Origin of the sequence: Streptomyces sp. NPDC059743, assembly GCF_042732975.1 — a bacterium.
Taxonomy (GTDB): Bacteria; Actinomycetota; Actinomycetes; order Streptomycetales; family Streptomycetaceae; genus Streptomyces.
The window spans coordinates 115,343-346,028 of the sequence record NZ_JBHWGS010000007.1 but is presented as its reverse complement, the minus strand read 5'-3'; the positions used below and the strand labels follow the sequence as shown (position 1 = coordinate 346,028).

185 protein-coding genes, 1 pseudogene, 1 CRISPR repeat array and 2 riboswitches (2 of these 189 cut by a window edge) are annotated in these 230,686 nt (G+C 69.6%); of the genes and pseudogenes, 79 read left to right on the top strand and 107 right to left on the bottom strand.

The window, feature by feature from the left end; all coding sequences use genetic code 11:
• The 5 genes from ACFV6H_RS15970 to ACFV6H_RS15950 form a co-directional block, all read left to right on the top strand.
• On the top strand, positions 1 to 611 hold the final stretch of the coding sequence (locus ACFV6H_RS15970) for a sulfate adenylyltransferase subunit 1 (protein ID WP_385542001.1). The gene continues 790 nt to the left of window position 1, outside the view; only the last 611 of its 1,401 coding nucleotides appear in the window; its start codon lies off the left edge, out of view; its stop codon occupies positions 609 to 611.
• A gap of 266 nt (positions 612 to 877) precedes the next feature.
• On the top strand, positions 878 to 1,993 hold the full coding sequence (locus tag ACFV6H_RS15965) for an aliphatic sulfonate ABC transporter substrate-binding protein (protein WP_385541999.1): 1,116 nt from the start codon (positions 878 to 880) through the stop codon (positions 1,991 to 1,993).
• Between the two features lie 93 nt (positions 1,994 to 2,086).
• Positions 2,087 to 2,878, top strand: a complete 792-nt coding sequence (locus tag ACFV6H_RS15960) for an ABC transporter ATP-binding protein (RefSeq protein WP_093597327.1) — start codon at positions 2,087 to 2,089, stop codon at positions 2,876 to 2,878.
• Positions 2,865 to 3,848, top strand: coding sequence for an ABC transporter permease (locus tag ACFV6H_RS15955; protein ID WP_385541997.1), 984 nt, complete (start codon positions 2,865 to 2,867; stop codon positions 3,846 to 3,848). The genes ACFV6H_RS15960 and ACFV6H_RS15955 overlap by 14 nt, the downstream gene beginning before the upstream one ends.
• Before the next feature lie 5 nt (positions 3,849 to 3,853).
• Entirely contained in the window at positions 3,854 to 4,669 is an 816-nt protein-coding gene (locus tag ACFV6H_RS15950) for a sirohydrochlorin chelatase (protein ID WP_385541995.1), read from the top strand.
• A 41-nt stretch (positions 4,670 to 4,710) separates the two neighbouring features.
• On the opposite strand, the gene ACFV6H_RS15945 is transcribed toward ACFV6H_RS15950, so the two are convergent.
• The 6 genes from ACFV6H_RS15945 to ACFV6H_RS15920 form a co-directional block, all read right to left on the bottom strand.
• On the bottom strand, positions 4,711 to 5,073 hold the full coding sequence (locus tag ACFV6H_RS15945) for a DUF4440 domain-containing protein (RefSeq protein WP_385541993.1): 363 nt from the start codon (positions 5,071 to 5,073) through the stop codon (positions 4,711 to 4,713).
• Positions 5,066 to 5,614, bottom strand: a complete 549-nt coding sequence (locus tag ACFV6H_RS15940; protein WP_385541991.1) for a DUF1697 domain-containing protein — start codon at positions 5,612 to 5,614, stop codon at positions 5,066 to 5,068. Before ACFV6H_RS15940 ends, ACFV6H_RS15945 begins: the two co-directional genes overlap by 8 nt.
• Before the next feature lie 148 nt (positions 5,615 to 5,762).
• Positions 5,763 to 7,019: a S8 family peptidase gene (locus tag ACFV6H_RS15935; RefSeq protein WP_385541989.1), complete on the bottom strand. Its 1,257-nt coding sequence runs from the start codon at positions 7,017 to 7,019 to the stop codon at positions 5,763 to 5,765.
• A gap of 347 nt (positions 7,020 to 7,366) precedes the next feature.
• Complete coding sequence (locus tag ACFV6H_RS15930; RefSeq protein WP_385541987.1) at positions 7,367 to 8,689, bottom strand: ABC transporter substrate-binding protein; 1,323 nt, start codon at positions 8,687 to 8,689, stop codon at positions 7,367 to 7,369.
• A gap of 8 nt (positions 8,690 to 8,697) precedes the next feature.
• Entirely contained in the window at positions 8,698 to 9,531 is an 834-nt protein-coding gene (locus tag ACFV6H_RS15925) for a carbohydrate ABC transporter permease (RefSeq protein WP_385542133.1), read from the bottom strand.
• 2 nt (positions 9,532 to 9,533) lie between these two features.
• Positions 9,534 to 10,499: a carbohydrate ABC transporter permease gene (locus ACFV6H_RS15920; RefSeq protein WP_093601342.1), complete on the bottom strand. Its 966-nt coding sequence runs from the start codon at positions 10,497 to 10,499 to the stop codon at positions 9,534 to 9,536.
• A gap of 153 nt (positions 10,500 to 10,652) precedes the next feature.
• Here ACFV6H_RS15920 and ACFV6H_RS15915 point away from each other — a divergent pair, with 153 nt between their 5' ends.
• Positions 10,653 to 11,516 (top strand): phosphotransferase enzyme family protein, encoded by an 864-nt coding sequence (locus ACFV6H_RS15915; protein ID WP_385541985.1) that lies wholly within the window; start codon positions 10,653 to 10,655, stop codon positions 11,514 to 11,516.
• 30 nt (positions 11,517 to 11,546) lie between these two features.
• On the opposite strand, the gene ACFV6H_RS15910 is transcribed toward ACFV6H_RS15915, so the two are convergent.
• Positions 11,547 to 12,260, bottom strand: a complete 714-nt coding sequence (locus ACFV6H_RS15910) for an exonuclease domain-containing protein (RefSeq protein WP_385542131.1) — start codon at positions 12,258 to 12,260, stop codon at positions 11,547 to 11,549.
• Positions 12,261 to 12,516: 256 nt separating this feature from the next.
• Positions 12,517 to 13,749, bottom strand: a complete 1,233-nt coding sequence (locus tag ACFV6H_RS15905; RefSeq protein WP_385541983.1) for an SAV2148 family HEPN domain-containing protein — start codon at positions 13,747 to 13,749, stop codon at positions 12,517 to 12,519.
• Positions 13,750 to 14,164: 415 nt separating this feature from the next.
• Between ACFV6H_RS15905 and glgX the strand changes: the two genes are divergently transcribed.
• Positions 14,165 to 16,285, top strand: a complete 2,121-nt coding sequence (gene glgX, locus ACFV6H_RS15900; RefSeq protein WP_385541981.1) for a glycogen debranching protein GlgX — start codon at positions 14,165 to 14,167, stop codon at positions 16,283 to 16,285.
• A 190-nt stretch (positions 16,286 to 16,475) separates the two neighbouring features.
• Positions 16,476 to 18,884, top strand: coding sequence for a malto-oligosyltrehalose synthase (gene treY / locus ACFV6H_RS15895; RefSeq protein WP_385541979.1), 2,409 nt, complete (start codon positions 16,476 to 16,478; stop codon positions 18,882 to 18,884).
• A gap of 115 nt (positions 18,885 to 18,999) precedes the next feature.
• On the opposite strand, the gene ACFV6H_RS15890 is transcribed toward treY, so the two are convergent.
• Positions 19,000 to 19,548: an FHA domain-containing protein gene (locus ACFV6H_RS15890; RefSeq protein WP_384787291.1), complete on the bottom strand. Its 549-nt coding sequence runs from the start codon at positions 19,546 to 19,548 to the stop codon at positions 19,000 to 19,002.
• 270 nt (positions 19,549 to 19,818) lie between these two features.
• On the opposite strand from ACFV6H_RS15890, the gene ACFV6H_RS15885 reads away from it, so the two are divergent.
• Complete coding sequence (locus ACFV6H_RS15885; protein ID WP_385541977.1) at positions 19,819 to 20,889, top strand: lytic polysaccharide monooxygenase; 1,071 nt, start codon at positions 19,819 to 19,821, stop codon at positions 20,887 to 20,889.
• 288 nt (positions 20,890 to 21,177) lie between these two features.
• Positions 21,178 to 22,941, top strand: coding sequence for a malto-oligosyltrehalose trehalohydrolase (gene treZ / locus ACFV6H_RS15880; RefSeq protein ID WP_385541974.1), 1,764 nt, complete (start codon positions 21,178 to 21,180; stop codon positions 22,939 to 22,941).
• A gap of 5 nt (positions 22,942 to 22,946) precedes the next feature.
• Here the strand turns inward: treZ and ACFV6H_RS15875 are convergent, their stop codons facing one another.
• Positions 22,947 to 23,912 carry a hypothetical protein gene (locus ACFV6H_RS15875; protein ID WP_385542129.1) on the bottom strand — a complete coding sequence of 322 codons (966 nt, stop codon included), beginning with the start codon at positions 23,910 to 23,912 and terminating at the stop codon, positions 22,947 to 22,949.
• A gap of 73 nt (positions 23,913 to 23,985) precedes the next feature.
• Positions 23,986 to 24,666 carry a nucleoside/nucleotide kinase family protein gene (locus ACFV6H_RS15870; protein ID WP_385541972.1) on the bottom strand — a complete coding sequence of 227 codons (681 nt, stop codon included), beginning with the start codon at positions 24,664 to 24,666 and terminating at the stop codon, positions 23,986 to 23,988.
• A 46-nt stretch (positions 24,667 to 24,712) separates the two neighbouring features.
• Between ACFV6H_RS15870 and ACFV6H_RS15865 the strand changes: the two genes are divergently transcribed.
• Both ACFV6H_RS15865 and ACFV6H_RS15860 read left to right on the top strand, forming a co-directional pair.
• A complete protein-coding gene (locus ACFV6H_RS15865; protein ID WP_385541970.1) occupies positions 24,713 to 25,117 on the top strand; it encodes a VOC family protein in 405 nt (134 codons plus the stop codon).
• 352 nt (positions 25,118 to 25,469) lie between these two features.
• Complete coding sequence (locus ACFV6H_RS15860; RefSeq protein WP_385541968.1) at positions 25,470 to 28,043, top strand: GTPase-associated protein 1-related protein; 2,574 nt, start codon at positions 25,470 to 25,472, stop codon at positions 28,041 to 28,043.
• Between the two features lie 152 nt (positions 28,044 to 28,195).
• Here ACFV6H_RS15860 and msrB read toward each other — a convergent pair whose 3' ends face one another.
• From msrB to ACFV6H_RS15840, 4 genes are all read right to left on the bottom strand, one after another.
• Positions 28,196 to 28,603: a peptide-methionine (R)-S-oxide reductase MsrB gene (gene msrB, locus ACFV6H_RS15855; protein WP_093599043.1), complete on the bottom strand. Its 408-nt coding sequence runs from the start codon at positions 28,601 to 28,603 to the stop codon at positions 28,196 to 28,198.
• Positions 28,604 to 28,612: 9 nt separating this feature from the next.
• A complete protein-coding gene (gene murC, locus ACFV6H_RS15850) occupies positions 28,613 to 30,034 on the bottom strand; it encodes a UDP-N-acetylmuramate--L-alanine ligase (protein WP_385541965.1) in 1,422 nt (473 codons plus the stop codon).
• A gap of 49 nt (positions 30,035 to 30,083) precedes the next feature.
• Positions 30,084 to 30,536 (bottom strand): indole-3-glycerol phosphate synthase, encoded by a 453-nt coding sequence (locus ACFV6H_RS15845; RefSeq protein ID WP_384787321.1) that lies wholly within the window; start codon positions 30,534 to 30,536, stop codon positions 30,084 to 30,086.
• 166 nt (positions 30,537 to 30,702) lie between these two features.
• On the bottom strand, positions 30,703 to 31,518 hold the full coding sequence (locus tag ACFV6H_RS15840; protein ID WP_385541962.1) for a pyrimidine reductase family protein: 816 nt from the start codon (positions 31,516 to 31,518) through the stop codon (positions 30,703 to 30,705).
• A gap of 37 nt (positions 31,519 to 31,555) precedes the next feature.
• Here ACFV6H_RS15840 and zapE point away from each other — a divergent pair, with 37 nt between their 5' ends.
• From zapE to ACFV6H_RS15820, 4 genes are all read left to right on the top strand, one after another.
• On the top strand, positions 31,556 to 32,650 hold the full coding sequence (gene zapE, locus ACFV6H_RS15835) for a cell division protein ZapE (protein ID WP_385541960.1): 1,095 nt from the start codon (positions 31,556 to 31,558) through the stop codon (positions 32,648 to 32,650).
• Between the two features lie 79 nt (positions 32,651 to 32,729).
• Entirely contained in the window at positions 32,730 to 33,158 is a 429-nt protein-coding gene (locus tag ACFV6H_RS15830) for an OsmC family protein (RefSeq protein WP_384787330.1), read from the top strand.
• A gap of 280 nt (positions 33,159 to 33,438) precedes the next feature.
• Positions 33,439 to 34,263, top strand: coding sequence for a PPK2 family polyphosphate kinase (locus ACFV6H_RS15825; protein ID WP_385542127.1), 825 nt, complete (start codon positions 33,439 to 33,441; stop codon positions 34,261 to 34,263).
• A gap of 53 nt (positions 34,264 to 34,316) precedes the next feature.
• A complete protein-coding gene (locus ACFV6H_RS15820; protein ID WP_384787333.1) occupies positions 34,317 to 35,171 on the top strand; it encodes a polysaccharide deacetylase family protein in 855 nt (284 codons plus the stop codon).
• A 70-nt stretch (positions 35,172 to 35,241) separates the two neighbouring features.
• On the opposite strand, the gene ACFV6H_RS15815 is transcribed toward ACFV6H_RS15820, so the two are convergent.
• Together ACFV6H_RS15815 and ACFV6H_RS15810 are read right to left on the bottom strand one after the other, a co-directional pair.
• On the bottom strand, positions 35,242 to 35,430 hold the full coding sequence (locus ACFV6H_RS15815; protein ID WP_384981104.1) for a hypothetical protein: 189 nt from the start codon (positions 35,428 to 35,430) through the stop codon (positions 35,242 to 35,244).
• 37 nt (positions 35,431 to 35,467) lie between these two features.
• Positions 35,468 to 36,145 carry an AIM24 family protein gene (locus tag ACFV6H_RS15810; RefSeq protein ID WP_385541957.1) on the bottom strand — a complete coding sequence of 226 codons (678 nt, stop codon included), beginning with the start codon at positions 36,143 to 36,145 and terminating at the stop codon, positions 35,468 to 35,470.
• Between the two features lie 81 nt (positions 36,146 to 36,226).
• Between ACFV6H_RS15810 and ACFV6H_RS15805 the strand changes: the two genes are divergently transcribed.
• From ACFV6H_RS15805 to ACFV6H_RS15785, 5 genes are all read left to right on the top strand, one after another.
• Positions 36,227 to 36,994 (top strand): peptidyl-tRNA hydrolase, encoded by a 768-nt coding sequence (locus ACFV6H_RS15805; RefSeq protein WP_385541955.1) that lies wholly within the window; start codon positions 36,227 to 36,229, stop codon positions 36,992 to 36,994.
• 111 nt (positions 36,995 to 37,105) lie between these two features.
• Positions 37,106 to 37,915 carry a DUF4142 domain-containing protein gene (locus ACFV6H_RS15800; protein ID WP_385541953.1) on the top strand — a complete coding sequence of 270 codons (810 nt, stop codon included), beginning with the start codon at positions 37,106 to 37,108 and terminating at the stop codon, positions 37,913 to 37,915.
• Between the two features lie 306 nt (positions 37,916 to 38,221).
• Positions 38,222 to 39,595, top strand: coding sequence for a DUF692 domain-containing protein (locus tag ACFV6H_RS15795; protein ID WP_385541951.1), 1,374 nt, complete (start codon positions 38,222 to 38,224; stop codon positions 39,593 to 39,595).
• Positions 39,596 to 39,601: 6 nt separating this feature from the next.
• Complete coding sequence (locus ACFV6H_RS15790) at positions 39,602 to 40,576, top strand: TIGR04222 domain-containing membrane protein (protein WP_384981090.1); 975 nt, start codon at positions 39,602 to 39,604, stop codon at positions 40,574 to 40,576.
• Positions 40,577 to 40,803: 227 nt separating this feature from the next.
• A complete protein-coding gene (locus ACFV6H_RS15785) occupies positions 40,804 to 42,480 on the top strand; it encodes an alpha/beta hydrolase (RefSeq protein ID WP_385541949.1) in 1,677 nt (558 codons plus the stop codon).
• 54 nt (positions 42,481 to 42,534) lie between these two features.
• Here ACFV6H_RS15785 and hemQ read toward each other — a convergent pair whose 3' ends face one another.
• Both hemQ and hemG read right to left on the bottom strand, forming a co-directional pair.
• Positions 42,535 to 43,251 carry a hydrogen peroxide-dependent heme synthase gene (gene hemQ, locus ACFV6H_RS15780; protein ID WP_093602080.1) on the bottom strand — a complete coding sequence of 239 codons (717 nt, stop codon included), beginning with the start codon at positions 43,249 to 43,251 and terminating at the stop codon, positions 42,535 to 42,537.
• A gap of 4 nt (positions 43,252 to 43,255) precedes the next feature.
• Positions 43,256 to 44,710: a protoporphyrinogen oxidase gene (hemG, locus tag ACFV6H_RS15775; RefSeq protein ID WP_385541946.1), complete on the bottom strand. Its 1,455-nt coding sequence runs from the start codon at positions 44,708 to 44,710 to the stop codon at positions 43,256 to 43,258.
• A 126-nt stretch (positions 44,711 to 44,836) separates the two neighbouring features.
• On the opposite strand from hemG, the gene ACFV6H_RS15770 reads away from it, so the two are divergent.
• Together ACFV6H_RS15770 and ACFV6H_RS15765 are read left to right on the top strand one after the other, a co-directional pair.
• The gene (locus ACFV6H_RS15770) at positions 44,837 to 45,844 is read left to right on the top strand and encodes a DUF4349 domain-containing protein (protein ID WP_385541944.1); all 1,008 of its coding nucleotides are present in this window, start codon (positions 44,837 to 44,839) and stop codon (positions 45,842 to 45,844) included.
• A gap of 54 nt (positions 45,845 to 45,898) precedes the next feature.
• Complete coding sequence (locus tag ACFV6H_RS15765) at positions 45,899 to 47,278, top strand: FAD-dependent oxidoreductase (protein ID WP_385541942.1); 1,380 nt, start codon at positions 45,899 to 45,901, stop codon at positions 47,276 to 47,278.
• A gap of 31 nt (positions 47,279 to 47,309) precedes the next feature.
• Here ACFV6H_RS15765 and hemE read toward each other — a convergent pair whose 3' ends face one another.
• Positions 47,310 to 48,374, bottom strand: coding sequence for a uroporphyrinogen decarboxylase (hemE, locus tag ACFV6H_RS15760; protein ID WP_385541940.1), 1,065 nt, complete (start codon positions 48,372 to 48,374; stop codon positions 47,310 to 47,312).
• Positions 48,375 to 48,465: 91 nt separating this feature from the next.
• On the opposite strand from hemE, the gene ACFV6H_RS15755 reads away from it, so the two are divergent.
• The 5 genes from ACFV6H_RS15755 (at position 48,466) to ACFV6H_RS15735 (ending at position 55,640) form a co-directional block, all read left to right on the top strand.
• On the top strand, positions 48,466 to 49,155 hold the full coding sequence (locus ACFV6H_RS15755) for a DUF3000 domain-containing protein (protein ID WP_384981074.1): 690 nt from the start codon (positions 48,466 to 48,468) through the stop codon (positions 49,153 to 49,155).
• Between the two features lie 344 nt (positions 49,156 to 49,499).
• Positions 49,500 to 50,159, top strand: a complete 660-nt coding sequence (locus tag ACFV6H_RS15750) for a response regulator transcription factor (RefSeq protein WP_093605154.1) — start codon at positions 49,500 to 49,502, stop codon at positions 50,157 to 50,159.
• An 88-nt stretch (positions 50,160 to 50,247) separates the two neighbouring features.
• Positions 50,248 to 51,546 (top strand): HRDC domain-containing protein, encoded by a 1,299-nt coding sequence (locus ACFV6H_RS15745; RefSeq protein ID WP_385541937.1) that lies wholly within the window; start codon positions 50,248 to 50,250, stop codon positions 51,544 to 51,546.
• Positions 51,547 to 52,296: 750 nt separating this feature from the next.
• Positions 52,297 to 53,517, top strand: a complete 1,221-nt coding sequence (locus ACFV6H_RS15740) for a thiolase family protein (RefSeq protein ID WP_385541935.1) — start codon at positions 52,297 to 52,299, stop codon at positions 53,515 to 53,517.
• Positions 53,514 to 55,640, top strand: a complete 2,127-nt coding sequence (locus ACFV6H_RS15735; RefSeq protein ID WP_385541933.1) for a 3-hydroxyacyl-CoA dehydrogenase NAD-binding domain-containing protein — start codon at positions 53,514 to 53,516, stop codon at positions 55,638 to 55,640. The genes ACFV6H_RS15740 and ACFV6H_RS15735 overlap by 4 nt, the downstream gene beginning before the upstream one ends.
• A gap of 91 nt (positions 55,641 to 55,731) precedes the next feature.
• Here ACFV6H_RS15735 and ACFV6H_RS15730 read toward each other — a convergent pair whose 3' ends face one another.
• Positions 55,732 to 56,892 carry a hypothetical protein gene (locus ACFV6H_RS15730; protein WP_385541931.1) on the bottom strand — a complete coding sequence of 387 codons (1,161 nt, stop codon included), beginning with the start codon at positions 56,890 to 56,892 and terminating at the stop codon, positions 55,732 to 55,734.
• Positions 56,893 to 57,002: 110 nt separating this feature from the next.
• Between ACFV6H_RS15730 and ACFV6H_RS15725 the strand changes: the two genes are divergently transcribed.
• Entirely contained in the window at positions 57,003 to 57,374 is a 372-nt protein-coding gene (locus ACFV6H_RS15725; RefSeq protein WP_385541929.1) for an NTP pyrophosphohydrolase, read from the top strand.
• Between the two features lie 97 nt (positions 57,375 to 57,471).
• Positions 57,472 to 57,582 (top strand): annotated as a pseudogene (locus tag ACFV6H_RS15720) (NTP pyrophosphohydrolase); the annotation flags it as partial.
• On the opposite strand, the gene ACFV6H_RS15715 reads toward ACFV6H_RS15720, so the two are convergent.
• The 10 genes from ACFV6H_RS15715 to ngcE all read right to left on the bottom strand — a co-directional run bounded on the left by ACFV6H_RS15715 (position 57,555) and on the right by ngcE (position 71,401).
• Entirely contained in the window at positions 57,555 to 59,045 is a 1,491-nt protein-coding gene (locus tag ACFV6H_RS15715) for a glycosyltransferase (protein WP_385542125.1), read from the bottom strand. The pseudogene ACFV6H_RS15720 and the gene ACFV6H_RS15715 sit on opposite strands and share 28 nt — an antisense overlap.
• Positions 59,046 to 59,076: 31 nt before the next feature.
• Positions 59,077 to 60,582 (bottom strand): amino acid permease, encoded by a 1,506-nt coding sequence (locus ACFV6H_RS15710; RefSeq protein WP_385541927.1) that lies wholly within the window; start codon positions 60,580 to 60,582, stop codon positions 59,077 to 59,079.
• 147 nt (positions 60,583 to 60,729) lie between these two features.
• Positions 60,730 to 62,634 (bottom strand): 1-deoxy-D-xylulose-5-phosphate synthase, encoded by a 1,905-nt coding sequence (dxs, locus tag ACFV6H_RS15705; RefSeq protein WP_385541925.1) that lies wholly within the window; start codon positions 62,632 to 62,634, stop codon positions 60,730 to 60,732.
• Between the two features lie 275 nt (positions 62,635 to 62,909).
• Positions 62,910 to 64,226 carry a sugar ABC transporter permease gene (locus tag ACFV6H_RS15700; protein ID WP_384791246.1) on the bottom strand — a complete coding sequence of 439 codons (1,317 nt, stop codon included), beginning with the start codon at positions 64,224 to 64,226 and terminating at the stop codon, positions 62,910 to 62,912.
• A complete protein-coding gene (locus ACFV6H_RS15695; RefSeq protein ID WP_093597036.1) occupies positions 64,223 to 65,011 on the bottom strand; it encodes an ATP-binding cassette domain-containing protein in 789 nt (262 codons plus the stop codon). The genes ACFV6H_RS15700 and ACFV6H_RS15695 overlap by 4 nt, the downstream gene beginning before the upstream one ends.
• Before the next feature lie 252 nt (positions 65,012 to 65,263).
• On the bottom strand, positions 65,264 to 66,367 hold the full coding sequence (locus ACFV6H_RS15690; RefSeq protein WP_176732565.1) for a substrate-binding domain-containing protein: 1,104 nt from the start codon (positions 66,365 to 66,367) through the stop codon (positions 65,264 to 65,266).
• Between the two features lie 133 nt (positions 66,368 to 66,500).
• A complete protein-coding gene (locus tag ACFV6H_RS15685) occupies positions 66,501 to 67,700 on the bottom strand; it encodes an ROK family protein (RefSeq protein ID WP_384981055.1) in 1,200 nt (399 codons plus the stop codon).
• Between the two features lie 251 nt (positions 67,701 to 67,951).
• The gene (locus tag ACFV6H_RS15680; protein ID WP_385541922.1) at positions 67,952 to 68,911 is read right to left on the bottom strand and encodes a carbohydrate ABC transporter permease; all 960 of its coding nucleotides are present in this window, start codon (positions 68,909 to 68,911) and stop codon (positions 67,952 to 67,954) included.
• On the bottom strand, positions 68,911 to 69,834 hold the full coding sequence (locus tag ACFV6H_RS15675; RefSeq protein ID WP_384791254.1) for a carbohydrate ABC transporter permease: 924 nt from the start codon (positions 69,832 to 69,834) through the stop codon (positions 68,911 to 68,913). Before ACFV6H_RS15675 ends, ACFV6H_RS15680 begins: the two co-directional genes overlap by 1 nt.
• Before the next feature lie 121 nt (positions 69,835 to 69,955).
• Positions 69,956 to 71,401, bottom strand: coding sequence for an N-acetylglucosamine/diacetylchitobiose ABC transporter substrate-binding protein (gene ngcE, locus ACFV6H_RS15670; RefSeq protein WP_385541920.1), 1,446 nt, complete (start codon positions 71,399 to 71,401; stop codon positions 69,956 to 69,958).
• Positions 71,402 to 71,927: 526 nt separating this feature from the next.
• Here ngcE and ACFV6H_RS15665 point away from each other — a divergent pair.
• Positions 71,928 to 75,785 (top strand): GH92 family glycosyl hydrolase, encoded by a 3,858-nt coding sequence (locus ACFV6H_RS15665; RefSeq protein WP_385541918.1) that lies wholly within the window; start codon positions 71,928 to 71,930, stop codon positions 75,783 to 75,785.
• A 91-nt stretch (positions 75,786 to 75,876) separates the two neighbouring features.
• Here the strand turns inward: ACFV6H_RS15665 and ACFV6H_RS15660 are convergent, their stop codons facing one another.
• The 4 genes from ACFV6H_RS15660 to acnA all read right to left on the bottom strand — a co-directional run bounded on the left by ACFV6H_RS15660 (position 75,877) and on the right by acnA (position 82,092).
• Positions 75,877 to 78,198: an ATP-binding protein gene (locus ACFV6H_RS15660; protein WP_385541916.1), complete on the bottom strand. Its 2,322-nt coding sequence runs from the start codon at positions 78,196 to 78,198 to the stop codon at positions 75,877 to 75,879.
• A 93-nt stretch (positions 78,199 to 78,291) separates the two neighbouring features.
• Positions 78,292 to 78,921, bottom strand: a complete 630-nt coding sequence (locus tag ACFV6H_RS15655; protein WP_385542123.1) for a DUF6879 family protein — start codon at positions 78,919 to 78,921, stop codon at positions 78,292 to 78,294.
• The gene (locus tag ACFV6H_RS15650) at positions 78,914 to 79,183 is read right to left on the bottom strand and encodes a hypothetical protein (RefSeq protein WP_385541914.1); all 270 of its coding nucleotides are present in this window, start codon (positions 79,181 to 79,183) and stop codon (positions 78,914 to 78,916) included. The genes ACFV6H_RS15655 and ACFV6H_RS15650 overlap by 8 nt, the downstream gene beginning before the upstream one ends.
• A 194-nt stretch (positions 79,184 to 79,377) precedes the next feature.
• Complete coding sequence (acnA, locus tag ACFV6H_RS15645; protein ID WP_385541912.1) at positions 79,378 to 82,092, bottom strand: aconitate hydratase AcnA; 2,715 nt, start codon at positions 82,090 to 82,092, stop codon at positions 79,378 to 79,380.
• Between the two features lie 543 nt (positions 82,093 to 82,635).
• Between acnA and ACFV6H_RS15640 the strand changes: the two genes are divergently transcribed.
• Positions 82,636 to 83,046 carry a hypothetical protein gene (locus ACFV6H_RS15640; protein WP_385541910.1) on the top strand — a complete coding sequence of 137 codons (411 nt, stop codon included), beginning with the start codon at positions 82,636 to 82,638 and terminating at the stop codon, positions 83,044 to 83,046.
• Here ACFV6H_RS15640 and ACFV6H_RS15635 read toward each other — a convergent pair.
• The 3 genes from ACFV6H_RS15635 to ACFV6H_RS15625 form a co-directional block, all read right to left on the bottom strand.
• Entirely contained in the window at positions 83,030 to 83,578 is a 549-nt protein-coding gene (locus ACFV6H_RS15635; protein ID WP_385541908.1) for a GNAT family N-acetyltransferase, read from the bottom strand. The genes ACFV6H_RS15640 and ACFV6H_RS15635 overlap by 17 nt on opposite strands.
• 282 nt (positions 83,579 to 83,860) lie before the next feature.
• Positions 83,861 to 84,241: a peptidase inhibitor family I36 protein gene (locus tag ACFV6H_RS15630; protein ID WP_385541906.1), complete on the bottom strand. Its 381-nt coding sequence runs from the start codon at positions 84,239 to 84,241 to the stop codon at positions 83,861 to 83,863.
• Between the two features lie 146 nt (positions 84,242 to 84,387).
• Positions 84,388 to 85,284, bottom strand: coding sequence for a helix-turn-helix transcriptional regulator (locus ACFV6H_RS15625; protein WP_385541904.1), 897 nt, complete (start codon positions 85,282 to 85,284; stop codon positions 84,388 to 84,390).
• A gap of 176 nt (positions 85,285 to 85,460) precedes the next feature.
• Between ACFV6H_RS15625 and ACFV6H_RS15620 the strand changes: the two genes are divergently transcribed.
• The 5 genes from ACFV6H_RS15620 to ACFV6H_RS15600 all read left to right on the top strand — a co-directional run bounded on the left by ACFV6H_RS15620 (position 85,461) and on the right by ACFV6H_RS15600 (position 91,480).
• The gene (locus tag ACFV6H_RS15620; protein WP_385541902.1) at positions 85,461 to 86,435 is read left to right on the top strand and encodes an alpha/beta hydrolase; all 975 of its coding nucleotides are present in this window, start codon (positions 85,461 to 85,463) and stop codon (positions 86,433 to 86,435) included.
• A gap of 410 nt (positions 86,436 to 86,845) precedes the next feature.
• The gene (locus ACFV6H_RS15615) at positions 86,846 to 87,487 is read left to right on the top strand and encodes a superoxide dismutase family protein (protein WP_385541900.1); all 642 of its coding nucleotides are present in this window, start codon (positions 86,846 to 86,848) and stop codon (positions 87,485 to 87,487) included.
• A gap of 228 nt (positions 87,488 to 87,715) precedes the next feature.
• Positions 87,716 to 88,696, top strand: coding sequence for a hydroxyacid dehydrogenase (locus tag ACFV6H_RS15610; protein WP_385542121.1), 981 nt, complete (start codon positions 87,716 to 87,718; stop codon positions 88,694 to 88,696).
• Entirely contained in the window at positions 88,693 to 90,774 is a 2,082-nt protein-coding gene (locus ACFV6H_RS15605; RefSeq protein WP_385541898.1) for a DUF2264 domain-containing protein, read from the top strand. The genes ACFV6H_RS15610 and ACFV6H_RS15605 overlap by 4 nt, the downstream gene beginning before the upstream one ends.
• A 109-nt stretch (positions 90,775 to 90,883) precedes the next feature.
• On the top strand, positions 90,884 to 91,480 hold the full coding sequence (locus ACFV6H_RS15600) for a TetR/AcrR family transcriptional regulator (protein ID WP_385541896.1): 597 nt from the start codon (positions 90,884 to 90,886) through the stop codon (positions 91,478 to 91,480).
• A 44-nt stretch (positions 91,481 to 91,524) separates the two neighbouring features.
• Here ACFV6H_RS15600 and ACFV6H_RS15595 read toward each other — a convergent pair whose 3' ends face one another.
• Positions 91,525 to 92,175: a histidine phosphatase family protein gene (locus ACFV6H_RS15595; RefSeq protein WP_385541895.1), complete on the bottom strand. Its 651-nt coding sequence runs from the start codon at positions 92,173 to 92,175 to the stop codon at positions 91,525 to 91,527.
• Entirely contained in the window at positions 92,172 to 93,674 is a 1,503-nt protein-coding gene (locus ACFV6H_RS15590) for an FGGY-family carbohydrate kinase (RefSeq protein ID WP_385541893.1), read from the bottom strand. Before ACFV6H_RS15590 ends, ACFV6H_RS15595 begins: the two co-directional genes overlap by 4 nt.
• Before the next feature lie 369 nt (positions 93,675 to 94,043).
• Here ACFV6H_RS15590 and ACFV6H_RS15585 point away from each other — a divergent pair, with 369 nt between their 5' ends.
• The 3 genes from ACFV6H_RS15585 (at position 94,044) to ACFV6H_RS15575 (ending at position 97,430) form a co-directional block, all read left to right on the top strand.
• Complete coding sequence (locus ACFV6H_RS15585; protein ID WP_385541891.1) at positions 94,044 to 94,829, top strand: DeoR/GlpR family DNA-binding transcription regulator; 786 nt, start codon at positions 94,044 to 94,046, stop codon at positions 94,827 to 94,829.
• A 53-nt stretch (positions 94,830 to 94,882) separates the two neighbouring features.
• Entirely contained in the window at positions 94,883 to 95,899 is a 1,017-nt protein-coding gene (locus tag ACFV6H_RS15580; RefSeq protein WP_385541889.1) for a 2-hydroxyacid dehydrogenase, read from the top strand.
• Between the two features lie 79 nt (positions 95,900 to 95,978).
• The gene (locus ACFV6H_RS15575) at positions 95,979 to 97,430 is read left to right on the top strand and encodes an FGGY family carbohydrate kinase (protein ID WP_385541887.1); all 1,452 of its coding nucleotides are present in this window, start codon (positions 95,979 to 95,981) and stop codon (positions 97,428 to 97,430) included.
• A 28-nt stretch (positions 97,431 to 97,458) separates the two neighbouring features.
• Here the strand turns inward: ACFV6H_RS15575 and ACFV6H_RS15570 are convergent, their stop codons facing one another.
• The 5 genes from ACFV6H_RS15570 to ACFV6H_RS15550 form a co-directional block, all read right to left on the bottom strand.
• Entirely contained in the window at positions 97,459 to 101,580 is a 4,122-nt protein-coding gene (locus ACFV6H_RS15570) for a glycosyl hydrolase (protein WP_385541885.1), read from the bottom strand.
• 75 nt (positions 101,581 to 101,655) lie between these two features.
• Positions 101,656 to 102,513, bottom strand: a complete 858-nt coding sequence (locus ACFV6H_RS15565) for a carbohydrate ABC transporter permease (protein WP_385541883.1) — start codon at positions 102,511 to 102,513, stop codon at positions 101,656 to 101,658.
• A complete protein-coding gene (locus ACFV6H_RS15560; RefSeq protein ID WP_385541881.1) occupies positions 102,510 to 103,529 on the bottom strand; it encodes a carbohydrate ABC transporter permease in 1,020 nt (339 codons plus the stop codon). Before ACFV6H_RS15560 ends, ACFV6H_RS15565 begins: the two co-directional genes overlap by 4 nt.
• Positions 103,526 to 104,866, bottom strand: a complete 1,341-nt coding sequence (locus ACFV6H_RS15555; protein ID WP_385541879.1) for an extracellular solute-binding protein — start codon at positions 104,864 to 104,866, stop codon at positions 103,526 to 103,528. Before ACFV6H_RS15555 ends, ACFV6H_RS15560 begins: the two co-directional genes overlap by 4 nt.
• Positions 104,863 to 107,862 (bottom strand): family 78 glycoside hydrolase catalytic domain, encoded by a 3,000-nt coding sequence (locus ACFV6H_RS15550; RefSeq protein ID WP_385541877.1) that lies wholly within the window; start codon positions 107,860 to 107,862, stop codon positions 104,863 to 104,865. The genes ACFV6H_RS15555 and ACFV6H_RS15550 overlap by 4 nt, the downstream gene beginning before the upstream one ends.
• A 395-nt stretch (positions 107,863 to 108,257) precedes the next feature.
• Between ACFV6H_RS15550 and ACFV6H_RS15545 the strand changes: the two genes are divergently transcribed.
• The 4 genes from ACFV6H_RS15545 to ACFV6H_RS15530 all read left to right on the top strand — a co-directional run bounded on the left by ACFV6H_RS15545 (position 108,258) and on the right by ACFV6H_RS15530 (position 113,540).
• Complete coding sequence (locus ACFV6H_RS15545; protein WP_385541875.1) at positions 108,258 to 109,859, top strand: alkaline phosphatase D family protein; 1,602 nt, start codon at positions 108,258 to 108,260, stop codon at positions 109,857 to 109,859.
• A 312-nt stretch (positions 109,860 to 110,171) separates the two neighbouring features.
• Positions 110,172 to 111,701 carry a helix-turn-helix domain-containing protein gene (locus tag ACFV6H_RS15540; RefSeq protein ID WP_384791322.1) on the top strand — a complete coding sequence of 510 codons (1,530 nt, stop codon included), beginning with the start codon at positions 110,172 to 110,174 and terminating at the stop codon, positions 111,699 to 111,701.
• A gap of 255 nt (positions 111,702 to 111,956) precedes the next feature.
• Positions 111,957 to 112,397, top strand: coding sequence for a hypothetical protein (locus tag ACFV6H_RS15535; protein WP_385541873.1), 441 nt, complete (start codon positions 111,957 to 111,959; stop codon positions 112,395 to 112,397).
• Between the two features lie 375 nt (positions 112,398 to 112,772).
• A complete protein-coding gene (locus tag ACFV6H_RS15530) occupies positions 112,773 to 113,540 on the top strand; it encodes a hypothetical protein (protein ID WP_385541871.1) in 768 nt (255 codons plus the stop codon).
• A 148-nt stretch (positions 113,541 to 113,688) separates the two neighbouring features.
• Here the strand turns inward: ACFV6H_RS15530 and ACFV6H_RS15525 are convergent, their stop codons facing one another.
• From ACFV6H_RS15525 to ACFV6H_RS15515, 3 genes are all read right to left on the bottom strand, one after another.
• Positions 113,689 to 113,934 (bottom strand): hypothetical protein, encoded by a 246-nt coding sequence (locus ACFV6H_RS15525; RefSeq protein ID WP_385541869.1) that lies wholly within the window; start codon positions 113,932 to 113,934, stop codon positions 113,689 to 113,691.
• A complete protein-coding gene (locus ACFV6H_RS15520; RefSeq protein WP_385541867.1) occupies positions 113,918 to 114,169 on the bottom strand; it encodes a DUF6400 family protein in 252 nt (83 codons plus the stop codon). Before ACFV6H_RS15520 ends, ACFV6H_RS15525 begins: the two co-directional genes overlap by 17 nt.
• Before the next feature lie 258 nt (positions 114,170 to 114,427).
• A complete protein-coding gene (locus ACFV6H_RS15515; RefSeq protein ID WP_385542119.1) occupies positions 114,428 to 114,649 on the bottom strand; it encodes a MerR family DNA-binding transcriptional regulator in 222 nt (73 codons plus the stop codon).
• On the opposite strand from ACFV6H_RS15515, the gene ACFV6H_RS15510 reads away from it, so the two are divergent.
• From ACFV6H_RS15510 to ACFV6H_RS15500, 3 genes are all read left to right on the top strand, one after another.
• Complete coding sequence (locus ACFV6H_RS15510; protein WP_385542117.1) at positions 114,554 to 114,886, top strand: DUF6194 family protein; 333 nt, start codon at positions 114,554 to 114,556, stop codon at positions 114,884 to 114,886. The genes ACFV6H_RS15515 and ACFV6H_RS15510 overlap by 96 nt on opposite strands.
• Before the next feature lie 403 nt (positions 114,887 to 115,289).
• Complete coding sequence (locus tag ACFV6H_RS15505; protein ID WP_385541865.1) at positions 115,290 to 120,137, top strand: ricin-type beta-trefoil lectin domain protein; 4,848 nt, start codon at positions 115,290 to 115,292, stop codon at positions 120,135 to 120,137.
• Positions 120,138 to 120,139: 2 nt separating this feature from the next.
• Positions 120,140 to 120,808 carry a hypothetical protein gene (locus tag ACFV6H_RS15500; protein WP_385541863.1) on the top strand — a complete coding sequence of 223 codons (669 nt, stop codon included), beginning with the start codon at positions 120,140 to 120,142 and terminating at the stop codon, positions 120,806 to 120,808.
• Positions 120,809 to 120,972: 164 nt separating this feature from the next.
• Here the strand turns inward: ACFV6H_RS15500 and ACFV6H_RS15495 are convergent, their stop codons facing one another.
• Both ACFV6H_RS15495 and ACFV6H_RS15490 read right to left on the bottom strand, forming a co-directional pair.
• The gene (locus ACFV6H_RS15495) at positions 120,973 to 122,883 is read right to left on the bottom strand and encodes an FHA domain-containing protein (RefSeq protein WP_385541861.1); all 1,911 of its coding nucleotides are present in this window, start codon (positions 122,881 to 122,883) and stop codon (positions 120,973 to 120,975) included.
• A 243-nt stretch (positions 122,884 to 123,126) separates the two neighbouring features.
• Positions 123,127 to 126,507, bottom strand: a complete 3,381-nt coding sequence (locus ACFV6H_RS15490) for a S8 family peptidase (RefSeq protein ID WP_385541859.1) — start codon at positions 126,505 to 126,507, stop codon at positions 123,127 to 123,129.
• A gap of 268 nt (positions 126,508 to 126,775) precedes the next feature.
• Between ACFV6H_RS15490 and ACFV6H_RS15485 the strand changes: the two genes are divergently transcribed.
• Positions 126,776 to 128,362, top strand: coding sequence for a hypothetical protein (locus tag ACFV6H_RS15485; protein ID WP_385541857.1), 1,587 nt, complete (start codon positions 126,776 to 126,778; stop codon positions 128,360 to 128,362).
• A gap of 106 nt (positions 128,363 to 128,468) precedes the next feature.
• On the opposite strand, the gene ACFV6H_RS15480 is transcribed toward ACFV6H_RS15485, so the two are convergent.
• Both ACFV6H_RS15480 and ACFV6H_RS15475 read right to left on the bottom strand, forming a co-directional pair.
• Complete coding sequence (locus ACFV6H_RS15480; RefSeq protein ID WP_385541855.1) at positions 128,469 to 128,867, bottom strand: RidA family protein; 399 nt, start codon at positions 128,865 to 128,867, stop codon at positions 128,469 to 128,471.
• On the bottom strand, positions 128,864 to 130,105 hold the full coding sequence (locus ACFV6H_RS15475) for an acyl-CoA dehydrogenase family protein (RefSeq protein ID WP_385541853.1): 1,242 nt from the start codon (positions 130,103 to 130,105) through the stop codon (positions 128,864 to 128,866). The genes ACFV6H_RS15480 and ACFV6H_RS15475 overlap by 4 nt, the downstream gene beginning before the upstream one ends.
• Before the next feature lie 99 nt (positions 130,106 to 130,204).
• On the opposite strand from ACFV6H_RS15475, the gene ACFV6H_RS15470 reads away from it, so the two are divergent.
• Together ACFV6H_RS15470 and ACFV6H_RS15465 are read left to right on the top strand one after the other, a co-directional pair.
• A complete protein-coding gene (locus tag ACFV6H_RS15470; RefSeq protein WP_385541851.1) occupies positions 130,205 to 131,887 on the top strand; it encodes an AMP-binding protein in 1,683 nt (560 codons plus the stop codon).
• Between the two features lie 24 nt (positions 131,888 to 131,911).
• A complete protein-coding gene (locus tag ACFV6H_RS15465; RefSeq protein ID WP_385541849.1) occupies positions 131,912 to 132,844 on the top strand; it encodes a PaaX family transcriptional regulator C-terminal domain-containing protein in 933 nt (310 codons plus the stop codon).
• Here the strand turns inward: ACFV6H_RS15465 and ACFV6H_RS15460 are convergent.
• Both ACFV6H_RS15460 and ACFV6H_RS15455 read right to left on the bottom strand, forming a co-directional pair.
• Positions 132,831 to 135,167, bottom strand: a complete 2,337-nt coding sequence (locus tag ACFV6H_RS15460) for a bifunctional salicylyl-CoA 5-hydroxylase/oxidoreductase (protein WP_385542115.1) — start codon at positions 135,165 to 135,167, stop codon at positions 132,831 to 132,833. The two genes, ACFV6H_RS15465 and ACFV6H_RS15460, sit on opposite strands and share 14 nt — an antisense overlap.
• Before the next feature lie 2 nt (positions 135,168 to 135,169).
• On the bottom strand, positions 135,170 to 136,009 hold the full coding sequence (locus ACFV6H_RS15455; RefSeq protein ID WP_384988139.1) for an enoyl-CoA hydratase family protein: 840 nt from the start codon (positions 136,007 to 136,009) through the stop codon (positions 135,170 to 135,172).
• 364 nt (positions 136,010 to 136,373) lie between these two features.
• Here ACFV6H_RS15455 and ACFV6H_RS15450 point away from each other — a divergent pair, with 364 nt between their 5' ends.
• On the top strand, positions 136,374 to 136,790 hold the full coding sequence (locus tag ACFV6H_RS15450) for an ATP-binding protein (RefSeq protein ID WP_345941048.1): 417 nt from the start codon (positions 136,374 to 136,376) through the stop codon (positions 136,788 to 136,790).
• Positions 136,791 to 136,973: 183 nt separating this feature from the next.
• Here ACFV6H_RS15450 and ACFV6H_RS15445 read toward each other — a convergent pair whose 3' ends face one another.
• From ACFV6H_RS15445 to ACFV6H_RS15435, 3 genes are all read right to left on the bottom strand, one after another.
• Positions 136,974 to 137,540 (bottom strand): GntR family transcriptional regulator, encoded by a 567-nt coding sequence (locus ACFV6H_RS15445; protein WP_385541846.1) that lies wholly within the window; start codon positions 137,538 to 137,540, stop codon positions 136,974 to 136,976.
• Between the two features lie 218 nt (positions 137,541 to 137,758).
• Positions 137,759 to 138,343, bottom strand: a complete 585-nt coding sequence (locus tag ACFV6H_RS15440) for an HD family hydrolase (RefSeq protein WP_385541845.1) — start codon at positions 138,341 to 138,343, stop codon at positions 137,759 to 137,761.
• A gap of 12 nt (positions 138,344 to 138,355) precedes the next feature.
• Positions 138,356 to 138,586 carry a hypothetical protein gene (locus ACFV6H_RS15435; protein WP_385541843.1) on the bottom strand — a complete coding sequence of 77 codons (231 nt, stop codon included), beginning with the start codon at positions 138,584 to 138,586 and terminating at the stop codon, positions 138,356 to 138,358.
• Positions 138,587 to 138,912: 326 nt separating this feature from the next.
• On the opposite strand from ACFV6H_RS15435, the gene ACFV6H_RS15430 reads away from it, so the two are divergent.
• The 3 genes from ACFV6H_RS15430 to ACFV6H_RS15420 all read left to right on the top strand — a co-directional run bounded on the left by ACFV6H_RS15430 (position 138,913) and on the right by ACFV6H_RS15420 (position 141,074).
• The gene (locus ACFV6H_RS15430) at positions 138,913 to 139,644 is read left to right on the top strand and encodes a GntR family transcriptional regulator (protein WP_385541841.1); all 732 of its coding nucleotides are present in this window, start codon (positions 138,913 to 138,915) and stop codon (positions 139,642 to 139,644) included.
• A gap of 327 nt (positions 139,645 to 139,971) precedes the next feature.
• Complete coding sequence (locus ACFV6H_RS15425; RefSeq protein ID WP_385541839.1) at positions 139,972 to 140,415, top strand: ATP-binding protein; 444 nt, start codon at positions 139,972 to 139,974, stop codon at positions 140,413 to 140,415.
• Positions 140,412 to 141,074, top strand: a complete 663-nt coding sequence (locus ACFV6H_RS15420) for a hypothetical protein (protein ID WP_385541837.1) — start codon at positions 140,412 to 140,414, stop codon at positions 141,072 to 141,074. The genes ACFV6H_RS15425 and ACFV6H_RS15420 overlap by 4 nt, the downstream gene beginning before the upstream one ends.
• 83 nt (positions 141,075 to 141,157) lie before the next feature.
• Here ACFV6H_RS15420 and argF read toward each other — a convergent pair whose 3' ends face one another.
• From argF to ACFV6H_RS15370, 10 genes are all read right to left on the bottom strand, one after another.
• Positions 141,158 to 142,186 (bottom strand): ornithine carbamoyltransferase, encoded by a 1,029-nt coding sequence (argF, locus tag ACFV6H_RS15415; RefSeq protein WP_384988149.1) that lies wholly within the window; start codon positions 142,184 to 142,186, stop codon positions 141,158 to 141,160.
• A gap of 152 nt (positions 142,187 to 142,338) precedes the next feature.
• On the bottom strand, positions 142,339 to 143,571 hold the full coding sequence (locus ACFV6H_RS15410; protein WP_385541835.1) for an arginine deiminase: 1,233 nt from the start codon (positions 143,569 to 143,571) through the stop codon (positions 142,339 to 142,341).
• Between the two features lie 145 nt (positions 143,572 to 143,716).
• Entirely contained in the window at positions 143,717 to 146,317 is a 2,601-nt protein-coding gene (locus ACFV6H_RS15405) for a polynucleotide kinase-phosphatase (protein WP_385541833.1), read from the bottom strand.
• Positions 146,314 to 147,888 carry a 3' terminal RNA ribose 2'-O-methyltransferase Hen1 gene (locus tag ACFV6H_RS15400; RefSeq protein ID WP_385541832.1) on the bottom strand — a complete coding sequence of 525 codons (1,575 nt, stop codon included), beginning with the start codon at positions 147,886 to 147,888 and terminating at the stop codon, positions 146,314 to 146,316. The genes ACFV6H_RS15405 and ACFV6H_RS15400 overlap by 4 nt, the downstream gene beginning before the upstream one ends.
• 101 nt (positions 147,889 to 147,989) lie before the next feature.
• Positions 147,990 to 148,904, bottom strand: a complete 915-nt coding sequence (gene mmuM / locus ACFV6H_RS15395) for a homocysteine S-methyltransferase (protein ID WP_385541830.1) — start codon at positions 148,902 to 148,904, stop codon at positions 147,990 to 147,992.
• Between the two features lie 12 nt (positions 148,905 to 148,916).
• Positions 148,917 to 149,840, bottom strand: a complete 924-nt coding sequence (locus ACFV6H_RS15390) for an LLM class F420-dependent oxidoreductase (RefSeq protein ID WP_385541828.1) — start codon at positions 149,838 to 149,840, stop codon at positions 148,917 to 148,919.
• A gap of 4 nt (positions 149,841 to 149,844) precedes the next feature.
• Positions 149,845 to 150,321 (bottom strand): DUF6099 family protein, encoded by a 477-nt coding sequence (locus ACFV6H_RS15385; RefSeq protein ID WP_385541826.1) that lies wholly within the window; start codon positions 150,319 to 150,321, stop codon positions 149,845 to 149,847.
• A 144-nt stretch (positions 150,322 to 150,465) separates the two neighbouring features.
• Positions 150,466 to 150,816, bottom strand: a complete 351-nt coding sequence (locus ACFV6H_RS15380; protein WP_384788120.1) for a nucleotide pyrophosphohydrolase — start codon at positions 150,814 to 150,816, stop codon at positions 150,466 to 150,468.
• Between the two features lie 67 nt (positions 150,817 to 150,883).
• Positions 150,884 to 151,288, bottom strand: coding sequence for a cell division protein SepF (locus tag ACFV6H_RS15375; RefSeq protein WP_093592151.1), 405 nt, complete (start codon positions 151,286 to 151,288; stop codon positions 150,884 to 150,886).
• Between the two features lie 192 nt (positions 151,289 to 151,480).
• Complete coding sequence (locus tag ACFV6H_RS15370) at positions 151,481 to 153,604, bottom strand: glycogen debranching N-terminal domain-containing protein (RefSeq protein ID WP_385541824.1); 2,124 nt, start codon at positions 153,602 to 153,604, stop codon at positions 151,481 to 151,483.
• 135 nt (positions 153,605 to 153,739) lie between these two features.
• Here ACFV6H_RS15370 and ACFV6H_RS15365 point away from each other — a divergent pair, with 135 nt between their 5' ends.
• The 7 genes from ACFV6H_RS15365 to ACFV6H_RS15335 all read left to right on the top strand — a co-directional run bounded on the left by ACFV6H_RS15365 (position 153,740) and on the right by ACFV6H_RS15335 (position 161,232).
• Positions 153,740 to 154,789, top strand: coding sequence for a LacI family DNA-binding transcriptional regulator (locus tag ACFV6H_RS15365; RefSeq protein ID WP_385541822.1), 1,050 nt, complete (start codon positions 153,740 to 153,742; stop codon positions 154,787 to 154,789).
• A 154-nt stretch (positions 154,790 to 154,943) separates the two neighbouring features.
• Positions 154,944 to 156,188, top strand: a complete 1,245-nt coding sequence (locus ACFV6H_RS15360) for an extracellular solute-binding protein (RefSeq protein WP_384788130.1) — start codon at positions 154,944 to 154,946, stop codon at positions 156,186 to 156,188.
• A 176-nt stretch (positions 156,189 to 156,364) separates the two neighbouring features.
• Positions 156,365 to 157,351: a carbohydrate ABC transporter permease gene (locus tag ACFV6H_RS15355; protein ID WP_385542113.1), complete on the top strand. Its 987-nt coding sequence runs from the start codon at positions 156,365 to 156,367 to the stop codon at positions 157,349 to 157,351.
• Positions 157,348 to 158,304 (top strand): carbohydrate ABC transporter permease, encoded by a 957-nt coding sequence (locus ACFV6H_RS15350; protein WP_385541819.1) that lies wholly within the window; start codon positions 157,348 to 157,350, stop codon positions 158,302 to 158,304. Before ACFV6H_RS15355 ends, ACFV6H_RS15350 begins: the two co-directional genes overlap by 4 nt.
• Before the next feature lie 261 nt (positions 158,305 to 158,565).
• On the top strand, positions 158,566 to 159,261 hold the full coding sequence (locus tag ACFV6H_RS15345; RefSeq protein WP_384985451.1) for a ferritin-like domain-containing protein: 696 nt from the start codon (positions 158,566 to 158,568) through the stop codon (positions 159,259 to 159,261).
• The gene (locus ACFV6H_RS15340) at positions 159,258 to 160,193 is read left to right on the top strand and encodes a ferritin-like domain-containing protein (RefSeq protein WP_385541817.1); all 936 of its coding nucleotides are present in this window, start codon (positions 159,258 to 159,260) and stop codon (positions 160,191 to 160,193) included. Before ACFV6H_RS15345 ends, ACFV6H_RS15340 begins: the two co-directional genes overlap by 4 nt.
• Positions 160,194 to 160,374: 181 nt before the next feature.
• Positions 160,375 to 161,232, top strand: coding sequence for an endo alpha-1,4 polygalactosaminidase (locus ACFV6H_RS15335; RefSeq protein ID WP_385542111.1), 858 nt, complete (start codon positions 160,375 to 160,377; stop codon positions 161,230 to 161,232).
• Between the two features lie 13 nt (positions 161,233 to 161,245).
• On the opposite strand, the gene ACFV6H_RS15330 is transcribed toward ACFV6H_RS15335, so the two are convergent.
• The 3 genes from ACFV6H_RS15330 to ACFV6H_RS15320 form a co-directional block, all read right to left on the bottom strand.
• Entirely contained in the window at positions 161,246 to 161,662 is a 417-nt protein-coding gene (locus ACFV6H_RS15330; RefSeq protein WP_384788148.1) for a hypothetical protein, read from the bottom strand.
• Between the two features lie 146 nt (positions 161,663 to 161,808).
• Complete coding sequence (locus tag ACFV6H_RS15325) at positions 161,809 to 162,522, bottom strand: HAD family hydrolase (RefSeq protein WP_385541815.1); 714 nt, start codon at positions 162,520 to 162,522, stop codon at positions 161,809 to 161,811.
• Between the two features lie 225 nt (positions 162,523 to 162,747).
• Complete coding sequence (locus ACFV6H_RS15320) at positions 162,748 to 163,692, bottom strand: ScbA/BarX family gamma-butyrolactone biosynthesis protein (protein ID WP_385541813.1); 945 nt, start codon at positions 163,690 to 163,692, stop codon at positions 162,748 to 162,750.
• A 139-nt stretch (positions 163,693 to 163,831) separates the two neighbouring features.
• Between ACFV6H_RS15320 and ACFV6H_RS15315 the strand changes: the two genes are divergently transcribed.
• Positions 163,832 to 164,485, top strand: a complete 654-nt coding sequence (locus tag ACFV6H_RS15315) for a ScbR family autoregulator-binding transcription factor (RefSeq protein ID WP_385542109.1) — start codon at positions 163,832 to 163,834, stop codon at positions 164,483 to 164,485.
• A gap of 174 nt (positions 164,486 to 164,659) precedes the next feature.
• Here ACFV6H_RS15315 and ACFV6H_RS15310 read toward each other — a convergent pair whose 3' ends face one another.
• The gene (locus ACFV6H_RS15310) at positions 164,660 to 165,487 is read right to left on the bottom strand and encodes a transglycosylase SLT domain-containing protein (RefSeq protein ID WP_385541811.1); all 828 of its coding nucleotides are present in this window, start codon (positions 165,485 to 165,487) and stop codon (positions 164,660 to 164,662) included.
• 4 nt (positions 165,488 to 165,491) lie between these two features.
• Positions 165,492 to 165,652: riboswitch (cyclic di-AMP (ydaO/yuaA leader) on the bottom strand.
• A gap of 655 nt (positions 165,653 to 166,307) precedes the next feature.
• On the opposite strand from ACFV6H_RS15310, the gene ACFV6H_RS15305 reads away from it, so the two are divergent.
• The 8 genes from ACFV6H_RS15305 to ACFV6H_RS15270 all read left to right on the top strand — a co-directional run bounded on the left by ACFV6H_RS15305 (position 166,308) and on the right by ACFV6H_RS15270 (position 177,641).
• Positions 166,308 to 167,363 carry a zinc-dependent alcohol dehydrogenase family protein gene (locus ACFV6H_RS15305; RefSeq protein WP_385541809.1) on the top strand — a complete coding sequence of 352 codons (1,056 nt, stop codon included), beginning with the start codon at positions 166,308 to 166,310 and terminating at the stop codon, positions 167,361 to 167,363.
• Between the two features lie 171 nt (positions 167,364 to 167,534).
• Positions 167,535 to 168,566, top strand: a complete 1,032-nt coding sequence (locus ACFV6H_RS15300; protein WP_385541807.1) for a LacI family DNA-binding transcriptional regulator — start codon at positions 167,535 to 167,537, stop codon at positions 168,564 to 168,566.
• Positions 168,567 to 168,606: 40 nt separating this feature from the next.
• Positions 168,607 to 169,815 (top strand): ABC transporter substrate-binding protein, encoded by a 1,209-nt coding sequence (locus ACFV6H_RS15295; RefSeq protein ID WP_385541805.1) that lies wholly within the window; start codon positions 168,607 to 168,609, stop codon positions 169,813 to 169,815.
• Between the two features lie 7 nt (positions 169,816 to 169,822).
• Positions 169,823 to 170,779, top strand: a complete 957-nt coding sequence (locus ACFV6H_RS15290) for a carbohydrate ABC transporter permease (protein ID WP_384788169.1) — start codon at positions 169,823 to 169,825, stop codon at positions 170,777 to 170,779.
• Between the two features lie 5 nt (positions 170,780 to 170,784).
• Entirely contained in the window at positions 170,785 to 171,603 is an 819-nt protein-coding gene (locus ACFV6H_RS15285; RefSeq protein ID WP_385541802.1) for a carbohydrate ABC transporter permease, read from the top strand.
• A 22-nt stretch (positions 171,604 to 171,625) separates the two neighbouring features.
• A complete protein-coding gene (locus ACFV6H_RS15280; protein ID WP_385541800.1) occupies positions 171,626 to 173,119 on the top strand; it encodes a GH1 family beta-glucosidase in 1,494 nt (497 codons plus the stop codon).
• Complete coding sequence (gene yicI, locus ACFV6H_RS15275) at positions 173,116 to 175,392, top strand: alpha-xylosidase (RefSeq protein WP_385541798.1); 2,277 nt, start codon at positions 173,116 to 173,118, stop codon at positions 175,390 to 175,392. Before ACFV6H_RS15280 ends, yicI begins: the two co-directional genes overlap by 4 nt.
• A gap of 503 nt (positions 175,393 to 175,895) precedes the next feature.
• Entirely contained in the window at positions 175,896 to 177,641 is a 1,746-nt protein-coding gene (locus ACFV6H_RS15270) for a hypothetical protein (protein WP_385541796.1), read from the top strand.
• 700 nt (positions 177,642 to 178,341) lie between these two features.
• Here the strand turns inward: ACFV6H_RS15270 and cas2e are convergent.
• The 10 genes from cas2e to ACFV6H_RS15220 all read right to left on the bottom strand — a co-directional run bounded on the left by cas2e (position 178,342) and on the right by ACFV6H_RS15220 (position 194,013).
• On the bottom strand, positions 178,342 to 178,620 hold the full coding sequence (gene cas2e / locus ACFV6H_RS15265) for a type I-E CRISPR-associated endoribonuclease Cas2e (protein ID WP_385541794.1): 279 nt from the start codon (positions 178,618 to 178,620) through the stop codon (positions 178,342 to 178,344).
• The gene (gene cas1e / locus ACFV6H_RS15260; protein WP_385541792.1) at positions 178,617 to 179,735 is read right to left on the bottom strand and encodes a type I-E CRISPR-associated endonuclease Cas1e; all 1,119 of its coding nucleotides are present in this window, start codon (positions 179,733 to 179,735) and stop codon (positions 178,617 to 178,619) included. Before cas1e ends, cas2e begins: the two co-directional genes overlap by 4 nt.
• Positions 179,736 to 179,738: 3 nt before the next feature.
• Positions 179,739 to 180,545, bottom strand: coding sequence for a type I-E CRISPR-associated protein Cas6/Cse3/CasE (cas6e, locus tag ACFV6H_RS15255; protein ID WP_385542107.1), 807 nt, complete (start codon positions 180,543 to 180,545; stop codon positions 179,739 to 179,741).
• A 5-nt stretch (positions 180,546 to 180,550) separates the two neighbouring features.
• Positions 180,551 to 181,411 (bottom strand): type I-E CRISPR-associated protein Cas5/CasD, encoded by an 861-nt coding sequence (gene cas5e / locus ACFV6H_RS15250; protein WP_385541790.1) that lies wholly within the window; start codon positions 181,409 to 181,411, stop codon positions 180,551 to 180,553.
• On the bottom strand, positions 181,408 to 182,562 hold the full coding sequence (gene cas7e, locus ACFV6H_RS15245) for a type I-E CRISPR-associated protein Cas7/Cse4/CasC (protein ID WP_385541788.1): 1,155 nt from the start codon (positions 182,560 to 182,562) through the stop codon (positions 181,408 to 181,410). The genes cas5e and cas7e overlap by 4 nt, the downstream gene beginning before the upstream one ends.
• A 110-nt stretch (positions 182,563 to 182,672) precedes the next feature.
• Positions 182,673 to 183,290 carry a type I-E CRISPR-associated protein Cse2/CasB gene (gene casB / locus ACFV6H_RS15240; protein WP_385541786.1) on the bottom strand — a complete coding sequence of 206 codons (618 nt, stop codon included), beginning with the start codon at positions 183,288 to 183,290 and terminating at the stop codon, positions 182,673 to 182,675.
• A 67-nt stretch (positions 183,291 to 183,357) separates the two neighbouring features.
• Entirely contained in the window at positions 183,358 to 185,076 is a 1,719-nt protein-coding gene (gene casA, locus ACFV6H_RS15235; RefSeq protein WP_385541784.1) for a type I-E CRISPR-associated protein Cse1/CasA, read from the bottom strand.
• Between the two features lie 207 nt (positions 185,077 to 185,283).
• A complete protein-coding gene (gene cas3, locus ACFV6H_RS15230) occupies positions 185,284 to 188,247 on the bottom strand; it encodes a CRISPR-associated helicase Cas3' (protein WP_385542105.1) in 2,964 nt (987 codons plus the stop codon).
• A 225-nt stretch (positions 188,248 to 188,472) separates the two neighbouring features.
• Positions 188,473 to 190,206: a CRISPR direct-repeat array (repeat unit 25 nt; unit sequence GTCGGCCCCGCACCCGCGGGGGTGT).
• A gap of 275 nt (positions 190,207 to 190,481) precedes the next feature.
• Positions 190,482 to 191,810 carry a class I SAM-dependent RNA methyltransferase gene (locus tag ACFV6H_RS15225; RefSeq protein WP_385541782.1) on the bottom strand — a complete coding sequence of 443 codons (1,329 nt, stop codon included), beginning with the start codon at positions 191,808 to 191,810 and terminating at the stop codon, positions 190,482 to 190,484.
• Positions 191,811 to 191,919: 109 nt separating this feature from the next.
• Complete coding sequence (locus ACFV6H_RS15220; RefSeq protein ID WP_384985429.1) at positions 191,920 to 194,013, bottom strand: APC family permease; 2,094 nt, start codon at positions 194,011 to 194,013, stop codon at positions 191,920 to 191,922.
• Positions 194,014 to 194,240: 227 nt separating this feature from the next.
• Between ACFV6H_RS15220 and ACFV6H_RS15215 the strand changes: the two genes are divergently transcribed.
• Both ACFV6H_RS15215 and ACFV6H_RS15210 read left to right on the top strand, forming a co-directional pair.
• Entirely contained in the window at positions 194,241 to 194,909 is a 669-nt protein-coding gene (locus ACFV6H_RS15215) for a potassium channel family protein (protein WP_385541780.1), read from the top strand.
• Positions 194,909 to 195,586, top strand: a complete 678-nt coding sequence (locus ACFV6H_RS15210) for a TrkA family potassium uptake protein (RefSeq protein ID WP_093594355.1) — start codon at positions 194,909 to 194,911, stop codon at positions 195,584 to 195,586. The genes ACFV6H_RS15215 and ACFV6H_RS15210 overlap by 1 nt, the downstream gene beginning before the upstream one ends.
• Positions 195,587 to 195,797: 211 nt before the next feature.
• On the opposite strand, the gene ACFV6H_RS15205 is transcribed toward ACFV6H_RS15210, so the two are convergent.
• The 11 genes from ACFV6H_RS15205 to ACFV6H_RS15155 form a co-directional block, all read right to left on the bottom strand.
• A complete protein-coding gene (locus ACFV6H_RS15205; protein ID WP_385541777.1) occupies positions 195,798 to 196,607 on the bottom strand; it encodes a DUF3159 domain-containing protein in 810 nt (269 codons plus the stop codon).
• 3 nt (positions 196,608 to 196,610) lie between these two features.
• Positions 196,611 to 196,997: an OB-fold nucleic acid binding domain-containing protein gene (locus tag ACFV6H_RS15200; protein WP_161230336.1), complete on the bottom strand. Its 387-nt coding sequence runs from the start codon at positions 196,995 to 196,997 to the stop codon at positions 196,611 to 196,613.
• Positions 196,998 to 197,169: 172 nt separating this feature from the next.
• Positions 197,170 to 197,859 (bottom strand): response regulator, encoded by a 690-nt coding sequence (locus tag ACFV6H_RS15195; protein WP_066946089.1) that lies wholly within the window; start codon positions 197,857 to 197,859, stop codon positions 197,170 to 197,172.
• A gap of 26 nt (positions 197,860 to 197,885) precedes the next feature.
• Positions 197,886 to 200,429 carry an ATP-binding protein gene (locus ACFV6H_RS15190; protein WP_384985423.1) on the bottom strand — a complete coding sequence of 848 codons (2,544 nt, stop codon included), beginning with the start codon at positions 200,427 to 200,429 and terminating at the stop codon, positions 197,886 to 197,888.
• A gap of 251 nt (positions 200,430 to 200,680) precedes the next feature.
• Entirely contained in the window at positions 200,681 to 201,346 is a 666-nt protein-coding gene (locus tag ACFV6H_RS15185; RefSeq protein ID WP_385541774.1) for a potassium-transporting ATPase subunit C, read from the bottom strand.
• 5 nt (positions 201,347 to 201,351) lie between these two features.
• On the bottom strand, positions 201,352 to 203,493 hold the full coding sequence (gene kdpB / locus ACFV6H_RS15180) for a potassium-transporting ATPase subunit KdpB (RefSeq protein WP_385541773.1): 2,142 nt from the start codon (positions 203,491 to 203,493) through the stop codon (positions 201,352 to 201,354).
• Positions 203,490 to 205,154, bottom strand: a complete 1,665-nt coding sequence (kdpA, locus tag ACFV6H_RS15175; RefSeq protein WP_385541770.1) for a potassium-transporting ATPase subunit KdpA — start codon at positions 205,152 to 205,154, stop codon at positions 203,490 to 203,492. The genes kdpB and kdpA overlap by 4 nt, the downstream gene beginning before the upstream one ends.
• 3 nt (positions 205,155 to 205,157) lie before the next feature.
• Complete coding sequence (kdpF, locus tag ACFV6H_RS15170) at positions 205,158 to 205,247, bottom strand: K(+)-transporting ATPase subunit F (protein WP_066946098.1); 90 nt, start codon at positions 205,245 to 205,247, stop codon at positions 205,158 to 205,160.
• Between the two features lie 349 nt (positions 205,248 to 205,596).
• The gene (locus ACFV6H_RS15165) at positions 205,597 to 206,376 is read right to left on the bottom strand and encodes a DUF3710 domain-containing protein (RefSeq protein WP_384788236.1); all 780 of its coding nucleotides are present in this window, start codon (positions 206,374 to 206,376) and stop codon (positions 205,597 to 205,599) included.
• A gap of 1 nt (position 206,377) precedes the next feature.
• A complete protein-coding gene (gene dut, locus ACFV6H_RS15160) occupies positions 206,378 to 206,902 on the bottom strand; it encodes a dUTP diphosphatase (protein ID WP_385541767.1) in 525 nt (174 codons plus the stop codon).
• A complete protein-coding gene (locus ACFV6H_RS15155) occupies positions 206,899 to 207,519 on the bottom strand; it encodes a PaaI family thioesterase (protein ID WP_256098262.1) in 621 nt (206 codons plus the stop codon). Before ACFV6H_RS15155 ends, dut begins: the two co-directional genes overlap by 4 nt.
• A 58-nt stretch (positions 207,520 to 207,577) precedes the next feature.
• On the opposite strand from ACFV6H_RS15155, the gene ACFV6H_RS15150 reads away from it, so the two are divergent.
• Entirely contained in the window at positions 207,578 to 208,036 is a 459-nt protein-coding gene (locus ACFV6H_RS15150; protein ID WP_385541765.1) for a DUF3093 domain-containing protein, read from the top strand.
• A 38-nt stretch (positions 208,037 to 208,074) separates the two neighbouring features.
• Here the strand turns inward: ACFV6H_RS15150 and ACFV6H_RS15145 are convergent, their stop codons facing one another.
• From ACFV6H_RS15145 to ACFV6H_RS15130, 4 genes are all read right to left on the bottom strand, one after another.
• Entirely contained in the window at positions 208,075 to 209,007 is a 933-nt protein-coding gene (locus ACFV6H_RS15145; RefSeq protein WP_385541763.1) for a hypothetical protein, read from the bottom strand.
• Positions 209,008 to 209,020: 13 nt separating this feature from the next.
• Positions 209,021 to 209,317: a DUF4193 domain-containing protein gene (locus tag ACFV6H_RS15140; protein WP_030350183.1), complete on the bottom strand. Its 297-nt coding sequence runs from the start codon at positions 209,315 to 209,317 to the stop codon at positions 209,021 to 209,023.
• 404 nt (positions 209,318 to 209,721) lie between these two features.
• A complete protein-coding gene (locus tag ACFV6H_RS15135) occupies positions 209,722 to 210,954 on the bottom strand; it encodes a HAMP domain-containing sensor histidine kinase (protein ID WP_093602967.1) in 1,233 nt (410 codons plus the stop codon).
• Between the two features lie 6 nt (positions 210,955 to 210,960).
• Positions 210,961 to 211,614, bottom strand: coding sequence for a response regulator transcription factor (locus ACFV6H_RS15130; protein ID WP_093602969.1), 654 nt, complete (start codon positions 211,612 to 211,614; stop codon positions 210,961 to 210,963).
• Positions 211,615 to 211,933: 319 nt separating this feature from the next.
• Here ACFV6H_RS15130 and ACFV6H_RS15125 point away from each other — a divergent pair, with 319 nt between their 5' ends.
• On the top strand, positions 211,934 to 212,107 hold the full coding sequence (locus tag ACFV6H_RS15125; RefSeq protein ID WP_169922638.1) for a hypothetical protein: 174 nt from the start codon (positions 211,934 to 211,936) through the stop codon (positions 212,105 to 212,107).
• 161 nt (positions 212,108 to 212,268) lie between these two features.
• Here the strand turns inward: ACFV6H_RS15125 and ACFV6H_RS15120 are convergent, their stop codons facing one another.
• Together ACFV6H_RS15120 and ACFV6H_RS15115 are read right to left on the bottom strand one after the other, a co-directional pair.
• The gene (locus tag ACFV6H_RS15120; protein WP_385542103.1) at positions 212,269 to 213,057 is read right to left on the bottom strand and encodes an inositol monophosphatase family protein; all 789 of its coding nucleotides are present in this window, start codon (positions 213,055 to 213,057) and stop codon (positions 212,269 to 212,271) included.
• Positions 213,058 to 213,139: 82 nt separating this feature from the next.
• A complete protein-coding gene (locus ACFV6H_RS15115; RefSeq protein WP_385541760.1) occupies positions 213,140 to 214,267 on the bottom strand; it encodes a ferrochelatase in 1,128 nt (375 codons plus the stop codon).
• Positions 214,268 to 214,461: 194 nt separating this feature from the next.
• Between ACFV6H_RS15115 and ACFV6H_RS15110 the strand changes: the two genes are divergently transcribed.
• The gene (locus ACFV6H_RS15110; protein ID WP_385541758.1) at positions 214,462 to 215,787 is read left to right on the top strand and encodes a D-arabinono-1,4-lactone oxidase; all 1,326 of its coding nucleotides are present in this window, start codon (positions 214,462 to 214,464) and stop codon (positions 215,785 to 215,787) included.
• A 472-nt stretch (positions 215,788 to 216,259) separates the two neighbouring features.
• The gene (gene sepH, locus ACFV6H_RS15105; RefSeq protein ID WP_384788258.1) at positions 216,260 to 217,294 is read left to right on the top strand and encodes a septation protein SepH; all 1,035 of its coding nucleotides are present in this window, start codon (positions 216,260 to 216,262) and stop codon (positions 217,292 to 217,294) included.
• Positions 217,295 to 217,389: 95 nt separating this feature from the next.
• Here sepH and ACFV6H_RS15100 read toward each other — a convergent pair whose 3' ends face one another.
• Entirely contained in the window at positions 217,390 to 218,217 is an 828-nt protein-coding gene (locus ACFV6H_RS15100) for a sulfurtransferase (RefSeq protein ID WP_385541755.1), read from the bottom strand.
• Between the two features lie 210 nt (positions 218,218 to 218,427).
• On the opposite strand from ACFV6H_RS15100, the gene ACFV6H_RS15095 reads away from it, so the two are divergent.
• Complete coding sequence (locus ACFV6H_RS15095) at positions 218,428 to 219,222, top strand: VOC family protein (protein WP_385541753.1); 795 nt, start codon at positions 218,428 to 218,430, stop codon at positions 219,220 to 219,222.
• A gap of 2 nt (positions 219,223 to 219,224) precedes the next feature.
• Here ACFV6H_RS15095 and ACFV6H_RS15090 read toward each other — a convergent pair whose 3' ends face one another.
• From ACFV6H_RS15090 to ACFV6H_RS15075, 4 genes are all read right to left on the bottom strand, one after another.
• On the bottom strand, positions 219,225 to 219,926 hold the full coding sequence (locus ACFV6H_RS15090; protein WP_384985400.1) for a thymidine kinase: 702 nt from the start codon (positions 219,924 to 219,926) through the stop codon (positions 219,225 to 219,227).
• Positions 219,927 to 220,067: 141 nt separating this feature from the next.
• Positions 220,068 to 221,294 (bottom strand): alkaline phosphatase family protein, encoded by a 1,227-nt coding sequence (locus ACFV6H_RS15085; RefSeq protein WP_384985398.1) that lies wholly within the window; start codon positions 221,292 to 221,294, stop codon positions 220,068 to 220,070.
• Positions 221,294 to 221,899 carry a DUF5998 family protein gene (locus ACFV6H_RS15080; protein WP_385541751.1) on the bottom strand — a complete coding sequence of 202 codons (606 nt, stop codon included), beginning with the start codon at positions 221,897 to 221,899 and terminating at the stop codon, positions 221,294 to 221,296. Before ACFV6H_RS15080 ends, ACFV6H_RS15085 begins: the two co-directional genes overlap by 1 nt.
• A gap of 93 nt (positions 221,900 to 221,992) precedes the next feature.
• On the bottom strand, positions 221,993 to 224,785 hold the full coding sequence (locus ACFV6H_RS15075) for a GNAT family N-acetyltransferase (RefSeq protein WP_385541749.1): 2,793 nt from the start codon (positions 224,783 to 224,785) through the stop codon (positions 221,993 to 221,995).
• 182 nt (positions 224,786 to 224,967) lie between these two features.
• On the opposite strand from ACFV6H_RS15075, the gene ACFV6H_RS15070 reads away from it, so the two are divergent.
• Positions 224,968 to 225,249 (top strand): HPr family phosphocarrier protein, encoded by a 282-nt coding sequence (locus ACFV6H_RS15070; RefSeq protein WP_093595744.1) that lies wholly within the window; start codon positions 224,968 to 224,970, stop codon positions 225,247 to 225,249.
• A 148-nt stretch (positions 225,250 to 225,397) separates the two neighbouring features.
• Here ACFV6H_RS15070 and ACFV6H_RS15065 read toward each other — a convergent pair whose 3' ends face one another.
• From ACFV6H_RS15065 to ACFV6H_RS15050, 4 genes are all read right to left on the bottom strand, one after another.
• Positions 225,398 to 226,087: a GntR family transcriptional regulator gene (locus tag ACFV6H_RS15065; RefSeq protein WP_384788281.1), complete on the bottom strand. Its 690-nt coding sequence runs from the start codon at positions 226,085 to 226,087 to the stop codon at positions 225,398 to 225,400.
• A 152-nt stretch (positions 226,088 to 226,239) separates the two neighbouring features.
• A complete protein-coding gene (locus ACFV6H_RS15060; protein ID WP_385541747.1) occupies positions 226,240 to 227,001 on the bottom strand; it encodes a M23 family metallopeptidase in 762 nt (253 codons plus the stop codon).
• Positions 227,002 to 227,014: 13 nt separating this feature from the next.
• A riboswitch (cyclic di-AMP (ydaO/yuaA leader) is annotated at positions 227,015 to 227,184 on the bottom strand.
• A 307-nt stretch (positions 227,185 to 227,491) separates the two neighbouring features.
• Positions 227,492 to 228,874, bottom strand: a complete 1,383-nt coding sequence (locus tag ACFV6H_RS15055; protein WP_385542101.1) for a M16 family metallopeptidase — start codon at positions 228,872 to 228,874, stop codon at positions 227,492 to 227,494.
• Positions 228,875 to 228,891: 17 nt separating this feature from the next.
• Positions 228,892 to 230,265: a pitrilysin family protein gene (locus ACFV6H_RS15050; RefSeq protein ID WP_176732418.1), complete on the bottom strand. Its 1,374-nt coding sequence runs from the start codon at positions 230,263 to 230,265 to the stop codon at positions 228,892 to 228,894.
• A gap of 306 nt (positions 230,266 to 230,571) precedes the next feature.
• On the opposite strand from ACFV6H_RS15050, the gene ACFV6H_RS15045 reads away from it, so the two are divergent.
• On the top strand, positions 230,572 to 230,686 hold the beginning of the coding sequence (locus ACFV6H_RS15045; protein ID WP_384985389.1) for a DNA topoisomerase (ATP-hydrolyzing) subunit A. 2,336 nt of this gene lie beyond the right edge of the window; the window shows 115 of its 2,451 coding nt (coding positions 1–115); its start codon is at positions 230,572 to 230,574; the stop codon falls past the right edge of the window.

The following is a 230,686-nucleotide window of genomic DNA, read 5'->3' as shown; positions in this document are numbered from 1 at the left end:
ACTACCGCGGCTACGCGGGCCAGATCGCCTCCGGAGTGCTGCGGGTGGGCGAGGCCGTGACCGTACTGCCGTCGGGCCGTACGAGCACCATCGAGGGCATCGACGCGCTCGGCGAGAGCGTGGACATCGCCTGGGCGCCGCAGTCGGTGACCGTACGGCTCGCCGACGACATCGACATCTCGCGCGGCGATCTGATCGCGCCGAGCACCGGCGCGCCCGCGACGACGCGGGACGTGACGGCGACCGTCTGCCATGTCGCCGACGCGCCGCTGGTGGTGGGCCAGCGGGTGCTGCTGAAGCACACCACCCGTACGGTCAAGGCGATCGTGAAGGACATCCCGTCGCGGCTGACGCTGGACGATCTCTCCCAGCACCCGGATCCCGGGAAGCTCGTGGCCAATGACATCGGCCGGGTCAGGGTCCGTACGGCCGAGCCGCTCGCGCTCGACGCCTACGCGGACTCCCGTGGCACCGGCTCGTTTCTGCTGATCGACCCGGCGGACGGTACGACGCTGACCGCCGGCATGGCGGGCGACGCGTTCACCGAAGGCGCCGCCGGAACCGCCGCAGCCGCGGCCATGGCCTCCGACGACGAGGGCTGGGACTTCTGATGGTGATGGACATGTACGCGACCTTCGCGAAGGAGGGCGGCCGAGTCGGCAGCGGCGCCCTCGGCGCGGGTACGGGCGGCGTGGCGCGATGTGCGTGATGACGTACGCGCACCGCTCGCGCGCCCGCACCCCCCACCCGCCGTACCCGTACCCGTATCTCCCGCACCACCCGAACCCCCCGCACCGCCGAAGACCTGTCGACTTCCCGGTCCCGCCCCCGTACTCCGGAAGGGCGTGAGCACCGGCCAACGAGAGGAAAACCTCCCGTGCCAGCCTCCCGCTCCCTCGCGCGCCGCCGTCTCGCCGCCGTCGCCACCGCACTGCCGCTGCTCACCGTCGCACTCACCTCCTGCGGCTACGGCTCCGACTCGGACAAGGCCTCCGACAAGGCCGCTCCCGCCGCCACGGGCAAGGCTCTCTCGGCCGACACGGTGAAGATCGGCTACTTCCCGAACCTGACCCATGCCACGGCTCTTGTCGGCATCCAGGAAGGTCTCTTCCAGAAGGAGCTGGGCGGTACGAAGGTGGCGCCCTCCACCTTCAACGCGGGCCCCTCCGAGATCGAGGCCCTCAACGCCGGCAGCATCGACATCGGCTTCATCGGCCCGTCGCCCGCCATCAACGGCTACACCCAGACGGGCGGCAAGAGCCTGCGCATCATCGGCGGTTCGGCCTCCGGCGGTGTGAAGCTCGTGGTCAATCCCGCGAAGATCAAGACCTTGGACGACATCAAGGGCAAGAAGATCGCCACGCCGCAGCTCGGCAACACCCAGGATGTGGCCTTCCTCAACTGGATCTCCGAGAAGGGCTGGAAGGTCGACGCCCAGTCCGGCAAGGGCGATGTGTCCGTCGTCCGTACGGACAACAAGATCACGCCGGACGCCTACAAGGCGGGCTCCATCGACGGCGCGTGGGTGCCCGAGCCGACCGCGTCCAAGCTGGTCGCCGAGGGCGCCAAGGAGCTGCTGAACGAGTCCGATCTGTGGCCGGACAAGAAGTTCGTGATCACGAACATCATCGTGTCGCAGAAGTTCCTCGGCGAGCACCCGGACGTGGTCGAGGCCGTGCTCCGTGCCTCGGTGAAGACGAACGAGTGGATCAACGCCAATGACGCCCAGGCCAAGGCGTCCGCCAACGAGGCGCTGAAGACGCTCTCCGGCAAGGCGCTGCCGCCGGAGGTGCTCGACCCGGCGTGGGAGTCGATCGAGATCATCAACGACCCGCTGGCCGCCACGCTCCAGGCGGAGGCCGACCACGCGGTCAAGGCCGGTCTGCTGGAGAAGCCCGATCTGGCCGGTATCTACGATCTGCGGCCACTGAACAAGGTGCTCACCGCCGCCGGTGAGCCCGAGGTCTCCGACGCCGGCCTCGGCGTCAAGTAACCGCGACCGGATACGGCTTCGTACCCGATCCCGTATCCGGCCCCGATCCCGATCGCGTATCCGATCCCACACCGTTCCCAGGAGGTGACGACCATGGCGACAGCTCTCGCCAAGGCCGCCGACAGCACCCCGGCGGTGGACCACGCCGCCCGTATCGCGCATGTCTCGAAGTCCTTCGTGACGCCCGCCGGGCAGCAGCTCGTCCTGGACGACATCACACTCGATGTCGCTCCCGGCGAGTTCGTCACCCTCCTGGGAGCGTCGGGATGCGGCAAGTCCACCCTGCTCAATCTGGTCGCGGGACTGGACCGTCCGTCCGCCGGGTCCATCGAGACTCCCGGCGGGCGGCCCGCCCTGATGTTCCAGGAGCACGCACTGTTCCCGTGGCTCACCGCGGGCAAGAACATCGAACTGGCGCTGCGGCTGCGCGGCGTGGCCAAGCAGGAACGGCGAGGCGAGGCGGAGCGGCTGCTCTCCCTCGTCCGTCTCGACGGCTCGTACGGCAAGCGGGTGCACGAGCTGTCCGGCGGGATGCGGCAGCGTGTCGCGCTGGCGCGCGCGCTCGCCCAGGACAGCCAACTGCTGCTGATGGACGAGCCGTTCGCGGCGCTGGACGCCATCACCCGGGATGTGCTGCACGACGAGCTGACCAGGATCTGGCGCGAGACGAATCTGTCGGTGCTGTTCGTGACGCACAACGTACGGGAGGCCGTGCGGCTCGCCGAGCGCGTCGTCCTGCTGTCGTCGCGGCCCGGCCGGGTCGCCCATGAGTGGCGTGTGGACATCCCGCAGCCGCGCCGTATCGAGGACCCCGCGGTCGCGGAGCTGTCCGTCGAGATCACCGAAGAACTGCGTGGGGAGATCCGCCGCCATGGGCAGAACTGAGACGACAGCGCCGAAGGACTCGGCGCCGGAGGGCCCGGCGGCGGACGACGCGGCGGGCGACACGGCGTCGAAGGGCCGGACGGCGTCCGGGGACTCGGCGGATGCGGCGCTCCAGCACGATCTGGCGGGCCTGGAGGCCGGGCTCGACGCGCTGGACACCGTACAGACCGGACGTGCGCCGCTGCGCCAGACGCTCGTACAGAAGGTTCTGCCGCCCGTCATCGCTGTGGCGCTGGTGCTGGTGGTGTGGCAGATCCTCGTCTGGGCGAAGATCACCGACGACTACAAGCTGCCGTCGCCGTCGGCGGTGTGGGACGAGCTGGCGGACGCCTGGGCCCAGGGCACTCTGCTCGGCTATATCTGGACCAGTGTCTCGCGCGGTCTGCTGGGCTTCCTGCTGTCCCTGGCGATCGGCACTCCGCTCGGACTGCTGGTGGCCCGCGTACGGTTCGTCCGCGCGGCCATCGGCCCGATCCTGTCCGGACTCCAGTCGCTGCCCTCGGTGGCCTGGGTGCCGCCCGCGGTGATCTGGCTCGGGCTGAACGACTCGATGATGTACGCCGTGATCCTGCTCGGCGCGGTGCCGTCGATCGCCAACGGTCTGGTCTCCGGCGTCGATCAGGTGCCGCCGCTGTTCCTGCGCGCCGGGCGCACGCTCGGCGCGACCGGGCTGCGCGGCACCTGGCACATCGTGATGCCGGCGGCGCTGCCCGGCTATCTGGCCGGGCTGAAGCAGGGCTGGGCGTTCTCCTGGCGCTCGCTGATGGCCGCGGAGATCATCGCGTCCTCGCCCGATCTCGGCGTAGGGCTCGGCCAGTTGCTGGAGAACGGCCGTACGGTCGGCAGCATGCCCATGGTGTTCCTCGCCATCTTCCTCATCCTGATCGTCGGTATCGCCATCGACCTGCTGATCTTCAGTCCGCTGGAGCGGCGGGTGCTGCGCGGTCGCGGTCTTCTCGTGAAAAGCTGATTTCCATGCACCACCACCCTGTTCAGCCGTCCGGGCTGCGGTCCCGGCCCCGGTCCCTGCCGCGGCCCGTGCTGCTTGTCGTCGCCCACGGCAGCCGCGATCCGCGGCACGCCGCGACCGTGCACGCCCTGACCGCGCGGCTGCGCGCGCTGCGGCCCGGACTGCGGGTGGAGACCGGCTTCCTGGACTTCAACGCTCCTGCCGTGCCACGGCTGCTGGACCGGCTGGCGCGGGAGGGCGTACGGGACGTGGTGGTCCTGCCGCTGCTCCTGACGCGCGCCTTCCACGCCAAGGCCGATATCCCGGCGGTGCTGCACGAGGCGGCGGCGCGCCATCCACGGCTGCGTATCCGCCAGGCCGAGGTGCTCGGCCCGTCGCCGCTGCTGACCGACGCGCTGGAGCGGCGGCTGTACGAGGCCGGGCTCAGGCCCGCCGACCGGGCCTCGACCGGGATCGTACTGGCCTCGGCGGGCTCCTCGGATCCGGAGGCGATCGCGGTGATCAACGGCATCGCGCGGGAGTGGCGGCGTACCGGCTGGTGCGCCGTGCGGCCCGCGTTCGCCTCCGCCTCGCTTCCGCGTACCGAGGACGCGGTGCGCGCGCTGCGGGCCGAGGGCGTACGGAACATCGCCGTGGCGCCGTATGTCATCGCTCCCGGCTTCCTTCCCGACCGTATCGCCGCCGGTGCCCGCGAGGGCGGCGCCGACGTACTGGCCGGAGTCCTGGGCGCGGCCCCGGAGCTGGCGCGGCTGCTGCTGCGCCGCTACGACGAGCGGGCGGCGGCCTCGAACGCTCTTGTACGACTGGCCCGGCCCGCGTAGGGCGTACGAGGTAACCGCTGCGTCGGCCGAACGGTCCGGGGTCAGTCGAACGGTGTGCCCTGATGGAAGTAGAGCAGCCAGCCGCTCTCGGTCAGCCGCCAGACCGAACTGCGATGCGCCCGCTGGCCGTTGAACTCCGTGTCGAAGGTCAGCAGCACCACACCGGGAGCCAGCTGGACGCCTCGCATCTTGGAGGTGGTGATCGGCCGGGGCCCGGGCGCGCCCTTCACGGTGAGCGCGGCGACGATCGAGCCGCGGTCCCACTCCCGGCCCGAGACGCCGAACTCCCTGAAGTCCGGATGGAGCAGTTCCGCGAGCAGGTGTGCGGAGGCGCGGACCGCCGGATCGAGCAGACGCAGTTCGGCCTCGATGGCGGACGAGATCGCGGAGGTACGCTCAGGCACGGGTCAGCTCCACCAGTTTGACGACGGTGTTCCAGTTGCGGCTGGTGGTCGTGACGCCCTTCAACAGGCCAGGCCTGGCGAGCGCTTCGGCGAGCTTGGAGCGGCCGAGGCCGTTCGGTGTGTACAGATACAGCACCCGGTCGCCCAGCCGGAAGTCCTCCGGGAGATACGCGTCCCGGTCGACACCGGCGAACCGCTCGGCCTCCACCGGCTCGGAGAAGTAGGTGGCGTGGAGCTGCTTGGCCTCAAGAGTCGCCGCGGGAAAAGGGCACTCCTCGGCCACGGCCCGCAGATAGGCGGCGCCGCGCACCAGAGTGTCCACGGTGAATCCGAAGCGCCGCTCGATGGCGCGCTCCAGAGCGGCGGCGAGGGCACTCTCGTCGTCGGAGTCGCTGGTGAAGACCGCGTTGCCGCTCTGGAGATACGTACGGACATCGCGATGGCCCAGTTCGGAGAGCAGCTCGCGCAGTTCGGCCATCGGAACGCGTCTGTGGCCGCTGACATTGATTCCGCGCAGGAGTGCCGCGTATGTCGTGGTCATCCGCACACGATAGGCCTCGGGGCCGTGTCCGGAGCACCAGACAGGGCCTGGGCGCGAACGGGACGGCCGCCGCGCCCCGTGGGGGAGAGCGCGACGGCCGCCGGTTCCGCGGGCCGTACGGCTGCCCGGCGAGGGCAGCCGACGGCGGCTATTCGACGATCTTGAGCAGCTTGTTGACGGTGTCCGGCGACGCGTCGGTGATCGCGTCGGGCGTGGCACCGTCGGTCAGGGCCGTGGCGACCTGGTCGGGCGTCGCGTCCGGGTGGGCGGCGAGATGGAGGGCAGCCGCGCCGACCACATGAGGTGTGGCCATCGAGGTGCCGGAGATGGTGCTGACGGCGGTGTCGCTGTTGTTCCAGTCCGAGGTGATGCCGGAGCCCGGCGCGTAGATGTCCACGAGCGGGCCGAAGTTGGAGAAGTACGACTGCGCGTCGTCCACGGTGGACGAGGCGACCGTGATGGCCTCCTCGACCCGCGCCGGTGAGATCTGGCTCGCGTCGAAGGAGTTGTTGCCGGCCGCGACGCCGAAGGTGACACCGGTGGCGATGGCGTTGCGTACGGCTTCGTCCAGGGCCGGATCGGCGCCGCCGCCGAGGCTCATATTGGCGACGGACGGGCCCTGGTGGTTCGCGGCGACCCAGTCGATCCCGGCGATGACCTGCTCGGTGGTGCCGAAGCCGCTGTCGTCCAGCACCCGTACGGAGACGATCTTCGCCTTCTTGGCGACTCCGTGCGCGGCACCGGCGATGGTTCCGGCGACATGCGTGCCGTGGCCGTAGCCGTCGTCGGCGGAGTTGTCGCCGTCGATCGCGTCGTAGCCGTAAGTGGCGCGGCCCTCGAAGTCCTGATGGGTGATCCGGACGCCGGTGTCGATGACATACGCCGTCACGCCCTCGCCGGCGCCGTCCGGGTAGGTGTACGCGCTGTCCCCGGCGGTCGCGGTCTGGTCGACGCGGTCGAGGCCCCAGGAGGGCGGGTTGCTCTGTGTGGCGTTGATGGTGAACGTCTTGTTCTGGACGACCTTGGCGACGGCCGGGTCGGCGGCGAGACGCGCGGCTTCCGCCTCGGTGAGTCCGCCGGCGGAGAAGCCGTTGACGGCCGTGGTGTAGTTCCGCGCGAGCCGGCCGCCGTACTCCTCGGCCAGTTCCCGCTTCTCGGTCCTGTCGTAGGTCTGCCGGTCCGCCTTCCCACCGGCCGACCGGCCGGTGCTCCGGTCGCCCGTCTGACGCAGCATCACGATGTAGCTGCCGGCCACCGCGCCCTCGGCGTCGGCGCCGTACACCACATCCTGTGCCTGAGCCGCGCCCGCCGTGGGGGAGGTGAGCGCGGTGAGTCCGGCCGCCGCGGCGACGGCCGTGAGGGCGGCGGTGAGTTTGATCCTGGTCGCACGCTGTTGAGTTGCCATGAAGAGGGAGCTCCTCGTCATCTTCTGTGGGGGGGGACGCCCGGCGGACAGCAGTCTCCGCCGGACTGGCTCGAACCCTGGCCGATTGACGCGTCCAGTTCAAGGGCCCGTAGGGGCAGTGACCTGGCAAACCTCAATCCCCATAAGGAATCGGCCAGTCCGGAAAGCGTCGGGCTCGCCCGTTAACCTCCGCCTGTGACGCGAGACTTCGGCTCCCTCTCGCCGGAGATATGACCAACACCGGGAGAAACGGGCCGCCCTCCTCGCACACCGGCGACGGCGACGAATTGGCCCGATCTCAACCCCACCTTTCACAAAGGACGGCACCGCGGGCCGCCGCCCGCCGGTCAGCGCTGGTAGCGGGCCAGCACTCTGTTCCCGTCCTCGACCAGCCGCTTTTCCAGCTCGGCGCGGTCGATCGCTCCGCTGTAGTACTCCTGGAGCGCCGGTGTCGCCACCTTGTCCTTCCACTCGGGATAGCCGCGCACCGACTGGGCGGGAGCCGGACGCAGCTCCCGTGCGAGCGCGGCGCCCGTCGCCCAGCCGTCCTCGGCGACACGCAGGGACGGATCCCGGAGCGCCTGCGTACCGGTCGGCAGCATCCAGTCGCCCTTCGCGAGCCGCACCATGTTCTCCGGCCGCAGCAGGAAGTCGATGAACCGCACCGCCTCCTTCTTGTACGGGCTGTCCTCGGCGACCGAGAGAGTCTGCGGGCTCACTCCCTGGGCCAGATCTCCGCTGTCACCGGCGGGAGCGGGCAGTACCGTCCACTCGAATCCCTCCGGCGCCTGCTGGATGATCTGCTGGCGGTACGAGAAGCCCAGCGGGACCATCGCGTACTTGCCGCCGAACAGACCGGGCAGCGTGTCCGATCCGCCCATGCCCAGCGTGGCACCGGACGCGCTCGCGTCCTTGTTGACCTGGTCATGGACGGTGTCCGGGACCACTCCGTCCAGGTCGGTGAACCGGATCGTCACCTTGCCGTCCGCGTCTCGGTGGAAGAGCCGTCCGCCGGCGGAGAGCCCGAGGTTGAGCGTGGCGGAGACGGGATCCTTCAACGGCCAGGCGACCGCGTACTTTCCCGGGCCCATCCGCCCGGTCAGCTCCTCGGCGATCCGTCGGAACTCCGGCCAGCTCCAGGGCTCTTCGGCGGTCGGGATCCGCACTCCGGAGGCTTCGAGGATCTTCTTGTTCGCGATCAGTACGCGCGGCTCCTGGAGGAACGGCACACCGTACACACCGTCGCCGAAGGTGGCCGTCTCCCAGCTGCGTTCCGGGATGTCCCGTTCGAGACGGCCGGGCAGCAGCGGGCCGAGATCGGCGAGATAGCCGCCGTACGCGAAGTCGGCCAGATCGTCGGAGGCGTCATGGATGATGTCCGGTGCCTCACCGCCCTCGAAGGAGGTGAGCAGTTGGTCATGGACGCTGTCCCAGCTTCCCTGGACATACTCGACGCGGATCTCCGGATGGGCCGCGTTCCACTCCTCCACCAGCTCCTTGTTGACCTGGACCGACTCGTCCTGCCAGGCCAGCGACTGGAAGCGCAGAGTGATCCGGCCGCCGCGCGCGTCGTCGCCGCCGTCACCGGTGCAGCCGCCGAGCAGCAGGGCGAGAACGGCCACCACGACCGGAGCCTTCCGTACGCGCAGCCATCCAGGCCGTCTGCTCATAGGACTCATCAGCTCTTCACCGCCCCGGCGAGCATCCCGCCCGTGATCCGCCGCTGGATGACCGCGAAGATGACCAGCGAGGGCAGTGTCGCGAGAAACGCGGCGGCGGCCAGCGGTCCCAGATCGGCGACTCCCTCCGCTCCGAGAAAGTGCGTGAGGACCACCGGCAGCGTCTGTTTCTCCGGGGACTTGAGCAGCACGAGCGCGAAGAAGAACTCGTTCCACGCGGTGACGAAGGCGAAGAGCGCCGTGGCGACGATGCCGGGAGCCAGCAGCGGCCCGGTGACCGAGACGAGCGTACGGAGCCGGCCCGCGCCGTCCACGGCCGCCGCCTCCTCCAGCTCGACGGGCAGGGCCCGGACATAGCCGCTCAGCATCCAGAGCGCGAACGGCAGGGCCCATACGGCGTACACCATGATCAGTCCGGTCAGTGAGTTGATCAGACGCAGATTCTTGAGCACCAGGAAGAGCGGAATGATCAGCAGGACGAACGGGAACGCCTGGCTGATCACCACCCAGCCGGTCGCCGCCGCCGCGAGTCTGCCGCGCCGGCGGGCCATCACATAGGCCATGGGAGTCGCGATGAGCACGGCGACCACGGCCGCGGCCACGGCGGCGGTCACACTGTTGCCCGCCGCCCGCAGCAGCGGCTGTTCGTCGAAGGCCTGCCGGAAGTTGCCGAGCGTCGGATCGCGCGGGATCCAGGTGGGATGGAGACTGCCCAGCTCCCGGGCCGGTTTGAAGGCCGTGGAGAGCAGCCAGAGAAACGGCAGGGCGAGAAAGACGAGATAGCACAGGAGCGCGAGATACTGTCCGGCGCGCGCGGATCCGCTGGTACGCATACTCATCGCCCGTCCTCTCCCTGTCGGAGCCGTCCTACGAGCTGGAGCGAGAGGAGCACCGCGATCACGGCCACCATCACGCATCCCATGGCGGCGGCGTAGCCGAACTGGCCGTAGCGGAAGGCCTCTTCGTACGCGAAGAGCATGGGCAGCCTGGTGCGTCCGCCGGGTCCGCCGCTGGTCAGCACATAGACCAGCGCGAAGGAGTTGAAGTTCCAGATGAGATTGAGCGCCGTGATGGCCAGCGCGACCGGCCGGAGCGCGGGCCAGGTGACGGTACGGAACCGGCGCCAGGCTCCCGCGCCGTCCAGCGCCGCGGCCTCGTGCAGTTCGCGCGGAGTGTTCTGGAGACCGGCCAGCAGGGCGACCGTCGTCTGCGGCATACCGGCCCAGATCCCGACGACGATCACCGCGGGCAGGGCGGTGGCGAGCCCGGTCAGCCAGTCCCGCCCTTCGCCGAGGCCGAGATCCCGCACGGTCTCGTTGAGGATTCCGGCGTCGGCGTTGTAGACGAGCCGCCACATGATGCCGACGACCACCTCGGGCATCGCCCAGGGAATGATCGCCAGGGCGCGGGCCAGCCAGCGGAAGCGGAGATTCTGGTTGAGCAGCAGGGCGAGACCGAGCGCGAGCGCGAACTGCGGCACGGTCACTCCGACCGCCCAGAGCAGACCGATCCCGAACGAGTCCCAGAACAGCGTGTCGTGCAGCAGATCCTGGAAGTTGAGTGTGCCGATCCACTCGGTGGGCTCGGTACGGCCGGACTGCGCGTCCGTGAAGGCGAGCGCGACGCCGTAGAGCAGCGGTCCGACGCTCAGCACCAGGATCGGGATCAGCGCGGGCAGCACCAGAAACCAGGCGCCGTGGTCCAGCGGCCTGCCCGGCCGCCCTGCGCGTCCTGACCGCCCTGCCCGCCCGCTCGCGGACCGTTCCTTGCCTGACCGCTCCACCGCGGTCGCCGAGGTCACGGATTCGACTCCTTCGGGCGGCTTGTGGGGGTAAAAGCCGCCCTGGCGGCTCTTGCCATCGTGCGAAGAGGATCTCCACCCGTCAAGACGATCCGCACGGATGCGAGACTTGCGCGGACCGATCGGCCGGAAGTATGAGTGAGTGGGCGAACGATGGACGAGGCACGCACGCGGGAGATCCTGGCCGCGACCGGGCTGCCGGACACCGCTGAGCTGCTCTCCCTCGGGGAGAACGCGGTGTTCGGGACCGGTGAGCTGATCGTCAAGGTCGGACGAAGCGCCGAGGACCATCCCGAACTGCTGGACCGCGCACGGCGTGAAGTCGCCATCGCGTCCTGGCTCGCGGAGTGCGGCATCCCGGCCGTACGGGCCGCGGAACCGCGCCCGCGGTCGGTGGACGGTCATCCGGTGACCATCTGGCACCGGCTGCCCGCTGCCGTAAGGCCCGCGGGCCCTGGCGATCTGGCGTCCCTGCTCCGGCTCGTCCACGCACTGCCCGCTCCCTCCTTCGCGCTCCCTCGCCGGGATCTGCTCGGCGGTGTCGAACGCTGGCTGCGGATCGCGGGCGACGCGATCGAACCGGCCGACGCCGACTATCTCCGTGACCGCAGGGACGGCTTCGCCGAGGCCGCAGCCACGCTCGCGCCGGAGCTGCCACCGGGCCCGATCCACGGCGACGCGCTGCCGCGCAATGTCCATGTGGGCCCCGAAGGACCGGTCCTGGTCGATCTGGAGACCTTCTCCATGGACTTCCGGGAACACGATCTGGTGGTGATGGCCCTCTCCCGCGACCGGTACGGCCTGTCCGCCGAGGCGTACGACACCTTCACGGCCGCCTATGGCTGGGACGTCCGTGAGTGGCCGGGCTGTCCGGTCCTGCGCGGCGCCCGTGAGACGGCAAGCTGCGCCTGGGTGGCCCAGCATGCCCCGATCAATCCCAAGGCTCTCGCGGAGTTCCGCCGCAGAGTCGCCTCCCTGCGCGACAACGACTCCGAGGTCCGCTGGTACCCGTTCTGACGGACCACCGGATCACCGCCTACGGCACAATCATCGGCTCCGCGGAATGACCGGCCAGGCCTGCTCGACCACCGCCGTCGGATTCGCGGTGCGCCGCAGATAGGCCTGCAAGGAGGCCGACTGCTCGGCCGCCGCGCCGATTTGAAGGTCATGCAGCTCGGCCGGTGGCAGCAGCCCGACGGGCTGGTGCCGCTCGCCCATGCGCCGCACCACCCGGGCCGCGGCCACCGCGTCCGCCCTCGCGTCGTGCGCGTCGTCCAGCGGTACGCCGTAGTGCGCGCAGAGCGCCTGAAGGGCCCGCTTGCCCTTGCGGTACTTGTCGACGTGCTTGTCTATGACGAGAGGATCGATGACCGGTGACGGTGCCTCGCCCAGCCGCTCACTGACCGACTCCGCGCCGTACCGCCCGCACTCACGGTCCAGGAGCGACAGGTCGTACCGCGCGTTCATCACCACCAGAGGCGTGCCCGAGCGCAGCACCTCGGCGACGGCTCCGGCGATCTCCTCGATCGCGGCGGCGGCCGGCACGCCGTGCCGACGCGCATGGTCCGTGGAGATGCCATGGATCGCCGACGCCTGCTCGGGCACCGCCACGCCCGGATCGATGAGCCAGGTCCGTTCCCGTGAGACCGCTCCGTCCGCCTCCAGCCGTACGAGCGCCGCCGTGACGATGCGGTCGCTCTCCACATCCGTGCCGGTGGTCTCCAGATCGAAGGCCACCAGCGGCCTGCCGAGCCAGCTGATCGCCCGGCCCTCGGCCGGGCGCGGACCGTCATACGCCGCCCTGCGCTCCGTACCGGTCGTCGCCGTACGGGTCATTCCCGTACCGGTCGTCGCCAGGCCGGAACCGGTCGGCTGCTCCCCATGCCAAGTCATCGTGGCCCTCCCTCATGATGCGGTGGCGCTTCCCCCGTTGGTGCTCCCCCGCCTGACTTTCACCCTGCCACGCGCCACTGACAACGCCTGGACCACAGGGCCGACCCACCGGCCGCGCGCGGGCTCAGGAGACCGGACGGGAGTCCGTCCAGACCGACTCGAACTCCTCGCGGTAGGTCTGGAAGAGACCGTGCTCCGCCTCCTGTCCCGAACGGACGACCTCACGCCCGCCGCCTCGCAGCACCAGCACCGGCGCCTCCATACCGCGTGCCCGCCGCAGATACGACTGCACCACGGCGAGTCCGTCGGCGCCGTCGCCGTCGACCAGATACGCGGTGAAGCGCGGCGTCTCGTCGAAGACATGGATCTCGAAGGCGCCCGGATCGCGCAGCTTGGAGCGCACCCGGCGCATATGAAGGATGTTCATCTCCACCGAACGGCTCAGTTCGCCCTTCTTGAGCCCGAGCTCGCGCTCCCGGCGCTTGACCGCGCTGCTCGCCGGATTGAGGAAGACCAGCCGTATCCGGCAGCCCGACTCGGCGAGCCGGATCAGCCGGCGGCCCGAGAAGTTCTGGACGAGAAGGTTCAGTCCGATACCGATGGCGTCGACACGCCGGGCGCCGCCGAAGAGATCCTCCGCCGGGATCTGCCGTTGCAGCCGGACCCGGTCGGGATGGACGGAGACCACGTCCGCGTACCGGTCGCCGACCAGATCCTCCATGGCGTCGACACGCAGCCGGGCCGCCGACGGCACTCCGCTGCCGCCGCCCAGGATCTCCAGCAGCCGGGCCGAGGCCCGCTCCGCCTGGGCGAGGACCGTCTCGGAGAGCGCGCGATTGCGGGACACGACATTCCGCGCGACCTCCAGCTCGTCGAGCGCCAGCTCCACATCTCTGCGGTCGTCGAAATACGGTTCGAATCCTGGCCAGTGCTGCACCATCAGCTCACGGAGCTGCGGAAGCGTGAGAAAGCTCAGCACATTGTCATCGGCCGGATCGAGCAGATAGCCCTTGCGCCGCGAGACCTCCCGTACGGCGACGGCGCGCTGCACCCACTCCTGTCCGGCGGGCCCGGCCGCGGCGACCACCCACTCCTCGCCGTGCACCGGCTCGTAGATGGGCCGCAGCACCGCCGCGACCACCGCGCGCAGCCGCTGCTCCACCAGATTCAGCCAGATATACGCACGTCCCGCTCGCTGGGCGCGCGTACGGACCTCGCTCCAGGCGTCCGGCCCCCAGTCCAGCTCCGCCCCGATCTCCATCGGCCGCGCGAGGGAGACCGCTCCGGGCGGGATGTCGCCGGAGTCCCCCGCGTGACCTGCGTCACCGGGGGGCAGCTCCAGCCCTCCCGAGCTCACCCGCGCACCGCCTTTTCTCCCCCTTCAACGATCAAGGAAGGGTACTCCGCCGACCGGAGGCGGTGCAGCCCGATGCACAGGCTCCTTTCTCAACTCCCTTATTCGTGAGGCTCGTTCTCGGCGCCGACTTCGGCGCAAGTGAGCTGATTCATAGTGGTTGGAGCCGTTCCGTGCCCGGGCCCGACGGGACGTCATGCCCTTCTCGGGACCGCTGGGACCACGGCCGGTCCCGGGCGACGGCCGGAAACGTGAAGTTGACCCGGGCCTGACCCAGCGGCAAGAACCCATCGAGTTCCTAGGTCGAGCGGCGTCTTTCGGGGAAGATCTGGTCCAAGGGCGTGTTGCGAAAGCCGGGACTTCCGCAGCACGCCCTTGGCCCCGCAGCACCCGGATCAGAAGTGGAAGAGTCCTATCTATGCAGGTCTGGCCGGGACAGGCGTATCCCCTCGGCGCCACGTACGACGGCGCCGGGACCAACTTCGCGGTCTACTCAGAGGCCGCCCACAGAATCGAGTTGTGCCTGCTGCACGACGACGGTTCAGAAACGGCGGTGGAGCTGCGCGAGACGGACGCCTTCGTACGGCATGCCTATCTGCCCGGCATCATGCCAGGTCAGCGCTATGGCTTCCGGGTCCATGGGCCATATGAGCCGGAGCGCGGGCACCGCTGCAACTCCGCCAAGCTGCTGCTCGATCCGTACGCGCGTGCGATCAGCGGAAGTGTCGAGTGGGGCGAGTCGGTGTACGGCTACCACTTCGGCAAGCCGGACTCGCGCAATGACATGGACTCAGCACCGCACACGATGACCTCCGTCGTGGTCAATCCGTACTTCGACTGGGGCGACGACCGGCTGCCGCGTACGGACTACCACCGCACGGTGCTCTACGAGGCCCATGTGAAGGGCCTGACCATGCTCCATCCGGAGCTGCCCGACGAGCTGCGCGGCACTTACGCGGGACTGGCCCATCCGGCGGTGATCGAGCACCTCACGGAGCTGGGCGTCACCGCGCTGGAGCTGATGCCCGTACACCAGTTCGTCAACGACCACCGGCTGGTGGACTCGGGCCTCGGCAATTACTGGGGTTACAACACCATCGGATTCTTCGCTCCGCACAACGCCTATGCCTCATGGGGCGACCGCGGCGAGCAGGTCCTGGAGTTCAAGCAGGCCGTACGGGCACTGCACCGGGCCGGGATCGAGGTCATCCTCGATGTGGTCTACAACCATACGGCGGAGGGCAACCACCTCGGTCCGACGCTCTCCTTCCGAGGGCTCGACAACGCCCAGTACTACCGGCTCGCCGAGAATCCTCGCTACTACACGGACACCACGGGCACCGGGAACTCGCTGCTGATGCGCAGTCCGCATGTCCTCCAGCTCATCATGGACTCGCTGCGGTACTGGGTGACCGAGATGCATGTCGACGGCTTCCGCTTCGATCTCGCGGCGACGCTGGCCCGTCAGTTCCACGAGGTCGACCGGCTGTCGTCGTTCTTCGATCTGGTGCAGCAGGATCCGGTGGTCAGCCAGGTGAAGCTGATCGCCGAGCCCTGGGACGTGGGCGAGGGCGGCTATCAGGTCGGGAACTTCCCGCCGCTGTGGACGGAGTGGAACGGCAAGTACCGCGACACCGTGCGGGACCTGTGGCGAGGCGAGCCCAGGACGCTGGCGGAGTTCGCGTCCCGGCTGACCGGCTCGTCCGATCTCTATCAGGACGACGGGCGCCGGCCGCTGGCCTCCATCAACTTCACCACCTGCCACGACGGCTTCACGCTGCGCGATCTCGTCTCGTACAACGAGAAGCACAACGAGGCCAACGGCGAGTCCAACCGGGACGGCGAGAGCCATAACCGGTCCTGGAACTGCGGAGTGGAGGGCGAGACCGACGATCCCGGGATCATCGAGCTGCGCAACCGTCAGATGCGCAACTTCATCGCCACGCTGATGCTCTCCCAGGGCGTCCCGATGCTCAGTCACGGCGACGAGTTCGCCCGTACGCAGGGCGGCAACAACAACGCGTACTGCCAGGACAACGAGGTCTCCTGGGTCCGCTGGCCGGAGCCGGGCGCGGAGACCGACACCGGCATGCTTGAGTTCACCCGGGCGATGGTGTGGCTGCGCCGCGACCATCCGGTCTTCCGGCGCCGGCGCTTCTTCCACGGACGGCCGGTGGAGGGCACGCACGACGATCTGTCGGACATCTCGTGGTTCACACCGGAGGGCGACGAGATGAAGCAGCAGGACTGGACGGCGGCGCACGCGCAGGCCATGACGGTCTTCCTGAACGGCAACGCGATCTCGGAGCCGGGCCCGCGCGGCGAGCGGATCTCGGACGACTCGTTCCTGCTGATGTTCAACGCGAGCGCCGACAAGCTGGAGTTCGTGGTGCCGCTGAACCATGGCAAGCACTGGCAGATCATGGTGGACACGGCGCGCCCGGAGGGCGTGGCTCCGGGACAGGGCGAGAAGGCCGACGGAGGCGACCGGATCACCATGATCGGCCGCAGTATGACGGTACTGATGCGGCCCGCGTAGGCCCCGCGTAGGCGCCCCGCGTAGGCATGGGTTCGGCCGGGAGAGGCGCCGGGACGCACGGGACCGGGCGCCGGTCCGGGCCCCGGCGTACGGGCCGGGCGAGGCACCGGCGCCCGGCGCCGTCCAGCCGTACGCGGGTACCGGTGGCGCCGATGACACAGAAGGCGCCGAGCTGGGTACGTACGATCGTATGACGCCCACCGCGACCTATCGGCTCCAGCTCCAGCCGGACTTTCCCTTCGCGGCAGCGGAGCGAGTGGTGCCCTATCTCGCCGCGCTCGGGGTGTCGCATCTTCATCTGTCGCCGGTGCTGGAGGCCGTACCGGGCTCGGCGCACGGCTATGACGTCGTGGACCACTCCGCGGTACGGGACGAGCTGGGCGGTGAGGACGGGCTGCGGCGGCTGGCCCGTACCGCCGAGGAGCACGGCCTCGGGCTCGTCCTCGACATCGTGCCCAACCACATGGCCGCCGCGCCCGCCCACAACCGGGCCCTGTGGGAGGTGCTGCGCGAGGGCCGGGACTCGCCGTACGCCCGCTGGTTCGACATCGACTGGGACGCGGGCGACGGCAAGCTGCTGCTGCCGGTCCTGCCGTCCCCGATCGGCGACGAGCTGGGCGCGCTGCGCGTCGAGGACGGCGAGCTGCGCCACGGCGACGCCCGCTATCCGCTGGCGCCCGGCACCGGGCACCTCCCGCTGCCCGAGCTGCTGGACGCGCAGCACTACCGGCTCGCCTGGTGGCGGCTTGCCCGTACCGAGCTCAACTACCGGCGCTTCTTCACCATCTCCGAGCTGATCGGCGTTCGGGTCGAGGATCCCGAGGTGTTCGCCGCCACCCACGCCAAGATCCTGGAGCTGGTACGGGACGGAGTCGTCCAAGGTCTGCGTGTCGACCATCCGGACGGGCTCGCCGATCCGGAGGAGTATCTGCGCCGGCTGGCCGAGGCGACGGGCGCGACCGGCCGGAGCTGCTGGACCGTGGTGGAGAAGATCCTCGCCGACGACGAGGCGCTGCCCGCCGGCTGGCCGGTCGCCGGCACCACCGGCTACGACGCGCTGCGCCATGTCGACGGGCTCTTCACGGATCCCGCGGGCGCCGCCGCGCTGGAGCGGCACTACCGCGATGTCGCCGGGCCCGTCGGCGACCGCGGCGGCTACTGGGAGGGCACGGTCCGGCGGGCCGCCTACAAGGTCGTCATCCATGAACTGGCCGCCGAGACCTCCTTCCTGGTCCGTACGGCGCGGCGGATCTGCGCCGCCGATCCCGCGCTGCGCGACCACGCGCCGTGGGCGCTGCGTACGGCGGTTCAGGAGCTGCTCGTACGGGTCCCGGTCTACCGCCCGTACACGACGGCGGGCGGCCCGTGCCCGGAGGCGGCCGAGGCCGCGATTCCCGAGGAGGCGGTCCGCCGGGCGAAGGCCGCGTTCGCCGTGGAGCAAGAGGCGACGGCCGTGGACGTGGTGCGGGAGCTGGCGCTCGGCAGGCTCGGTACGGGCCCGGACCACACGGCGTTCTGCGCGCGCTTCGCCCAGACCGCGTCCGCGCTGCGCGCCAAGTCCGTCGAGGACACGGCCTTCTACCGCTATGTGCCGCTGATCTCGGCGAACGAGGTGGGCGGCGATCCCGGACATCCGGCGGTGAGTCCGGAGCGGTTCCACGCGTACTGCGCGCGTCTCGCGCGCGACTGGCCCACCACCGGCACCGTACTGACCACGCACGACACCAAGCGCAGCGCGGACGTACGGGCCGGGATCGCGGTTCTGTCGCAGTGTCCACGACGCTGGTCGGCGCTGCTGGAGCGGGTCACCGGCGAGACCGGAGTGGCGGCGCCGGATCCGCAGCTCGCCTGGCAGGCATGGCAGACGGCGGTCGGTTTCACTCCGGCCACGGAAGGGACCGCGAGGACCGCGAGCCTTCCCGAGAGCTCACGGATGGTGCCTTCCGGCGCGCGGATGGTGCCCGCGCTGCTGAAGTCCGTACGGGAGGCCGGGCTGCACACGAGCTGGACGGAGCCCGATCCGCTGTACGAACAGGCGGTGGCGGCCTTTGTCGAGGCAGGGCCGGCCGGTCCCGCGCGCAAGACGGTCGCGGAGTTCCGGCGCGCGCTCGACCCGTATGTACGGGCCGGTGCGCTGGGCGCGGCACTGGTGCATCTCACCATGCCGGGCGTGCCCGATCTCTACCAGGGCACGGAGCGTACATACCTGGCGCTGGTGGATCCGGACAACCGGCGGCCGTTCAGGACCGGGCCGCCCGACGAGAAAACGGTGGTGACGACGGCCGCGCTCCGGCTGCGGCGTGAGCGGCCCGCGGTCTTCGGCGAGTCGGGGACCTATGCCCCGCTGCCCGCGACCGGCCCGGCGGCGGCCCACTGTCTGGCGTTCTGCCGGTCGGGCCAGGTGGTCACGGCCGTCACACGGCTGCCGCTCGGGCTGGCGGAGGCGGGAGGCTGGGCCGGTACGGAGCTGACGCTGCCGGAGGGCCGCTGGACGGATCTGCTCGCCTCGCCCGGACGGGAGTTCGAGGGCGGCGGTCCGGTCGATCTGACCGTGCTGTTCGCGGACTGCCCGGTGGCGCTGCTGAGCCGACAGGTCTGACAGCTCTCTTCGTGCATCGAAGTGGCCTACGGGAGCGCCCGGTTGACCGGTCCGCGTATCGATGTGCCGACGGGAGCACGGCTGTTGGAAACGGAGACCGGCGCCGGGCGCGCGCTCAGTCCGTGGCCAGCCGGAAGCTCATCTGGCCGAAGCTCACCAGATCCCCGTCATGGACGACGGCCGTCACCGTCACCCGCCGCCCGTTGACCGTCGTGCCGTTCGTCGAGCCCAGATCGCGCAGCACCCACACCCCGCCCTGCATACTCAGTTCGGCGTGCAGCCGCGAGACCGTGTCATGGCTGAGCCGCAGTCCGTTCATCGGATCGCGACCGATACGGAGCGGATACGGGCCCGGCTGCGGCAGCAGCAACTTCGGCAGCCGCTCCGCCTGCCAGGCCCTGCGCAGCCGTACGGAGAACGCGGACGCCCGGCTCACCGCGCCGAACAGCCGCCGTGACCACGGGCTTTCGATCTCCAGATCCGCGGTGAGCAGCTTCAGCTCATCGGCCCGCCGGGCGGACAGCGCGAGATCCATCCGGCGCAGAAAGGTGTCGTGCGACAGCATGCCCTGCGCCGCGCCTTCCCTGAGCACCGCGAGGACACGGTCGCGCTCGGCGTCGGAGAGCCGCGCGGGATACGTGTGGAACTCGAAGGAGGACGTCACATGTGTGATTGTCCGTCGGACGGCCCTGAGGTGTCCAGACGGAACGGGCGCACCGCGGTCCTCCGTTACGTGCGTCGTTACGACCGTTACGAGCGGCGGACCTGACGGAGGCGGCGGAGGCGGAGACTCCGTATCCGCCGTTCCGGCCGGCGCCCGGAATTTCCTGTCGCAAGGCGTTTACAGAACCACTCACCGGCGCTACGTTCCGAATTGGGAGCGCTCCCAGTCACTCATTCGCTTGTCATGATCACGCCGAAGGGACCTCGTGCGATGACTCGCCCCCCACTGTGGTTGTCACCTCCGCGCAGAGCCGTACTGCTCGCCCTGCTCGCCGTCCTTCCCGCCCTTCTGCTGATCGTCGGCGGCAGCGGGACCTCCACCGCCCACGGCACGCCGATGAAGCCCGCCAGCCGTACCTTCATGTGCTGGCGGGACGGGCTCACCAGCACCGGTGAGATCAAGCCCGTCAATCCGGCCTGCAAGGCCGCCGTCGCGGAGAGCGGCACGACTCCGCTCTACAACTGGTTCTCCGTGCTGCGCTCCGACGGCGCCGGGCGGACCAAGGGATTCATCCCCGACGGTCAGCTCTGCAGCGGCGGCAACACCACGTTCTCCGGCTTCAACCAGGCCAGGAACGACTGGCCGCTCACCCATCTCACCTCGGGCGCGCGGCTCGACTTCTCGTACAACGCCTGGGCGGCGCACCCGGGTTGGTTCTACGTCTATGTCACCAAGGACGGCTTCGACCCGACCAAAACCTTCACCTGGGACGATCTGGAGGCACAGCCGTTCCTGACCGTCGACCACCCGGCGGTCACCGGCACCGTCGGCACCGTGGACGGCGCGTACAAGTGGAGCGGCAACCTGCCCGGCGGCAAGACCGGCCGTCACATCATCTATATGGTCTGGCAGCGCTCGGACAGCAACGAGACCTTCTACAGCTGCTCCGACGTGGTCTTCGACGGCGGCAACGGCGAGGTGACCGGCGTCGGCGAGCCCGGCACCACGCCTCCGACCGATCCGCCCACCGACCCGACGGCCACCTGCACCGCGACCAGGAAGACCACCAACTCCTGGTCCGGCGGCTACCAGGCCGAGATCACGGTGAAGAACACCGGCGCCAACGCGATCCTCGGCTGGATGGTCGAGTTCGCGCTGCCCACCGGCCAGAAGGTCGACAGCCTCTGGAACGGCACCGCCACCTACGGAGGACAGGAGGTCATGGTCCATAACGCCGACTGGAACGGCTCGCTGGCGGTGGGAGCCTCCACGACCTTCAGCTATGTCGCCTCGGGAGGACCGCCGGACACCGCCGCCACGGCGCCCTGCTCGGTCCACTGATCCCGTAACCGCCGATCCCGTACGCACGGGCTCACAAGGCCCGTACGCACGGCTCGTACGGCCAGCTCGTACGGCTCGTACGGTTCCCGCACCGGCCCTGTCCGTCGCTCCCTCCCCCACCCGGAGCGGCGGGCCGGGTCCGTCTCCGCCGAGCGTCTCCACCGAGGCTCCACCGCTCCTCCACCCGATTCGCCTCGATCACCGGGCCCCGCGCCGTCTCTCTTGCGACCATGAGAGGGACAGCCGAAAGGCCGCGGCAGCCGGCCTGACGACGAGGGGGAACCGCTCGTGCAGTTCGAGGTATGGGCACCACTGGCGAAGGAGCGGGTCGCACTCCGGCTGGCGGACACCGAGCTGCCCATGGCCCGGGACCCGGAGCGCGACGGCTGGTGGACCGCCGAGGCGCCCGCCGACGACGGCGCGCGGTACGGCTTCGCGCTCGACGGCGGCCCCGTACTCCCCGATCCCCGCTCGCGCCGCCAGCCGGACGGGCCCGACGGCACGAGCGCCGTCGTCGACCAGGCCGCGTACGAGTGGCGCACCTCGTGGCAGGGCCGCGGACTGCCCGGCGCGGTCCTGTACGAGCTGCACATCGGCACGTTCACCCGCGAGGGCACCTTCGACGCGGCGGCGGACCAGCTGGCGCCGCTGGCCGAGCTCGGGATCACCCATGTCGAGCTGATGCCGGTGTGCCCGTTCCCGGGGACTCATGGCTGGGGATACGAGGGAGTGTCGCTGTGGGCGGTCCATGAGCCGTACGGCGGCCCGGAGGCGCTCAAGCGCTTTGTCGACACGGCACACGGTCTGGGCCTCGGTGTCGTACTCGACGTGGTGCACAACCATCTCGGCCCGTCCGGCAACCATCTGCCGCGCTTCGGCCCGTACTTCACCGACACGCACCACACGCCCTGGGGCGCCGCGGTCAATCTCGACGCCCCCGGTTCCGACGAGGTGCGGGCGTATCTCCTGGGCAGCGCGCTGGCCTGGCTGCGGGACTTCCGGCTCGACGGGCTGCGGCTCGACGCGGTGCACGCCCTCGCCGACCACCGCGCGCTGACCTTCCTCGAAGAGCTGTCCACGGCCGTCGACGCGCTCTCCGCCGATCTGGGCCGGCCGCTCTTCCTGATCGCCGAGTCCGACCTCGGCGATCCTCGTACGACCACTCCGCGCGCGGAGGGCGGCCTCGGTGTGCACGCCCAGTGGAACGACGACTTCCACCACGCCCTGCACACCGCGCTCACCGGTGAATCCCAGGGCTACTACGCGGACTTCGCCCGGGAGCCGCTCGCCGCGCTCGCCAAGACACTCAGCCGGGTCTTCTTCCACGACGGTACGTATTCGAGCTTCCGGGGCCGGACCCATGGCCGTCCGGTCGACCGTACGAGAACGCCCGCGCACCGCTTCCTCGGTTACGCGCAGACCCATGACCAGATCGGCAACCGCGCGCTCGGCGACCGGCTCTCCGCCACTCTCCCGCCCGGCCTGCTGGCCTGCGCCGCGCTGATCGTGCTGACCGCTCCGAGCACTCCGATGCTCTTCATGGGCGAGGAGTGGGGCGCTTCCACGCCCTGGCAGTTCTTCACCGACCATCCGGACCCGGTGCTCGCCGAGGCCGTAAGGACGGGCCGGCGGCGGGAGTTCGCGTCGCACGGCTGGGCGGCGGAGGAGATCCCGGACCCACAGGATCCGGCGACACGGGAGCGCTCCTGTCTGGACCGTTCCGAGACCGGGAAGGAGCCGCACGCGCGGCTGCTCGCCTGGTACCGCGAACTGATCGCCCTGCGCCACGGCCAGCCGGATCTCTCCGATCCGGATCTGGCCGGCACGAAGGTGGCGTACGACGAGGAGGCGCGCTGGCTGGCGTACCGCAGAGGCGATCTGCGGATCGCGGTGAACCTCTCCGGCGAACCGGTACGGATCCCACTGGGCGGCAGCCGGCCTCACGACGGCGGCGGCCGGGTGCTCGCCGCGTGGGAGCCGGTCGGACCGCCGGACGAGAACGGAGTGCTGTATCTGCCGCCGGAGTCGGGTGTGGTGCTGGCGGGAGGATGACGGCCCTACGGTCTGTCCGGTGGGTCCTGTTCCACCAGGCGTTCCAGCAGCTCCTGGAAGTCCTCGCCCACCACGATCCGCAGCCCTTCGCCGTCCTCGTCCTCGTCGCTGAGCTGGGTGAGCGTGCCGCTCCGCCACCAGTAGACATACGGGCTGATGGCCCCCGGCGTGTCCTCGTACCCGGAGGCGGCGAAGGAGGCCATGGCGTTCAGCGACGGGATCATGGTGCTGTCGCGGATGACATGGAAGGCGAGCTGATGGCGGAACGGCATCGCGACCAGCGCGCCTTCCGGCGGGATCGGCCGGCCCGTGAGCTGCTCCACGACCGTCTCCAGGGCCAGGACCCGGCTCGCCGTGTAGAAGGAGTCGCCGAGCACCACCTCGAACCGGGTCCCGTCGGAGTCCTTGACGGTCTCGCGGCCCTCGACCGGCAGTTCACGGAGATTGTGCAGCGCACGCTCCCGCAGATGCCGCGTCTCACCGAGCGGCTCCAGCGCCTCGTCGGTGAGCATCATGACGCTCTCGGGAAGATCGAGGGCGAGGACTTCGTACAGCCCCGGCGCGACGGAGCGCGCGTAGCCGAAGGTCTGCGGATCGAGACCGTCCTGGCTGATCACCCGTGGATAAAGCTGGGCGCGGATCTGCTCGGGAGCCAGGGTGTCCAGTGCGGAGGGAGCGTCCATGGTGCGCAGCACCATGCCGACATGCCGACGGATCAGTACGCCCCAGACGCGCGGGCCGCGGTCGTCGTTGTGGCAGACCGCCGCGAGATTGCCCAGACCGAACTGACGTCCGGCGCTGTCCTTCGCCATGTCCGCGTAGAGCGTGACCTCAAGACCTCGCTCGGCGAAGGCCTCGCGGACCTGGCCGCGGAACCGCGCGGCCTCGTCGGCCGAGAAGAAGGAGAAGGCGGGATCCCTCGGTGTCGTCTCGCGACTGTCACGCTTCGGTCCTCGTCGGAACAGCCCCACTCCATCGCCTCCGCTCATGTCCGGCCCGGACCCGGAAGACCGCCGCCGGCCAGTGATCGTCCTACCTCCGATGCTAGTCCGACAGAGGGACAACGAGATCAGCGCGGTCCCGGCCGCGCTCCACGAGCCGGGCATTGGCCTCGTCGGACTCCCTGACCCAGCGCTCCGCGTACGGCCGGTCCTTGCCGTGCCGGACATGCCGGTCCACGAGCCTGCGGACCCGTATCACCGGATCGAGCTCCAGGAACCACACCTCGTCCAGGAGCGTATGGACCGGAGCCCAGGGACCGGCGTCGTGCAGCAGATAGTTGCCTTCGGTGATGACGAGCGGAGTCCCGGGCCCGACGGCGATGCTGCCCGCCACCGGCTCCTCCAGGGAGCGGTCGAAGGCGGGCGCGTAGACGACGGTGCCGGGCTCGGGCGCGCGCAGCCGGGCGAGCAGGGCGGCGTAGCCGGTGGCGTCGAAGGTGTCGGGCGCGCCCTTGCGGCCGGCCCGTCCGAGACGGTTCAGCTCGGCCTGGGCGAGATGGAATCCGTCCATGGGGACGAGTACGGCGAGCCCGCCGAGCCGGTCGACCAGCGCGGCGGCGAGAGTCGACTTGCCCGCACCGGGCGGCCCGGCGATACCGAGGATGCGGCGGATGCGGCGGCCTGAACCCGACCCGTCGTCGGAGTCCGAGCCGTCGTCGGAGTCCGCGAGCCGGCGGGCGCGGGCGGTCAGCTCGGCGATCTGCTGCACATCCATGACCGGCATTCTTCCACCTTGCCCGGCCATCAGTCATACGTATAACGTCCCGCGTATGTCCTTCATCGCCCTCATCACCGTCGTCGTGGACGACTACGACAAGGCCATCGCCTTCTACACCGGCTCCCTCGGCTTCGAGCTGGTCGAGGACACCGACCGCGGCGACGGCTCCCGCTGGGTCGTGGTCCGGCCGCCCGGCTCCGACGGCACCGGTACCGGCACTGGCACCGGTCTGCTGCTGGGCCGCGCCAAGGACAGCGCCCAGCGGGCGAGCATCGGCACGCAGACGGGCGGCCGGGTCGGCTTCTTCCTCTACACCGAGGACTTCGCCCGCGACCACGCGCGCATGCTGGCCGCGGGAGTCCGCTTCGTACGGGAGCCACGCCAGGAGCCGTACGGCACGGTCGCGGTCTTCGAGGATCTCTACGGCAACCTCTGGGACCTGCTCCAGCCCGCGTAGTGTCCCGCGTAGTGTTCGTCCTCGATCGCCGGACACAGCACAGCAGTCCGTCCGGCGATGGAGCACACAGCGCGTACGTTCCGGGGCCGAGTGGTGCCGGGCGGTGTCGCGCCGGTACGGTCGGGCGCGAGGTCGGGGCGGGCTGCTGCCCGGTCCGTACGCCCGCGTGGCTCTCCTCGGCCGCCGGGCCGCCTTCGCGCGTCTCGACGAACGCTTCCCCGCTCACCTGGTGGTTCGCTGACATGACGACCGTCATCCGCCCTTGCTGTGCCGGCCGCTCCCCGGCCGCGCGGCTGTCCGTACCGGCCGCACGGGCCGATATGGACAGGCCGGGACCGAAAGGGGCCGGCGCATGAGCCTGGCGCAGCTCCACTGCACCTCCGCCGTGCCGGGCGCCGACGGATCGCCCATACCCGGCGGGCCGGGCTTCCGCTTCACGGCGCTCACGCCCGGCGTCCCCGAATCGCTCCTCAAGGAGGCCGAGCAGCTCCTCGGGTACGAGCCGCCGCCCGGCGCGCCACTGCGGGCGACCGCCGCCGAACTCGCCTCGTTTCCTCAGTCGTTGAGCCACAGCGTGCTCTCCGACGGCAGCCGGCTGCTGGCCAGGACGGTGTACGCGGGAGCCGACTTCACCGGTGTCTGGGGCACCTTCCACGCCCATGCCGTGCGGCTGCCCGCCGATGCCGCGCTCTCCGCCGGAGCGCCGCCGATCAGCACCTGGGACTCACCGCAGTGGGTGACCGGAGCGCCGGACGGCGGGACGCTCCCGCCGCTGGACCGGCCGCCCTTGTCGCGCGGCTTCGACCGGCGTGAGCTGGAGTCGTTCGCCGCCTCCCGCGCGCCATGGCTCGCCCGGTTCTTCGCCGCCGTGCGCGGGCTGGCCGAGGAGGAGACCGCGCCACGGCTTGTGCTCGTGGAGCGCAACAGCGCCGATGTGGCCCGGTGGATCGCGCTGGCCTGCGCCGTACTGCCGGGCGCGAGCGCCCACCGGCTGACCTTCACCACCTACACCCGGCGCCCTCAGCGGGCCGGACAGCAGATCATCGGTGTGCTGCCGGACGACGCGCGGGAACTGGCCGGGCTCGACCACCGTTACCGCGTGATCGACTGCACGGCGTCCCGGCCGACGGGCACGGCCGGACCGGGCACATCGGCCGGACCGGGCACATCGGCCGGACCGGGCACTTCCGCCGGACCGGGCACTTCCGCCGTGGACGCCTGGGCCGAGACCGCCGCGCAGATCTGGCTGGGCAGGGCTCCCGAGCTGTTCGCGGAGGCGGCGACACTGCCGGGCGCCTATTTCGCCCCGGGCCCGCTCGCCGTTGTCGCGCTGTGTACGGGAATAGCCCCGGGCGCGAACGGCCGTACGGCGGCGGCCACTTGGGCGTACGAGCATGCGAACGCGCTGGACGCGCAGCGTCTTGAGCAGCTCGCCGAGGCCCTGACCGCGCCGGCCGTGGACCGTGGTTCGGCCGAAACGGCCGCGCTGGCACGGCTGTTCGCGGTGCTCGGCGACCGGGCTCCGGCCCGTACGACCGCGCCGCTCGCGGCGCTCGTCCTGACGGAGGCCGTCCGTAATCCGGCCGCCGGGCTCGAACTGCCCGCTCTGCACATCGTGTCGCTGCCCGAGGACCTCAAGCGGCGCCTCGCCGATCAGCTGGCCCCGGAACTCCGCGCGGGCATCGCGGACGGCGTCGGCCCTGACCTGGCCTCCTCGACCGCTCCGGCCTCCACGACCTCCCCGGCCGGCACCTCAAGGGCGGCGGAGCTGCTGCGCGTCGCCGAACTCCTCGGTGTGGACTGCGCGGATCTGCTGCCCGGTCTGGCCCGTCGGCTCTCGCGCGCGCTGATCGCCGATCCGGTGTCGGCGTACACGTCGGTCGTACGGACCGCGCTGGAGGAGTACTTCGATCTGCGCACCACGCTGCTCAGCGAACTCGACGCACTCGCCGCGGACGATCCGTCCGCCGCCGCCCGGCTGTTCGGCCGTATCGACCTTCCTCTCACGGAAGTCCAGGCCATACCGCATCTGCGGATGTGCGCGGAGGTGGCGGGCTCGGCCGACTCGGCGGGCCCGGCTGTCGCGGCGCCGGAGAACGGCGACCGTCTCGCGGTCCTCCGCTCCGTGCAGCGCGCCTGCGGAGTCTCGCCGTTCGCCGAGCCGCTCGTCCTGCGCACCGCCGTACGGCTGGTGTGGGCCGACGGCGCGCCGACTCCCGGCGAGGCCCGGCTGATGCTGGCGGAGACCGGCTCGGACGCCCACCGGACCGCCGGGACCTGGCACACACTCGTCAGGGCCGCGCTCGAAGGTCCGGGCGACAGCCCCGACTCGCCCGGTCTCGCGCACGATCTGCTGCGCGGCTTCCGCGAGGAGCTGGAACCGCGCGTACGGAGCGCCCTCCAGCTTCTCGAATACGCCGGCGAACTCGCGGCGGGCCGGGCCGCGCCCGGCTGGACCGACCGGGCGCTGGCGCTGCGTGCCGCGGCGGAACCGGTCGAACCGGGCGTGCTCGACCAGGCGTTCGGGGCCGTGTGCCGTCAACTGCTCTCCGAGCAGCGGCCGGAGGGAGAGCTGTACGCGCTGGTCCACAGCGGCGACGCGGAGCTCACCGCCGCGTACCGCAGGGCCGCCCATGACGAGCCCGTACGCGAACGGCTGCGTACCGTACCGGCGTTCGCGGCCCACTGCTTCACCACCTGGACCGCGCTGCCCGGCGCGAACAAGACCTGGGACGAGACCCGCACGGCCCTGCTCGACAAGGTGCTGCGACCGGCCGTACGGTCGCTGCCCGCCGCCGACGTCGCCGCCGTCGAGCGCTGTCTGGAAGGTACGGGCGACCGCAAGGCGGAGGAGTTCAGAACGTGGAACCGGCCGGGCGCCCTGGGCCGGCTGGGCATCCGCTTCGGCACCCGCACCCGTCCATGACCGGTCCATGACCGGCGCGTGCCGATGAACGGGCGCCGGTCACGGCCGCGAGCTCAGCCCTGGCCAGGGCTGAGCTCGCGCCGGCTCGGTCCTCGTCGGAGGTCAGCTCTGGTCAGAGGCCGGCTCTCGTCGGAGGTCAGCTTTCGTCGGGGTCAGTTCTCGTCGGGAGTCAGTCGCAGCGAGATCGAGTTGATGCAGTACCGCTGGTCCGTCGGGGTCGGATAGCCCTCGCCCTCGAAGACATGGCCGAGGTGCGAGCCGCAGCGCGAGCAGCGGACCTCGACGCGGACCATGCCGTGGGAGCGGTCCTCGATCAGTTCGACCGCGTCCGTGTCCTTCGGGTCGTAGAAGGACGGCCAGCCGCAGTGCGACTCGAATTTCGTGTCGGAGCGGAACAGCTCGGCGCCGCACGCGCGGCAGGAGTAGACACCGGTGGTCTTCGTGTCCGTGTACTCGCCGGTGAAGGCGGGCTCGGTGCCGGCCTTGCGGAGCACCTGGTACTCCGCGGGCGACAGCTCCGCGCGCCACTGCTCGTCCGGCTTGTCGATGTCGTACGACATGCGCTCTCCTCAGTCGGTCAGACGGGCCAGGATGTGCGGACCGAGGTCCGTGACATCTCCGGCGCCCATGGTGAGAACGAGATCACCGGGTCCCGCCATTCCCGCCACGGCGCCGGCGACCGCGTTCTTGTCGGACACGGCCGTCACCGCGGCGCCCGCCGCCTCGGCCGCGTCGGTGATCAGAGCGCTGGTGACACCGGGAATGGGATCCTCGCGGGCCGGATAGATGTCCAGGACCAGCGAGGCGTCGGCGAGGGCGAGGGCCTGGCCCATCTCGGTGGCCAGCTCCTGCGTACGGGAGAAGAGATGCGGCTGGAAGACGACCAGCAGTCGGGAGCCGGGAGCGGCGGCGGCACGCATCGCCTCCAGGTCGGCCGTCATCTCGGTGGGATGGTGCGCGTACGAGTCGATCACCTGGACGCCCGCGGCCTCGCCCTTGAGCTGGAGGCGGCGCTTGACGCCGGTGTACGTGCCGAGGGCCGAGGCCAGATTGTGCGCGGGAAGGCCCAGCGCCACACCGGCCGCGAGAGCGGCGACCGCGTTGTTGGCGTAGTGGCGGCCCGGGACCGAGACGGTGAAGGTCAGCGGACGGCCGTCGAGCAGTACGGTGACCTCGCTGGTCAGCCCGCGTGCGGTGATCCTGTGGACCCGTACGTCCGCCGTTTCGGCCTCACCGTAGGTAACGACCTTGACCGTGGACGGACCACCGGCCGCCGACCGTGCGCGGACCCGTGACGTCAGCTCGACCGCGCCCGGCTGGTCGGCGGAGATCACCAGCGTGCCGCCCGGAACGATCTTGTCGGCGAACGCCTCGAAGGACTCGTAGATCTCGTCCATCGACGCGTAATTCGCGTGGTGGTCCAGCTCGACATTGAGGACGATCGCGACCTCGGGATCGTACTTCTGGAAGCTCCGGTCGCTCTCGTCCGCCTCCGCGACGAAGATCTCGCCCTCGCCGTGCCGCGCGTTCGTACCGGGCCCGGCGAGATCGCCGCCGATCGCGTACGACGGATCGAGGCCCAGCTCGGTGAGGGCGACGGCCAGCATGGATGTCGTGGTCGTCTTGCCGTGAGTGCCCGCGACGGCGATCGGCCGCAGTCCACGCATCAGCGAGGCCAGCGCGTCCGAGCGGTGCACCACCGGTACGGAGAGCTCCGCGGCCCGCGCCAGCTCCGGGTTGTCGGCGCGGATGGCGCTGGAGACGACCACGCACGACGCGTCGTCCGCGAGATGCGCCGCGGCGTGGCCGATGTGCACGGTGGCGCCCAGGGCCCGCAGCGCCTCCGCGGTCTCCGACTCCTTGGCGTCACTGCCCGCGACCTTGGCGCCGCGCTGGGCGAGGATCTTCGCGATACCCGACATGCCGGCGCCGCCGATACCGATGAAGTGCGGTCGTTCCATGTCGGCGGGGACAGCGGGGGCCGGTGCCATACGTGTTTCTCCCAGGTGCGCGAGCGACAAGAAAACGTGTCGTCCCAGCCTATTCGCTGTGGGCGAAGAGTTTGAGCACCGGTACGCCGACCTTGTGACGTGCCCGGGACGCCCAGTCCCGGTGGAAGAACTCCTCCACATAGTGCGGCTCGGTCAGCACGATCACCTCGTCGGCGCCCGCCGCCTCCACGACTCCCTTGAGATGGTCGAGCGGATGCTCCTCGACCACCTGGCCCGTGGCCTCGGAGCCCTGGGCGCGCAGCCCGGCCAGGGATGCCTGGAGGGCCAGCTCCGCGGGCTCTCTGGCCTGCGCGCCCTCCGGTGTCCCGCCCTCCCGGGCGGCGTCCCGCAGCTCGCCGAGCGCGACATCGTCGATGGCGCGCAGCAGCACATCCGCCTGATCGCCGCGGGGCTGCATGAGCACGACGAAGGACACCGGCTCGTCTCCATGGAGCGTGGTGACGAACTCCACGTCCTCGGGCGTCAGGGGCTTCTCGATCATCAGTACGCTTGTGAACACGACAGGCGCCCTTCGTCTTCATGGACCGTCCGGCCCCACTGCTGAAACCATCCTTCCCCGTGCCCGCACGGGGTCTGCGAGAGTAAGTCTGCCCACCGGAAGCTAACCGGAACGGCGAATTCCGCTGATTGTCGGACGCGGCGGATTGTCAGACGCGGCGATACCGGGTGAAGAGGAACCCGTCCTGCTCCAGGAGCGATACGAGAGCGAACCGTTCGGGTACGGCGGGCCCCGGGCCGCCCGCGATGCGCTGCGCGTATCCGGCCGTCAGCGTCGGAGACACCGTCAGACACATCTCGTCCAGCACACCCGCCGCCACGAACTGTCCGAGCAGCCGTGGCCCGCCCTCGGTGAGCAGCCGTACGAGGCCGCGTTCCGCCAGGGCGTGTACGGCACCGGCGGCGTCCACGCCCGGTCCCTCGCCGGCGATCACCACCTCCACGCCCGCCTTCTCGGCGGCGCGGATCCGGGCCGCCGGTGCCTCGGCGCCGGTGACCAGGATGGTCGGAACGCTCGGTTCACTGAACAGCGGCAGCGAGAAGTCGAGCTGGAGACCGGCGCTGACCACCGCGATGGCCGGCGCGGGGCCCTGGCCGGCCGCCGCGCGGCGCGCGGCGAACGCCTCCCGGGCGCGGGCCGGCCGGTAGCCCTCCAGACGAACCGTTTCCGCGCCGACCACCACCGCGTCGGCGAGCCCGCGCAGCGTTCCGAAGATCCGCATGTCGGCGGCGGAGGAGATGGTCTGCGAGCGGCCGTCGTGCTGGGCGGCGCCGTCGATCGTGGACACCATGTTGGCCCGCAGCCAGGGCCTCCCGTCGGCCCGGGCCGACGAAGGGTACGCGTAGGCGTCCGCCAGTTCGTCGAGCGTCCACTCACGGTCCTCGGCGGCGCGGCCCTCGGCACGCTCCTCGGCGCGCTCCTCGGCCGGGACTGTCTGATCGGTCACAGGGAACAGGCGTCGCATGCAAAGCAGTCTGGCACGGCGCATAGAGTGAAGAGTTGTGTCGTACTCCACCGCCGCCTCCGGCCAACGGTCGGTCACCGAAGCGACCCCGGTCGCCCTCTGCGCACGTGAGCCGCGTGTTCCCGCCGACCGTCTGGTCGCGGACATGGTGCCGCCGCCGCGCTTCGACTCCGTACGTTTCGACACGTACGTACCGGACCCGGGCCAACCCAGTCAGTCCCAGGCCGTCGCAGCGCTGAGCGCGTTCGCCACGGGCCTCGGCGGGCCGCACGGGCCGAGTGCCAGGAGCGCGCGGCGCTGGTTCGCCAAGAAGCCGGCCGCGCCCACCGGCCCGCGCGGTGTCTATCTGGACGGCGGTTACGGCGTCGGCAAGACACATCTGCTGGCGTCCCTCTGGCACGCGACTCCGGCGCCGGCGGAAGAGAAAGCTTTCGGCACCTTTGTCGAGCTGACGAATCTGGTCGGCGCGCTGGGCTTCCAGCAGACCGTGGAGACCTTGGGCGGCCATCGGCTGCTCTGTATCGATGAATTCGAACTGGACGATCCGGGCGACACCGTCCTGATCTCCAGCCTGCTCCGCCGGCTGGTCGACTCAGGTGTGGCGCTGGCCGCGACCTCCAACACGCTGCCCGGCAAGCTCGGTGAGGGCCGGTTCGCCGCCGCCGACTTCCTGCGTGAGATCCAGGGTCTGGCCGCGCGATTCCGTCCGCTGCGCATCGACGGCGAGGACTACCGGCACCGCGGACTGCCCGAGGCGCCCGCTCCGTACTCCGACGATCAGGTGACCAGGGCCGCCTATGCCACCGAGGGCGCGAGCCTGGACGACTTCCCCGGGCTGCTCGACCATCTCGCCAAGGTCCATCCGAGCCGGTACGGAGCGCTCACGGACGGAGTGCGGGCCGTCTGTCTCACGGATGTCACGGCCGTGCCCGACCAGTCGACGGCGCTGCGGCTGGTCGTCCTCGCCGACCGGCTGTACGACCGGGAGATTCCGGTGCTCGCCTCCGGTCTTCCCTTCGACCGGCTGTTCAGCGAAGAAATGCTGAACGGCGGCTACCGGAAGAAATACTTCCGGGCGATCTCCCGGTTGACGGCACTGGCACGGGACGCCAAGGGACTTGTGCCCCAGTAGGTTCGGATCGCACTCGCATCCGCACCACCCAGTACCACCCAGTACCAAGCAGACCAGTACCAAACAGAAGGGTTCCACCATGGCCACCACGCGCCAGGCGCACACGGTCTGGGAGGGCAACCTCCTCCAGGGCACGGGCACCGTCTCCTTCGACTCCTCGGGCATCCCGGACCAGCAGGTCTCCTGGCCCTCCCGCGCGGAGGCGGCGAATGGCAAAACCAGCCCGGAGGAGCTGATCGCCGCGGCCCATTCGAGCTGCTTCTCGATGGCGCTCTCGAACGGTCTCGCCAAGGCCGGCACGCCGCCGACCAAGCTCACCACGCAGGCCGATGTCACCTTCCAGCCCGGCACCGGTATCACCGGTATCCATCTCACGGTCGAGGGCGACGTTCCCGGCCTGGACGAGGCGGAGTTCGTCAAGGCCGCCGAGGACGCGAAGGTGAACTGCCCGGTGAGCCAGGCGCTCACGGGCACGACCATCACGCTGAGCGCGTCGCTCGCCTCCTGACGCGGTTCCGGCTCCGACTCCGGTTCTTACTCCGGGTTCAGCTCTAGTTTCGGCTCCACCGGCCGTGCCACCCGGTCCACCGGACCGGGCGGCACGGCCGTCGCCGTATGCGGCACAGGCGCGGCGCTCAGCGGTCGCGGACGGCGCCGGTCCGACACACCCTGGGGTGACCGACCGATCCGACCGGAAGGGGTGCGCGGTGGCCAGGACGACGGCGCAGAAGGAGACGCAGAAGGAGAAGAGGAAGCAGCGGCGGGACCAGCCGCAGGCTCTCCGCGAGCTGCTGCGCGTCCCCGGCGGCGAGCCCGTCGACCTCTCCTCGTACGACTCCAGGGCCGTCCCGAGCGGCCCGGCGGACAAGGCGGCGGGACTCGCCGCCACCGCCCGGCTGGCGGAACGTCTCGCCGGTCTCCAGGACCGGCTGTACGCGGCCAGCACGGCCGGCGACACCCGTCGGCTGCTGCTCGTGCTCCAGGGCATGGACACCAGCGGCAAGGGCGGCACGGTCAAGCATGTGATCGGGCACTTCAATCCCGCGGGCTGCCGGGTCAGGGCGTTCAAGACGCCGACCGCGGAGGAGCTGAGCCATCCGTTCCTCTGGCGTATCAGACGCGCTCTGCCCGAGCCGGGCGAGATCGGTATCTTCGACCGCTCGCACTACGAGGACGTCCTGATCACGCGCGTACGTGAGCTGGTCCCACGCCGTGATCTCGGCCGACGCTACGGCGAGATCAATCTCTTCGAGCAGTCGCTCGCCGACACGGGCACCACCGTCGTGAAGGTCTTCCTCCATATCGGCTACGAGGAACAGCGCGCCCGGCTGCTGGCCCGGCTCGACAACCCTGACAAGCACTGGAAGTTCAGCCCGGCCGACATCGACGACCGCGCCCTGTGGCCCGCGTACCGGAAGGCGTACGAACTGGCCCTCGAACGCTGTTCCACCGACGCGGCGCCCTGGTATCTGGTCCCGGCGGACCGCAAGTGGTACCGCAACTGGGCGATCAGCACTCTGCTCCTGGAGCATCTCGAAGCCCTGGACCCGGTCTATCCGAAGGCCGGGTTCGATGTGGCGGAAGCCCGCGACAAGCTGCTGAAGATGCCCTGACCGCGCGAGTGCCGTACAACCGATCCAGGAAGATCATCATATATTTTCCGTGAGTGACCACATATGTACGTTTGCTCACCACTGCCACTGCCATCGCCACCGTCGCCGTCCTGGGCGCCGCGCTCGCCGGATGCGGCACCGGCACGGACTCGCCCGCCTCGCTCTCCGCCTCCCGCTCCGGCGCTCCCGGGAGTACGGGAGTCGGCGCGCCGCCGACCATGGCGCCCGGTCCCGACGGGCTGACACCGGTGTTCAAGCGCGGGACCTCGGCCGCAGGCAAGACCGTGGCGCTCACCTTCGACGCCGATATGACGGCCGATCAGGGGCCACGGGCGGCGAGCGGCGAGCAGTTCGACAATCCCTCCCTGATCTCCCTGCTGCGCCGGCTCGACGTACCGTCGACGGTCTTCATGACCGGGCGGTGGGCCGAGGAGTATCCGAGCCAGGCGAAGGCGATCGGCAGCGATCCGGTCTTCGAGATCGCCAACCACTCCTACAGCCACTACGCCTACACGGCCGACTGTTACGGGCTGCCGGCCATCGGCGAGCAGAAGATGGCCGAGGACGTGGAGCGCGCGTTCGCCGCGTTCCGTGCCGCGGGAGCCCGGAATGTGGTGCCGTACTTCCGCTTCCCGGGCGGCTGCTACGACGACGCCGCGCTCCGGGCCCTCGCTCCGGCCAAGGTGACCGCCGTCCAGTGGGACGTCGTCAGCGGGGACGCCTTCGCCACGGACGCGGACGCCGTCGCCGAGCAGGTCCTGAAGGATGTGAAGCCGGGCTCGCTGGTGGTGATGCACTGCACGCGCAGCGCGGCGCCGGTGACGGAGGAGGCGGTCGGGAAGATCGTGCCGGAGCTGCGCAAGCGCGGCTACCGCTTCGTCAAGGTCTCCGAGCTGATGCGGCACTGAGCACGGGACTCCGCGACGGCCTGTGGACGGCCCGGGAAGCGGGCAACGCAGACGGCCCAGGACAGGAGGCTCAGCCCGAACAGGCCATCCGCTGAGCCTCCTGCCACTCGCAGACGGGACAGAGCGTCACGCCCTTGACCGACTCCGGGTACTCGGTCGGCTTTCCGCAGTGCACACAGTCCGCGTAGGCGATCTCTGCCGCCTCTTCCGTCTCTTCCACCGTGGACCGGTCCCGGTCCACAACTGTCTTCTCACTCATACCGTCGAGCGTACTCAGCCGCGCCACGCCGACGGAGTCAGTGCGCGGTGGGCTTCGCCGGCGTCGCCTCGCTCGGCCGGACGATCACAAAGCCCTCGCCCTGGAGCATGAGCTGGACGGCCTCGCCCGAGCCGCCGCGGATCATCGAGCCGACGGACTGCGAACGGTGCAGCGAGGTGCCGAGCTGGCTGCTCCAGCCGACGACCGCGTCCGTGTCGACGTACACCGGCGCCTGCGCCGTGACGGGGATCACGATCGGTGTGCCCTCGCAGATCAGACCGAGCTTGCCATAGCCGGTGAACACGCTGTTGAAGAGCCCGCCGCCGGTCATACCGGCGCCCTTCACCGTCTTTATCTCGTACGAGAGCGTCGGATCGAAGCAGAGCACATTGCGGCCGCTGATGGTGAGCGAGTCACCGTGTTCCACGTCGACGATGAAACAGTTGGCGGCCTCCTGGGCGAACCAGGCCTCGCCCTGTCCTCGGACGGCCATCAGCGGCAGGCCCTCGCCCGTGACGGCCCGCTTGAGCATGCCGCCTATGCCCTGGCCCTTGCGCTCGAACTGGAGACTGCCCCGGTAGGCGATCATGGATCCCTGCCGTGCGTGCATCTCGCCGTTGACGGCGTACTTGATCGACTTGGAGTTCTGGAGTGTCATCCCGGGCGCGGTCGCCGGCTGCGCCAGATGCTCCGCGGTGAAAAGGTCGCTCTTCATGCCGTGCATCCTCGCCCGGAGGCTTCCATTCCGCCAAGAATCCGGCGGAAGGCCTGCCGGAGCGGCTGGCAGACTGGAGCCGTGAGCAGCGAGAGCGACAGCAACAACGCCACCGGCACCGGGACCGGGACCGACAGTCCGTTCCGGCATGAGCGGACGGACCGCGACGAGGCCCCGCAGTTCGTGCTGCCGCTGGTGGTCCATATCGAGAAGGCCACGCCTCCGGCCCGTACCGACGCCCTGGAGACGGCGGCCCGCGCGGTGCTGGTCATGCTCTCCGACGAACGGTCGCTGGGCGAGGGCGAGTGGGCACGGGCGATACGGGACTGGCAGGACGCCCGGATCCGCAAGGTGGTACGGCGGGCGCGCGGCGCGGAGTGGCGCCGCGCCTCGGCGCTCCCGGGCCTGACGGTCATCGGTACGGGCCTGTCGACGGAGGCCGTACCGCCCGCCGAGGTACGGGTCTTCCCGCCGGTCCCGCTCGACGGCTGGCCCAAGGAGCTCGCAAAGCTCCAGGTCTCGGGCACCGACCTCGCCGACCCGGAGCCACCGCCCGCCGCCGATCCGGCGCATCCCGTCCTCTGGCTCAATCCCGAACTGGACATGTCCGCCGGCAAGGCCATGGCCCAGGCCGGCCACGGCGCCCAACTCGCCTGGTGGGAGCTGTCGGACACGGACCGCAAGGCCTGGCACACCGCGGGCTTCCCGCTCGCCGTACGCACTCCTGACGCCGCGCGCTGGCGCGAACTCACCGCCGCCGGCCTCCCGGTGGTCCGCGACGCGGGCTTCACCGAGATCGCGCCGGGCAGCGCCACCGTGGTCGCCGATCACCCGGCGCTGCGGAGCTGAACGTTCCGGAGTCCGTGTACGTATCTCCCGGTACCGCCACGCCGGTTGAACGGCCCGTCGGCCGGCGGTGGTTCAGCGGTGTCCTATATCGGTTCGGGAGGCAGCACATTGTTGCGACGCATCAACGGTACGGCGCTCATCATCGCGGCACTCGTCGCCACAGTCGGGGCGCTGGCCTTCCCCGTCTGGTCGTACGCCGACCGTTCCGGCACCGGGCAGGCCAATCTCAATGCCTCGTCCGTCGCGACACAGTGGGGGCCGCTCTCCGCGACCGACCGTGATCTGCTGGTCAAGGTGCGGCTGGCCGGGCTCTGGGAGCTGCCGGCCGGGCAGCAGGCCATCCAGCGCGCGCCCAGCCAGGCCATCAAGGACTGTGGTGACCATCTCGTCGTCGGCCACACCGACCTCGACAAGCGGGCCCGCGATGTGGCGGCCAGGCTCGGGATCGAGCTGCCGAACCAGCCGACCGAGCAGCAGCAGGGCTGGCTCAGAGAGCTGTCCGCGGCCACGGGCCAGGAGTACGAGCGCAAGTTCGCCAATCTGCTGCGCAACGCCCACGGCAAGGTGTTCGCGCTGATCGCGCAGGTACGGCACACGACCAGAAACACCTTGATACGGCAGCTCGCCAGCGACGCCAACCAGACCGTCCTCGACCACATCACCATGCTGGAGGCCACCGGTCTCGTCGACTTCGACAGCATCGCCAACGAGGCCGCGGGCACCGCCACCGCCAGCCCGACCGGGCCGCCGCCTCCGGACGGAAACCTTCCGCCCGCGCCGTCGCCCGTCGAGGCCACCGGCGACCAGTCCTTCACCTCCCGGCCCTCCACCCAGCCCGGCGCGCCGACCGCGATCAACACCGACCGGCCGGAGCCGGGAACGGAACAGCAGCCACTCGCTCCACCGGCGCCCACTCCCTAGGCCGTGTCTGACAAATCCCGTCTGGCTCACGACGCCTGGCACGCACGCTCGCCGCGTTGTCGGAGTCGCCCGAGTACGGCCGGGCCATCGACAACGACGATCCTCCGCCTTGCGATCGCACGCACCAGACGCCGCGAGCCCCGCCCTGCGGGCGGACGACGCTATGTGTCAGACACGACCTAGCCGGGCCGCGCCGCATGGAACCTCAAATCGACCTCTGAACGTCCCTCTCAACGGATTCAGCGGCGCCCGGCGGGGTCATCACCTCTGCACCGTTGCGCTGTCGCGCACCGAGGAGGGGGAGCCATGAACGGCATACCAGAGCTGGGGATCGGTATCGGCTGGCGTCCGGAGATAGCCGACGCGGTGGAGGAGCTGTCCGGGATCGACTGGGTCGAGGCCGTCGCGGAGAATCTCTGCGCCGGCCATCTGCCCGACTCGCTCGTACGGCTCCGTGAGCGCGGCGTCACCGTCGTGCCGCACGGCGTCTCGCTCGGGCTGGGCGGCGCGGACCGGCCCGACGCGCGGCGGCTCGCGGATCTCGCGGAGCGCGCCGAGGCGCTGGGCTCGCCGCTGGTCACCGAGCACATCGCGTTCGTACGGGCCGGAGGACCGCTCACCGCGTCCGCCACGCTCGAAGCGGGACATCTGCTGCCGGTGCCACGGACCAGGGACGCCCTGCGCGTGCTCTGCGAGAACATACGGATCGCCCAGGACGCCCTGCCCGTACCGCTCGCCGTGGAGAACATCGCGGCGCTGATCTCCTGGCCAGGCGAGGAGATGAGCGAGGGCCAGTTCCTCGCGGAGCTGGTCGAGCGCACCGGTGTCCGGCTGCTGATCGATGTCGCCAATCTGCACACCAACCATGTCAACCGTGGCGAGGATCCGGCGAAGGCCCTGGACGAACTGCCGGTCGAGGCCATCGCGTACGTCCATGTCGCGGGCGGTGTCGAGCGTGACGGCGTCTGGCACGACACCCACGCGCATCCGGTCACCCGGCCGGTCCTCGATGTGCTGGCGGAGCTGCGCTCCCGGGTCGCGCCGCCCGGTGTGCTGCTGGAGCGGGACGACGACTTCCCGCCGGCGTCGGAGCTGGCGGGCGAACTGACGGTGATACGCGAGACACTCACAATCGCGGCCGGCGCCAGTAGCGCTACGGCTACGGCTACGGCTACGGCTACGGCTACGGCTACGGACGAGCCTGCCGCCCTGTCCCTAGCGCCCGAACCGTCCGTGCCTCCCGTACCGCACCGACCGCCCACCGACGCCACGCGCGAGCGGCTCGCGCTGCGTCAGGCGGCCCTGCTCTCCGCGCTGGTCGCCGGTACGCCCGTCCCCGAAGGGTTCGACACCCGGCGCGTGCGCGTGCAGAGCCGTGCCCTCGCCGCCAAGCGTGCCGACGTGATCGCCAAGGTCGCGCCTGAACTGCCCGGGATCCTGGGCGGCGGCTACCGGCCGGCCTTTCTCTCGTACGCCGCGAACCGGCCCATGCGCGCCGGTTACCGCCGTGACGCGCTCGACTTCGCCGAGCATCTGCTGATCGACGGGCGGCCGGAGGATCCCGTCGCCCGGCGGGAGCTGACCTTCTGGTGGCAGGAGCGCGCCGGCTCGCGTCCGCCGCGCCGGGCGACCCGGCTCGTCCGCAGGGCGCGCGCCGCCCTCATCGGGATCGGGAGGTGACGGACGATGACCGTGGTTCTTGTGACGGTGGTCCATCTCGCCGTGGCCGTCTCCTCCGTACTGCTGATCTCCGCCGTGGTCCGGCTGCGCCGCCGTGGCCAGGGCGGTCCCGTCCATGACGTGATGGAGGCCGCGTTCCTCGGCGGCGGTCCCGGCCGGGTCGCGGACGCCGCGATCGCCGGGATGCACGCGGACGGCCGGATGGTCATCGGCGGTCCCAGCATCGTCTCCGTACCGCACCCGGTCGCCAGGAACGAGGTGGAGCAGGCGGTAATCCAGGAACACGCCATGGCGCCCAGCGGCGCCCTGCACACGCTCCGGCTCGCGGTGATGCGCGGTCCCGCCGTACAGCGGGTGGGCGACGCGCTCGCGGCCCGTGGTCTGCTGGTGCCTCCGGCGGAGGCGCGCGGGCCGAGGCGCTGGGGCGGGATACAGGCGCTGGTCTGTTTCATCGGACTGCCCGTGTGCTTCGTCCTCGCCATCATGGTGTTCGTCGCGGGCTCCGTCCCGGGCGACGGCAGTCCGGCGGGCTTCTCCCTGCTGCCGACGCTCTTCGCCGGAGTCGTCGTCGGAATGGTCTGTTCGTCCGTCACCGGGCGGCGGATCACCGCGGCCGGGCAGCGGGCGCTACGGGAGTTCGTCGCCGCGCATCCGTACGGCGGCGGCGCCTCGGCGGACCGGCTCGTCGCGGCGTACGGCATCACGGCGCTGCCCGATCCCGTACTGCAACGGCAGTTGCGGGCCGCCGCCCTGCCACGGTCGGGACATCGCTTCTCCACCGTCGGACACACCTCCGCCGAGGCGGTGGCATGGTGCTCGGGCGGAGATCCCGGTTCCGGTACGGGCTGCGGCGGATCGGGATCCGGCTGTGGCGCGAACTCCTGCGGAAGCAGCGGAGGTTCCTCCGGGAGCAGCTGCGGCGGCGGGAGCGGCAGCAGCTGCGGAGGAGGAGGCAGCAGTTGCGGCGGAGGCAGCTCCTGAGACCGGATCCCGCCTCAGTCCCGTCTGTCTCGTCTGTCCCGCCGCTGTCCCACCGCTCCCCCGCACATCCCGCACGACTCCGCACCTCGGAAGAGCCTCCTGAGTGGCCCTCGGGCGCATCGGAGTCATCGCCTCCGACACCGCTCACCAGTCCTTGCGAAGCCCACTCCCGCTGCCGACCCTCTGTCTGCGGTTGATCCCACAACCGCAGGCCTGAAGGGAACGCGATGCGCGCAGTAGCGAAGTACGGGGCTCTGACCACCCTCGGCTCCCTGGTCCTGTCGGCCCTCGTCGTCACTCCCGCGGACGGCGCCGACGGCACAGGCGACAGGGGCAGCACGGGCGGCATGGGCCCCGGCTCCGGTATCGCCGGTGCGGTCATCTCCCGTACGAAGGCCGCCGTCGAGAGCCGGGGCGTCGCCCGTGCCGCCCGGCGCGCCGCCGCCACCGGTGTCGCGTTCGGTCCCTGTCCCAAGTCCGAGATGCTGCCGCCGCACATCACCTGCGGCACGGTCCAGGTCCCGCTCGACTACGCCGAGCCCGAAGGCAAGAAGATCCGTCTCACCGTCAGCCGTGTCCGCGCGAGCGGAGAGCCGGACCAGCGGCAGGGCGCGCTGGTCTTCAATCCCGGTGGCCCGGGCGCCTCCAGCATGTACTTCCCGATGGCCGCCGAGATGCCCGAGTGGAAGCGGATCGCCCAGGCGTACGACATCGTCGGCTACGCGCCTCGCGGAGTGGGCCGCTCCGCACCGCTCTCCTGTCAGGATCCGGCGGACTTCACCAAGGCCCCGACCCAGTCGCCGACGCATCCCTCCGAGTCGTACAAACTGGAGCGGATCGCCGAGGCCAAGGCGTACGCCCAGGGCTGCGCCGAGAACACCGGTCCCGCCCTGGCCCACTTCACCTCCCTCAGCAACGCCCGCGATCTGGACGTACTGCGCGCGGCGCTCGGCGAGGAGCGGCTGACCTTCATGGGCGCCTCGTACGGCACGTACTTCGGCGCGCTCTACGCGACGCTCTTCCCGTCCCATGTACGCAGGATGGTCTTCGACTCGGCGGTCAATCCGGATCCGCGGCAGATCTGGTACGGCAACAACCTCGATCAGTCGGTCGCGTTCGAGCGCCGCTGGGCCGACTTCCGTGCCTGGGTCGCCAAGCACCACAAGACCTATCGGCTCGGCACCACGCCGGAGGAGGTCCAGCGGAGTTACGAGACGGTGCGCGCCGCGGTGGCGCACGAGCCGGCCGGCGGAAAGGTCGGTCCCGGCCAGTTGCAGGCGGCGATGCTCGGGGCCGGTTACTACGACGACTACTGGGCGATGCGCGCCACCGCGCTCTCCGAGTACGTCAAGGGCAATCCGGCGCCGCTGATCGCACAGGCCTCGCCCAGGCCGGTGGCCGCCGCCGACAGCGAGAACGGCAACGCCGTGTACACCGCCGTCGAGTGCAATGACGCGCCCTGGCCGACGGACTGGCAGGTGTGGGACCGCGACAACACCGAACTCGCGCGCCGCGCGCCCTTCGAGACCTGGGACAACGCCTGGATGAATCTGCCGTGCGCCTACTGGCCGGTGCCACGGCAGCAGCCGCTCGATGTCCGTACCTGGCCGGGCGAGCTGCCGCCGACGCTGATCCTGGCGGCCGAGCGGGACGCGGCGACGCCGTACGAGGGAGCGCTCGAACTCCAGCGCAGGCTGGCCGGTTCCGCACTGGTGACCGAGCGCGACGCCGGTACGCACGGGATCGCCGGCGGCAACAACGCCTGCGTCAACAAATATCTGGAGGACTATCTCCTCCGTGGAGAGGCACCGGTGCGGCGCGCGGAGTGCGCGCCGCACACGGAACCGAACCCGGTGTCGCTGGACGAGCGGTCGGGCGGCCGCAAGCTGCCGCCGATCGTCTGATCTTCCGGGCGGGACGGCCGGTCCGTACAGCCGAGGACCGGCCACCGAGCGGACCTAGGCCAGTCCGGCGACCAGTTCCGCGACCGACTTGCGGCGGCCCGTGTAGAACGGGACCTCCTCGCGGACATGCATCCGCGCCTCCGAGCCGCGCAGATGACGCATCAGATCGACGATCCGGTACAGCTCGTCGGCCTCGAAGGCGAGCACCCACTCGTAGTCGCCGAGCGAGAACGACGCCACGGTGTTGGCGCGTACGTCCGGATAGCCGCGCGCCATCTTGCCGTGGTCCGCGAGCATCCTGCGGCGGTCCTCGTCGGGCAGCAGATACCAGTCGTACGAGCGTACGAAGGGATAGACGCTCACATAGTTCCGAGGCGTCTCGTCGGCCAGGAAGGCCGGTACGTGCGACTTGTTGAACTCGGCGGGCCGGTGCAGCGCCATGTTCGACCAGACCGGCTCCAGCGCCCGTCCCAGCCGTGTGCGGCGGAAGCGGTTGTACGCCTCCTGGAGCTCGTCCGAGGTCTCGGCGTGCCACCAGATCATGACATCGGCGTCGGCGCGCAGCCCGGACACGTCGTAGGTGCCCCGTACGGTGATGTCCTTGGCGCCGAGCTGGTCGAACAGCTCCTGGACCTCCTCCGCGTAGCCGGTCCTGTCCTCGGGCAGCACGTCACGCAGCTTGAAGACGGACCACAGCGTGTAGCGGATGACCTCGTTGAGGTCCTTGGCCTTCTTGCCCGCGTTCGGGGTCTTCTCTGGAACAGCAGTCATGGCCCTATTCTCCCGCGCCGCGTCCGGTGCCCCACGCCAGGGTCGACGTGGCGATGATCTCGTCGGCCGCGCGGCGGGCGCTCGCGACACAGGCCGGGATGCCGACACCGTCGTAGGGAGCGCCGCAGACGCGCAGGCCCGGCAGCTTGGCGACGGCCTCCCGGATCCGCGCCACCCGGGCCTGATGTCCCACGGGATACTGCGGCAGACCGTCGATCCAGCGGGTGACCTCGGTGGCCACGGGACGCGCGGTGAGCCCGGTCGCCTCGCCGAGGTCGCGCAGGGACACCTCGACCAGATCGGCGTCGTCCTGGTGCACCCGCTCCTCCTCGCCGTACCGCCCGATCGAGGTACGCAGCAGGAAGAGATCAGGCGCGGCATCCGCGACCCAGCGCCACTTGCGGGTGGAGAAGGTCGACGCCTTGATCGTGTGTCCGTCGACGGGCGGTACGAGAAAGCCGCTGCCGTCGGGCAGCGCGTCGGCGTCGGCGCGCCGGAAGGCCATCGTCACCAGCGCCATCGAGGCGTACTCGATCCCGGCGAGTTCGGCGGAGGCGGCCGGGGACTCGTCGGCGAGCAGGGCGGATGCGGACCACGCGGGAGCCGCCAGGACCACACCGTCGGCGGACAGCACCTCACGGTCGGTACGGATCCGCCACCGGTCGGCGGTACGGGTCAGACCGAGGACCGGGCTCTCCATACGGATCCGGCCGCCGCCGGCCCGTACGGCATCGGCCACGGCGCCCGGCAGCCGGCCCACGCCGCCCTCGATGCCCGCGAAGACCGCGCCGGCCTCGCCTGCCGACCGCTGCGCCGCGGCGGCTTCGGCCTGGAGGGCGCGGACGCTCTCCAGCAGCGAGTGATGGCTCTTGAGCGCCTCGAAGAGCTGCGGGACGGCCGACTTCATGGAGATGCGGTACGCGTCGCCCGCGTAGACGCCGCCGAGCAGCGGTTCCACCAGCCGGTCGACGACCTCCCTGCCGAGCCGCTCAGCGACATACGCGCCGACCGATACGTCGTCACCGATCTCTGTGGGCGGCAGTTCGGGCTCGCGGGCGATCCGGGCCAGGCCCTCCTCGGAGAGCAGACCGGCGAGCGCGGCGGGATCGCCCGGCACGCCCATCACATGGCCCTTGGGCATCGGCCGCAGCTCGCCACGGGTCCAGACCGAGGCGGTGGCGGTGGCGGGCGGCTGGAGCAGTCCGCCGAGCCCGACGGCGCGGGCGAGCTCGACGGCCTCCGGGCGGCGCGCGAGCATCGACTCGGCTCCGAGGTCGACGGGCGCGCCCTCGATCTCACCGGCGTACAGCTTTCCGCCGAGCCGGCCGGTGGCCTCCAGCAGCGTCACATCGATCCCGGCGCCCAGCAGCCGGTGGGCCGCCGCCAGACCGGCGATACCACCTCCGATGACGACGACATGACCTGTGTGTGTGTCCACGTGCTGCGCGCTCGGCTCCATGGCTCCACTCTCTCAAACCCGTAACGAGTCCCGACCGTGACCGCTTCGGAACCGGAAACGGGCAACCCGCCCTCAGGGCCCGGACGTCGAACCGGCGTCATCTGATTTTCACCTTGGGGGGCCGGTATGCGCAGGACACCCGCGTTCGCGGCGGCACTGCTCACCATCTCGCTCGCACTCGCCGGATGCGGTGCGAACGACAGCACGAGTCGGACTTCGTCCTCGGACGCGAAGGCCGTTCCGGCACAGGGCGGCAAGCAGGAGGGCGCCGGAGCGGCCGACCGGGCGGCACAGGCGCCGGGCAGCGAAGGCGTGAAGGCGAGCGCGCCGCCCTCGCGGGCAGGTACGCATGTGATCCGTACCGCCGAACTGACCGTACGCGTCAAGGACACCCAGAAGGCGCTGTCCACGGCGCGGGACGCCGCCGTGAACGCCGGAGGCCTGGTCGAGAACGAGTCCACCGAGCGGGACGAGGACTCCTATGTGATGTCGCGCATCGTGCTGCGGGTGCCGCAGGACGAGTACGACTCGGTCCTTGCCGAACTGACCGGCACCGGCACGCTGTTGGCCCGTAAGGCGAACGCCAAGGACGTCACCGACCAGGTGGTCGACGTGGACAGCAGGATCGCCTCGCAGCGGGTGAGCGTGGCACGGATACGGGAGTTGATGGACCGGGCCACCAAGCTCGGCGATGTGGTCGCGCTGGAGGGCGAGCTGAGCAGCCGTCAGGCCGCGCTGGAGTCACTGCTCGCCCAGCAGGCCTCGCTCAAGGACCGCACCACGCTGGCCACGATCACTCTGGAGCTCTCCGAGGCGCCGGTCGTGAAGCCGGAGAAGAAGGAGGAGGCCCCGGGCTTCCTGGACGCGCTGGGCGGCGGCTGGGACGCGTTCACGGCAACACTGCGCTGGATCGCGGTCGTGATCGGCGCGGTGGCGCCGTTCGCCGTGGCGCTCGCCGTGCTCTACGCGCTGTGGCGGCTGGCGCGCCGGCTGCTGCCCGTGACCGGAGCGCACCAGGGACGTCCCACGACGGTCCCGGCCGCTCCTGAAGGAAACGGCCCGACCGGACCTGGCGGCTCGGCGGCTCCCGCCGCTCCCGCCGGGCCGGCCCCGGGGGCCGCACCGGAGGACTGATCCGCGCTCCGCCCGCGTAGCGTTTCCCATGGATACGCAACGAAGGGACGCGCAATGGCGGCGGAGCGCATGGTGGTCATCGGCGGCGATGCGGCGGGCATGTCCGCCGCATCGCAGGCCCGCAGGATGAAGGGCCCGGAGGCGCTGGAGATCGTCGCCTTCGAACGCGGCCACTTCACCTCGTTCTCGGCGTGCGGCATTCCGTACTGGGTGAGCGGCGACGTGACCGAACGCGACGATCTGATCGCCCGTACTCCGCAGGAGCACCGCGAGCGCGCCATCGACCTCCGTACGCGTACGGAGGTCATGGAGATCGATGTGGCCGGGCAGCGGGTTCTGGCGCGGGATCTCAGCGACGGCAGTGAGAGCTGGACCGGTTTCGACAAGTTGGTCATCGCGACCGGCGCGCGCCCTGTGCGCCCGGCGCTGCCCGGGATCGACGCGCCGGGCGTGCACGGCGTACAGACACTGGACGACGGCCAGGCGCTGCTGGACACGCTGGCCGGTACACGCGGCCGACGCGCGGTCGTCGTGGGCGCGGGCTATATCGGTGTGGAGATGGCCGAGGCGCTGCTGAAGCGCGGTTACGAGGTCACGGTCGTCCACCAGGACGAGCAGCCGATGGCCACGCTCGATCCGGACATGGGCCGGCTGGTCCATGAGGCGATGGACGGGATGGGCATCACCACGGTGGGCGGCGCGCCGGTCACCAAGGTCCTCACCGGCGAGGACGGCCGGGTGCGGGCCGTGGCCACCGAGGACGCCGAGTATCCGGCCGATGTGGTCGTGCTCGGGATCGGTGTCGTACCGGAGACCTCACTCGCCCGCGCCGCCGGACTGCCGCTCGGGCCGCACGGCGGACTGCTCACCGATCAGTCGATGCGGGTGCGCGGCCACGAGAACATCTGGGCGGGCGGCGACTGTGTGGAGGTCCTCGATCTGGTCTCCGGCACCACCCGCCATCTCGCCCTGGGCACCCACGCGAACAAGCACGGCCAGATCATCGGCGCGAACGCGGGCGGCGGCTACGCCACCTTTCCCGGTGTGGTCGGTACGGCCGTCAGCAAGGTCTGCGATCTGGAGATCGCCCGTACGGGACTGCGCGAGAAGGACGCCCGCCGCGCGGGCCTCCAGTTCGTCACCGCGACCATCGAGTCCACCAACACGGCCGGTTACTACCCGGGCGCGGCCCTGATGACGGTGAAGATGCTCGCGGAGCGCCGTACGGGCCGGCTGCTGGGCGTCCAGATCGTGGGCCGCGAGGGCTCGGGCAAGCGCGTGGACATCGCGGCGGTCGCGCTGACGGCCGGGATGACCGTGGAGCGGATGACGACTCTGGACCTCGGCTACGCGCCGCCGTTCTCGCCGGTCTGGGATCCGGTGCTGGTCGCCGCGCGCAAGGCGACGACGGCGGTACGGGCGGCGGGAATGTAGCCGGGGACGAGAGGCCCTGGTCCCTGCGCGCTCAGCGGGCGGTCCTGGTGTGGACGTACTCCACCAGCCTGGTCAGGGCGTCCGGATCCATGCTCGGCAGCACACCATGGCCCAGATTGAAGACATGGCCCTCCAGCCCGGCCGCCGCGTCGAGCACCTCGTCGGCCTTCTCCTCCACCACGGCGGTCGGCGCGAAGAGGACGGCCGGATCGAGATTGCCCTGGAGCGCCTTGCCCGGGCCGATCCGGCGGGCCGCCTCGTCGAGCGGTACGCGCCAGTCGACGCCGACGACATCCGCGCCGGCCTCGCCCATCGCGCCGAGCAGCTCGCCCGTACCGACACCGAAGTGGATACGCGGCACACCGTACGCGGCGACCGCGTCGAAGACCTTGGCCGAGGCCGGCAGTACGGAGCGGCGGTAGTCGGCCGGGGCCAGGGCGCCCACCCAGGAGTCGAAGAGCTGCACGGCGCTCGCGCCCGCCTCGATCTGCACCTTGAGGAAGGCCGAGGTGATGTCCGCGAGCCGGTCCAGCAGATCGGCCCAGAGCGCCGGATCGCCGTACATCATCGCCTTGGTGTGCTCGTGGTTGCGGGACGGACCGCCCTCCACGAGATAGCTGGCGAGGGTGAAGGGAGCGCCGGCGAAGCCGATGAGCGGTGTGGAGCCCAGCTCTCCGGTCAGCATCCCGATCGCCTCGGTGACATAGGAGACATCGTCGGGAGTGAGATCGCGCAGCCGCGCGAGATCGGCCCGGCTGCGGATCGGGTCGGCGACGACCGGGCCGACGCCCGGCTTGATGTCGAGGTCGAGACCGATGGCCTTGAGCGGGACGACGATGTCGCTGAAGTAGATCGCGGCGTCGACCTTGTGGCGCCGTACGGGCTGGAGTGTGATCTCGGTGACCAGCTCGGGCCGCATACAGGACTCCAGCATCGGAATTCCCTCGCGGACCTTGAGGTATTCCGGCAGCGAGCGCCCGGCCTGCCGCATGAACCAGACCGGCGTGTGCGGTACCGGTTCACGCCTGCACGCCTTGAGAAAGGCCGATTCGTCTGTCTTCGTCTGCTGGCCCGAAGGGCGGTCAATCGCGCTCACGACCAGAATCTTCGCATGTACGGGGAAGCCGCTGCCCCGGCCCGGGTGTCCCTCCCTGCGCGAGACGCGCGTTCCGCCTACTCTTCCCCGCATGGCTGCGGCTCAGGGACAGTTTTCCGATCATTCCAACGGCACCGAGGGAACAGGCAGCGCGGAGGGGGGCTCCGTCCCGTCCGCGTTCCGTACGGCGGTCGAAGCACTGCGGTCGGCGCGGCTGCGTCCCGGGATCGAGATCGAGCCGACGCCGCCGCCGAAGCGGCTCGCACCGTACGCGTACGCCCTGGAGGCGGCGGTCGTCGACGGCGAGGACGATCTCGCCGACGGCCGGCTGATCCTGCTGCACGATCCGGCCGGACACGAGGCCTGGCAGGGAGTGTTCCGGCTGGTCACGCTGGTGCGGGCGGAGCTGGAGCCGGAGATGGCCGCCGATCCGCTGCTGCCCGAGGTGTGCTGGTCCTGGCTGACGGGCGCGCTGGAGGCGCGCGGACTGTCGTACGGAGAGGCCGGCGGTACGGTCACACGGGCCGGCTCGTACTACTTCGGCGGTCTCGCCGAGCGCAGACCGGCGACCCAGATCGAGATCCGCGCGTCCTGGACACCGCGCGAGGGCCGGGCCGGAGTGCCCGACACCGCGGCGCATCTCGCCGCCTGGTGCGATCTGCTCTGCCAGATCGCGGGACTGCCGCCGGCCGCGCCGGGACCGCTCCAGGGACCCGCGGAGGCGGGCTCCGGCGCGGGCGTGGTGTCCCTGCCCCAGCGGCGCGGTCCACAGGTGTCCTGACGTATCCGAACGTATCCGACGTATGTCCTGTGTCCTGACGTATCTGACGCATCTGACGTAACTGACGCTCCTTCACACCGCCGCCGTGGCGTCATGACGCCACGGCGGCGGTTCGCCATGCTCTCCGTCCTCTCGGTGCTCTCCTTGCACGTCGGAGCGATGGGACCGGTCATAGGATGATCGATCACCCGTCCGAATTGCCCGAATTGTTACTCACCAAATCGTGATCATTCTCTAAAGGCGGGCGGGATTGCTGCCGAAGAGGTCAATGACCCTTCAAACACGGTTCCCTCCGGCTTCATCCCCCAGAGCCGGCGCCGTCCCGCACCTTCCCAGGAGGCCTGGTGTCCGTTCTCCTCGAGCAGCCCGCAAGCCTGGTCGCCTACCGCCCGAACAAGCCGACGGCCATGGTCGTCGTGGCCGACCCGCGCGTCCGCTCCACCGTCACCCGCCATCTGTGGGCGCTTGGAGTACGAGACGTCATCGAGGCATCGTCCATCGCGGAGGCACGCCCCCGCGTCGGCAACCCGCGCGACATCTGCGTTGCCGACGTCCACCTGCCCGACGGTTCCGGGCTGACCCTGCTGTCCGAGACCCGAGCCGCCGGCTGGCCCAACGGCCTCGCCCTCTCCGCCGCCGATGACATCGGCGCGGTGCGCAACGCCCTCGCGGGCGGCGTCAAGGGCTATGTCGTGACCGGCACACGCACCAACATCGGCCATCCCACCCGCCCCGGCGCCGCCCCCATCGGCGCCGGTCAGCGGATGCACCGCCGCCCGCCCGGCGCGCCGAGCCACCCGGGCGGCTACCGCGAGCTCTCCGGCCGTGAGGTCGAGGTGCTCAGGCTGGTGGCCGAAGGCCAGTCCAACAAGGCCATCGGTGTCTCGATGGGCCTGTCCGCGCTCACCGTCAAGAGCCATCTCGCCCGTATCGCGCGCAAGCTCGGCACGGGCGACCGGGCGGGGATGGTCGCCGTGGCCCTCCGTACCGGCATCATCCACTGACCGACCCCGCTCCCCCGTTCTCCCCCCACCGCCCGTCGACGGAACGTTCCGTCGACGGGCGCCGTCCGTTCACAGATACCCTTGACAGGTGACCGACGCCCAAGAGACCGCAGCAGAGCCAGCACTGCGAACCACCGGGGGCCCGCGGCGGCAGCCGCTGATGTCGCAGCCCCCGGGCGACGGCGAATCGGCGCCGATCCCTTTGCTGGAGCCCCGCGAGGGCATTCCGCCGGTGGTCGCCGCCGAAGCAGACCTGGCCGGAGTGATCGCGGCCTTCGCCGCGGGCACCGGCCCGGTGGCCGTCGACGCGGAGCGCGCGTCCGGCTACCGCTACGGTCAGCGCGCGTATCTCGTCCAGCTGCGCCGTGAGGGCGCGGGCACGGCACTGATCGATCCGGTCGGCTGCCCTGATCTCTCCGGGCTCGGCGAGGTGCTCGCGGAGACCGAGTGGATCCTCCACGCGGCCACGCAGGATCTTCCGTGCCTGCGCGAAATAGGCATGACGCCCACCCGGCTGTTCGACACGGAACTGGCAGGCCGGCTGGCGGGCTTCCCCCGGGTCGGGCTCGGCGCGATGGTCGAGAACGTCCTCGGGTACGCGCTGGAGAAGGGCCACTCCGCCGTCGACTGGTCGACGCGGCCTCTTCCCGAGCCCTGGCTGCGGTACGCCGCGCTCGATGTGGAGCTGCTGGTCGATCTGCGCGACGCGCTGGAGAAGGAGCTGGACCGGCAGGGCAAGCTGGAGTGGGCGCACCAGGAGTTCGAGGCGATCGCCTCGGCCCCGCCGCCGGCGCCGCGCAAGGATCCGTGGCGCCGTACGTCGGGGATGCACAAGGTGCGCCGCCGCCGGCAGATGGCGGTCGTACGGGAGCTGTGGACCACCCGTGACCGGGTCGCGCAGCGGCGCGACGTCTCCCCGGGCAAGGTGCTGAGCGACACGGCGATCATCGAGGCGTCGCTGGCCCTGCCGGTGAATGTGCACGCGCTCACCGCGCTGCCCGGTTTCGGCCATCGGATGGGACGGCGCCAGCTCGAACAGTGGCAGGCGGCGGTGGACCGGGCGCGCGCCCTGCCGGACGCGGACCTCCCACAGCCGGGCCAGCAGGTCGCGGGACCGCCGCCGCCGCGCTCCTGGGCGGACAAGGACCCGGAGGCGGCGGAGCGGCTGTCGGCGGCGCGCGCGGCGGTCTCGGCGCTGGCGGAGCGGCTGAACATGCCGCAGGAGAACCTGATCACGCCGGACACGGTGCGGCGGGTCTGCTGGGAGCCGCCGCGGGAGCGGACGGTGGAAGCGGTGTCGCTGGCGCTGGCGGAGTACGGGGCGAGGCCGTGGCAGATCGCCCAGGTGGCACCGTTGCTGACGCGCTCGCTGTCACCGGCGCCTTAACGCCTCCCGGCGGGGGGGGCCGCCGTGCGGCGGGGGCTTTACGCGCCTGCGGCGCGGGGGCCGGTGGTGGGTGCGGGTGCCGGGGCCTCCGGAGGTACATGTCCGGACGGCATGATTTACGCCGCGTGCGGGTCAGTTGTTGGGTGCGGGTTTCGTGTGCGGCACAAATCACGCTTTAGTGTCCGGACACGCACCTCCTACGACCCCGCCCCCCTCCCGCCCGTGGGCCCGGCTGCGGCTCGTGCCGGGCACCCACCAAGCCCGTCCGGCGATTGAGGACGGAACGGCCCAGCCCGGTGCCGGGCTCCCAGATTGTGGGGCAAAATCCAGCCCGTCCGGCGATTGAGGACGGAACCGTCGGCACCGGTGCCGGGTGCCCGGACGGTGGGGGTGCGTGGGACCCGTTCGCGCCCGGCCGCAGGCCGGAAAAACCAGCCCGTCCGGCGTTTGAGGACGAACCGGCCAGCCCGGACAGGTTCGGGTTGCGGAGACGTTCCGGCCCCGCACGGCCGCCGGCGAGTGAGCCGAAGGGCGCGCCGCTGTCGAAAGGGAGAGCGCGCGGAGGTTCGCGAGGTACGAGCGAATCGAGCACGGTCGACCGTCGACAGTGGCATAAAGCGCCCGGAGGCGAACCGAGCCCTCAAAAGAAAAGGCCGACGGGGCGCGGTCGGTTACTGGGGAGTAGCATGGGTACGCGCGCGCTTCGGCGTGCTCCCGCAGTGCCATCCCGCACCCTGGAGGAGAGCCATCGTGCCTCGTACCGTCAGGGACGTCGTCTTTGTCGACGGCGTCCGTACCCCGTTCGGCAAGGCGGGCCCGAAGGGCATGTACCACGAGACCCGGGCCGACGATCTTGTCGTGAAGGCGATCCGGGAGCTGCTGCGCCGCAACCCGGATCTCGACCCGGCGCGGATCGACGAGGTCGCGATCGCCGCGACCACGCAGATCGGTGATCAGGGCCTCACGCTCGGCCGTACCGCGGGCATCCTCGCCGGGCTGCCGCAGTCCGTGCCCGGCTACTCCGTGGACCGGATGTGCGCGGGCGCGCTGACCGCGGTGACCAGTACGGCGGGCTCCATCGCGTTCGGCGCGTACGACATCGTCGTGGCCGGCGGTGTCGAGCACATGGGCCGGCATCCGATGGGTGAGGGTGTGGATCCCAATCCCCGGTTCGTGAGCGAGAAGCTCGTGGACGACTCCGCCCTTTTCATGGGGATGACGGCCGAGAATCTGCACGACCGCTTCCCGCATCTGACCAAGCTCCGTGCCGACGAGTACGCGGTGCGTTCGCAGGAGAAGGCCGCCAAGGCGTATGCGAACGGTCTGATCCAGCAGGATCTGGTGCCGATCTCGATCCGCCGTACCGATCCGGCGGCAGGCGAGACCGGCTGGGGTCTGGCCACCGCCGACGAGCCGATGCGGCCCGGTACGACGCTGGAGACGCTGGCCGGGCTCAAGACGCCGTTCCGGCCGCACGGCCGGGTCACCGCGGGCAATGCCGCCGGGCTCAACGACGGCGCCACGGCCTCGCTGATCGCCGCCGAGGACTTCGCGCGCGAGCAGGGACTGCCGGTCAGGATGCGGCTCGTCTCGTACGCCTTCGCGGGTGTCGAGCCCGAGGTGATGGGCTACGGGCCGATCCCGTCGACGGAGAAGGCCCTCGCCAAGGCGGGCCTCTCGATCTCCGACATCGGGCTGTTCGAGATCAACGAGGCCTTCGCCGTGCAGGTGCTGGCCTTCCTCGACCACTACGGCATCGCGGACGACGACGAGCGCGTCAACCAGTACGGCGGCGCCATCGCGTTCGGCCATCCGCTGGCCTCCTCCGGCGTACGGCTGATGACGCAGCTCGCCCGGCAGTTCGAGGCACGACCCGACGTCAGGTACGGACTGACCACGATGTGCGTCGGCTTCGGCATGGGCGCGTCGGTCATCTGGGAGAACCCGCACTTCGACGGAGGCACCAAGTGAGCACCGCTGAACTCCTGAAGGGCGCGGCCGAGCTGTTCCCCGACGAGGTCGTCACCCAGGCGCATGTACGCCATCTCGATCTGCCCGCGGGCGCCGGGCGCTTCGCGCTGATCACGCTGGACAACGGTCTCGACCACACGAAGCCGACGACGTTCGGCCCGCAGTCGCTGGCGAATCTGGACGCCGCGATCGCCCAGGTCGAGGCGGAGGCGTCCGAGGGCGCCATCGTCGGTGTGGGCGTGACCGGCAAGCCGTTCATCTTCGCCGTCGGCGCCGACCTCAAGGGCGTGGAGCTGCTGAAGCGCCACGAGGACGCCCTCGCGATCGGCCGCGGCGGCCATGACGTCTTCAAGCGGCTCGCCGCGCTGGCCGTGCCGACGTTCGCGTACTACAACGGCGCGGCGATGGGCGGCGGTGTGGAGATCGGTCTGCACTGCCGGTACCGCACGGTGTCGGCCGCGCTGCCCGCGTTCTCGCTGCCCGAGGTCTTCCTCGGTCTGGTGCCGGGCTGGGGCGGCTGTACGCTCCTGCCGAATCTGATCGGCGCCGAGCGCGCGGTCTCGGTCGTCCTCGAGAACTCGCTCAGCCAGAACAAGCAGCTCAAGGGCGCCCAGGTGCATGAGCTGGGAATCGCGGACGCGATCTTCGAGGGCGCGGACTTCCTGGAGCAGTCGCTGCTGTGGACGGCGTCCGTGCTCAAGGGCGAGCTGGAGATCGTACGGCCCGCGGTGGACCGCGGTGAGGCCTGGGACCAGGCCGTCGCGCGCGGCCGGGCCTTCGCCGACTCCAAGGTGCACGGCGCGGCTCCGGCCGCCTACCGCGCGCTCGACATCATCGCCGCGGCCAAGGACGGCGACCTCCAGGCGGGCTTCGACGCCGAGGACCGGGCGCTGGCGGACCTGATCATGGGCGGCGAGCTGCGCGCCGGGATCTATGCCTTCGATCTGGTGCAGCGGCGCGCCAAGCGCCCGGCCGGAGCGCCGGACAAGTCGCTGGCCCGTCCGGTCACCAAGGTGGGCGTGGTCGGCGCCGGACTGATGGCCTCGCAGCTCGCGCTGCTCTTCCTGCGCCGGCTTGAGGTCCCGGTCGTCCTCACGGACATCGACCAGGAGCGTATCGACAAGGGCGTCGGGTATGTCCATGGCGAGATCGACAAGCTGCTGCTGAAGTCCCGTATCAACCAGGACAAGGCGAACCGGCTCAAGGCGCTGGTCTCCGGTGTGCTGGACAAGGCCGAGGGCTTCGCGGACGCGGACTTCGTCATCGAGGCCGTCTTCGAGGAGATGGGCGTCAAGCAGCAGGTGTTCGCGGAGGTCGAGGCGGTCGCTCCGGCGCATGCGATCCTCGCCACCAACACCTCGTCGCTGTCGGTCTCCGAGATGGCGTCGAAGCTGAAGCATCCCGAGCGTGTCGTGGGCTTCCACTTCTTCAATCCGGTCGCGATCCTGCCGCTGCTGGAGATCGTGCGCGGCGAGCGGACCGACGATGCGGCGCTGGCGACGGCGTTCGGAGTGGCGAAGAAGCTCAGGAAGAGCGCGGTGCTGGTCAAGGACGCGCCGGCGTTTGTCGTCAACCGTATCCTCACGCGCTTCATGGGCGAGATCCAGAATGTCATCGACGAGGGCACTCCGGTCGCGGTGGCGGAGCGCGCGGTGGAGCCGCTGGGGCTGCCGATGTCGCCGCTGGTGCTGCTGGAGCTGGTCGGCCCGGCGATCGGGCTGCATGTCTCCGAGACGCTGCACCGCGCGTTCCCGGACCGTTTCACGGTCTCGGAGAACCTCGCGGCGGTCGTGAAGGCGGGCAAGCGCGGCTTCTATGTCTATGACTCGGGCGCGCCGGAGCTGGATCCGGAGGTCGCCGCGCTCCTCAAGCAGGGCGATACGGTCCTGACGGAGGAGCAGACCCGGGAGCGTGTGCTGGACGCGGTGGCTCAGGAGATCGGGCTGATGCTGGCCGAGGGCGTCGTCGCCGAGGCGCAGGACATCGACCTCTGTCTGCTCACGGGCGCGGGCTGGCCCTTCCATCTGGGCGGCATCACACCGTATCTGGACCGGGAAGGCGTCTCGGAGCGTGTGAACGGCAAGCGGTTCCTGGCGCCGGGCGTGGCGAGCGTACCTGCGTAGCCCTCACGCGGGCGGACGACCGGTCAGGCCGTACGGAGACCTCCGTACGGCCTGACCGCTGTCTGTGGGTGGTCGTGCCGCGTACGGGCCGTCAGACCCGTGTCCAGGCCGCCAGGGCCAGGCCCGGTTCCGCCTTCTGGCGGGCCAGCCGCAGCGTGCCGTCCTCGCCCAGTGCGGCCAGGACCACTCTGCCGTCGCCGTCCAGGGCCAGGGCCGGAGCGCCCACGCAGGGCTCGCCGGACGGAGTCCAGTTGAGGCCCACGGCCTCGTTCTCGGTCGGATACGCGGCGATGCTGGGACGGCCGTCGGGGCCGCGCTGGGCGAGGATCGTGCAGTCGTGGCCGTCGACGGGAGTACGGAGCAGGGCCAGCGGTCCGGCGCCGGGACCGCCCAGCCGGACCGGGTCCATGCCCGGGCGCCAGGCGTGGACCGTACTGTCCTCGGCATCGCGCCAGAAGTACGTGAGCCCTCCCGCGCCCGTGCGCTCCGCGATGAGCGTGCCGGGCGCGACCGGGGCGACCGGCTCGTCCTCGGCGCGTTCCAGGGCCGCTTCGGGCTTCTCGCGCAGCCAGCGGACGATGGTGTCCCGGGCCGGCACGAGGACTTCGATCCCACCGTGATCGGCGACGGCCGCCGCCGCCTCGCCGGTCAGCACGGTCCCTTCCGGGTTCGCGCCGCCCCAGGCCCGCCAACGGCCGGACCGCAGCTGGTTCTTGGCCGAGAGACGGCCGTTCGCGTTCCGTACGAAGAGATGCACGGAGCCGGTCGTGTCGAGGACCATCGAGGGCATGCCGATACGGAGGGCCTTCGCCCGGTCCTTGCCGTGCGGATTGCCCAGGGACTGCCAGTCCCGCAGCGGACGGCCCGTCTGGAACTGGACGGCGTGCAGGAGATCGACCTCGTCGGGCCCGTCGGCGCTGGGACGCCTGCGCACCGCCAGCAGATGGACGAAGCCCTCCGCGCTCTGGGCGATGGAGAGATACGGCAGCAGACCGGCACGAGGTGCGGCGAGCAGTTCGGGTCCCGACCAGTCCGGGCCGCCGGGCCGGTCCTCCGTCCAGCGCAGCACGCCTTCGGCGGCCGGCGCGTAGGCCGTGAGCCTGCCGTCCTTGCCGCGCAGCAGCCAGCCGGTGGTCGCCGGGAGGGAGTTGTCCACGGGAAGTGCCGGGAGCGTACGGCGCGGCTCGCCCGTCAGGGCGCTGCCCGCGCCGTCTCCCGATCGTCTCGACGTCCGTCCGGACCTCGGTGTCATGGCCCGCTGCCACCTTCCCGAGCGCTGGAAACCCGGGACACGATGATACGCGCGGGTACCGCGGCGGATCCGGGAGCCCGCGTGTGCCACCGCTGTGACACGCTTGCGGGATGCGGACTCAGATCGTCGTGGACGCGGCGAACGTGGTCGGTTCCGTGCCCGACGGATGGTGGCGCGACCGGCGCGGCGCCACGGAGCGGCTGCGCGACTCCCTGGTGCCGTACGCCGGGCGCGGGATCGCCGGGCATCCGGGGCCCGTGGAGATCGTGCTGGTCGTGGAGGGCGCGGCCCGGGAGGTGGCGGCGGTGCCGGGCGTACGGGTCGAGCCCGCGCCGGGCAGCGGCGACGACCGGATCGTGGAGCTAGGGTCTTTCGTGTGGATCTGGCTGGATCAGGGAGCGCCCGCCGCGGGAGCGGCTGATGTCGGCGTTGGTGCCGTGGATCGCAAGGCGGAGGAGGGAGGCGACGCGGAGCGTCGTTGAGTGACGACAACGCCGCGAGGCGCGGTGCCAGGGCACGCGAGCCCAGCAAGATCCACACGAGAGGCCCTAGGCGCGGGCGGCGGCGGACGGGCTCGGCTGTGTCGTCGTGTCGGCCGACCGGGAGCTGTGCCGCCGGGTGGCGGCGTACGGCGCACGGTGCGTGGGCCCCAGGACCGTACGTCAGCCTCCTGAGGAGGAGCGTACGTAGAGCACCGCGCCGTCGACCGTCGCCGGCAGCGGCCGGTACTGCCGGGCCAGCAGGGCGCGCAGGGTGGGCAGCCGGCCCGGACCGTAGGGGCCGCCGCGCGAGTCGTCCACGACCAGGGCGGGCGGACGGGAGCGCAGCTCGCCGACGAGTACGGGCCAGGCGCCCGCCATGGCGTACTTCTCGCCGACCTGAGGGCCGTCCCGGCCGCCGCTGTAGTTGGTGAGCAGACCGGCCGTCAGATAGCGGCTGGCGGGCGTCCGGTCGGCGAGCCAGTACGTCTCCGGGTGTATCCCCCAGACCAGGACCCGGTCGGCGGGCCCGGTGCGGGCCCGTACGGCGTCGGCAAGCCGCTGGGCGTGGGCCAGCTCCGGGCGTGGCGCGAGGAAGCCCCAGGTGAGGAAGAGCGCGCAGACGCAGACCGAGGTCAGCAGCGCGGACGCGGCCCGTTCGCGGGACAGCGGGCGCAGGGCGGCGGTCGCCAGCAGCACGAGCGGCGGCACGAGTTGCAGGAAGTAGTGGCCGAAGAAGTGGAAGCCCGCCACGACGGCGACGGCCGAGGCGGCGAGCCACACCCACAGATCCGCGGTGCCGCCTCGTGCGGTGCGCCGGGCCCGGGCGAGCGGTGCCAGCAGCGCGGAGCAGGCGAGAGCGAGCAGGGCGGTGTTGGCGAGGCCCCGGGAGACCATATGGAGTCCGGAGCCGGTGAAGGCGGCGTACGCGGCCGATCCCGTCAGCGTCCAGAAGAGAAAGCCGGACGGATCAGTGAGCAGGGCCGCCGCGAGGACCGGCAGGAGGAGCCCGGCGGCGAGCCGCGGCAGTCCGGCTCTGCCGGGCGCGGAGTGCCACAGCAGCCACAGGACGGGCACGAGGACGGCGCCGCCGGTCTGTTTCGTCAGCAGGGCGCCGGCGACGGCGAGTCCGGCGGCGCCCGGGCGCCCGCGGCCCGCGCACCAGATCGCCGCGGCCGTGAACGGCAGTATGAAAACCTCGAAGGTGGCGGCCTGCGTGTCCTCGGGATTGAGGCCGATGGAGAGCAGCGGATGGAGGACTCCGGCGGTCCGGCCCGCCCGGTCGCCCCAGCGCTCGCGCGCGACGGCGGCCAGCAGGGCGGCGGTGAGCAGTTGGGCGAAGGCTGCGAGGACCTTCATCGCGTACGGCGAGCCGTCGCCGAAGAGCGCGAGGACGGCCTCGTACAGCCAGGGCAGCAGCGGCGGCTTGCGGTCGACGACGGTCTCGTACAGCGCTCCGCCGTCGGCCAGCATCCGTGCCTGGACGGCGAGATAGCCCTCGTCCGGGCTCCACAGAGGATGGCGGAAGGACGGGATCCGGGTGATCAGGACCACCAGCGCGACGACCGGGAGCAGCCGCCGCCAGTACGGGGCGCTCCCGCGGGCCGTGGGCGGTGCGGCGCGGTGCCGGGAGTGTCCGTGCCGCAGGGCGGGCGGCGGCGGCTCGGCGAGCATCGCGGAGGCCGGTACGAGCCGCTGCCCGCCGTCAGCGGGCGGTTGCGAGGCGGCTGTGGACACGTCCGTAGAAGGCGTAGACGACACAGCCGACGACCATCCAGATGCCGAAGCGCAGCCAGGTCTCGGCGGGCAGATTGAGCATCAGCCACAGGGAGGCCAGCACGGAGGCGATCGGCAGATACGGCACCAGCGGAGTGCGGAAGGCGCGCGGCAGGTCGGGACGCCGCCGGCGCAGGAGGACGACGCCCAGCGCGACCACGACAAAGGCGAAGAGCGTACCGATGTTGACCAGTTCGGCGAGCTCCTCGATGGAGGTGCAGCCCGCGACGACCGCCACGATCACACCGAGGAGGACGGTCGAGCGGTAGGGCGTGCCGAACCGGGGCTGTACGCGGGAGAAGGTCCTGGGAAGCAGTCCGTCGCGGCTCATCGCGAAGAACACCCGGGTCTGGCCGAGCAGCAGGATCATACAGACGGAGGTGAGTCCGACGGCCGCGCCGAAGCTGATGAGCCCGGCCCAGAAGGGATGGCCGACGGATTTGAAGGCGTCGGCGAGCGGAGCGTCCACGGAGAGCTGGGAGTAGTGCTGCATCCCGGTGACGACGAGGGAGACCGCGACATACAGCACCGTGCAGAGGAACAGCGAGCCGAGGATGCCGCGCGGGACGTCGCGCTGCGGGTCGACGGTCTCCTCGGCGGCGGTGGCGACGATGTCGAAGCCGATGAAGGCGAAGAAGACGACGGCAGCGGCGGTGAAGATGCCCATGACACCGAAGTCGGTGGGCATATAGCCGGACATGAGCTGGATGAGCGGAGCCTTCAGTCCGCCGCCGCCCGGGCTGGGTTCGGCGGGCGGGATGAACGGCCGGTAGTTGGAGCCGGTGATGAAGAACGCGCCGACGACGATCACGAGCAGCACGACGGTGACCTTCACCGCGACGACGGCGGCGGTGACCCGTGAGGAGAACTTCACACCGAGGACGAGGATGCCGGACAGGACGAGCACGAGGAGGAACGCGAGCAGATCGAAGCCGAACGTTCCGCCATGGGTGCCGGACAGGAAGTCCGGCAGACTCACGCCTCCGTTGCCCATCAGCGAGCGCACATAGCCGGACCAGCCGACGGCCACGACCGCGCAGCCCAGCGCCAGTTCCAGGACGAGGTCCCAGCCGATGATCCAGGCGGGCAGCTCGCCGAGCGAGGCGTACGCGAAGGTGTACGCGGATCCGGCCACCGGTACGGTCGAGGCGAATTCGGCGTAGCAGAGGGCGGCCAGCGCGCAGACGATGCCCGAGACGACGAACGCGAGCGCGGTGGCCGGTCCGGCGTTCTGCCGGGCCACCACTCCGGTCAGTACGAAGATTCCCGTACCGATGATCACACCGACACCGAAGACGGTGAGATCGAGCGCGGAGAGCGACTTCCTGAGCGCGAACTCGGGAGCCTCGGTGTCACGGATGGACTGCTCGACGCCTTTGGTACGGAACATCCCGTTTCCGGCTGGTCCCGGGGCGTGCTGTGTACTCACCGGCATACCTCCGTGTGCGCGTCGTTCCGGCAATGACCGAGAGGCCGTGCAGCCCTGGCACCCGCAATGTCTTATTTCACACGGATGGGCCGGTCGGACCACCCCGTACAGGGCGGACCGACCGGCCCATCAGCCGTTCGGGGGAACAGGTGCTCAGTCGCGGGCGGCCTCGGTGGGCGAGTCCTCCAGCCGGCCGTCCAGCTTCGCGACCAGGCCGGTGACCTGGCGTGCGACGTCCGGCGCGGTCAGCCCGATCTCGGCCATGACCTCCTTGCGGGAGGCGTGGTCGAGGAAGCGCGGCGGGATGCCGAAGTCCCGCAGCGGTACGTCGACGCCGGCGTCGCGCAGCGTCTGGGCGATCGTGGAACCGACTCCGCCGACGCGGCTGTTGTCCTCGACGGTGACGACGACACGGTGCTGCTCGGCGAGCGGCGCGAGGGCCTCGTCCACCGGCTTGACCCAGCGCGGATCGACAACGGTGGTGGTGATGCCCTGCTTGTCGAGCAGCCCGGCGATCTCCAGACACATCGGCGCGAGCGCGCCGACGGAGACCAGCAGGACATCCGCCGGGCCCTCGGCGGGCCTGCGCAGCACGTCCATACCGCCGATCCGGCCGACGGCGGGAACGGCCGGGCCGACCGCGCCCTTGGAGAAGCGCACCACGGTCGGTGCGTCGTCGATGGCCACCGCCTCGCGGAGCTGGGCGCGCACCTGGTCGGCGTCGCGCGGCGCGGCGATCCGCAGACCGGGCACGACCTGGAGGATCGACATGTCCCACATGCCGTTGTGCGAGGCGCCGTCGGTGCCGGTGATCCCGGCGCGGTCCAGGACGAAGGTCACACCGCAGCGGTGCAGGGCGACATCCATCAGGACCTGGTCGAAGGCCCGGTTGAGGAAGGTCGCGTAGACGGCGAAGACCGGGTGGACACCGCCGGTGGCCAGGCCCGCCGCGGAGACGGCGCCGTGCTGTTCCGCGATGCCGACGTCGTACACCCGGTCCGGGAAGAGCTTGGCGAACTTGTCGAGACCGACCGGCTGGAGCATGGCGGCCGTGATCGCGACGATGTCCTCGCGCTCCCTGCCGAGCTTGACCATCTCCTCGCCGAACACGGCGGTCCAGTCGACACCCGAGGAGGCGATCGGCAGACCGGTGTCGGGATGGATCTTTCCGACGGCGTGGAAACGATCCGCCTCGTCCGCGAGCGCGGGCTGATAGCCCCGGCCCTTCTCGGTGAGACAGTGCACGATGACCGGGCCGCCGAAGCGCTTGGCCCGCAGCAGCGCGGACTCCAGGGCCTCGATGTCATGGCCGTCGATGGGACCGACGTACTTCAGTCCGAGGTCCTCGAACATGCCCTGCGGCGCGATGAAGTCCTTGAGGCCCTTCTTGGCGCCGTGCAGGGTGTCGTAGAGAGGCCTGCCGACGACCGGAGTGCGCTCCAGGAGGTCCTTGCCGCGGGCCAGGAAGCGCTCGTAGCCGTCGGTGGTGCGCAGGGTGGCGAGATGGTTCGCGAGGCCGCCGATGGTCGGTGCGTACGAGCGCTCGTTGTCGTTGACGACGATGACGAGCGGGCGGTCCTTGGCGTCGGCGATGTTGTTCAGCGCCTCCCAGGCCATACCGCCGGTCAGCGCGCCGTCGCCGATCACCGCGACCACGCGGTCGTCCTTGTCCAGGACCTGGTTGGCCTTGGCGAGACCGTCGGCCCAGCCGAGCACGGTGGAGGCGTGCGAGTTCTCGATGATGTCGTGCTCGGACTCGGCGCGGGAGGGATAGCCCGACAGACCGCCCTTGCTCTTCAGCCGCGAGAAGTCCTGACGGCCGGTGAGCAGCTTGTGGACATAGGACTGATGGCCCGTGTCGAAGAGGATCTTGTCCTTCGGCGAGTGGAAGACACGGTGCAGGGCGATGGTCAGCTCGACGACACCGAGGTTCGGGCCGAGGTGGCCGCCGGTCTTGGAGACCGCGTCCACGAGGAACGAACGGATCTCCGCGGCCAGCTCCTCAAGCTGCTCCGGGCCGAGCCGGTCCAGATCGCGAGGTCCTCGGATGCGGGTCATCAGCTCCCATCCGCCCACCCCCGATCCTGCTCGGCGCGCTTCGCGCGGCACCTGCTTCACTGTGCCTCCTTGCGTTTTGGGCTGGTCCAGCTCTGCCGATCTGGCGAGTCTAATGTTCCGCTCGCGCGTGTCATCAGCGGGCGGTGCGTTGCACATCACTCGATCGGATGTATGTACGTCATATCGCCGACGCCCGGAACACGGCTGTGCCCGGCACCCGAGGTCGGATGCCGGGCACGGCCCGCGAATCGTACGGCGTCTCGTACGGCGTCCGCTCAGGCGCGGCCCGCCGCCTTCTGGGTCTTACGGGTCACGGCGTCGATGACGACGGTCGCGAGGAGCACCGCGCCGGTGATCATGTTCTGGATCGGCGAGGCGATGCCCTGGAGGGCGAGACCGTACTGGATCGAGACGATGACCAGCACACCGAGCAGCGCGTTCCAGGTGCGGCCACGGCCGCCGAAGAGGCTGGTGCCGCCGATGACGGCCGCCGCGATGGCGTTCATCAGCAGGTCGCCGCTGCCCGCTCCCTGGTTGGCCGCGGCGATCTTGGAGGCGATGAAGAGACCGCCGACCGCGGCGAACGTACCGGCGAGCGAGAAGATCGAGATACGGACCAGCGCGACATTGATGCCCGCGCGGCGGGAGGCCTCGACGCTGCCGCCGAGTGCGAAGACCTTACGGCCGTAACTGGTGCGGCGCAGCACGAAGTCGGTGATCACGAGCACCGCGAGGAAGATCACCACCGCCAGCGGCAGGCCCTTGTACTGGTTGAAGAGGGCCGCCACGACGAAGGCCACCACGGCGAGCAGCGCGGAGCGCAGGATGGTCTCGCTGAGCGGCCTGGACGGCACTCCGGCCGCCTCGCGCCGCCGGTTCTCGAAGAACGAGGTCAGGAAGAAGACCGCCACCGCGACCACGGCGAGACCGTAGGCCGCCGCCACATCGGTGAAGTAGTACGTGGTGAGCTTGGCCACCAGGCTGTCGGCGCTCAGGTTGACGGTGCCGCTGTCGCCGAGGAGCTGGAGCATGAAGCCGCTCCAGAACAGCAGACCGGCCAGGGTGACGGCGAAGGCCGGGACACCGATCCGGGCGAAGAAGAAGCCGTGGATGGCTCCGGCGGCCGTACCGGTGAGGATGGCGAGGACGAACGCCAGCCAGTCCGCCATGCCGTGCGTGACGCTGAGGACCGCGAAGGTCGCGCCCGCGACACCGCTGACCGAGCCGACCGAGAGGTCGATCTCACCGAGCAGCAGGACGAAGACGATACCGACGGCGATCATGCCGGTGCCGACCATGGCCACGGAAATATTGCTGAGGTTCTCCGCGGTCAGGAAGTTGGAGTTCAGGCTGCCGAAGATCGCCCAGATGATGATCAGGCCGAGCACGACGGGTATCGCGCCCAGATCACCGGCGCGGATCTTCCGCTTGAACTCGGTGATATAGCCGCCGAATCCCTGCTCGCGCACGAGCAGCCGCGGGTCGACCGCGGTGACCGCGCCGTCCGCCGCGGCGGGAGCGTCGACCGGGGCCGGTGCCTGGCCGGCCGGCGCCGCCTTGTCGAGCGAGGGGGAGGTGTTCTCGGTGGTCACTTCTGAACCTCCACGGTGCGCGACGCGCGACGGGTCACGGCGTTGTCCGTGGCTCCGGTGATGGCCGCGATGATCTCTTCCTGCGAGGTGGACGCGACATCGAAGACGCCGTTGTTGGTGCCGAGCCTGAGCACGGCCACCTTGTCCGCGACGGCCTTGACGTCCGCCATGTTGTGGCTGATGAGCAGCACGGCGAGACCGCGCTCGCGCAGCCGCTCGACCAGGTCGAGCACCTGGGCGGTCTGCTCGACACCGAGGGCCGCGGTCGGCTCGTCCAGGATGACGAGCTTGGGCTCGCCGAGCATGGACCTGGCGATGGCCACGGTCTGCCGCTGGCCGCCGGAGAGCGAGGCGATCGGGATACGGACGCTCGGAATACGGATCGACAGGGTGGTGAGCAGCTCGCGCGAGCGGCGCTCCATCTCGACCTCGTTGAGCACGCCCCAGCTCCGCAGTTCACGGCCGAGGTAGAGGTTGCCGACGACATCGATGTTGTCGCACAGCGCCAGGTCCTGGTAGACGGTGGCGATGCCCAGGCTCTGGGCGTCGTGCGGCCTGCCGATCGAGACGGGCCTGCCTTCCCACTCGATGACTCCGTCATCGATGGGATGCACGCCGGCGATGGTCTTCACCAGCGTGGATTTCCCGGCACCGTTGTCGCCGACCAGGGCGACCACCTCACCGGAGTGGACCTCAAGCTCTACTTCGGTGAGCGCCTGGACGGCACCGAATCGCTTGGAGACCCCTCGCAACGCCAGCACGGGCGTAGCGGTCACGTGAACCATCTCCTTCGCCGCCTGACCGGCGGGGATGCCGCGCCGGGGGGAGGCGCGGAGGTCGAGCAGAAGAGAACGGACGGGGCCGGCCGCACGGTGCCGGAGCACGGCGTGCGGCACGGCGGCCGAGGTGGTTCCATCCGGCACCCCGCCCGAGCTGCGGGGCTGTTGGGTGGGCGGGGTGCCGGACAGGCTTCACCGGAGGCAGGTCACCGGGCGGACCCGGCGGGGACCGCACGGTCCCCGGGTGACCCGGGTGACCTACTTCAGACCGATCGCGTCACAGTCGGCCTTGTAGGCGCCGGTGCAGATCTCGGCGACCGTGTAGATGCCGTCCTTGATGACCGTGTCGTTGATGTTGTCCTTGGTCAGCGACACGACCGGGACGAGCACCGAGGGAACGCCCTTGGTGGTGGCGCTGTCGACCGTCGACTTGGCGATGGAGTCGAGCTTCTCGCCCTTGGCGAGCGCGACGGCCATCTCGCCGGCCACGGAGGCCTCTTCCGGGTAGGACTTGTAGACGCTCATGAACTGCTCGCCCGCGACGATGCGCTGCACACCGGCGAGTTCGGCGTCCTGGCCGGTGACCGGCGGGAGCTTGGTGAAGCCGGCGCCCTTGAGGGCGGTGATGATACCGCCGGCCATACCGTCATTGGCGGAGTAGACGCCGATGATCTTGTCCTTGCCCAGGGCGGCGATGGCGCCTTCCATGTTGGCGTTGGCGTTCTCCGGCTTCCACTCCTTGGTGTCGTACTCCTTGCCGATGGTCACCTTGCCGTCGAGCTGGGAGTGCGCGCCCTTCTTGAACAGGGCGGCGTTCGGGTCGGTCACGGCGCCGTTGATCATCACGATGTCGCCGGACTTGGCCTTGTCACCGAGCGCTTCGAGGAGCGCCTTGCCCTGGACCCGGCCGACCTCTTCGTTGTCGAAGGAGGTGTAGGCGTCGATCGGTCCCTCGGCCAGACGGTCGTACGCCACGACCGGTATACCGGCGTCCTTGGCCTTCTGCACCGAGCTGGCGATGGCCTTGGAGTCGACGGCGTCCACGACGAGCACATCGACCTTGTTGGTGATCATCGTGTCGACCTGCTGGTTCTGCAGCGTCGCGTCCTGCTTGGCGTTGGCGTAGACGACCTTGCCCGTGCCGTCGGTCAGCTCGCTGACCTTCTTCTCGAACAGCGGCTTGTCGAACTTCTCGTACCGGGCGGTCTCGTTCTCCGGCAGGAGCAGGCCGACCGTGATCGGGCCCTTGTTGTCCGACGACTTCGACGCATCCGCATTGTCGCCGGACTCCGCCGCGCTGCCACAGGCGGCGAGCGAGACGGCCATCGCGGTGGCGGCGGCGGCCACGGCAGCACGACGCATCATTGCGTTCACTTCACAAACCTCCCTGACGAGGCCGCGTCGTTGCGGCCGAGGTGGCTGGAAGTCAACTCGGCTCCGAGGTCGGCGTCAAGGAGTAAATCCTTAACGAGATGACAACGGTGCCATTCGTTATCTAAGTGAAGGCAGGTGTCGTGGCCGGAATGACGCTCTCCAAAAGGGTCGAATCGCCCATTTCGCTGAGCACCAGGGCGAGCGCGCCGAGCACCTCGGCCCTGCCGCCGAGCGCCCCGGGAAGCACCGAGAGCTGCCGTGCCGCGCTGGGGATCGCGTACCGGGAGACCGACTCCCGTATCGGGCCGAGCACCAGCTCCCCAGCCTCCGCCAAATCGCCGCCCAGCACCACCCGGCTGGGGTTCAGGAGGTTGCACAGATTCGCCACACCGCTGCCGATATGACGGCCCACGTCGGCGACCACACGGCGGCAGCCCGGATCGCCTTCCCTGGCGAGCTGGACGACGCGCTCCATGGTCAGTTCGGCGCCGTGGCTGGACTGGAGCAGCGGCAGGACATAACGGGCGGCGGTGAAGGTCTCCAGACAGCCGCGGTTGCCGCAGCGGCAGACCGGGCCCGACTCGTCGAGCGTGATGTGGCCGATCTCACCGGCCGTACCGCCCGGGCCGCGGTAGATCTGGCCGTCTATCACCAGACCGGCGCCGACACCGCTGGCAACCTTGATGTACGCCAGGTCCCTGACGCCGCGCCCGCTCCCCCAGACCAGCTCGCCGAGCGCGCCGAGGTTCGCGTCGTTGTCCACGTACACCGGCACACCGAGACGGCCGGCCAGCTCGTCGCTGGGATTGATACCGCTCCAGCCCGGCAGGATCGAGGTGGAGCCGAGCGTGCCCGACTCCACGTCGATCGGCCCGGGAACGCCGAGCCCGACGCCTATCACCTTGCCGCGGCTGACACCGGTGCTCTCGATCAGCCGCTCGACCAGCTCCTCGGCGCGGCCGAATCCCTGGGCGGACGAGGCGTCCACATCGAGCGGCTCCGACTCCTCGGCGAGCACCTGGTGGGCGAGATTGCCGACGGCCACCCGCAGATGCGTATGGCCGAAGTCGACGCCGATGACGGTGCCCGCGTCCCCGCTGAGCGAGACGCTGCGGGCCCGTCTGCCGCCCGCCGAGGTGGGCGTGACCTGGACCGTGCCGCCGTCCTTCAGCTCACGGACGATATTGGAGACCGTGGCCGCCGACAGTCCCGTGCTCCGGGCGATCTCCGCCTGGGTGAGCGAACCGGCCATACGAACAGCTCGTACGACTCGTTCGAGGTTGGCCCGGTGCAGAGACGACTGCGACCCTGGAGTCTCCACGACTGATCCACTCCTGCCCTTGGCAGCCGGCACGACCGCCGCCGCCGGCCGGGGCCGCGCCAATGAGACCCCGACGTATCTCCAACTTGTGAACCCTAAGCTCAGCCTTTCGGGCTGCTCCCCGTCAAGACCTTGAGCAATGCGGAACACGACAAACCGCCCGCCGACCAGTGTCGACGGGCGGTTCGAGTGGTTTGCGCCGTCCCGTGACCGCCGGGCGCCCGGCGATCTCCGGGCGGTCTGCCGACGGTCTACTTCAGGGCGCCCGCCGTCAGACCGGCCACCACCTGGCGCTGGAAGATGATGTACGCGGCGAGCACCGGCAGCATCGCCATCACCAGACCGGCGAAGAGGCCCGACCAGTCGCCCTTGTATCCCTGGCTGACCGCGAGCTGCACCAGTCCTTGGGAGAGCACCTTGTTCTCCGGGTCGGTGTTGAGCACCGTGGGCAGCAGGTACTGGTTCCACTGACCCAGGAAGTTGAAGATCCCGACGCTGATCAGACCGGGCTTGGCCATGGGCAGCATCACCTGGAAGAACGTCCGGGTGTGCGAGGCACCGTCGATGATCGCCGCCTCCGCCACCGAGGTCGGCAGCGTCCTGAAGAACGAGACGAGGAAGAAGACCGTGAACGGCAGCGAGTAGGCGATATAGACGAGGATCAGACCGTGGATGGTGTTCAGCAGGCCCAGATTGTTCATGACGTAGAACAGCGGGACCAGCGCGAGAATGATCGGGAAGCTCATCCCGCCGATGAACAGGTAGTAGATGAAGCGGTTGCCCGGGAACTCGAAGCGCGCCAGTACGTACGCGGCCATCGAGCCGAGCAGCAGGGTGCCGACGAGTGAACCGGCCACCACCAGCACGGTGTTGAGGAAGTAGTCGCTCATATGCGCCTGGGTCCAGGCGCGCGACCAGTTCTCGAAGTGCAGCGAGTCGGGCAGCGACCACGGCTTGGTGAAGATGGACCTGTCGTCCTTGAAGGACGTCATGACCGCCCACAGCAGCGGCATCACGACCAGGACGGCCCAGATGACGAGCACGCCGTGCGAGAACACATTGAGGACGCCGCCGCTCTTCGACTCCCTGACGGCCGGCGGAGCCGTCTTGCGTACGGCCGGCGGCGCCGTGACCGTACCGGCCGCAGCCGCGTCCTGAGGGCCGGCCGGGCCCGGGGTGTCGGCCGGAGGAGTGGTGTCGGTGGTCTTCATCAGAACTCCAGCCGCTCACGTCGGCCCAGCCGCATCACGATGGCGGAGAAGGCCAGCGTGACGACGAGCAGGGCGACACCGATCGTGGTCGCATAGGCCGCCTGACCGTCACGGAACGCCTTCTGGTAGACGAGCAAGGTCAGTACGTTGGTGGAATCGGCGGGCCCGCCGGGTCCCACGGTCATGATCTGGACGACGGCGAAGGACTCCGCGCCGAGGGCGAGGATGCCCATGTAGACCCACCCCGACTGCACCGTGTCCCACAGCAGCGGCAGGGTGATGCGGAAGAAGGTGGTGAAGCGGTTCGCGCCGTCCAGCAGCGCCGCCTCGTAGAAGTCCTTGGGGATGGAGGCCATGCCCGCGGAGAACAGGACGACGAAGAAGCCGGTGGTGGACCAGACCAGGACGGCCATCACACACCACAGCGCGAGATTCGGATCGCCCAGCCACTCGGGCTGCACGCTGTCCAGACCGACGGCGCCGAGCGCCGAGTTGATGGCGCCGCTGTTCGGGTTGTACGCGAACTGGAAGAGCAGCGCGACGATCGCGATCGACAGCACCTGCGGAAAGAAATACACGATCTTGTAGAAGGCGGATCCGCGCACACCCGAAATCGCGGATCCCTTACGGTGGCGCCCGCCGACATTCAGCATGAACGCGAAGAACAGCGCCAGTCCCAGCACCACCACGGGCAGCAGCAGCGCGAAGGTCAGACTGTGCTGGAGAGAACTCCAGAAGGTCTCGTCATCGAGCATCCGGGTGTAGTTGTCGAAGCCGACCATCGCGAAGTCCGGGCTGAGCCCGGTCCAGTCCGTGAACGAATAGTAGATGGACTGGACGAACGGCCATACGACGAAAAGTCCGTACAGCGCCAAGGGGACAATGAGAAACCCCACGATGAACCGGTACTTGCCGTGTTGCATGTCTCCCGACCCCGAATCCCGGCGGGTGCCGCCGTGCTGCCTTGGGGAGCCCGTCGGACTCCGCGCGCGGCCGACGGGCCGGAGCCGGAAGCCCCGGCGGGGCTTCCGGCCGCTGCCGCTCCTACTGGTGCTTGTAGTGCTTGATGGAGTCGTCCTTGGCCGCCGCGTCGGCGAACTCCTGGGCCTTGTTCATGGCCTCGGCCGGAGTCATGCGCCCGGCCATCATCTCGCCGAGCACGCCCACACCGAGCTTCTCCTTCTGGAGGGCGACGTACCAGTCCTGCATCCGCGGGTTCAGTACGTTGTCGCCCGCCTTGGCGAGGGCGTCGACACCGGACTGGAGCGCGGTGGACAGCGTGAGGCCGTCGGTGCCGCCGTTGAAGGAGGTCAGCGACTTCACCTTGGAGGTGAAGTTCTTCGAGGACGCCTCGCTCAGCATGATGCGGAGCTGCTCCATGCCGCCGTCGGGGTTCTTGGCCTTCGCCGGGACGACGAACGGCTCGCCGCCGGAGGCCCAGATGGTGCCGAACGGCAGCTTGTCCGAGCTGTCCAGACCGGACGGCGCGGCCACCTTCATCGCGAAGTCCTTCGGCGTGGTCTTGGCCGCCTCGTTCTCCACCCAGGAGCCGTTCGGGATGAACAGCGCCTTGCCCTCGGTCCACGCGGTCTGCGACTGGATGTGGTCGAGACCGGGCGTGCCCTGGAGGATGTAGCCCTTCCGGAACAGCTCGTAGTACGCCTCGAAGGCGGCCTTGACGGCCGGGTGCTTCCAGGCGTTCGGCTCCAGGTTGTCGATCGCGTCGAGGACCTCACGGCCGCCGATCTTCCCGATGAACGGGTAGAGCGAGAACGGGATGTAGTACGGGTACTTGCCGGCGTACGTCCAGCCCGCGATGTCCTTCTTCTTGGCCTTCGCACAGAGGGCCAGCATCGCGTCCCAGTCCTCGGGATACTCCGCGTCGAGCCTGTCCAGCGCGGTCTGCGAGTACCAGACGCCGTACACCGTGTAGGCGTAGTACATGATCCAGACCGGGTCGCCGTCGAACTGGCCCATCTCGACGACACCGGGCCGAAGCGTGTCACGGACCTTCTTGGCCGGATCGTCGTAGGACGGCGCGTCCAGCAGCGGCGTGAGATCGGCGAGCTGCTTCTTGCCGACGAGAACGCCCATGTCCATCTGCTCGGCACCCGAGTTGTCGATCAGGTCGGGCGGGGTGCCGCCGTTGAAGCGCGGCTGGAGCTGGGACTGGATCTTCTGCGTCGGGGTGAACTTCACCTCCGCCTTCGGGAAGGCCTTCTTGTACTGCTCCACGGCGTCCGTGGCGTACTCGGTGCCGAAACCGCCGTCGAACAGAACGAAGTCGAGCGACGCGGTCTCGTTCACTCCGAGCGGGTTCTTCTCGGACGTCGTGCCCTTCTCGACCTTGTTGTCGGTCCCGCTGTCGCTGCTCGCGCAGGACGCCAGGAAGCTCATCGTCGGGACGGTGATCAGACCGATCGCGGCGGACCGCTTGATCACATCACGACGGCCGAGGCCCCCGTTGTGCTGAGCGGAGGTGGATCCCATGCTCAAGTCCTCGCCTTCTCCAGGACTCAGGCGGTGTACCGGTCGCCCGTGCTTCTCACCTGAGGAGAAGGGCCCCGCCACCGCGGTCAAATGAAGCTGGGTCGTACAGATAAAGCCGGGTTGTACGCGAATGTCATTCTTCGTCGGATGTGTCGATCGCGGGAGTACGGGCCTCGACCGATCGGCCGGGAGCGGACAGAGCCCTCCCCACCGCCCCCTGTCCTCCTACGTGTTGTCCGCCACTGCGGGAAACTCCAGGGGCGGACGCGACAGGTATAGTCCACTTCCCGTCGACGGAGCAAGATCGAAAGCAGGTTTGGGCGGCAGTCTTTCCCTAGTTGAGACCTCGCGGATATCCGAGGCGGTTGTGTACTCATTCGACCACCTCCGCCCGCATCGGAATGGCCGATTCCAAATGTTCCACCCCGGCAACACCCTTGACACCACTCTGCACTTGGCTCCTACTGGACCTGCGCTCTCGTTTGACAACGTTGTCCGACTTGGTACGCAGGAGGAAAGACTCGGTATGGAGCAGAGAACCGGACCCCGGCGCAGACAATGGCACACAGCCGCCCTGGTGGCGACCGCCGCGCTGCTCGTCGTAACGGCACAGTCCGCCGCCGTGGCACAGCCCGCGCAACCCGAGCCGGCGGAAAAGGAATTCAGCTCGTCCTTCGAGGCGGACGAAAAACAGCCGGACTGGCGCAATACCGTCGAAGTGGGCCCTGGCGGCGAGAAGCGGGCATCCGGTGTCGACGGAGGCTTCACCAGCGGAATCCCGGGCAATGTCACCGACCGGGTGGTGGAGCTGCGCGCCAGCGGCGAGAACACCGGCGCCGGTGAGACCAAGGAGAATCTGGTCGATGTCCAGTCGGCCACCAAGTGGCTGGCGTTCACCAGGACCGCCTGGGTGGAGTTCGATCTCGACGAGCCGGTCAAGGTCCTCACCTACGCCCTGACCTCGGCGAACGACCACGCCGAGCGCGATCCCAAGGACTGGACGCTCCAGGGCTCCACGGACGGCAAGGAGTGGCGGGACCTGGACACGCGGAAGGGCGAGACCTTCGGCGAGCGCTTCCAGACCAGGACGTACGACATCGCCAACACCACCGCGTACCAGCACTACCGGCTCGACATCACGGCCAACAACGGTGCCTCCGACGCCACTCAGCTCGCCGATGTCCAGTTCTCCGACGGCGATACGAGCACTCCGCCGCCTCAGGACATGCGCACCCAGGTCGACCGCGGCCCGTCCGGCTCTCCCACGGCCAAGGCCGCCGTCGGATTCACCGGGACGCGGGCGCTGAAGTACGCGGGTACGCACCAGCCGGACGGGCGGGCGTACTCGTACAACAAGATCTTCGATGTCGACACAGCCGTGGAGCGCGACACCGCGCTCTCCTACCGGATCTATCCCTCCCTCCCGGAGACGGATCTCAACTATCCGGCCACCAATGTCTCCGTCGATCTCGCCTTCACCGACGGCACCTATCTGAGTGATCTCAAGGCCGTCGACGCGCACGGCGGACTGCTCACTCCTCAGGGCCAGGGCGCCGCCAAGCGCCTCTACGTCAACCAGTGGAACCAGGTCGACGCGAGCATCGGCCCGGTCGCGGCCGGCAAGACCGTCGACCGGATCCTGGTGGCGTACGACTCCCCCAAGGGCCCGGCGACCTTCCAGGGCTGGATCGACGACATCACCCTGGCACCGAAGGCGCCCGAGAAGCGGCTCAAGCATCTGTCGGACTACGCGTCCACGACACGTGGCACCAACTCCAGCGGATCCTTCTCGCGCGGCAACACCTTCCCGGCGACCGCCGTGCCCAACGGCTTCAACTTCTGGACTCCGGTGACCAACGCCGGTTCGAACAGCTGGCTGTACGAGTACAGCCGGGCCAACAACGCCGACAATCTGCCGACCGTACAGGCGTTCAGCGCCAGCCATGAGCCGAGTCCCTGGATGGGCGACCGGCAGACGTTCCAGATGATGCCGTCGGTGGCCCCGGGCACGCCCAACGCGTCCCGTACGGCGCGGGCGCTGCCGTTCCGGCACGAGAACGAGATCGCGAAGCCGCACTACTACGGTGTGACGTTCGAGAACGGTCTCAAGACGGAGATGACGCCGACCGATCACGCGGCGATGGTCCGGGTCACCTATCCCGGCGCCGACGCGAGCATGATCTTCGACAACATCTCCAACGCGGGCGGACTGACACTCGATCCGGGGACGAGTTCCTTCACCGGTTTCTCGGATGTCAAGAGCGGTCTGTCGACCGGCGCCACGCGCCTTTTCGTATACGGCGTCTTCGACGCGCCCGTAACCGCGAGCGGCAAGCTGCCCGGCGGCGGAGGCGCGGATGTCACCGGCTATCTGCGCTTCGACGCCGGCGAGGACCGTACCGTCACCCTGCGGATCGCGACGTCACTGATCAGCGTGGACCAGGCGAAGAAGAACCTCGCCGACGAGATCCCCGAAGGCACCCGCTTCAAGAAGGTCCAGGACCGGGCGCAGGACGCCTGGGACGACATCCTGGGCAGGGTGGAGGTGGAGGGCGCGAACCACGACCAGCTCACCACGCTCTACTCCAGCCTCTACCGGCTGTATCTGTATCCCAACTCCGGCTTCGAGAACGCCGGTACGACGTCGCAGCCGAAGCAGCAGTACGCGAGCCCGTTCTCGGCGAAGACGGGCCAGGACACGCCGACACGGACGGGCGCGAAGATCGTCGACGGCGAGGTGTACGTCAACAACGGCTTCTGGGACACCTACCGGACGACCTGGCCCGCGTACTCCTTCCTCACTCCGGAGCGGGCGGGCGAGCTGGTGGACGGCTTCGTCCAGCAGTACAAGGACGGCGGCTGGATCTCCCGCTGGTCCTCGCCGGGCTACGCGGACCTGATGACCGGCACGAGCTCGGACGTGGCCTTCGCCGACGCGTATGTGAAGGGCGTCGACTTCGACGCGGAGGCGGCGTACGAGGCGGCGCTGAAGAACGCCACGGTGGTGCCGCCCAGTTCGGGTGTGGGCCGCAAGGGCATGGAGACCTCTCCGTTCCTCGGCTACGCCTCCACGGAGACGCACGAGGGGCTCTCGTGGTCGCTGGAGGGCTACCTCAACGACTACGGCCTGTCCAAGATGGGCGAGGCGCTCTACGAGAAGACCAAGAAGGCGCGCTACAAGGAGGAGTCGGAGTACTTCCGCAACCGCGCGCAGGACTATGTCACCCTCTTCGACACGAAGGCCGGCTTCTTCCAGGGCCGTAATCTCAAGGGCGACTGGCGGGTGGACTCGGCGAAGTACGACCCGAGGATCTGGGGCTACGACTACACCGAGACGAACGGCTGGGGCTACGCCTTCACCGCACCGCAGGACTCGCGCGGTCTGGCGAATCTGTACGGCGGGCGCGCGGGCCTCGGACAGAAGCTGGACACCTACTTCGCGACGCCCGAGACGGCCGGTCCCGAGTTCGTCGGCTCGTACGGCGGTGTGATCCATGAGATGACGGAGGCGCGCGACGTACGGATGGGCATGTACGGCCACTCCAACCAGGTCGCCCACCATGTCACATACATGTACAACGCGGCCTCACAGCCGTGGAAGACACAGGAGAAGGTCCGTGAGGTCCTGGGCCGGCTGTACGTCGGCAGCGAGATAGGGCAGGGCTACCACGGCGACGAGGACAACGGCGAGCAGTCGGGCTGGTATCTCTTCTCGGCGCTCGGGTTCTATCCGCTGGTGATGGGCAGCGGGGAGTACGCGATCGGCTCGCCGCTCTTCACCAAGGCGAAGGTCCATCTGGACAACGGCCGCACGCTGGTGATCAAGGCTCCGGAGAACAGCGACAAGAACATCTACGTCCAGAGCCTCAGGGTCAACGGCAAGCCCTGGAACTCCACGGCGCTCCCGCACGAGCTGATCGCGGCCGGCGGCACGCTGGACTTCACGATGGGCCCGAGGCCGTCGAAGTGGGGCACGGGCAAGGACGCGGCGCCGGTCTCGATCACCCAGGACGACAAGGCGCCGTCGCCGCGGACGGACGCGCTGCCGGCCTCGGCCGGCCCGCTCTTCGACAACTCCTCCCGCACGGAGGGAACGGTCGAGTCGCTGGACCTCCCGGTCGGATCGGCGACCCGCGCGGTCCAGTACACCTTGACGTCGTCCACGGCCTCGAAGGCCCCGAGCGGCTGGACACTCCAGGGCTCGACGGATGACGGCGCGACCTGGCAGACCTTGGACACCAGGTCGGCGCAGTCCTTCACCTGGGACAAGCAGACGAGGGCCTTCACGATCGCCGAGCCGGGGACGTACGAGAGGTATCGCTTGGTGAGCGACGGTTCGAGCGATGCCCCGCCGACGCTGGCGGAGGTGGAACTGCTGAGGTAGCGGGCTGAGTTGGGAAAGGCATGAGGGAACGGGCCGCCGGGGAGAGCCGGCGGCCCGTTCCCGTTCCCGTTCCCGTTCTCCGGGCTCTGGCTCAGTCCGCTTCGGCGCGGCGGCTTTCGATCCGGGCACGGGCCGCGACCGCGCGGGGATCGTCGTAACCGGCCAGCAGTCCCAGGGCGTCCGCCCAGTGCGTACGGGCGGCCTCCGGGTCGTCGATGACCAGGGCCTCGGCCAGCCCGTCCAGGGCCATGGCCTCGTCCCAGGTGTCACCGAAGGCACGATGAGCGGCGGCGGCCCGGCGATGGAAGTGAGCGGCTTCCTTGTGCCGGTCGAGATGCCGGTACGCCTGAGCCGTACCGTTCCACGCCATGGCCTCCCGGCTCCGATTCCCGAGCCGACGGTGGAGCGTGGCGGACCGCTGGTACGAGGCGAGCGCCTCCGTGGGCTGACCGTTGGCCAGTTGAGCGTCGCCGAGGGTGAGAAGCCAGTAGCCCTCCAGCCGGTGATCGCGCAACGTGAGCGCGATGTCCACAGCCTCGCGGGCCGTACCGAGCGCCTTCTCGTCGTCTCCCTGCTCATGCTCCACATGGCTCAGCAGGCGCAGGACATTGCCTTCGCCTCGCTGATTGCTCAGGGCGCGGTGCGCCGCCAGCGCCTGGCGGGCGGCGGCGGACGCCTCCGGGAGGCGGCCGGCACGGTAGTGGGTACTGGCGAGGTTCGAGAACGTCGTGGCCTCCCAGTGGGCGGCGTCCTGCTCCCGGAAGACGGTGAGGGCCTGCTCGAAGTACGAGGCGGCGTCGGCGAGTTGTCGCGTACGGAGATGGAACAGCCCGATCAGGTTGAGCGAACGGGCCTCACCGAGCCGGTCGCCCAGCTCACGCGAGATGGCCAAGGCCTCAAGGTGGCTCTCATGGCTCGCGTCGAGGTGATTGGCCTGGGTGTAGTTCATTCCCAGTTCGGTAAGAAGTCGGAACTCCGCGCTGCGATCACCCAGCCGGCGTGCTGCCGCCAGACCTGTACGACCAACGGCCAGCCAGTCTGTCGCCAGGGCAGAAGGAGGCTGTGCCCTCGCCAGAACGACCGCCAGTTGCCAGGTGAGCCGGTCGTCCTGGGTGGCGACCGCCCGTACCGCCTGAAGCAGATTGGTGTGCTCGCGCTCCGACCAGTCCACGGCAGTGTCGTAGTCGGGAAAGGACAGCGGCTGCACTCCCTCCACCGGCGGGGTGAGCGAGAGATGAAGCTCGGCGGGACTGATCCAGCTCTGCGCCGCGTCGGCGGTGTGCAGATACCAGTCCAGTACGCGGCGGAGCGCGGCCGACCGTTCCTCGGGCGGCTCTTCGTGCTGTGCCTGGTCGGTGGCGTAGGCGCGCAGCAGGTCGTGGAACTGGTAGCGGTCCGGGGCGGTCTGCTCCAGCAGATGGGCGCCGACCAGGGAGTCGAGTAACTGCCGGGTCTTCGGGACGGTCAGTCCCGCGAGGGCAGCCGCGGCATGGAGGCCGAACTCGGGGCCGGGGTGCAGACCCAGCAGCCGGAACAGCCGGGCGGCCCGCTCCGGCAGCGCCCGGTAGGACCATGCGAATACGGTACGGACCGCCTCGGCCTCCTCGTCGTCCCCGGTGCTGAGGGCGTCCCACAGGGCGCTCTCGTCCCGCAGATCGGCGATCAGGTCGTCCAGCTTCATATGGGGGTGGCTGGCGGCGCGCTCGGCGGCGATCCGCAGTGCCAGCGGCAGCCGAGCGCAGAGCCCGGCCAGTTCGGTGAGCTTGTCCGGGTCGTCCTCGGGCCGGTATCCGGCAGTGACGGCACGCAGCAGGGCGACGGCTTCGGGCTGCGGCAGCGTACCGAGCGTCAGCCGCCGCGCTCCGTCCCGTACGGCGAGTCCGGAGAGGCGGCTCCGGCTGGTGACGACCACCAGACAGCCGGCGCTGCCGGGCAGCAACGGGCGGACCTGGCCGACCGTGGCAGCGTTGTCAAGGACGATCAGCATCCGGCGGTCGGCCAGCAAGGAGCGGTACAACGCGGCGGCGGAATCGACGTCCTGCGGTATCGACGGCGGTCGTACGCCCAGCGCACTGAGGAAGCGATTCAGTGCCTCGTGAGCCGTGACCGGCTCCCCCGGGTCATAACCGCGCAGATTGACGTAAAGCTGCCCGTCCGGGAAGCGGTCCTGGACCTGATGCGCCCAGCGCAGAGCCAGCGAGGTCTTTCCCGCACCGGCCGTACCGGCGATCACACAGACCGAGATGACCAGCGGCCGGCCCTCCTCATCGGCCAGCACAGCGTTCAACTCGTCGAGTTCATGCGTACGGTTGACGAATCCGCGTATGTCGGCCGGGAGTTGCCGCGGCATGGGGTTCGGTGAACCGTCCTCGCCCGGCGTGCCGTGCCCGTGGAAGTGAATTCCTCCGCTCACGCTTCCCGCCTGTATGACATCGCGCGACGTACCCGACAGGTCGTTGTTCGTCCTGCCGGGCTGCCCCTCGTCTCTTCTGTCCTCGTTGATCGTCTACTCCGCGTTTGTCGTCGGCGGGGGAAGGTGCGCCACCTCGCGGGCGAAGTAGCTCTCCACGTCCTCACCTGCCCCGTAGAGTTCCTTGATGTAGCTCTCCCAGCGCCCGACGATTTCACTGTCGGTATAGCGGACCGCGCCGTTCGGAACGCCGGATTCGGTGTATACAATCTCGTAGAGCGTCCGGCCGCCGAGAACAACTAATTCCGGCAGGAGGCCGTGGCCCTCCGATGCGGCTACCGCCTCGGCGCTGATCGTACGGACTCTCCCACCGCATTCCGCCCGCTGTCGCAGCGAATACAGTTCCCATTGCAGATAGGGTGTCAGCGGCTTCTCCACCACTCGTACTCGATGAAAGCGAGAACCGCGGCGTTCATCTTCACGAACGGATGCGAGCAGATCCTCACGTTGCTCTTCGATAAGCCGCAGCGCTTCGTCCCAATCGCCCCGACTGAGCGCATCGCGGCTGGCACTGCCTTGCTCCTCGAAGTGCTGCCTGCGTTCGAGCTTCCAGGAGTCCCGGTTCCGGATCGCTGCGAACCGTTCCCGGAAGTCCCGCCTGTAGACGTCTCGTACGAGCCTCTCGCCCAGCTCCGGCGGAAGAGTCGGGGCACGGAGATCAAGCATCACGGATATCTGCCTTCGCCGCGCTGAGCATATTCCCCGGGATGACAACCAGCCGTTCGTCGGCGGCGAGAACAACGCCCTCCGGCAGTCGCGGGGCGTAATGAGACGTAAGATCTCTGCCGATCACCGCGATATCACCGTTGTCGAGCTGCCAGATGTCGGGGCATTCATCGTCTTCCGTGGAATTGCCCAGCTCCTTGGCCGACTTTCCGAGCCGCCGCTCGAATAACGCGGACGGATCGGCCTCCCAGGCACGAGCCATGTTTGCCTCCACTCGGGGTTGATTGAGTGCGCAACTGCTCCACAGTATATATGCATCCGATTACTCAGAGCAACATCCTGTTGAGGCAAGTTCGCGCCAATACACGGCAAGGGCCGTGTCCCGTACAGGTACGTACGGAACACGGCCCTCAGCTCAGTGCCTCCACCGCCACAGCAGCCGCTAGCAGCCGCCGCCTACTTGCGGATCAGGCTCCGCAGTACGTACTGCATGATGCCGCCGTTGCGGTAGTAGTCCGCCTCGCCCGGGGTGTCGATGCGGACGACCGCGTCGAACTCCACGCCAGTGTCCGTGGTGACCTTGACCGTGCGGGGAGTGGTGCCGTTGTTGAGTTCCGTGACGCCGGTGAAGGAGAAGGTCTCCTCGCCCGTCAGGCCCAGGGCCTCCGCCGAGGCGCCCTCCGGGTACTGGAGCGGGAGGACGCCCATGCCGATCAGGTTCGAGCGGTGGATGCGCTCGTACGACTCGGCGATGACGGCCTTCACGCCCAGCAGCGCGGTGCCCTTGGCCGCCCAGTCGCGGGACGAGCCCGAGCCGTACTCCTTGCCCGCCAGCACGACCAGCGGCGTGCCGGCGGCCTGGTAGTTCTGGGAGGCGTCGTAGATGAAGGAGACCGGCGCGCCCTCGACGGTGAAGTCGCGGGTGAAGCCGCCCTCCGTGCCCGGCGCGATCTGGTTGCGCAGCCGGATGTTGGCGAAGGTGCCGCGGATCATCACCTCGTGGTTGCCACGGCGGGAGCCGTACGAGTTGAAGTCGCGCCGCTCGACGCCGTGCTCCGTGAGGTAGGTGCCGGCCGGGGTGTCGGCCTTGATCGCACCGGCCGGGGAGATGTGGTCGGTGGTGACCGAGTCGCCCAGCTTGGCGAGCACCCGCGCGCCGGTGATGTCCTCGACCGGGCTGGTCTCCATCGTCATGCCCTCGAAGTACGGGGGCTTGCGGACGTAGGTGGACTGCGGGTCCCACTCGAAGGTGTTGCCGGTCGGGATCGGCAGCGCCTGCCACTGCGCGTCGCCCGCGAAGACGTCCTGGTAGGACTTGTTGAACATGTCCTCGCCGATGGCGTTGGCCACGACATCGTTGACCTCGGCCTCGGTGGGCCAGATGTCCGCGAGGTGGACGGGCTTGCCGTCCTGGTCGATGCCCAGGGCGTCCCTGGTGATGTCCACCTTCATCGAGCCGGCGAGGGCGTACGCGACGACCAGCGGCGGCGACGCCAGATAGTTCATCTTGACGTCGGGGTTGATCCGGCCCTCGAAGTTGCGGTTGCCGGAGAGCACCGAAGTGACCGCGAGGTCGTGCTCGTTGACGGCCTTGGAGACCTCCTCGGGCAGCGGGCCCGAGTTGCCGATGCAGGTGGTGCAGCCGTAGCCGACGAGGTTGAAGCCGAGCTTGTCGAGGTACGGAGTCAGACCGGCCTTGTCGAAGTAGTCGGTGACGACCTTCGAGCCGGGCGCGAGAGTGGTCTTGACCCAGGGCTTGCGGGTCAGGCCCTTCTCGACCGCCTTCTTGGCCACCAGCGCGGCGGCGACCATGACATACGGGTTCGAGGTGTTGGTGCAGGAGGTGATCGCGGCGACGACCACGGCGCCGTGGTCGATCTCGTACGTCGAACCGTCGGGCGCCGTGACGAGCGTCGGCCGCGTCGGTACGCCGTTGGCGGAGGCAGGAGCGTCGGAGGCCGGGAAGGACTCCTTGCCCGCCTCCTCGTCCTCGGAGACGTAGTTGCGTACGTCCTCGGTGAACTTCTCCTTGGCCTCGGCCAGGACGATACGGTCCTGAGGACGCTTCGGGCCCGCGATGGACGGGACGACCGTGGCGAGGTCCAGCTCCAGCTTCTCGGAGAAGTCGGGCTCGGCGGCCGGGTCGAGCCAGAGGCCCTGCTCCTTGGCGTACGCCTCCACGAGCGCGACCTGCTGCTCGCTGCGGCCGGTCAGCCGCAGATACTTCAGCGTCTCGCCGTCGATCGGGAAGATCGCGGCGGTGGAGCCGAACTCCGGCGACATGTTGCCGATGGTGGCGCGGTTGGCGAGGGAGGTGGCGGCGACGCCCTCGCCGTAGAACTCCACGAACTTGCCGACGACGCCGTGCTTGCGCAGCATCTCGGTGATCGTGAGGACGAGGTCGGTGGCGGTGGTGCCGGCGGGCAGCTCACCGGTCAGCTTGAAGCCGACGACGCGCGGGATGAGCATCGAGACGGGCTGGCCGAGCATCGCGGCCTCGGCCTCGATACCGCCGACGCCCCAGCCGAGCACACCGAGGCCGTTGACCATGGTGGTGTGCGAGTCGGTGCCGACGAGCGTGTCGGGGTACGCCTGGCCGTTACGGACCATGACCGTACGGGCCAGGTGCTCGATATTGACCTGGTGGACGATACCAGTGCCGGGCGGGACGACCTTGAACTCGTCGAACGCGGTCTGGCCCCAGCGCAGGAACTGGTAACGCTCCTTGTTACGGCCGTACTCCAGCTCCACGTTCTGCGCGAAGGAGTCGGGCGTACCGAACTTGTCGGCGATGACGGAGTGGTCGATGACCAACTCGGCGGGCGCCAGCGGATTGATCTTCGCCGGGTCGCCGCCCAGCTCCTTCACGGCCTCACGCATGGTGGCGAGGTCCACGACACAGGGCACACCGGTGAAGTCCTGCATGATCACGCGCGCCGGGGTGAACTGGATCTCCTGGCTCGGCTGCGCCTGGGAGTCCCAGCCGCCGAGCGCACGGATGTGGTCGGCGGTGATGTTCGCGCCGTCCTCGGTGCGGAGCAGGTTCTCCAGCAGCACCTTCAGGCTGTAAGGGAGGCGCGCGGAGCCCTCGACCTTGTCCAGCTTGAAGATCTCGTACGACTCGTCGCCCACGCGCAGCGTGCTGCGGGCGTCGAAGCTGTTCGCCGACACGACAGTCTCCTTCATCAATGTGCGCGCACTACCGCGCCTGTACCTCTATGTGCGGCTACCGCCGCATGACGCCGCCACGGCCCTCGCCGATCCGCTAAGGTAAGGCTTGGTTAGGCAACCCTTACCGAGTGGCGGCTGCGGTACGCCTTCGGCAGATATCTCGATGTCGAGATAACTCTAGTACATGACCGCTGCCGGGTCATGCGCGGGCTCGGTTGACCGCTCTCGTCCAATCGAGTCGTTTACTCAGTGAACCTAGTCGTGTGGGTGATCGCACTGGGCGTGCTGGATGGCTGTACCGGCTGGGATGGATCTTGCAGAGCCGTACGTCGAGTTGTCGTACGTGGATGCCGTACGCGAGCGGCAACGCCGTCCGCTGCTGGAGTGTGTGACAGCCAGGTTCGAGGACGTGGCTCCAGTGCGGCCGTTTCGCTGGTCTCGTGGTGAGCGACACTTCTCGGGCTGGTACTGGGCGCGGAACAGAACTCGCTGGCTCAGCGGGAGCGGGCCAAGGCTGCCGAGCTGACGGCGGCCGGACATGCGATGACGGCCAGCGGGATCAAGCAGCGGCGCCAGCGCTATCAGCGCGACGGGCTGGGCGGCCTGGCCGACGGCCGCTCGGCCAAGCATGCCCGCAGAGGCATGACGATCCGCTCACTGGCCGAGCACTACAAGATCCCGCCATGGACAGTTCATCTCGCGCTGGACACCTCACGCCCAGCCGAAAGGGAAGTCTTCCGGGGAAGGGACCCGCTCAGAGGCAGGCTCATCGGTCTGATCGACAGCGTGATCACCGACAACCTCAACGTCAGGGGCATCTGGACCAAGCTCATGGACGACCACGATCACTCGGTCTCCTACGCGTCCGTCCGCTACCACCTCAAGCACCAACAGGACCGGGGAGCCCGCCCTGGAGACGAAGCCGCCCAGTCCAAGCTCAACCGGACACCGTGACCGGGGACCACACGCCGAACCACTGCTCAGCACCCCACTCCTCGAACCGTTGCACCTCGGTGAACCCCAGCTTCGCCGCGAGGCGCATCGAGCGGTCGTTGGCGGTCTGGGTGCAGAGCACCACCGGCTCGCCGGGAAGCGCGTCGGCGAACCAGTTGAGCGCCGCCGCGCATGCCTCGGCGGCATACCCGCGTCCCCATGCCTCAGGCAGGAACATATAGCCGAGTTCGGCCTCCCTGGCATCCGGACGGACGTGCCCCGGACGCTCCGCGTCGCGCCGATCGAGCGTAGTCGTGCCGATCATCGCTCCGTCGAGCTCGATCACGAAAAGGCCAGGGCGCCGCCCGGGCAGTTCGGGCACCGCGCGTTCGAGCTCGTCACGGGGTCGAGGGCCACCGAGGTAGGTGCGCACCTCCGGCAAGGCGAACAACTCGATGAACGCCGCACGGTCCCGGGCCTCGGACTCTCGGAGCACGAGCCGTTCGGTCCTTATCGGGGCAGGTGGCCAGGCGACGGGTCCGAGCGCAGTCATGGCGGGCAACCTATCGCACGCCCATGAGCGTGATCCTAAAGAAGGCCCAGGCCGGAGATCTGTGGGAAGCCCTGTCATTCAACATAGTCGCCGCAGATCAGCGCCCGCCTACCGACTAACTTCACTGTCAAAGGACATCGGTTGATCCGTGCTCCGCAGCTTCCGGCCGGTCGTCGGTCGACCGGAAGCTGCGTGCCGAGGAGCCGGCGAGACGTACGGGCACCCGCACGGATGCGTCTGTCAGCCGCGATTGAGGCCGGACGGCGGTCTCACCAGGCTTGGCTACTGGGGCTTGAAGGAACGGATCTGGTAGTTGCCCTGCAGATTGCCGCCCGCACCGGCCGGGGTCGACCCGGCGCGCGCTTGGTAGTTGGTCTGCGTGTAGTACTGCACGCGGTGTCCGGTTCCGTTCCAGACGGAGCGTACGTTCTGTCCTCGCCGGATGAAGGAGCAGTCGTCGGCGGTGTTCGCCTTGCTGGACTGGGACCACTGACAGCGGGTTCCTCCGCCGTTCCAGTCGCTGTAGATGCAGAAGTGCCCGGGAGCGCAGTTGTAAGCCGCCAGGCTGCTGGACTCCGCGGGGGCCGCGGTCGCGGTGGGTACGGCCCCGAGGGCAGCGACGAAGGCCGCCGCGACGACGGCGAATGAGCGGATGCGGCGCATGACAAAGCTCCTTTTCCTCGTCGTCGATCCGGAGCAGGAGTGCCGCTCCGGATCGACTGAGTTCGCAGGTGGGCAGAAAAGCCACCTACCAGCCCAACGAGGTGTTCGGAGTGAGGAAACGGACAGTCCAGCGGTGGGCCGCCTGGTCACTTCCTGCGATGGCTGTCTTCCGCGGCTCGCTTGTCGTTCGTGTGGTCGGGATGGGCCGCCCACTGGAGGAGGAAGCGCAGTGCCTGCTGGGAGGGAGAGTCGGGTGGAGCGGTGTATGCGACCAGTTGCTGGTCGGGCTGTGTCTCGACGGAGAACTGCTGGACGTCCAGGGTGATGCTGCCCGCGACAGGGTGGAGATACGTCTTGGTGAGCCGGCGCGGCCCGCGGACCCGGTGGCCGGCCCACCAGGTGCGGAAGTCCGGATCGCGCATGCTCAACTCGCCGATCAGCGCGGCAAGGGCCTGGTCCTTGGGATAGAGACCGGCTTCCATGCGCAGAACCGCCACGCACTCGCGCGCGGCCGTCGGCCAGTCCGCGTACAGCGCGCGGTAGGCGTCGTCGAGGAAGGTCAGCCGGATCAGGTTGCGTTCGGCCGGGGCGAGCGCGCCGAAGTCGGTGAGCAGGGCGACCGCGCCCCGGTTCCAGGCCAGGACGTCCATACGCCGGTTGAGAACCATGGCGGGAATGTCGTGCATGGTCGAGAGCAGCTGCTGGAGTTGCCCGTCCACCTGCTGCCTGCCCGGTCTCGGCGCGGGCGTGGCGTCAGCGACGGCGAAGAGGTAGGCACGCTCGTCCGGGGCGAGCTGAAGCGCGTCGGCGAGCGCGTCGAGGACCGGGCGGGAGACCCGGCGGGCACGTCCCTGCTCCAGGCGGACGATGTAGTCGATGCTCACATGCGCGAGCTGGGCCAGCTCCTCACGGCGCAGGCCCGGCACCCGGCGCGGACGGCCGTCATCGGGCACGCCTGCCCGGTGCGGGTCGAGGGCGGCGCGGCGGGCACGCAGGAAGTCGCCCAGTTCGTTGCCGCCGGAAGCGTTGTCCTGGAGTTCCATGACTCCAGTGTCCGCAGGCGAGCAGCCGCGCGCCTGGTACTGACGTAGATAGGCAGCGCCCTCCCTGGTACCCCGGCCGCACCGACGCCACCGTGGATATGTGGCCGCCGACAGGAGGCCACCGGAGCCCGCCCCACCGCGAGCCCGTCCCGTCCCTCTGTGACTGGAGCACCACCGTGAGGACCGACGTCACCTTTCCCAGTGCCGGCCTGAAGCTCGCCGGCCACCTGTACGCCCCGGACGACGGGGCCGTCGGCCCGTACCCGGCGATCGTCGTCGGCCATCCCGGCAGCGGCGTGAAGGAGCAGACCGCCGGCCTGTACGCGCGGCGTCTGGCCGAGAAGGGCTTTGCCGCCCTCGCCTTCGACGCCGCGCACCAGGGCGAGAGCGAGGGCGAGCCGCGCGGTCTGGAGGACCCGGCCCACCGGGTCGAGGACATCAAGGCGGCGGTCTCGTTCCTCACCACCCGCGACGATATCGACACCGAACGGATCGGGGCGCTGGGCATCTGCGCCTCCGGCGGCTACGTCCTCGCCGCGACGGCGTCCGACCACCGGATCAGGGCCGTCGGCACCGTCTCCGCCGTGGACATCGCCCGTCAGTTCCGCGACGGCGCCGACGGCGGCCAGGACCCGGCCGTCTTCCAGGGCATGCTCGACGCGGCTGCGGCGGCACGCACCGCCGAGGCGCGCGGTGCGGGAGTCCAGACCTTTCCGATCTTCCCCGACACGACCGAGCAGGCCCACGCGCTGGGAGGTCGGCACGCGGCTGAGGGCCGCGAGTACTACTGCTCCGACCGCGCCCAGCACCCACGCTCGGCGAAGTCCTTCACTTGGTCGAGCGTCGACCGTATGGCCTTCTTCGACGGATTCCGCTTCGTCCACCTGATCGCACCGCGCCCGCTCCTCATGATCGTCGGGCGCGAGGCGGTGACCTCCTGGATGAGCGTGGAGGCGTACCAGAAGGCGCGCGCCCCGAAGGAACTGCACTGGATCGACGGCGCCAGCCACGTCGACCTCTACGACAAGGAGCCTTACGTCGGGCCTGCGGCCGAGAAGCTGACCGACTTCTTCCGGGCCCAACTGGCCGCTGCCGAGCAGACATCCGGACTGGCCGCAGGTCCGGGCGCTCCACCGGCCCCGACGGCGTGAGGACGCAGAGCATGAGGACGCAGAGCAAGTGCGGCCGGTCCTGGGCGATCTCGCCGACCGGGTCGGCCCATGGCGATCCCGGTCGATGGGTGTCGGTCGCGGCGGTATCACCCACACGGAGGATCCGGTCGGCCGGCGCTTCGGCGGACGCGAGGGCCTGCTCAAGCTTCTCGGGCAGGCCCTCGCGTCCGATCCCGGGAGACGGCGTCGGCGCTCTCTGAATGCCGGCGATGTGCCCCGGAGTTAATCTGGCCCTGACCGAGGCGCCGACGCCGAACGCCTCAGCGCACCGGACGCTCCACTGCACCGAACGCCTTAAACGCGTGGCGCGGACTCGCCATGCGACACGGCGGGACCGCCGCCGTCCACCACCCTGGACTCCTCAACATCACCGTCGAAGGAGACCGCTCGTGAGGACTCATCGCAAGGCGTCCGCAGCCCTCGCCGTCACAGCCGTGCTTGTGATGCCGACCACCACGGCATTCGCGCGGGACGGCTCCGACTCGGTGAAGGCGGAAGGGTGGTTCGCGCCGCCCTCTCCCTTCCAGCTTTCGAACGCGCTGACATATGACGTGAAAAAGGTGCCGGTGGGCTCTCGCATCTCCGTCGTCCAGCAGGTCCGCGAGCACACGGGAGAGCACACCGGCGAGCGGGCCGGTGGGACGGGCATCACGGTCCGGCTCAGGTTGAGCGGTCTGCTCCCTGACCGTATGTACGGCGCGCATGTACACACCAAGCCCTGCGGCCGGACGCCGGACGCCTCGGGCCCGCACTACCAGAACGTCGAGGACCCGAACCAGCCGTCCATCGATCCCGCCTACGCGAACACCGAGAACGAGGTCTGGCTGGACTTCACCACCGACGCCGGAGGCCATGGCGCCGCCGAGTCCCGGCACGACTGGCGCTTCCGGCCGGGCGGCGCGCGTTCCGTGGTCATCCATGAGCACCACACGTCGACGGCCTCCGGCGAGGCGGGAACGGCGGGAGCGCGGCTCGCCTGTCTCACCGTGCCCTTCGAACCGACCGGCGCCAGCGCCGGCACCGGTGAGTGATACGTCCTGCGAGTGATACGTCCTGGTGGTGCCGGAGCGGCATTCGTATCCGTACGGGACGCTGCCCGGCACCTGGTCGCCCGGCACCCGGTCCTGGTCGGCGGGCCGACATACTTGGTCCCGGACGGACCGGAGCCACGGGAGCACGCCAGAGCCCAGCGCTCCCGTATCAGGAGACCGAGATCGTTGACCTCACAGCCACAGCAACGGCCGCGCGCCGCGCTCGCCATGGCATCGGACGTCGCGGAGGCCGTCCTCGGCCCCGACTCCCTGGCCGCCCTGCGCGCCGTGTGCGAGCTGGCGCCGCCGCCCGTCCTCGACGACTTCACCACCGACCGGGCCCGCGCCACGCTCGCGGAGGTCGAACTCCTCGTCACCGGCTGGGGCTGCCCGCCTCTGGACACCGCCGTCCTGGCGGCGGCACCGCGGCTGCGCGCCGTCGTCCACACCGCTGGTTCGGTACGCGGCCATATCACCGAGGCCTGCTGGGAACGCGGAATCGAGGTGTCCTCGGCCGCCGCGGCCAACGCCCTTCCGGTGGCGGAGTACACCGTCGCGATGATCCTGCTGTCCGGTAAACGCGCCCTGGAACGCGCCCGCGACTACCGGGCCGCGCGCCGTCGCGAGGACGGGCCGCGTACCGCCGCCGAGGTGGGCAACTACGGCCGTACCGTAGGCATTCTGTCCGCCTCGCTGATCGGCCGCCGCGTCATCGAACTGCTGCGGCCCTACGATCTGCGGGTGCTGCTGCACGATCCGTACGTCGATGACAAGGACGCCGCGGCGCTCGGCGTCCGGCGGGTGGAGCTGGGCGAACTGTTCGCGCTGAGCGACACGGTGAGTGTGCACACACCGCTGCTGCCCGCCACCCGTGGTCTCGTCAACCGTGAACTCCTTCTGTCGATGCGGCGCGACGGTGTCCTCATCAATACCGCACGCGGCGCCGTCATCGATCAGGAGGCGCTCATCGAAGTGCTCCGGGCGGACCGGATCCGGGCCGTCCTCGATGTCACGGATCCCGACGAGCTGCCGCCGGACCATCCGCTGTGGGAGTGCGAGAACGCGATCATCACCCCGCATCTCGCGGGCTCGGAGGGCAATGAGCTGCGGCGGCTGGCCGATCTCGCCGTCGGCGAGGCCGCCCGCTGGGCCACGGGCGACGGCTTCGCCCATCCCGTACGACGCGAAAGGCTGGCCTTCCTCGCATGACCTCACCTCGCGAAGTCCCGGAGCCGGAAGCCGAGGTCCCAGGGCCGGAAGTGCCTCGGCACGGGAGCCCGGTACGCGAGAGCCGCCCGTTGCGCGAGAGTCCCGGATTCCAACTGCCCGACGAGGACCGCGTGTCGAGTCCGTACACCGGCTACACCCGGGCGCACTGGGAAGCCACCGCCGACGGTCTGCTGCACGCCGCCTGGCAGTGGGCCACTCCGGGCCGCGCCCTGCTCGACCTGCCCGGCCGGCCCTCCGCCTCCGGTGTGCGGTCGGACGGTCTGGAGGGCTACGCCCGTACGTTCCTCGCCGCCGCCTTCCGGGTCGCGGGCGCGGGCGGCGACGATCCGCACGGCTGGCTCGACCGGTACGCGGACGGGCTCGCGGCCGGGACCCGTACGCCCGGCCGGGACGACGCCGAGTCCTGGCCGCTGGTCCTCGGCCACGATGTGCACGGACAGCCGATGGTCGAGTCCGCGTCCGTCGCCGTCGGACTGCGGCTGACGAGGACCTGGCTCTGGGACCGGCTGGATCCGGAGGTGCGGGACCGCGCCGAGGAGTGGCTGCGCGGCGCGCTGCGACACACCCCGGCGCCCAACAACTGGTATCTCTTCCCGTACACCGTCGCCGGATTCCTGGAGTCGGTGGGCCGCGGCGACGCGGAGACGGCACGCGCGCGGGAGCGGGCGCTCGGTCTGCTGGAGGGCTGGTACCGAGGACAGGGCTGGTACGCCGACGGCGACGGCCGGGCCTTCGACCACTACAACGGCTGGGCGCTGCACTTCTATCCGGTGCTGGACGCCCATCTCGCCGGTACGGAATCGGCGGAATCAGCCGAGCCTGCGGAATCGGCGGACGCACGCCTCGGCGCACGCCTGCGCGAGCATCTGGAGAGCTTCTCGCTGCTGTTCGGAGCCGACGGCGCGCCAATCCACTTCGGCCGCTCGCTCACCTACCGCTTCGCGGCCGGCACGGCGGTCGCCCTGGGCGCCGTCACCGGCCACACTCCGCTCGCGCCCGGTGTCTCGCGCCGGCTGCTGAACGGATCGCTCCGTTACTTCCTCGACCGCGGCGCCACCGGCGCGGACGGTCTGCTCAGCCTGGGCTGGCAAGGGCCTCATGTCGCCACGCTCCAGCGCTACTCGGGTCCCGCCTCGCCGTACTGGGCGTCCAAGGCCTTTGTCGCGCTGCTCGCGTCCCAGGACGATCCGCTGTGGACGGCCACCGAGGAACCGACACCCGGCGAAGGCGCCGACCAAGTACTCGCCCTGCCCGCGCCAGGGCTGCTGGTGCACTCCACGGCGGCGGACGGGATCGTACGGCTGCACAACCACGGCAGCGACAACGTCCGGCCCCATGAAGGCGAGTCGGCGGACCAGGACGATCCGCACTACGGGCGACAGGCCTACTCCACCAGGACGGGACCCACCTCGCCGGAGAACATCGCGGACAACCATTTCGCCGTGGAGATCGCGGGAGTCCGCAGCGTCCGCCGCCGTATCCGCCCTCTGGGTGCCGGACACGGCGACGGCTGGGGCTGGGCCGCCTCCTGGCATCTGCCGGTCTTCGTGTCGGGCCCGCCCATGGTGCCCGGACTGCGGATCGAGAGCGTCACCGTGGTCAGAGGCCGGTACGAACTGCGCGTGCACCGCGTGTTGGGCGCTCCGCCCGGAGCGCGCGTACGGCAGACGGGCTGGGCGACCGGCACCGGCACCGGCACCGGCACCGGCGACAGCCCAGGCACCGGCACCGACGACGGCCCGGGTGGCACCGACGGCGTACGGTCCGCTCTGCTCGGGCTGTACGGCTGGGAGTCGGCGGACGAACCACGGGCACCGCAGGGCACGGCGTTCACGCGCTGGGCATGCGTGCCGCGGCTGACGGCGGAGGCCGAGGGCACGGCCCTCTTCGCCGCCCTCGCCACCCTCACCGCGGAGCCCGACGCCGCCCCGCTGTCCGAGGCGGTGAGCAAGGTCCGTACAGCGGGCGTCGACGGGAGCGCGATCGAGGTGACCTGGGCGGACGACGGCTCGACCACACGTATCGCCTTCGGCCCGCTGACGGTCGACCACACCTGAGGCCAGGACAGTGGTCAACTCTCTTCGGTCGACAGTCCCACCATGGCGCGCTTAAAATAGACCCGTAGGTCCAGAATCCTGGGTTCCGGAAGCCGGAAGGACGGCCGACATGGCGAGGGCGCTGACCGCCAAGGGAGCCGCGACACGGCAGCGGATCATCGACGGCGCCGCGGCCGAGATCCGTGAGCGCGGAGTCCTGACCACCACACTTGACGACGTCTGCCGCAGGACCGCCACCAGCAAGGGCCAGCTCTTCCACTACTTCCCGGACGGCAGGGAGCAGCTTCTGCTCGCCGTCGCCGAACGGGAGGCCGAACGCGTACTGGAGGACCAGCAGCCGCACCTCGGCCAGCTGACCACCTGGGACGCGTGGCAGGCCTGGCGGGACGCGGTCGTACTCCGCTATCAGCTGCAAGGGATGAACTGCCCGCTGGGCGTGCTGATCACCGAACTGGGCCGTAGCACGCCCGCCGCACAGGCGGTGACCGGACGGCTCGTCGAGCGGTGGCAGTACGAACTGCACGTCGGCATCACCGGGATGCAGCAGAACGGCCATATCGCGGGCGGCCTCGACGCCGGACGCACCGCCGCCGCGATGGTCGCGGCCATCCAGGGCGGTGTCACGATCCTGATGTCCACCGGCAGCAGCGCACATCTGGAAGCCGCGCTGGACACCTCACTGCTCTTCCTCCGGCTCTCGCGCTGATTGCGTCGGCATCGACCGCGTGACAGCCACGATGCCCGTACGCCCTACGGCGTCGGCACGTTGTACGACATCAGGGCCACCTCTCCCGATATCACCCGCAGTTCGGTGATCGCGCAGTTGCGCAGGCCCGGGAGCACGCGGCGGTATTCGCTCTCGGGGATTCCGAGCAGTCGGCACAGCACCAGCCGGAGCAGGGTGTTGTGGGCGACGGTCAGGACGCGGCGGCCCTGGTAGGTCTCGGCCAGGCGCAGCAGTGCGGTGGCGCCGCGGGTGGCGGCGGTCTTCGGGTTCTCGCCGCCCGGGAGTGGATGGGCGGCCGGATCGCGGCGGAAGTCGGCGACCTCCTGTGGGTACGACGCTTCGAGTTCGGCGATGGTCCGGCCCTCGGCGACGCCGAAGTCCAGCTCCCTCAGGTCCGGTTCCACGACGGCGGCCAGACCGGTGGAGCGGACGGCGGGCTCGGCGGTACGGCGGGCGCGCGCGAGCGGTGAGGTCACGATCGCGTCGAGTCCGGCGCCCGCCGCCCAGACACCGAGCCCGTCGGCCTGCTCGACTCCGCGCGGCGTCAGATCGATGTCGCTGATGCCGGTGTAGCGGTTCTCCTCGTGCCAGACGGTCTCGCCGTGCCGGGCCAGAAAGAGCGTCGCGGGAGCCGAAGTGGTGGCGGCCGGTATCCGCAGTGGCGAGGCTGTCATCCGTGCTCCCTCGCATAGGCCGCCGTCTCCGAGGGCAGCCAGCCGCGCCGTTCGAGCGCGTCCACCAGCGTGACGAAGGGCCCGGCGAAGCGCGCGCTGATCCGTGGGCGCGGATCGAGGATCGTCCGTACCCGGACCATGCCCCGTACGGTCGACAGCAACGACGCCTCGCCGCCCGCCCGTACACCGTGCGCCGCGAGCACCGCCATCCCGAGCGCCGAGTCCGTGTGTTCGGGCACCGTGGCGGTCAGTCCGAGGACATCCGCGCGGAGCTGGTTCCAGTACGGGCTGCTCGTGGCACCGCCGGTGAACGCGATCGGCGACTGGGCCGGCGCGCCCAGAAAGCGGATATAGGCGAGACAGAGCCGTTCCACGAGTGCCACGCCCTGGAGCAGCGCGGCATAGCGATCGCCGTCGTCGACGGGCCGGCCGAGCACGAACGGTTCGGCGTCCGCCGCCAGGAACGGGAAGCGCTCGCCGCGCGAGACTAGTGGATACGCGACGACGCTCGCCGGCTCGTGCTCGGCGGCGAGCCGGTCGAGTTGAGCCAGATCCGCGCCCGGGAACGCCCGCGACAGGGCGCCCGCTCCGACACTGGAGGCGCCACCGGGCAGCCAATGTCCGTCCGGCGAAAGGTGGTTGTAGAGCACACCGGCGGGATCGTGCAGCGGAGCCGCGGTGACGCCCTTGAGTACGAGAGTGGTGCCGAGGACGGTGTTCCACTGTCCAACGCCCCAGGCCCCGGAGCCGAGTTGGGCCGCGCAGCCGTCGGTCATTCCCGCGACGACCGGAGTGCCCTCGGCCAGTCCCGTACCGGCCGCCGCCTCCTCGCACACCGTACCGAGCCCGGTGCCCGGCGCCACCACCTCGGGAAAGTCGAGACGGGACAGGCCGAGCCGGTCGTGGACGGCGGTGGGCCAGGTACGGGTGTGCAGGTCGTAGCCGGTCTTGAGGGCATGGCTGGAGTCGGTCGGCACGGGACGCCCGACCAGCCGGGTGGTGATGAAGTCGGACTGGTGGCAGACGCGCGCGCCCTTGAGCCGGGAGGCGCCCTTGAGCCCGGAGGCGGCGCCGTCGCGCCGGTCCTCGCGCTCGGTGCGGGTCAGCCAGAGGAGTTTGGCGAGGGCCCAGGTCGGCTGGATACGGTGGCCGAGCGTATGCCACACCTCCGCGCCGGCCTCCTGCGCGTCCCGCGCCTCGCCCGCGGCCCTGCCGTCGTCGTACATCAGCGCGGGCGTCAGCGGATTCCCACGAGGATCGGTCAGCAGGACGGTGCCCGAGGTGGCGCACACGGCAACTCCCCGTACGCGCGCGGCGGAGAGCGTACGCAGCGTCCGGCGGACGGCGGCGCGGGTGCTCTCCCACCAGTCGGCCGGGAGCTGTTCATGGCGGTTGCCCTCGCGCCGGCCGGTGAGCGGCGCCGAGCCGCGGCCCAGTACGTGTCCGTCGTCGGTGACGGCCAGGGCACGCACGCTCTGCGTCCCCAGGTCGATCCCCATCCACACGTCCTTGTGGCGTGTGTCCGTCACAGATTCCCGCCTTCCACGACCCGTCGCCTGCCGGTCGTCTTCTCGTCGCCCGCTGGTGATCTCACGATGCTTTTCACATGGTGACCACGATGGTGCACCAGGGGGCGCGCACCGGGGTCCACAGGACCGGGATTCCCTTGTCTCACCTGGTGAGGACGGTGGGACGGCATCGGTTGACGGGTTGACCCGATCGCCGCCCTTGGTGAACACTGCCGAACGGTACATCAGCAATCTATGTTATATCCTCAGAGCTTCATGTTATTGATGAGCTGTCTCGGGCGGAGGAGCGCACACGTCCTCACCTGTCCCGTGCACGACGGATCGGAACAGGACCGGGAAATGTCACAGGACAAGAGCCAGCAAGGTCCCATACAGCGGCGCCGGGAGATCTCCGACCATGTGCTGACCGAAGGGTCGGCATCGGCGGCGGACCTGGCGGAGCGGTTCGGTGTGAGTCCGATGACGATCTACCGGGACATCGATGAGCTCGAACGGGAAGGCGTACTGCGCAAGTTCCGTGGCGGTGTCACGGCGCAGCCCTCCGGAGTCTTCGAGAGCAATGTGGCCTACCGCAAGAATTCGATGCGGGCGGAGAAGGAGGCTCTCGCCGCGAAGGCCGTCACACTCATCGAGCCCGGGATGTCCGTGATGATCGACGACTCGACCACCGCGCTGGAACTGGCCAGGCTCCTCCCTCGTATCGAGCCGCTGACCGTCGTCACCAACTTCCTCGAAGCGCTGAATCTGCTGGCCGACGAGCGCGGTCTCCATCTCATGGCCCTGGGCGGTGACTACGATCCGCTGCACGACTCCTTCCTCGGAGTGCCGTGCGTGGAGGCCGTCGAGGCGCTGCGCGTCGATCTCTGCTTCGTGTCCACCTCGTCGGTGTACGGCGACTACGCCTTCCACCAGGAACAGCGCATAGTCGCGGTCAAACGCGCGATGCTCAAGTCCGCCGGGCGCAATGTGCTGATGATCGACCACTCCAAGCTCGCCCGCACCGCGCTGCACCGGCTGGCGCCGCTGTCCGCCTTCGATCTGGTGCTGATCGACGACCGCACACCGCCGGAGGCCCTGCGGGCCCTGGACGAGAGCGGTGTCCCATACGAACTCGCCGCCACCTGAACCGTCAGGCCGCCGAGCTGCCAAGCCGCCAAGCCCTCAAGGAGACCTGGCCGATGAGAATCCTCGCCGCGGGCGACCACTTCGTCGCTCCCGAACTGCTCGCCCGGGAGCTGACGGCCGAGATCGGCACCGCTCACACGATTGACGAAGTGTGTCTGCCCTGGCCGCTGACTCCCTTCGGGCCGGTCTCCGAGGTGGACGAGGCGTCGGGCGACGAGGAGACACTTCTCGCCGCGCTCGACGGAGCGCAGGTCTGTGTGACCCAGATGGCTCCGGTGACCAGGAAGGTCCTCGCCGGAGCACCGGAACTGCGGCTGGTGGTCGTCGGCCGCGGCGGGCCCGTCAATGTCAATCTGGACGCGGCGAAGGAGCATGGCGTCCAGGTCTGCAACACTCCGGGACGCAATGCCGCCGCCACCGCCGAGTACACCGTCGGACTGCTGCTCGCCACGATGCGCCGTATCCCGGAGACCTCGGCGGCGCTCGCCGCGGGCCGCTGGGCGGGCGAGTTCTATACGTACGACAACTGTGGGCCCGGTCTCGCCGGTGCGACCGTCGGACTGATCGGCTGCGGCGCGGTCGGCAGCCGCGTGGCGCGGGCCCTGACCGCCCTCGGCTCGGACGTCCTGGTGTACGACCCGTACGCCGACCAGAACGTCCTGCGCGAGGCGGGCACGCCCGTCGCCGCTCTGGACGAGCTGCTGCGCCGCTCCGCCGTCGTATCACTGCACGCGCGGCTGACACCCGAGACGCGCGGTCTGCTCGGCGCCCGTGAACTGGCCCTGCTCCCCGACGGCGCGGTCCTGGTCAACTGCGCGCGCGGCGCGCTTCTGGACGAGGACGCCCTGTGCGACGCCCTGGAGTCGGGCCGTCTCGCCGCGGCCGGACTCGATGTGTTCGCCGTGGAGCCTCCGCCGCCCGGCTCCCGGCTGCGCTCGGCTCCTCGGCTGGTCATGACGCCTCATCTCGCGGGCGCGAACAAGTCGGTGGCGCACAACGCGGCACGCGTCGCCGCCGCCGAGGTCGGCCGGTTCCTGCGTGGCGAACCGCTCGCGCACCGTGTCGTCTGAGAAGCACGTCGTTAAACGGAGTGGTAATTGCAGTAGTTGAGGGAGCGTCAGCCGAGCCGAGGAAGGAAGGGGCTGCACAGTGTTCGTCGGCCTGGACATGGGAACCTCGGTCGCGAAGGCGGTGGCCTTCGACGAGGACGGCACCGCACTGCGCGTGGAGTCGACACCGATCGCGCTCGGCGGGCGCGGTGACCGGGTGGAGCAGGACGTCGAAGAGGTGGTACGGGCCGCCTCCCGTGTCCTGGGAGCGGTGACCGAGGGCCGGGCGCCCGCGCTGGTCGCCCTCACCGGCCAGGGCGACGGGCTGTGGCTGGTCGACGCCGAGGGACGGCCCGTACGGCCCGCGCTGTCGTGGATGGACGGCCGGGCCGGTGATCTCGTCGCGGGCTGGATGGCCGACGGTACGGCGGAGCGGCTGTACCGGCACACCGGCAATGTTCTCTTCCCGGGCTCTCCCGGCCCGCTGATGGCCTGGCTCGACCGCAACGAACCGAGGTCACTGGACGCGGCCACCACCGCCGCCTGCTGCAAGGACATCCTCCATCTGCGGCTCACCGGCGAGCGCGGCACCGATCTCTCCGACGCGTCGGTGCCCTTCCTCGATCCCCGCACCCGTACCTACTCCCCCGAGGTGCTGACAGCCCTCGGAGTCGGACACCGCGCCGGTCTGCTGCCTCCGATCGCGGCGAATCTGCCGTACGGAGAGGCCACCGGCCGTACGCCCGGCCTGGCCGAGGGCACACCGGTCAGCTCCGGTCCGTACGATCTGCCCGCGTCCGCGCTCGGCGCGGGCGTGACCGAGCCGGGCGACGGACTGCTCATCGTCGGTACGACTCTGGCGTGCCAGGTCGTGGTCGAACGCGTCGCGCTGGACGAGGATCCGGTCGGATTCCATCTCGCCACCGCCCGTCCCGACCGCCATATGCGGGCGCTGCCCGCGATGACCGGGACGGTCGCGCTGGACTGGGTGCTCGGTCTCACCGGCACCTCCCACGAGCAGGTCTCCGGTCTGCTGGACACAACTCCGCGCGGCGCCCACGGTGTTGCCGCGCTGCCCTATCTGTCGCCCTCCGGCGAGCGCGCGCCCTTCGTGGACCACACCGCGCGGGCGGAGTTCACCGGTCTCGATCTGCGGGCGTCGCGCGCCGATCTGGTACGCGGTATGTGCGAGGCGATCGCCTTCGCGGCCCGGCACTGTCTGGAGGCCGCGGGCCTCACCGGTGAACTCGCCGTCTGCGGTGGCGGCGCGCGCAGTCTGGCGTGGCTGCGGATCTTCGCCGATGTGCTCGGCCGCCCGCTGCGTGTCGCCCGCGGACCGGAACCGGGCGCGCGCGGAGCGGTGCTGGCGGCGGTCGCGGCCCGGGACGCGGAGTTCGGCCCGGCTCTGGACACCGGCGTCTGGACCGCGCCGGACGCGGTGGTGGATCCGGATCCCGCGGGTGTGGAGTTCTACGAACAGGCCTACGCGGACTATCTGTTCAGGGTGGACAGCGCGCGGGCGCGCTGGCAGGGACCGGCCGGAGCGCGCTGAGCAGAGCGCCCCGGCCAGGTCGGCCGGATCACTCGACAAGCAGTCGTACGGGACCCATCAGGCCCGTGACGCGCTGTCCCGGAAAGACGAAATGAGTCGGGCTCGTCGCGTCCAAGTGCGGTGCGAGTGTGCCGAAGACTGTGATCTCGACCGTGTTCTCGCCGGCCGCGACCAGTCCCGTCACCTCGAAGACATACGGAGAGCACACACGGACTCCGGCCGCGACGCCGCCGATCCGTACCTCCGCCGTGCCGCGCACCCGCCCGAGGTCGAGCAACAGCCGCCCGCCGGACGCCCTTTGGGCTTCCAGGGCCTCGGCGGGCACCGTCATCCGGCGCGTGTAGCGCACTCCACCGCTGTACTCGGCGAGGCCCTGCGCCTCCCAGTCGCCCGTCCGGATCAGTCCTGGGCCGACCTCGCAGCGTACGGGACCGGCCAGGGCGGCGCCGCCCTGGCGGCCGGGAGCAGTCCGCACGCGCAGGGCGGCGGTGCGTGGTCCGGAAGGGCCGTCGGCCGGCAGTTCGACGGTCACCGTGTGTACGCCGTCGGCGCCGGTACGGCTGGTCACGGGACGCTCGCGGCCGTCGACGTACACGCGTGTCGCGCCGTACGCGCTCACCGTCAACCGGGCCGTACCAGGCGGCAGTTCGCACCACAGCCACTCCGTTCCGGCAGCGGCTCCCGGGACCGCGAAGCCGACCGGCACCACTGTGCCGTCGTCGGCGTCCGGATCCAGCCAGGCGGCGCCGGGCAGCGGATGCGGCCTGCGGCGCAGATACAGCGCGGCCGGATCCCCGATCTGCCGACGGCGCACCGCGACCGGCGCCCGCCCGCCACCGCGCTCGCTCCCGGGCCCGTCGCCGCGCTCGGCCCACCAGGTGGCGTCGCTGTGCGTGGCCGCGATCACGCGGTCGCCGTCCTCGTACAGCACCGCGTCCACCAGGACGGCCGGATCGTCGCCGTCGGCGGTCTCCACCGTGATCTCGTTGTCCCCGGCGCGCAGGGCCGCCGCCACCTCGTGCCGTCGTACGCGCGGGACGGCGTGTTCGGCGTACGGATCGAATCCGCCCTGTCTGCCCATGACATGACCGTTGACACGTAGAACACACCGTCCGCGTGCCGCGACCTGGACGACCGCCCGACTCGGCACCGCCGCCAAGGTCAGAGTCGTACCCACGGTGGCCCGGCCACCGTCGGTGTCCGCGCGGGAACCGTCCGCGAGAATCCACTCGGGCCGCCAATAGCGTTCCGGATCGCGGACGAGCGCCATGTGCGCGCGCAGATCGATGTCCTGATTGGGTGTCAGATCCAGTTCGAGGAGATGGCGGCCCTCGGTCAGCCGGACCGGTCCCATGGCGAGATGGCCTCTGTCGTCCAGTTCCACCCGCGCACCGCCGAGCCTGACCGCCTTCGCCGCCGCTGCGCCGATCGCGAGATATCCGTCGAAGTCCTCGTCCAGCAACAGTTCGGACCGTACGCGCGCCACCGTCCCGGCGGCCGTCGGACCGACGTGGACGAACTCCTCCGGTACATGTCCCTTGGGGCCGAGGACCTCGCGATGGATCGGATCCTTGTGGATGCCTCGGCTGTCGGACCATGCCAAGGTCGACCGGATATCACCGTCGACGCCCAGGACGACCGCGCGCGGCCCGAACGTCGCGTGGACCGCCGGCCCGTCCGGACCATCGGCGCTGTCCAGGCGGAACGTACGGCACTCGGTGATCGTCGGGGAAGCCAAGGAATCGGCGGGCGGGCCGGTCACGGGCCGTGTGAAGTCGCCCCAGGTGTTGTCGAGCGTCGGTACGAGCGTCATCTCCCACTCCGTGTCCACCGGGATCTCGACCGCCGTACGGGAGGGCCCGGGCCCGGTCATCGGCGGCTCGGCCGCGAGAGGCCGGGAGCCGGGCGCGGGAAGGACCAGCAGCGCCGCAGGCCCGGTGTCGAAAGGCACTTCGATGTCCACGGCTCCCGGATCGTCCTCGGCCGGCCGGACCGGCAGCGTACGCGGCGGACCGCCGAACGGATCGAGCAGTACGGCTGGGCCTCCGGCAGCGCGGACGCGGACTCGCGCGGAGCGCGCGTACCGGTCGGGATCGAAGTCGTAGCGCGCGTCGAGCCAGCCGAGCGCGGCGCCGCGCTCGTCGGGAGCGGCCACGGCCGCGCGAGTCGCGCGAGGTGAAGCAGCGGTCAGGAACACAACGGTGGCGTTGTCCACTTGGCGCGCAAGCGCGGGCACAGACGCCCGGACGGCCGGGCGAGGCACGGTGAGCGACGGATGCGGCTCGGTGAGCGCCGCGCCCAGCTCCGCCGCCGACGGTACGAGGACGGCCCGGCCCTCGGCGAAGCACGCCCGCAGTTCGTCACGCACCTTGTCCAGAGTCGCCGTGTCGTCCAGGCCGACGACCTGTTCGGGAAGGGCGCCGAGCGCGATCAGATTGCCGCCGGCCGACACGAACTCGACCAGCCGGCGCGCGGTGTCCTGTTCGAGCACCGTGCACGCGGGCAGCACGATCGTCGCGTAGCTCTCGTCCGCGACACACAGCCGTACGACACCGTCGCCCTGGCCCGCGCGGTCGCCGTCGCCGTGGTCCTCCCGTACGCGGGCGCGCGCGAGCGAATCGTCGTCGATCACATCGACATCCAGCCCGAGCCGGTCGAACACGCCGGGCCTGGTGCGGAACCAGGTCATGTCGCCGACGAGTTCGAGATAGGCAGCCTGTGCTCGGGCCGCCGCCTCGGACACACCGTCGAACGCCGTACCCGACTGCGCCGTGGTGGTGGGCAGCAGAATCGCGGTGTCGCAGAGATGGCGGCCGAGGCTCAGGATCGCGCACAGCCGCGTCACGGCGTCGGCGAAGACGCGGTGGTGACGCCAGTACGGCTGACGCCAGTCGGTTCCCGGCGGCGCCCACTCCCACCAGCCGCCCTTGGTCGTGTAGTAGACGGCGTGCGGGTTGTAGAGCGTCGCGCCGGCCCGGAGCCAGGGCAGCAGCCAGTCGAACGTCTCCTCCAATGTGCCACCCCAGCCGGTGGAGTGGAACGCCTCGATCCAGGTCCTGGGCCTGCCGTAGAGATGCGCGAGCGAGGAGTGGATACGGGCGTCGCCGTGATGGTCGGAGCCGGGCGCGGAGAACCAGCGGTGGGTACGGGCGTAGTCCGCGTACAGCTCGACACCGCCGACGGGATGTCCGGCGCGGGCGGGATCCTGCTGGTCGCAGCCGACCAGCAGGCCGTGGCGCTCGTGCCAGGCGGCGAGTGGCCGGAAGAAGGCGTCCTCGGCCAGTTCGGCGCGGGTCCGCTGGTAGTCGTACCGGATCCGGTGCGGATCCAGATCACTGCCATGGCGTACGTCCTCGTACAGCGCGTCCAGACACTCGGTGAGGTCATAGCCCCGCAGCCGCAGAAAGGCCTCGGCGAACCCGGTCGACCAGGTCGGCAGCGTCGGCAGTTCGTCCTGGAACGAGCCGGCGATCACCGTCCCGAGCCGGTCGCCGAGCCGTCGTTCGAACGCGCCGTGCACCCGGTCGAGCAGCGCCGCGCAGGCCTCCTTACCGAGGTAGTCGAAGCCGAGAGGGACATGGTGATGGAGCGTCAGACGCCAGCGTCCCGGGCCCGGTGCGCGTACGGCCCGGCCGTCCACGGCGAGCGGGATGGTGGGTCCTGTGCACCGGCCGTCACCGTCGAGCCGTACGGCGCCGGCCGCGAGAAGCTGTCCGTGCGGAGGGCAGCGCAGCTCAACTTCTCCATCGGCCACCGTACGGACGCGTTCGAGCCGGCGGCCCGCGTAGGCCGGTTCCTCGTCTACGAGCCGCGCCTGGAGATCGGCGCCGGAGAAGCCGAGTTGGTCGTAGAACCAGAGGCGCACACCGAGCGCGTGCGCGTCGTCGCAGACGCCTTCGAGCAGGCTCCACCACTCCTCGGACATGAACGGCGGATCGTCGGCGTCGGAGCCGAACAGCGGCCCGGACGGCGCGAGATTGAGGAGCACGAGGTTGAACACACCGCCCTCCGCGAAGCGTTCGAGCTGGGCGCGGAGCCGCGCCCGGTCGAGCCGTTCGCCGCTCCACCACCAGATGGCGGTGGGCGAGAAGGCGCGCGGCGGGCCGGCCAGAACCGCCTCGATGTCCGCGGGAAGCTTTCCGTACATCATGAACCTGTCCTCGATCTCGATCCCTTGAAAGCCCCCCGTCCCCTGGAACTCCGGGCACTCGACCCCCGTGCGCGCTCAGCCCTTGAGTCCGCCCGCGAAACCCTTGATCACATAACGCTGGAGCAGCAGGAAGACCACCAGAATGGGCAGCGCCGCCAGGACCAGACCGGCGAAGACGAGACCGTAGTCCGAGACGTACTGGCCGACGAACGAGAACACGCCCACAGGGACGGTCTCCTTGCCCGAACCGCCCAGGTAGAGCAGCGGAGTGAAGAAGTCGTTCCAGATGAAGACGGCGTTCAGGATGATCACGGTGCCGGTGATCGGCCGCAGCAGCGGGAAGACGATCCTGGTGAACGCCTGGCGGTGGTCGCAGCCGTCGATGAGCGCGGCCTGTGCGTAATCCGGCGGCAGCGCGCGGATGAAGCCGGTGTAGAGGAAGACGGTGAACGGCAGCTGGATGCCTGTGTAGAAGAGCACCATGCCCTGGTATGTGCCGAGCCAGCCGAGGCTGTCGACCAGCTTGTACAGCGGAATCATCCCGAGCTGGAAGGGCAGCACGATGCCCAGCAGGAAGAGGATGTAGAGCCCATAGTCGAGTCCTCGGGCGCGGCGCGCGAGATAGTACGCGCCCGTGGAGCCGAGGGCGATGAGCAGCAGCAGGCCGGCGACAGTGATGACCGTGCTGCTGACCAGGGCCGGCCCCAGGGACGCGGAGGACCAGGCGTTGCCGAAGTTGGCGAAGGTCGGCGGAAGCGGCGGCGAGAGCGGCGACTCGGCGATCTGGCGCGGGTCCTTCATCGCCAGGCTGATCAGGGCGTACACAGGGAAGAGGAAGACAACGGCGGCGGCGGCCATGACCAGTTCGAGGCCGTAGCGCCCATAGCCCCGGCGCCGGGACGCGGTGGTGCTCACGGACGCGGTGGTGCTCACGCGGTGACCTCCCGGGCGCGCAGATAGCGGAGCTGGACCAGGGAGACGGCAGCGACGAAGAGCGCGAGGACAAGGGCGACGGCGGTGCTGTAGCCGAACTTGCCGAAGACGAAGGCCTCTTTGTACAGCACGGTCGACAGCGTCTCGCTCGCTGTGCCGGGACCGCCGTTGGTGGCGGCGTAGACCTGGTCGAAGAGCTTGAGGCCGCCGATGGTGGAGAGCATGAGATTGATGGTCAGCGCCGGGGCCAGCAGCGGCCAGGTGACATAGCGGAAGCGCTGCCAGGTGCCCGCGCCGTCGATTCTGGCGGCCTCGTGGAGTTCGGCGGGCACGCCCTGGAGCCCGGCGAGGAAGACCACCATCGAGTAGCCCGCGTACTGCCATACGACCATCGCGGCCACGGACCAGAGGGCGAGCGAGGGATCGCCCAGCCAGTCCTGGCGCAGAGCGTCGAGGCCGACGGCGCCGAGGATGGCATTGAGACCGGCGCCGTTGTCCGGGTTGTAGACGTACTTCCACAGGAACGCGACCATGACCGGGCTGACGACGGCCGGAGCGAAGAAGATGACGCGCAGCAGCGACCGGGATCTGATCTCGGCGTTGACACCGAGCGCGAGCAGCAGACCGATGCCGTTCTGGACGACGACCACGGCGAGGGTCAGCAGCAGCGTATTGCCGACGGACTCCAGGGCCCGGTCGTCGTCCAGCAGCGTACGGAAGTTGTCCAGGCCGACGAAGGAGAAGGCGCCGACGCCCGACCAGTCGGTGAACGCGTAGAGCACACCGGCGAGGCTCGGGTAGAGCACGACGACCGCGTACACGGCGAGCGCCGGGACGACGAAGATCCACGGCGGGACGGTGGGATCGCGACGGGCCCGGCGCGGGAGCGGTGGCCGCGGCGGACGGGCCCGGCCCGGGAGCCCTGCCTTGGTGCCCGCACCCGCGCCCGCGCCCGCGCCCGCGCCCGGGCTGGTGGTTCCGGGGCCCGAAGTGGCGCCCTCGGGAAGGGAGTTCATGGCTTCTTCCCGTAGGCCTTGTCCATCTGTCCCAGCGCGCCCTTGACGTCCTTCTTACCCGCGAGCATGTCCTGTACGGCCGCGAAGTGGGCGGGCTGCACCTCGGCGTTGGGCCAGCTCTGGTCCATGAAGGGCACGGCGCGGTTGGCGTCGATGATGGGCAGGAACTCGTCCAGTACGGGATCGATCTTCGTGGCCGGACCGCGTTTGAACGGGATGGCCGAGACGGCCGTGGCCCAGTGGTCGATGTTCTCCTGCTGTCCGAGGAAGGCGATGAACTCCTTGGCCCTGGCGGTGTTCTTGGCGTGCGCGGCGACACCGAGACCGACGACGATGCCCGCGGGGATCCACAGCCGGTCGGGATCGTCGCCGCCCGGGAAGGGAAACATGCCCAGGTCGTCCGGGGACGCGGCGGCGGCACGGAAGTTGGCGAGGACGGCCGAGACCTGGACGGCCATGGCCGCCTTGCCGCCCGCGACCAGCGCGGTCTGCTGCTCGTAGGTGGTGCCGTTGGGATTGTCGTTGAAGAAGCCCCGGCGCTGGAGCTCCTGGTACTTGCCCATCGCGTCGGCCCAGCCCGATTCGGCGAAGGTGGCGCGCCCGGCGGCCATCTCGCGGTCGAAACCGGCGTTCTTGGCGTAGACGGCGTTGGGGACCAGCGCGTAGGTGATGAGCTGGGTGACCCAGGCCGTCTGGGTGCCGAGTGCGATCGGCACCACACCCCGGGCCTTGAGCCTGGCGCAGACATCGAGCAGCCCGGCCCATGTTCTGGGCGGCCGTACGCCGGCCTCCGCGAAGACCTTCTTGTTGTAGATGGCTCCTATGACACTGCTGCCCGCCGAATACAGATACGTCTTGCCTTCGTACCGGTAGGCGGCGTCGAAGTTCTTGGGGATGCCCCCGGTCCACGGCTGGTCGCCGAGATCGGTGAGGAGCCCGGCCTTGGCCAGCTCGACCATGGACATCGCGCTGCCGCTGCCCGGGAACAGCACATGGACATCGGGCGCGTTGCCGCCGGCGAGCTGGGTGCGTACAACGGTCTGCACCTGGTCGGTGGGCGCGAAGGAGGTGCTGAAGCGGTCGTCCGGACGGCTCTTGCGGTACTCGGCGAGCAGTTCGGCTATCGGCTTCTGCTGGTCGGCGACGCCGACGATACGGATCTGTCCCGAGCCGCCGCTGCCTGAACCGGAGCAGGCGGTGAGGACCGGAGGAAGCGCGGCGAGGGCGGCGGCGCCACCACCGATACGGAGGAAGCCCCGGCGGCTGACCGTACCCGTACCTGTAGCTGTAGCTGTAGCTGTATCCGTGCCGCCGGTCGTATGAGAACCCATGGTCATGGTGCGTCCTCCTCGTGGGAGCCGGCGAACGACGGCGCCGCCGGGCTTGGTGTGCGTCGGCTCGTGGTGCGCACGCGTGCGGTGACCGAGGGCCCGTTCGCCCGAGCCGTAGCCGCAGCCGCAGCCGCAGCCGGAACCTGGACCGGTGGAAGGACGGCGGTGAAGCGGTAGCGGCCGGAAGCGACGCGGTAGACGGCATGGTCGGACCCGGTCGCCACCAGCGAGATGTGGTCGTACCCAGGGCCTCGGTCGCTGCCGTCGCCGCCGTCGCCGCCGTCCGTCGGCTCCGCGCCCGACGCCCGAACCGAGCCCGGCTCGCTGGTGGGCACACGTACCTCGGCGGTGGCTCCGGGCGGCACCTGGACACCGAGATCGAGCCGGTCGCCGTCGCGCCGCCAGTCCACCGCGACCGTGCCGCGTACGGATTCGTAGCGGGCGCTCGCGTGCGTGAGATCGCCGGGACGAGGGCGGATGGTCAGCTTCCGGTATCCGGTCGAGTCCGCGCTCTGGTCGAGGCCCGCGACACCGCGGTAGAGCCACTCGCCGATCGAGCCGAGCGCGTAGTGGTTGAACGAGTTCATGGACGGCGCACGGAATCCGGTCTCCGGCGTCCAGCCGTCCCAGCGTTCCCAGATGGTGGTGGCGCCATGGCGCAGCGGAAACAGCCAGGAGGGCACCTCCGTACGGCGCAGCAGCGCGTGGGCGAGATCGTCCCGTCCGTATGCGTCCAGCACGGGCGCGGCGAGCGCGACACCGAGGAAGCCGGTCTGGAGTGCGGGCCCTGCGGTCTCGATCAGTTCGGCCAGCCGGTGCGCGGCGGCGGCTACGCCGTCCTCGGGCAGCAGGCCGAAGGCGAGCGCGATGAGATAGCCGGTCTGGGTGTCGCCCGCGACGCGTACGGTGTTGCCGTCGTCCGCGGTGGTGACGAACCGTTCGACGAAGACTTCGCGGATGTCGGCGGCCAGCCGGTGGTAGTGGTGCGCGATGTCCCGCTGTCCCAGGGCGTCGGCGGCCCGCGCGGTGAGACGGGCGCTGTGCGCGAAGTAGGCGGTGGCGATGACATCGCGCGGAGTGGGAGTGCCGGGCGCCAGCCAGTCGGAGAAGTGCGGGCCCACACGCCGGCGCCAGATCAGATCCGGGTTGTGACGGTGGATCAGATCGACCCAGGCGCGCATACCGGGCAGCGCGCGGGAGAGGAAACGAGGATCGTCATACGTGCGGTAGAGATGCCAAGGGATGATCACACCGCCATCGCCCCAGCCCGGAGCGCCTTCGTCGGCGACTCCGACGAGGCGCGGCGCGACATTGGTGAAGCCGCCGTCCGGCGTGCGGGCATCGTCCACATCGCGCAGCCACTTGGTGAAGAACGCGGCGACATCGGCGTTGAGCGCGGCGGTGGGAAGGAAGACCTGTGCGTCGGCGAGCCAGCCGAGCCGTTCGTCGCGCTGCGGACAGTCGGTGGGCACACTGACGAAGTTGGAACGCTGTCCCCAGCCCACACAGTCGTACAGCCGCCGGATCTCGGGATCCGAGCAGTCGAACTCACCGGTCCACGGCGTGTCGGAGTGCAGTGCGACGGCGACCACATCGTCGGCGCCGAGCCGGGCGACTCCGCTGATCTCCGCGTACCGGAAGCCGTGGTAGGTGAAGCACGGCTCGAAGTCGACGGGTGTGCGGCCGTCGCCGATCAGGACGTCCGTGGCGGCGGCGGTGCGCAGATTCGCCGTATAGAGCCCGCCCGTCTCGTCCAGCGCCTCGGCGTGGCGTACGACCACACGAGCGCCGGAGGCCAGTCCGTCGACGCGGAGCCGTAACCGGCCGGCCAGATTCTGACCGAAGTCGACCACATGGACACCGTCGCGGAGACGGGTGATGGAGCGTGGGCGCAGTTCGGCCGTCGCCCGTACGGGTTCGTCCACGGAGGCCACGAGCAGCCGGTGGTCGGTGTCCGCGATCAGCGCCGGTGACCAGTCGGAGCCGTCGAAGCCGGGCAGTTCCCAGCCGTCGGCCGCGTACCGCAGATCGTGGCACTCGCCCATGAGCAGATCGGCATGGCGGATCGCTCCTGTGTGGGTGCGCCAGATGTCATCGGTGACGATCGTGGTGGTTCGGCCGTCCGTGTCGGTGAGATGCAGCTCGGCGAGAAACTGAGGATGTGAGCCGTAGTGGGCTCCCGCCCTACGTGGTTCGAAGCCGACGAATCCGCTCCACCAGCCGTCGGCGACGGTCGCCGCGAGGACGTTCTCGCCGGACCGGATCAGCTCCGTCACGTCGTACGTCTGGTACTGGATCCGGCGGGTGTAGTCGGTCCAGCCGGGCGCGAGTTCCGCGTCGCCGACGCGGGTCCCGTTGAGCCGGACCTCGTAGAGCCCGCGTGCGCTGACATAAAGACGGGCGTGGGTGGCGGCGGCGGAGGCGAAGGTACGGCGGAAGAGCGGGCAGGGCGCGAGACCGTGGTCGTCCAGGGCGCGCTCGCCCTCGGTGGGCGCGTCCATGACGTCGATGGGATCGGGATCGTGGGCGATCCAGGAGGCCCGCCAGGGACCGATGCCTGACGGTACGCCGGACAACGGCACGTCGGACGACGGAACGCCCGGCGACGTGACTGGCGACGTGACTGGCGTCGCCGATCGTACTCCTGACGCCGTGACGGACATTCCCGTCTCGAACCAGGAAGTGGCCTCCGCCGGTTCCGCCGTACCGCCCGGCCATACGGCGACCCGCCAGTGGTAGCGCGTACGGGCCCGGAGCGCGGGTCCCTCGTACAGGGCGCCGATCGCGTCCGGATCGTCAACTCGGCCCGAGTCCCAGCGGGCCCGGCCGCCGTCGTCCAGATCCTCCGGCCGTTCCGCGACCCGGATCCGATAGGCGGTCGGATCATCACCCTGGTGATCCGACATCAGACGCCAGGAGAGCAGCGGCGCGGGCTCGTCAATTCCCAGCGGAGTGGTCCGGTGGTCGCACCGCAGGGCATAGGGCCGCAGGGACACGAGCATGTCCTTCCTGCGCGCCGGGAGCGGCGCGGCGCCGTCGGCTGTTCGTCCGTTCGTCCGCTCGTCGTCACCTGTCTGCCGTGAAGACGACCATCTTTGAATGTGAAATCTAACGTGAATTCTGTGGCGTGGAGACTATGAGCCCCCCGCGAGAGGTGTCAAGAGTGTTACCGACGCGCTCGACCACCCATCTCATAGCGTGACCGAACTCCTCATACAGGGCGCCCGGGACAAGCGTCGCACCGGGCATTGCACCCCCACGGCGGGTGCCCTTGTGGCCCACGATCCCCGTGTGATAGTCACCGTGCGATTACCACATGAACGGACGTTAAATCACGCGCGATTCCGCCCTCGGGCGGGCGGGATCACGCACGACGAACGGACCAGCCTTCATGAGAATGAACAGTGGAACCGGCGGCATCAGAGGCCTGGAGAGACGGGCGGTGCTCGGCGCCGGGACCGCCGCGCTGGCACTCGCCGCGAGCGGACTGTCGGCCACCGACGCCAGGGCCGCGGAGCGGTTCCGCGAGGACCCATTCACCCTGGGCGTCGCGTCCGGCGATCCCTGGCCGGACGGTTTCGTGCTGTGGACCCGGCTCGCACCGCATCCGCTCGCTCCCGACGGCACCGGCGGGATGGCGCCGTATCCCGTGGATGTCCACTGGGAGGTGGCCCTCGACGAACGCTTCCGCCATGTCGTCCGCAGAGGGCGGACCCGCGCGGTGGCCGAACTCGCCCACTCCGTCCATGTCGAGGTCTCGGGCCTGCTGGCAGGGCGTCAGTACTACTACCGTTTCCAGGCCGGCGGAGTCGTCAGCCCCGTGGGCCGTACCCGTACCGCGCCTCCGCCGTTCAGCCGTCCCAAGGTCCTGAACTTCGCCTTCGCCTCCTGCCAGGCGTGGTTCGAGGGCTTCTACACCGCGTACCGGCATCTCGCCGAGGAGGACGTCGACCTCGTCCTCCATCTCGGGGACTACATCTACGAGAACCCGATCGACGCGATGGGCGGAGTACGGAAAGTCCCGGTGGCCGCCGAGCTGCGGCCCGAGCCGATGGATCTCACCCAGTACCGCAACCGGCACGCGCTGCACCGCTTCGATCCCGATCTCATCGCCGCCCATCAGGCCCATCCGTGGGCCGTCGTCTGGGACGACCACGAGGTGGAGGACAACTGGGCGCGCGACATCTCCAAGCTGGACAACGAGCCCGACCAGGATCCGGCGGTCTTCCGCGCGCGGGCCGCGGCGGGCTTCCAGGCGTACTACGAGCACCTTCCACTGCGGCTGCCGAACAAGCCGAGAGGCTTCGACGCCCGTATGTACCGGAGTCTGCGGTACGGCCGGATGGCCACGTTCCATATCCTCGACACCCGGCTCTTCCGTGACGACCAGCCGTGCGGCGACGGCACCAGGAGCGGCTGCGCCGAACGGCTGCTGCCCGAGCGCAGCATTCTCGGCGCGGAGCAGGAGCGATGGCTCTACCGCGGCCTCGGGCGCTCCGACGCGACCTGGAATCTCATCCCTCAGCAGATTCCCGTCGGCCAGGTGGACACCGATCCGGGTCCCGGCCAGTCGTTCGTCATGGACTTCTGGGACGGTTACGCGGCCTCGCGCCAGCGGCTCTTCCAGCAGTTCACGGACCGCGATGTGAACAATCCCGTCGTGCTGACCGGCGATATGCACCGCCATCTCGCCGCCGATCTCAAGCGGAACTACGACGATCCGGACTCACCGACGGTCGGTGTCGAATTCGTCGGCAGTTCGATCGCGACCGGCAAGGACGGTATGGACCTGGATCCCTCGGGAGCGAATCTGCTCGCGGCCAACTCCCATATCAAGTTCACCAACTTCCAGCGCGGATACGTCCGTTGCTCACTGACTCCGAAGACCTGCCGCGCCGACTTCCGGGTGCTTCCGTATGTGACCACTCCCGGCGCTCCCGTATCGACCCGTGTCTCCTATGTGACCGAGGCGGGCCGGCCCGGAGTGAAGCTCGTCTGACCACCCGTACGGCTCGTCCGTACAGCTCGCCCGTTCAGCCTGCCCGTACGGCTCACCCGTACAGCGGCGCAGCGGTTGCCGGGACGGCCCCCAGGTGCACAGGATCGGACATGGGTGGCCGCCCCGGACATAGGTCCGGGCTGTCCGCCAGGCCTGCTCTGAGGTCCGTCCTCTGGGCTGTCCGGGTCGTCCTCAGGAGGAATCCGAGGGATTTTCCGGCTCTATGGCCAGTCCGGATACACCCGGGTGGCCGTCACTCCAACGGCACTCCCCAGTATCACTCTTATCTCACAACTGAGATAACCTGCCCCTATGGCAGACGACTACCTCGTACGCATCGGCAAGCTCATCCGAGACGCGCGCCAGCACCGGGGCTGGACACAGACCCAGCTCGCCGACGCCCTGGCCACCAGCCAGAGCGCGGTGAACCGCATCGAGCGCGGTAACCAGAACATCAGCCTTGAGATGATCGCGCGCATCGGTGAGGCGCTCGACAGTGAAATCGTGTCGCTCGGCTATGCCGGGCCCATGCATCTGCGGGTGGTCGGCGGGCGCCGGCTCTCCGGGGCCATCGATGTCAAGACGAGCAAGAACGCGTGTGTGGCACTGCTCTGCGGCTCGCTGCTGAACAAGGGCCGTACGGTACTGCGCCGGGTGGCGCGCATCGAGGAGGTGTTCCGGCTCCTGGAGGTGCTCAACTCCATCGGGGTGCGGACCCGCTGGATCAACGACGGTGTCGACCTGGAGATCGTGCCGCCCGCCGAGCTGGACATGGAGGCGATCGACGCGGAGGCGGCCCGCCGTACGCGCTCCATCATCATGTTCCTCGGCCCGCTGCTGCACCGGATGGACAGCTTCCGGCTGCCGTACGCGGGCGGCTGCGACCTCGGTACGCGCACGATCGAGCCGCATATGATCGCACTGCGCCGGTTCGGGCTGGACATCGCGGCGACCGAGGGCCTGTACCACGCCCAGGTGGACCGCTCGATCAGTCCGGGCCGCCCGATCGTGCTGACCGAGCGCGGCGACACCGTCACCGAGAACGCGCTGCTGGCCGCCGCGCGCCACGACGGCGCGACCGTCATCCGCAACGCCTCGTCCAACTACATGGTCCAGGACCTGTGCTTCTTCCTCGAAGCCCTGGGTGTACGGGTCGACGGCATCGGTACGACCACACTGACCGTGCACGGGGTGCCGAGCATCGACGTGGACGTGGACTACTCGCCCTCCGAGGACCCGGTCGAGGCGATGAGCCTGATCGCCGCCGCCGTGGTCACCGAGTCCCAGCTCACGATCCGCCGGGTGCCGATCGAGTTCCTGGAGATCGAGCTGGCGGTGCTGGAGGAGATGGGACTCGACCACGACAGATCCACCGAGTACTCCGCCGACAACGGCCGCACCCGGCTGGTGGATCTGACCGTACGGCCCTCCAAGCTGGAGGCCCCGATCGACAAGATCCACCCGATGCCGTTCCCGGGCCTGAACATCGACAACGTGCCGTTCTTCGCGGCGATCGCGGCGGTGGCCCAGGGCAAGACATTGATCCACGACTGGGTCTACGACAACCGCGCCATCTATCTGACGGACCTCAACCGCCTCGGCGGCCGGCTCCAGCTCCTCGACCCCCACCGAGTCCTGGTCGAAGGCCCCACCCGCTGGCGCGCCGCCGAAATGATGTGCCCACCCGCCCTGCGCCCGGCCGTGGTCGTCCTGCTGGCCATGATGGCAGCGGAGGGCACCTCCGTCCTGCGCAACGTCTACGTCATCAACCGCGGCTACGAGGACCTGGCGGAACGCCTCAACTCGGTGGGCGCGCAGATCGAGATCTTCCGCGACATCTGATCCACAAGGGCCGCCGCCCCCTCCCTGACCTGCACGAATGCGGATCAGCAGAGGGGGCGGTGGCATTCGTGGGACTTCTCCGGGACTTCGCGCCGGGTGGGAGTGCTACCGCAGCGTGACCCGGGGGCGGAGTGGCCCAGCACGACGTCGGAGGCACCCCGATCAGCGACTGGGCCCACAGCGAAACCAACAACTACACCACCTTCCTGGGCATCCACGCACACACGGCGCGGACCAACAGAGAAGAAGGGCGAAATGACCGTCGACGGGACAAGGCGTGGGCGAACAGACGTGACGATCCGCCCGGAGAAGCCACCCTTCAAGAGACAGCAGCTCTCATATCTCGCTTGCCTGTTCGGCGTTCTCTCGGCATTGACTATCACCGCCTGCCAGCCAGGGCCTCAGTTCAACATCCAGAACAACACCAGCGAGCTAATCCAGTTTGAAGTGACTAGATTGCCGTCGCAGTATGATCCGGTCACTCGCACATTGGGTGTGGCGAGCGCGCAGCCGGGGAAAGACACTGGACCCCGTATCAACTGGATCGGAGGCACCGAAGGGGAATGCCATAAACAGTATCAAATAGTCGGCAGGACCACATCGGGCAAGAAATACACTTACGGTCCCCCCGTCTGCAATGGAGGAACGTGGACCATCGATAAGGACACACCTTTTTCCCAGTCAGTCAACAAATAGAGGTGGGAGCGGGACCGGACGAAGAGCACGGCGACTGAAGAGTCCGGCGCGGGTGACCCCGACCTCAAATACGCGGTGTGCTCTCCTACGCCTTTCCACGGAACCACCGGTCCGATACGCTCCATCGACCACCGCCGGGCCCACCGGGGCCGAGCACTGCCCGTAGGCGCCCTCGAAGACGTCCGCCAGCACCCCCGGCGGCGCGTACGGCGTGGCCAACCTCCCGCCACGCCCGCACGGTCTGGGTGAGCAGATCCCCCGGCCTCTGGTTCCACCTGGATATGCGCTCTGTACGATCAAGGTCTTTCGAACCAGCACCGAGAGCGGCGCGCCAGGTGGGGAGACCGGGCGTGCCGCGGTTCCCGAGGGGGATTCATGCGTGTACGCGCCACCACCGCCACTTCTGTCGTGGCTGCCGCGGCGGCGGGGGCTCTGGCCTTCTCCGTCTTCGCCGCGCCGGCCGCACATGCGGCGAAGGACAACCTGTCGATCAGCGATGTCGTCGCCAACGGCGGCAGAAGCATCGTTGTCGGCACCACAGCCAAGAAGTCCTTCACGGTCACAGCGACCGTCACCGAGGACTCGGGCGTCAAGGAGGCCGACCTGGCCATCGAGCACGACGACCCCCACTACAACTATTACTGGAAGCCCGCCACCTGTAAGTCCGCGGGGAAATCGCGTTACTCCTGCAAGGCCACCCTCACCATTGACCCGCGTGCCGAGTGGTTCCGGAACGACCAGGCGGGCACATGGAAGGTCCATGCCCAGGCGTCCGGCAAGGACGGTGACTTCTACGGCGATTACTACTCCACCGTCCCGGTCAAGCGCGCCGCCGAACTGACCGTCGACGCCGCCCCGGAGCCCGTGAAGAAGGGCAGGACCCTGACCGTCACCGGCAAGCTCACCCGCGCCGACTGGAACACGAACAAGTACGCGAACTACGCCTCCCAGCCTGTACGGCTTGAGTTCCGCAAAAAGGACAGCAGCGCCTACTCCACCGTCAAGACCGTGAAGGCCAACGGGTCCGGCAGCCTCAAGACCACCGTGAAGGCGGTCTCGGACGGTTACTGGCGCTGGAAGTTCACCGGCACCTCCACCACCGCGGCCATCGCAACCACCGGCGACTACGTCGACGTGCGCTGAACCCAGCGGGAGCTGGTGCGAGGGCGAGTCCACGCCGACCATGTTCCGGTCGATCCGTGCGCCGAGATCGTCGTCGGCGTGAGCTCCCTCGCGCTTCGAGAGGCGCCGAAGGCTCGTCCAACGCTGCCATCGCACAGCCGCCGATTCGTCAAAAGCAGCGGGCGCTGTCGCCGGGGCGGGTGACGTCGGGCCGGGTGTTCAGTGACCATGTGTGCGTGCACTGCGGGCACTGGAGGTGGATGACCGGCCCGTCGTTGGAGATCAGATGGCGCCAGTGCTCGCCGCAGTTGCGGCGGTCGGCGCAGGTCGCGCAAGAGCGGGCGTCGTCGCAGATGGGGCAGGCCACCCAGGCGCGACGGGCGAGGTCCGCCTGTGGATCAATGGGCAGCCGCACGGCCCGGCTCCTCCCCCGGCAGGACACCGGCCGCCACCAGCAGGTCATAGGTGCGCTGCTGCTCGGCGTCCAGGCCCGAGTAGAGAAGGGCGTACGCTTCGTCCTCACCTCGGAGGACGGCCACCGGGTCCCAGTCGGGCCCGAGCGCGGCCACGACCTCGGCCCGTCGCCGGGCTTCCTCAATGGTCAGGTCGATCGTGAAAGGGATGAGGCCGGTGGCGTTGTCCTGGTTCATGGCGAGACTTCCGGTGTGCTGGCGGAACACCACCATCTGTACCAGGCGCCCGCGCCCGCAGGGAAGGGTGGCCTAAGTCGCCCAGGGACGGCCCGAGGCGAGGCTCCGCCCGGCCCGTCGACGGGACATCCTCGGATCGGCCGTCAGCGGCGGGCCGTTGCCGGCGCCACGCCCCGAACGACCGGCACGGTCCGCTCACGGCGCTGTGACGTACTTCACAGCTTGCCGGTGTCGTACGCCGCGAGCCGGACACGGCGCTCACACCGGACCGGCGCCGACCGCGAGGGCTCGGCAGGCAAGCGCGGAACGCAGGTGAACCTCTCCGTAGATCCGGTAGCCCGCCGCTGTGCGCGTCGCCGGTGGCAGCACACCGTCGCGTTCGAGATTACGTACCTGCTGAACCGAGCATCCGGGGAGATCAGTTGGGGAGATACGTTCTTCTACTACGCTCCTGCCGGTGTCACGCCGAAAACGGCTCAACCGTTCGTGACGATCGTGACGATCGTGACGAAGAACTATCCAGGCGATGAGAGTTCACGTCTGGAGTGTCCTGTCCGGGTATCGCACTGCCGGAAAGTCACCGACGAGATTCGGCCACCTCCCGGTTCAGCCATCACGTCCCACTCTCACCGTTCGAGCACACCCTGCACACAGGATTCACCTAGGAACGGCGGCGGCGGGCCCAGATGGTGGGCGGTCCGCCCGTCTGACCAGTGACGGGGCGCTTCCCGCCAACCTGCGCCACGAGAGCGTTATTCCCTGTTCGGCCGTGTCGACATCTGCCTAAAATGACGCCGCCTCAGGCCGGAAATTGATCACTCCGTGCCCGGGTATGTCATTTGAGCGACCGGGGGAACGCGTCGCCGGGGGGAAAGGCGCATCGTCATGCCGCAATGTCCGCACTCTGTGCATCCCTTTTCGGCCAGGTCCCGCCGTTCCTGATTCCACGGCGGGCGGAGTGGCCTGCTCGGCCATCTCGATCCCGGCCACCGGCCGTCTTCCGGTCGTATTCACCGTCCATGAAGAGGATGCGCACGTGCGTTTCAGACCATCAAGGCCGTCCATACCCATATCACGACGATCTCGGCTGTCCGCCCGGATCCTCCCGCCTCTGCTCGCCGTGGCCGTACTGACGAGCGTGGGCGCCAGCCCGGAACTGGTCGGCCGGTACGCCGCACCGGCGATCGAGCCGGTCGGCAGCGACTACGACTGGTTCGAGGACACCGCCGCCGAGCAGTTGCGGCAGGACCAGTGCCTGATGAGCGATGTCCTGCGGCTCGGCGGACCGTCCATGGCCGACACCGCGCGGGACGGGCTCAACCAGACACCCGAACAGCTCCACGTACTGGCGAACCGCGACTTCTGGGAGGACACGCCCCTCGCCACGGCCTACGAGAAGGACCGTAACGCCGCGGACGCGGAGATGGACGCCATCAACGCCCTCCACGACGCCTGGAAGGCGCCGCTCGTCGGTCTTGAGACTCCCGGCGGCTTCACCAACGTGGGCTTCCACTGGCCGCCCGGGACGAGCAACGACGGTCAGCAGGACTTCCATTCGCAGACCGGTCTCAGCCAGTGGGTCGCCGATCAGTTCTGGAAGGACGAGTTCGACTTCTACGAGGACTCCACGCCGGAGGCCGACGCGCAGACCGTCCAGGCCGTCAAGGACCTGGGCGGGCCGCTCTACGGAAGCGATCCGGACCCGAGCCTTCCGGGCGACGAGTGGAACCGTGTACGCGACGAACACGAGGCCTTCGAGTGGCTGACGGACATGCCGCTGGAGCCCACCGGCGCGGACAACGCCCGTCTCTTCCTCGCCTCGGGCGGATTCGCCCGCACGGCCCCGGCGCCGGGCACCCCGGAGTACCGGATCGCGGTCGAGGACCTGAAGACCCGGTTCTCCGCATGCGCGTGGCGTGACCCGATCGACCCGGCCAAGGTGCTGCGCGGCGTCTCCGCCACGGCCGCCGCCGAGTGGCAGCAGGAGATCGCCTCGCAGGCCACACAGCGCAACCAGATCCTGACCGCGAACAAGTCCGCCACCAAGGCGCTGGCCGCCGGTTCCAAGGCGCTGGGCCAGCTGCTGGGCTATTCATGGGTCGCCGACCACCTCACCCGCTGGCAGGACTACTGGTCCTCCGGCGGCATCGGCTGGATCGGCACCTCACCGACGGTGATCCAGGTGCCGGGCGCGGCGGGCAAGTGCCTCGGCGCCCAGGGCGCCGCCACCGCCAGCGGCACACCGGTCGAGGTCGTCACCTGCAACAGCACGACTGCCCAGCAGTGGCAGGTCTCCGACAGCGGTGCCCTGATCAACGTGAACTCCCAGAAGTGCCTCGACGTGTCCAACAACAACACGGCGGACGGCACGAAGATCCAGCTCTGGACGTGCAACTACTCTCCGGCGCAGACCTGGGAGTACAACGTCCGGGCCACCACGGCCCTGAAGAGCGTCGGCACGGGCAAGTGCCTGAACTTCCCGACGTTCACCAACGGTCAGGACGCGCTGACGTACACGTGCAACAGCTCCAGCGCGCAGAAGGTCACCATCAAGGTGTCCGCGCACAACGGCGTCGTCCCGGAGGCGGCCCAGTTCACCAAGGCGCAGCAGGGCCTCGCCGCCGCCCAGGCCGGTGCGAAGGCCCAGCTCGCCACGCTCAAGACGCAGGCGACGGCCGGTGCGAACGCCGCCGCCACCAGTGAGACGGCCGAGAAGGCCGCCTACGCGGTGGCCGACGCCAACGGCGCGCCGCGCGGCCGTGGTCTGCTGGTCGGCCAGCAGAAGGCCCAGGTCACCCAGGGTGCCGGAGCCGCGCTCGCCGCTTTGCAGAAGGCCGGTGAGACCGCCGAGGCTGCCACGCGCGCCGCGGCCGGCGACAGTGCGACGATCGCGCAGCGGGCGCTGGCCCAGGCCGCGCAGTCGAAGGCGGAGTTCCGCAAGGAGGCCGCGTACACCGCCGAGTTGCAGGCGAAGGCGGCGGCGGACGCGGCCAAGCTGCACCGGGACAACGCCAAGAAGGACAAGGAGACGGCCGAGGCGAAGCTCGCCGAGGCGCTGACGGCGGAGTCCGACGCGAAGGCGGCTGCCGCCGAGGCGCACGCCAAGCGGCTCGCGGCCGAGGCGGAAGAGGCGACGGCGAAGAAGGAGAAGGAGACCGCCGAGGCCAAGCAGGCCGAAGCGGCCCAGCACCGCCGGAACGCCGAAGCGGAGGCGACGAAGGCCAACGACGCCAAGGGCAGGGCCGAGGCGGCGGAGGCCACGGCGGTGGCCCGTAAGGAGGATGCGGAAGCGGCCCGCGACAGGGCCCGGGACCTGCGCGACGACGCCTGGGACGCCGAGCAGAAGGCCGACGCGGCCCGTGCCAAGGCGGACGCGAAGGAGGCATACGCCGAGGCCCACGACGCCGACAGCGACGCCGCGGAGTCCAGGGCGGCGGCTGACGCCGCGTCCGCTCACGCGGACAACGCCGAGGCGGCGGCCGGCCGGGCCCGTACCGAGGCGGACGCCGCGACCCAGGCGGCGGCCGACGCGGACGCCGCGGCCACCCGCGCCGAGGCGGCTGCCAAGCGGTCCCGTGCGGCGGCCGACGACGCGCAGGCGGCGAAGCTGAAGGCCGACGCCGCTGTGCGGACCGCGACGAGCGCCGCGGCCGACGCCATCGACGCGTCGGAGCATGCCGCCGCCGAGGCGAACCTGGCGGTCGAGCTGGCCGACGAGGCGGAGACGCAGGCGAAGACCGCCAAGGCCCACGCGGACGCGGCGCAGGCGGAGGCCGACAAGGCCGTGGCCGCCTCGGCGAAGGCGGCGGGCTTCGCCCATGTCACCGCCCAGGCCGCCGTGGACGCCGGCAACGCCGCCGCCCAGGTCGCCGCACCCGCGAACGACGCCATCCAGCTCGGCTCGCCTTATGTCACCAAGGACTCGGCCGCCGGGCTCGTGGTGCTGTCGGGCCAGGCGTCGAAGACGATCGCCGAGCAGCAGAAGGCCGTCGCGGACGCCCACGCCAAGAACGCCGCGGAGGAGGCGGCAGCCGCCAAGGCCATCGCCGACGCGGCACAGGGCGACGCCAAGGCCGCCTATCAGCACGCGGCGAACGCCGCCGGATACGCGGCGACCGCCCGCGGCTATGCCAAGGAGGCCCTCGGCTACGCGGCCGACGCCGCCTCGGCCGCCGCGAAGGCCCAGTCGTCACTGGCCCGCACGATCGAGTACGACCGGCAGGCCACGGCCGACGCGGCAGCGGCCGACACGGCGGCCGGCCGCGCCGAGGGCTACGCCACCCAGGCCCGCGACTCCGCGGACCAGGCCGCCCTCGACGCCGACGCGGCCCGAGCCGCCGCGGCGGAGGCCGAACAGGCCGCCGAGGACGCCCGGGCCGCCGCGAACCGGGCCGACGAGGCCGCGACAGCGGCCGAGGAAGCCGCCAAGGACGCCCAGAAATACGCGGAGTCCGCACAGGAAGCGGCCGAGTCCGCCGAACGCAAGGCGGCCAACCAGCAGGTCAGCAGCGGCGCCGGCACAGGGATCGGCGGCACGTTCTATGTCGTCGACGAGGACAGTGTCAAGGTCACGGACACCAAGCAGGACAAGCCCTGCGAGCTCCCGCCCGGCTTCGGCACGAGCTGCACCGTCACCTTCACCTACACGTTCGACGTGACGGTGGACTTCTATCTGTGCAGCAACCCCGACGTCCCGGCCACCGCGTCCGGGTGCCCCTCGTCGGACACGGTGCATCTGGGGGCCGAGACCTTCAAGGGCCTGACCAGGGAGATCACCCAGACCTTCACCCAGGCGGACATCCTCAGGGGACTCCTCCAGACCTACCTCCAGGTCGGCAAGGCGATCCTGGTCCAGGACTTCGTGGACTGCTGGCACGGCAGTGCCGGCGGCTGCGCCTGGGCGGCTTCCAACTTCATCCCCGGCAAGGCGCTCGGGAAGGTCGTCGAGGGACTCAGGGCCCTGGACGCCGCGATGACGACCGGGATCAACGTCCGGGAGGCGTTCGTCGCGCTGAAGGCCCTGGACGTGAACCCGGCGACGCTCGCGCGGATCGAGAACACGGTCAACAGCTACGAGGACCTGGTCACGCTCTGCAGGACCAACAGTTTCCCGGGCGGCACGCCGGTCCTCATGGCGGACGGTTCGCACAAGGCCATCCGCGATGTGCGCGTGGGCGAGGCGGTACTGGCCACGGATCCGGAGACCGGGCGGTCGGCGGCTCAGCCCGTGACCGACACGTACCGCCACGACACCACGCGCCTGGTGGACATCTCCGTCGGCGGAGGAGTCCTGACCAGCACGGCGGGCCACCGGTTCCACGTCGAGGGACGTGGCTGGACGCTTGTCTCCGATCTGCGCGTGGGCGACAGCCTGCGCACTCCGGACGGCGCCCTCCACCGGGTGAACGGTCTTCATGACCGGGCAGGTCTGGCGCCCAGCGAGGTGTACGACCTCACGGTCGACGCGTTCCGCACGTTCTACGTCGGCACCGGCGGGGACCGTTCGCGGGACGTGCTCGTCCACAACTGCACCAACATCGTCGGCGACGAGGGCATCGAAGGCGCCCACACCCTCAACCAGCACGTACAGCCCAGCGACGCCAGGATGGCCGAGATGGCGGTGGAGAAGGGCGCTGCGACGAAGTGGACGGACCAGGCGACCGCCGTCGGGGCGATCGACCAGGGCATGGCGGACTGGATCAAGGTGCCCGGCAACGCGAAGAAGCTGGAATCATGGAGGATCAAGCAGGCTCAGCGGGTCGGCAAGGGCATCGGCTTCGACCCGAGAAAGGACTTGTTCACCATCCGCGTCCAGGTCGAGGGATTCGGCGCCTCCCTCGGGCGGAAGTGGGTGAAGGACGGTCCGCAGGGTGTCGCCGTCGGCAACTTCGTGCATATCGAGCTGAAGTTCGCCAAGGGGCACGCCAGGCCCAGGACCTGGGTCGTCTACACCGCCTATCCGGAGTAAACATGACATGCGAGACAGGTCTCTCCTGGCTCTCGGAACAGTGCGGGGAGATGGCCGATCTGCTTCCCGCGGAACTCGACTGCCTCGTCGAGCGGGGGCCGGTCTCCACCATGGTCCTGATCGCGGAGCGGTCGGTGACGGACCTGGACCGGCCGGCGTCGCTGCAACTCGGACGTGATGTGCGGCGTCTGCTGGATTCCGCACTGCCCGAGGAGACGATCCGGACGGCGTGGGTCGGCTCCACGGACCATGTGTTCGACCCGTGCAAGGAGGACGTCGGTCCTCGGGCCTGGCTGGAGAGGATCGAATCGGCCTGGCTCTCCGCCGAACTCCGCCGCGCTCCCGGGTTCGTTCCGCCTGCCGCCGATCCGGTGACGGACGACGCGCTGCGCGCCGCCGTGCTCCGGGCGATGGGCCCGGTCGCCGCCGACCTGACCCAGGCGGACGAGGTGGGACAGCAGTACAACCCGTTGCCACTGACAGGTCTGGTGCCGGCGCTGGAACAGATGGTCGTCCAGGTCTGCGCCGACCTCGGCTACCGGCTGTTCCTGCGCGCCTTGAAGGCGTACTCCGTGCCGGTCGACGCGGCTACGCGCGAGGCGTTCGTGGCGCTCGGCAAGCGGTTCGGATACCCGGACCGCCTGGTGGAGGAAGGCCTCCACCAGGCCTGACCGGAGACAGGCGCGGCAAGGGTGGGGCGGAACGAGGTTCCGTCCCGCCCTGTGGTTTTCCCCTGTGGATCGCCGTTCGGCCCCTCGCCCCGCCTGTCACCGTCGGAGCGCGTCGGTGGCTGCGCGCAGAGGGCGTTGGTGGAGGACGGTTTACGGGGTGGAGGTCAGGGGTTCTTCTGGGGCGTTGGGACCGGGGCGTCCTTGCGGTAGAAGATGTCGATGTCGACCTCTTCGCCGCCCATGATCAGTGTGTCCCAGGCTCCGCTTTCCAGCAGGGTTCGCAGGGTTTCGCTCTTCAGGGTGCGCAGATGGTCCCGGAGCGTGGTGTCGTCGGGCATGCCGGGAATGCGCGGCGAGAGCCGGCCGCGGATTTCGCGCAGTTGCGTCATCAGCGTCTCGATGTCCGCGTCCTTGTCGAGGTCCGCGCCTGCGGCCTCCTCGATGCTCCGGGCTATTTGGTCCTTGATCGCGTGTGTGGTCCCGTTTTCGTCGGTGGCCACCATCGCTTTCCAGGCGCGGCTCTTCTGCCGGTACTGGAGCATCGACATCGCCGCTTCATGACGGAGGAAATCCGCGTCGCGGAAGGCTCTTCCGCGCCAGGCGTTGTCGAGTGACCGCGCCAGGGAAGTGGCCGACGCGAGGCCGGTGTTGAGTCCGCGGCCCGGCCAGAAATGGATCGCGTTGGCAGCGTCGCCGAGCAGGAATCCATAGGTGCCGGGAGTGGCCGATGTCGTGGAGAACAGCTGACCGGTGAACCGTGGCCGCTGCACCATGTCCAGTCGGAACGCGGTGACGGCGCTCAGGTTCTCCTCGGCGACGCCGAAGAACGTCAGTCCTTCCATGACGCGTTTCCACAGGGCCGAGCCCTTGACCAGAGCGGGCAGGAAAAGCGTGCTGTGCGTCGAGCAGTGGAAATCGCCGTGGTCGTCACGCCCCATCACACAGGGCCGTGAGGCGATACAGTCCTCGAACACATGCCGGACGGGATCGATACCGACGACTTCCTTGGCCTCGGTATCGGTGAGGCGCATATTCAGAAAGCCCTCGCCCCGCAGCGAGTTCAGCAGAAAGCGGTTCTGGGCGACGGTCAGCAGAACCGTCATCGGATCCGACAGATCGGACTTGACCCGCAGTCCCAGCACGACGTCCTGGACGTGGTGCCCGTTCAGCGAGTAGATCGAGGTGTCGGCATTGCCGAACTTGTCGGTGAAGTGGTCGCGCGTCCGGGAGCGCCCGCCCTCGCAGATCGCGAGCACATGGTCCTTGACCAGTACGTCGTGGTGCTCGACCGGATCGAATCTCTCGGGAACGAGCCGGATTCGGTCGGTCTTCTCGTTCGCCAGCTCAAGCAGTGTGTCTTCGATATAAGCGATCCGGATATTCCGCGGGCTGTGGCCACGGATCGAATCGGGGCCGGCCGGCCACATCTCTGAGTACGATTCGGCGCCGAACAAGCGCGCCTGTACCTCCTCGGGAAGATTCAGATACTGACGGCTCTGAACGGTGACGACCTGCTGGCGCCGGACATTTCCCTGTCCCGCGCTCTTCCATACGACCCGTGAGCCGTCCCGGGTCCAGCGGCCGTCGTACACCGTGATGGCCGCCCGCGCGCCCATCATGCTTTCGAGCAGCAGCGCGAAACTCAGTCCGACGGGACCGCCGCCCGAAACCGTGACATTCAGGACCGGCCCCGGTTCGACCGGCTCGGGAGGAGAGGCAAGCGACGGAAGAGAGGTGGGCGACAGAGAAGACGCGGGCGACGGAAGCAGGACCGTTTCCATCGCATCGGCCGCCTCGAAGACGAATGTCTCGTCGCCGATCGTGATCACATCGCCGGGACGGAGCCTGCGCGAGGTCACGCGTTCCCCGTTGACCAGCGTTCCATTGCTGCTCCCCCGGTCGTGCAGGACATAGCCGTCGTCCTCGCGCAGCACCTCCGCATGAAAACGTGAGGCGCTTCCGCTGGCGATCACCACACTGTTGTCCTGTTTGCGGCCGAAGGTGATCGGTGAGTCGCCCACCGTGAATCTTCGGCCGGCGAGAGGACCTTCACGCCCCACTATCTCGGGTGGCATGAGTCACTCCTTTCCATGTCGCCCCAGGTCAGCAGACACATCAGGGCTTTCGGCTGTCCGGCAGCATAGCCGTCTTCCGGGGAGGTCCACCCAGCCTCGGACGGTGCGTCAGGGCAGGTGCCGGGCCGGTGCCGCTGCCGGTGCACGGCCCGGGTACGCAACAGCCCTCGGCACGCGACCGCCCCCGCCTCGTACCGAGGCGGGGGCGGGATCAACGCATCGCCAAGTCGGCGTCGTTCCCTGCTACTTGAGCAGATACGCCTTGACGACAGTCACGTCGTACACATTGCCGTTCTTGTCCGTGAGCTTCGCCTTGAAGGAGACCGAGGTGGCCGTCTTCGGGTGGCTCAGCGTCAGGCTCCGCTTGCCGTCCTTGGCGGTGGTGACCGTGGCCTTGGCCCACTTGGTGCCGCCGTCGTAGGAGACCTGCACGGACAGGGACTTGAAGCCCTTGCCCGCCGCCGGACCCTGGATGTTGAGCGGGACCGTGAGCTTCTTGCCCTTGGCGCCGGCGCTGCCCAGGTCCAGCTTCGGAGCGAAGCGGACGGTGGAGAGCGGCAGCGTCACCACGGTCTCACCAGCCGGCCTCTTCGAGGTGAACGTCCAGCCCGCGACGATCCGCGTGCTGACCCCGGCCACCTTGGTGGAACGGGACACGTCCGTACTGATCCGGTACGCGGCCGACGCGGTCGGCAGGGCGTCGCTGTACGCGCAGAGTTCGTCACCGTTGTCGACGAGCTTCTTGCCGCCCGCGGTGATCACGGTCCGCTGCTTGGTCACCGAGGACTGGCCGAAGTGCCCGGCGCCATCGGTGAATTCGGGAATACAGACCGCCATCTCGTTCTGGAACCGGAGCGCGTTGTTGTCGGCGTTGACCTTCGGGCTGAACACCCCGACGTTGTAGGTGTGCGTGTACGTCTTCTTCGCCAGGTACGTCCTCGTCGCGTCGGGCCCGAGGAACACATAGCCCCCGGCCGCCGTGGCGCCCAGCTGTTCGAGACCGAACTCCCAGGTGAAGCCCTTGGGCACGGTGACATAGGTCTTGGCCGTCGCGGGCAGGGCGAACGGCCTGGTGACCGTACCGACGCCGAAGTCCGTGGCGTTCCAGAAGGGACTGACCGCGCCTCGCTGCGACTTCGCGGAGGCGCCGATCCGCAGATTCACCAGGGCCAGTTCGCTCTTGGCCGCCTTGTGGCTGAACCCGGTGTGGAGCGAACCGGTGCGGTTGTAGAGCAGGTTGTAGCTGGTGCTGCCCTTCTGCCAGGTGCCGCCGACCTGGGAGCTGAAGTCCCGGGCGGTGAGCGCCGCGCCGACCTGCGCCGACCTGAAGCCCGTGAAGCTGTCCAGGAACCAGGAACTGCCGATGCCGCCGCTCCGCAGTTCCAGCGCGTAGTTCAGATACGCGTCGACATTGGTCGCGGTCTCCGGCGGCGTGATGCTCAGCGGCTTCGCCTTGCGGGCGTCGAAGGTGACCGTTGAGTTCGCGGTGACCGAGAGCTTCGGCGCGACCATCAGGGCGATGTCGGGATCGATCCTGGGTCCCTTGGAGGTCTCGACCGGAGCCTCGACCAGATAACTGCCCTTGGGCACCCGGATCTTGGCGGTCCCGTCACCGTCGTTGTCGTACAGGTCCTCCCAGAAGTCACCGGTGTGTCCGTACACCATCGCGTCGGCCCGTGCGGGCTTGCCCTTGGTGTCGATGAACTTCAGCGTGAGGTCGTACGACTCCGCCTCGCGCACCGCGCCGAAGGACGTACGGACGCGCTGGCCGCCCTCGCTCGCGGCGGCGACGACCGAACCGGAGAAGGTGCCGTCCTGTGTGCCGGTCCTGGTGTCCGCGACGACATCGACGCTCGCGCTGCCGCCCGCGGGTACGGTGACCTGCTGCGCGCCGAGCGTGAAGAATCCGGCCGGAGCGGGCTGTCCCTTCGGTCCCACCGTGTCGAGCGACAGATCGAGCGTGACCGGCTCCGTGCCGCTGTTGCGGTAGGTGATCTGCCGGGTCACCGGAGTGTCGTCGGTGTGCGGCCACCGCTGGAGGCCGAAGTTCACCGAGGTCTGCTCGCTGGCCACGGTCTGGGTGATCGCCGCGGCCACATCCGTACGTCCGGTGCCCTGCTGATACGCCGTCAGCCCGGCGGTCGGCTTGGCGGACGCGGTCAGCGTCTGCTTGATCCGCTGTCCGGTCCAGTCCGGGTGCTCCTGGGCGAGGATCGCCGCGGCGCCCGCCACATGCGGAGTCGCCATGGACGTACCGGACATCGACACATAGCCGTCGGCCGCCGGGTCCCCGAGCTGTCCCTGGGCCGCCTTCGCCGCGACGATGTCCACACCGGGCGCGGTGAGGTCCGGCTTCAGCGAACCGTCGGCCGTCTGGCCCACGCTGGAGAAACCGGCGATCTTGTCGGCCCGGTCGACCGCGCCGACGGTGAGCGCGGAGGCCGCGCTGCCCGGCGAGCCCACCGTACCGGCGGACGGGCCCTCGTTGCCCGCCGCGATGACGAAGAGGATGCCCTTCTCGGCGGAGAGCCGGTCGACGGCCGCCTCCAGCGGATCCGTCTCGACGGTGTCCATTCCGCCCAGGCTGAGGTTGGCCACCTTGGCACCCTGGTCGGCGGCCCACTGCATGCCCGCGATGATCCCGGAGTCCGAGCCGGAGCCCGAGTCGTCCAGGACCTTGCCGTCGAGGATCCGCGCACCGGGCGCGACGCCCTTGTACTTCCCGCCGGACTTGGCTCCCGAGCCCGCGGCGATCGACGCGACATGCGTGCCGTGGCCGAAACGGTCTACGGTGCTGCCCGATCCGGAGAAGTCCTTCTGGCCCACCTCGACGCCCTTGAGGTCGGGATGGGTCTCGTCCACACCGGTGTCCAGCACGGCTATCTTCACACCGGCGCCGTCGTAACCGGCCTGCCAGGCGGTCGGAGCGCCGATCTGCGGAACGCTCCTGTCCAGGCTCGCGTGGCGCCTGCCGTCCAGCCACACCCGTGCCACACCGGGCGCCGTGGCGCGCGCCAGCCGCTGACCGGCCACCGGCGCGGTGAGGGCGTGCCACGCCTCGGACGAGCCGGTCTTGGGCGCGGTCAGCGCCTCGCCCTTGACCGCGGGCAGGCTCCGCCGTACGGAGACGTCCGCGGCCGAGATCGCCGACTTGGCCCGCGCCTTGTCCTCGGTGTCCTTGGTGTACGACACGATCAGCGGCAGCGTCCCGCGGTGCGCGTCGTCGTACCGGTCCCTGATCAGACCGGTGACGTCGAACAGCCGCCGGTCGAGGGCGCCTTGGGCCACCAGCCGGGACGCGTCGGCCGGCAGGACATAGGTACTGTCCCCGACGCGCCTGACGGTGGTACGGACATGCTCACGGCCCTTGCCGGGCTGGATCCGGGTCACCCGGCCCTTGGCGTCCACATGGACGCGGTCGCCGGTGATCAGAGTGACCACGGACGGCTCACCCTGTGCCTTGCGCGCCTTCGCGGCGAAATCCTGCGGTGCCGCCACACCGGAGCCGGCGCCGTAACCGACGCCGGAGCCGGACCGCTCCCCTGGGCCGGCCCCCGTGACGAGTCCCGCGGTGAGCAGCGCGGCCACCATGGCCGCGCCCGTTCTACTGCGTTTTCCGGGCAACTCTCCCCCTGCGTATGCCTGTTTGAGATGTGGCCATAAATCGAACGAACCCCCGAAGTGAACCATACCGGGTATGCCTACACCGATCTTGGGCCCATAGGTGGGTCCGAGGACCCTGCCGTTGGGCCCGGCTTCGTTCTTACGCTGCCTCCCGTTCGGGGGAACGGTGACGGCGTGGGACGAGGAGTGGATGGTGAGAGGCACCGGAGGTCTCCCGGTTTGGCATGCCCATGGCAGTAGAGCCCATGGCGACAAAGGCCAGGGCGGCGTGGAGTATGTCGCGGTGATCGGGGTGGTGGCCCTGGTCGTGGCGGCGATCGTGGGGCTGACGGTGCCCGAGGACGAGGCGGTCGGGCTGAGGAACGCGGTATGCAGAATCGTTCATGCGGCCGATGGCGCCTCCGCGTGCGCCTCGGGCGAGGACGGTGACGGCGGAGCCGGGGACGACGGCGGCGGAGGCGAGGGCGAGGATCCCGTCGTACCTCCCAACGATCCGTTCCAGCCCGCGAAGTGTCTGCTGTCTCAGGATCAGACCAAGGACACGGTCGTCATCCAGATCCTCTTCATCAAGATCAGCGGCTCGGACCAGCTCAAGGTCCAGCAGTGGTCCGACGGCACGGTCACCGTGGAGCGCGTCACGGACAGCAGTGTCGGAGTCACGGCGAGCGTCTCCGCGGGTATCCCCGGGCTGAAGGACTGGGGCGGCAGCGCCTCGCTGAGCGGTACGTACACGCAGGGCAGCGGCAAGGGCGGACAGTGGATGTTCGGCAGCCACAAGAGCGACAATCCGCAGGCCGATCTGGAGGCCAATCTCGCCGACGCCAAAGCCTTCGCCGAGGCGCTCAAGCAGCAGGACTTCTGCCGCGCCATGGTCGGCAGTCCCGTCTCGCCCATCAGCCAGGTCGGCTGCAGCAACAGCGCCATGTCGCAGATGGAGAGGACCAATCCGGAGCGGATGCCGGACGTCGACATCACCAAGACGACCACCGAGGCGTCGGGCGGGCTGAGTTTCGGCAAGTCGTTCAAGAAGGGCAGTGGCGAGGGCGGCAAGGACGGCGAGCCGAAGGACCTCGGCAGTATCTCGACCGATCTGATCAGCGGCTCCATGACTCAGGACGTGGTGGTCCTCCGTACCAACACCGGACCGGACGCGGGCAAGGTCACCTTCGTCTACACCTTCTCGGTGGGTGCCAAGGCCGGTGAGGTGGGCCAGGTCAGCGGTACGCGGATGCAGCAGGTGGCGGTCACTTATGACGCGGCCATGTACGACCAGGAGGAGAAGGACGGGCAGCCGCACCGCCCGCAGAAGATGGTGATCACGACCAGTCAGGAGACGGGTGGAGGGCCCGGGATCAATGTGGGCGCGGGAGCCAATGCGGGGCCTGTGACGATCGATGTCGGCGGAGGCGGCGGAGAGGTGGAGTCGCAGATCCATGTGGAGTCGGCCGAGGTCGCTCTGGACAATGACGCGGACAGCACGCTGGTGGAGGACTGGCTGCGCGGGCGCGGTGACTTCCCCGCCAGTGACGCCCTGCCCTCGCCCTCGGAGGCGGCCGAGGCGCCCGGCGCGGACGCCGGTCCCATCGAGCGGCTCCTGCACGACAAGGGCAAGCTCTCACGCCTGGACTACAAGGCCAACACCGACTGGTGGAACGCCTCGCTCGGCATCGGCTTCGGGATCTCCGCGGGCCAGGTGAGCATGGGCTTCAAGCTCTTCGGCATCGACATCACCCACGAGCACAAGGAACAGACCATCACCGGCGATCCCACCTACGCCACCGGCCCCCAGAGCGGCGGCACACGTCCCTGGGTCGAATGGAAGAACTGCACCCAGACCACACCCATCACCACCTGATGCCCTGACGACGGACGTCGGCAGCTGGCAGTCCGTCGTCGGCTGTCGGTCGTCGGCCGTGCCTGTGCCCACGGGGGGACAGGTACGGCCGACCGTGGTGAACCGGTCAGGGCAGGACCGCGATACCGTCCAGTTCGACCAGCGCCTCCTCGTCCCAGAGCCGTACGACGCCGATCACCGCCATCGCGGGATAGTCACGGCCCGCCAACCGGCGCCAGATCGCGCCCAGTTCGGCTGCGTGGGCGCGGTAGTCCGCGACATCGGTGGTGTAGACGGTCACCCGGGCCAGCTCGTCCGGCGCGCCGCCCGCCGCCGCGAGCGCGGCCAGCAGATTGCCGAGCGCCCTCTCGAACTGGGCGGGAAGAGTCCGTCCTACGACCTTTCCCTCGCCGTCGAGCGCGGTCTGTCCGGCCAGCAGGACCAGCCGTCCGCCGGTGGCGGTGACGGCGTGCGAGAAGCCGGTGGCCGGCGAGAGCCCGGCGGGATTGAGGCGCTCCAGACTCATACGGCCCGCTCCCCGACCGGCGCGCGCTCCGTACGTTCTTGTTGCGCGCGCCGTTCCTTGTACAGCTCCTTGGCGATGATGGTGCGCTGGACCTCGCTGGCGCCCTCGTAGATCCGTGGCGCCCGCACCTCGCGGTAGAGATGCTCCAGCGGATGGCCGCGCCGGAGTGCGGTGGCGCCATGAAGTTGGACGGCGGTGTCGACCACGAACTGCGCGGTCTCGGTGGCGAACAGCTTCGCCATGGCCGAGCGGCGCGGCACATCGGGCGCGCCCGTGTCGTACGCCTCGGCCGCCGCGTAGACGAGCAGCCGCGCCGCCTCCGTACGTGTCGCCATCTCCGCGACCTGGTGCGCGACCGCTTGCAGATCCTTCAGCGGGCCGCCGAACGCGGTGCGCCGCGCGGTGTGTTCGAGCGTGGCGTCCAGGGCGGCGCGCGCCATGCCCACGGCGAAGGCGCCGACGCTGGGACGGAAGAGGTTCAAGGTGTCCATGGCGACACGGAAGCCATGGCCCTCCTCGCCCAGGACATCCTCACGTGTCACGGGTACGGCGTCGAAGACGAGAGAACCGATGGCATGCGGTGCGAGCATCTCGATCGCGCTGCCCGTCAGTCCCGGACGGTCGGCGGGCACGAGGAAGGCCGTGATCCCTCGTCCCCGGGCGCCTTCGCTCCCGTCCGTGCGCGCGAAGACGGTGTAGAAGTCGGCCTCGGGAGCGTTGGAGATCCAGCGCTTCTCACCGGTCAGCAGCCAGCCGTCGCCGTCCGGCTCGGCCCGTAGCGCGAGCGCCGCCGCGTCCGATCCCGCGCCGGGCTCGCTCAGCGCGAACGCGGCCACGGCGCGGCCCGCGCTCACCTCGGGCAGCCAGCGCGCCCGTTGACGTTCGGTACCGGCCCTGGCGACGGGACAGGCACCGAGGCCCTGGAGCGCGAGCGCGGTCTCGGCCTCCGTACAGCCCTGGGCAAGGGACTCACGGAGCAGACAGAGCTCCAGCGCACCGGCGCCGACCGGGCGCCGACCGTCCTCCGGCGCGCTCGCACCGTCGCGCCCGGCCCGCGCTCCTTCCGTATCCGCGAACAGCCGTGCCATCAGCCCCAGTTCACCGAGCGCCGCGATCAACGGCCGGTTCACCCGGCCCGGTTCGCCCTTCTCGGCGAGCGGTCGCAGCCGTTCCACGGCGAGGGTACGCAACTCGGCGCACCAGTCGGTCTGTTCCGGATCGAGTGAGAATACGGGCATCCGAGCCCCCACTTCGCGCGCGTCTATCGCGGACCGTTGACTGTCGTCATCCTCACGATACGCTCGAAGGGCGACCCCACGACTACAAGGGGGCGAACCATGGAGCTGACGCCGTCGGCGCACAGAGACACCTTTCCGCGCGACCAGTTACCGCCGTCGGAGCAGTGGCCACGGCTTCTTCCCCTCCCTCTCGACCCTCCCGTCCCTCCCGAACCGCGGCTCGCGGGCCCGCTCAACTGCGCGGCCGAGCTGCTGGACCGTACGGCCGAGCGGTTCGGCCCGGACCGGCCGGTCTTCCGTACGGGCACCGGTGAGGTCTGGTCGTACGGCGAGCTGCGTGAGCGCGTCGACCGGATCGCGCACGCGCTCACCTCCGATCTCGGCGTGGTGCCCGGCAACCGGGTGCTGCTGCGCGGTCCGACCACTCCCTGGCTCGCGGCCTGCTGGCTGGCGGTGCTGAAGGCGGGCGCGGTGGCCGTGACCGTACTGGCCCAGCAGCGGCCACCGGAGCTGGCCGCCATGTGCGAGATAGCCCGGGTCAGCCATGCGCTGTGCGATGTCCGGTCGATGGACGATCTGGTGGACGCGCGGGTGCCCGGGCTGCGGATCACCGCGTACGGCGGCGACGGAGCCGACGATCTGCTGCGGCTGACCGAGGCCAGGACCGGACCGTACACGGCGGTGGAGACCGCGCCGGACGATGTGGCGCTGATCGCCTTCACCTCGGGAACGACGGGCCGGCCCAAGGGCTGTATGCACTTCCACCGGGATGTACTGGCCGTCGCCGACACCTTCTCACGCCAGGTGCTGCGGCCGGAGCCCGGCGATCTCTTCGCGGGCAGTCCGCCGCTCGGCTTCACCTTCGGGCTCGGCGGACTGGTGATCTTCCCGATGCGGGCCGGTGCGTCCGCGCTGCTGCTCGAACAGGCCCGTCCCAAGGAGCTGTTGGCGGCGATAGCGGAGCACCGCGTGTCGGTGCTGTTCACCGCGCCGACCGCCTACCGGGTGATGCTCGACGAGCTGGACACGCGTCCGTACGACATCTCCTCGCTGCGGCGCTGTGTCTCGGCGGGCGAGAATCTGCCCGCCGCCACCTGGCACTCCTGGCACGAGCGGACCGGGCTGCGGCTCATCAACGGCATCGGCGCGACCGAGCTGTTGCATATCTTCATCTCGGCGGCGGACGAGGCGATCCGGCCGGGCACCACCGGCGTACCGGTGCCCGGCTGGCAGGCGTGTGTCGTGGACCGCTCGGGCGCGCCGGTGCCCGACGGCGAGCCGGGGCTGCTGGCCGTACGAGGTCCGGTGGGCTGCCGCTATCTGGCGGATCCACGCCAGCGTGAGTATGTGCGCGACGGCTGGAATCTGACCGGTGACACCTATGTACGCGAGCCCGACGGCTACTTCCGGTATGTGGCCCGCGCGGACGACATGATCATCTCGGCCGGCTACAACATCCCGGGCCCCGAGGTCGAGGACATACTGCTGGCCCATCCCGATGTGCGGGAGGCGGCGGTGGTCGGCCGCCCGGACGAGATACGCGGCCAGATCGTCGCCGCGTATGTCGTTCTGCGGGACGGCGTCGAGCGCGGCGAGGAGACCACGCGGGATCTGCGGGAGTTCGTCGGAGCGCGGCTGGTGCCGTACAAACGCCCGCGCGCGATCGTCTTCCTGGACGCCCTTCCCCGTACGCCCACCGGCAAGCTCCAGCGCTTCCTGCTGCGCGGCGAGGTCGTGGGCGAGGCCGTGTCCGAGGACCCTGTACGCCAGGGCCTACAGTGATCAGCCAGGGCCTACAGTGATCACGTGGCCGAGCAGCACACTCCTCGCTCCCTGATCGTCACGCTGTACGGCGCGTACGGCCGCACACCGGACGGCGCGCCGCTTCCCGTGGCCGGGCTGATCCGGCTGCTGGGAGCCGTCGGTGTCGACGCGCCCTCGGTGCGCTCGGCGGTCTCCCGGCTCAAACGCCGTGGTCTGCTGCTCCCGGAGCGTACGGCGGAGGGCGCGGCCGGATACCAACTGTCGGACGAGGCACGGCAGTTGCTCGACGACGGCGACCGCAGGATCTACGACCGTCCCGCGCCACGGCTCTCCGACGGCTGGCTGCTCGCCGTCTTCTCCGTACCGGAGGCCGAGCGCCACAAGCGCCATCTGCTCCGCTCCCGGCTGGGCCGGCTGAGCTTCGGTACGGCCGCGCCCGGTGTCTGGATCGCGCCGGGCCGACTGTACGAGGAGACTCGCCGCACGCTGCGACGGCTCCGGCTCGACGCGTATGTGGATCTGTTCCGCGGCGAGCACCTCGGCTTCGAGCCGACGGAGGAGGCCGTGGCCCGCTGGTGGGATCTGGACGCGATCGCCGCCCGGCACGAGGAGTTCCTGACCGCGCACGAACCGGTACTGCGCGCCTGGGAGTCCCGGCGCGCCGGGCCGGCGCGGGAAGACAGGACGGCGCCGGACACGGAGCAGGCGCGGGAAGCCGGGACGACACGGGACACGGAGCAGCTGCGGGACACGGAGTCGGCGCGGGCGACAGAGTCCGCGCGGGACGCCTATCGCGACTATCTGCTCGCGCTGGACTCCTGGCGCCATCTCCCGTACACGGATCCCGGCCTGCCCTCCGAACTGCTCCCGAAGGACTGGCCGGGCGAGCGCTCCGCCGAGGTCTTCGCCCGGCTGCACGCCCGGCTGCGCGACCCAGGGCTGGAGTTCGTACGAGGACCGCTCAGCGCAGAGTGAGACGCGGCCTGGGCTCGTCGGTACGGCCCGCCGGCGGCGGGCGGCTGCCCGCGCGGTACGGAGGCGGCCAGGGCGCGGCCGGTCCCTCGTAGCCCTGAGCGGCGGCGGCGTGCAGAGTCCACTGCGGATCGTGGAGATGCGGCCGGGCGAGCGCGCAGAGATCGGCCCGGCCCGCCAGCAGCAGGGAGTTGACATCGTCCCAGGAGGAGATGGCGCCGACGGCGATCACCGGGACGGACAGGGTGTTACGGATCAAATCGGCGAACGGCGTCTGGTAGGAGCGGCCGAACTCGGGCCGCTCGTCCGCCACGACCTGGCCGGTGGAGACATCAATGGCGTCGGCGCCGTGCGCGACGAACGCGCGGGCGATCTCGACGGCCTCCTCCGCGGTGGTCCCGCCCGGTGCCCAGTCGGTGGCGGAGATCCTTACGGTCATGGGCAGTTCGTCGGGCCAGTCGGCCCGTACGGCGTCGAAGACTTCGAGCGGGAACCGCAGCCGGTTCGCGAGCGGGCCTCCATACGCGTCGTTACGACGGTTGGTCAGCGGCGAGAGAAAGCCGGAGAGCAAGTAGCCGTGGGCGCAGTGCAGTTCGAGCAGATCGAAGCCGCTGCGCCGGGCCCGTCGGGCCGCCGCCGTGAACTGCTCGCGGACCGTGTCGAGCTGGCGGCGGTCGAGCTGGTGCGGTATCTGGCTGACGCCCGGCCGATACGGCAGCGGAGAGGCGGCGACCACCGGCCAGTTGCCGGTGGGCAGCGGCTCGTCCATGCCCTCCCACATCAGCCGCGTGGAGCCCTTGCGGCCCGCGTGGCCGAGCTGTACGCCGATGGCCGTGCCGGGCGAACCGGCATGGATGAACTCGGTGATCCGCCGCCAGCCGTCGCCCTGTTCGCGGGTGTAGAGACCGGCGCAGCCCGGAGTGATCCGGCCCTCGGGGCTGACACAGACCATCTCGGTCATCACAAGACCGGCGCCACCGAGGGCACGGGCGCCGAGATGGACGAGATGGAAGTCGCCGGGCACGCCGTCCACCGCGGAGTACATGTCCATGGGCGAGACGACGACACGGTTGCGCAAGGTCAGCCCGCGCAGCCGGAACGGTGTGAACATCGGCGGTGTGCCGGGCGGGCAGCCGAAGTCCTTCTCCACCGCCCTGGTGAAGCCGACATCGCGCAGCCGCAGATTGTCATGGGTGACCCGGCGGCTGCGGGTGAGCAGCCCGAACGCGAACTGGCGCGGCGGCTGGTCCGTATAGGTGGCCAGCTCCTCGAACCAGCGCAGACTGGCGGCGGCGGCCCGCTGTGTGGACGCGACGACCGGCCGGCGTTCGCGCTCGTACGCGGCGAGCGCGGCGGGCAGGTCCGGCCGCTCCTCGATACAGGCGGCGAGCGCGAGAGCGTCCTCGACGGCGAGTTTGGTGCCGGAGCCTATGGAGAAGTGGGCGGTGTGCGCGGCATCGCCGAGCAGCACCGTATTGCCGTGGCTCCAGCGGTCGTTGACGACCGTACGGAACGCGGTCCAGGAGGAGGCGTTGGAGCGCAGGGACCGCCCGCCGAGCGCCTCGGCGAAGACGGCGGCGCACCGCTCGGCCGACCGGCGCTCATCGAGCCGATCGAACCCAGCGGCCCGCCAGACCTCTTCACGCATCTCCACGATGACGGTGCTCTGCGGGCGGCCGACGCTGTCGACGCCATCGGGGCCGTCAGCGCCGTCAGCGCCGTCAGCGCCGTCAGCGAAGGGATAGCCGTGGAGCTGCATCACGCCGTGCGCGGTCTCGGCGATCTCGAAGCGGAACGCGTCGAAGGCGAAGTCGGCGGCGAGCCAGATATAGCGGCAGCGGTGGGTGGTGATCCGCGGCCCGAAGACCTCGGCGTGCGTGTCGCGCGTGAGGCTGTGGATCCCGTCCGCCGCGATCACCAGATCGTGGGTCGCGGCGAGTTCGGCGGCGGGCGGAGCCTCGGTACGGAAGCGGAGCCGTACGCCGAGGGAGGCACAGCGCTCGTGCAGAACCGCCAGCAGCCGGTGCCGGCCGAGCGCCGCAAAGCCATGACCGCCCGAGGTGAGCGTCCGGCCTCGGTGGACGATGTCGATGGAGTCCCAGCGGACGAACTCGCCTTGGAGCGCCTGGTGGACGACCGGATCCGCGTGCTCGATACCGCCGAGCGTCTCGTCCGAGAGGACCACACCGAAACCGAAGGTGTCGTCCGGAGCGTTGCGCTCCCAGACGGTGATCTCGCGGTCGGGACCGAGCCGCTTGAGCAGCGCCGCCGCATAGAGCCCGCCGGGCCCGCCACCGATCACCGCGACACGCCGCACGCCCGGCAACGCTAACGCCCTCGCCACTTCGGCTCGCGTTTCTCGGTGAAGGCCGCGTGGAACTCCGCGTAGTCCTCGCCGTGCATCAGCAACGCCTGGGTGGCGGCGTCCAGTTCGACGGCGGCGGCCAGCGGCATGTCCAGCTCGGCGGTGAGCAGGGCCTTGGTCTGCGCGTACGCGAGGGCCGGACCGCGTGCGAGTCTGCGGGCCAGCTCCATGGCCCGTACATCGGCGGCGCCCTCGTCGGTCAGTTCGCTGATCAGCCCGATCCGCTCGGCCTCGGCGGCGAGAACGGGATCGCCGAGCATCAGCAGTCGCGTCGCGTGGCCGAGCCCGACGACGCGTGGCAGCAGATAGGCCGCTCCCATGTCACCGCCGGAGAGTCCGACCCGGGTGAAAAGAAAGGCGAACCGCGCGGTGGGATCCGCGATCCGGAAGTCGGCGGCGAGCGCAAGGACGGCGCCGGCGCCCGCCGCGACTCCGTGCACGGCGGCGATCACCGGGAAGGGACACTCGCGGATCGCCCTGACCACCTGCCCGGTCATCCGGTTGAAGTCGAGCAGCCGGGCGGTGTCCAGACCGAGAGTCGCGCCGATGATCTCGTCCACATCGCCGCCCGAGCAGAAGCCGCGTCCCTCACCGGCCAGCACGAGGGCGCGTACGGAACGCTCCCTGGAGAGCTCGGCGAGCAGATCGCGCAGATCGGCGTAGGCGCCGAAGGTGAGCGCGTTGAGTTTCGCCGGGCGGTCGAGAGTGACGGTCGCGACTCCGTCGTCGTAGGTCAGCCGCAGATGGCGCCACTCCTGGGTACGGGACGCGGAGCCGGTGAACGGGCTCGTGGAGTGGCTCATGGAGTACGGCCTCCTTCAGCGGACGCTGTCCCTCGCCGGAACGGTATCACTCATGTGTGACTGTCGTCACGAGTGCGCGATACGATTCGAGCCACCTGTCCGGGGCCGCCTCCCGATCACCCTGCGCCACCTGCCGCATGGGCCGCCCGGGCCACCTCACGCACGCGCCGGGGCTCTTTCCGTACCCGTCGAAGGGCCCATCCGCGAGGGATTCCGAGGGCCGAAGGTCCCGATCCGGGCGGGACCTAGGTCCCTTGTCCGGCGGGCCGCCGCCTCTTGCCCACGCCCTTACCCTCCGTAAGGTTGAAGCCGCTAGCACTTCAGACTCAGGACACCCCCGAACCACTCGATCGGACCACCCGCCGTGCCGGAAACCTCAGGCCTCCCTTCCTGGCGTGTCGCACTGCCTCACAGTGCGGAAGCAGTACCGCTCGCCCGCGCCCTGGTCCGGACGGCGATCGCGCATCTCGCGGACAGGACCGACAGCGACACCGCGGAGCTGCTCACGGCGGAGCTGGTCGCCAACGCCATCAAGCACACGCCGGGGAGCGATCCGATCGAGCTGGTCGTGGAGCTGCTGCCCACCGGCTGCCAGGTCGAGGTGCACGACCGCGACCCGGCTCCGCCCGGGAATCTCTCGCGCCCGGGATTCGGCGCGATGCCCGATCCCTGGCAGGAGAACGGCCGCGGCCTGCTGCTGATCCATACACTCAGCGCGGAATGCGGCCACCGCCCCACGGACCAGGGCAAGGCGGTCTGGTTCACGCTCCCCACCTCCTGACCGGCCCGCGCGACGCGGAGCGCGAGGGCTGCGCGCGTACGTCCAGCGACGCGCCGCTGAGAGCGCGCCGGGTGGTCTCAGCGGACGACTTCGGCCAGGCGCGAATGGAGAGCCGCGCCCCGGACCTGGCGCATGGCACCAAGGCCGGTCACCGGCAAGGGCGGTGCGGATGTACGGGGTCCGCTACTCGTCCAGATCGATCACGAAGTCGACGACGGTCGTATCTCCGCGGCGCACGATCGGGTGGGCGACCTCGACAATCCGGCCGGTGTCCGCGATGTGCCGACGCGTGTACCGCAGGACGGGTACACCTGCCCCGATGCGGAGAGTCCGGGCTTCCAGGTCGGTGGGCATCGCCGCGGTGAACGACTCGGTGACCCGGTTGACGCTGATGCCGAGGCTGACCATCTGCGCCCGTGTGCCGCCTAACCAGGGCTCGTTGACGGGTTCGGAGACCGGGGTCCCTGCGACGTTGGACCAGCGGACGTAGCTGGGCGTTGTCCGGTACCGGTCGGCGGCCATGCGGTGTACGGGCGGTCGCGGCCGGACACGTGTGCCCGCGCGGGCGCGGGTCTCAATGAGGCCTTCGTTGCTGAGGAGTCGCATCGCGTTGCAGATCGTGATGTCGGAGACCCGGTACTCCTCACACAGGGCGGGCAGCGTCGGCAACTGGTCACCCGGCCCGAACTCGCCGCTGGAGATACGGCGCCGCAGGTCAGCGGCGATCCGCAGGTACTCGGGCTGTGCCACCACCACACCACCTTCCGAATGATCGAGTCGCACACGAATTATTCGTCAGTCCTCGGCGGCCTCGCCACGCGCCGACCCGACACCGTCGGGATGACCATCCCCGCCGCCGGACGCCGCGTCCGAATCGCCGCCACCGGCCAGCACGCGTAGACCGGCTGACCGTATGTGCGGGCGTCCTGTTTCCTTCGGGAGGCGGGGCGCGTCCGTCATGTCCAGGGTCAGGTCGGTTTCTCACCCAGGGCTGTTCGCAGCCAGTCCAGCGACCCCTGGCTGAGGAGTTCGTCGGCCAGACGCTGCGCGGTCTCGGTGACGAGCCGTGCGCGGCTGTTGTCGATCCAGCGCTGTGCGTTCTCGTAGCCCTGCGCCTTGTACTCAACGCCTTGAAGGAGACACTCCAGCTTGTCCGCGTCCTTGGCGCAGATCGCCTCTGGGGATTCCTTCGCCTCGTACTCGGCGACCAGGTCCCGTACGGCGGAGGCCAGCACCTCGGGCATCCCTGCGGTCTGGTCCGCGGTGACATCGCGTGGGTCGGCGGCGCCGGCGGAGTACTTCCTGCCGAGGTAATTCACGTCCCCCGTCCGTGTCTCCTGGGTGTCGTGCCATACGGCGAGGAACGCGGCGCGCGCCGGGTCGGCGCCCTCAAGCTTTGCGATGATCGTTGCAATCAGAGATGCGCGCCACGAGTGCTCGGCGACGCTCTCAGGGTCGCGGACCCCTGCCATCCACCAGCCGGTGCGCCGGGCTTGCTTGAGCGTCCCTGCCTCGAACAGGAAGTGCGCCACCGCCGACAGGTCATCAGCCACTGTCGATTCCTCTCACGCCTCAGCCAGGCGGATCGCGTATCGGATACCGTCAAGCTCCCGCCGCGCTCGCGTCGACAGCTCCCGGTCATCCAACAGCACGGGCAGATGTTCGTGCAGGGCTCGCCCGGCGCCTGCCGAGCCGCGCAGGAGATTCGGGCGGGCAGCCAGCAGCGTCCAGAGCGTGTGGACGTTGAGGTCAAAAAAGCCGTGGTGGGGTGTAAGCCCGCGTACCAGGTGTTCCATTAGCCGGTTGCCCTGCCAGGGGCCCGGTACCGGCGAGGCGATGAAGTCGTCGGAGAGCTGGATGTGCGGGGCCTCTCCGATCCAGTAGGTGCAGCGCCTGTCGGCGCAGCAGGAACTCGCCCGTTCCCCGTGCCTGCTCAGCTGTCCGCCGCGTCCGAATCGCCGCCACGCGCCAGCACGCGTAGACCGGCTGACCGTATGTGCGGGCGTCCTGTTTCCTTCGGGAGGCGGGGTGCATGTCGTCATGCCCGGTGGCGGGTTGACCTGTACGGGTGTCAGCCCGCACTATGCCAAGTGGACCAGTCCACTAGTCAGGGGAAGAAGCAATGGCACTGCCCAAGTACGACCAGATCGCAGGCGACTTGCGCGGCAAGATCGTGCGCGGCGAACTCGCGGCGGGTCAAGCGCTGCCGTCCGAACGGGAACTGACCGACCGCTGGAAGGTCTCGCGCGCCACCGTGGTCAAGGCCCTGGACGTCCTCCGTCTGGAAGGGCTCATCGAAACCCGGCAAGGTACCGGCTCGCTGGTGAAGGAGCGCGTCCCGCTGGCTCGTACGGCGGGTGAGCGGTACGCCACCGCGGTCGCTACCGGGAACATCTACACGGCTGGTGAGTACGCCGAGATCTTGTCAGCCGAGTTGGTCGCAGCTCCGGAGCACGTCGCGACAGGACTCGGCATTGAAACAGGTGACAGCGTCGTCCGCCGTCACCGTGTCACCTTCGAGGGTGAGACGCCGACCGCCACGTCGTACTCGTGGTTCACGGCGCAGGTGGGCGAGGCGGCGCCTCGGCTGCTTCAGCGCGAGCGTGTCCGTGAAGGCACCACCCGGTATGTGGAGATGCAGACCAGTCGGCGTCCGCACACCGGCCGTGACTGGTGGACTGCCCGCCTCGCGAGCGACGAGGAGTTGGAGCTGCTGCGGCTGATGGGCCCGGCCGCCGTCGCCGAGGCGCGGCACGTTGCGTACGACGCGGAGGGGAACGCGCTCACCTACGAGGTCGGCGTCACACCGGCCGGCCGCTGGGCGCGGACGGAAGAGTACGCGATGGGCGGCTGATCTCCCGTCAATTCTCAGGAGGGCCCCCGTTCTTGACGGGGGCCCTTTCGTGTCTGCACCTTGACCTGACTGGTCCACCGGTGGACTATGCATGTACGGGGCGTTCTTCAGGGAGTGCCGACAGTCACCAGGGGTCCGCCATGCCCGAAGACGCCAAGCCGCCCAACCGGGCGGAGCCTGAGGACACCCGCGACCACCAGGCCACCGGCGCCGTCGTGAACCACGCGGCCGAGCCCCCGCACTGCCCCCGCCGCGCTGCCGACGCATCCCTGCCAGGACTCCGGCCGCACGGTGGGTTCCACCACCCGTCCAAGAACAGGAGGCACCATGACTAATACCACCCAGGAGCCCGCCGGCAGCACCGTTGTGCTGCGGTGGAGCAGTCACCCGAGATGCGTAGCTCTGGCGCGGTTGGAGTTGCGTAAGGCGTTGGCGGATTGGGGGTTGTCCGTGCTGGAGGACTCGGCCGTTCTGATCCTTTCTGAGCTCCTCAGCAATGCCGGGCTGCATGCCAGGGTGACGCCGGAGCAGGTCATCGAGACGCGGTACTTCCGCAGTTCGGGGGCGCTGCGGATCGAGGTGCACGACGGTTCGGCGGAGCGTCCGCAGCGGCGTGTGCCGGATCCGGAAGCGTCGGACGGGCGGGGACTGCTGCTCGTCGACGCTCTCGCGGACGAGTGGGGTGTGGCCGAACGGGGCGGGCCGGGGAAGGTGGTGTGGGCGTCGTTGTCGGTGCCACTCGTACGGCCCGGTGAGGGTGGCTGCTCGTGACTGCGCCGGTGGGCAGGCCTCCGGTCGTCCCGTACATCGCCACCTGGTCCTCGGAGCACCGGCCCCCGGGCGTGCTGGTCGTCCGGGGCGGTGGCATCGCGTACGTCGACGAGGGGCCGTACGAGCGCGACGACCTCGGTGTCCTGTGGAAACGGGTCGGAATCAGCCCGGGCAAGGGGCGTCCGGAGTTCGGGAACGTGCACTTCCTGCGCCAGCGCCGCGCCATGCGCAAACTCCTGTGCCAGATCTGCGGCGGGCCGTCGGACCGTACCGACGACGGCACACTGTGGGTGGTCGGCGAAGACGCGGACTACCCGGAGCTGCACAAGCCCGGCTACGTCACCACCCACCCGCCCCTGTGCGTACCCTGCGCAGCCACCTCCGTCGGAGCATGCCCCCACTTACGCAAACGCTATGTGGCGTTGCGCGTACGGACGTTCGTGGTGGCGGGGGTGCACGGAGCGCTGTACCAGCCGGGCGGGCTGTCCCCGGTGGCGTACGACGCGGGCGGCGTGGCCTTCGAGAGCTGGCGGCTCAACTGGGTACTCGCCGGTCAACTGATCATGGAACTCATGGAGTTCACGGTCGTCGACCTGGACGCGGAACACGCCGCATACCTGAAGAGAGCCGGGGCGCGGAACGGCCCCCAACCGTCATGACAGTGGCGCTGCCGCGCAGCCTCGCCGCCCGGGGCCCAGGGCCCGGAAGCCCCCGAGCGGCGAGGTCCGTCTTCGTCATCCGGTCAGCGAAGCCCCGCGGCCGTCGAACCGGTCCCGGCGAGTGTGGCCACCAGTACCGCCTTGATCGTGTGCAGCCGGTTCTCCGCCTCATCGAAGACGACGGAGTGCGCCGACTCGAAGACCTCGTCGGTGACCTCCAGTTCGGTCAGGCCGTGGCGCTCATGGATCTCGCGGCCGACCGCCGTGCCGAGGTCGTGGAAGGCCGGCAGGCAGTGCAGGAACTTCACCTCGGGATTGCCGGTCGCGCGCAGGACGTCCATGGTCACGGCGTACGGACCGAGCGCGGCGATCCGCTCGTCCCAGACCTCCTTGGACTCTCCCATCGACACCCAGACGTCCGTGGCCACGAAGTCCGCGCCCGCGACGCCCTCCTCGATGCTCTCGGTGAGCGTGAGACGCGCGCCGCTCTCCTCGGCGGTCTTGCGGGCCAGGGTGACGATCTCCTCGTCCGGCCAGTACGCGCGCGGCGCGACAAGCCGTACGTCCATGCCCAGCAGCGCGCCCGTGATCAGATACGAGTTGCCCATGTTGAAGCGGGCGTCACCGAGATAGGCGAAGGCGATCTCCGTCAGAGGCTTGGCGCTGTGCTCGGTCATGGTCAGCACATCGGCGAGCATCTGGGTGGGATGCCAGTCGTCGGTGAGGCCGTTGAAGACCGGTACGCCCGCGTGCGCGGCCAGCTCCTCGACGGTCGTCTGGGCGTCGCCGCGGAACTCGATACCGTCGTACATCCGGCCGAGCACCCGGGCCGTGTCCTTGGCCGACTCCTTCTTCCCGATGTGTGAACTCGCCGGATCGATATAGGTCGTGGCCGCGCCCTGGTCCGCCGCCGCCACCTCGAAGGCACAGCGGGTACGGGTCGAGGACTTCTCGAAGATCAGCGCGATATTCCTGCCGCGCAGCCGCTGGATCTCGGTACCCGCCTTCTTCGCGGCCTTCAGCTCGGCGGCGAGCTCGATCAGACCGCGGAACTCCTCGGCCGTGAAGTCCAGCTCCTTGAGGAAGTGGCGGCCTGCGAGGTGTATCGCCATGGTGGCTGCTCCTGGGGCACAGATAAAGGGAGTGGTAAGGGGTGGCATATACCGGGACCATGGAACTATATACGACTGCCCGTATTGCTATACGATCGCCGACCGCGCGGTGCCGTACGTACTACCCGTACGTACTACTAGCAGCGGCTGTACTACACAGCGGCACGCTCCACCGGACAGCTCATACAGCGCGGCCCGCCGCGCCCTCGGCCCAGCTCGCTGCCCGGGATCTCGATCACCTCGATGCCCTGTCTGCGCAGATGGGTGTTGGTGGTGACATTGCGGTCGTAGGCGAGGACGACACCGGGCTCGACGGCGAGCACATTGCAGCCGTCGTCCCACTGCTCACGGGCGGCCGAGTGCACATCCTGGGTGGCGGTCAGCACCCGGATCTCCGCCAGTCCCAGCGCCGCCGCGATGGCGCGGTGCATATGCTCCGGCGGATGGTCGGTGACCTTCAGTTCACGGCCGTCACCGCCCGGCTCGATGGTGTACGAACGGAGCATGCCGAGGCCCGCGTACTGGGTGAAGGTGTCGCCGTCGACCATCGTCATCACCGTGTCGAGATGCATGAACGCCCGGCGCTTGGGCATGTCCAGCGCCACGATCGTGGTCGCCGAACCGGCCGCGAAGAGCCCACGGGCCAGCATCTCGACCGCCTGCGGAGTGGTGCGCTCGCTCATCCCGATCAGTACGGCTCCCTGGCCGATGACCAGCACATCGCCGCCCTCGATGGTGGACGGATAGTCGTCCTGGCCTTCCGACCAGTGGTGGAAGGCACCGGCCTCGGGCGCGGTGAAGAGCGGATGGTGCTTGTAAACCGCCTCGAAGTGCACGGTCTCGCGCCGGCGCGCGGGCCAGCGCATGGCGTTGATGCTCACTCCGTCGTAGATCCAGGCGGAGGTGTCCCTGGTGAAGATATGGTTCGGCAGCGGATCGAGCAGGAAGTCGTCCAGCGCCATCACATGGAAGCGGACGGAGGTCGGCTCCGCGTGCCGCTCCAGGAACTCCCGCTTGGTCATCCCGCCGACCAGCGCCTCGACCAGTTCGGCGGTCGGCAGCCCGTCGAAGGCCTCCCGGAGATGGCCGGTGGCGAGCGGACCGTACTCCTTCTCGTCGAAGACCCTGTCCAGCACGAGCCGGCGCGCGGCCGGCAGCTCCAGGGACTCACGCAGCAGATCGGCGAAGAGATGCACGCGCACTCCGCGGTCGCGCAGCACCGCCGCGAACGCGTCGTGTTCCTCCTGGGCGCGCCGCACCCACAGCACATCGTCGAAGAGCAGCGCGTCCTTGTTGCCGGGCGTGAGCCGTTTCAGCTCCAGATCCGGCCGGTGCAGTATGACGCGGCGCAGCCGCCCGGCCTCGGAGTCGACGTGGAATCCCATGTCCCCATCCTCACCGCATGAGGCGCGGTTCACGCGGTGAACGGATGAGGCCCTGGTCTCAGCGCCCGGCCACGACGCGATGTCGAAGCCGGGCGCGGCGTCACAGCCGGGCGCGGTGGGCGCGGTGCCGGAGCCAGGCGCGGTGTCAGAGCCGTGGGTCCACCGGCTCCGACTCCAGGGCCAGGACCGCGAAGACCGCCTCATGGATCCGCCACAGCGGCTCACCGTCCGCCAGCCGGTCCAGGGCCTCCAGACCGAGGGCGTACTCCCGCAGCGCCAACGACCGCTTGTGGCCGAGGAATCGGTTGCGCAGCCGCTGGAGATTCTCCGGGCGGGTGTACTCGGGCCCGTAGATGATCCGCAGATACTCACGGCCGCGCACCTTGATGCCCGGCTGTACGAGCCGTCCCTTCTCGTCCCGTACCAGCGCCGCGAGCGGCTTGACGACCATGCCCTCGCCGCCGCGCTCCGTCATCTCCAGCCACCAGTCGGTCCCGCTGCGGACCGATGCCTCGTCGCCCGTGTCGACAATGAGCCGCCGGGTGACCTGGAGCAGCCCGGTCGGATCGTGCTCGACCAGCAGGTCCAGCCAGGCGAGCTGCTGGTCGTGCGGGACTCCGGCGAGGCTGCGGCCCTGGACGGCGAGGAGCTGGAACGGCGCGAGGCGCACTCCGTCCAGTCCGTCCGTGGGCCAGCAGTAGCGCCGGTACGCCTCGGTGAACGCCGCCGCGTCGGTGGCGCGGTCGCGCTGCGCCGCCAGCAGCGGGCCGGCCTCCACGCCTCGGGACACGGCGGCTTCGAGCGCCCGGTTCACCGCCGGGAAGGCGGCGCCCGCGGCGGCGCCGACCGCCGCGTACTGCGTGCGCAGCAGACCGGTGGCCTTGAGCGACCAGGGCATCAGCTCGGCGTCCAGCAGCAGCCAGTCCGTGTCGAGTTCCTGCCACAGCCCGGCGGCCGTGACGGCCGTGCGCAGCCGCTCCAGTATCTCCTCGGTGACCGCGACGTCGTCGAAGAAGGGCCGGCCGGTACGGGTGTGCAGCGCGCCGGTCGGTCCGTTCACACCGAAGCGCTTGCGCGCCGCCGTCTCGTCCCGGCAGACCAGGGCCACCGCGCGCGAGCCCATGTGTTTCTCCTCGCACACGACGCGCGCGACACCGTCCGAGCGGTACTGGGCGAACGCCTCGGCCGGATGCTCCAGATAGTGGCCGCCGATGGCGGCCGTGGCGTCGCGGGCCTCGGCGCCGGCGGTCGCGGTGGGTGCCATGGTGGGCGGGAGATAGGCCAGCAGCCGGGGATCGACCGCGAAGCGGCTCATGACCTCCAGCGCCGCAGCCGCGTTCTCCTCGCGCACCGCGAGCCTGCCCATGTGGCGGGTCTCCACAATCCGCTTGCCCTGCACATCGGCGAGATCCAGCGGCCGGCCCTCCCGGCCACCGGGCGCCTCGGTGGTCAGCGGCCTGGCCGGCTCGTACCAGACGCGCTCGGCCGGTACGTCGACCAGCTCGCGCTCCGGCCAGCGCAGCGCGGTCATCTTGCCGCCGAAGACCGCACCGGTGTCCAGACAGATGGTGTTGTTGATCCATGAGGTGTTCGGTACGGGAGTGTGGCCGTACACCACAGCGGCCCGGCCCCGGTAGTCCTCGGCCCAGGGATAGCGCACGGGCAGCCCGAACTCGTCGGTCTCGCCCGTGGTCTCGCCGTACAGGGCGTGCGAGCGGACACGGCCCGAGGTACGGCCGTGGTACTTCTCGGGCAGACCGGCGTGGCAGACGACCAGCTTGCCGCCGTCGAGCACGTAATGGCTGACCAGACCGTCGATGAACTCCCGTACCCGGGCACGGAACGCGTCGTCCTCCTTCTCGAACTGCTCGACGGTCTCGGCGAGTCCGTGCGTGTGCTGGACCTTCCTTCCCTTGAGCCAGCGGCCGAGCTTGTTCTCGTGGTTGCCCGGTACGCACAGGGCGTCGCCGGACGCGACCATGTCCATCACCAGGCGCAGCACACCCGGGCTGTCCGGGCCTCGGTCGACCAGGTCGCCGACGAAGACGGCCGTACGGCCCTCGGGGTGAGCGCCGCCCTTGTAGCCCAGCCTGCCGAGCAGCGTCTCCAGCTCGGAGCGGCAGCCGTGGACGTCCCCGATGATGTCGAAGGGACCGGTGAGATGGGTGAGGTCGTTGTAGCGGCGTTCGAGCACGACCTCGGCGGCGGCCACTTCCCGCTCACCGCGCAGGACATGCACCTTGCGGAAGCCCTCGCGCTCCAGACCGCGCAGCGAACGGCGCAGTTCACCGCGGTGACGCTTGATGACATGGCGCGGCATACCGGCGCGGTCGGGACGGCCGGCGTTACGTGCCGCGCAGACCTCTTCCGGCAGATCGAGGACGACCGCGACGGGCAGCACATCGTGCTCGCGCGCGATCCGTACGAGCTGCTTACGGCTCTCGGGCTGCACATTGGTCGCGTCCACGACGGTGAGCCGGCCGGCCGCGAGCCGCTTGCCGACGATGTAGTGCAGTACGTCGAAGGCGTCGCGGCTCGCGCTCTGGTCGTTCTCGTCGTCGGCGACCAGTCCACGGCAGAAGTCCGAGGAGACGATCTCGGTGGGCTTGAAGTGGCTCCTGGCGAAGGTGGACTTGCCGGAGCCGGTGGCGCCGATCAGTACGACGAGGGAGAGGTCGGGCACCGGGAGGGCGCGCGGGACGGAGGCGGCGGCGCCGCTCGTGACGGTGTCGCTCATGTCGCTCATGCGGCCTTTCCTTCCTGGTGACGGCTCTCCTCGCGGCGGCTTTCCTGATGGCCGCTGTCCTGATGACCGCTCTCCTGATGGCTGCTGAAGACGGCCATCTGTGTGGGCGGTCCCACCTCCGGATCATCCGGACCTATCGGGACATACATGACGTCGTAGCCGTGGCGCCGGGCGACCGCGCCGGCCCAGTCGCGGAACTCCCCGCGGGTCCACTCGAAGCGGTGGTCGCCATGGCGCGCGTGCCCGGCGGGCAAGGTCTCCCAGCGGACGTTGTACTCGACATTGGGCGTGGTCACGATGACCGTACGAGGCCGTGCCGCGCCGAACACCGCGTACTCCAGGGCGGGCAGGCGCGGCAGGTCGACATGTTCGACGACCTCACTCAGCACGGCGGCGTCGTATCCCTTGAGCCGCTTGTCCGTATAGGTGAGCGCTCCCTGTATCAGCGTGACACGGGCGGCCTGGCGCTCGCCCATCCTGTCCAGCCCGATCCGGCGCGCGGCGATCGCGAGGGCGCGTACCGACACGTCCACACCGACGATCCGGGTGAAGCGCGCGTCCTTCAGCAGCGCCTTGACCAGCTGGCCCTGCCCGCAGCCCAGGTCGAGCACCGTGCCCGCGCCCGTGGCGTGCAGGGCGGTCAGGATCGCCTCGCGCCGCTGGTCGGCGAGCGAGGGCTCCTTCGTCACGGCGGCGCTCGGCGCGCTGTCCGTGGCGTCGGCATCGGCGGTGAGGTCGGCGTCGAGGTCGGCGGGGATCTCCTCCACGGCGTTGTCGATCGCCTCTACCCCGATGTCGTCGGCCTCGGCGAGCCGGACCAGTTCCAGGCGCTCCATGGCCTGCCTGGTCAGACTCCAGCGGCGGGCCAGATAGCGGCTGTTGATCAGCTTCTGCTCGGGATGCTCGGCCAGCCAGCCCTCGCCCGCGCGCAGCAGCTTGTCCACCTCGTCGGGCGCGACCCAGTAGTGCTTGGCGTCGTCCAGGACCGGCAGCAGGACATAGAGCTGGCGCAGCGCGTCGGCGAGCCGCAGCTCGCCGTCCAGGACGAGCTGGACATAGCGTGATTCGCCCCACTGCGGGAACCGCTCGTCCAGCGCCACCGGACGTGCCTCCACGGATGTCCAGCCCAGCGGCCCGAAGAGCTTGCCGACCAGCTCGGCGCCGCCGCGCGCGGGCACGGCGGGAATCTCGATCCGCAGCGGCAGCGGCTGTGCGGCGCGCTCGGGCAGCGCGGCGCAGACTCCGCGCAGCGCGCTCTTGAAGACCGTGCTCAGCGCGACCGCCAGGAGCGAGGAGGCCGCGTAGGGACGGTCGTTGACATACTGCGCGAGCGCCGCGTCGGGCGCGCCGCCGCGGCCCTTGCCCTTGCCCCGCCGTACCAGCGCCACGGGATCGATCTCCAGCAGCAGCGCGGCCGTACAGCGCTCGGCGGACGCCTCGGGATAGAGCACATGGGCGGTGCCATGCGCCGTGGAGAACGTCTGCGCCCGGTCGGGATGCTTGTGCAGCAGAAATCCGAGGTCGGTCGCGGGACGTTCCGGAGTGCCGGTCGTACTGATCGTCAGGAACACCCGATCGAGTATTGCCCGGGAGGACCGCCATGACCAGGGGTTTTCGTCCTGCTCGTCCTGCTCTGGTCAGGCGCGCCCTGCTCAGGTCAGGCGTGCCCTGCTCAGATGTCCCGTAGGGCGGCCACCTCGGCGCCGAGCCGGGCGATCTCGGCCGGGCCGACGCGGCAGCATCCGCCCACCAGCCGTGCTCCCGCCGACCGCCAGGCCGCCACCCGCGCCGGATCAAAGGTGGCGTCGCCGCGCCAGTACCGTTTCTCCGCGTCCCAGCCCTCGCCGCTGTTGGGATAGACGACGACCGGTTTGCCCGTCACCGAGGCGGCGACCTCCACGGCGCGGTCGGCGTCCGCCGGCTCACAGCAGTTGATCCCCACCGCGATCACCTGACCGGCACCGGCCGCCAGGGCGAAGGCCTCGGTGAGCGGCTGTCCGGCCCGGGTGCGCTCGCCCGCGATGGAGTACGAGAGCCAGACCGGCACTCCACAGCCCGCGACGGCCCGCAGCAGCGCCTCCGCCTCGTCGGTGTCCGGCACCGTCTCCAGCGCCAGCACATCGGGACCGGCCGCCGCGAGGGCCTCGATCCTCGGCCGGTGGAAACGCTCCAGCTCCCGTACGGACAGTCCGTACCGCCCGCGGTACTCGCTGCCGTCCGCGAGCATCGCACCGTACGGACCGACCGACGCGGCCACCCATACCTCGTGCTCCGCCGCCTCGCCCGCGCGACGCGCCAGCTCCACGCTTCCGGCCAGCAGTCCGGCCGCCTCCCGTCTTGTCACACCGCGCCGGGCGAAGCCTTCGTAGGTGGCCTGATAGCTGGAGGTGATCAGCACCCGCGCGCCCGCCCGCACATACGCCGTGTGGGCCGCCTCGATCTGCTCGGGACCGTCGGCGAGGAGCCGCGCGGACCAGAGGTCGTCGGAGAGATCGCAGCCCTGTGCCATGAGCTGGTTGGAGAGACCGCCGTCGAGAACGACGGTCTCACCGGCGAGGGCGGCGGCGAGTGTGCGGGCGGGTTTCATGGCTGCTCCAGCTCAGCCGAGCTGCGACTGGACCTGTGCGGAGATCAGCTCCAGGTGGTCGAGATCGTCCAGATCCAGGACCTGGAGATAGAACCGCGAGGCACCGACGGCCGCATACCGGCCGATCTTGTGGACAACCTCGGCAGGCGAGCCCGCGAGCCCGTTCGCCTTCAGCTCGTCCACCTCACGGCCGATGGCCGCCGCGCGCTTGGCCACCTCTGCGTCGTCCTTGCCCACACAGACCACCAGCGCGTTCGAGTAGACGAGCTCGTCCGCCCGGCGGCCGGCCGCCTCGGCGGCGTCCCGCACCCGGCCGAACTGCCGCTCCGTGTCCTCGATGGAGGCGAACGGCATATTGAACTCGTCCGCGAACCGGGCGGTCAGGCGCGGCGTGCGCGTGGCGCCGTGCCCGCCGATCAGGATCGGCACCTTGCCCTGCGCGGGCTTGGGCAGCGCGGGCGAGTCGCTGAGCTGGTAGTACGTGCCGTCGTGGTCGAAGGTCTTACCGGCCTCCGTCGCCCAGAGCCCGGTCACAATGGCGAGCTGCTCCTCCAGCCGGTCGAACTTCTCCCTCGGGAAGGGAATGCCGTACGCCGTGTGCTCCTCCTCGAACCAGCCGGCGCCCAGGCCCAGTTCGACCCGGCCGCCGGACATCTGGTCCACCTGTGCGACCTGGATGGCCAGCACGCCCGGCAGCCGGAAGGTGGCGGCCGTCATCAGCGTGCCGAGCCGGATCCGCTCGGTCTCCCTGGCCAGCCCGGCCAAGGTGATCCAGGCGTCCGTCGGTCCCGGAAGCCCGTCGCCGGATCCCATCCGCAGATAGTGATCCGACCGGAAAAAGGCGTCGAAGCCCAGGTCCTCGGTGGCCTTGGCCACGGTCAGCAAGGTCTCGTAGGTCGCCCCTTGCTGGGGCTCGGTGAAGATTCGAAGATCCATACATCTATCCTGCACCCTCGAACCGCCTGCCTCCTTCCCGCTCCCGTGCGCCCAGTCTGCGCAGCATCCCGCCCACCCGGTCGCTCGACTCGTCGGCGGCGTCGATCGCCTCGATGCACTGCCAGTACAGCCCTTCCTCGTCCGTGGCACAGGCCACCGCGACCAGCGCGATACCCACCTCGCCCAGCAGCTCGCCCAGCCCGGTCAGCGCTCCCCTCAAGTCCCGCACGCCGGAGAGCTGTCCCGCCCGTGTCCCGCCGAGGCAGAGCCCCGGCTGATCCGGCGGTCCGCAGCCGCGCCCACCGGCCTCGCCCAGCTCCCGCGCCTCGCCTCTCAGCTCCTGTGGTCCGCTCAAGGCCAGCCGATGGCCGATCGCCTGCGCGAGGGCCTGCGCCTGGCAGGCCTCCGCGATCACATCCAGCGCCTCCGCGCTCCCCGCCAGGGCATGCCGGCTCACTCCGATGAGCCGTTCCGCATCCATGCACAGCCCCCGTTCATACGACAATCCTGCCCGTTCACTCCACTACCCAGAGTGAGGGAATGGCGACAGAAAGGCCAGAGCAATGCGGAAATCTCTGGACAGCGAGCTCAATGTGTATAACTCAATCACTCCGTAGAGTGACGATCATGGTGAATCGGGCCCCATCGAGGGACGCTTGGGCGGAAAGCGGACCTCATTCCGGTCGATCTTGGCCGCGAGCGCCGCGAGCGCGTCGATGCCCAGCACCTCGCAGAGCTGGAGCAGATAGGCGAGCACATCGGCGACTTCGTCGGTCACCCGGTGGGCCGACCCGGGATCCTCCATCACCCGCGCCGACTGCTCGGGCGTCAACCACTGGAAGATCTCCAGCAGTTCCGAGGCCTCCACGCTGAGCGCCGCCGCCAGATTCTTGGGCGTGTGGTACGGCTCCCAGTCGCGCGCCGCCGCGAACTCGGCCAGCCTGCGCTGCAATCCAGCTACGTCGTGTTCCGTCACGTGCCCAGGTCTACCACCGTCGGCTGTTCCACCCGGGCGGCCTCCCTACGACCGAGTCAGGACCGAGCTACGACCGAGGGACGGCCTCCGCCGCGATGCCCTCGACCTCCGTGCCGATCGGCGCCAGCAGGAAGACATTCCTGTCCACCCGGTGCATCCCGCTGCCGAGACCGAAGACGACTCCGCTGCTGAAGTCCAGGATGCGCTTGGCCACATCCGGCTCCGCGCCGGTCAGATCGAGCAGCACCGGAATCCGCGCGATCAGATGGTCGGCCACCTCCCGCGCGTCACCGAACACCTGCACCCGCAGCACGATGAAGCGCCGGTTCTCGGCCGCGTAGTCGCGTGTGACGGCCCGGTGGTCGACCCGGGAGGGCCACTCGTCGCGGCCACGCAGCGGGACGACCTGAGCCAGGCCCTCCCACTGCTCGTCGGTGGCGTCGAACTCGCCGTATCTGCCGTACCTGCTCACCGGACCACCCCGCCCCTGCGCTGAGTCTGCATCCGGCCATCCTCTCGTCCCTCACTCGTTCGGCCCAACAGCGACACGGCCCGGCCGACGACAGAAACCGGCGGGACTCCGGCCGCGGCCGGAGTCCCGTCCGCTCACAGGGACATCCCTCCCGGCGCAGGCGCAGGCGCAGGCGCAGTGGCAGGGACTGCCTCAACGCGGCGTCGGGTACTCCCTCTTCACCTCCAGACCGGCCGGCGCCTCGATATGCGCCGTACCGTCCGCGTCGACCGAAATGTCCAGCCGTCCGCCCGCGACATCAAGACCCGTCACCGTCAGCGGCCGGTACGCCTCGGCGAACCCGGGCGCGACGGTGAGCGTGCCACCGGGCACATCGGCGCTGAGTCCCAGCACGGACTGGAGCACCAGCACGGACGAGGCCGCCGCCCAGGCCTGCGGACGGCAGGACGCCGGATACGGCGCGGGCCAGGCGTCGGTCGCCGCGCCATGGCCGGCGAAGAGCTCGGGCAGACGCGCCTCGAAGCCCGCGGACGCGGTCAGCAGACCCGCCGAGAGCGACGCGGCCTCGTCCGGGAATCCGGCCCTGACCAAACCGTGCACGGCGATCGCGGTGTCGTGCGGCCAGATGGAACCGATGTGATAGCCGTACGGGTTATAGCCCACGGAGTCGCTGCTCAGTGTGCGCAGCCCATGCCCCGAGTCGAGATCGGGAGCGCTGAGCCGGGCGGCCAGCAGCGCGCTCTCCTCCTGGTTGAGCAGGCCCGTGCCCAGCAGATGGCCGAAGCCCGAGGTGACCGAGTCCACCGGCTTCCTGTCGCGGTCGAGGGCGACGGCCGGATAGGCACCGCGCTCGTCCTCCACCCAGAAGTGGGCGCGGAACCGGTCGCGCAGCCGCTCGGCCCACTCCTCCCACTCGTCGGCGCCGGGACGGCCGAAGGCGCGCAGCAGCGCGGCGCCGCCGCGGGCCGCCTCGTAGGCGTACGCCTGGACCTCGCACAGCGCGATCGGAGCGTTGGCCAGCCGGCCGTCGCGGTGCCGGATGGCATCGCCCGAGTCCTTCCAGCCCTGATTGGCCAGGCCCCGTCCGGTGAGGTCGATGTACTTCAGGAAGCCGTCGCCGTCCGCGTCGCCGTGGTCGCGCATCCAGGCGAGCGCCGACTCGGCGTTCGGCAGGAGCTGTTCGACCTGCTCGGGCGCGAGGCCCCAGCGCCAGGAGTCGTGCAGCAGGGTGACCCACAGAGGAGTGGCGTCGACCGTGCCGTAGTAACTGGGCGGCAGGGAGAAGCCGTCGTGGAACTCCTGGGCGGCGCGGCGCACTTCGTGCAGGATCTTGCCGGGCTGCTCCTGGGTGTCCGGGTCGGACGCGGTGCCCTGGCGGCGGGCGAGCGTACGCAGCGTACCGGCGGCGAGTCCGGTGCCCAGCGGCAGCAGCATTCGGGCCGCCCACAGGGAGTCGCGGCCGAAGAGCGTGAGGAACCACGGCGCTCCCGCGGCCAGGAACTGGTCCTCGGGCGCCTCGGAGTCGGTCAGCCGCAGCCGGTCGAGATCGGCGGCCGACTGGCTGATCCAGTGGTCGAAGCGCCGGTCGGCGCTGCGCAGCGCCGGGACGCGCCAGGGCAGGCTGTCCGACGGCGGCGCCGGGAACTGGTCGCCGTCCTCGTGAGCGGCGTCACAGCGCAGTACGGCGATCCAGCTCGCGCCGGGCGCCAGCTCGATCTCGTACTCCAGCCGGCCGGCCGCCGCGTCGACGGCGGTGGGCTTCGGCGTGGAGACGAGCCGTACGGCGAAGACTCCTCGCGACCAGTCGAGTCCGCCCGCGAACGCGGTGGCGGTGACTGTGGGCTGTGTCTCGCCGGTCTTGACGCGCTCCATCAGCGCGAGATCGGTGGCGGCGGTCACGATCAGCCGGAAACGGACATTCTGCCGCCCGGCGTTGATGACTTCGAGAGTCTCCTCCAGCCGCCCGGGAGTAATGGCCCGGCGCCGGTGCAGGCTGACGGCGGGATCCGCGGTGTCCTCGCCGAGACCGCGCAGCACGGCGCGGAAGGCGGCCCGGTCGGCACCGTCAAGGGCTCCGCGTACCGGTGCGATCGCGATGCCGTCGGCCACCACGGTGAGCCGGGCCAGCGCTCTGCTGTCGCCGTGGTAGAAGCCGTCGGCGCCGCCGTCGATCTGACCGTCCGCGTGCGAGATCGCGAAGCTCGGCGCGTGGAGCGTCACACAGGCGTCGTGCAGAAACGGCTGGAGGCCTTCGGCCGTGGGGCCGGCCCCCGCGACGGAGTTCGTTATGTCGTGGGTCTTGACAGTTGTATCCAACAGAGCAGAACCTCTCAGGCATTGGAGCGTTCCAAGAACCCTAACGACGACCTCAGGCCGTTGACAATGGCATTAGAACGCTCCAATAAACTCGACCGAACTCACTTTGCGCACGACCGGCTTCCGGAGACACCCATGCCCCGCTCCCCCGACACCTCCTCGGCCAAGGCCGGTCCGGTGACTCTGGCCATGGTCGCGCGACGGGCCGGAGTCTCTCCGCAAACCGTGTCAAATGCCCTCAACTCACCCGGATTGCTGCGTCCTGAGACGCTGGAACGCGTCCGGCGCACCATCGACGAGATGGGCTACCGTCCGCACCGGGCCGCGCAGACGCTCCGTACCCGCTCCAGCAAACTCATCGGTTACGGCATACGCCCGACGCCGCCCGGCACCTCGGCACCGGTCATGGACCGGTTCCTGCACGCGCTCTCGCAGACCGCCGACGAGGCGGGCTACCGGATACTGCTGTTCGCCTCGCCTCCCGGCACCACTGGTCTGGAGGGCTACGAGGAGCTGCTCGACCTGCACAGCGTCGACGGTTTCGTACTCAGCGGCACCGACCGCGGCGACCAGCGCCAGGCCTGGCTCGCCAAGCGCGGAGTGCCCTTCGTGGGCTTCGGCCGGATGTGGTCGAACCGTCAGATAGGCGACTGGGCGGATGTCGACGGCGCCTCGGGGACGGACGCCGCCGTGGACCATCTCGTCGCTCTGGGACACCGGAAGATCGCGTTCCTCGGCTGGCCGCGCGGCTCCGGTGTCGGTGACGACCGTGCCGAGGGCTGGCAGCGCGCCATGCGCCGGCACGGCCTTCCGATACGCGGCAGGCGCGCGCAGAGCGTTGACGACATCGGCTCGGCGCAGGCCGCCGCGGGACCGCTGCTGGACGCAGGCGCCACGGCCGTGATCGCCGCCAGTGACATGCTCGCGCTGGGCTGCTACCACGCCCTGCGCGAGCGGAAGGCCGTACCGGGCGAGGACGTCGCCGTGGTGGGCTTCGACGACTCGCCCACCGCCGCGCTCCTCTCGCCCGGTCTGTCCACCGTCGCCCAGCCGCTGGAAGCCGTCGGCCGCGAATGCGTCCGGCTGCTGCTGGCCCGGATGGCGGATCCGGACGCGCCGCCGGAGCGCGTACTGCTCGAACCCACGCTCGTCGTCCGGGACAGCACACCGGCGTTAGCCGGCTGAGCCTCCGGTACCGGCGCCCTTCACCCGCGCTCCTACCGCACCCTCGCCGCTCCCGCCGGAGCCCTCGTACGACGCTCCGGTGGCGGGCCATCGATCCACAGCACGCCCTTCCGGGCCGCTGAGCCGCACGTTTCATCCCTTTCAGGAGGAATTCATGGTCACCCGCACGGCCGTCGCCGCCCTCGCCACCTGCGCGGCGCTGCTGACCGCCACCGGCTGTTCGTCCAGCTTCGACGACAGCAAGGAGCCGGCCCAGGACAAGGCCGCCAAGCAGAATCTGACGGTCCTCATCGCCACCTCGGGCGACGCCGAGACCCAGGCCGTCAAGGACGCCGCCGCCGCGTACGCGAAGAAGTCCGGCAACACGGTGACCGTCGAGGCCGCCAAGGACATGAACCAGCAGCTCGCCCAGGCCTTCGCCGGGCACAAGCCGCCGGACGTCTTCTACGTCCACGCCGACCAGTTCGCGAACTACGCCAAGGGCGGCTCGCTCTACGCGTACGGCGACGAGATATCCGACGCCTCCGACTTCTCCGAGCAGCTCCGCAACTCGTTCACGTACGACGGCAAGCTGGTCTGTCTGCCCAAGGACACCTCCACGCTCGGTCTCGCCATCAACACCGATCTGTGGGCGAAGGCCGGTCTGACGGAGAAGGACTACCCGAAGACCTGGGACGACCTGAAGACCGTCGCCGACAAGCTGACCACCGGCGGTGTCACCGGTCTGGTCACCAGCGACGAGTACCAGCGCCTCGGTGTCTTCATGAAGCAGGCCGGCGGCTGGGTCACCGACGCGGACCAGAAGAAGATGACAGCCGACACTCCCGAGAACGCCGAAGGGCTCTCCTTCGTCCAGTCCCTGCTCAAGTCGGGCTCGATGAAGTTCGCCAAGAACGTGGACACCAGCTGGGGCGGCGAGGCGCTCGGCAAGGGCAAGGCCGCGATGACCATCGAGGGCAACTGGCTCGAGGGCGGCATGAAGCTCGACTACCCGGACGTCAAGTACGCCGTGGCGCCGCTGCCCGAGGGACCGGCCGGCCAGGGCACGCTCGCCTTCAGCAACTGCTGGGGCGTCGCCGCCGACAGCGCGCACCGCGAGGCGAGCGTCGACCTGGTGAAGGCGCTCACCAGCGCGGACCAGCAGATCGCCTTCGCCGACGCGTTCGGTGTGATGCCGTCGCGTACCAGCGCGCTCACCACCTACGCCGAGCGGTTCCCGGCCACCAAGGCCTGGGTCGACGGCAGCGCGTACGCACAGGGCCCGGTGACGATCGCCGGCTTCGACAAGGTGATGAGCCAGTTCAACACCGATCTCCAGTCGCTGCGCACCGCCGACCCGAAGAAGATCCTCGCCGACCTCCAGCGCAACGGCGAACAGGCCATCGCGAAGGGCAACTGAGCCCGATGTCCATCCGCACGATGCGCGCGCCCCGCGCGCGCCGTACTCCCCGCGCGACCGGCTCGCCAGGCGCTCCTGACGGCGCATCCGGCGGAACCGGTACGACCGCGACGGCCCGCGCCCGGCGCGCGGGCCGTCGCGGGGAGGGTGCCTGGGGCTGGCTGTTCGTCAGCCCCATGGTGGTGATCCTCGGTCTGTTCCTGGTGCTGCCGATCCTGATGGCGCTGTGGGTGAGCCTGCTGCGCTGGGACGGTCAGTCCAATCCCTTCTCCGGCCAGGCCGACTTCGTGGGCCTGGACAACTACCGGACGCTGCTGACCCAGGACGGTCTCGACCGCACGCTCTTCGCGACCGCCCTGCGCAACAACGCCTACTACGTGCTGCTGACCGTGCCGCTCCAGACCGGGCTAGCGCTGGCACTGGCACTGATCGTCAACCAGAAGATCCTGCGCGGGCGCGGCGCTCTGCGTACGACGTTCTTCTTTCCGTCGGTCACCAGCTCCATCGCCGTCTCCACGGTCTTTCTCTTCCTGTTCCAGGGCAGCGGGGCGGTCAACTCCCTGCTGTCGTGGATCGGGGTGAAGGGACCGAACTGGTTCGCGGATCCACGCGGAGTGCTCTCGCTGGCCCTGGGCGGTCTGGGAATCGTCGATCCCGAGCGGCCGGCCGGGATGCTGGCCGACCACTCGGTCATGGGACTGTCCTGGTTCGAGTGGCTCTCGGGCCCCTCGGTCGCCATGTGCACGATCATCCTGCTGTCCGTCTGGACCACCTCGGGCACCTTCATGCTGATCTTCCTCGCGGCGCTCCAGGACATCCCGCGCGAGCTGGAGGAGGCGGCGGCGCTGGAAGGCGCCAACCGCCGTCAGCTTCTGCGGTACGTGACGCTGCCCGCGCTGCGTCCCGTGCTGTTCCTGGTGCTCACGCTGGGGCTGATCTCCACCTGGCAGGTCTTCGACCAGGTGTATGTGATGGGCCAGGGCGCGCCGGGCAATACGACGCTCACGCCCGCCTTCCTGTCGTACTCCGCGGGCTTCGACAACGCGGACTTCGGTCAGGGCGCGGCGATCGCGTTCATCCTGCTCGCCCTGATCCTCTGTCTGACCGCTTTCCAGCGTTGGGTGCTGCGGGAGCGCGGAGCGCGCACCGGGAGGAAACGATGACCGCCACCGGTACGGCCGTAAGCGACCGGGACGCCCGCGCCGGGCGGGCCGAGCGGGCCCGTCTCCGGCGGGCCTCGCGCGAGCAGGGACGCCCTGTGCTGCCACGGTTCCCCGTGCCGCTGCGGGTGCTGGGATACGCCCTGGTGGTCGGCGTGGCCCTGCTCTATCTGCTGCCGTTCGCACTCCAGTTGGTGACCGGCTTCAAGACCGATCCGGACGCCGCCTCGCATCCGCTCTCGCTGCTGCCCACCACTCCGACGACCGCCGCCTACCAGCGGCTCTTCGGGCTGGGCGAGTCCGGGGACGGAGTGCCCTTCCTGCGCTGGCTGAGCAATTCCGCGCTGGTGGCGGTGCTGGTGACGGCGGGCCGTGTGCTGTTCGACTCGATGGCCGGGTACGCGCTGGCGCGGCTGCGCTTCCGGGGCCGAGGAGTGCTGTTCGCCTTTGTCCTCGCGGTGATGGCGGTGCCCGGAGTGGCGCTGCTGATCCCGAAGTTCCTGGTGCTCAACACCTTCGGGATCTTCGACACCTACACCGCCATGATCCTGCCGCTGCTGGTGGACGCGGCGGGCATCTTCATCATGAAGCAGTTCTTCGAGTCGGTGCCGCGCGAGGTCGAGGAGGCCGCGCGGGTGGACGGCGCGGGTGTGTTCCGTATCTTCTGGTCCGTCGTCCTGCCGATGGCCAGACCCGCGCTGATCACTCTGACGATCCTGTCGTTCCAGGGATCGTGGAACGAGTTCACGCACTTCCTCGTCGCCACCCAGTCCGGCCAGTACGAGACGCTCACCACGGGCCTGGCCCGCTTTGTCTCGGGCGGTCTGGGCGGCGGTACGCAGTATCCGCTGAAGCTGGCCGCCGCGCTGCTCTCCACCCTGCCGGTGGCCGCGCTGTTCTTCTGCTTCCAGCGCTACTTCGTCAACGGCGCCAACTCGGGCGCGGTCAAGGAGTGAGCACGGGCTGAGCACGGAGTGAGCACGGCACGGGCGGGAGCGGTACGGGTCGTACCGCTCCCGCCCGTGTTGTTTCCGCCCGTACCGCTCCCGCCCGTACCTCTCGCGCTCACGTCCGTATCGTTTCTGCCCGTATTGCTCGGCCGATGAGGTGAAACACCCTCTCCTGTCGGTGCGGTCGGCGACCCACCGGCCGCCTCCTCGCGAATGTGTCGGTGAGAGTCCCGCGGTGGCGCGGGCGCCGAGCAGAAAGGGGGCGTGATGGGCGCGGAGCACATCGACACCCGATTGCTGGAGGAACTGACCGAGCGGTCGCAGGACTTGAACAGCGACGCCCGCAGAATCACCGGGAGTGCGCTGACCGACTTCGCGGCGGCGGAGGCCGCGTCGAAGAACGACATCACGGCGCTGGAGAGCGCGGCGGCGCTGGAGAATCTGCTGGTCAGCCTCTACCGCGACGCCCTCGCGCTGCCGTTCGTCAAGAACGGGCCCAAGACGGTCGCGGAGTTCTTCGACACCACCGCCCAGCAGCACCAGGCACATGTCAAGGCGTTCAACGAGGCCGCGACCAAGGCGGGCGGCCAGGCCCAGACGCAGCCCGACGAGACGTACGAGGCCGTCGTCACCCGTACGCTGCCGTCCGTCAAGACACCGGCGGACGTGGTCAGGCTCGCCCTGCATCTGGAGGACGCCGCCGCGCGGACCCACACCAGGAATGTGACCAGGGTCGCGGACACCAAGCTGCGCCGGCTCTTCGCGTCCGTCGCGCCGGTCGAGGCGCAGCACCGCGCCACGCTGCTGGCCGTGCAGTCCCTGCTCGCCTCGGGCCACGAGAGCCTGATCGAGATCCCGACGGACGCGCCCAGACTGCCCGCGGCCATCGGCAGCGCGACCATTCCCGAAGTCTTCCAGCCGATCGCCAACGCCCGGCCGATGTCCGAAGGAGCCATGAAGTGAGACGCGCGCGCGGCGGCTGGGAGCTGCCCATCAGTGAGGACCAACTCGGCCGTCTCACCAAGGAGATGACGGAGGCTCACCACGACACACTGCCCGCGATGCGCGCGGACGCCGCCTCGCTCACGGAGCGGCTCAGGGCGCTCGGCCCGGCGCGGCGCGGCGGCCGTCCGACGGACGCGTTGGCCCGTCCGACGGGCGCGACGGCGGCGGACCGCGTCACGGCGGAGAGCGGTACGAGGGACACCGGCCCGGTCGACAACGGCCCGGTCGACAACGGTCGCCGCCGCTTTCTGCTGGGCGCCGGAAGCCTGGGCGCCGCTCTCCTGCTGACCGGCTGCACCAGCGCGGGAACCGACGAGAAGGGCGCCTCGCCGCAGGGCGAACCGCCCGAGGTGCTCCCGCCCAGGGCCGCCGCGGACACGGTCATGTACACCGCGCACCTCAGATTCGTCGCGCTGTCGGCGGCCCTGGAGAACCAGGCCGTGGGCGCCTACGGATCGATCCTCGCCGCGGCGGGAGCCGACAGGTTCGGCGCCGTACCGCCCGCCGTGTCGACCTTCGTCACCATGGCGATGGCCCACCACATCGACCACGCCAAGGCATGGAACACGGCGCTGACGGAGGCGGGCAAGCCCGCCGTCACCGATGTGCCGCTGTCGAACCAGCGGGCGATCACCACCGCGCTGGACCGGGTCACCAGCGTGGACGACGCCGCCAAGCTCGCCCTCCAGCTGGAGGACCAGGCCGCGCAGACCTATCTCTTCGCCGGCTACAACGGCAAGACCGCCGCCGGGATCGAGACCGCGGCCACCATCGCGCCGGTCGAGGCGATGCATGTCTCCATCCTGCGCTTCATCCTCGGCCAGGATCCGGTCCCGGAGGCGTTCCTGCCCGAGGACCTGGCGGCGACGCCGAGTCTGCTGACGGTGTGAGGCGTACGGGACGGTGCGAGGCATACGGGTGCGTGCCCGGCGGCGGGCACGCACCGGCCCCGATGCGAGACTGACCAGGTCCGCCGCGCCGCTCCGGAATCGAGACGCCGCCTTGCCGCTCCTTCCCTTCGCCCGTATCTCCGTAGCCCGTATCTCCGTAGCCCGTATCTCCGTAGCCCGTATCTCCGTAGCCCGTATCTCTTTGGCGCCCGTGGTCGCCCTGCTGCTCGCCCTCACCGGATGCGCCGGCGCCGACGGCCCGGGCACGAACGGCTCAGGCACGGACGGCTCGGGCGCGGACAGCTCGGACAAGGGCCGCGAGGTACGGCCGCCTCGGGCGGACGAGGCCTTCGACTACCAGCTCGGCGGAGCCTACGAGCCGCCCGCCGGTGTGCGCACCGTCATCAGGGACCGTACGGCGGACCCGGCCCCGGGCGCGTACAACATCTGCTACGTCAACGCCTACCAGGCCCAGCCGGACGCCGTGGCCTGGTGGCAGCGGAACCATCCCGAGCTGCTGCTGCGCGACGCGGACGGCGCGTCCGTCGTCGACGAGGAGTGGCAGGAGCCCTTGCTCGACATCTCCACCGAGGACCGCCGCGACCGGCTGGCGCATATCGTCGGCGGCTGGATCGACGGCTGTGCCGAGCGCGGGTTCGACGCCGTCGAGGCCGACAATCTGGACTCCTATCTGCGCTCGGACGGACTGCTCGACCGGCGGCAGGCGGCCGGCTTCGCCCGGTTGCTGGCGGAGCGCGCCCACCGCGCGGGCCTGGCGATCGGCCAGAAGAACGCGGTCGAGATGAGCGGGCTCAGGGACACGATCGGCTTCGACTTCGCCGTCGCCGAGGAGTGCGCGCGCTACGACGAGTGCGGGCGGTACGCCGACACCTATGACGACAGGGTGCTGGTCATCGAGTACCGGCCGACGGATTTCACCGTCGGCTGCCGGGAGTGGGGAGACCGGCTGGCGATCGTGCTGCGGGACCGTGATGTCGTACCCGCCGGAGAGCCGGGCCACAGAAACGCGCGCTGCTGAATCCCGGCCGGGGCTATCCGGACCGTCGGAGCCGCCAGGGAAGTCTGAGCCTGCGGCGGTAGCGGCGCGAGGGAAGCATGGGACCGGTCGCGCGGTACAGCGGCTCCTCGTCCAGATACGGTCCGGTGTCGCCGTCCGCCGAGGTCCGCAGTCCCGGCTTGTCGTACCGGGTGGCGGCGATCACCTCGACAAGCTGCTCCTCGGTGAAAATCTCGGAGCCACGTACATGCGGCACGAAGCCGACGAGTACACCGTCCTCCACGACCTCTGCCCGCAGTCCGAGGACATCGTCCATGTCCCAGATCGCCTCGCCCCCCTCGGCGAGCACGATCTGTACACCGCACTGGTAGACACCCAGATGGGCCATATGAGCCATGACTCCTCGGGCCCGCAGGGAGGACACGAGACGGCCGGCGCGTTCCTCGTCCATCCGATGCCCCACTTCCCTGTGTTTCCCTGTGCGGAGGCTTTTGGACGTATATGTCCCGTGGCCCTCATGGTAAGCCGTTTCGCCGGGACGGCGAGTTCCGGCGAGTTCCGGGGGCAGCGCCCGATCCTGTCCCCGGGAGCCATGGATCAGCGGGTGGCGGGCATCACGTCGAAGGAGACCTGGACCGGTACCCGGGCGCCGGTCCAGCCGCGTACCTCCGGCTCGCTCAGCGAGCGGACCCAGACGTCCACCTGCGCCACGAGGTCCTCGCCAGGCCAGGGACCGACGCCCATGACACGCATACCGGCCTCTGCGGCGGACCGGATCCCGCAGGAGGAGTCCTCGACCGCCAGGGTGTCGACGGGCTCGGCGCCGCAGAGCCGTGCGGCGGTGAGATAGACGTCCGGGAGCGGCTTGGGTCTGATCTCGCCCTCGGGCACCACGATGTGGTCGAAGTGGCCGAGCAGTCCCGCCGTACCGAGGCAGGACTCGACGACTTCTCTCGGGCAGTTGCTGGCGACGGCGAGAGGAGCCAAACCCGCTGATTCCTCGACCAGTTGGCGGGCGCCGGGCATGGTCAGCGGGTTGTCGGCGACGAGTGCGCGGAAGTGCCCGAGCAGCAGGGCGGTCAGGTCCTCTCCGAGTTCCGGGCGTCCCGCCTCCTCGGCCATGAGGCGCCCGCATTCGGTGTAGTGCAGTCCCTTGGTCCGCTCGGCGAAGCCCGGCATGGGTGTGAATCCATACTCGCGCAGCGCCAGAATTCGAGCGTCCTGCCAGTGGCATTCAGTGTCCATGAGGGTTCCGTCGCAGTCGAAGACGATGGCCGCGGGAGTCCAGGAAAGGATGCGATGAGCTGTCATCCGATTGTTCCGTTCAGAAGAGCCCGATAAGCGGCAGCACTGACCGCCGCGACGGTGCGAAACACCACGGGCACGCTGGTCACCCGCTGTCGGGCGGGCGCGATCCGGGCAGTCGCGGCCTTATGGAGAAGGCCGGTTGAGGCGACCACCCAAGAACATAACGATCGCTACGCTAGAGAGGAAAACTATTGGTAGTCAAGTGACTTCGCAGAGTATTTCCAGCCTTTACCTGTAGCGGAGGACACCAAAAGCCTTCTGTTCCCCGTCCTGGAGAAAACGGAACACACAGATGTCGTGGTACGGCACGCACATAATTCGAGCGGGCGGACTGTATTCGACAAAGCGTGCTGCTTCGAGCCGTCCGCCGGTGGGACGCAGCAAAGCGCCCCGGCTTTCCACGGCCGCGGCCTGGCGCGCGGCTTCCAGCAGAATGATGCCGGGAACATGATCCGTGGCGTGGTCGAAGAAGAAGGGATGCCTGGGATCCGCCGGTTCGACCAGGAGGGTGCCGCCGTCGAGTCCCAGGACGACATCGTGCGCGCCCGTCACGCCCAGCCTACGGATGTCGGGGCGAAGCCGGCCGATGACGCTCTCCGGCGCGGCGGAGTGCGTACGGCCGGTCCGTACCGCCTCGTACCGTGCGCCGTCCAGGACTCGCGCACCGCCTCCGGCCTGCGCGAACACCGTCCCATGGGCGGAGAAGGAGACATCGAGCCGCAGCCCGGTGATCGAGCCGTCCTCGGCGGCGCGGCGCACATCGCTCGCCCGTACCGCGCAGATCACGGCGGTGGCACCGAAGAGCGCCCGCGGTTCCGCCGACGGATCGATCTCGAAGAACAGATCGGTGATGAGCAGATGCGCGGTGGGCGCGACATCGAAATACCGGAGCGGGATATAGATCCCGAGCTGGCGCAGTGTCTCGACGATCATCAGCGGACTGTGCAGATCGGCGCCGTCGCGCGGAAAAGTCGGATGGGACCGCGACCACGAAGCCGCGGCTTCGAACCCGGCGCCGTCCGCACTCCAAGCACTCCGCCGTACATCGGTGAGCAGCACCTCGGCCACGGAGTCCCGGTGCACCATCTCACGGGCGACGGTGCGCGACCAGGACAGTGGCCGGAGGTCCTCCATGGTGCCGCCGATCGGTGCGTCACCAACCGTTGTATTCATGCGACAAGAACACCGCAATTTTCGTTGCTACGCACGCCGGACCGGAGCCGCCAAGCCCGCCACGCCCGGTGGGAAAAGCCGCTACATTGCCTGCTGTCATTTAACGGAACGGCAATCCGGGGTACACGTGCGGGTTCGGGTGGAGCAGGTTCGGGCGAAAACAACGCGGAGGTTTCTCCTGGAAGCGGCGGCACAGTTGTTCGATGAGCGAGGTTACTCCGGCACCAGTATCAGCGATATCAGCGCGCAGTCCGGCCGTACGAGCGGAGCCATCTACTTCCACTACGCCAGCAAGGAGAATCTCGCCCTCGCCATTGTCGAGGAGCATTTCGCGACCTGGCCCAATCTGATCGACCGTTACAGCTCGTCCGACCGTCCGGCGCTGGAGCGGCTGGTGGCGCTGAGTTTCGAGGTGGCGAGGGCCTTCCGGGACGATGTGGTCATCCGCGCGGGCGCCCGGCTCTGGGCGGAGCGCACCGCCATCAATGTCACGCTGCCGAGGCCTTTTGTGGGCTGGCTGGAAACCGTCACCAAACTTCTTGAAGAGGCCCGCCAGGAGGGAGAACTCGCCAATGGCGTCACACCTCAGGTGGCCGCGCATGGACTCGTGTGCGCCTTCTTCGGACTGCACACCGTCTCCGACGCCCTGGAGGGACGCCAGCAGATCGAGGAGGCGCTGCACGATCTGTGGCTGCTGCTTCTGAACGCCCTTCAGACGGACCCGGATCCGGCGGCCCTGCTCGCGCGGGTGCGTGAACATCCTCTGATGCCGGTGCCGGCCGGGGGGCGATGAGCCGAGGACGCTGGGCTGAGGGCGCGGCGGACGGAGCGAACGGCCGGACCCGGCCGGGACGGGTGGATGTCCCGGCCGGGTCCGGCCGTGTGTGCGGGTGTACGAGTGTGCAGATGTGACGGTACGTCAGTGGCTACCGCCGACCAGGGCGTCAGGGCCCGTCGGCAGGGCCCGTCAGTAAGGGCCGTTCACATTGTCGATCGAGCCGTACCGGTCGGCCGCGTAGTTGCACGCGGCGGTGATGTTGGCGACCGGGTCGAAGCTGTCCATCGACGTACCGGGCACGTGGTAGGCCTGGAAGGTCGGGTCGATGACCTGGAGCAGGCCCTTGGACGGTGTGCCGGCCGCGGCGTTGGAGTCCCAGTTGTTGATGGCCGACGGATTGCCGGAGGACTCGCGCATGATGTTCCGGTAGATGCCGTCGTAGCTGCCGGGAATGCCGTTGGCGGCCATGACGTCCAGCGATTCCTTGATCCAGCCGTCCAGATCGTCGGTGTAGGTCTTGGCGGCCGGCTCGGTGACGGTACCGCTCGTATCGGCCGACGCGTCCGCGGTGGTCACGTCCCCAGTGGGCGCGTTCTCGGTGGTCGCGGTGACGTTCTCCACGGTCGCCGTCGCGTCCTCGGTGGTCGCCGTGGCGGTTTCCTCGACCGCGGCGGTGGCCGTCGTGTCGGGCGCGGCACTCTCACCAAGAGTCAGTTCAAGGCCTGGGTGGATCAGGGCCGGGTTGGCGCCGATGACGTCGCGGTTGTCCTCGTACAGCTTCTTCCAGCCGCCGCTGACGGAGTGCGCGGCGGCGATCTTGGAGAGCGAGTCACCCGCGACGACGGAGTAAGTCGCCGGGCTGTCCTGCTGTGTCGCGGCGACGGGCGACGACGCCGCCTCGGCGGTGGTCGCGGCGATGAACGGGAGCGCGAGTACGGCGCCGCCCGTGCCCACGACCGCGAGGCCTCGGGCGAACGGGCTGGTTCTGGGACGGCGGTGCTTGGCCTGTGCGGGCATGACGAATTCCTCTCCGTCGCCTGCGAGGTGAGCTGTCGGGTTCGGGCTGGAGCTGCCCGGCCGCGGTATGAGCGGCTTCACCCCAAGCCGGTCCGGATGACGGAACGGCGCCTTACCTGGGTCCCCCGCTCCTGCCGTGCGTGAGTGGGTTTCGGTTTCCGGACAGCGGCAGGATTCGGCGGTCCGCCCGGATTGACGTGAACGTAGGCGGAACGTCCGGAAAAAAACAAGACCTGAATTCACCGCGCGATCCGGCAGATGAATCCAGAGAGGAATGATCCGGTTACACAGAAGGCCTACGAGAACTCAACTCTCGTTCCCTGCGAGCGAAATGAACGAGACGGCGGCGACCACGGCCCACGGATGATGTGACGTACATCATGGTCTCTGCCGGAATTAATGACACCACAACACCGCACAGACGGGAGCAAGTTATGCGAATACCACCTAAATGCACCACAGGAGAAATGCGGGCAAATCGCCTATATAACCACTTCTCGGAGTGGGCACGATGGGCTCCTGCGACTCCGTCAATTCAGCGAAGGCCTCATCTATTCCTCCTTCGCGCGGCGGCATTCCGTTCGGGATACCGGGAAATCGTCGGCCCGACGAAGGAGCCGCGCCGCGGGCACCACCATTCGTCTGCCGCGCCGGGTCCCGGCTGTGATCCGCAGTCGTCGGGGAAGGAGAGCGCGTACCGATAACAATGCTCGTATCGTTGACGTTTCGATGTCTGGCGTTGCGGTGTCCCGTGTGTCGCGGCATCCCGTGTACCGCGTCCCGCGTCCGGCCCAGACGATCAGGAGGAGGTCATGCGGCGGTGAGAGCAGCGGTGTTCCGCTCGTACGGCGAGGATCTGGTGGTGGAGGACCGGCCGGTACCGGCCTGCCCGCCCGACGGTGTCGTCGTCCGCGTACGGGCGACAGGCGTCTGCCGGTCCGACTGGCACGCCTGGCAAGGGCACGATCCGGTCCCTCTGCCGCACATCCCGGGCCATGAGTTCGCCGGTGTGGTGGCCCGCGTCGGCGAACAGGTGGGCCGATGGGCCGTCGGTGACCGCGTCACCGTGCCGTTCGTCATCGGATGCGGTCGCTGCGAAGTGTGTCTGTCGGGAGATCCTCAGGTCTGCCCGGGCCAGAGCCAGCCCGGCTTCACCTATGACGGCTCGTTCGCCGAGTACGTGGCGGTGCCCGCGGCCGAGTTCAACCTCGTCCGGCTGCCCGACGCCCTGTCGTTTGCCGCCGCTGCCGCGCTCGGATGCCGCTTCGCCACGGCCTTCCGGGCGATCGTGGCCCATGGCCGGGTCCGGCGCGACGAGTGGGTCGCCGTTCTCGGCTGCGGAGGCGTGGGACTCTCCGCGGTGACGATCGCTTCGGCACTCGGCGCGCAGGTCATCGCGGTCGATGTCAGCGATGCGGCGCTGGACCGTGCGCGGAGCATGGGCGCGCGGCACACTCTGCTCACGGATTCGGACATGGACCCGGAATCGGTCGCGAAGGCCGTGCACAAGCTCACCGGCGAGGGCGCGCATCTCACCGTGGACGCCTACGGCTCCGCGTCGAACGTCATGGCGTGCCTGCGGTCCCTGCGGCGACGCGGCCGGCACGTCCAGATCGGTCTGCTGCTGGGAGCGGACGCGGCGTGCGCGGTGCCCATGGACCGGATCCTGGCCTGGGAGATCGAGCTCCACGGCTCGCACGGGATCGCCGCCGCCGACTACCCGGACCTGTTCCGGCTGCTGGACGAGCGCGACATCGATCTGGCACGGCTCATCGGCCGGACGATCCCGCTGGATCAGGCCGGCGCCGCTCTGCGCGGTATGAGCAGTGGCTCGGAACCGGGAATCACGGTGATATCGATGCCCGACGCACCGTGACGAACACACGTACCACCCGGCCCCTGGGCCGTATGCCGGAAAGCCGCACCCGGAAACAAGTCCGCTCCCGACTCTTGCCCAGGCTTCCGGTCCGTCTTAGTGTGACGCTCACGTAAACACTATCGAATCGATTCGACTAATCGATTCGACACCGACGGACGAAGGGGCGGCGTGGCCACCATCAAGGACGTGGCGCAGCGGGCCGGTGTCGCTCCGAGCACCGTCTCGTATGTGCTGAGCGGCACCCGGAAGATCTCCGAGGAGACCCGGATCGCCGTCCATGCCGCTGTCGAGGAGCTGGGTTACCACCCGCGCGCCAGCGCCCGTACGCTGCGCAGCGCCCGCAGCCAGGTCCTGGCGCTCGCGGTGCCCCGGGTGCCCGGAAAGTACCGGGGCGCGGACGGTACGTTCGCCATCGACATCAGCGACGCGGCACGCGGCCACGGCTACGACGTCGTACTGATCACCGATCTGGACGGCGTGGCGGCCATGCGCCGTGTCGCCGGCAGCGGAATGGCCGACGCGGCCGTGCTGATGGCCGTGGAGGAGCAGGATCCGCGCGCCGCCGCCCTCCGTGAGATGGAGTTTCCGGCCGCGCTGCTGGGCCGCAGTGAGGACGCGCCCGGTCTTCCATGGGTCGATCTCGACTGGGAGGCTTCCGTGGCCCTGGCGCTACGGGAGACCGTGGCGGGCGGGCACCGTCATATCGTCTTCCTGTCGTCCGCCGAGCACGAGATCGCCTCCCGGCGCGGTTACGCGCTGCACGGTCTGGCCGGTGCCCGTCGGGCGGCCCGCGAGAGCACGGCCGACATCCGGATCGTCCCTTCCAGCGGCGATCCCGGGCAGCTGAGCCGCACGCTGCGCGAGGTCCTGGCCGCCCGGCCCGCTCCCACCGCGCTCGTGGTCCAGCATCTGATCCTGCTGCCGCATCTGCTGGACGAGATCGCCGCTGCCGGGCTGCGCGTGCCCGAGGATCTGGCCGTCGTCCTCGTCGGCAGCTTCCCGGACGATCTGGGCGGCCGGCTGCTGCCCCGTATCGAACTTCCCGTGACGGAGATGTCCGCCGCCGTGGTCCGTCTCGCTCTCGGTGCCATGGGCGCGGACGCCTCCGCTCCGTCGGGAGAACACCCCCCGCACCGGCTGATCGCTCCCCGGATGGCGACCGGAAGCGTGATCCGTCCTCCTTCGGAGCCGTCCTCGTGAACGGAGAACCATCACCATGCAACGCCCAAGGCGTATACGGATGATCGCGACCGCGACGGCCGCGCTCGTCCCGGTGGCACTGGGGCTGACGGGATGCGCCGCCACCCCGGACCCGGGCACCGTCACCGTGCTCAACTCGGCCACCGACGCGGCCGAGCACGACGCGAACCAGAAGTTCTTCGACCGCTGCGCGAAGCCGCTGGGCCTGAAGGTCGAGCAGATCAGCGTGCCCGCGGACACGGTCGCCTCGAAAGCCTTGCGGATGGCGTCCTCGGACTCGCTCACCGACATCCTGGAGCTCGACGGCTCGGAGCTGCCTCAGTTCGCGCAGACCGGCGGGCTGCGTCCGCTGGACGAGGTGGGCCTGGACTCCTCCGGTTTCTCCGCCAGTGCCACCTCGCTGGGCAGCTACGACGGTACGCAGTACGCCGTGGCGCGTTCGGTGAACTCCCTGGCGCTGCTCTACAACAAGGACATGCTGCGTGAGGCGGGTGTCGAACCGCCCACCACCTGGGCGGAGTTGCGTGGGACGGCGAAGAAGCTGACGTCGGGGAACACCTACGGCATGGCCTTCAGCGCCAGCCCGAACGCGGACGGCGTCTACCAGTTCCTGCCGTTCTTCTGGTCGGGCGGCGGTGACGAGGCACGGCTGGACAACGGCAAGGGCGAGGCCGCCCTGACGCTGTGGAAGGACCTGCTCAGCGACAGATCCGTATCGAAATCGGTCGTCAACTGGAACCAGCAGGATGTGAACGACCAGTTCGTGGCCGGCCGCGCCGCCATGATGATCAACGGTCCATGGCAGATGCCGGTGCTCAGCGCGCAGGACAAGGTCGACTGGGCCGTCGCCACCATCCCGGTTCCCGAGGCCGGGCAGGAGGCGATCGCGCCGATCGGCGGAACGGTGATGGCCGTACCGAAGAGCGACGACAGCGGGCGCGAGAGGAACGCGGGCAAGATCCTCGCCTGCCTCAACAGCGAGCAGAACCAGCTCGCCTGGGGCGAGTCGGTGAACAACGTCCCCACCAGGGCGTCCGCCGCGAAGTCGTACGCCGAGAAGCACCCGGAGCTGGCACCGTTCGTCGATCTGGTCGCCACGGCACGCTCCCGTACCGCCCAGGTCGGCACCCGCTGGCCGGTGGTCAACGACGCGCTCGCCGGCGCCTTCCAGTCGGTGCTGACCGGCGGCGCCGGGGCGGAACAGGCCCTGAAGAACGCCCAGCGGCAGGCATCGGCCGGGGAGAAGTGAGGACACCATGAGTACCGCCGTCTCCTCCGCCGCCGCGCCGGCGAAGACCGTCGCTCCCGTACCCACCGGGCCGCGTCGCAGCCGCTATTCGATGCTGCGCTGGCTGTTCGTCCTGCCCGCGCTCGTCTATATGGCCTTGTTCTTCGGCTATCCGCTGGTGCGCAACGTCGTCATGAGCTTCCAGCACTACACGCCCACGACGTACTTCACCGGCGAGGCGCCTTTCAACGGGCTGGACAACTGGCGTGCCGTCTTCTCCGACGAGCTGTTCGCCGACTCGCTGTGGCACACCGCGGTGTTCACCGTCGGCTCACTGGCCGGCCAGTTCACCATCGGTCTGGCGCTGGCCGTCTTCTTCTCCCGCCGCTTCCGGCTCTCGGGCACCGTTCGGGCGGTTCTGCTGCTGCCCTGGCTGGTTCCCATGGTGGTGTCCGCCGTCGTCTGGCGACGCGTACTCGACGAGGATCACGGCATCCTCAACACCGCGCTTCAGGCCGTCGGACTGGCCGACGGCGGGGTGCCGTGGCTGAGCAGCCCGAGCGTGGCACTGCTCTCGGCGATCCTGGTCAACATCTGGATCGGTATCCCGTTCAACATGGTGATCCTCTACGGCGGACTCCAGGAGATCCCGCGCCAGCTCTACGAGGCGGCGTCGCTGGACGGCGCGAGCCCGTGGCGCGCGTTCCGCAGTATCACGCTGCCGCTGCTGCGGCCGGTGATCACCGTGGTGCTGGTGCTCGGTTTCATGTCCACGGTGAAGATCCTCGATCTGATCCTGGCGCTGACCTCGGGCGGTCCCGCCGACTCCACCCAGACCCTGGGCACCGTCACGTACCAGCTCTCCTTCCTCCAGCTCGACTTCGGTCAGGGAGCGGTCGTCGGCAATGTCCTCATCCTCATCAGCGCGGTCTTCGCCGTGCTCTATCTGCGGGCCAACCGGGCCGACTTCGGAACAGGGAAGTGATACCGATGAAGCGGTTCTCGTCTCTGCGCGGCACCTGGAACACCACGGCCGCGCTGCTCATCCTGGTCGTCCTGCTGTTCCCGGTGTACTGGATGCTCAACACCGCGCTCCAGCCGGACACGAGCATTACGGCCACCGACTGGTTCCCGACCTCGGTCGACCTGTCCAACTTCGACGCGGCCGTCAGCAGCCAGGGCAGATCCCTGCTGACCAGCCTTGTCGTCGCGCTCGGTGCGGTCGTGGTCTGTCTGGCGCTGGCCGCGCCCGCCGCGTACGGGCTCGCGCAGTTCGGGCTGCGGGGCGGCCAGAGCATCGTCTTCACCACGCTGATCACGCAGATGGTGCCGGGCATCGTGATCGCCAACGCCATGTACAGCGCGTACGCGCAACTCGGGCTCGTCAACTCCTATCTGGGGCTGATCCTCGCCGACGCGTCGCTGGGCCTGCCGTTCTCGATCGTGCTGCTGCGCGCGTTCATGGTGTCCGTGCCCGGTGAGGTGATCGAGGCCGCGCTGGTCGACGGCGCGAACCGCTTCACGGCCTTCGTACGCATCGTGCTTCCGATGAGCCGCAACGCGCTGATCACCGCGGGCCTGTTCACATTCCTGTTCGCATGGTCGGACTTCATGTTCGCCCTGACTCTCAACACCACCGACGACGTCAAGCCGATCACTCTCGGCATCTACCAGTTCGTCGGAGCCCATGTCAGCGACTGGGGCGCCGTGATGGCCACCGCCGTGCTGTCGGCCGTACCCGCAGCGATCCTGCTCGTCCTCGCGCAGAAGTACATCGCCGCCGGTATCTCCGGCGGCTCCATCAAGTAGTCCAAGAAGGCATCCCTCCCTGATGAGTTCCACCGATGACCACCGGCTGACCAGCGCCCCGGCCAGCACCGTCCCCGACGCCTCCGGATTCCCACGATTCCCCCGATTCCCGAGCGGTTTCCTCTTCGGAGCCGCCACCGCGAGCTACCAGATCGAAGGCGCGCACGATGTGGGCGAGCGTACGCCGTCCATCTGGGACACCTACTGCCGTGAGCCCGGCCGCGTCGCCGACGGCGCCACCGGCGACATCGCCTGCGACCACTACCACCGCTACCGCGAGGACGTCGCCCTGCTCCGCGGCCTGGGTGTCGACAGCTACCGCTTCTCGATCGCCTGGCCACGTGTCCAGCCGGACGGCACGGGCCCGGGCAATCCCGAAGGGCTCGACTTCTACGACCGGCTGGTGGACGAACTGCTGGCGGCCGGTATCTCGCCCGCCGCCACTCTCTACCACTGGGATCTGCCGCAGGCCCTGGAGGACCGCGGCGGCTGGCGGGTCCGCGAGACCGCGGAGCGGTTCGCCGACTACACCCGGATCTCCGCCGAGCGGCTCGGCGACCGGGTGGACCGCTGGATCACGCTCAACGAGCCGTTCTGCAGCGCCTTCGTCGGCTATGCCTCGGGCGGTCATGCGCCCGGCGCCCGGGAGGGCCGTGGCGCACTCGCCGCCGCCCACCATCTGCTGGTGGGCCACGGGCTGGCCGTCCGTGCCCTGCGCGAGGCGGGCGCCACGGACGTCGGCATCACGCTCAATCCCGATGTGCTGCTGCCCGCCACGGACAGCGAGGCCGACCTGGCCGCGGTGCGGCGCGCGGAGACGATGCACAACGACGTCTGGCTGGAACCTCTGCTGGCGGGCCGCTACCCGGCGCACGAGGAGGAGACCTGGGGCGAACTGGCGGACGGCACCTACCGGCGCGACGGTGATCTGGCCCTCGTACAGGCGCCGTTGGATTTCATCGGCATCAACTACTACCGGCCGATCACCATCTCCGCCGTTCCTCACCGGGACCCGGACCCGGCCACCCGCACCGCCGTGGACATCCGCGCCGAGGAGTCATGGCGCGAGGACGTACGCCGTACGACGATGGGCTGGCCCGTCGTCCCACACGCCTTCACCGATCTGCTGGTCGGACTGCACCGGCGCTATCCGGCCCTGCCAGCGCTGCTGATCACCGAGAACGGCTCGTCCGAGGACGACATGGTCGACACCGACGGTCTGGTCCACGACACCGACCGGGTGGCCTATCTGCGCGACCATCTCGCGGCGCTCGCCGACGCCATGGACCAGGGCGTGGACGTACGCGGCTACTACGTCTGGTCGCTGCTGGACAATTTCGAGTGGGCCCGCGGCTACAGCAAGCGCTTCGGCATCGTACGGGTCGACTACGACACTCTGGAACGCGTCCCGAAGGACAGCTACCGCTGGTACCGGGACCTGATCGCCGACCACCGCGACCGCACCCGAACCACCGGGCGAACCGGGCGAACCACCGGGCAGGAGCAGCACCGATGAAGTTCACCGACGGCTACTGGCTCATGCGCGACGGTGTGCGGGCCTCGTTCGCCGCCGAGGTCGCCGAGACCCGTGTCGAGGACGGCCGCCTCACCCTCTACGCGCCCGTACGGCATGTCGAGAGCAGAGGCCACACGCTCAACGGCCCTCTGCTGACCGTCGAGTGCTGGTCGCCCGCCGAAGGCGTGATCGGTGTCCGCTCCAGCCATCACACGGGCGGCGTCGGCCACGGCCCGCACTTCACGCTCACCACCGACCCGGACCACACGCCCGAGATCACTCAGGACGGCTCGACGGTGGAACTGACCAGCGGCGCGCTGTCCCTGCGGGTGGACACCGACGTGCCGTGGCGGCTGGACTTCAGCGCCGACGGCCGGCCGCTGACCTCGGCGGGCAGACGCGGCACGGGCTTCGCCACCACCGGCGACGGGCAGCACTACTCCCTGGGCCAGCTGTCCCTGGGGATCGGGGAACTGGTCTACGGGCTCGGGGAGCGCTTCACTCCCTTCGTCAAGAACGGCCAGACGGTCGACATCTGGCAGGCCGACGGCGGCACCTCCAGCGAGCAGGCGTACAAGAACGTGCCCTTCCATCTGACCAACCGCGGCTACGGCGTCTTCGTCAACCACCCGGGCCGGGTCAGCTACGAGATCGGCTCCGAGTCCGTCGGCCAGGTGCAGTTCAGCGTCCGCGACCAGTCGGTCGAGTACTTCATCATCCACGGGCCCACGCCCAAGGAGATCCTCGACCGCTACACCGCGCTGACCGGCCGGCCGGCCCTGCCGCCGGCCTGGTCGCTGGGGCTCTGGCTGTCGACGTCCTTCACCACCTCCTACGACGAAAAAACGGTGAACCGCTTCATCAGCGGCATGGCCGACCGCGACATCCCTCTCGGGGTGTTCCACTTCGACTGCTTCTGGATGCGCCAGTACCAGTGGTGCGACTTCACCTGGGATCCCGAGGTCTTTCCCGATCCGGACGGGATGCTGCGCAGGCTGAAGGAGCAGGACCTGCGGATCTCGGTGTGGATCAATCCGTACATCGCGCAGAAGTCACCGCTGTTCGAGGAGGCCCGCGCGCAGGGATTCCTCGTACGCAAGGCCAACGGTGACGTATGGCAGTGGGATCTGTGGCAGGCCGGTATGGGCCTGGTGGACTTCACCCATCCCGGTGCCAGAGCCTGGTACGCACAGAAGCTGCGCGCCCTCACACGACAGGGCGTGGACTGCTTCAAGACGGACTTCGGCGAGCGGATCCCGACCGATGTGGTCTGGTACGACGGCTCGGATCCGGAGCGGATGCACAACTACTACACGCAGCTCTACAACGAGACCGTCTTCCAGGTGCTGACCGAGGAGCGCGGCGAGAACGAGGCCGTACTCTTCGCCCGGTCCGCCACGGCGGGCGGCCAGCAGTTCCCGGTGCACTGGGGCGGTGACTGCGAGTCCACATTCAGCGCGATGGCCGAGTCGCTGCGCGGCGGACTGTCTCTCGGACTGTCCGGCTTCGGCTTCTGGAGCCATGACATCGGAGGCTTCGAGGGCACGCCGACTCCGGCCGTGTTCAAACGCTGGGCCCAGTTCGGCCTGCTCTCCTCACACAGCAGACTGCACGGCAGCAAGTCCTACCGTGTGCCCTGGGACTACGACGAGGAAGCCGTCGCGGTCACCCGTGACTTCACGCGGCTCAAGCACCGGCTCATGCCCTACCTCTACGAGGCGTCCCGGCAAGCGGCCCGCCGAGGCACTCCGGTCATGCGCGCCATGGTGCTGGAATTCCCCGACGATCCGTCGTGCCACGCCCTGGACCGGCAGTACATGCTCGGCGGCGACCTTCTCGTCGCGCCGGTCTTCACCGAGGACGGCTCGGTGGAGTACTACCTGCCCGAAGGCACCTGGACCCACATCCTCACCGGCGAGCAGGTACAGGGCCCTGCCTGGCGGCGCGAAACCTACGGCTTCGACAGCCTCCCCTTGTTCGCCCGCCCAGGCTCCGTCATCCCCTTCGGCAACGGCACCGCCAACGCCGTATACGACTGGGCCGACGGCATCACCCTACGAATCCACGCCCTGCCCGACGGCGCCCGCGTGACCACCGAGATCCCGGCCCCCGACGGCTCCACCGCCGCAATCTTCCACACCCACCGCGACGCCGACGCACTGACCGTAAAAACCGAACGCGCCCCAGGCCCCTGGCACATCCTGCTCCCGGAGAGCAACCTCCAACTCACCGCCACCCCAGGCACAACCTCCCTGACAACCCGGCTCAGCTGACAGCACCTCACAACTCCACACCGAACCAAGGCGACCGGAGCGGCCGGGGCACTCGGAAAAGCTCCGGCCGCCGTGTCGAAGAAACCGGAGGTCAGGAGCCCTTCGCGGTGGGCTCCAGGATCGCGACAGACTCGGTTCGGGCAGTGGCACCCGAACGTGGACACGGGGAGTTGGCCGTTGAGGCCGGCCAAAGCCGTCGTCCCCTACGGCACTGTTACCGCCGATGATTGCACTGCCCGCGCCGCCGGAGCGCCCCCTGCGGCCCCGGTGTATCCGGGAACGTCCGGCCCGTCGCACTCGCCTCCTGGCACCGCCAGTAGACGACTTCTCCCAGCTCCTCCAAGCAAGCGTCTGGGGACTTTGCGTAATTCGGTCCGCCGCATGGCGCCTGCCGCGTACGGTCCTCCATGAAGACAGTGACCGATCAGTCACGTGGGGTCAGGATCTGGAGGACACGGGACATGGTGAACGCTCGGACGTTCCGGCTGTGGCAGCACTTGGCAGTGAGCGACGAACTGCCGGACCAGGCTCTGCCCTCAGTGGTTGAAGCGCTGTGCATGCCCTCCCGCAGCCGGTACGGGGGGCCCAGCCACGGAGAAGACTGGCGCAAGAACGCCCTCAAGGAAGCGTTGCCCGTCCTGCTTCGCCGTACCCGAGTTCTGGCGCTGCGTCAGCAGCTGCTGACGCAGACCGACGACCAGCAGCTGGCCGATTTCGCGGAGAAGGGCCTGGTCACGGCCGATGACGTCCCGGCAATCCTGCTCACCCACCCGGTGACGTCGAACCTGGTCATGGGCCTGGCCCGGCACTCTGATCAGGTCGACTCCGCGATCAGCCTGCTGCACCGTCTGACCGACCACGATCTCGAGTCGGTCGTCACCCACTGGGACCTGTACTCCCACCGCAGTCGCAAACCCGTTCCACCGATCCCCCGGGAGTTGTTCGGCGCCGTCCTGGAACACTCGCTGACGCCGCTGGCAGCCGCGTTGCTCGCCCCCGAACGGCACGAGAACTGGACCCGGCCGCTCGACTTCCACCTGGGCTTTTACCATCAGCTCGGTGGCGGTCCGGCCTGGCGCGTCCTCGCCACGTGCCCGGCGAGCTGGCGCGAGCTCGTCCACCACCCCACCGTCGGTAGAGCGGTGCAACACCTGCTGCTCGACCGGGCCGAGACCGAGGCGAACCAGCAACGCCTGCGGTCGCCAGCCACCTCCTTGCTCGCCGACGACGCGGACGAGGCACAGGCACCAACCGAGCCGGGGCCAGCACTGGACGACGACCTACTGCGTGCGTGTCTTCCCGCGCTGTGCCTGCCGGAACTCGCGGACCTGCCCAAGCCCAGCATCAGCACCCGTCACCGGCTGCACCACATTGCCGAACGAGTCCGCGACAACCCGCGCCTCCTGGACCTTGCCGCCCAGGATCTCCACGAGGCCGCCAATACCTGCATCCGACGCGGCCGGCTACTCGCCCCGCCCCGCAACAAGAAGGACGGCGACCGCCGCCAGATCGACCTCGCCCAGGACGTGGCTCTCCTCAGCATCAATCCCGACCATCTGGCCAAGGCGTGTGCGCTGCTCACTCACCTGGAGCACCCGAAGGTCGTCTCCGTCCCGCCAAGTCGTCGCTGGTCCCGTGTCAACGACGACATCGACCGCGACCTCGACACGCCGGTCCGGCTGCTGGAGAGGGACTATCAGCACCGCCGGGCCGAGGCCCTGGTTTCCCTCGCCGGTAACCCGCACACGCCACGCACTGCGGTCGCTGACGTGCTCCAAGCTCTGCACCCGCTCGAACTCACCTGGATCGCCCACCAGGACACCACACCACAGTGGCTGCGCACGCACACGGCCGCGCTCGCTCCGGCCGAAGAGGACGACGGCGTACTGCGGCTCCTGACCGATGACGAACTCGACCGACACCCCGACCCGGCTGCCATCCTCCAGTCCTGGCTGGACGCGCCCGAAACAGACGGCCTGTGGTCGCACGACGCGGTGTATCACACAGTCCTGCGCTCCCGGCACCGCATCCTGGAGCACCTGCGGCAAATGCCCTTTGACGAAGTCCTCACCTGGGGCGACCCCGTCGTAGCGCTGCCCGCCCTGCTCGCCCAGTGCGGCACTGATCCCGAACGGTGGCAGGCCCTCCTGAAAGCCCTCGACTTCGCCTTCGACGACGACAAGGTCACCTTCGGACAGCTCCTCGACACCCTCTCAGCCCAACACCCAGCGACCACAGCTTCGGCATGATGCGCCCTCCCGGCCCGGCCAGTGCAACCTCCTGGCCGGTTTCCATGTCGGGGGCGGCTCACGGAGTATGCCGTCAGAGGTGCCGCTCCGCCCAAACTGCGAGAACGCTGACAGCGCTGGTTCCGGCACCGTAACAGGCCCCGCGGAGCACGTGCCCGGCCGCCACCCGGCGGCGCTGAAGAGCCCATCGGAGGAGTAGCTTCCAATGGTCGGCGGTCTGGCGCAGGACGTTATAGATGCGCTTCTTCTTCATGGCGGACGTTCCTCTTCTCTGGGCTTCATACGGGGATACTTCGCCCTGAGGCGCAGTCACGGCTGGCTTTCTTCATTCGCGGTTGAACGGCGGACAGCAGTCCTGTGGAAGTCTGTCTGACTCGACCTTGGACCGGTCCTGCGTTGACCTTCCACCAATCTGCCAATGAGTCTAGGTAACAGGTAACGCGAAAGGTGAACGCCACGGCGGATAGCAGGTGAGAAACTCAGAAAGGCCGCCTCCTAAAGGGAGACGGCCTTTTCGATTTGCTTCGGAGTCAACCCCGCGGTGCAGGGCCATAACCCGATTGAAGGGCTTCACTGATCCCTCGACTCAGGGCGATCCCCGCTTAGCAGGGCGGCATGCCAACCGACTCCGGAAGCACATCGGAGCCTAAGAGAGATGGTGCTCAACGGTGGGTATTGGCGGTGCCTGTGTCTTGGTCCGTCATCGGCGGTTGCGTGCCGAGAGGATGAGTCCGTCGAAGTCCACGGGGCGCCAGCGGTCGCGGCCTGCTGTGCGGACAGCCCAGCCCTGTTCGTTGGAGGCGGGTTCGACAAGGACGGCCTGGCCGTCGCCGATGCGGGTGGCGAGGAGTTCCCAGAGGCGGTCGCGCACCCGGCGGCTGGGGTTGCCGACGAAGACACCGGCGTTGACTTCGACCATCCAGCGGGTGAGGTGGCCACGGAGGCCGTCGGGCGCGGCAATCAGGACGATGACGGTCATGGGGTCTGCTCCGGAGGTTCGGGGGATTCCGAGGGCTCCGGGCTGGCTGGTTCGTCGAATTCGGGGCCGACGATCGCGATGTGCTGCTCACCCATGCCGGCCTCCGCCAGGGGCGTCGGCTCAGGTTCCTCCGGTTCCTTGCGGTCTGCGGCGTGGACGGCAGGAGAGGTGTTCGTCGGTTCGAGGGGTGCGTCGGCTGCGTAGTTGACACCTGCGGCAACCGATCCCATTCGTTCGTCCCACAGTTCGCTGGTTTCGGGGGTGTCGAAGTCGATGCCCGGCGGGTTCAGGAGGGTTTTGACGTCGTGCACGATGCGGCCGAGGAGCTTGGTTTCGGCGATCTGGTCCCGAAGCCCGGTGCGGGCGTCGCGTTCGTCGGTGAGGCCCTGTGCGGTGAGGTCGAAGGCGAGAGGAATGGTGTATTCGGCTTTGTAGAGGTCGGCGATGTCGAGGACGAAGGAGATTGCTGAGCCGGTGTGGACGAAGCCGAGTCCTGGGCTGGCGCCGAGTCCGACGATGACGGCGTGGCAGATGCCGTAGAGCGCGGCATTGGCGGCGGACAGCAGGCGGTTGAGGTCGTCGCCCGCGGCGAAGGCGTCGCCTGTTTTGTAGACGCGGCCGTCCCAGGGGACGCCGCTGCGGTGTGAGTGCTCGCGGTAGAGCTTGCGGAAGCGGGCGCCTTCGCGGCCTCGGAGTTGTTGCATGGTCGCTTGGGCGACGTTCTCGCCCGGGAAACGCATGCCGTACATGGCGCGGGCGACGCCGAGTCGTTCTTTGGGGCGGGTGACCAGCCATGCCTGCCGGTGGAGGAGTCCGGCTCCGCGGCTGGGGCCGAGGCCGGCGGCGTACATCCGTACGCCTTGTTCGCCGACCCAGCAGACGGCGGTGCCGGAGTCGGCGAGGAGGCGGATGGCGCCGTGGGTGACGCGGGTTCCGGGGCCGAGCAGCATGACGGCGATCATGGCTGCGGGTACGCGGACGGTTTCGCGTTTGTTGATGATGACGATGGCGTTCTCGTCGCGGTCGAGGTGGCTTCGTTCGACGTAGACGCTGGATACACGGTCGACGATGCGGTGAAGGTCGTGCGGATCGGCTTTCCACCAGGGGTCGGCCACGGTTCAGTCCTTCCGGCCAGGGAGGGGTGCGAGGGTGAGCAGGCCGCATCCGTATGCCTTGGAGGGGCCGATCCCGTCCAGGAGCCGGGCGGTGAAGGCTGCGGGGTCGGTGACGCGGAGGCGGCCTTCGAAGGTGGCGCTCTGGAAGGTGACGCGGGGCCCTTGGCCGTTCTTGGTGAAGGAATGTCGTTGCCGGTCGGTGATGCGGACCTCGCGGGGAGGGTGTGTGTCGGTGGGCGGCGCCGTGGATTCGGGCGGGGTGTCCAGGCGGGGCTGGGCGAGGCCGGGTGCGGGAGGGTCGGTCCGGGAGGCGGGGATGTCGAAGCCCCAGCGTTGGGTGCGGGTGAGGAACCAGTCGAGTTGGGCGGCGGCGGTGCGATGGCCCAGCCGGAATCCGCGTACCCGCTTGTTGTCCGTGTTGGCCGTGAGCCGGGTGCTCTGGGTGGGGGTGGGGGTGTGTGGTGTGGGGGTGTTCTGGACGGGGCTGGCGGTGAGGCGGAACGCGAACTCCCGGCCGGCAGCGATCTGTCCGAGGAGTGGGGTGTAGTCGCGGACGGCGGCGTGTTCCCCGTCGGCGTCGGGCCAGCCGGCCTGTTCGATGACATGTGTCCAGTCGGGCTTTGACCTCGTGAGGACGAACAGATGAGGGCGGTGGGGGTTGTCGGTGTCCAGTCGCCACAGCACGCGTTCGGTGTCCGCTGTACCGGGGAGGCCGCCCATGACGGCGCCGTGCATGGCGCGGGGGTTGGACAGCAGCCGACGGCTTTGCGCCCGGAGCGGGTTGATGCGGATACGGGAGAGATACGTCATGGCGGTCACCAGCCCAGCAGGGCGAAGGGGTCGTGTCCGGCGTCGTCGTGCGCGCCGCTGTCCGCGTCGTCGCTGGTTACGGGGAAGCCGGTGGGGATGCTCAGCCAGCCGTGCCGTACGTGTCGGCTGGTGAAGCTGCGGGCATGGGGGTGGAAGGAGACCGGGACGTCGTGGAGGACGTCGTCGCCGTTCGGGTCCTCGATGGTGACCGCCCGGTCGATCCGCGCCGGATACAGGGGGCGGCCCAGGTTCCGCTCACGGCCGCGCTCGGCTGCGTACTGTTCGCGCGCTCGCCGGGACGCCTGCCAGGGCTCCTCCCGTAAAACCTCGTCGAGAGTGCCGTCGCGCAGTCCATGTGTGACGGGCTGGGTGGGCGGGCACGACCGGCGGCCCAGCGCGAGCGGGAACGCCGGCGCGCGCACTACGTGGTCCAGTGCGGCCAGCAAGGGACGGGGGCCCGCAACGGCAGCCAGGAACACCGCGTCCTGGAGGTAGTAACGGGTCGTCACATGAGTCTGTTTGGCGGGGGACGTCGGCCTCTGGATCCCCTTGGCGTTGACGCCTGCCTGAGGCAGTGGCCTGCCCCGGTAGTCGCTGACGGTGTGGTAGTCGCGCAGCAGGCTACCGGGCTGGTCGACGCGGACGCCCAGGCGCAGCGGCAGCAGCTCTTCGAGGGAGTCCTCGCGGGTGAGTCCGGCTGCTGCGGCGAGCAGTCCGATCACCCCGGACTTGGTGGGCTCCGGGCTGGTCTCGCGGCGGTTCGAGACGCTGCGCGACCCCCATGACTGGAGTGGTCCGGCGAGGCGGAGGAGCAGGACCGCGTCTCGGTTGTCCTGCCTTCCGGGCGGTGGTGGCGGCGAGGTCATCGGGCGGCCTGCTTGAGGGTGTCGGTGAGGTGTGTGCGCACACGGCTGAGGAGCTGGGGGAAGGCGACGGATTCGCCGAAGGTGTCCTCCAGGAGTTTCGCGGTGCCGTCGGCCGGGTCGAAGGTGTGGCACACGGCGGTGAATGCGGGTGCGTCACCCCAGGCGGTGACAGCTCGGGCGTGCTCGTGCGCCAGGCGGTGTGCGGAGGCTGCGGCGATACCCGGGGCAGCCGTGACCGGCTCCTCGAAGGCGGAGACGAGGTTGACGGGCTGGTCGGAGCGCACGGCGACGGCGACCAGGCTCGGCAGCGTGCGGTGCGCGAAGGAGTTGCCGTACCCCGTGGGCATGGAGCGGGCGAAGGAGGTCATGAACTCCTCGACGGCGGTGACGGCTGCCTCGTCGTCGGTGAGGTTGTCCTGGAGCTGGTGCAGGCCGACGGAGGCGTACCGGTAGAGGGTGGCGGAGTTGAAGCCGATGGTGCCGATCATGCCGGCGCCGGTCTCCTCCCCCTTCTTCTGTTCGTCGTCCACCGCCGTGAAATAGTCGAACTCCAGCTCCACGGCATGGGTGGACAGGGCGTGGGCGACCTGCGTCGCGGCGTCCACGTTGAGTGCGGGAATGTCGGCGACCATGCGTCCGAAGAGGGCGACGTCCATGGGGTGGCCGGTGCTGAACTTCTCCTGCACGGCGAGCTGTTTGATCTCCAGGGCCAGCTCCGTTTCGTCCAGGGCGACGAGTTCGGCCGCTCGATCTTGTACGAGCGCGGCGACGGCGTCGAGCTGACGGCGGCCGTAGAAGAACAGGTAGGCGGTGTCGCCCGCCTTCTTGCCCTCGCTGATCTTCAGCGGCCCCAGGAGCGCCCCCGCCAGACGGGTCGCGGCCTCTGGCTCCAGCCCCGTGCTGTCTGCGATCCGCTCGGCGAGCGCGCCACTGATTCGACGGGTACGGGTCGCGAGGTCCTGCTCGGGAAGCCGTTCGGTGAAGTGGGTCCTGGTGGCCCGCTTCCACGCCTGGGAGGAGACCCGTGAGCGGCGCACGCCGCCGAAGTACGCCTCCTTGGGGTTGCCCTGGTCGTCCCGGTTGAGGTTCGCCGGGGGCACGGTCTGCAGGATGTGCACATCGATATAGGTACGGGACGCGGCCAGCGCCATGAGGTCCTCCGGTGGTGCGGGGGCGGGTACGGTGATCGACGGTCCTGACGGACCGCGGTACTGGGGCTCGGTCTGCAGCGAGTGCCTTCTCCCTGGGGGCCAGCCGGCTGTCAGCGGGCGTCGCCCGGGGATTCCTGGTCCGTGCGTGCACCCCAGGAGTGATAGGCGAGCCCCCAGTCACGGCGTACTGCCTGCCGGGAGGCGGGAGAGTGCCAGCGAGTGATGTCCTGGAGCAACGCGTCGTAGTCAAGGGGCTGTTCCACAGCTCGCAGTTGCGTGACCAGTCCGCGCAGCCGGTAGACCAGAGACGGCACGGACGAGGCGTGAACCGCCGCCGCGACCCTGCGGTCGACAGCTTCCTCGCCGAAGCGCCCGCTGCGGTGCAAGGTGCGCAGGGCCGTGCCCGCTTTGATACCGCGTTTGTGCATGGGGCGGCTCTGGCTCTGCTGGTGCAGACCGTAGAGCGACAGTGCCGCGTGTTCGGCTTCCAGTTCCGGGGTGACCTGCCCGTCGGTGGGACTCGTGTAGAAACGCCAGAGAGCGGGGACCGTACCGGCCGGCCGGCCGAGACCGGAGCGCAGGGCGGCGAGATCCTCACCGGGGGCCCGCAGGGAAGTGCTGCTTCTGCGATCGGTGCGCCAGGCGCCGTTCTCGTCCACGCGCTGCGTCCAGTAGCGGGGTTTGAGAGCGGAGGATGTCGCGGTTCGGGGCTGAGGGATGGCGGACACGCGGTCCCCTTCGGTTCGGAAGCCGGCGGGAGTGGGTGGTGGTTTCGGGAACGCGGAGAGCCGTGGCTCACCTGTTCTTGCGCTGAGCCGCGCGGCGGGTGAGGATCGCGTCAAGGCGGTGGCGAAAGCCTCGCTCGGCGGTGCTGAGCCGGAACACACACTCCTTGCCGTCCTTGCTCACCCTGCGCCCGGTGAACACACCAGGCGCTGCCGTGGAGAAGACCTGTCCGGCCACTTTCCACGTGGCGTGCGCGGCTTTCTGTTCCCATGCTTCGAGGCCGCGCTCGGACTGGTCGAAGTCCTCTCCCACCCTCCGCATACCGGCCAGCAGGCGTCGTACGACCGGGTCGAGAGCGTGCAACAACGTGTCGCCCGGACGCTGCCCCTTGTCCCAGGGGATCGGTTCGCTGCCCGCGGCCCGCCGCAGGTCGGCGGAGAGACTGTTGACAGCAGAGGCGAGCTTCTCCGCCTGGTCCACGGCCTCCAGGAGGGTGCCGTAGACGATGCCGTCGGGGTCCAGCGCGGTCAGCGGGAGCGGGATCTCGTCGAAGAGGACGTCCTCGATGACAGCGGACTGGTTGCCGTAGGCGATGCCGGTCAGCTCCACCTGGAGCGGGTACGCACGCTCCATCCGTTCCGCTGTCCCACTGAGGCCGCTGAGCAGAAGGCTGGTGCGGAAACCCGCACGGCCGGCGGTCGCCTCGCGGTCCTCGCCGATACTGCCGACGGCCAGCAAGGCTTCCAGACCGCGCCAGGCCGCCCGCCCCGGCTGGTGCCGGCGAGGGCGGTCAACAGGCGACACTGCGGCTTTGCCAGGCTTCTTACCGCGAACGGGACGGTCCGTGATCCAGGCGGTATGCGGCTCGTCCGCGGGGATGGGGACAAGCCGGTCACCTGCGGCAACGATGACCCGGGTGACTCGCACCCCGGCCGGCGTCTCCTCGGGAAAGAGACGGATACGGCGTGACTGCCAGGTCCACAGGTCCAGCAGCCCCCGGGCAGCGCGTGACTGCCAGGCAGGTGTGGCACACGAGAGGGTGTCCTCGACCCTGCCTCCCGTCGCGCGCCTGCGCCACTGAGGAAGGTCGTCCGACAAAGACGCCCGGCCGAAAGGGATATTCAACACAAGAGTCTCGTAGACGGTGCGCCCCACCGGCATGACCACGCCCAACTGCCCCAGCGGCCCTACAGGACTACCCGTCGTCTTGCCGGACTTGGCCTGCGGGTCGCCGACCACGCCCGTCTTGATGGCCGCCGTGTCCCAGCACTGCGTGTGCAACAGCCAGCGGGCCGCCTGCGCGGGGGTCAGCTCCAGCGGATCGCCCTCCGTACGGGAGGAGAACAGCGGCACATTGTTCCCAGTGGCCGCCGTCGCAACCAGCAGAGCCGAGCCCTTGGTCTCACCCTTGGCCGTGCGCAGCCCGGCAACCTGCCCGAAGGGCTCCACAGCACCGAACAGATCAAACAGATGACGGTGTTCATCCAGATAAGCGCTCAGCGCCTCCCGCTGCCCTGGCGTGAAGGCGCCGGCCTGGAACATGTCCATCCACGCGGCGGCATTCGTCGGCCAACCGAGAGCATCCACCACAATCGGCAGCAGCAACTGACGATAAATCGCAGGCTTCTGCGTCGGCAGATCAACCACAAGGTCCTGGAACCGATCGGCGTCCAGAAGCAGATGCCGCAGCCCGGCTCCCTCAGCCGAACCGAGACCGCCCTGACGTCGCACCAAGTCGCCCGCCACGCCACGCACGGGCAGCCACGCTTCATCGACTAAATCGAACAATACAGTGTCCCCCAAGCACGTTCTCACCATACGACGCATCAGCAACTCTACACACCTGAACGAGACTTGAGAGTCATCACAGGATAGATGCTGAACTATTGGCCAAAGGTTATGAATTCCATGACAAGCACACCAAAGTCTTCTGCCGACGCAGCGAGGTAAGCCGACGAGGCCGAAACTCGTGGCCGGCCAGCCGACCAGCCGGCCTCAGATGTGCGCCGCCTGCTCCTGGCTTCCCAAGCTGCCGGTCGGCCCCGCCTCCACCAGCCCCAATTCGTCGTCGTAGCGGACTTCCCGCTCGGCGAGGACAGCACAGCGCTGGGAGTCGAGGACGAGGGCATCGCTGTAACGGAGCCGGGGGTGGCCGAGCCATCCGGGCAGCGGGGCAAGCTCCTGGGCCACTGCCACCGTGTAGCGCGGAGGAAGCCTCACCATCCCGCCCAGAACCTCCTCCACAAGATCGTCCGGGACGTCCCCGTTCACGGTCAGCGCACGGCCTGACAGCGTCCGGTATCGCTCACCGTCGTAAATGACGAGGATGACCTCCGCACTGGCTTCGCCGTCACGGACGACGGCGTCCACGTCGGTGTCACGACCCCCGCCCGGCACCGAGGCGTAGTGCAGGCCCGCGAGTGTGGTCCCTTCTCTGCTGCCCCGGCGTGTCAGGAGAAATCCTGACGCCACATCGGCCCGGCGGCGTTGCTCGTCCTCCCACCGCAGGCGAGCCGACTCCGCATCCTCACGCCATGCCGACGGCATCCCTTCCTCGCCAGTCCCGTAGCCGACCGCGACCAGGCCGGGCACCTGCCCCGGAATGCTCCACCCTCCCTTGCCGTCGCCGACCGTGAACAACAGCGCGGCGGCACGCAGCAGGAGATGCCGCCCGTAGATAAACTCGGAACCGCCGAGAAACCGCGGCGCGCAGCGCCCAACCGCTGTGGAGATGCCGTCCGGGGCCACTGTGGAGGCTTCCGCCGGGCCGGCCGTCTTCCGATTGTCTTCCGCGGCGAAACCGGTGATCACGGCACGTGGACCGGCCAGCCGACGGGGACGTCTTGTCTCCTGGTGCCGGTGCAGGCGGCCGATGCGCTGGAGAAGCAGATCGACCGGGGCAAGATCGGTGACGAGGAGATCCGCGTCGACGTCGAACGACTGCTCCGCGATCTGCGTGGCAACCACCACAAGCCGCGACGGGCGGCCCGGGACCCGGTCCTTGGGCGGGGCGCCCAGCAGCCGGAGACACTCTTCCGTACGGTCGGCTCGCGGGCCCACCGCGAGCCGACCATGCAACAGGAGCACATCGTCCCCGAAACTCTTCCGCAGCTCCGTGTAGAGAGTCTGCGCACGGCCAACGGTGTTACGAATGATCAGCGCACACCCGCCGTCGGCAAGTTCACGGCCGAGGTACACGGCAAGCAATACGTCGGCCTCCGCCTGGGCCGCCTCCCTCTGCTCACGTGGTGCCCGCGGGCCGGGGATTGTCTCCGGCATGAGCTCGACCGACACCCTCAGATCCTCGCGCCATCCGGCACAGGAGTCGCTGTCGAAGCGCGGACCGGAACCGTCCGCCGCCATCCACGCGGCGCTGACCGAGGGATACCCCTGCGGATCAGGGAGACGCTCTGCCGTGAACTCCTCACGGGACGCCGCCCCGGCCAGATACGCACCGACCAGTTCACGGCGCTGTCTGGGAGGGAGCGTCGCCGACAACAGGACCACCGGCACACCCGCCTGGCCGAGCCAGCGCAGCCCCTCCTGAAGGAACTGCGACATATAGACATCCGCCGCATGGACCTCGTCGAGTACCACGACCTTCCCGGCCAGCCCCGCCATACGCAGCATCACATGCCTGGTCCGCGTCGCGGCGAACAGCAACTGGTCGATCGTCCCCACCACAAAGGGACACAACAGCCCCCTCTTCGCTCCCAGGAACCACTCCGCCGGCCCCCGCGACGGTGCCTGAGCCGGACGGCCACCCAAAGCAGCCGCCACGTCCCCGTACGGGTCGTCGTTCTCGCACTCGCCGTACTCGTCGATTCCGCCGAACCTCCCCTCGGCGTCCTCCGGCTCTCCCCCCATCAGGTCGCGCCATTCCTTGTTGAACATCCGCTTGCCATGCAGCAGAGCCACCTGCGCGGCCAGATCCTCGTCAAGAGTGGCCACCCACGTTCTGACCTGGCTGAACATCGGATCACTCGTCGACTGCGTCGGCATCCCCACGAACACACCGTCCGCACCGGACCTCGCCGCCAGAATCTCCGCCGCCATCAACGCGGCCTTCGTCTTCCCCTCCCCCATCGGCGCCTCGACCACCATCAGTCCCGGAGCCTGCATCCGCCGCGCCGACTCCATCACCATCCTCTGCGACGGACGCGGATCCTGTCCGAACCGGTCCTTGAACGCCTCCGGACCCAGCTCGGCCAGCGAACCCCACCCACCACGCAAACGGAGCGCGCCCCAGGCCCGACCCGCCCGGACCCGGGCATTGGCGAACGTCACCTCCGACAACCTGTCAACACCCGCGAAGTGCTTCTCGTCGCTGGCGATCCAGTCCGCCATCACGATCAGCCCGCTCAGATGCAGCTGCACCGCCCGAGAGGGAACCCGCACCGGCTCCACTGCGGCCAGCCCGCCAAAGCCCAACTCCTCGGTGAAGCGGAGCACCAACGCCCTCTGTGCTTCGCCCCAACGCCCCGCACCGGCAAGCTGACCCCGCGCCTTGCGCGTCGGGTTCGTCGCAGCCAGGTCGGGAAACGCACCGTGATGCCCCGCCACCAGCGGCCAGACCCAGGCCACATGCTCCTCACACCAACCGGCTTCCGGCAGCAGCGACCGCAACAGATACCCGCCCGCCCGGTCATGCCGCCATCTGTGCCGCGAAACCGTCGCCTCATGCCATCCCAGCCCAGCCGCCCGTACCGCGGCAGCCCCCTTCGGCCACATCCTCTGGAAGGCCGGCGTCGCCTTCCCGCAGTCATGAACCCCGCACAACCAGGCAAACAACCGACGCCCCTTGCCCGCCCCTCCGGCAATCTCGTCCAGCATCCCTCTGGTCGAGGGCGCCAAAAAGCCGTCCCACATACACTCCGCCACCGCCGCAGTGTCCAGAAGATGCGACAGCAGGAGATTCATCGTCCCGCCGGCCTTCTCCTCGGACTTCCCCCACAACACACCGAGGAAGCCCTCCCAGCCACCACCCGAGCCACCTACCGACACGCCGCCCCCTCTGCTCAGTAAGCTGGTTCGGCAGCCTAGACGTCAGCACTGACAGCACGTGGAAAATGACCGCAATTGCTCCCTTCTGCCCGCCACCGACACCACCCCGAACAGATTCCCGACCGAATCCAACTAAATGAAACCCGGGCCAGCCCCGGATAAAGGCGCAGGTCAGCAAGCGTCGGCCCGGCACCCGCGGGGGTGTTCCTTCATCTCGACGGACTTTTCTGCCGTGGAAATGCGTCGGCCCCGCACCCGCGGGGGTGTTCCTCCGCGGTGCCGTGGTGGCCGAAGCGCGGCGCCGTCGGCCCCGCACCCGCGGGGGTGTTCCCACCTGGACGGCTGATGTACGGGCCCACCGGAGGTCGGCCCCGCACCCGCGGGGGTGTTCCGCTGACGTAGCTCGGTACGTCGTGTGGGCGGACGTCGGCCCCGCACCCGCGGGGGTGTTCCCTGATCCTGCGAGCGCTGGCGGCCGGGGATGTTGTCGGCCCCGCACCCGCGGGGTGTTCCGCCGTACCGCGGTGACGCGGGTATCGGCCGGTGGTCGGCCCCGCACCCGCGGGGGTGTTCCGCAGGGCGGCACGACTCACGCCGGGGACGTTCGGTCGGCCCCGCACCCGCGGGGGTGTTCCTCGTGAGTGCCGCGCGGACCGGGACACCAGGATCGTCGGCCCCGCACCCGCGGGGGTGTTCCTCGTGAGTGCCGCGCGGACCGGGACACCAGGATCGTCGGCCCCGCACCCGCGGGGGTGTTCCCGGTCGCGCGGCAGTCGTCGCCGGATGCCGTAGGTCGGCCCCGCACCCGCGGGGGTGTTCCGGTGGTGTGGCACGCGTTCCGGATGCTGCGCGAGTCGGCCCCGCACCCGCGGGGGTGTTCCGCAGAGCAGCGCCGAGCAGGCGATGGACGTGGCGTCGGCCCCGCACCCGCGGGGGTGTTCCTCGTCGGGGCCACCCATTTGCTGATCGGTGCAGGTCGGCCCCGCACCCGCGGGGGTGTTCCGCCGACGGCGGAGCCTGGACGAGGGCCCGGGAAGTCGGCCCCGCACCCGCGGGGGTGTTCCGTGTCTGTGGGTGGCGCAGCGCGTTCGTGTCGCGTCGGCCCCGCACCCGCGGGGGTGTTCCGCGTGTGGACCGCGTTGGCGGCCGTCAGTTCACGTCGGCCCCGCACCCGCGGGGGTGTTCCTGCGCCTTCCCGTCCGCTGACACCTTCCGCTCCGTCGGCCCCGCACCCGCGGGGGTGTTCCCGGCTCGTACGTCGGCGGCTTCGGCTTGGCGGGGTCGGCCCCGCACCCGCGGGGGTGTTCCCCGGTGACGTATGAGTTCCGGATGTACGGCGTCGTCGGCCCCGCACCCGCGGGGGTGTTCCGTCCAGGCCCGTGTGCCGACCGCTGGACCACATGTCGGCCCCGCACCCGCGGGAGTGTTCCTCCGGGCTTCGTCTTCACGGACTTCGCCGAAGGGTCGGCCCCGCACCCGCGGGGGTGTTCCCTGCTTCTCGCCCTGCGGGTAGCTCAGGGACTTGTCGGCCCCGCACCCGCGGGGGTGTTCCGCGGGCGCGCCGTACGAAGGAGGCGTTCCCGATGTCGGCCCCGCACCCGCGGGGGTGTTCCCACAGGGGCGCCGCATTTTGGCGGACTCCCTTCGTCGGCCCCGCACCCGCGAGGGTGTTCCCCCTGTGCAAGGGGTGGAGGGTCGGGACTGCCGTCGGCCCCGCACCCGCGGGGGTGTTCCGCTGGCCGCACTCGCGACCTTGACCTTGGTCTCGTCGGCCCCGCACCCGCGGGGGTGTTCCGAGGCGTGAGATCAGCCCGACCTCCGCGTTGTCGTCGGCCCCGCACCCGCGGGGGTGTCCCGTACGTCGTCATGTGCGTAAGGAGGCCCAGCTCGTCAGCCCCGCATCCGCGGGGCCCCACACCTGCGGGGTTGGTCCCTGTTCGGCTGGTCTGAGTGTGTCCCGCCTCTTCAAGGCCCCCACCGAGGCCACCACCGTGGTCCCCGCGCCCGCGGGGTTGGTCCCGCACGGGTCCCCCTCGTGAGCGGGTAATCACTGTGGTCCCCGCACCCGCGGGGTTGGCCCCTGGCTGATCGAGTTCGGCAAGATCCGGGCCGCGTGCTCCCCCTGCCTGCGGGGTTGGATCGCCCGTAACGCCCACACGGCACATAATGCGCACGCATAAAACCGGAGGTCAGGAGCCCTTTGCGGCGGGCTCCAGGATCGCCACGCACTCCACGTGGTGTGTCATCGGGAAGAGGTCGAAGGCGCGCAGTGTGCGGGGGCGGTAGGCGGCTTCGCGGAAGTAGGCGAGGTCGCGGGCGAGGGCTGCTGGGTCGCAGGCTACGTAGGCGATACGGCGCGCGCCCAGGGTGGAGAGGTGTTTGACGGTCTGTTTGCCAGCGCCTGCGCGCGGTGGGTCCAGGACGATCAGGTCCGTCTCGGTGATCCGGGTGCGCGGCAGGACCTGGTCGACCTTGCCCTGTTCGATACGGACCCTGGGCAGGTCCTGGAGGTTGTGCCGGGCGTCCTCCACCGCGCGCTTGCCGGACTCGATGCCCAGCACCGCGCCGGTCTCCCCGACGCGCTCCGCGATCGCTCCGGCGAACAGGCCCACTCCGCAGTACAGATCGAGCGCGGTCTCGCCCTTTCTCGGCATCAGGCCCTGCATCACGGCCTCGACGAGCAGTTGGGGAGCGCTCGGGTGCACCTGCCAGAAGCCGCCCATGCCGACGCGGTACGTACGGCCGTCGGCGCGCTCGCGCACAAAGGCGCGGCCGTGCACCCGGTGCACTCCGCCGTCGTGTTCCTCCACGCGCAGTACGGACACGGGCCTGTCCAGTTCCACCAGCGGCAGCCGGCCGCCCTCGCGCGGAGTGAGGATCACCTGACGGTCGCCGGAGCCCGAGGCCGCGATCGCCTCGACCGTGGCGATCTGCGGCCACTCACGCCGCTCGATGCCCAGTTCGCTGACGCCCTCCGTGGCGATCATGCAGTGCTCGACCGGTTCGACATCGTGCGAGCGGTGCCGGCGCAGCCCAGCGCGTCCGTTCTCGTCGATCGCGTACTGCACGCGCGAGCGCCACGCGGGAACCTCGCCCGTCGGCAGCTTGTCGCCCGGCGCGGGCATGACCGTCCCGTCCCAGCCCGCCTCCTCGGGAGTGAGGCCCGCGAGCCGGTGCAGTTGCTCGGCGATGACCTCGCCCTTGAAGCGCCGCTGCGCACCGGGCTTGGCGTGCTGCCAGTCGCAGCCGCCGCAGCGGCCGGGACCGGCGTACGGACAGGGCGCCTCGACCCGGTCCTTGGAGGCGTCGATGATCTCCACCGCGTCCGCGCGCAGGAAACGGGAGTCCTCGTCGCCCTCGGTCACCCGGACACGGACCTTCTCGCCGGGCAGGGCGTGCCGTACGAAGAGGACCCGGCCCTCGTCGGTACGGGCGACGCAGTGGCCGCCGTGTGCGACGGGGCCCACCTCGACCTCGTACTCCTCCCCGATCAGCGAAGCCTGCGGTTCTGTGTGCATGACGGGGTGGCTCCAAAGGATCAAGAGGTGCGGGGACATCAAGTGCGATACGCGAAGCACCAGCCCACCAGTCTACGTGCGCGTCACCCCGCCACCCGCCACACGCAGGTCAGCCCTTGTCCTTCCCGCCACCGCTTCCGACGCCGCCGGAACCGGTGCCCGCGTTCCCCGACTCCCTCGGCCGCGCGTCCACAGGCCCTCGCCGTACCGATCCCGGTGCGCTGTACACCCGCCGCTTCTTCGCCCGCTGCTTCGCCAGCTCCGACGATTCGAGCTGGTACGGAACCGACGTCACCATGACACCGGGCGTAAAAAGCAGCCGTCCCTTGAGCCTCAGCGCGCTCTGGTTGTGCAGCAGATGCTCGTACCACCGGCCGACCACATACTCCGGGATGTAGACACTGATCGCGTCCCGCGGATTCTCGGTCCGCAGCCCGCGTACGTACTCGATGACCGGCCGCGTGATCTCGCGGTACGGGGAGTCGAGGATCTTCAGCGGCACATTGATGCCACGCCGCTCCCACTCCTCCCTGAGCGCCTTCGTCTCGGCCGGATCGACGCTGATGCTGAGCGCCTCCAAGGTGTCCGAGCGCATCAGCTTGGCGTACGCGAGCGCCCGCAGCGTGGGCTTGTGGACCTTGGAGACCAGCACGATGGAGTGCACGCGGGAGGGCCGGACGCTGTCGTCGGACGGGCCCTCCTCGGCGGCGATCTCGTCGGAGACCCGGTCGTAGTGCTTACGGATCGCGGTCATCGTTCCGTAGAAGATCACCATGCCGAGCAGCGCGACCCAGGCGCCATGGGTGAACTTGGTGGCGAGGACGACGATCAGCACCAGTCCCGTGAAGAAGGCGCCGAAGGTGTTGATCGCGCGCGAGCGGATCATATGGCGGCGCTTGGCCGCGTTCCGCTCGGTCTTGAGATGGCGGTTCCAGTGCCGGACCATACCGGTCTGGCTGAGCGTGAAGGAGACGAAGACACCGACGATGTAGAGCTGGATCAGCCGGGTCGAGTCCGCGCCGTACAGGCCCACCAGCAGAGCCGCGGCGCCCGCCAGCAGCACGATGCCGTTGGAGAACGCCAGCCGGTCGCCGCGGGTGTGCAGCTGCCGCGGCAGATAGCGGTCCTGCGCGAGGATCGAGCCGAGCAGCGGGAAGCCGTTGTACGCGGTGTTGGCGGCCAGGAAGAGTACGAGCGCGGTGGCCGCGGCGAGGAGGACGAAGAAGAACGTGCCGTTGCCGAAGACGGCGGCGGCGACCTGGGAGATCACCGGGTTCTGCACATAGCCCGAGCCGACGGGAACGCCGTTCCTGAGCAGATCCGTCCCTGGGCTCTCGGCCATCTTCACATCGGTGACCATGGCCAGGGCGATGATGCCGCAGAACATGGTGACGGCGAGACCGCCCATCAGGGCGAGCGTCGTCGCCGCGTTCCTGCTCTTCGGCTTGCGGAAGGCCGGCACACCGTTGCTGATCGCCTCCACGCCGGTCAGCGCGGCACAGCCGGAGGAGAAGGCCCGCAGCAGCAGGAAGACGAGCGCGAAGCCGGCCAGTCCCTGTTCTTCGGGCTTGATCTGGAAGTCGGCCGTCGGCGCCTTCATGGTGTCGCCGAACGCCAGCCCGCGGATCGCGCCCCAGGCGATCATGATGAACACGGCGCCGACGAAGACATACGTCGGGATCGCGAAGAGCTTCCCGGACTCGCGGACACCGCGCAGATTCATCAGCGTCAGCAGCACGATTATCGCGATGGCGCAGAGGACCTTGTTCTCCACGACGAAGGGAATCGCGGAGCCGAGGTTCTCCACACCGGAGGAGATCGACACGGCCACGGTCAGCACATAGTCGACGAGCAGCGCGCTGGCGACGGTGAGACCGGCCTTGGGGCCGAGGTTGGTGGTGGCCACCTCGTAGTCGCCGCCACCGCTCGGGTAGGCGTGCACGTTCTGCCGGTAGGAGGCGACCACGGTGAACATGAGCACCACGACGGCCACCGCGATCCACGGGCTGAAGTGGTAGGCCGACACACCCGCGATGGACAGCACCAGGAGGACTTCTCCCGGCGCGTACGCCACCGAGGACAGCGGGTCGGAGGCGAAGACGGGCAGCGCGATGCGTTTGGGGAGGAGCGTTTCCCCAAGTCTGTCGCTACGCAGCGCCCGCCCGATCAGAATCCGTTTGGGCACGTCGGTCAGTTTGGACACGACAGGATGCTATGCGTTCGAACAGCCGCCCGTGCGGGCAGCACCCCTCTCTCTTGTCAGGTCGTGCCCCACCGTGGATGACTGGATTGTCACCCCTGCCGCATAAGCTCGACCCAGGGAATCGTCGTACACGGTGTCCCGCTTGGTGCCCGGCAGGTCGAGAAGGAAGAGTGAACAGGGTGTTTTCGCAGGTCAGCAAGGCGACCAGGAGTGCGGGGTAAGTCCACGTGCACATCGTCATCATGGGCTGCGGCCGGGTGGGAGCCGCACTCGCGCAGACCCTGGAGCAACAGGGGCACACAGTCGCCGTCATCGACCAGGACCCCACCGCGTTCCGCCGGCTCGGCTCGGGTTTCGGCGGCCGTCGCGTCAGCGGGGTCGGGTTCGACCAGGACACCCTGCGCGAGGCGGGGATCGAGGAAGCCGGCGCCTTCGCGGCGGTGAGCAGCGGAGACAACTCCAACATCATCGCCGCGCGCGTGGCCCGCGAGATGTTCGGCATAGAGAATGTCGCCGCCCGTATCTACGATCCGCGGCGTGCCGAGGTCTATCAGCGGCTGGGCATTCCGACCGTGGCCACGGTCCGCTGGACCGCCGACCAGATGCTGCGCCAGCTGCTGCCGTCGGGCGCCGAGCCGCTGTGGCGGGACCCCAGCGGCGGCGTGCAACTGGCCGAGGTGCATACGGCATCGAGTTGGATCGGGCACAAGATCAGCACGCTCCAGGAGGAGACCGGCGTACGTGTCGCGTTTCTCACCCGGCTCGGCGAGGCGATGCTGCCGACGTCCCAGACGGTGCTTCAGGAGGGCGATCTCGTCCACGTGATGATGCGTACGGACGACATCGAGAAGGTCGAGGCGGCATTCGCCGAGGGCCCGGACGGAGGCGGGATCTGATGCGTGTCGCGATTGCCGGGGCAGGTGCGGTGGGCCGTTCCATCGCGGGCGAGCTGCTGGAGAACGGACACGAGGTCCTGCTGATCGACAAGGCGCCGACCGCCATCTCGGTGGAGCGGGTGCCGCTGGCCGAGTGGCTGCTGGCGGACGCCTGTGAGATCACGTCGCTGGACGAGGCGGCGCTCCAGCGCTGCAATGTCGTGATCGCCGCGACCGGCGACGACAAGGTCAATCTGGTCGTCTCCCTGCTCGCCAAGACGGAGTACGGCGTGCCGCGGGTGGTGGCCCGGGTCAACAACCCGAAGAACGAATGGCTGTTCAACGAGGCCTGGGGCGTCGATGTAGCGGTCTCCACACCGCGGCTGATGTCGGCGCTGGTCGAGGAGGCGGTGAGCGTCGGCGATCTGGTACGGCTGCTGCGCTTCAGCCATGGCGACGCGAATCTGGTCGAGCTGACGCTGCCGCCGGAGTCGGCCGTGACCGGCACGCTGGTGGGCGATGTGACCTGGCCGGAGGACACCTCGCTGGTGACGATCATCCGGGGTACGCGCGTGCTGACGCCGAATCCGGAGGAGACGCTGGAGGCGGGTGACGAGCTGCTCTTCGTGGCGGCGCAGGCCCGTGAGGAGCAGTTGGAGGACCTGCTGTCGGTCCGCCGCGAGGACGCGACGGGCTGAGGCGACGGGCTGAGGCCGACCACGCCCTGCGTACGCGCCGTACGCGCTTCATGGGAAAGGGTCCGGCACCTGAGAGGTGCCGGACCCTTTCCCATACGTCTGTCACGAGTACGTCTGCCACGTGGGCCGTCCCGTACGGCACGGAAGCCGTGACGGGCTCGTACGGGCGCTGCCCGGGCCCGGATCGTACGGCGCCGAACGCCCTGCGGCCTCAGCGCTCCCTGCGGTGGCTCGTCGGGCCGTCCGGCGTCGTCGCGGCGGCGGCCTTGCGGGCCTTCTCCGCCTCCTCCTCCGCCTCCATCTCGGCGAAGACATCGATCGGCGCGGGCGCCTTCGCCAGGAAGACCCAGGTCAGATAGACGGCCAGCAGGAACGGCGGGATCTTCAGCGTGATGAGCACCCAGCCGAGCTGTGTCGTATCGGCCCACCAGTAGAGCGGGAAGAGGATCGCGCACTTGGCGAGCAGGATCAGCCCCCACGCCCAGCTCGCCTTCGCGTACGCCTTCTTGCGGCCCGGATTCCGTGTCCGCCAGGAGAGGTTCTCCTTGAAGACCGGGCCCAGGATCAGTCCGATCAGCGGTACGCCCGCCAGCGTGGTGACGATGTACGCGAGCGCCAGCCCCAGCGTGTAGAGCATGCCCGGCAGATAGAAGTCCTTCGCGTTGCCGGTCATCATCGCGAAGACGACACCGAAGGCGACGCCGAAGACGCCGCTGAACGCGTGCTTGACGGTGTCCCGGCGCACCAGCCGGACCACGACCAGCAGCAGCGAGACCGCGAGGGCCGCGATCGCCGAGGTGTGCAGATCCTGGTTGATCGTGAAGATCGTGACGAAGAGCAGGCCGGGGACGACCGTCTCCACCATGCCCCGCAGGCCGCCGAAGGCCTCGAAAAGGGCCGCCTCGGTGACGGCTTTCGCGTCGGCGTCACCGTTCGGCCCGGACGGCGCAGACGTGCCCGTCGGCCCGTCCGGTGAAGCGCTGGAAACGTTCGAGGCGGCGGGCTTGTCGAATGACGGCACCGGCTACTCCTGTCCGAGCGGTCGGAGTTCGTATTTGGGATTGAACAGCACCCGTCGGCCGTGGCTCAGGGAGATCCGGCCGGAGGCGATCAGTCTGCGGCCCGGCTCTATGCCCACGATGGAGCGCCGGCCCAGCCATACCACGTCCAGCGGAGCGGTGCCGTCGAACAGCTCCGCCTCCAGCGCGGGCACACCGGCCCGCGGACGCAACGTGACCGTCCGCAACGTACCAGTCACCCGGACGATCTGGCGGTCGTTGCAGTCGGAGATCCGGGTGCATCCCGACGCCTGCGCATCCTCCCGCAGCTCCTCGGACTCCAGATCCCCCTGGGAGCTGGAGAGCCGGTCGAGCATCCGGCGGAAGCGGCCGGTCGGCTTCTCAGCACTCATAGCTAGAGCGTACCGGGGCGAGGAGGCGCCGGATCCAGTGGCGCGGGAGTCGGATCCGCACAGAGATCCACGCACGGATCGAGGCATGGATCAAGGCATGGATCGACGCACGGATCTGCACACGGATCAGCGCTGTCGGATCGACGCCCGGCTCACCGGATCAGCACACGGATCAACGCTCGAAGCGGTACCCCATCCCCGGCTCGGTGACGAAGTGCCTGGGATGCGAGGGATCCGTCTCCAGCTTCCGCCGGAGCTGGGCCATATAGACCCGCAGATAGTTGGTCTCGGTGCCGTACGAGGGCCCCCAGACCTCCTGGAGGAGCTGTTTCTGGCTGACCAGCCGCCCGGTGTTGCGTACGAGCACCTCCAGCAGATGCCACTCGGTCGGAGTGAGCCGTACGTCCCGGCCCTCGCGGTGCACCTTCTTCGCGGCCAGATCGACGGTGAAGCCCTCGGTCTCGACCACCGCCGTGGAGTCGTCGCCGTCGCCGCCCACCGGCTCGGCCCGTCTGACCGCGGCGCGCAGCCGGGCCAGCAGTTCGTCCATGCCGAACGGCTTGGTGACATAGTCGTCGGCGCCCGCGTCCAGCGCCTCGACCTTCTCGTCGGAGGTGTGACGGGCGGAGAGCACCAGGATCGGCACCCGGGTCCAGCCGCGCAGGCCCTTGATGACCTCGACGCCGTCCATGTCCGGCAGCCCGAGGTCGAGCACGACCACATCGGGATGGCGCGCGGCGGCGAGTTCGAGCGCGCTCGCGCCGTCGGAGGCCGCGTCCACCTCGTACTTGCGCGCCCTGAGATTGATCACCAATGCGCGTACGATCTGCGGCTCGTCATCGACCACGAGCACCCGCGTCATAGGGTTCTGCCTTTCTGCTGTCCCGGTCATGAGACGATCCGGGCCGGTGGTTCACGGCGCGCCGGCGCGAGTCCGGACGCCGCCGTGAGGGTGAGAACCATGGTCAGGCCGCCACCGGGGGTGTCCTCGGCCGTGAGAGTGCCGCCCATCGCGTCGACAAAGCCGCGCGCCACCGCGAGCCCGAGGCCGACGCCGGCCCCGCGCGGCGCGTCGCCGTGGCGCTGGAAGGGCTCGAAGATCCGTTCCTTGGCGTCCTCGGGAACGCCCGGGCCACGGTCCACGACCCGTACCTCGACCCGCTCCCCCAGCGCGCTGGCGGCGACCGTGACCCGCCGCCCGTCAGGGCTGTACTTGACGGCGTTCTCGACGATATTGGCCACCGCGCGCTCCAGCAGGCCCGGGTCGACGGCCACCATGGGCAGCGACTCGGGGATGTCCAGCTCCACGCTGTCCTCCGGTACGCCGCCGAGCGCCATCGGAACCACCTCATCGAGGTCGATCTCGCGGATCAGCGGGGTGACGGTGCCGGTCTGGAGCCGGGACATGTCGAGGAGGTTGCCCACGAGATGGTCGAGGCGGTCGGCGCCGTGCTCGATGCCTTCGAGCAGTTCCGCCTGGTCCTCCTCGGACCATTCGACGTCGTCGGAGCGGAGAGAGGAGACCGCCGCCTTGATCCCGGCCAGCGGAGTCCGCAGATCGTGGCTGACGGCCGCGAGCAGGGCCGTCCGGATCCGGTTGCCCTCGGCCAGTTCACGGGCCTGGGCGGCCTCGCCCACCAGACGCTGCCGGTCGAGTACGACGGCTGCCTGCGCGGCGAAGGCGGCGAGCACCCGGCGGTCCTCCGCGGGCAGGACCCGTCCGGAGAGCGCCAGCGCCATATGGTCGCCGACCGGCATGTCGACATCGGCGGACTCGGGACGGTCGACGGGCTGCGGTCCGACGCTGCCCGCACAGGTCCAGGGATCGACATCGCTCTTGCGTTCGAGCAGCGCCACGGACTCCATGGCGAAGGTCTCCCTGACCCGCTCCAGCAGCGCGGCCAGCGTGGTCTCGCCTTTCAGCACACTGCCCGCCAGGAAGGAGAGGATCTCGGACTCGGCTCTGAGCCGGGCCGCCTGATGGGTACGGCGTGCCGCCAGATCGACCACCGAGGCCACCGACACGGCCACGGCGAAGAAGATCACGATGGCGACCAGGTTCCTGGGGTCCGCGATGGTCAGGGTGTGGGTGGGCGGAGTGAAGTAGAAGTTGAGCAGCAGGGAGCCCACGGCGGCGGAGGCGAGCGCCGGCCGCAGCCCGCCGAGCAGCGCCGACATCACGGTCAGGAAGAGGAAGAGCAGGACATCGTTGGCCAGCCCCGGGGAGTTGCCCACCATGGCCAGCAGCAGCGAGAGCAGGACGGGCGCGACGACTCCGGCCAGCCAGCCCCAGATGATCCGGGAGCGGCCGAGTCTGGCTCCGCGCGCCACCGGCAGTCCGCGGCCCTTGGCGGCCTCCTCGTGCGTGACGATGTGTACGTCCAGGTCGGGTCCTGACTCCCGGGCGACGGTGGCGCCGACGCCGGGCCCGAAGACGTACTGCCAGGTCTTGCGGCGGCTGGAGCCCAGCACGATCTGGGTCGCGTTGACTCCGCGCGCGAATTCCAGCAGCGCGGAGGGAACGTCGTCGCCGATGACATGGTGGAAGGTGCCGCCGAGATCCTCGACCAGCGTGCGCTGGACGGCCAGCTCCTTGGGCGAGGCCGCGGTGAGACCGTCGCTGCGGGCTATGTAGACGGCGAGGATCTCGCTGCCCGAGCCCTTGGCGGCCATCCGGGCCGCGCGGCGGATCAGCGTACGTCCCTCGGGACCGCCGGTGAGGCCGACGACGATACGTTCCCGGGCCGACCAGGTGGTGCGGATGTTGTGCTCGCCGCGGTACTGCTGGAGGTATTCGTCCACCCGGTCGGCGACCCACAGCAGGGCCAGCTCGCGCAGCGCGGTCAGATTGCCCGGACGGAAGTAGTGCGAGAGCGCCGCGTCCACCTTGTCGGGCTTGTAGACATTGCCGTGCGCCATACGGCGGCGCAGGGCCTGCGGCGACATGTCGACCAGCTCGATCTGGTCGGCCCGCCGGACGATCTCGTCGGGGACGGTCTCCTGCTGGCGTACACCGGTTATCGACTCGACCACGTCTCCGAGCGATTCGAGATGCTGGATATTGACGCTGGAGACGACCTCGATGCCCGCCTTGAGCAGCTCCTCGACGTCCTGCCACCGCTTGACGTTGCGCGAGCCCGGCACATTGGTGTGCGCCAGCTCGTCCACGAGGGCGACGGCGGGACGGCGCTCCAGCACCGCGTCGACGTCCATCTCCGTGAAGACGGTCCCGCGGTACTCCAGCTCACGGCGCGGCACCTCTTCGAGGCCGTGCAGCATGACCTCCGTGCGCGGCCGGTCGTGGTGCTCCACGAAGGCCACCACACAGTCGGTGCCCCGCTCCACCCGGCGGTGTGCCTCGGAGAGCATCGCGTACGTCTTGCCGACGCCCGGTGCCGCCCCGAGATAGATACGAAGCTTGCCGCGTCCCATGGCCCCATTGTCTTCCCGGAAGAGCCACCGCGTGCCACGCGTCGGCTGAGTCGAAGCTACTCCCGGTGATTGCGACAAAAAGGGCAGCCAACGGGCGCGATCGTGGTCTTGACACGATTCTGATGCCGGTACGGAGAGGTCCGGTACGGAGAAGTCCGGGCCGACGCGGAAGAGACCGGCGCGGAAAAGGCCGACCCGGAAGAGGCCGACCCGGACGCGTGAGCGGTCCGGACCGGCCACACCGGCCGGAGTCAGCCGGTCAGCTCCTTGAGGGCCGTGTTGAGCGCGAGCACATTGACCCGCGGCTCCCCGACGAAGCCGAGAACCCGCTGCTGGGTGTGGTCCTCGACCAGCTTCTCCACCTGTTCGACGGGAAGCTGGTTGCGCTCCGCCACCCGGTGCACCTGGAGCCTCGCGTAAGCGGGCGAGATGTCCGGATCCAGTCCCGAGCCCGAGGAGGTGACGGCGTCCGGCGGGACCTGGGCCGGTGTGACCCGGTAACCGGGCGTGGAGTTGTCCTTGACGACGGCGGCCTTGGCGTCCGTGACCCACTTGATCAGATCCTCGTTGTCGCCGGAACGGTTGGTGGCTCCGGAGAGGATGAGCTTGTACTGAGTGTTGACACCGTTGGTGCCGAGGCCGTTGGAAGGACGCGGCTGGAACCACTTGAGGTCCGGCTCCGGAGTCTCCTGGCCCGCCTTGAGCGGCAGGTCGTACCGCTGTCCGATGAGCGAGGAGCCGACGACCTTGCCGTCCTGTTTCACCTCCGAGCCGTTCGCCCGGTGAGGGAAGAGCCCTTGGGCGACGCCGGTGACGGCCAGCGGATAGAGCACGCCGCAGAGGACGGTGAGGACGAGGAGGGCGCGCAGGCCCGCCCCGAGCAGCCGTGCGGTACTGCCGATGTTCATGGAAGACATGCCGTTCACCCGATGCCGGGGATGAGGGAGATGATCAGGTCGATGATCTTGATGCCGATGAACGGCGCGATCAGCCCGCCGAGGCCGTAGATCCCGAGGTTTCTGCGGAGCATCCGGTCGGCGCTCGTGGGCCGGTAGCGCACGCCCTTCAGGGCGAGCGGCACCAGCGCGACGATGACGAGCGCGTTGAAGATGACCGCGGAGAGGATCGCGGACTCCGGCGAGGAGAGATCCATGATGTTGAGCCTGTCGAGGCTCGGATAGACGACGGCGAACATCGCGGGGATTATCGCGAAGTACTTCGCGACGTCATTGGCGATCGAGAAGGTCGTCAGCGCGCCACGGGTGATCAGGAGCTGCTTGCCGATCTCGACTATCTCGATCAGTTTGGTCGGGTTGGAGTCCAGGTCCACCATGTTCCCGGCCTCTTTGGCGGCCGAGGTGCCGGTGTTCATGGCCACGCCGACATCCGCCTGGGCCAGTGCGGGCGCGTCGTTCGTACCGTCGCCGGTCATCGCGACCAGCTTGCCGCCGCTCTGCTCGCTCCTGATGAGGGACATCTTGTCCTCGGGAGTGGCCTCGGCCAGGAAGTCGTCCACGCCCGCCTCCTCCGCGATCGCCCGCGCGGTCAGCGGATTGTCGCCGGTGATCATGACCGTACGGATACCCATCCGGCGCAGTTCCTCGAAGCGCTCCCGCATCCCTTCCTTGACCACATCCTTGAGATGGATGACACCGAGCACCCGGGCTCCGGCCGTATCGTCCAGCGCCACCAGCAGCGGTGTGCCGCCGGCCTGGGAGATCCGGTCGGTGAGGGCCTGGGCGTCCTGGGACACCTGCCCGCCGCGGCTTCTGACCCAGGCGATGACCGAACCGGCGGCTCCCTTGCGTACGGTGCGCGTCGTCCCGTTCTCGGTGAGATCGACACCGGACATCCGGGTCTGGGCGGTAAAGGCGGTCCATTCGGCGCCGGTGAGCTGGCCTTGGTGGCGCTCGCGCAGCCCGTACTTCTCCTTGGCCAGGACGACGATCGAGCGGCCCTCGGGTGTTTCGTCGGCGAGCGAGGAGAGCTGTGCGGCATCGGCCAGTTCGGCCTCCGTCACGCCTCTGACCGGGACGAACTCGGCGGCCTGACGGTTTCCGAGGGTGATCGTGCCGGTCTTGTCGAGCAGCAGTGTCGACACATCGCCAGCCGCCTCGACCGCGCGCCCGGACATCGCGAGCACATTGCGCTGCACCAGCCGGTCCATGCCCGCGATCCCGATCGCGGAGAGCAGCGCGCCGATCGTGGTCGGTATCAGACAGACCAGCAGGGCGATCAGCACGATCATCGACTGCCGCCGGCCCGCGTAGACCGCGAACGGCTGGAGAGTGACGACGGCGAGGAGGAAGACGATAGTGAGGGACGCGAGCAGGATGTTCAGCGCGATCTCGTTGGGCGTCTTCTGCCGGGCCGCGCCCTCGACCAGCTTGATCATCCGGTCGATGAAAGTCTCACCGGGCCTGGTGGTGATCCTGATGACGATCCGGTCCGAGAGGACCTTCGTCCCTCCGGTGACGGCCGAGCGGTCGCCGCCCGACTCCCGGATGACCGGCGCCGACTCACCGGTGATGGCCGATTCGTCGACGGAGGCGACTCCTTCGACCACATCGCCGTCGCCGGGAATGATGTCGCCCGCCTCGCAGACCACCAGATCGCCGATCCGCAGCTCTGTGCCGGGTACGCGCTCCTCGTCCGGGCCGATGACACGCCGGGCGACGGTGTCGGTCTTGGCCTTGCGCAGGGTGTCCGCCTGCGCCTTGCCACGGCCCTCGGCGACCGCCTCCGCCAGATTGGCGAACACCGTGGTCAGCCAGAGCCAGCCGGCGATGGCCCAGCCGAACCAGTCGGTCGGATCGAGCGCGGCGAAGACCGTGGAGAGCACGGATCCGACGAGGACCACGAACATCACGGGCGACTTCACCATCACCCGCGGATCGAGCTTGCGTACCGCCTGCGGGAAGGACTTGATCAACTGCTTGGGATCGAACAGGCCGCCGCCCACCCGCTCGCTCCCGGAGCTGTGACCGGAAGACACGGACGGGTGCGGCGCACGGGTCGGAGTGGCTGTGGACATCGTGTCCTCTTGCTTCGTACGAGTGGTCATGACGCCAGCCCTTCGGCCAGCGGGCCCAGCGCCAGCGCCGGGAAGTAGGTCAGACCGGTGACGATCACGATCGTGCCGACCAGCAGCCCGGTGAAGAGCGGCTTGTGGGTACGGAGCGTGCCCGCGGTCTCCGGGACGGGACGCTGCTCGGCGAGCGCGCCGGCCAGCGCCAGGACGAACACCATGGGCAGGAAGCGGCCGAGCAGCATGGCCAGACCGGTGGTGGTGTTGAACCACTGGGTGTCGGCGTTGAGCCCGGCGAAGGCCGAGCCGTTGTTGTTGCCGGCCGAGGTGTACGCGTACAGGATCTCGGAGAAGCCGTGCGGCCCCGAGTTGGTCATCGAGTTGCCCGGCGTGGGAAGCGCCATGGCCACGGCCGTGAAGCCGAGCACCAGCGCCGGAGTGATCAGGATGTAGCTCGCGGCGAACTTGATCTCGCGGCTGCCGAGCTTCTTGCCCAGATACTCGGGCGTACGGCCGACCATCAGCCCGGCGATAAAGACCGCGATGATCGCCATGATCAGCATGCCGTAGAGGCCGGAGCCGACTCCGCCGGGCGCGATCTCGCCGAGCTGCATGCCCAGCATCGTGATACCGCCGCCGAACCCGGTGTACGAGGAGTGGAAGGAGTTGACCGCACCGGTCGAGGTGAGCGTGGTGGCCACCGCGAAGATCGACGAGCCGCCGATCCCGAAGCGGGTCTCCTTGCCCTCCATCGCACCGCCGGCGATGTCGAACGCCGGTCCGTGGTGCGCGAACTCGGTCCACATCATCAGCGCGGTGAAGCCGAGCCAGATCGTCACCATCGTGGCGAGGATCGCGTAGCCCTGCTTGACGCTGCCGACCATCCGGCCGAAGGTCCTGGTCAGCGCGAACGGGATGACCAGGATCAGAAAGATCTCGAAGAGGTTCGAGATCGGGCTGGGGTTCTCGAAGGGATGCGCGGAGTTGGCGTTGAAGTAGCCGCCGCCGTTGGTGCCCAGCTCCTTGATGGCCTCCTGCGAGGCGACCGCGCCGCCGTTCCACTGCTGCGAGCCGCCCAGGAACTGGCCGACCTCATGGATCCCGGCGAAGTTCTGGATCGCGCCGCACGCGACCAGCACGATCGCGCCGATCACGGAGATGGGCAGCAGGATACGGACGGTGCCGCGCACCAGGTCGGCCCAGAAGTTTCCCAGCTCACCGGTGCGGGAGCGGGCGAAGCCCCGCACCAGCGCCACCGCGACGGCCATGCCGACCGCCGCCGAGACAAAGTTCTGGACGGCCAGACCACCGGTCTGTACGACATGGCCCATGGCCTGTTCGCCGTAGTACGACTGCCAGTTGGTGTTGGAGACGAAGGACGCGGCGGTGTTGAAGGCCTGGTCCGGGTCGATCGCGGAGAAGCCGAGCGATCCGGGCAGGCCGCCCTGGACCCGTTGCAGCAGATACAGGAAGAGGACGCTCACCGCGGAGAACGCGAGGACACCGCGGAGATAGGCGGGCCAGCGCATCTCGGTGGCGGGATTGGCGCCGACGGCCTTGTAGATCCACTTCTCGGCCCTGAGATGTCCGGGCGAGCTGTAGACCCGGGCCATGTAGTCACCGAGCGGGCGGTATGCCAGACCGAGCGCCACGACGAGCGCGAGCAGCTGGAGCACACCGGCGAGGACGGAGCTCATCACTCAGAACCTCTCCGGGAAGAACAGGGCGAGGACGAGGTATCCCAGCAGGGCGACGGCCACGACCAGTCCGACGATGTTCTCGGCGGTCACAGCTTCGCCACCCCCTTGGCGATGAGGGCCACCAGCGCGAAGACCGCGATCGTGGTGACGACGAAGGCCACATCGGCCATCGTGAGCTCCTAGATGAGTACGGGAAATCCGACTCCCTGAGGAAACCCGCTGATTTCGCGGACCCGGCTTCCGTTGACGGGTCCCATACGGCCGACGTCACCGGCTTGACGGAGTCCATATGGGCGCGGCCGTGCCCTGTGATCTGGCCCATATGACAGGGAAACGGCCGGTGGGCCGCACCCCACGAAGGGATGCGGCCCACCGGCCGTTCGGTCTGTCTCGCGTCCGTCCGTCGCGCGCGGCTCGTGGTGCCCGCGCGCGCCTCGTCTCAGCGCACCTCGGTGATCTCGGGACCGCGCTGGAGCTGTCCCATGCCGCCGGAGAAGCGGGAGCCTTCCTGCTCCTCCTGCTGAACGCCCTCGGCCACCATCTGCGCGTCGTCCGGCAGCTTCAGGACGATCGGGTCACGCGGAGCCATCGGCCCTTCGCCGCGTACGACCACGGTGTCCCGGAAGATCTGCTCCAGCAGCCCGGCGGCCTGCGGCTGCACCGCGCCCTGTCCGGAGATCACGCCGCGCAGGAACCAGCGCGGTCCGTCGACGCCGATGAAGCGCACAAGCTGTACACCACCGGTGCCGTCCGGGAGCTGTACGGGGACCTGGGCGCGCAGCTCCCAGCCCAGCGGGCCCTCGACCTCGTCGATGATGCCGCCCTGCTGGGTGATGCCGGAGGCGATCTCCTCACGGACCTCGCCCCAGATACCTTCCTTCTTGGGCGCCGCGAACGCCTGGAGCTGTACGGCGCTGTCGCGCACGACGACCGTGGCGGCCACGATCGCGTCACCGGCGACCTCGACACGCAGCTCCATGCCCTCGACCCCGGGAACGAAGATCCCGCCCAGGTCGACCCGGCCCTCGTCGGGCCTGGAGACCTCGGAGATGTCCCAGGGACCGTCCGGCCTGGGCGCCGGCGGAAGGTTCACCCTGCGGGACGCGGTCGTCCCGCCGGCCTTCGCGTCGGCACCGGCCTCGTCGGTGAACTGCTCGGCCTCGCCCGCTGCGTCCGCCGCGTCCGCTGCGGAACCACTCTTCTTGCGACGTCCGAACACGTCACTGTCCTTCCCGGTCGGATACGACCGAAGCGTATCGATTCCCGCCCTGTACGCCGCCCACGGCGGCATGACCGCCGGTGGACCCGAAGCCCCCGTCGCCCCGCGCGGACCCGGGAAGTTCCGCCACCTCGTGGAAGCGGACCTTCTCGACCTGCTGGACGACCAGTTGGGCAATCCGGTCGAACCGCTCGAACCGCACGCTCTCGCGCGGGTCCAGATTGACCACGATCACTTTGATCTCTCCACGGTACCCGGCATCCACCGTCCCCGGGGCATTCACCATGGCGACTCCGCAGCGGGCCGCCAGCCCGGAGCGCGGGTGCACGAAGGCGGCGTACCCGTCGGGCAGCGCGATGGAGACTCCCGTGGGCAGTACGGCCCGCTCCCCCGGGGCCAGCTCGGCGGCCTCCGTGGTCACCAGATCAACTCCGGCGTCGCCTGGATGCGCGTACGACGGAAGCGGAACCTCCGGGTCGATACGGCGGATCAGTACGTCGACAAGGACGGAAGGCGTATGGCTCATGGGTTCACCTCGAAGGCGCGGGCTCGCCTGATCTGGTCCGGATCGGCCATCGCCGCCCGGATCTCCTCCTGGCGGCCGTTCTCGATGAAGTGGTCGACCTTGACCTCGATGAACAGCGCGTCGGCGCGGACGGCGACGGGCCCGTCGGGGCCGCCGATCCGGCCGGTGGCGGTGCAGTAGATCTTCCGCCCGTGGACGGCGGTGGTCCGGGCCTCCAGATACAGCAGCGTGCCCACGGGCACGGGCCGGACGAACTCGGTCTGGAGCCGGCCGGTCACCGCGATCACCCGCAGCAGCCAGTTCAGCGAGCCCAGCGTCTCGTCGAGCGCGGTGGCGAGGACGCCGCCGTGCGCGAGACCGGGAGCGCCCTGGTGGCCTGGCTTGACGGTGAACTCGGCGGTGATGCTGACGCCCTCGCCCGCGCGCGCCCTCAGCTGAAGGCCGTGCGGCTGTGCCTCGCCGCAGCCGAAGCAGTGCTCGTAGTGCGCGCCGAGCAGCTCGCCGGGCGCGGGTGCGTCGGGGTGCCGGACCGGCGGTCCGGCGTCGGCCGGAGGTGTCAGGGCCCCCGGTCCTGTGGAGGGTCCGGGCGGCGTCCCCGGGGATGGCACGTTGCTCACAGGCGCAGACCTTACCCGCGCGGTGGCCCGGCGACAGCACCGTGCCAAGCTTGGCTCCATGGAGCACTCCGCCGCACGCTACGACGAACGTCTGACCGCACCCGGTTCCTGGTGGGCCATAGCCGCTCTCATCGCGGTGGCGGGAGGTCTGATCACCCTGCCGCTGGGACCGTTGCCGCTGCTCGGCGGGGTGATCGGCGCCGGAGCGCTGGCGGCGGCCGGAGTGAGTTCGTACGGCTCCGCGCGGATCAGGGTGGTGGCGGACTCGCTGGTCGCGGGCGATGCCAGGATCCCGGTCTCGGCGCTCGGCGAGGCGGAGGTGCTCGGCCCGGAGGAGGCGCGGGACTGGCGGCTGCACAAGGCCGATCCTCGCGCCTTCATGCTGATGCGCAGCTATGTGCCCACCGCGCTGCGCGTGGAGATCACGGATCCGGAAGATCCGACTCCGTACGTCTATCTCTCGACGCGGAACCCACAGGCACTGGCCACCGCGCTGGACGCGGTACGGACCAACTGAGGACGCGAAGCCTCACTCGGCGCTCCGGCCCGCGAGCCCTAGCTCTCCAGCTCCTTCGGAAGCCCGGGAGGGAGTTGTCTGGGGATCTCCGCGCTCTCCGGCGCGGTCTCCAGCGGAGGCAGCTCCGGGAGGGCGTCCCAGGGGATCTGGCGGCTGCGCAGGTCCGCGCGGACACGCTCGGCGACCTTCTTGGTGTCCCGTCGGTTCATCATCGCGCCGACGGCCGCACCGATCATGAACGGGACCAGATTGGGCAGATTGCGGATCGTGCGCTTCATGATCTGCTGCCGCAGCTCGCGCTTCATCCGGCCGCTCAGCGCGCCGTTGATGGTCGAGGGTTTGGTGATGTCGACGCCGCGCTCCTCCGTCCAGGAGGTCAGATAGGCGGCGCTGCGCTCCTTGAGCGTGCCGGGCGGGCGCAGCCCGTACACCTCATGGAGCTCCGCGATGAGCTTCAGCTCGATCGCGGCGACGGCCGTGATCTCGGCCGCCAGCTCGGCGGGCATCGCCGGCGGTACGGGCAGCATCGCGGCGGCGCCGACGCCGGCACCGACCGTGGAGCTGCTGTTCGCCGCGCCGGCGACCAGCTTGTCGGCCAGCTCCTCGGGGCCGAGGCCGGGAAACTGCTTGCGCAGTGTCGCGAGGTCGCGGACCGGGACCCGAGGAGCGCTCTCGATGATCCGGTCGGCGATATGCGCCAGCGCCGCCTTGGCGCTCGCGCCTCCCTTGCGCACACCCCGTTTGACGGTGTCCAGGCGCCGGCCCCTGGTCATGGGACCGCCGCGATCCTCCCGGGCCGCTTCGAGCGAGGCCGGGAGGCCTCGCTCGTCGTCACGTGCGTCGTGCTGGGGCAGGAGGGCGGAGTGCTCGGCAGCGGGCTGAGCGCCTTCTGCCGGGCCTGTGCCGCCCTGATACGCCTCCGCCGACTTGCTACGGAAGCGTCGTTTCCGAAACGGTGTGTCGCCTGCCACGGCCGACCTGACCTCAGTCGCAGTCGCGGCAGATGGGCTGACCGTTCTTCTCCCTGGCGAGCTGGCTCCTGTGGTGCACCAGGAAGCAGCTCATGCAGGTGAACTCGTCGGCCTGCCTCGGCAGCACCCGGACGGACAGCTCCTCGTTGGAGAGATCCGCGCCGGGCAGTTCGAGCCCTTCGGCCTGCTCGAACTCGTCGACGTCGACCGCTGAAGTCGACTTGTCGTTCCGACGGGCCTTCAGTTCCTCAAGGCTGTCCTGATCGACGTCGTCATCGGTCTTGCGTGGGGTGTCGTAATCCGTTGCCATGTCGCTCTCCCCCTCTGGGTGTCTGTGGTGTCTCCAGCGCACGTAACGCGTGAGAGGCCGGACTTGTGCCCGACCTGAGGCGGAGATTTTGCCTCACATCAAGGTCTGTTACTCAATCGACACCCAACCGGACCCCTGAGGAGTGATCGGCTTCGGGTGGCGAAGGGGACCGTACACGGTCCTCCTGGTGTGCTTCACGGGCGCCACCCCGTGTACTTCCCGTGATCCCGGCCCCCGGAAACCCGGACTTTACCGGCTTTCCGATGAAGGCCTGATCACGCAGAGTGGATAGGCGTGAATTCGACCCTGTGATCGATCACACACGGACTCGCCGGTAACTCGGACCGTAAATTCCGCGCAAAGCGAACAAAGCCATCTGCTCCCCGAATACCGCGCGCAGCATCTCAGACCGGGAGAGTGACACGCATCACGAGCCCACCGCCCTCGCGGGGTTCCGCGAAGATCCGGCCGCCATGGGCGCGCGCCACCGACCGGGCGATCGAGAGGCCGAGTCCCACTCCCTTGTCACTGCCCGTACGCTCCGTGCGCAACCGCCGGAACGGTTCGAAGAGATTGTCGATCTCGTACGCGGGAACCACGGGACCGGTGTTCGACACCAGCAGGACCGCCTGGCCCTGCTGGACCTCGGTGGAGACCTCCACCCAGCCGCCCTCCGGGATGTTGTACCGCACGGCGTTCTGCACCAGGTTCAGCGCGATCCGCTCCAGCAGGACGCCGTTTCCCTGGACGACCGCGGGCGCGCACTCCGTACGGATGTCCACTCCCTTCGTCTCCGCCTCCGTGAGGCACTGGTCCACCGCGCGGGTGGCGACCTCGGCGAGATCGACCGGTTTTCGCTCCACGATCTGGTTGTCGCTGCGGGCGAGCAGCAGCAGGCCCTCCACCAGTTGCTCACTGCGCTCATTGGTGGCCAGCAGCGTCCTGCCGAGCTGCTGGAGCTCCGTCGGCGCCGCCGGATCGGAGAGATGGACCTCCAGCAGGGTGCGGTTGATCGCGAGCGGTGTACGCAGCTCGTGCGAGGCGTTGGCGACGAACCGCTGCTGCGCGCTGAAGGCGCGCTCCAGCCGGTCCAGCATCTCGTCGAACGTGTCCGCCAGCTCCTTCAGCTCGTCGTCGGGACCGTCCAGCTCGATCCGGCGCGACAGGTCGGAGCCGACCACCCGGCGCGCGGTACGGGTGATCCGGCCCAGCGGCGACAGCACCCGTCCCGCCATCGCGTAACCGAAGGCGAAGGCGATGACGCTGAGGCCGACCAGGGCGAACAGGGAGCGGCTGAGCAGATCGTCCAGCGCCTGCTTGCGCTGCTGGTTGACACAGCTGTTCATGGCCGCGTTGAACTGCTCGGGCGGCGCCTGGCTCGGGAAGTTGCAGACCTCGCTGCTCACCTTGCCGGTCACGATCTTGAAGGGCAGCTCACTGCCCACGTGCAGGGCCTGTGCGGCCAGCAGATAGATGATCGAGAGCAGCAGGATGCCGGCGATCAGGAACATCCCGCCGTACAGCAGCGTGAGACGTATGCGGATGGTCGGCCGCACCCAGGGGAGCGCCTGGTCGGGCCTGCGCGGGTCCCAGGTGGGCTTCGGAGGTGCCGCGGGCGGCAGCGGGGTGGTTGCCACGGGCAATCAGATCCGGTAGCCGGAGCCGGGCACCGTGACGATCACGGGCGGCTCGCCGAGCTTGCGGCGCAGCGTCATGACCGTGACCCGTACGACATTGGTGAACGGATCGGTGTTCTCGTCCCAGGCCTTCTCCAGGAGCTGCTCGGCCGAGACCACCGCGCCCTCGCTGCGCATCAGCACCTCCAGCACCGCGAACTCCTTGGGCGCGAGCTGGATCTCCCTGCCGTCCCGCAGGACCTCACGGCGGTTGGGATCAAGCTTGATCCCCGAGCGCTCCAGGACGGGCGGCAGAGGCACGGTCGTACGCCGTCCCAGGGCCCGCACCCGGGCGATCAGCTCGGTGAACGCGAAGGGCTTGGGCAGATAGTCGTCCGCGCCCAGCTCCAGCCCTTCCACCCGGTCGCTGACATCGCCCGAGGCCGTGAGCATGAGGACCCGGGTGGGCATCCCGAGCTCGACGATCCGGCGGCAGACGTCGTCGCCGTGGACGAGAGGGAGATCGCGGTCGAGCACCACCACGTCGTAGTCGTTGACCCCGATGCGCTCCAGGGCGGCGGCGCCGTCGTACACGACGTCGACGGCCATGGCCTCCCGGCGCAGTCCGGTGGCCACCGCATCGGCGAGCAGTTGCTCGTCCTCGACGACGAGTACGCGCACGTCGCTTTCCTTCCTCTGGGCCCTGTCACCCGTGGTCGGGGCAGGTTGTAGCACTGGCTGTGCGGGCCCATCCTGCCCGTCCGGGCCATAAACCGGCGGTAAGACGATGCCGGGGTGACCTGGGGCGGCCGGGAATGGAACGGATTGTTTGAGTCGTTGAGGTTTCTCGAAGTCGGACCCTGGGGAAGACGACTTCACACCCGAGATCACGCCCTGTTTGTGGCACGCCACACCCTTTCTGTCATCCAGAGGCAGTGGGTGCGTGATCTACCCGCCGTCGGCACACCCCCGTGCCACTGACCCACGACGAGGGGGCGCAATGGACGCGTTCACCGCCGGGCTTCTACAGCGCATAAAGGCCACGGAAACGGATCTCAACCGAGCCCGGGAGACGGGCGACGACTTCCTTGTGGACGTCGATCAGGAGGAGCTGGAAGACCTCCGCCGGCTCGCGGCCGAACATGGCGTGGAGGTCGGCGCCGCGAGCGCCTGACCCGCACTCCTTGGCCGTACGGTCCCGCTGCCACAGATTCTTCGCGGGGCCCGAACCGTACCCATGTGAAAAGAGCCGTAGCGACCTACAGAGAAGGGCCCCGACGCCGTGGGGACGGCGTCGGGGCCCTTCCGTATGCCTGGATGTATGCCTGAACAGGATCAGTCGTGCCAGGCGCCGTACTCGTCCAGCAGGGCCTGGAGCGGTTCGAAGACGCCCGGGGCCGCGGCCACTGTGAGATCGAAGCCCGGCCGGGCGCCGGGACGGCCTCCGGTGAGCGCGCCCGCCTCACGGGCGATGAGATCGCCGGCCGCGAGGTCCCAGGGATGCAGCCCGCGCTCGTAGTAGCCGTCCAGACGGCCCGCCGCCACATCGCAGAGATCGGTCGCCGCCGAGCCACCGCGCCGGATGTCGCGCAGCCGCGGGATCAGCCGCTGGGCGACCTCGGCCTGATGGGCGCGGACGGTGGTGACGTAGTTGAAACCGGTCGAGACGAGGGCCCGCTCCAGCGGCGGAGCGGGCCGGCCGTGGACCGGCCGGTCGTTGAGGAAGGCTCCGCCGCCGAGCACGGCGCGGAAGGTCTCGCGCCGCATCGGGATCTCGACGACGCCGGCGAGTGTCTCGCCGTCGCGTTCCGCGGCGATCGAGACGGCCCAGGTGGGCAGTCCGTAGAGATAGTTGACGGTGCCGTCCAGCGGATCGATGACCCAGCGGATCCCGCTGCTGCCCGCCGAGCTCGCGCCCTCCTCGCCGAGGAAGCCGTCGTCCGGGCGGTGTTCGGCGAGATGGCCGGTGATCAGCTTCTCGGCGGCGATGTCCATCTCGGTGACGACGTCGATGGGGCTGGACTTCGTGGCGGCCACGGCGAGATCGTCGGGACGGCCGTCGCGCAGCAGCTCACCGGCCCGGCGGGCCGCCTCCAGGGCGAGCGCGAGCAGTTCGGCGGTCAGAGCCTTGTCAGGCCGGCCGGGCCGGTCGGTCTTGTCGGGCTGGTCGGTCGCGTCGGGTCGGGCGTCGGTCACGGTGGCTCCTTCAGGCGTACGGGCTGTCGGCGCCCGCCGCGGCGGGCCTGGGGGCACGGGCCGGGCAGCAGCCGACCGGGCAGAGGTCATGGCTCGGGCCGAGCGCGCCGAGCGCGCACCGCTCCACCACGCTCCCCCGCTCCGTGGCGGCGCGTTCCAGGAGAAGATCGCGTACGGCGGCGGCGAACCGCGGATCGGCTCCCACCGTCGCCGAGCGGCGGACGGGCAGCCCGAGCTCGGCGGCCTTGGCGACCGCCTCCGTGTCGAGGTCGTAGAGGACTTCCATATGGTCCGAGACAAAGCCGATGGGAGCCATCACGACGGCCGGGACGCCCTCGCCGTGCAGCGTCTCCAGGTGGTCGCAGATGTCCGGCTCCAGCCACGGGATGTGCGGCGCGCCGCTGCGCGACTGGTAGACGAGCCGCCACGGGTACTCGATACCGGTCTCCTCGCGTACGGCCGCCACGATCAGCCGGGCGGTGTCGAGATGCTGGGCCACATACGCGCCGCCCTCGCCGTGGTCCTCGACGGGCCCGGAGGTGTCGGCCGACGCGACCGGGATGGAGTGGGTGGTGAAGGCGAGATGCGCGTCCGCGCGTACGGACTCCGGCAGCTCGGCGAGCGAGGCGAGCACGCCCTCGATCATGGGACGCAGAAAGCCTGGATGGTTGAAGTAGTGGCGCAGCTTGTCCACCCTGGGCGGTTCGAGCCCTTCGGCGGCCAGCGTGGCGAGCGCGTCCGCGAGATTCTCGCGGTACTGGCGGCAGCCCGAGTACGAGGCGTACGCGCTGGTCGCGAGGACGGCGATGCGGCGCCGGCCGTCCGCGGCCATCTCGCGCAGCGTGTCGGTCAGATAGGGCGCCCAGTTGCGATTGCCCCAGTAGACGGGCAGTTCGACACCGTGCTCGGCGAAGTCCTTGCGCAGCGCGTCCAGCAGGGCGCGGTTCTGTTCGTTGATGGGACTGACGCCGCCGAACAGGAAGTAGTGCTGTCCCACCTCCTTGAGCCGCTCCGGCGGAATGCCTCGGCCCCTGGTCACATTCTCCAGGAACGGAATGACGTCGTCGGGGCCTTCCGGGCCGCCGAAGGACAGCAGGAGCAGTGCGTCGTAGGGGGAAGTCACGAGCTGATCGGCCATGTCTTCGATCCTGCCATCCGCTCCGGAGCGCCGGAGCATCACGCCCCGGTCCGCCCGGAAACCGCGGTTGGGCGGAGCCGAGCGGGTGTCCGTGTGGTGGCCATGAGTATGATCCCCCTCCAACTGGCCGGGACATCTGCCGTTCGCCGACGCCACGCGAGCCGGTACCGATGGGCGGGGAGGGCACGGGGCACATGACCAGGACCCACACGAGCGGGCCGAGCGTGGACGCGTGGCGCAACTGGGCGGGAAATGTCACCGCCCGGCCGGCCCACGCGGTCTCCCCCGCCTCCGTCGAGGAGCTGGCCGGGATCGTACGGAGGGCCGCCGAGGAGGGACTGAAGGTCAAGCCCGTCGGCACGGGCCACTCCTTCACCGCCACCGCCGCCACCGACGGCGTGCTCGTACGGCCCGATCTGCTCACCGGCATCCGGGAGATCGACCGGGACGCCGGCACCGTGACCGTGGCGGCGGGCACACCGCTGAAACGGCTGAACGCGGTGCTGGCGCGGGAAGGTCTGTCGCTCACCAATATGGGCGACATCATGGAGCAGACCGTCGCGGGCGCGACCTCCACCGGCACCCATGGCACCGGCCGTGACTCGGCCTCCATAGCCGCGCAGATCCGCACGCTGGAGCTGATCACGGCGGACGGATCGCTGCTGCGCTGCTCCGAGCGGGAGAATCCCGAGGTCTTCGCCGCCGCCCGGATCGGACTCGGCGCCCTCGGTGTGATCACCGCGATCACCTTCGCCGTGGAGCCGCTCTTTCTGCTGACGGCCCGTGAGGAGCCGATGGCCTTCGACCGGGTCACCGCCGAGTTCGATCAGCATGTGGCCGAGAACGAGCACTTCGAGTTCTACTGGTTTCCGCACACGGGCAACTGCACCACCAAGCGCAACAACCGCAGTCAGGGCCCGGCGGCTCCGGCCGGCCGCGTCGGCGGCTGGATCGACGACGAGTTCCTCTCCAACGGGCTCTTCCAGGTGGCCTGTTCGCTCGGCCGGGCCGTCCCCGCGACCATTCCCACGATCGCCAGGATCTCCAGCCGCGCCCTCTCCGCCCGTACGTACACGGACATCCCGCACAAGGTCTTCACTTCGCCGCGCCGGGTCCGCTTCGTGGAGATGGAGTACGCCCTTCCGCGCGAGGTCGCGGTCGCGGCGCTGCGCGAGGTCAAGGCCATGGTCGACCGTTCACCGCTGCGGGTGGGATTCCCGGTGGAGATACGGACGGCGCCCGCCGACGACATCGCGCTCTCGACCGCCTCGGGCCGCGAGAGCGCGTATATCGCGGTGCATCTCTACCGGGGCACGCCGTACCGCGCGTACTTCAGCGCCGTGGAGCGGATCATGACCGCGCACGGCGGGCGGCCTCACTGGGGGAAGATCCACACCAGGGACGCGGCGTATCTCTCGGAGGCGTATCCGCGCTTCGGCGAGTTCACGGCGGTACGGGACCGGCTGGACCCGGACCGGCTGTTCGGCAACGACTATCTGCGGCGGATCCTGGGGGACTGAGGAACGACGCCCGCCTCGCCGGCCTGGCGCTCCTGAGCGAAACAGATCGTTCCGATTCTGTGGATTCCGTGAAGAAAGATATCCGTCCGAGACCTGTTCCGGCCCTCAACTCCGGGCCCCGGCGAGAACTTGGGCGGCGCGCCGGTCCACCCACATGGCCCGAATGGAGTACTGTGGCGAGCCCTGGGGCCGGACTCCCTCATGGGCGTCCGGGACCGACGGGAAGGGGGCCGAACGTGGCACTCGATCCGGCGGCGTCACGGCACCGTACGGGCGCCTGCTGCACAGAGTGACCAGGTCTGTCACTCTGCGTCGCAAAGAGGTAACCGTGCCATAACGGCGATCCAGGGCCCTTGCCCGACACGCCGGGAAGCACGGCAAGGTTGTGGCAGGCTGCACCCGGGCAGGTCACACTCGACTAGCGGAAGCAGCGACGCACGTGACGTCGGCAGGCACCACCCGGGAGGTCCCCATGCCCGAACTGCGTGTCGTGGCCGTCTCCAACGACGGCACACGACTGGTGCTCAAGGCTGCGGACAGCACGGAATACACGCTTCCGATCGATGAGCGCCTCCGCGCCGCCGTGCGCAATGACCGCGCCCGCCTCGGTCAGATCGAGATCGAGGTCGAGAGCCACCTCAGACCGCGCGACATCCAGGCGCGTATACGGGCCGGAGCGTCCGCCGAGGAAGTCGCCCAGCACGCCGGAATCCCGGTGGACCGGGTGCGCCGGTTCGAGGGACCGGTGCTCGCCGAGCGCGCCTTCATGGCCGAGCGGGCCAGGAAGACCGCCGTGCGCCGGCCCGGTGAGAACGCCGGACCTCAGCTCGGTGAGGCGGTGCAGGAGCGGCTGACGCTGCGCGGCGCCGAGAAGGACACCGTGCAGTGGGACTCCTGGCGCCGTGACGACGGCACCTGGGAGGTGCTGCTCGTCTACCGCGTCGCGGGTGAACCGCACTCGGCGAGCTGGACGTACGACCCGCCCAGACGGCTCGTCCAGGCCGTCGACGACGAGGCGCGGGCGCTGATCGGCGACACGGACGACACGGTCACCACACAGGAGCCGAGTTTTCCGTTCGTCCCGAGGATCGCGCGGCTGCCGCGTGACCGGCCGCTGGACCGTTCCCTCGACCGGCAGTCGGAGCGGCCCGCCGCTCCCGACCCGGACGAGATGAGCGAACGCGACTCCCTGACCAGCCTGCTGGAGGCGGTGCCGAGCTTCCGCGGCGACATGGTGGTGCCCGAGCGGCCCGCCCAGGACGCTCCGGTCACGGACCCGGACGAGGAGCCGGAGGCCGAGGAGCCGGTGGCGCCCGCCGCGTCGGCCGGTGCCGGTTCGGCGTACGCGGATGTGCTGATGCCCCGCTCGGTGACCGGTCACCGGGACCGGCTCACGGGTACGACGGACCGCCAGGCCGAGGCGGACGGAGTCCGTCCAGGGCGCAGGGCCGCGGTGCCGAGCTGGGACGAGATCGTGTTCGGTACGCGCCGCAAGAAGCAGGAGTAGCGGGAGAACCGGTCCGCCGGTCCGCCCTGACCTTCGCAAGGGGCCCGTACGCGGGAGATGCGTACGGGCCCCTTCATATGTATGTGCGGTTTCCGTTACTGAGGGTCCGGGCCCTTGGCGACCGGACGGGACTCGTCCGCGGTCCACGCGGACCAGGAGCCCGGATACAGCGCCGCCGGGATGCCCGCGATCTCCAGGGCCAGCACCTCATGGGCGCCCGAGACTCCGGAACCGCAGTAGACACCGACCTCGGTGCCGGGGGCCGCGCCCAGCGCCTGGAAGCGCGCCGCGAGCTGAGGAGCCGGCAGGAAGGTGCCGTTTTCGGCCACATTCCCTGTCGTCGGTGCGGAGAGCGCGCCGGGGATATGGCCGCCGACCCGGTCGATCGGCTCGACGTCCCCGCGGTAGCGCTCGGACGCCCGCGCGTCCAGCAGCAGACCGCTCCGGGCGAGGGCCGCCGCGCCGTCCGCGTCCAGCACCGGTACCGAGCCGGGCACCGGGCTGAAGTCGCCCTCGGCCGGCTGCGGGATCTCGGTGGTGAGCGGTCCTGTCCACTCGGCGACTCCGCCGTCGAGCACCCGGACGTCCGGATGGCCCGTCCAACGCAGCAGCCACCAGGCACGGGCCGCCGCCCAGCACTGTCCGCCGTCGTACACCACCACCGGCGTGTCCTGCGAGATTCCCGCGCGGCGCATCACCGCGCCGAAGGCCGTCACGTCCGGCAGCGGGTGCCGGCCGTCGGCGCCGGGTGTACCGGCCAGTTCCGTATCGAGGTCCACATAGACGGCGCCGGGCAGATGGCCTGCCTCGTAGGCAGGGCGGCCGGAGGGCCCGCCGAGCTGCCAGCGGATGTCGAGCAGGACGGGCGGACGCGCTCCGGCCGACTCGCCCACGAGTTCTGCTGCGGTGATGATGGCTGTCATGAAGGCCATCCTCGCGCACGGTGGCCTCGGCCCAAAACGGCGGAGAAACGGCCGGTAAACACCCGATCGAGATCCCGCCAAGGGCGGCGCGGCCGGGAAGCGGCGCGTCGTGCCGGGTGCAAGCATCTGCCCGGGCGTACGGCTTTGTTCCCATCCGGCGGCCCGCGACCGGCACCCGTACGGCCACGACGGTCCGAGGAGAGAGTGACGATGACCGAGGCAGCGATCCGGCGCACACCCGGCACACCCTGTTGGGTGAGTCTGATGGTGCACGGCCTTGCCGCGACGGAGGAGTTCTACCGGGCGCTGTTCGGCTGGGAGTTCCAGCCGGGACCGCAGCAGCTCGGGCCGTACGTACGGGGAATGCTGAACGGCAAGGCGATCGCGGGCATCGGCCAGCTCCCGCCCGACCGTCAGTTGCCCATCGCGTGGATGACGTATCTGGCGACGGACGACGCGGACCGGACGGCCGACATGATCAGAAGTTGCGGTGGAACGGTCGGAGTCGGACCGCTGGACGCCGCGGAGGCGGGACGGATGGCCATCGCCTCGGACCCGGCGGGCTCGGTCTTCGGGATCTGGCAGGCGGCGGCGCACATCGGGACGGCGGTGGCGGGATCACATGGCACACCTGTCTGGAACGAGCTGATCACACGCGAGACATCGGCGGTCGGAAAGTTCTACGAGGCGGTCTTCGGCTATGACGCGGAGTCGGTCGTCTCCGCCGACTTCGACTTTCTGACACTGCGTCTGGAAGGCCGGCCCGTCGCCTCACTGCACGGCGTGGGCCGCGCGCTCGCCCGGGACCTGGGCTCGCACTGGATGACGTACTTCGAGGTGGACGACACCGACGCCGCCGTACAGCTGGTGACGGAGCTGGGCGGGCGGGTGATGAAGGCGCCGCACGAGGGCACGCACGGCCGGCTCGCGACGGTGGCGGATCCGGAGGGCGCGGTCTTCACGGTCGTACAGTCGGCGGGCCACGGCCCGCCGGTCGCCCACTGAGCTCAGCGGACCGCCGTTCGCCCATCGGTCAGCGCTCGCCCGGCCAAGGACTCCTCGCCGACCTCGACGGGCAGCACATCCGGCGAGAGCGTGGCCGCCCGCGCGGTGGCCGCGGTCATCCGCCGCCGGTGATGGCGCCGGCAGAGCACCTCGTAACCGATCTCGTCGCCCGACTGGTGCACATCGCCGACCACCACCTGGGCGCCCTCGACCACCATCGCGCCGCCGATCGTCCGCGCGTTGTGCGTGGCCCGCGCGCCGCACCAGCAGAGCGCCTCGACCTGGAGAACCTCGACGCGGTCGGCCAGTTCCACCAGCCGCTGCGAGCCGGGAAAGAGCTTGGAGCGGAAGTCGGTGGTGATGCCGAAGGTGAAGACGTCCAGCTCCAGATCGTCCACGACACGGGCGAGCTGGTCGACCTGTTCGGGTGCGAGGAACTGTGCCTCGTCGGCGATGACATAGTCACAACGGCCGCCCTGGGAGAGCCGGTTGACGAGATACGCGTAGAAGTCGAAGCCGTCGGCGGCCTCGACGGCGTCGGTGACCAGCCCGAGACGGGAGGAGAGCTTGCCCTCGCCGGCCCGGTCGTCACGGGTGAAGATCATCCCTTGGAGGCCGCGCGCGGAGCGGTTGTGCTCGATCTGAAGAGCGAGGGTGCTCTTTCCGCAGTCCATCGTTCCGGAGAAGAACACCAGCTCTGGCATGAGGGAGTGACGGCCTTTCGGTTCTCGGCTGTGCGACTCGCGTCGCGGTGAGGTCGCGGTCGGGTCGCGGTCGGGTCGCGGTCGGACGGACGGGACTTCCGGCGGCACGCGGAAACGGCGGCCCGGGAGCGTACGGCGCGGTCAGGAGCGTACTTCGAGCAGCGGAACGAGCTGCTCGACGGGGGTCATCGAGCCATGCATCCCGACCATCGCCGACTCGTGCGGCTCCTGCACGGAGGCCGTGATCACCACATCGTCGTGGGCCGCGGCGACGACATCGCCGATCCTTCCGTACACCCGCTCGTCCACCGTACCGGGCGGTCCGAACCAGCCCTCGGCGATCGATTCCTCCCGGCTCGCCACCCAGAACCGGTCGCCGAGCACCTCGCGCCAGACGGTCAGGACATCGGACTCGGCACCCGGCACGGCGTAGACATGACGGGCCCGGCCCTCGCCGCCGAGCAGGGCCACACCGGCGCGCAGCTCCCAGTCCTCGTCGAAGTCGATGCGCGACTCCTCGTCGAAAGGGATGTCGATCATGCCGTGGTCGGCGGTCACATAGAGCGCGGTACGAGGCGGGAGCCGCTCGGCGAGCCGCTGCACGAGCCGGTCGACATACATGAGCTGACCGCGCCAGGCGTCCGAGTCGACGCCGAAGCGATGGCCCTTGCCGTCGACCTCGCTGTAGTACGTGTAGACCAACGAGCGGTCCCCGGCGGCGAGTTGCTCGGCGGTGAGATCCATCCGGTCCTCGCCGGAGAGACGGCCGTGGAAGGTGCCGCCGCTCAGCGCGATCTTGGTGAGCGGCGTGTTCTCGAAGGTCGGGGAGGACACCTGGGCCGTATGCACACCCGCCGCTTCGGCGAGCCGGAAGACCGTGGGATACGGCTGCCAGACCTCCGGCGCGGTCCAGGGCTTCCAGCGGAGCTGGTTCATCAGCGCGCCGGTCGCGGGATCGCGGACGGTGTAGCCGGGCAGTCCGTGCGCGGCGGGCGGCAGGCCCGTGCCGACGGAGGCGAGGGAGGTCGCGGTGGTGGCGGGGAAGCAGGTGGTCAGCGGACGGCCGGTGGAGCCGCGGGAGGTGCCGAGCAGCGAGGTCAGATACGGAGCCTCGTCCGGATGGGCCCTGAGCTGCTCCCAGCCGAGACCGTCGATCAGAAAAACACAGTTCCGGTCGGCCGGCGTCAGTTCGGGAATGCCCGCGGTCAGATCCGGTACGCCCTGACCGGCCGCGAGAGTGGGCAGCAGCTCGGCGAGCGAGCCCGTGCCGTACTCGGGCAGCGGCGCGGAGCCGAGAGCGAGCGGGACGGGATCCTGGCCCTGGTCCTGGCTCCAGTCCTGGTCCTGCCGGAGGGCCTCGGCGGCCATCAGCGGCCGGTGGCCGTGGTGGCCGACGTGGCGGCGGTGGCCTCGGAGAGCGCCTGGGCGAAGATGAGCGTCTGACGGACGGTGTCGGGACCGTCGCCCGCCTCGCTGACGCGCAGGCTCAGATCGTCGGCGGTGGAGCTGCCGGTGTAGCCGTGGTCCGCCTCGCAGTTGGGGTCACCGCAGGCGGCGGGCTCCAGATCGATCCGGGAGACGGCGCCCCAGCCGATGGTGAGGACGACCTCGCGCGGCAGACTGCCCGGAGTGTACGACTCCGGGTTGGAGACGACCCGGCTGACCACGACGGAGGAGATCCGGTCGAGCTTGACCGACTCGGTGGAGGTGGTGGCGTACGGCGTCGGGGAGCTGGTGTCGGCGGTCTGCTCGTCGGTGTGGCTGACGATGAAACGGTGGGCGGTCAGCACGAGGACGGTGACATGCCGGCGTACCTCGTTGGCGTCGAAGGTGGTCTCCTGGTGCACCACGTACGACGCGATCTGCTCACCGCCGACAGCGGCCTCCACCGCTTCGGCCACGAGAGCCGGGTAGTAGCCGCTGCGCTCGATCGCCGTGCGCAGCCCCTGGGTCGTCGTACCGGTCTTCGCCATGGGCTCCATCCTACGGTGGCCGGATGGCTGCCGGAGACGCCCGGGAGGCGCCGTACCTCCTGGTGACTTCTCGGTGTCCGCCTCGGTGACTTCTCAGTAACTCGGGAGCCTGCGTGGTCCCAGATCGTCGCGGGCGGGCGGTGGCGCGAGGCGGACGCTCGCGTCGAGGACGGAGAGTCCCTGGGCGGCGACGACGACCGGTTCCAGGGTGACGGAGACGATCTCGGGATGGTCGTCGACGAGCCGGGACACCCGTAGGAGCAGCTCCTCCAGGGCGGGAGTGTCGACCGGCGCGGAGCCGCGCCAGCCGAACAGGAGTGGCGCCGTTCTGATGGACCGGATCAGATCGGCCACATCGCGGTCGGTGGCCGGTACGAGCCGGTGGGCGAGATCGCCGAGCAGTTCGGAGGGCGCGCCGGCCAGTCCGAAGGAGAGGACGGCGCCGGCGGCGGCGTCGATGGCGGCGCGTACGACCGTGTCCACACCGCGCGGGACCATGGCCTGGACGACGGGCTTCAGCTCGTCGGGGCCGCCGAGCGCCTCGGTCAGCTCGCGGTAGGCGAGGCGTAGTTGTGCCTCGTCGGCGAGGTCGAGCCGTACGCCGCCGAGGTCGGCGCGGTGGCGGAGATGAGGCGCGGTCGTCTTGAGCGCGACGGGATAGCCGAGCCGGGCGGCTGCGACGGCCGCCGAGTCCGCGTCGGGCGCGGGCCGGGTGGACCGTACGGGGATGCCGTACAGGGCGAGCAGCTCATGGGCGTCGGCGGGAGTGAGACGCATACCGCGCGGATCGGCGCCGTCGCCGAGCAGCCGCTCGATCAGCGCGGCGGCTGCGCCCTGGTCGATGGCGTCGTCGATGGCCTCGGGCACCTTCCCGGGCCGCCCGGCCTCCCGCCGCCACTGGGCGTACCGCACGGCCTCGCCCAATGCCCGTACGGCCCGCTCGGCGGCGGGGTAGGCGGGAATGCGCGGGACGGCGCCGGCCGGCGCGGCACCGTCACCGGGCCCGGCGGCCGAGCCCGACGGGCCCGGCGTCGCCGGAGGTGAGAGCGCCTCCGGGAGGCCGTCGATTTCCACATGGACCACCGCGACCGGCTTCGACGCGGTGCGTGCGGTCGCCTCGCGGAGGGCCGTGCCCAGGGCGCCGCCGTCGGTGGGAGCGGGCGGGCCCGTCTCGCCGACGTGCGGGATCGCGGTCACCACGACCGCGTCGCACGCGTCGTCGGAGAGGGCGTCCGCGAGCGCCGCGCGGAAGTCCGCCGGCGTCGCCGCCGTCGTGAGGTCGCGAGGGCGGAGCGGGCGCAGGCCCTCGGTGAGGCAGGCGTCGTAGGTGAGCAGGCCGAGCGACTCGGAGTTGCCCAGGATCGCGACGCGCGGTCCCGCCGGCAGCGGCTGGCAGGCCAGCAGCAGCCCCGCGTCGACCAGTTCGGTGACCGTGTCCACCCGGATCACCCCGGCCTGCCGCATCAGCGCCGAGACCGTCGCGTCCGGGATACGGGTGACCGGCACCGCGTGCCCGGGCGGTGCGCTGCCGCTGTGACGCGCGCCCTTGACCACCACGACCGGCTTCACCGCCGCCGTGCGCCGGGCGAGCCGGGTGAACTTCCTTGGGTTGCCGATCGATTCGAGATAGAGCAGGGCGACATCGGTGTCCGGGTCCTCGTACCAGTACTGGAGGATGTCATTGCCCGAGACATCCGCGCGGTTGCCCGCCGAGACGAAGGACGACAGGCCCGCGCCACGCCGGTAGAGCCCGGAGAGCAGCGCGATCCCGATCGCGCCGGACTGGGTGAACAGACCGATGCGCCCGCGCTCGGGCGGCTCCGGCGCGAGCGACGCGTTCAGCCGTACGGCATCGGCGGTGTTGATGATCCCGAAGGCGTTCGGTCCGATGATCCGCATTCCGTACGAACGGGCCTGCCGCACCAGCGCGCGCTGCCGCTCCCTGCCCTCGGGACCGCTCTCCGCGTAGCCGGCGGAGAGGACCACCAGCCCTCGTACACCGTGTTCGCCGCAGTCCGCGACCACATCCGGCACCCGTTCCGCCGGTACGGCGAGGACCGCGAGATCGACGGGTTCACCGATCCGCGCGACGGACCGTACGGCGGGGACGCCGTCGATCTCGGTCCTGTCCTCCTCGAAGGCGTGGTTGACCGCGTACATACGGCCGGTGAAGCCCGCGCCGAGCAGATTCCGCAGGACCGTACGGCCGACGCCACCGGGCGCGCGTCCCGTACCGACGACGGCGACCGACCCGGGCGCGAGCAGCCGCTGTACCGAGCGCGCCTCGGCCCGCTGTTCGCGGCCACGCTGCACCGCCAGCGACTCGGCGGTCGGTTCGAGATCGAGCGTGAGCCGTACGGAGCCGTCCTCGAAGCTGCGCTTCTGTGTGTATCCGGCGTCCCGGAAGACCTTGATCATCTTGGTGTTGGCGGGCAGCACCTCCGCGGCGAAGCGCCGGATGCCGCGCTCGCGGGCGACCGCCGCGATGTGCTCCAGCAGGGCGGAGGCGATCCCGCGTCCCTGGTGCGCGTCCTGGACCAGGAAGGCGACCTCGGCCTCGTCGGCGGGCGTGGACGCGGGCCGCCCGCGGTCGTCGATGCGGTCGTACCGTACGGTCGCGATGAACTCACCGCCCACCGTCACCGCGAGCCCTACCCGGTCCACCTGGTCGTGGTGGGTGAAGCGGTGCACGTCCTTCGCGGAGAGGCGCGGGTAGGGCGCGAAGAACCGGTAGTACTTCGACTCGTCGGAGACCTGCTCGTAGAAGCTGACCAGCCGCTCGGCGTCGTCCTCGGTGATGGGCCTGATCCGGGCGGTGCCCCCGTCGCGAAGCACCACGTCCGCTTCCCAGTGATCGGGGTACGCATGGACCGGCGGGGTCTCCATGGCCAAAGCCTACGGCGGAGGCGGGACGGGACAAGGCCGGGACGGGGCCGGGACGAGGCCGGCCGGGGCCGGGACGGGGGCGGCCGGGGCCGGGACGGGGGCGGACCAGGTGGACCGCACATCACATGAGAGCCTGGGCCGGACATCGTTTTTCAGACTTTTGAGACTTGAAGGGCAACACCATGGCTGAGCGCCGCGTCAATGTCGGCTGGGCCGAGGGGCTGCACGCCCGTCCCGCGTCCATCTTCGTCCGTGCCGCCACGGCCGCCGGCGTCCCGGTGACGATCGCGAAGGCCGACGGCAGTCCCGTCAACGCCGCGTCGATGCTCGCGGTGCTCGGTCTGGGCGCGCGCGGCGGCGAGGAGATCGTGCTGGCCTCCGACGCGGACGGCGCGGACGCCGCTCTGGACCGGCTGGCGAAGCTGGTCGCCGAGGGCCTGGACGAGCTGCCCGAGACGGTCTGAACCGTACGGGCCGCGAGAACGGCCCGGCCGTCATTTCGCACGACGGAGCCGCGGTGCGCTGAATTCGGCGCACCGCGGCTCCGTCGTTTTCGTGCGGGCAGCGGAGAATAGGCCGCGCTATTTCATTTCTTTGTATACGGCGAGAATGTTAAGTGCGAGCACTCGCGGTGTTTACAACATGTTGCGAAACCCTCACCTTTTCCCGGCCGCGCTCGGTACGCCGCAGCCGGTGCACCGCCGCCGCGCGCTCCGCGTGCAGGGCGGTCAGGGAGCGCGCGCGCTCCGCGTCGCCGCGCGCCACCGCGTCCACGATCGCGCCGTGCTCGGCCCAGGACTCCACGGGATGCGCGGGCTGGTCGACCACATACATCCAGGCAATCTTGTGCCGGAGCTGGGTGAGCGGAGCGGTGAGCGCCGGGCTGCCCGACGCCTGGGCGAGCGTCTCGTGGAACCAGGCACCGAGCGAGCGCAGATCCTCGCCCTGGCCCCGTCTGGCCCGCTCCTGGCCCAGTCTGACCAGGCCACGGAGCACCTTGAGATGGGCTTCCGTACGGCGCTGGGCCGCGCGCGCCGCGCCCAGCGGCTCCAGGAGCTGCCGTACCTCCAGCAGGTCGGCCGCCTCCTGGTCCGTGGGCTCGGCCACACACGCGCCGACATGGCGGCGGGTAGTCACGAAGCCCTCGGACTCCAGCGTGCGCAGGGCCTCGCGCACCGGGACGCGGGAGACGCCGTAACGCCGCGCGAGCTGCTCCTCGGTGAGCCGGCTGCCCCGTTCGAATACACCGGAGACAATGTCGTCGCGGATCGCCGTGCATACCGAGTGCGCGGGAATGCGCATGTCCGAACCTCCGACTTAATCCGCGCGAAACGCTGCCGATCGACGCCTGTTCCGTGACTCTATTGCAATCAACGCGGATTTCCGATGGGTGCCCGGAATCAATAGATATCTTTTGGCCAGCGCGGGCTTCCATCAGACGTTCACGGCTTTGGTCAGACGTTCACACCGTGTGCGCGCAGATAGGCGACCGGGTCCATGTCGGAGCCGTACTCCGGGCCTGTCCTGGCCTCGAAGTGGAGATGCGGTCCGGTCGCGTTGCCACTCGCGCCGGAGTGACCGATCCGCTGTCCCGACACGACGGTCCCGCCGACGGAGACGGCGATCGAGGAGAGATGGCCGTACTGGGTGTAGGTGCCGTCGGCCATCCGGAGCACGATGTTGTTGCCGTACGAGCCGCCCCAGCCGGCCTCGACAACGGTGCCCGCGCCGACGGCCAGGACCGGAGTACCGGACGCGGCGCGGAAGTCGACGCCCGAGTGGCTGCCGGAGGACCAGAGCGAGCCGCCGGTCCGGTAGCCGGTGGTGATGTACGAGCCGGCGACGGGAAGCCGGAAGGTGCTGAGGCGCCGGCGCTCGGCGGCGCGGGCCGCGCGCTGCTTCTCCGCGCGGATCTCCTTGGCACGGGCCTCGGCGGCCCGCCGGGCCGCGGCCTTCGCCCTGGCCCGCGCGGCGGCGTGGTGCTGGGCCTCGGCCTGGGCGTCGATCGCGTCGGCGAGCGAGTCACCGACGGTCAGGGCCTGGGCCAGCCCGGTCCGGCCAACGGCCCGGGTGTCCGGCTCGGCGGCGTGCGCCGGTGCGGCCAGGGCGCTGATGACACCGGTCGCGGTGAGCGTGGCGGCGCCGACGGCGCTCATACCTCTGCGAGTCCGACGGCTCCGGGCACGATGCTTCCCGGTGGCACGAGTAAACGCCATGTAGCGGCTGGTCCTTTCCTTCCTTCTCGCCTACCGGGTCAGCTGACGGGTTCGGAGCAGGAAGGTCTCCTACGGACGCCTCCGCGCGGGTGTGCGCCAAGGCGTCCGATTCACCCCGGGGACTGCGTGTGGGTCCCCGGCTCCCCAGGCTCGCGCCTGACGGGGACTCGGCGATGGCTGTCCGATGCCGCGGTCGCGGCGGGGTACTGGCGAACAGCCGGACCGACGCTAAGCGGCTCATCTTTCAATCACCAAATGGACAGGGCGTTTTGTAGCGCACACCACAGGGCAGACAGGCAACCTCCGCACTAAAGCGGACATATGAGGAAACCCCGGTGACGAGTGCCACCGGGGTTTATCTCACAGAAGGATTCTCTTTACCGGACTTACCGGGCCGACAGTCTTACCGGGCCGGCATCGGATCACTCGGCGAGCGATCAAAACCGGCCACCAATGACCGTTCGGTCAGTCGGACGGTCGGCAGGATCGGTCAGCCGGAGACAACCGTCACTTCTCCGATACCGAGAGCCGTGACCGGCTCCTTGATCTGCTCGGCGTCCCCGACGAGCACGGTGACGAGCCGGTCCACCGGGAAGGCGTTGACCGCCGCGGCCGTCGCCTCGACCGTGCCGGTCTCGGCCAGCCGGGCATAGAGCTGCGCCTGGAAGTCGTCCGGGAGGTGCTGCTCGACCTGGTCGGCCAGCGTGGCCGCGACGGAGGCGGCCGTCTCGTACTTCAGCGGCGCCACGCCCACCAGATTCTGGACGGCCACATCGCGCTCGGCGTCGGTGAGGCCCTCGGCCGCGAGCGTGCGCAGCACCGTCCAGAGGTCGTCCAGCGCCGGGCCCGTGGACGCGGTGTCCACGGAGCCGCTGATGGCGAGCATCGCGGCGCCCGTCGAACCGCCCGGCTCGGTGGGCGCGGAGGAGCGCAGCACCTGCCCGAAGGCCCGCACGCCGTAGGTGTAGCCCTTCTCCTCGCGCAGCACCCGGTCGAGCCGGGAGGTGAGCGTGCCGCCCAGACAGTAGGTGCCGAGCACCTGGGCGGGCCAGACACGGTCGTGCCGGTCCGGGCCGATCCGGCCGATCAGAAGCTGCGTCTGCACGGCTCCGGGCCGGTCCACGATCACCACGCGGCCCGTGTCGTCGGCGGTCACGGGCGGTACGGGACGCGGCGCGGCGGTGTCACCGGTCCAGGTGCCGAGAGTCTCCGCGAGCACCTCGTCCAGATCGACACCGGTGAGATCGCCGACGACCACGGCGGTGGCCGTGGCGGGACGCACATACGCCTCGTAGAAGGCGCGGACGGCCGAGGCGTCGATACGCTCCACCGTCTCCTCGGTGCCCTGGCGCGGCCGGGACATCCGTGAGGCGGCGGGGAACAGCTCCTTGGAGAGCTGCTTGGCGGCGCGGCGGCCCGGGTTGGCGGTCTCGTGCGGGATCTCGTCGAGCCGGTTCCGTACGAGCCGCTCGACCTCGCTGTCCGCGAAGGCGGGCGCGCGCAGCGCCTCGGCGAGCAGGCCGAGGGCCTTGGGCAGCCGGGAGACCGGGACCTCCAGGGAGATCCGTACTCCCGGGTGGTCGGCGTGCGCGTCGAGCGTGGCGCCGCAGCGCTCCAGCTCGGCGGCGAACTCCTCGGCGCTGTGCTTGTCGGTGCCCTCGGAGAACGCGCGCGCCATGATCGTGGCAACGCCGTCGAGTCCTTCGGGCTCGGCCTCCAGCGGAGCGTCGAGATTGATCTCGACGGCCACCACCTGCTGTCCCGGGCGGTCGCAGCGCAGCACCGTCAGGCCGTTGTCGAGCGCACCGCGCTCGGGCGCCGGGAAGGCCCAGGGCCTGGCCTCGCCGGCGGTCGGCTGCGGATGGAAGTCCATGGTCACGGCAGCGTCGCTCACTGGTCCGTCCCCTCGTGCTCGTCGGTCTCGTCGCCGGCCGTCCGCGCCGCGTCGGCGGCGTCCTCGGAGGCGAGCGGTTCGTACACCAGCACCGCCCTGTTGTCGGGGCGCAGCCGTGCCGCGGCGACGGCGCGCACCTCCTCCGCGGTGATGTCCAGCACGCGCGTGACGGCCGTCAGCGCGAGCTGCGGATCGCCGAAGAGCACGGCGAACCTGCACAGTTCGTCCGCGCGGCCGGCGACCGTACCGAGCCGGTCCAGCCACTCGCGCTCCAGCTGGGCCTGGGCCCGCTCCATCTCCTCGGCGGTCGGGCCGTCGGCGGCGAGCCTGGCCAGCTCCTCGTCGACGGCGGCCTCGATCTGCGGGACCTCGACGCCGCCGGACGTCTTCACATCCAGCCAGCCGAGGGAGGGCGCGCCCGCCAGACGCAGCAGTCCGAAGCCCGCGGCGACCGCGGTCCGGTCCCGGCGCACCAGCCGGTTGTGCAGCCGGGAGGACTCGCCGCCGCCGAGGACGGTGAGCGCCAGATCGGCGGCGTCGCACTCGCGCGTGCCGTCGTGCGGCAGCCGGTAGGCGGCCATCAGCGCACGCGCCGGGACCTCCTCGTGGACCTCCTCGCGCAGCTCCTCGCCGATGATGTCGGGCAGGGTGCCGTCGCGCGGCGGCTGCTTGCCGTCGTGGGACGGGATGGAGCCGAAGTACTTCTCGACCCAGGCGAGCGTCTGCTCCGGGTCGATGTCACCGACGACCGAGAGCACCGCGTTGTTCGGCGCGTAGTTCGTACGGAAGAACGCGCGAGCGTCCTCCAGCGTCGCCGCGTCCAGGTCGGCCATGGAGCCGATCGGCGTGTGGTGGTACGGATGGCCCTCGGGGTAGGCGAGCGCGGTCAGCCGCTCGAAGGCCGTACCGTACGGCACATTGTCGTACCGCTGGCGGCGCTCGTTCTTGACGACGTCCCGCTGGTTCTCCATGGACTCCTCGTCGAGCGCGGCGAGCAGCGAGCCCATCCGGTCGGCTTCCAGCCAGAGCGCCAGCTCCAGCTGGTGGGTGGGCATGGTCTCGAAGTAGTTCGTCCGCTCGAAGCTGGTGGTGCCGTTCAGCGAGCCGCCTGCGCCCTGCACCAGCTCGAAGTGACCGTTCCCCGTCACCTGGGCCGACCCCTGGAACATCAGATGCTCGAAGAGGTGGGCGAGTCCCGTACGGCCCTTGACTTCATGGCGTGAGCCGACGTCGTACCAGAGACAGACCGCGGCGACCGGGGTCAGGTGGTCCTCGGAGAGCACCACGCGCAGGCCGTTGGCCAGGCGGTGCTCAGTCGCTGTCAGGCCGCCTGAACCGGCCTGCGCTGTGGCCGTGTGACCCATGGGCATGTACGTCCCTTCGATCGCGATATGGAGAAGTCCTGCCACTGTATGCAAGCGTGCCGACACCTGGCGAAGTTCCTGTGCGTAACGCCCTTGTCACACGCTTCACACGACGCCTCACCGGACATCTCACCGGACGTCTTTCCAGGGTCTCTCCGAGGTCTCTCCGGGGCCCGGTGAAGGCCTCCGCGCACGCCGTCGCCGCGGTCTCAACGACGGGTCGAGGTCGGCGTTGTCAGCGGCTCGGTCCACAATGGTCGGCGTCAGCTAGAGAAGTTGCCGTACAGGACCTGTGAAGGAGCCGCAGCAGCGATGGCCCGCCGCAGCACGAAGACCCCGCCGCCGGAGGACTTCGAGGAGAAGATCCTCGACATCGACGTGGTCGATGAAATGCAGGGCTCCTTCCTCGAGTACGCGTACTCGGTGA

Coding starts and splice junctions, on each gene's coding strand:
- ACFV6H_RS15730 (WP_385541931.1), bottom strand. CDS start 56,892: ATGACACCGAGGTCCGGACGGACGTCGAGACGATCGGGAGACGGCGCG.
- ACFV6H_RS15545 (WP_385541875.1), top strand. CDS start 108,258: ATGAACAGTGGAACCGGCGGCATCAGAGGCCTGGAGAGACGGGCGGTG.
- ACFV6H_RS15520 (WP_385541867.1), bottom strand. CDS start 114,169: ATGAACCAGGACAACGCCACCGGCCTCATCCCTTTCACGATCGACCTG.
- ACFV6H_RS15710 (WP_385541927.1), bottom strand. CDS start 60,582: ATGCCGGTGAGTACACAGCACGCCCCGGGACCAGCCGGAAACGGGATG.
- ACFV6H_RS15755 (WP_384981074.1), top strand. CDS start 48,466: ATGGCTGCGGCTCAGGGACAGTTTTCCGATCATTCCAACGGCACCGAG.
- ACFV6H_RS15840 (WP_385541962.1), bottom strand. CDS start 31,518: ATGCGACGCCTGTTCCCTGTGACCGATCAGACAGTCCCGGCCGAGGAG.
- ACFV6H_RS15095 (WP_385541753.1), top strand. CDS start 218,428: ATGACCGAGGCAGCGATCCGGCGCACACCCGGCACACCCTGTTGGGTG.
- ACFV6H_RS15870 (WP_385541972.1), bottom strand. CDS start 24,666: ATGCCGGTCATGGATGTGCAGCAGATCGCCGAGCTGACCGCCCGCGCC.
- ACFV6H_RS15210 (WP_093594355.1), top strand. CDS start 194,909: ATGCGTGTCGCGATTGCCGGGGCAGGTGCGGTGGGCCGTTCCATCGCG.
- ACFV6H_RS15125 (WP_169922638.1), top strand. CDS start 211,934: ATGGACGCGTTCACCGCCGGGCTTCTACAGCGCATAAAGGCCACGGAA.
- ACFV6H_RS15590 (WP_385541893.1), bottom strand. CDS start 93,674: ATGGGGATCGACCTGGGGACGCAGAGCGTGCGTGCCCTGGCCGTCACC.
- ACFV6H_RS15625 (WP_385541904.1), bottom strand. CDS start 85,284: ATGGAACTCCAGGACAACGCTTCCGGCGGCAACGAACTGGGCGACTTC.
- ACFV6H_RS15845 (WP_384787321.1), bottom strand. CDS start 30,536: ATGATCGAGAAGCCCCTGACGCCCGAGGACGTGGAGTTCGTCACCACG.
- kdpB (WP_385541773.1), bottom strand. CDS start 203,493: ATGACCACTCGTACGAAGCAAGAGGACACGATGTCCACAGCCACTCCG.
- ACFV6H_RS15725 (WP_385541929.1), top strand. CDS start 57,003: ATGCGGACTCAGATCGTCGTGGACGCGGCGAACGTGGTCGGTTCCGTG.
- ACFV6H_RS15295 (WP_385541805.1), top strand. CDS start 168,607: ATGATCGCGACCGCGACGGCCGCGCTCGTCCCGGTGGCACTGGGGCTG.
- ACFV6H_RS15600 (WP_385541896.1), top strand. CDS start 90,884: ATGGCGAGGGCGCTGACCGCCAAGGGAGCCGCGACACGGCAGCGGATC.
- ACFV6H_RS15935 (WP_385541989.1), bottom strand. CDS start 7,019: ATGGCAACTCAACAGCGTGCGACCAGGATCAAACTCACCGCCGCCCTC.
- ngcE (WP_385541920.1), bottom strand. CDS start 71,401: ATGGGATCCACCTCCGCTCAGCACAACGGGGGCCTCGGCCGTCGTGAT.
- ACFV6H_RS15455 (WP_384988139.1), bottom strand. CDS start 136,009: ATGAGCCACTCCACGAGCCCGTTCACCGGCTCCGCGTCCCGTACCCAG.
- ACFV6H_RS15200 (WP_161230336.1), bottom strand. CDS start 196,997: ATGAGTGCTGAGAAGCCGACCGGCCGCTTCCGCCGGATGCTCGACCGG.
- ACFV6H_RS15630 (WP_385541906.1), bottom strand. CDS start 84,241: ATGCGCCGCATCCGCTCATTCGCCGTCGTCGCGGCGGCCTTCGTCGCT.
- ACFV6H_RS15085 (WP_384985398.1), bottom strand. CDS start 221,294: ATGGCCGCCGAGGCCCTCCGGCAGGACCAGGACTGGAGCCAGGACCAG.
- ACFV6H_RS15435 (WP_385541843.1), bottom strand. CDS start 138,586: ATGGAACACCTGGTACGCGGGCTTACACCCCACCACGGCTTTTTTGAC.
- ACFV6H_RS15100 (WP_385541755.1), bottom strand. CDS start 218,217: ATGACAGCCATCATCACCGCAGCAGAACTCGTGGGCGAGTCGGCCGGA.
- ACFV6H_RS15680 (WP_385541922.1), bottom strand. CDS start 68,911: ATGAAGACCACCGACACCACTCCTCCGGCCGACACCCCGGGCCCGGCC.
- ACFV6H_RS15285 (WP_385541802.1), top strand. CDS start 170,785: ATGAAGCGGTTCTCGTCTCTGCGCGGCACCTGGAACACCACGGCCGCG.
- ACFV6H_RS15430 (WP_385541841.1), top strand. CDS start 138,913: ATGGCACTGCCCAAGTACGACCAGATCGCAGGCGACTTGCGCGGCAAG.
- murC (WP_385541965.1), bottom strand. CDS start 30,034: ATGGCACCGGCCCCCGCTGTCCCCGCCGACATGGAACGACCGCACTTC.
- ACFV6H_RS15495 (WP_385541861.1), bottom strand. CDS start 122,883: ATGCCACCCGAGATAGTGGGGCGTGAAGGTCCTCTCGCCGGCCGAAGA.
- ACFV6H_RS15570 (WP_385541885.1), bottom strand. CDS start 101,580: ATGATGTACGGAAAGCTTCCCGCGGACATCGAGGCGGTTCTGGCCGGC.
- ACFV6H_RS15425 (WP_385541839.1), top strand. CDS start 139,972: ATGACTAATACCACCCAGGAGCCCGCCGGCAGCACCGTTGTGCTGCGG.
- ACFV6H_RS15390 (WP_385541828.1), bottom strand. CDS start 149,840: ATGGATCTTCGAATCTTCACCGAGCCCCAGCAAGGGGCGACCTACGAG.
- ACFV6H_RS15310 (WP_385541811.1), bottom strand. CDS start 165,487: ATGCCCGCACAGGCCAAGCACCGCCGTCCCAGAACCAGCCCGTTCGCC.
- argF (WP_384988149.1), bottom strand. CDS start 142,186: ATGGCGATACACCTCGCAGGCCGCCACTTCCTCAAGGAGCTGGACTTC.
- ACFV6H_RS15885 (WP_385541977.1), top strand. CDS start 19,819: ATGACTCGCCCCCCACTGTGGTTGTCACCTCCGCGCAGAGCCGTACTG.
- ACFV6H_RS15360 (WP_384788130.1), top strand. CDS start 154,944: ATGGTCACCCGCACGGCCGTCGCCGCCCTCGCCACCTGCGCGGCGCTG.
- ACFV6H_RS15075 (WP_385541749.1), bottom strand. CDS start 224,785: ATGGAGACCCCGCCGGTCCATGCGTACCCCGATCACTGGGAAGCGGAC.
- ACFV6H_RS15655 (WP_385542123.1), bottom strand. CDS start 78,921: ATGCTTGATCTCCGTGCCCCGACTCTTCCGCCGGAGCTGGGCGAGAGG.
- dxs (WP_385541925.1), bottom strand. CDS start 62,634: ATGACCCGCATCCGAGGACCTCGCGATCTGGACCGGCTCGGCCCGGAG.
- ACFV6H_RS15140 (WP_030350183.1), bottom strand. CDS start 209,317: ATGGCAACGGATTACGACACCCCACGCAAGACCGATGACGACGTCGAT.
- ACFV6H_RS15475 (WP_385541853.1), bottom strand. CDS start 130,105: ATGCCCGTATTCTCACTCGATCCGGAACAGACCGACTGGTGCGCCGAG.
- ACFV6H_RS15595 (WP_385541895.1), bottom strand. CDS start 92,175: ATGACAGCCTCGCCACTGCGGATACCGGCCGCCACCACTTCGGCTCCC.
- cas5e (WP_385541790.1), bottom strand. CDS start 181,411: ATGACCTCGCCGCCACCACCGCCCGGAAGGCAGGACAACCGAGACGCG.
- ACFV6H_RS15070 (WP_093595744.1), top strand. CDS start 224,968: ATGGCTGAGCGCCGCGTCAATGTCGGCTGGGCCGAGGGGCTGCACGCC.
- ACFV6H_RS15950 (WP_385541995.1), top strand. CDS start 3,854: ATGCACCACCACCCTGTTCAGCCGTCCGGGCTGCGGTCCCGGCCCCGG.
- ACFV6H_RS15530 (WP_385541871.1), top strand. CDS start 112,773: ATGCGTGTACGCGCCACCACCGCCACTTCTGTCGTGGCTGCCGCGGCG.
- ACFV6H_RS15675 (WP_384791254.1), bottom strand. CDS start 69,834: ATGCAACACGGCAAGTACCGGTTCATCGTGGGGTTTCTCATTGTCCCC.
- ACFV6H_RS15535 (WP_385541873.1), top strand. CDS start 111,957: ATGACCGTCGACGGGACAAGGCGTGGGCGAACAGACGTGACGATCCGC.
- ACFV6H_RS15690 (WP_176732565.1), bottom strand. CDS start 66,367: ATGCGTCGTGCTGCCGTGGCCGCCGCCGCCACCGCGATGGCCGTCTCG.
- ACFV6H_RS15350 (WP_385541819.1), top strand. CDS start 157,348: ATGACCGCCACCGGTACGGCCGTAAGCGACCGGGACGCCCGCGCCGGG.
- ACFV6H_RS15320 (WP_385541813.1), bottom strand. CDS start 163,692: ATGAATACAACGGTTGGTGACGCACCGATCGGCGGCACCATGGAGGAC.
- ACFV6H_RS15345 (WP_384985451.1), top strand. CDS start 158,566: ATGGGCGCGGAGCACATCGACACCCGATTGCTGGAGGAACTGACCGAG.
- ACFV6H_RS15640 (WP_385541910.1), top strand. CDS start 82,636: ATGACGGCCAGCGGGATCAAGCAGCGGCGCCAGCGCTATCAGCGCGAC.
- ACFV6H_RS15090 (WP_384985400.1), bottom strand. CDS start 219,926: ATGCCAGAGCTGGTGTTCTTCTCCGGAACGATGGACTGCGGAAAGAGC.
- cas6e (WP_385542107.1), bottom strand. CDS start 180,545: ATGACGTATCTCTCCCGTATCCGCATCAACCCGCTCCGGGCGCAAAGC.
- ACFV6H_RS15560 (WP_385541881.1), bottom strand. CDS start 103,529: ATGAACTCCCTTCCCGAGGGCGCCACTTCGGGCCCCGGAACCACCAGC.
- ACFV6H_RS15185 (WP_385541774.1), bottom strand. CDS start 201,346: ATGTCTTCCATGAACATCGGCAGTACCGCACGGCTGCTCGGGGCGGGC.
- ACFV6H_RS15500 (WP_385541863.1), top strand. CDS start 120,140: ATGACATGCGAGACAGGTCTCTCCTGGCTCTCGGAACAGTGCGGGGAG.
- ACFV6H_RS15150 (WP_385541765.1), top strand. CDS start 207,578: ATGGAGCACTCCGCCGCACGCTACGACGAACGTCTGACCGCACCCGGT.
- ACFV6H_RS15555 (WP_385541879.1), bottom strand. CDS start 104,866: ATGACCATGGGTTCTCATACGACCGGCGGCACGGATACAGCTACAGCT.
- ACFV6H_RS15715 (WP_385542125.1), bottom strand. CDS start 59,045: ATGCTCGCCGAGCCGCCGCCGCCCGCCCTGCGGCACGGACACTCCCGG.
- ACFV6H_RS15610 (WP_385542121.1), top strand. CDS start 87,716: ATGGCATCGGACGTCGCGGAGGCCGTCCTCGGCCCCGACTCCCTGGCC.
- ACFV6H_RS15695 (WP_093597036.1), bottom strand. CDS start 65,011: ATGGTTCACGTGACCGCTACGCCCGTGCTGGCGTTGCGAGGGGTCTCC.
- ACFV6H_RS15605 (WP_385541898.1), top strand. CDS start 88,693: ATGACCTCACCTCGCGAAGTCCCGGAGCCGGAAGCCGAGGTCCCAGGG.
- ACFV6H_RS15365 (WP_385541822.1), top strand. CDS start 153,740: ATGCCCCGCTCCCCCGACACCTCCTCGGCCAAGGCCGGTCCGGTGACT.
- ACFV6H_RS15330 (WP_384788148.1), bottom strand. CDS start 161,662: ATGGACGAGGAACGCGCCGGCCGTCTCGTGTCCTCCCTGCGGGCCCGA.
- ACFV6H_RS15290 (WP_384788169.1), top strand. CDS start 169,823: ATGAGTACCGCCGTCTCCTCCGCCGCCGCGCCGGCGAAGACCGTCGCT.
- ACFV6H_RS15860 (WP_385541968.1), top strand. CDS start 25,470: ATGAGCCTGGCGCAGCTCCACTGCACCTCCGCCGTGCCGGGCGCCGAC.
- ACFV6H_RS15190 (WP_384985423.1), bottom strand. CDS start 200,429: ATGGGACGCGGCAAGCTTCGTATCTATCTCGGGGCGGCACCGGGCGTC.
- ACFV6H_RS15550 (WP_385541877.1), bottom strand. CDS start 107,862: ATGCTCGTGTCCCTGCGGCCCTATGCCCTGCGGTGCGACCACCGGACC.
- ACFV6H_RS15665 (WP_385541918.1), top strand. CDS start 71,928: ATGGAGCAGAGAACCGGACCCCGGCGCAGACAATGGCACACAGCCGCC.
- ACFV6H_RS15470 (WP_385541851.1), top strand. CDS start 130,205: ATGGAGCTGACGCCGTCGGCGCACAGAGACACCTTTCCGCGCGACCAG.
- ACFV6H_RS15810 (WP_385541957.1), bottom strand. CDS start 36,145: ATGAAGAGCGACCTTTTCACCGCGGAGCATCTGGCGCAGCCGGCGACC.
- cas2e (WP_385541794.1), bottom strand. CDS start 178,620: ATGACCGTCATCGTCCTGATTGCCGCGCCCGACGGCCTCCGTGGCCAC.
- ACFV6H_RS15915 (WP_385541985.1), top strand. CDS start 10,653: ATGGACGAGGCACGCACGCGGGAGATCCTGGCCGCGACCGGGCTGCCG.
- ACFV6H_RS15540 (WP_384791322.1), top strand. CDS start 110,172: ATGGCAGACGACTACCTCGTACGCATCGGCAAGCTCATCCGAGACGCG.
- ACFV6H_RS15865 (WP_385541970.1), top strand. CDS start 24,713: ATGTCCTTCATCGCCCTCATCACCGTCGTCGTGGACGACTACGACAAG.
- ACFV6H_RS15960 (WP_093597327.1), top strand. CDS start 2,087: ATGGCGACAGCTCTCGCCAAGGCCGCCGACAGCACCCCGGCGGTGGAC.
- ACFV6H_RS15225 (WP_385541782.1), bottom strand. CDS start 191,810: ATGCACACAGAACCGCAGGCTTCGCTGATCGGGGAGGAGTACGAGGTC.
- ACFV6H_RS15830 (WP_384787330.1), top strand. CDS start 32,730: ATGGCCACCACGCGCCAGGCGCACACGGTCTGGGAGGGCAACCTCCTC.
- ACFV6H_RS15065 (WP_384788281.1), bottom strand. CDS start 226,087: ATGCGCATTCCCGCGCACTCGGTATGCACGGCGATCCGCGACGACATT.
- ACFV6H_RS15055 (WP_385542101.1), bottom strand. CDS start 228,874: ATGGACTTCCATCCGCAGCCGACCGCCGGCGAGGCCAGGCCCTGGGCC.
- ACFV6H_RS15050 (WP_176732418.1), bottom strand. CDS start 230,265: ATGCCCATGGGTCACACGGCCACAGCGCAGGCCGGTTCAGGCGGCCTG.
- ACFV6H_RS15765 (WP_385541942.1), top strand. CDS start 45,899: ATGGCGGCGGAGCGCATGGTGGTCATCGGCGGCGATGCGGCGGGCATG.
- ACFV6H_RS15650 (WP_385541914.1), bottom strand. CDS start 79,183: ATGGCTCGTGCCTGGGAGGCCGATCCGTCCGCGTTATTCGAGCGGCGG.
- ACFV6H_RS15790 (WP_384981090.1), top strand. CDS start 39,602: ATGACCGTGGTTCTTGTGACGGTGGTCCATCTCGCCGTGGCCGTCTCC.
- sepH (WP_384788258.1), top strand. CDS start 216,260: ATGCCCGAACTGCGTGTCGTGGCCGTCTCCAACGACGGCACACGACTG.
- ACFV6H_RS15795 (WP_385541951.1), top strand. CDS start 38,222: ATGAACGGCATACCAGAGCTGGGGATCGGTATCGGCTGGCGTCCGGAG.
- ACFV6H_RS15405 (WP_385541833.1), bottom strand. CDS start 146,317: ATGAGCGACATGAGCGACACCGTCACGAGCGGCGCCGCCGCCTCCGTC.
- ACFV6H_RS15355 (WP_385542113.1), top strand. CDS start 156,365: ATGGTGGTGATCCTCGGTCTGTTCCTGGTGCTGCCGATCCTGATGGCG.
- ACFV6H_RS15480 (WP_385541855.1), bottom strand. CDS start 128,867: ATGAGTCTGGAGCGCCTCAATCCCGCCGGGCTCTCGCCGGCCACCGGC.
- ACFV6H_RS15195 (WP_066946089.1), bottom strand. CDS start 197,859: ATGACGCGGGTGCTCGTGGTCGATGACGAGCCGCAGATCGTACGCGCA.
- ACFV6H_RS15385 (WP_385541826.1), bottom strand. CDS start 150,321: ATGGATGCGGAACGGCTCATCGGAGTGAGCCGGCATGCCCTGGCGGGG.
- ACFV6H_RS15785 (WP_385541949.1), top strand. CDS start 40,804: ATGCGCGCAGTAGCGAAGTACGGGGCTCTGACCACCCTCGGCTCCCTG.
- ACFV6H_RS15815 (WP_384981104.1), bottom strand. CDS start 35,430: ATGAGTGAGAAGACAGTTGTGGACCGGGACCGGTCCACGGTGGAAGAG.
- ACFV6H_RS15280 (WP_385541800.1), top strand. CDS start 171,626: ATGAGTTCCACCGATGACCACCGGCTGACCAGCGCCCCGGCCAGCACC.
- ACFV6H_RS15635 (WP_385541908.1), bottom strand. CDS start 83,578: ATGACTGCGCTCGGACCCGTCGCCTGGCCACCTGCCCCGATAAGGACC.
- ACFV6H_RS15325 (WP_385541815.1), bottom strand. CDS start 162,522: ATGACAGCTCATCGCATCCTTTCCTGGACTCCCGCGGCCATCGTCTTC.
- hemQ (WP_093602080.1), bottom strand. CDS start 43,251: ATGACTGCTGTTCCAGAGAAGACCCCGAACGCGGGCAAGAAGGCCAAG.
- ACFV6H_RS15925 (WP_385542133.1), bottom strand. CDS start 9,531: ATGCGTACCAGCGGATCCGCGCGCGCCGGACAGTATCTCGCGCTCCTG.
- ACFV6H_RS15930 (WP_385541987.1), bottom strand. CDS start 8,689: ATGAGCAGACGGCCTGGATGGCTGCGCGTACGGAAGGCTCCGGTCGTG.
- ACFV6H_RS15080 (WP_385541751.1), bottom strand. CDS start 221,899: ATGGCGAAGACCGGTACGACGACCCAGGGGCTGCGCACGGCGATCGAG.
- yicI (WP_385541798.1), top strand. CDS start 173,116: ATGAAGTTCACCGACGGCTACTGGCTCATGCGCGACGGTGTGCGGGCC.
- ACFV6H_RS15410 (WP_385541835.1), bottom strand. CDS start 143,571: ATGGGATTCCACGTCGACTCCGAGGCCGGGCGGCTGCGCCGCGTCATA.
- hemG (WP_385541946.1), bottom strand. CDS start 44,710: ATGGAGCCGAGCGCGCAGCACGTGGACACACACACAGGTCATGTCGTC.
- treY (WP_385541979.1), top strand. CDS start 16,476: ATGACGCCCACCGCGACCTATCGGCTCCAGCTCCAGCCGGACTTTCCC.
- ACFV6H_RS15770 (WP_385541944.1), top strand. CDS start 44,837: ATGCGCAGGACACCCGCGTTCGCGGCGGCACTGCTCACCATCTCGCTC.
- ACFV6H_RS15580 (WP_385541889.1), top strand. CDS start 94,883: ATGAGAATCCTCGCCGCGGGCGACCACTTCGTCGCTCCCGAACTGCTC.
- cas7e (WP_385541788.1), bottom strand. CDS start 182,562: ATGGCGCTGGCCGCGTCCCGTACCTATATCGATGTGCACATCCTGCAG.
- glgX (WP_385541981.1), top strand. CDS start 14,165: ATGCAGGTCTGGCCGGGACAGGCGTATCCCCTCGGCGCCACGTACGAC.
- kdpA (WP_385541770.1), bottom strand. CDS start 205,154: ATGAGCTCCGTCCTCGCCGGTGTGCTCCAGCTGCTCGCGCTCGTCGTG.
- ACFV6H_RS15060 (WP_385541747.1), bottom strand. CDS start 227,001: ATGGCGTTTACTCGTGCCACCGGGAAGCATCGTGCCCGGAGCCGTCGG.
- msrB (WP_093599043.1), bottom strand. CDS start 28,603: ATGTCGTACGACATCGACAAGCCGGACGAGCAGTGGCGCGCGGAGCTG.
- mmuM (WP_385541830.1), bottom strand. CDS start 148,904: ATGAAACCCGCCCGCACACTCGCCGCCGCCCTCGCCGGTGAGACCGTC.
- ACFV6H_RS15585 (WP_385541891.1), top strand. CDS start 94,044: ATGTCACAGGACAAGAGCCAGCAAGGTCCCATACAGCGGCGCCGGGAG.
- ACFV6H_RS15110 (WP_385541758.1), top strand. CDS start 214,462: ATGACCAGGACCCACACGAGCGGGCCGAGCGTGGACGCGTGGCGCAAC.
- ACFV6H_RS15115 (WP_385541760.1), bottom strand. CDS start 214,267: ATGGCCGATCAGCTCGTGACTTCCCCCTACGACGCACTGCTCCTGCTG.
- ACFV6H_RS15955 (WP_385541997.1), top strand. CDS start 2,865: ATGGGCAGAACTGAGACGACAGCGCCGAAGGACTCGGCGCCGGAGGGC.
- dut (WP_385541767.1), bottom strand. CDS start 206,902: ATGAGCCATACGCCTTCCGTCCTTGTCGACGTACTGATCCGCCGTATC.
- ACFV6H_RS15940 (WP_385541991.1), bottom strand. CDS start 5,614: ATGACCACGACATACGCGGCACTCCTGCGCGGAATCAATGTCAGCGGC.